General features: G+C 36.7%; 183 protein-coding genes and 2 tRNA genes (1 of these 185 only partly in view). 105 read left to right on the top strand and 80 right to left on the bottom strand.

Annotated features, from left to right (window positions below):
* Window positions 1-180: 180 nt before the first annotated feature.
* The 6 genes from idi to ACKGJN_RS06540 all read left to right on the top strand — a co-directional run bounded on the left by idi (window position 181) and on the right by ACKGJN_RS06540 (window position 3,037).
* Window positions 181-699 (top strand): isopentenyl-diphosphate Delta-isomerase, encoded by a 519-nt coding sequence (idi, locus tag ACKGJN_RS06565; RefSeq protein ID WP_409538658.1) that lies wholly within the window; start codon window positions 181-183, stop codon window positions 697-699.
* Window positions 696-1,103: a 6-pyruvoyl trahydropterin synthase family protein gene (locus ACKGJN_RS06560; RefSeq protein WP_409538657.1), complete on the top strand. Its 408-nt coding sequence runs from the start codon at window positions 696-698 to the stop codon at window positions 1,101-1,103. The genes idi and ACKGJN_RS06560 overlap by 4 nt, the downstream gene beginning before the upstream one ends.
* Window positions 1,104-1,209: 106 nt before the next feature.
* On the top strand, window positions 1,210-1,677 hold the full coding sequence (locus ACKGJN_RS06555) for a peroxiredoxin (RefSeq protein WP_409538854.1): 468 nt from the start codon (window positions 1,210-1,212) through the stop codon (window positions 1,675-1,677).
* A complete protein-coding gene (locus ACKGJN_RS06550; protein ID WP_409538656.1) occupies window positions 1,664-2,641 on the top strand; it encodes a type I phosphomannose isomerase catalytic subunit in 978 nt (325 codons plus the stop codon). The genes ACKGJN_RS06555 and ACKGJN_RS06550 overlap by 14 nt, the downstream gene beginning before the upstream one ends.
* A gap of 46 nt (window positions 2,642-2,687) precedes the next feature.
* The gene (locus ACKGJN_RS06545; RefSeq protein WP_409538655.1) at window positions 2,688-2,954 is read left to right on the top strand and encodes a hypothetical protein; all 267 of its coding nucleotides are present in this window, start codon (window positions 2,688-2,690) and stop codon (window positions 2,952-2,954) included.
* 9 nt (window positions 2,955-2,963) lie between these two features.
* Window positions 2,964-3,037: transfer RNA gene (locus tag ACKGJN_RS06540), tRNA-Thr, on the top strand.
* Between the two features lie 595 nt (window positions 3,038-3,632).
* On the opposite strand, the gene ACKGJN_RS06535 is transcribed toward ACKGJN_RS06540, so the two are convergent.
* From ACKGJN_RS06535 to ACKGJN_RS06505, 7 genes are all read right to left on the bottom strand, one after another.
* Complete coding sequence (locus tag ACKGJN_RS06535; RefSeq protein ID WP_409538654.1) at window positions 3,633-4,364, bottom strand: DUF4369 domain-containing protein; 732 nt, start codon at window positions 4,362-4,364, stop codon at window positions 3,633-3,635.
* Window positions 4,365-4,416: 52 nt separating this feature from the next.
* Window positions 4,417-5,682 (bottom strand): DUF819 family protein, encoded by a 1,266-nt coding sequence (locus ACKGJN_RS06530; protein ID WP_409538653.1) that lies wholly within the window; start codon window positions 5,680-5,682, stop codon window positions 4,417-4,419.
* Between the two features lie 236 nt (window positions 5,683-5,918).
* Window positions 5,919-6,728: an HAD family hydrolase gene (locus tag ACKGJN_RS06525; RefSeq protein ID WP_409538652.1), complete on the bottom strand. Its 810-nt coding sequence runs from the start codon at window positions 6,726-6,728 to the stop codon at window positions 5,919-5,921.
* Entirely contained in the window at window positions 6,728-6,901 is a 174-nt protein-coding gene (locus ACKGJN_RS06520; RefSeq protein ID WP_409538651.1) for a type II toxin-antitoxin system antitoxin, read from the bottom strand. Before ACKGJN_RS06520 ends, ACKGJN_RS06525 begins: the two co-directional genes overlap by 1 nt.
* 3 nt (window positions 6,902-6,904) lie before the next feature.
* Entirely contained in the window at window positions 6,905-7,846 is a 942-nt protein-coding gene (locus ACKGJN_RS06515; RefSeq protein WP_409538650.1) for an alpha/beta hydrolase family protein, read from the bottom strand.
* Window positions 7,846-8,346: a hypothetical protein gene (locus ACKGJN_RS06510; protein ID WP_409538649.1), complete on the bottom strand. Its 501-nt coding sequence runs from the start codon at window positions 8,344-8,346 to the stop codon at window positions 7,846-7,848. The genes ACKGJN_RS06515 and ACKGJN_RS06510 overlap by 1 nt, the downstream gene beginning before the upstream one ends.
* Window positions 8,347-8,349: 3 nt before the next feature.
* On the bottom strand, window positions 8,350-9,213 hold the full coding sequence (locus tag ACKGJN_RS06505; RefSeq protein ID WP_409538648.1) for an SPFH domain-containing protein: 864 nt from the start codon (window positions 9,211-9,213) through the stop codon (window positions 8,350-8,352).
* A gap of 186 nt (window positions 9,214-9,399) precedes the next feature.
* Here ACKGJN_RS06505 and ACKGJN_RS06500 point away from each other — a divergent pair, with 186 nt between their 5' ends.
* Window positions 9,400-10,182 (top strand): S1/P1 nuclease, encoded by a 783-nt coding sequence (locus ACKGJN_RS06500; RefSeq protein WP_409538646.1) that lies wholly within the window; start codon window positions 9,400-9,402, stop codon window positions 10,180-10,182.
* Here ACKGJN_RS06500 and ACKGJN_RS06495 read toward each other — a convergent pair whose 3' ends face one another.
* The 3 genes from ACKGJN_RS06495 to ACKGJN_RS06485 are packed head-to-tail and all read right to left on the bottom strand — an operon-like array spanning window position 10,183 to window position 11,475.
* Window positions 10,183-10,476 carry a TIGR03643 family protein gene (locus tag ACKGJN_RS06495; protein ID WP_409538645.1) on the bottom strand — a complete coding sequence of 98 codons (294 nt, stop codon included), beginning with the start codon at window positions 10,474-10,476 and terminating at the stop codon, window positions 10,183-10,185.
* Between the two features lie 33 nt (window positions 10,477-10,509).
* The gene (locus ACKGJN_RS06490) at window positions 10,510-11,115 is read right to left on the bottom strand and encodes an alpha-ketoglutarate-dependent dioxygenase AlkB family protein (protein ID WP_409538644.1); all 606 of its coding nucleotides are present in this window, start codon (window positions 11,113-11,115) and stop codon (window positions 10,510-10,512) included.
* The gene (locus ACKGJN_RS06485; RefSeq protein WP_409538643.1) at window positions 11,116-11,475 is read right to left on the bottom strand and encodes a DoxX family protein; all 360 of its coding nucleotides are present in this window, start codon (window positions 11,473-11,475) and stop codon (window positions 11,116-11,118) included.
* A gap of 182 nt (window positions 11,476-11,657) precedes the next feature.
* On the opposite strand from ACKGJN_RS06485, the gene ACKGJN_RS06480 reads away from it, so the two are divergent.
* Window positions 11,658-13,874: a tetratricopeptide repeat-containing hybrid sensor histidine kinase/response regulator gene (locus ACKGJN_RS06480; protein ID WP_409538642.1), complete on the top strand. Its 2,217-nt coding sequence runs from the start codon at window positions 11,658-11,660 to the stop codon at window positions 13,872-13,874.
* Window positions 13,875-14,238: 364 nt separating this feature from the next.
* Here ACKGJN_RS06480 and ACKGJN_RS06475 read toward each other — a convergent pair whose 3' ends face one another.
* Together ACKGJN_RS06475 and htpG are read right to left on the bottom strand one after the other, a co-directional pair.
* Window positions 14,239-15,084: a hypothetical protein gene (locus ACKGJN_RS06475; protein WP_409538641.1), complete on the bottom strand. Its 846-nt coding sequence runs from the start codon at window positions 15,082-15,084 to the stop codon at window positions 14,239-14,241.
* A gap of 155 nt (window positions 15,085-15,239) precedes the next feature.
* The gene (htpG, locus tag ACKGJN_RS06470; protein WP_409538640.1) at window positions 15,240-17,126 is read right to left on the bottom strand and encodes a molecular chaperone HtpG; all 1,887 of its coding nucleotides are present in this window, start codon (window positions 17,124-17,126) and stop codon (window positions 15,240-15,242) included.
* A 221-nt stretch (window positions 17,127-17,347) separates the two neighbouring features.
* Here htpG and ACKGJN_RS06465 point away from each other — a divergent pair, with 221 nt between their 5' ends.
* Together ACKGJN_RS06465 and ACKGJN_RS06460 are read left to right on the top strand one after the other, a co-directional pair.
* Window positions 17,348-18,031 (top strand): TetR family transcriptional regulator C-terminal domain-containing protein, encoded by a 684-nt coding sequence (locus tag ACKGJN_RS06465; RefSeq protein ID WP_409538639.1) that lies wholly within the window; start codon window positions 17,348-17,350, stop codon window positions 18,029-18,031.
* 75 nt (window positions 18,032-18,106) lie between these two features.
* A complete protein-coding gene (locus ACKGJN_RS06460; RefSeq protein ID WP_409538638.1) occupies window positions 18,107-19,414 on the top strand; it encodes an ABC1 kinase family protein in 1,308 nt (435 codons plus the stop codon).
* Between the two features lie 443 nt (window positions 19,415-19,857).
* Here the strand turns inward: ACKGJN_RS06460 and ACKGJN_RS06455 are convergent, their stop codons facing one another.
* Window positions 19,858-22,314 carry a S9 family peptidase gene (locus ACKGJN_RS06455; RefSeq protein WP_409538637.1) on the bottom strand — a complete coding sequence of 819 codons (2,457 nt, stop codon included), beginning with the start codon at window positions 22,312-22,314 and terminating at the stop codon, window positions 19,858-19,860.
* Between the two features lie 139 nt (window positions 22,315-22,453).
* Here ACKGJN_RS06455 and ACKGJN_RS06450 point away from each other — a divergent pair, with 139 nt between their 5' ends.
* The 3 genes from ACKGJN_RS06450 (at window position 22,454) to ACKGJN_RS06440 (ending at window position 24,833) form a co-directional block, all read left to right on the top strand.
* Window positions 22,454-23,464, top strand: a complete 1,011-nt coding sequence (locus ACKGJN_RS06450) for a 3-oxoacyl-ACP synthase III family protein (RefSeq protein WP_409538636.1) — start codon at window positions 22,454-22,456, stop codon at window positions 23,462-23,464.
* A 131-nt stretch (window positions 23,465-23,595) separates the two neighbouring features.
* Complete coding sequence (locus ACKGJN_RS06445) at window positions 23,596-23,994, top strand: transposase (protein WP_409538635.1); 399 nt, start codon at window positions 23,596-23,598, stop codon at window positions 23,992-23,994.
* A gap of 8 nt (window positions 23,995-24,002) precedes the next feature.
* Window positions 24,003-24,833, top strand: coding sequence for an IS3 family transposase (locus ACKGJN_RS06440; protein ID WP_409538633.1), 831 nt, complete (start codon window positions 24,003-24,005; stop codon window positions 24,831-24,833).
* A 150-nt stretch (window positions 24,834-24,983) separates the two neighbouring features.
* Here ACKGJN_RS06440 and ACKGJN_RS06435 read toward each other — a convergent pair whose 3' ends face one another.
* Window positions 24,984-27,347 (bottom strand): TonB-dependent receptor domain-containing protein, encoded by a 2,364-nt coding sequence (locus ACKGJN_RS06435; protein ID WP_409538632.1) that lies wholly within the window; start codon window positions 27,345-27,347, stop codon window positions 24,984-24,986.
* Window positions 27,348-27,981: 634 nt separating this feature from the next.
* On the opposite strand from ACKGJN_RS06435, the gene ACKGJN_RS06430 reads away from it, so the two are divergent.
* Complete coding sequence (locus ACKGJN_RS06430) at window positions 27,982-28,347, top strand: CoA-binding protein (protein WP_409538631.1); 366 nt, start codon at window positions 27,982-27,984, stop codon at window positions 28,345-28,347.
* Here ACKGJN_RS06430 and ACKGJN_RS06425 read toward each other — a convergent pair.
* The gene (locus tag ACKGJN_RS06425) at window positions 28,318-29,763 is read right to left on the bottom strand and encodes a sodium:solute symporter (RefSeq protein ID WP_409538630.1); all 1,446 of its coding nucleotides are present in this window, start codon (window positions 29,761-29,763) and stop codon (window positions 28,318-28,320) included. The genes ACKGJN_RS06430 and ACKGJN_RS06425 overlap by 30 nt on opposite strands.
* Window positions 29,764-29,868: 105 nt before the next feature.
* On the opposite strand from ACKGJN_RS06425, the gene recR reads away from it, so the two are divergent.
* The 14 genes from recR to rimO all read left to right on the top strand — a co-directional run bounded on the left by recR (window position 29,869) and on the right by rimO (window position 42,135).
* On the top strand, window positions 29,869-30,486 hold the full coding sequence (recR, locus tag ACKGJN_RS06420; protein ID WP_409538629.1) for a recombination mediator RecR: 618 nt from the start codon (window positions 29,869-29,871) through the stop codon (window positions 30,484-30,486).
* A gap of 215 nt (window positions 30,487-30,701) precedes the next feature.
* Window positions 30,702-32,009, top strand: coding sequence for a dihydrolipoamide acetyltransferase family protein (locus ACKGJN_RS06415; protein WP_409538628.1), 1,308 nt, complete (start codon window positions 30,702-30,704; stop codon window positions 32,007-32,009).
* A 647-nt stretch (window positions 32,010-32,656) separates the two neighbouring features.
* Window positions 32,657-33,433 (top strand): 3'-5' exonuclease, encoded by a 777-nt coding sequence (locus ACKGJN_RS06410; RefSeq protein ID WP_409538627.1) that lies wholly within the window; start codon window positions 32,657-32,659, stop codon window positions 33,431-33,433.
* A 36-nt stretch (window positions 33,434-33,469) separates the two neighbouring features.
* The gene (locus tag ACKGJN_RS06405) at window positions 33,470-34,084 is read left to right on the top strand and encodes a fumarylacetoacetate hydrolase family protein (protein WP_409538626.1); all 615 of its coding nucleotides are present in this window, start codon (window positions 33,470-33,472) and stop codon (window positions 34,082-34,084) included.
* Window positions 34,085-34,426, top strand: a complete 342-nt coding sequence (locus ACKGJN_RS06400; protein ID WP_409538625.1) for an Hpt domain-containing protein — start codon at window positions 34,085-34,087, stop codon at window positions 34,424-34,426. It abuts the gene before it with no gap.
* Window positions 34,426-35,676, top strand: coding sequence for a competence/damage-inducible protein A (locus tag ACKGJN_RS06395; RefSeq protein WP_409538624.1), 1,251 nt, complete (start codon window positions 34,426-34,428; stop codon window positions 35,674-35,676). Before ACKGJN_RS06400 ends, ACKGJN_RS06395 begins: the two co-directional genes overlap by 1 nt.
* Window positions 35,677-35,810: 134 nt before the next feature.
* Window positions 35,811-36,050 (top strand): 50S ribosomal protein L28, encoded by a 240-nt coding sequence (gene rpmB / locus ACKGJN_RS06390; protein WP_006987946.1) that lies wholly within the window; start codon window positions 35,811-35,813, stop codon window positions 36,048-36,050.
* 24 nt (window positions 36,051-36,074) lie between these two features.
* A complete protein-coding gene (gene rpmG, locus ACKGJN_RS06385; RefSeq protein WP_006987945.1) occupies window positions 36,075-36,257 on the top strand; it encodes a 50S ribosomal protein L33 in 183 nt (60 codons plus the stop codon).
* A gap of 7 nt (window positions 36,258-36,264) precedes the next feature.
* The gene (locus ACKGJN_RS06380; RefSeq protein ID WP_409538623.1) at window positions 36,265-36,417 is read left to right on the top strand and encodes a DUF4295 domain-containing protein; all 153 of its coding nucleotides are present in this window, start codon (window positions 36,265-36,267) and stop codon (window positions 36,415-36,417) included.
* Window positions 36,418-36,563: 146 nt separating this feature from the next.
* Window positions 36,564-37,520 carry a signal recognition particle-docking protein FtsY gene (ftsY, locus tag ACKGJN_RS06375; protein WP_409538622.1) on the top strand — a complete coding sequence of 319 codons (957 nt, stop codon included), beginning with the start codon at window positions 36,564-36,566 and terminating at the stop codon, window positions 37,518-37,520.
* A gap of 33 nt (window positions 37,521-37,553) precedes the next feature.
* Entirely contained in the window at window positions 37,554-39,185 is a 1,632-nt protein-coding gene (locus ACKGJN_RS06370) for an amidase family protein (RefSeq protein ID WP_409538621.1), read from the top strand.
* A 2-nt stretch (window positions 39,186-39,187) separates the two neighbouring features.
* On the top strand, window positions 39,188-39,559 hold the full coding sequence (locus tag ACKGJN_RS06365; protein WP_409538620.1) for a hypothetical protein: 372 nt from the start codon (window positions 39,188-39,190) through the stop codon (window positions 39,557-39,559).
* 92 nt (window positions 39,560-39,651) lie between these two features.
* The gene (locus ACKGJN_RS06360) at window positions 39,652-40,512 is read left to right on the top strand and encodes an aminotransferase class IV (RefSeq protein ID WP_409538619.1); all 861 of its coding nucleotides are present in this window, start codon (window positions 39,652-39,654) and stop codon (window positions 40,510-40,512) included.
* Window positions 40,513-40,782: 270 nt separating this feature from the next.
* Entirely contained in the window at window positions 40,783-42,135 is a 1,353-nt protein-coding gene (gene rimO / locus ACKGJN_RS06355) for a 30S ribosomal protein S12 methylthiotransferase RimO (protein WP_409538618.1), read from the top strand.
* Window positions 42,136-42,301: 166 nt separating this feature from the next.
* Here the strand turns inward: rimO and ACKGJN_RS06350 are convergent, their stop codons facing one another.
* A complete protein-coding gene (locus tag ACKGJN_RS06350; RefSeq protein ID WP_409538617.1) occupies window positions 42,302-43,360 on the bottom strand; it encodes a class I fructose-bisphosphate aldolase in 1,059 nt (352 codons plus the stop codon).
* Between the two features lie 467 nt (window positions 43,361-43,827).
* On the opposite strand from ACKGJN_RS06350, the gene ACKGJN_RS06345 reads away from it, so the two are divergent.
* Window positions 43,828-44,142 carry a hypothetical protein gene (locus ACKGJN_RS06345; RefSeq protein ID WP_409538616.1) on the top strand — a complete coding sequence of 105 codons (315 nt, stop codon included), beginning with the start codon at window positions 43,828-43,830 and terminating at the stop codon, window positions 44,140-44,142.
* Here ACKGJN_RS06345 and ACKGJN_RS06340 read toward each other — a convergent pair.
* From ACKGJN_RS06340 to ACKGJN_RS06315, 6 genes are all read right to left on the bottom strand, one after another.
* Window positions 44,139-45,425, bottom strand: a complete 1,287-nt coding sequence (locus ACKGJN_RS06340) for an erythromycin esterase family protein (protein ID WP_409538615.1) — start codon at window positions 45,423-45,425, stop codon at window positions 44,139-44,141. The genes ACKGJN_RS06345 and ACKGJN_RS06340 overlap by 4 nt on opposite strands.
* A gap of 228 nt (window positions 45,426-45,653) precedes the next feature.
* Window positions 45,654-46,085 carry a hypothetical protein gene (locus ACKGJN_RS06335; protein ID WP_409538614.1) on the bottom strand — a complete coding sequence of 144 codons (432 nt, stop codon included), beginning with the start codon at window positions 46,083-46,085 and terminating at the stop codon, window positions 45,654-45,656.
* A gap of 18 nt (window positions 46,086-46,103) precedes the next feature.
* Complete coding sequence (locus ACKGJN_RS06330; protein WP_409538613.1) at window positions 46,104-47,072, bottom strand: calcium/sodium antiporter; 969 nt, start codon at window positions 47,070-47,072, stop codon at window positions 46,104-46,106.
* A gap of 116 nt (window positions 47,073-47,188) precedes the next feature.
* Window positions 47,189-48,220, bottom strand: coding sequence for a hypothetical protein (locus ACKGJN_RS06325; protein ID WP_409538611.1), 1,032 nt, complete (start codon window positions 48,218-48,220; stop codon window positions 47,189-47,191).
* A 198-nt stretch (window positions 48,221-48,418) separates the two neighbouring features.
* On the bottom strand, window positions 48,419-48,640 hold the full coding sequence (locus ACKGJN_RS06320; protein WP_409538610.1) for a hypothetical protein: 222 nt from the start codon (window positions 48,638-48,640) through the stop codon (window positions 48,419-48,421).
* A 74-nt stretch (window positions 48,641-48,714) separates the two neighbouring features.
* Complete coding sequence (locus ACKGJN_RS06315) at window positions 48,715-51,207, bottom strand: M14 metallopeptidase family protein (RefSeq protein WP_409538609.1); 2,493 nt, start codon at window positions 51,205-51,207, stop codon at window positions 48,715-48,717.
* A gap of 202 nt (window positions 51,208-51,409) precedes the next feature.
* Here ACKGJN_RS06315 and bshC point away from each other — a divergent pair, with 202 nt between their 5' ends.
* The gene (gene bshC / locus ACKGJN_RS06310) at window positions 51,410-53,023 is read left to right on the top strand and encodes a bacillithiol biosynthesis cysteine-adding enzyme BshC (RefSeq protein ID WP_409538608.1); all 1,614 of its coding nucleotides are present in this window, start codon (window positions 51,410-51,412) and stop codon (window positions 53,021-53,023) included.
* Window positions 53,024-53,027: 4 nt separating this feature from the next.
* On the top strand, window positions 53,028-54,392 hold the full coding sequence (locus tag ACKGJN_RS06305; protein ID WP_409538853.1) for a pyridoxal phosphate-dependent decarboxylase family protein: 1,365 nt from the start codon (window positions 53,028-53,030) through the stop codon (window positions 54,390-54,392).
* A gap of 154 nt (window positions 54,393-54,546) precedes the next feature.
* Here the strand turns inward: ACKGJN_RS06305 and ACKGJN_RS06300 are convergent, their stop codons facing one another.
* The 3 genes from ACKGJN_RS06300 to ACKGJN_RS06290 all read right to left on the bottom strand — a co-directional run bounded on the left by ACKGJN_RS06300 (window position 54,547) and on the right by ACKGJN_RS06290 (window position 58,019).
* Window positions 54,547-55,569, bottom strand: coding sequence for an IS110 family RNA-guided transposase (locus ACKGJN_RS06300; RefSeq protein ID WP_409538607.1), 1,023 nt, complete (start codon window positions 55,567-55,569; stop codon window positions 54,547-54,549).
* A gap of 451 nt (window positions 55,570-56,020) precedes the next feature.
* Window positions 56,021-57,043, bottom strand: coding sequence for a M28 family metallopeptidase (locus tag ACKGJN_RS06295; RefSeq protein WP_409538606.1), 1,023 nt, complete (start codon window positions 57,041-57,043; stop codon window positions 56,021-56,023).
* A gap of 274 nt (window positions 57,044-57,317) precedes the next feature.
* Entirely contained in the window at window positions 57,318-58,019 is a 702-nt protein-coding gene (locus ACKGJN_RS06290; RefSeq protein WP_409538605.1) for an SGNH/GDSL hydrolase family protein, read from the bottom strand.
* 158 nt (window positions 58,020-58,177) lie between these two features.
* Here ACKGJN_RS06290 and ACKGJN_RS06285 point away from each other — a divergent pair.
* The 3 genes from ACKGJN_RS06285 (at window position 58,178) to ACKGJN_RS06275 (ending at window position 63,700) form a co-directional block, all read left to right on the top strand.
* A tRNA-Ser gene (locus tag ACKGJN_RS06285) sits at window positions 58,178-58,262 on the top strand.
* 381 nt (window positions 58,263-58,643) lie between these two features.
* Window positions 58,644-61,952 (top strand): sacsin N-terminal ATP-binding-like domain-containing protein, encoded by a 3,309-nt coding sequence (locus tag ACKGJN_RS06280; protein ID WP_409538604.1) that lies wholly within the window; start codon window positions 58,644-58,646, stop codon window positions 61,950-61,952.
* Window positions 61,952-63,700 carry an AAA domain-containing protein gene (locus tag ACKGJN_RS06275; RefSeq protein ID WP_409538603.1) on the top strand — a complete coding sequence of 583 codons (1,749 nt, stop codon included), beginning with the start codon at window positions 61,952-61,954 and terminating at the stop codon, window positions 63,698-63,700. Before ACKGJN_RS06280 ends, ACKGJN_RS06275 begins: the two co-directional genes overlap by 1 nt.
* A gap of 104 nt (window positions 63,701-63,804) precedes the next feature.
* Here ACKGJN_RS06275 and ACKGJN_RS06270 read toward each other — a convergent pair whose 3' ends face one another.
* From ACKGJN_RS06270 to ACKGJN_RS06235, 8 genes are all read right to left on the bottom strand, one after another.
* A complete protein-coding gene (locus ACKGJN_RS06270; RefSeq protein ID WP_409538602.1) occupies window positions 63,805-65,877 on the bottom strand; it encodes a UvrD-helicase domain-containing protein in 2,073 nt (690 codons plus the stop codon).
* A 3-nt stretch (window positions 65,878-65,880) separates the two neighbouring features.
* Window positions 65,881-72,177, bottom strand: a complete 6,297-nt coding sequence (locus tag ACKGJN_RS06265; protein ID WP_409538601.1) for a DEAD/DEAH box helicase — start codon at window positions 72,175-72,177, stop codon at window positions 65,881-65,883.
* Between the two features lie 2 nt (window positions 72,178-72,179).
* The gene (locus ACKGJN_RS06260) at window positions 72,180-76,961 is read right to left on the bottom strand and encodes an Eco57I restriction-modification methylase domain-containing protein (RefSeq protein WP_409538600.1); all 4,782 of its coding nucleotides are present in this window, start codon (window positions 76,959-76,961) and stop codon (window positions 72,180-72,182) included.
* Between the two features lie 73 nt (window positions 76,962-77,034).
* Window positions 77,035-79,884 carry a DEAD/DEAH box helicase gene (locus ACKGJN_RS06255; protein ID WP_409538599.1) on the bottom strand — a complete coding sequence of 950 codons (2,850 nt, stop codon included), beginning with the start codon at window positions 79,882-79,884 and terminating at the stop codon, window positions 77,035-77,037.
* A 1,844-nt stretch (window positions 79,885-81,728) separates the two neighbouring features.
* Window positions 81,729-82,937 carry a primase-helicase family protein gene (locus ACKGJN_RS06250; RefSeq protein WP_409538598.1) on the bottom strand — a complete coding sequence of 403 codons (1,209 nt, stop codon included), beginning with the start codon at window positions 82,935-82,937 and terminating at the stop codon, window positions 81,729-81,731.
* A gap of 274 nt (window positions 82,938-83,211) precedes the next feature.
* Entirely contained in the window at window positions 83,212-83,505 is a 294-nt protein-coding gene (locus tag ACKGJN_RS06245; protein WP_409538597.1) for a helix-turn-helix domain-containing protein, read from the bottom strand.
* A 133-nt stretch (window positions 83,506-83,638) separates the two neighbouring features.
* Window positions 83,639-84,664 carry a hypothetical protein gene (locus ACKGJN_RS06240; RefSeq protein WP_409538596.1) on the bottom strand — a complete coding sequence of 342 codons (1,026 nt, stop codon included), beginning with the start codon at window positions 84,662-84,664 and terminating at the stop codon, window positions 83,639-83,641.
* Between the two features lie 43 nt (window positions 84,665-84,707).
* Window positions 84,708-86,000, bottom strand: coding sequence for a phage integrase SAM-like domain-containing protein (locus tag ACKGJN_RS06235; RefSeq protein WP_409538595.1), 1,293 nt, complete (start codon window positions 85,998-86,000; stop codon window positions 84,708-84,710).
* Window positions 86,001-87,075: 1,075 nt separating this feature from the next.
* On the opposite strand from ACKGJN_RS06235, the gene ACKGJN_RS06230 reads away from it, so the two are divergent.
* The 3 genes from ACKGJN_RS06230 to ACKGJN_RS06220 all read left to right on the top strand — a co-directional run bounded on the left by ACKGJN_RS06230 (window position 87,076) and on the right by ACKGJN_RS06220 (window position 90,421).
* Complete coding sequence (locus ACKGJN_RS06230) at window positions 87,076-88,185, top strand: nickel-binding protein (protein ID WP_409538594.1); 1,110 nt, start codon at window positions 87,076-87,078, stop codon at window positions 88,183-88,185.
* Window positions 88,186-88,508: 323 nt separating this feature from the next.
* Complete coding sequence (locus tag ACKGJN_RS06225) at window positions 88,509-88,895, top strand: cupin domain-containing protein (protein ID WP_409538593.1); 387 nt, start codon at window positions 88,509-88,511, stop codon at window positions 88,893-88,895.
* 122 nt (window positions 88,896-89,017) lie between these two features.
* Window positions 89,018-90,421, top strand: coding sequence for an FAD-binding oxidoreductase (locus ACKGJN_RS06220; protein ID WP_409538592.1), 1,404 nt, complete (start codon window positions 89,018-89,020; stop codon window positions 90,419-90,421).
* Between the two features lie 236 nt (window positions 90,422-90,657).
* Here the strand turns inward: ACKGJN_RS06220 and ACKGJN_RS06215 are convergent, their stop codons facing one another.
* Window positions 90,658-91,437, bottom strand: a complete 780-nt coding sequence (locus ACKGJN_RS06215; RefSeq protein ID WP_409538591.1) for a bestrophin-like domain — start codon at window positions 91,435-91,437, stop codon at window positions 90,658-90,660.
* A 698-nt stretch (window positions 91,438-92,135) separates the two neighbouring features.
* On the opposite strand from ACKGJN_RS06215, the gene ACKGJN_RS06210 reads away from it, so the two are divergent.
* A complete protein-coding gene (locus tag ACKGJN_RS06210; protein ID WP_409538590.1) occupies window positions 92,136-94,331 on the top strand; it encodes an APC family permease in 2,196 nt (731 codons plus the stop codon).
* A 962-nt stretch (window positions 94,332-95,293) separates the two neighbouring features.
* Here the strand turns inward: ACKGJN_RS06210 and ACKGJN_RS06205 are convergent.
* A complete protein-coding gene (locus ACKGJN_RS06205; RefSeq protein ID WP_409538589.1) occupies window positions 95,294-97,216 on the bottom strand; it encodes a tetratricopeptide repeat-containing sensor histidine kinase in 1,923 nt (640 codons plus the stop codon).
* 60 nt (window positions 97,217-97,276) lie between these two features.
* Window positions 97,277-97,438, bottom strand: a complete 162-nt coding sequence (locus tag ACKGJN_RS06200) for a hypothetical protein (RefSeq protein ID WP_409538588.1) — start codon at window positions 97,436-97,438, stop codon at window positions 97,277-97,279.
* Between the two features lie 1,323 nt (window positions 97,439-98,761).
* On the opposite strand from ACKGJN_RS06200, the gene ACKGJN_RS06195 reads away from it, so the two are divergent.
* Window positions 98,762-99,367 carry a chemotaxis protein CheB gene (locus ACKGJN_RS06195; RefSeq protein ID WP_409538587.1) on the top strand — a complete coding sequence of 202 codons (606 nt, stop codon included), beginning with the start codon at window positions 98,762-98,764 and terminating at the stop codon, window positions 99,365-99,367.
* A 572-nt stretch (window positions 99,368-99,939) separates the two neighbouring features.
* Here the strand turns inward: ACKGJN_RS06195 and ACKGJN_RS06190 are convergent.
* Window positions 99,940-100,233: a Crp/Fnr family transcriptional regulator gene (locus ACKGJN_RS06190; RefSeq protein ID WP_409538586.1), complete on the bottom strand. Its 294-nt coding sequence runs from the start codon at window positions 100,231-100,233 to the stop codon at window positions 99,940-99,942.
* 140 nt (window positions 100,234-100,373) lie between these two features.
* Window positions 100,374-101,162 (bottom strand): hypothetical protein, encoded by a 789-nt coding sequence (locus ACKGJN_RS06185; RefSeq protein WP_409538585.1) that lies wholly within the window; start codon window positions 101,160-101,162, stop codon window positions 100,374-100,376.
* Between the two features lie 368 nt (window positions 101,163-101,530).
* On the opposite strand from ACKGJN_RS06185, the gene ACKGJN_RS06180 reads away from it, so the two are divergent.
* The 5 genes from ACKGJN_RS06180 (at window position 101,531) to ACKGJN_RS06160 (ending at window position 106,692) form a co-directional block, all read left to right on the top strand.
* Window positions 101,531-103,147 carry a hypothetical protein gene (locus ACKGJN_RS06180; RefSeq protein WP_409538584.1) on the top strand — a complete coding sequence of 539 codons (1,617 nt, stop codon included), beginning with the start codon at window positions 101,531-101,533 and terminating at the stop codon, window positions 103,145-103,147.
* Window positions 103,137-103,643 (top strand): hypothetical protein, encoded by a 507-nt coding sequence (locus tag ACKGJN_RS06175; protein ID WP_409538583.1) that lies wholly within the window; start codon window positions 103,137-103,139, stop codon window positions 103,641-103,643. Before ACKGJN_RS06180 ends, ACKGJN_RS06175 begins: the two co-directional genes overlap by 11 nt.
* A 330-nt stretch (window positions 103,644-103,973) precedes the next feature.
* On the top strand, window positions 103,974-104,201 hold the full coding sequence (locus ACKGJN_RS06170) for a hypothetical protein (protein ID WP_409538582.1): 228 nt from the start codon (window positions 103,974-103,976) through the stop codon (window positions 104,199-104,201).
* Window positions 104,202-104,922: 721 nt separating this feature from the next.
* Window positions 104,923-105,237 (top strand): antibiotic biosynthesis monooxygenase, encoded by a 315-nt coding sequence (locus tag ACKGJN_RS06165; RefSeq protein WP_409538581.1) that lies wholly within the window; start codon window positions 104,923-104,925, stop codon window positions 105,235-105,237.
* Window positions 105,238-105,288: 51 nt separating this feature from the next.
* Window positions 105,289-106,692 carry an amidohydrolase family protein gene (locus ACKGJN_RS06160; RefSeq protein ID WP_409538580.1) on the top strand — a complete coding sequence of 468 codons (1,404 nt, stop codon included), beginning with the start codon at window positions 105,289-105,291 and terminating at the stop codon, window positions 106,690-106,692.
* Here the strand turns inward: ACKGJN_RS06160 and ACKGJN_RS06155 are convergent.
* From ACKGJN_RS06155 to ACKGJN_RS06140, 4 genes are all read right to left on the bottom strand, one after another.
* Window positions 106,675-107,919 carry an ABC transporter permease gene (locus ACKGJN_RS06155; RefSeq protein ID WP_409538578.1) on the bottom strand — a complete coding sequence of 415 codons (1,245 nt, stop codon included), beginning with the start codon at window positions 107,917-107,919 and terminating at the stop codon, window positions 106,675-106,677. The two genes, ACKGJN_RS06160 and ACKGJN_RS06155, sit on opposite strands and share 18 nt — an antisense overlap.
* Window positions 107,920-107,923: 4 nt before the next feature.
* On the bottom strand, window positions 107,924-108,883 hold the full coding sequence (locus ACKGJN_RS06150; RefSeq protein ID WP_409538577.1) for an HlyD family secretion protein: 960 nt from the start codon (window positions 108,881-108,883) through the stop codon (window positions 107,924-107,926).
* Between the two features lie 121 nt (window positions 108,884-109,004).
* Window positions 109,005-110,375 (bottom strand): TolC family protein, encoded by a 1,371-nt coding sequence (locus ACKGJN_RS06145; protein WP_409538576.1) that lies wholly within the window; start codon window positions 110,373-110,375, stop codon window positions 109,005-109,007.
* A gap of 77 nt (window positions 110,376-110,452) precedes the next feature.
* Window positions 110,453-111,031 (bottom strand): Crp/Fnr family transcriptional regulator, encoded by a 579-nt coding sequence (locus ACKGJN_RS06140; RefSeq protein WP_409538575.1) that lies wholly within the window; start codon window positions 111,029-111,031, stop codon window positions 110,453-110,455.
* 944 nt (window positions 111,032-111,975) lie between these two features.
* Between ACKGJN_RS06140 and ACKGJN_RS06135 the strand changes: the two genes are divergently transcribed.
* The 4 genes from ACKGJN_RS06135 to ACKGJN_RS06120 all read left to right on the top strand — a co-directional run bounded on the left by ACKGJN_RS06135 (window position 111,976) and on the right by ACKGJN_RS06120 (window position 113,976).
* Entirely contained in the window at window positions 111,976-112,203 is a 228-nt protein-coding gene (locus tag ACKGJN_RS06135) for a hypothetical protein (protein WP_409538574.1), read from the top strand.
* Between the two features lie 239 nt (window positions 112,204-112,442).
* On the top strand, window positions 112,443-112,880 hold the full coding sequence (locus ACKGJN_RS06130) for a c-type cytochrome (protein ID WP_409538573.1): 438 nt from the start codon (window positions 112,443-112,445) through the stop codon (window positions 112,878-112,880).
* Window positions 112,877-113,473, top strand: coding sequence for a thioredoxin family protein (locus ACKGJN_RS06125; protein WP_409538572.1), 597 nt, complete (start codon window positions 112,877-112,879; stop codon window positions 113,471-113,473). The genes ACKGJN_RS06130 and ACKGJN_RS06125 overlap by 4 nt, the downstream gene beginning before the upstream one ends.
* A 296-nt stretch (window positions 113,474-113,769) precedes the next feature.
* Complete coding sequence (locus ACKGJN_RS06120) at window positions 113,770-113,976, top strand: hypothetical protein (RefSeq protein WP_409538571.1); 207 nt, start codon at window positions 113,770-113,772, stop codon at window positions 113,974-113,976.
* A 5-nt stretch (window positions 113,977-113,981) separates the two neighbouring features.
* On the opposite strand, the gene ACKGJN_RS06115 is transcribed toward ACKGJN_RS06120, so the two are convergent.
* From ACKGJN_RS06115 to ACKGJN_RS06095, 5 genes are all read right to left on the bottom strand, one after another.
* Window positions 113,982-114,755, bottom strand: coding sequence for an endonuclease/exonuclease/phosphatase family protein (locus tag ACKGJN_RS06115; RefSeq protein ID WP_409538570.1), 774 nt, complete (start codon window positions 114,753-114,755; stop codon window positions 113,982-113,984).
* Between the two features lie 788 nt (window positions 114,756-115,543).
* On the bottom strand, window positions 115,544-116,995 hold the full coding sequence (locus ACKGJN_RS06110) for an L-lactate permease (protein ID WP_409538569.1): 1,452 nt from the start codon (window positions 116,993-116,995) through the stop codon (window positions 115,544-115,546).
* An 11-nt stretch (window positions 116,996-117,006) separates the two neighbouring features.
* Window positions 117,007-118,005, bottom strand: coding sequence for a 2-hydroxyacid dehydrogenase (locus ACKGJN_RS06105; RefSeq protein WP_409538568.1), 999 nt, complete (start codon window positions 118,003-118,005; stop codon window positions 117,007-117,009).
* 779 nt (window positions 118,006-118,784) lie between these two features.
* The gene (locus ACKGJN_RS06100) at window positions 118,785-119,249 is read right to left on the bottom strand and encodes an FKBP-type peptidyl-prolyl cis-trans isomerase (RefSeq protein WP_409538567.1); all 465 of its coding nucleotides are present in this window, start codon (window positions 119,247-119,249) and stop codon (window positions 118,785-118,787) included.
* A gap of 428 nt (window positions 119,250-119,677) precedes the next feature.
* Entirely contained in the window at window positions 119,678-120,934 is a 1,257-nt protein-coding gene (locus tag ACKGJN_RS06095) for an aryl-sulfate sulfotransferase (protein ID WP_409538566.1), read from the bottom strand.
* Between the two features lie 258 nt (window positions 120,935-121,192).
* Here ACKGJN_RS06095 and ACKGJN_RS06090 point away from each other — a divergent pair, with 258 nt between their 5' ends.
* The 5 genes from ACKGJN_RS06090 (at window position 121,193) to ACKGJN_RS06070 (ending at window position 124,494) form a co-directional block, all read left to right on the top strand.
* Entirely contained in the window at window positions 121,193-122,128 is a 936-nt protein-coding gene (locus ACKGJN_RS06090) for an endonuclease/exonuclease/phosphatase family protein (RefSeq protein ID WP_409538565.1), read from the top strand.
* Window positions 122,129-122,373: 245 nt separating this feature from the next.
* Window positions 122,374-123,249 carry a DUF808 domain-containing protein gene (locus ACKGJN_RS06085; protein ID WP_409538564.1) on the top strand — a complete coding sequence of 292 codons (876 nt, stop codon included), beginning with the start codon at window positions 122,374-122,376 and terminating at the stop codon, window positions 123,247-123,249.
* 51 nt (window positions 123,250-123,300) lie between these two features.
* On the top strand, window positions 123,301-123,708 hold the full coding sequence (locus ACKGJN_RS06080; RefSeq protein ID WP_409538563.1) for a hypothetical protein: 408 nt from the start codon (window positions 123,301-123,303) through the stop codon (window positions 123,706-123,708).
* Window positions 123,709-123,903: 195 nt separating this feature from the next.
* Complete coding sequence (locus tag ACKGJN_RS06075; protein ID WP_409538562.1) at window positions 123,904-124,068, top strand: Lacal_2735 family protein; 165 nt, start codon at window positions 123,904-123,906, stop codon at window positions 124,066-124,068.
* A 15-nt stretch (window positions 124,069-124,083) separates the two neighbouring features.
* Complete coding sequence (locus tag ACKGJN_RS06070; RefSeq protein ID WP_409538561.1) at window positions 124,084-124,494, top strand: DUF2452 domain-containing protein; 411 nt, start codon at window positions 124,084-124,086, stop codon at window positions 124,492-124,494.
* A 102-nt stretch (window positions 124,495-124,596) separates the two neighbouring features.
* Here the strand turns inward: ACKGJN_RS06070 and ACKGJN_RS06065 are convergent, their stop codons facing one another.
* From ACKGJN_RS06065 to ACKGJN_RS06055, 3 genes are all read right to left on the bottom strand, one after another.
* A complete protein-coding gene (locus ACKGJN_RS06065) occupies window positions 124,597-125,160 on the bottom strand; it encodes a Tll0287-like domain-containing protein (protein ID WP_409538560.1) in 564 nt (187 codons plus the stop codon).
* 333 nt (window positions 125,161-125,493) lie between these two features.
* Window positions 125,494-125,691 carry a helix-turn-helix transcriptional regulator gene (locus ACKGJN_RS06060; protein WP_409538559.1) on the bottom strand — a complete coding sequence of 66 codons (198 nt, stop codon included), beginning with the start codon at window positions 125,689-125,691 and terminating at the stop codon, window positions 125,494-125,496.
* A complete protein-coding gene (locus ACKGJN_RS06055; RefSeq protein ID WP_409538558.1) occupies window positions 125,688-126,080 on the bottom strand; it encodes a hypothetical protein in 393 nt (130 codons plus the stop codon). The genes ACKGJN_RS06060 and ACKGJN_RS06055 overlap by 4 nt, the downstream gene beginning before the upstream one ends.
* Before the next feature lie 338 nt (window positions 126,081-126,418).
* Here ACKGJN_RS06055 and hemN point away from each other — a divergent pair, with 338 nt between their 5' ends.
* Window positions 126,419-127,789, top strand: a complete 1,371-nt coding sequence (hemN, locus tag ACKGJN_RS06050) for an oxygen-independent coproporphyrinogen III oxidase (RefSeq protein ID WP_409538557.1) — start codon at window positions 126,419-126,421, stop codon at window positions 127,787-127,789.
* An 88-nt stretch (window positions 127,790-127,877) separates the two neighbouring features.
* On the opposite strand, the gene ACKGJN_RS06045 is transcribed toward hemN, so the two are convergent.
* The 3 genes from ACKGJN_RS06045 to ACKGJN_RS06035 form a co-directional block, all read right to left on the bottom strand.
* Window positions 127,878-128,342, bottom strand: a complete 465-nt coding sequence (locus tag ACKGJN_RS06045; protein ID WP_409538555.1) for a hemerythrin domain-containing protein — start codon at window positions 128,340-128,342, stop codon at window positions 127,878-127,880.
* 459 nt (window positions 128,343-128,801) lie between these two features.
* The gene (gene ric / locus ACKGJN_RS06040; protein ID WP_409538554.1) at window positions 128,802-129,527 is read right to left on the bottom strand and encodes an iron-sulfur cluster repair di-iron protein; all 726 of its coding nucleotides are present in this window, start codon (window positions 129,525-129,527) and stop codon (window positions 128,802-128,804) included.
* A 156-nt stretch (window positions 129,528-129,683) separates the two neighbouring features.
* The gene (locus ACKGJN_RS06035; protein WP_409538553.1) at window positions 129,684-130,118 is read right to left on the bottom strand and encodes an RrF2 family transcriptional regulator; all 435 of its coding nucleotides are present in this window, start codon (window positions 130,116-130,118) and stop codon (window positions 129,684-129,686) included.
* Between the two features lie 214 nt (window positions 130,119-130,332).
* Between ACKGJN_RS06035 and acnA the strand changes: the two genes are divergently transcribed.
* Complete coding sequence (gene acnA / locus ACKGJN_RS06030; protein WP_409538552.1) at window positions 130,333-133,062, top strand: aconitate hydratase AcnA; 2,730 nt, start codon at window positions 130,333-130,335, stop codon at window positions 133,060-133,062.
* A 486-nt stretch (window positions 133,063-133,548) separates the two neighbouring features.
* Here acnA and ACKGJN_RS06025 read toward each other — a convergent pair whose 3' ends face one another.
* From ACKGJN_RS06025 to ACKGJN_RS06015, 3 genes are all read right to left on the bottom strand, one after another.
* Window positions 133,549-134,007: a DUF1801 domain-containing protein gene (locus ACKGJN_RS06025; protein ID WP_409538551.1), complete on the bottom strand. Its 459-nt coding sequence runs from the start codon at window positions 134,005-134,007 to the stop codon at window positions 133,549-133,551.
* A 28-nt stretch (window positions 134,008-134,035) separates the two neighbouring features.
* On the bottom strand, window positions 134,036-135,901 hold the full coding sequence (locus ACKGJN_RS06020; protein WP_409538549.1) for a DUF389 domain-containing protein: 1,866 nt from the start codon (window positions 135,899-135,901) through the stop codon (window positions 134,036-134,038).
* Between the two features lie 296 nt (window positions 135,902-136,197).
* Window positions 136,198-136,548 (bottom strand): cupin domain-containing protein, encoded by a 351-nt coding sequence (locus ACKGJN_RS06015; RefSeq protein ID WP_409538852.1) that lies wholly within the window; start codon window positions 136,546-136,548, stop codon window positions 136,198-136,200.
* 272 nt (window positions 136,549-136,820) lie between these two features.
* Between ACKGJN_RS06015 and trhA the strand changes: the two genes are divergently transcribed.
* The 3 genes from trhA (at window position 136,821) to ACKGJN_RS06000 (ending at window position 138,629) form a co-directional block, all read left to right on the top strand.
* The gene (trhA, locus tag ACKGJN_RS06010; RefSeq protein WP_409538548.1) at window positions 136,821-137,477 is read left to right on the top strand and encodes a PAQR family membrane homeostasis protein TrhA; all 657 of its coding nucleotides are present in this window, start codon (window positions 136,821-136,823) and stop codon (window positions 137,475-137,477) included.
* Window positions 137,478-137,769: 292 nt separating this feature from the next.
* The gene (locus ACKGJN_RS06005) at window positions 137,770-138,048 is read left to right on the top strand and encodes a hypothetical protein (RefSeq protein WP_409538547.1); all 279 of its coding nucleotides are present in this window, start codon (window positions 137,770-137,772) and stop codon (window positions 138,046-138,048) included.
* 29 nt (window positions 138,049-138,077) lie between these two features.
* A complete protein-coding gene (locus ACKGJN_RS06000; protein ID WP_409538546.1) occupies window positions 138,078-138,629 on the top strand; it encodes a DinB family protein in 552 nt (183 codons plus the stop codon).
* 15 nt (window positions 138,630-138,644) lie between these two features.
* Here the strand turns inward: ACKGJN_RS06000 and ACKGJN_RS05995 are convergent, their stop codons facing one another.
* Window positions 138,645-139,412: a hypothetical protein gene (locus ACKGJN_RS05995; protein WP_409538545.1), complete on the bottom strand. Its 768-nt coding sequence runs from the start codon at window positions 139,410-139,412 to the stop codon at window positions 138,645-138,647.
* A gap of 833 nt (window positions 139,413-140,245) precedes the next feature.
* On the opposite strand from ACKGJN_RS05995, the gene serA reads away from it, so the two are divergent.
* Window positions 140,246-142,138 carry a phosphoglycerate dehydrogenase gene (gene serA, locus ACKGJN_RS05990; RefSeq protein ID WP_409538544.1) on the top strand — a complete coding sequence of 631 codons (1,893 nt, stop codon included), beginning with the start codon at window positions 140,246-140,248 and terminating at the stop codon, window positions 142,136-142,138.
* Window positions 142,139-142,414: 276 nt separating this feature from the next.
* Here serA and ACKGJN_RS05985 read toward each other — a convergent pair whose 3' ends face one another.
* Window positions 142,415-143,011: a hypothetical protein gene (locus ACKGJN_RS05985; RefSeq protein WP_409538543.1), complete on the bottom strand. Its 597-nt coding sequence runs from the start codon at window positions 143,009-143,011 to the stop codon at window positions 142,415-142,417.
* Between the two features lie 602 nt (window positions 143,012-143,613).
* Here ACKGJN_RS05985 and ACKGJN_RS05980 point away from each other — a divergent pair.
* Both ACKGJN_RS05980 and katG read left to right on the top strand, forming a co-directional pair.
* Entirely contained in the window at window positions 143,614-143,835 is a 222-nt protein-coding gene (locus ACKGJN_RS05980) for a CDGSH iron-sulfur domain-containing protein (protein WP_409538542.1), read from the top strand.
* Between the two features lie 416 nt (window positions 143,836-144,251).
* The gene (katG, locus tag ACKGJN_RS05975) at window positions 144,252-146,510 is read left to right on the top strand and encodes a catalase/peroxidase HPI (RefSeq protein WP_409538541.1); all 2,259 of its coding nucleotides are present in this window, start codon (window positions 144,252-144,254) and stop codon (window positions 146,508-146,510) included.
* A 419-nt stretch (window positions 146,511-146,929) separates the two neighbouring features.
* On the opposite strand, the gene ypfJ is transcribed toward katG, so the two are convergent.
* Window positions 146,930-147,769: a KPN_02809 family neutral zinc metallopeptidase gene (gene ypfJ / locus ACKGJN_RS05970; RefSeq protein WP_409538540.1), complete on the bottom strand. Its 840-nt coding sequence runs from the start codon at window positions 147,767-147,769 to the stop codon at window positions 146,930-146,932.
* 243 nt (window positions 147,770-148,012) lie between these two features.
* Between ypfJ and ACKGJN_RS05965 the strand changes: the two genes are divergently transcribed.
* Complete coding sequence (locus ACKGJN_RS05965; protein ID WP_409538539.1) at window positions 148,013-149,410, top strand: exonuclease domain-containing protein; 1,398 nt, start codon at window positions 148,013-148,015, stop codon at window positions 149,408-149,410.
* 267 nt (window positions 149,411-149,677) lie between these two features.
* Window positions 149,678-150,520, top strand: coding sequence for a CvfB family protein (locus ACKGJN_RS05960; RefSeq protein ID WP_409538538.1), 843 nt, complete (start codon window positions 149,678-149,680; stop codon window positions 150,518-150,520).
* Here ACKGJN_RS05960 and ACKGJN_RS05955 read toward each other — a convergent pair.
* Window positions 150,514-151,008 carry a hypothetical protein gene (locus ACKGJN_RS05955; RefSeq protein ID WP_409538537.1) on the bottom strand — a complete coding sequence of 165 codons (495 nt, stop codon included), beginning with the start codon at window positions 151,006-151,008 and terminating at the stop codon, window positions 150,514-150,516. The two genes, ACKGJN_RS05960 and ACKGJN_RS05955, sit on opposite strands and share 7 nt — an antisense overlap.
* Window positions 151,009-151,168: 160 nt before the next feature.
* Here ACKGJN_RS05955 and ACKGJN_RS05950 point away from each other — a divergent pair, with 160 nt between their 5' ends.
* Genes ACKGJN_RS05950 through ACKGJN_RS05940 form a run of 3 tightly spaced genes read left to right on the top strand, consistent with a single transcriptional unit; the run spans window position 151,169 to window position 154,033 of the window.
* Window positions 151,169-152,008: a 1,4-dihydroxy-2-naphthoyl-CoA synthase gene (locus ACKGJN_RS05950; RefSeq protein WP_409538536.1), complete on the top strand. Its 840-nt coding sequence runs from the start codon at window positions 151,169-151,171 to the stop codon at window positions 152,006-152,008.
* Window positions 152,008-152,523 carry a PH domain-containing protein gene (locus ACKGJN_RS05945; protein WP_409538535.1) on the top strand — a complete coding sequence of 172 codons (516 nt, stop codon included), beginning with the start codon at window positions 152,008-152,010 and terminating at the stop codon, window positions 152,521-152,523. The genes ACKGJN_RS05950 and ACKGJN_RS05945 overlap by 1 nt, the downstream gene beginning before the upstream one ends.
* Window positions 152,513-154,033, top strand: a complete 1,521-nt coding sequence (locus ACKGJN_RS05940) for a PH domain-containing protein (RefSeq protein WP_409538534.1) — start codon at window positions 152,513-152,515, stop codon at window positions 154,031-154,033. Before ACKGJN_RS05945 ends, ACKGJN_RS05940 begins: the two co-directional genes overlap by 11 nt.
* 193 nt (window positions 154,034-154,226) lie before the next feature.
* Here ACKGJN_RS05940 and ACKGJN_RS05935 read toward each other — a convergent pair whose 3' ends face one another.
* From ACKGJN_RS05935 to uvrA, 4 genes are all read right to left on the bottom strand, one after another.
* Window positions 154,227-156,641, bottom strand: coding sequence for an alpha-ketoacid dehydrogenase subunit alpha/beta (locus ACKGJN_RS05935; protein WP_409538533.1), 2,415 nt, complete (start codon window positions 156,639-156,641; stop codon window positions 154,227-154,229).
* Window positions 156,642-156,855: 214 nt separating this feature from the next.
* Complete coding sequence (locus tag ACKGJN_RS05930) at window positions 156,856-159,600, bottom strand: gluzincin family metallopeptidase (protein WP_409538532.1); 2,745 nt, start codon at window positions 159,598-159,600, stop codon at window positions 156,856-156,858.
* A 165-nt stretch (window positions 159,601-159,765) separates the two neighbouring features.
* Window positions 159,766-160,455, bottom strand: coding sequence for an LOG family protein (locus tag ACKGJN_RS05925; RefSeq protein WP_409538531.1), 690 nt, complete (start codon window positions 160,453-160,455; stop codon window positions 159,766-159,768).
* 134 nt (window positions 160,456-160,589) lie between these two features.
* Window positions 160,590-163,430: an excinuclease ABC subunit UvrA gene (uvrA, locus tag ACKGJN_RS05920; RefSeq protein WP_409538530.1), complete on the bottom strand. Its 2,841-nt coding sequence runs from the start codon at window positions 163,428-163,430 to the stop codon at window positions 160,590-160,592.
* Window positions 163,431-163,961: 531 nt separating this feature from the next.
* Here uvrA and ACKGJN_RS05915 point away from each other — a divergent pair.
* The 4 genes from ACKGJN_RS05915 to ACKGJN_RS05900 all read left to right on the top strand — a co-directional run bounded on the left by ACKGJN_RS05915 (window position 163,962) and on the right by ACKGJN_RS05900 (window position 170,280).
* Window positions 163,962-164,975, top strand: coding sequence for a response regulator transcription factor (locus ACKGJN_RS05915; protein WP_409538529.1), 1,014 nt, complete (start codon window positions 163,962-163,964; stop codon window positions 164,973-164,975).
* Between the two features lie 378 nt (window positions 164,976-165,353).
* Entirely contained in the window at window positions 165,354-166,811 is a 1,458-nt protein-coding gene (locus ACKGJN_RS05910) for a hypothetical protein (protein ID WP_409538528.1), read from the top strand.
* A gap of 110 nt (window positions 166,812-166,921) precedes the next feature.
* Entirely contained in the window at window positions 166,922-168,511 is a 1,590-nt protein-coding gene (locus ACKGJN_RS05905; RefSeq protein WP_409538527.1) for a hypothetical protein, read from the top strand.
* Between the two features lie 716 nt (window positions 168,512-169,227).
* The gene (locus ACKGJN_RS05900) at window positions 169,228-170,280 is read left to right on the top strand and encodes a M12 family metallopeptidase (protein ID WP_409538526.1); all 1,053 of its coding nucleotides are present in this window, start codon (window positions 169,228-169,230) and stop codon (window positions 170,278-170,280) included.
* A 342-nt stretch (window positions 170,281-170,622) separates the two neighbouring features.
* Here ACKGJN_RS05900 and ggt read toward each other — a convergent pair whose 3' ends face one another.
* Together ggt and ACKGJN_RS05890 are read right to left on the bottom strand one after the other, a co-directional pair.
* A complete protein-coding gene (ggt, locus tag ACKGJN_RS05895) occupies window positions 170,623-172,323 on the bottom strand; it encodes a gamma-glutamyltransferase (protein ID WP_409538525.1) in 1,701 nt (566 codons plus the stop codon).
* 24 nt (window positions 172,324-172,347) lie between these two features.
* Window positions 172,348-172,932, bottom strand: a complete 585-nt coding sequence (locus tag ACKGJN_RS05890) for an acyl carrier protein phosphodiesterase (RefSeq protein ID WP_409538524.1) — start codon at window positions 172,930-172,932, stop codon at window positions 172,348-172,350.
* 204 nt (window positions 172,933-173,136) lie between these two features.
* Between ACKGJN_RS05890 and glmM the strand changes: the two genes are divergently transcribed.
* The gene (glmM, locus tag ACKGJN_RS05885; protein ID WP_409538523.1) at window positions 173,137-174,522 is read left to right on the top strand and encodes a phosphoglucosamine mutase; all 1,386 of its coding nucleotides are present in this window, start codon (window positions 173,137-173,139) and stop codon (window positions 174,520-174,522) included.
* On the opposite strand, the gene ACKGJN_RS05880 is transcribed toward glmM, so the two are convergent.
* Complete coding sequence (locus tag ACKGJN_RS05880) at window positions 174,519-175,430, bottom strand: lysophospholipid acyltransferase family protein (RefSeq protein ID WP_409538522.1); 912 nt, start codon at window positions 175,428-175,430, stop codon at window positions 174,519-174,521. The two genes, glmM and ACKGJN_RS05880, sit on opposite strands and share 4 nt — an antisense overlap.
* A gap of 56 nt (window positions 175,431-175,486) precedes the next feature.
* Between ACKGJN_RS05880 and ACKGJN_RS05875 the strand changes: the two genes are divergently transcribed.
* Both ACKGJN_RS05875 and ACKGJN_RS05870 read left to right on the top strand, forming a co-directional pair.
* Entirely contained in the window at window positions 175,487-176,134 is a 648-nt protein-coding gene (locus ACKGJN_RS05875) for a rhomboid family intramembrane serine protease (protein ID WP_409538851.1), read from the top strand.
* Between the two features lie 459 nt (window positions 176,135-176,593).
* Window positions 176,594-177,283 carry an SIMPL domain-containing protein gene (locus ACKGJN_RS05870; RefSeq protein ID WP_409538521.1) on the top strand — a complete coding sequence of 230 codons (690 nt, stop codon included), beginning with the start codon at window positions 176,594-176,596 and terminating at the stop codon, window positions 177,281-177,283.
* A 120-nt stretch (window positions 177,284-177,403) separates the two neighbouring features.
* Here ACKGJN_RS05870 and ACKGJN_RS05865 read toward each other — a convergent pair whose 3' ends face one another.
* Entirely contained in the window at window positions 177,404-178,519 is a 1,116-nt protein-coding gene (locus ACKGJN_RS05865; RefSeq protein WP_409538520.1) for a redoxin domain-containing protein, read from the bottom strand.
* Window positions 178,520-178,772: 253 nt separating this feature from the next.
* Between ACKGJN_RS05865 and ACKGJN_RS05860 the strand changes: the two genes are divergently transcribed.
* Window positions 178,773-181,142, top strand: a complete 2,370-nt coding sequence (locus ACKGJN_RS05860; RefSeq protein WP_409538519.1) for a GAF domain-containing protein — start codon at window positions 178,773-178,775, stop codon at window positions 181,140-181,142.
* Here ACKGJN_RS05860 and ACKGJN_RS05855 read toward each other — a convergent pair.
* Entirely contained in the window at window positions 181,130-182,317 is a 1,188-nt protein-coding gene (locus ACKGJN_RS05855; RefSeq protein WP_409538518.1) for a Pycsar system effector family protein, read from the bottom strand. The genes ACKGJN_RS05860 and ACKGJN_RS05855 overlap by 13 nt on opposite strands.
* Before the next feature lie 57 nt (window positions 182,318-182,374).
* Between ACKGJN_RS05855 and ACKGJN_RS05850 the strand changes: the two genes are divergently transcribed.
* Window positions 182,375-186,103, top strand: coding sequence for a metallophosphoesterase (locus tag ACKGJN_RS05850; RefSeq protein WP_409538517.1), 3,729 nt, complete (start codon window positions 182,375-182,377; stop codon window positions 186,101-186,103).
* A 559-nt stretch (window positions 186,104-186,662) separates the two neighbouring features.
* Here the strand turns inward: ACKGJN_RS05850 and ACKGJN_RS05845 are convergent.
* The 4 genes from ACKGJN_RS05845 to ACKGJN_RS05830 form a co-directional block, all read right to left on the bottom strand.
* Window positions 186,663-187,553, bottom strand: coding sequence for a mechanosensitive ion channel family protein (locus tag ACKGJN_RS05845; RefSeq protein WP_409538516.1), 891 nt, complete (start codon window positions 187,551-187,553; stop codon window positions 186,663-186,665).
* A gap of 13 nt (window positions 187,554-187,566) precedes the next feature.
* Window positions 187,567-188,058, bottom strand: coding sequence for a Dps family protein (locus ACKGJN_RS05840; protein WP_409538515.1), 492 nt, complete (start codon window positions 188,056-188,058; stop codon window positions 187,567-187,569).
* 95 nt (window positions 188,059-188,153) lie between these two features.
* Complete coding sequence (locus ACKGJN_RS05835; RefSeq protein ID WP_409538514.1) at window positions 188,154-188,477, bottom strand: phosphoribosylpyrophosphate synthetase; 324 nt, start codon at window positions 188,475-188,477, stop codon at window positions 188,154-188,156.
* 380 nt (window positions 188,478-188,857) lie between these two features.
* Window positions 188,858-189,274, bottom strand: coding sequence for a thiol-disulfide oxidoreductase DCC family protein (locus tag ACKGJN_RS05830; RefSeq protein WP_409538850.1), 417 nt, complete (start codon window positions 189,272-189,274; stop codon window positions 188,858-188,860).
* 171 nt (window positions 189,275-189,445) lie between these two features.
* Here ACKGJN_RS05830 and rfbB point away from each other — a divergent pair, with 171 nt between their 5' ends.
* From rfbB to rfbA, 3 genes are all read left to right on the top strand, one after another.
* Complete coding sequence (gene rfbB, locus ACKGJN_RS05825) at window positions 189,446-190,540, top strand: dTDP-glucose 4,6-dehydratase (protein ID WP_409538513.1); 1,095 nt, start codon at window positions 189,446-189,448, stop codon at window positions 190,538-190,540.
* 77 nt (window positions 190,541-190,617) lie between these two features.
* The gene (locus ACKGJN_RS05820; RefSeq protein WP_409538512.1) at window positions 190,618-191,001 is read left to right on the top strand and encodes a GxxExxY protein; all 384 of its coding nucleotides are present in this window, start codon (window positions 190,618-190,620) and stop codon (window positions 190,999-191,001) included.
* Between the two features lie 93 nt (window positions 191,002-191,094).
* Window positions 191,095-191,976, top strand: a complete 882-nt coding sequence (rfbA, locus tag ACKGJN_RS05815; protein ID WP_409538511.1) for a glucose-1-phosphate thymidylyltransferase RfbA — start codon at window positions 191,095-191,097, stop codon at window positions 191,974-191,976.
* Window positions 191,977-192,504: 528 nt separating this feature from the next.
* Here rfbA and ACKGJN_RS05810 read toward each other — a convergent pair.
* The 5 genes from ACKGJN_RS05810 to ACKGJN_RS05790 form a co-directional block, all read right to left on the bottom strand.
* Window positions 192,505-192,645, bottom strand: a complete 141-nt coding sequence (locus ACKGJN_RS05810; RefSeq protein ID WP_409538510.1) for a DUF5989 family protein — start codon at window positions 192,643-192,645, stop codon at window positions 192,505-192,507.
* 2 nt (window positions 192,646-192,647) lie between these two features.
* Entirely contained in the window at window positions 192,648-194,072 is a 1,425-nt protein-coding gene (locus ACKGJN_RS05805; protein WP_409538509.1) for an MBOAT family O-acyltransferase, read from the bottom strand.
* Window positions 194,072-194,923 carry an SGNH/GDSL hydrolase family protein gene (locus ACKGJN_RS05800; RefSeq protein WP_409538508.1) on the bottom strand — a complete coding sequence of 284 codons (852 nt, stop codon included), beginning with the start codon at window positions 194,921-194,923 and terminating at the stop codon, window positions 194,072-194,074. Before ACKGJN_RS05800 ends, ACKGJN_RS05805 begins: the two co-directional genes overlap by 1 nt.
* A 79-nt stretch (window positions 194,924-195,002) precedes the next feature.
* Window positions 195,003-196,070 carry a hypothetical protein gene (locus ACKGJN_RS05795; RefSeq protein WP_409538507.1) on the bottom strand — a complete coding sequence of 356 codons (1,068 nt, stop codon included), beginning with the start codon at window positions 196,068-196,070 and terminating at the stop codon, window positions 195,003-195,005.
* Between the two features lies 1 nt (window position 196,071).
* On the bottom strand, window positions 196,072-197,925 hold the full coding sequence (locus ACKGJN_RS05790) for a carbamoyltransferase family protein (RefSeq protein ID WP_409538506.1): 1,854 nt from the start codon (window positions 197,923-197,925) through the stop codon (window positions 196,072-196,074).
* Between the two features lie 111 nt (window positions 197,926-198,036).
* On the opposite strand from ACKGJN_RS05790, the gene ACKGJN_RS05785 reads away from it, so the two are divergent.
* From ACKGJN_RS05785 to ACKGJN_RS05655, 27 genes are all read left to right on the top strand, one after another.
* The gene (locus ACKGJN_RS05785) at window positions 198,037-198,897 is read left to right on the top strand and encodes a sialate O-acetylesterase (RefSeq protein ID WP_409538505.1); all 861 of its coding nucleotides are present in this window, start codon (window positions 198,037-198,039) and stop codon (window positions 198,895-198,897) included.
* Between the two features lie 257 nt (window positions 198,898-199,154).
* Window positions 199,155-200,156 carry an SDR family oxidoreductase gene (locus ACKGJN_RS05780; protein WP_409538504.1) on the top strand — a complete coding sequence of 334 codons (1,002 nt, stop codon included), beginning with the start codon at window positions 199,155-199,157 and terminating at the stop codon, window positions 200,154-200,156.
* Between the two features lie 114 nt (window positions 200,157-200,270).
* The gene (locus ACKGJN_RS05775; protein ID WP_409538503.1) at window positions 200,271-201,551 is read left to right on the top strand and encodes a nucleotide sugar dehydrogenase; all 1,281 of its coding nucleotides are present in this window, start codon (window positions 200,271-200,273) and stop codon (window positions 201,549-201,551) included.
* Between the two features lie 194 nt (window positions 201,552-201,745).
* Window positions 201,746-202,117 (top strand): four helix bundle protein, encoded by a 372-nt coding sequence (locus ACKGJN_RS05770; protein WP_409538502.1) that lies wholly within the window; start codon window positions 201,746-201,748, stop codon window positions 202,115-202,117.
* An 85-nt stretch (window positions 202,118-202,202) separates the two neighbouring features.
* Entirely contained in the window at window positions 202,203-203,600 is a 1,398-nt protein-coding gene (locus ACKGJN_RS05765) for a UDP-glucose 6-dehydrogenase (RefSeq protein WP_409538501.1), read from the top strand.
* A gap of 125 nt (window positions 203,601-203,725) precedes the next feature.
* Entirely contained in the window at window positions 203,726-205,159 is a 1,434-nt protein-coding gene (locus ACKGJN_RS05760) for a lipopolysaccharide biosynthesis protein (protein WP_409538500.1), read from the top strand.
* 65 nt (window positions 205,160-205,224) lie between these two features.
* A complete protein-coding gene (gene pseB / locus ACKGJN_RS05755) occupies window positions 205,225-206,238 on the top strand; it encodes a UDP-N-acetylglucosamine 4,6-dehydratase (inverting) (protein WP_409538499.1) in 1,014 nt (337 codons plus the stop codon).
* A gap of 64 nt (window positions 206,239-206,302) precedes the next feature.
* Entirely contained in the window at window positions 206,303-207,568 is a 1,266-nt protein-coding gene (gene pseC, locus ACKGJN_RS05750; RefSeq protein WP_409538497.1) for a UDP-4-amino-4,6-dideoxy-N-acetyl-beta-L-altrosamine transaminase, read from the top strand.
* Window positions 207,569-208,963 (top strand): aldo/keto reductase, encoded by a 1,395-nt coding sequence (locus ACKGJN_RS05745; protein ID WP_409538496.1) that lies wholly within the window; start codon window positions 207,569-207,571, stop codon window positions 208,961-208,963.
* The gene (locus ACKGJN_RS05740; protein ID WP_409538495.1) at window positions 208,954-209,724 is read left to right on the top strand and encodes a cytidylyltransferase domain-containing protein; all 771 of its coding nucleotides are present in this window, start codon (window positions 208,954-208,956) and stop codon (window positions 209,722-209,724) included. Before ACKGJN_RS05745 ends, ACKGJN_RS05740 begins: the two co-directional genes overlap by 10 nt.
* A gap of 100 nt (window positions 209,725-209,824) precedes the next feature.
* Window positions 209,825-211,138 carry an aminotransferase class III-fold pyridoxal phosphate-dependent enzyme gene (locus tag ACKGJN_RS05735; RefSeq protein WP_409538494.1) on the top strand — a complete coding sequence of 438 codons (1,314 nt, stop codon included), beginning with the start codon at window positions 209,825-209,827 and terminating at the stop codon, window positions 211,136-211,138.
* A gap of 9 nt (window positions 211,139-211,147) precedes the next feature.
* The gene (locus ACKGJN_RS05730) at window positions 211,148-211,705 is read left to right on the top strand and encodes a GNAT family N-acetyltransferase (protein ID WP_409538493.1); all 558 of its coding nucleotides are present in this window, start codon (window positions 211,148-211,150) and stop codon (window positions 211,703-211,705) included.
* 14 nt (window positions 211,706-211,719) lie between these two features.
* Complete coding sequence (locus tag ACKGJN_RS05725) at window positions 211,720-212,673, top strand: GNAT family N-acetyltransferase (protein ID WP_409538492.1); 954 nt, start codon at window positions 211,720-211,722, stop codon at window positions 212,671-212,673.
* 26 nt (window positions 212,674-212,699) lie between these two features.
* Window positions 212,700-213,734, top strand: a complete 1,035-nt coding sequence (gene pseI / locus ACKGJN_RS05720; RefSeq protein ID WP_409538491.1) for a pseudaminic acid synthase — start codon at window positions 212,700-212,702, stop codon at window positions 213,732-213,734.
* Window positions 213,664-214,677: a hypothetical protein gene (locus ACKGJN_RS05715; protein ID WP_409538490.1), complete on the top strand. Its 1,014-nt coding sequence runs from the start codon at window positions 213,664-213,666 to the stop codon at window positions 214,675-214,677. Before pseI ends, ACKGJN_RS05715 begins: the two co-directional genes overlap by 71 nt.
* Before the next feature lie 193 nt (window positions 214,678-214,870).
* A complete protein-coding gene (locus tag ACKGJN_RS05710) occupies window positions 214,871-216,022 on the top strand; it encodes a glycosyltransferase (RefSeq protein WP_409538489.1) in 1,152 nt (383 codons plus the stop codon).
* A gap of 465 nt (window positions 216,023-216,487) precedes the next feature.
* The gene (locus tag ACKGJN_RS05705) at window positions 216,488-217,327 is read left to right on the top strand and encodes a beta-keto acid cleavage family enzyme (RefSeq protein WP_409538488.1); all 840 of its coding nucleotides are present in this window, start codon (window positions 216,488-216,490) and stop codon (window positions 217,325-217,327) included.
* On the top strand, window positions 217,320-217,985 hold the full coding sequence (locus ACKGJN_RS05700; RefSeq protein ID WP_409538487.1) for an acetyltransferase: 666 nt from the start codon (window positions 217,320-217,322) through the stop codon (window positions 217,983-217,985). Before ACKGJN_RS05705 ends, ACKGJN_RS05700 begins: the two co-directional genes overlap by 8 nt.
* Before the next feature lie 80 nt (window positions 217,986-218,065).
* Window positions 218,066-218,992, top strand: coding sequence for a glycosyltransferase (locus tag ACKGJN_RS05695; RefSeq protein WP_409538486.1), 927 nt, complete (start codon window positions 218,066-218,068; stop codon window positions 218,990-218,992).
* 68 nt (window positions 218,993-219,060) lie between these two features.
* Entirely contained in the window at window positions 219,061-220,083 is a 1,023-nt protein-coding gene (locus tag ACKGJN_RS05690) for a lysylphosphatidylglycerol synthase transmembrane domain-containing protein (RefSeq protein ID WP_409538485.1), read from the top strand.
* A 20-nt stretch (window positions 220,084-220,103) separates the two neighbouring features.
* Window positions 220,104-221,264, top strand: a complete 1,161-nt coding sequence (gene rffA, locus ACKGJN_RS05685; RefSeq protein WP_409538484.1) for a dTDP-4-amino-4,6-dideoxygalactose transaminase — start codon at window positions 220,104-220,106, stop codon at window positions 221,262-221,264.
* Window positions 221,242-222,453, top strand: coding sequence for a hypothetical protein (locus ACKGJN_RS05680; RefSeq protein ID WP_409538483.1), 1,212 nt, complete (start codon window positions 221,242-221,244; stop codon window positions 222,451-222,453). The genes rffA and ACKGJN_RS05680 overlap by 23 nt, the downstream gene beginning before the upstream one ends.
* A gap of 182 nt (window positions 222,454-222,635) precedes the next feature.
* Complete coding sequence (locus tag ACKGJN_RS05675) at window positions 222,636-224,087, top strand: lipopolysaccharide biosynthesis protein (RefSeq protein ID WP_409538482.1); 1,452 nt, start codon at window positions 222,636-222,638, stop codon at window positions 224,085-224,087.
* A gap of 135 nt (window positions 224,088-224,222) precedes the next feature.
* Window positions 224,223-224,981 (top strand): FkbM family methyltransferase, encoded by a 759-nt coding sequence (locus tag ACKGJN_RS05670; RefSeq protein ID WP_409538481.1) that lies wholly within the window; start codon window positions 224,223-224,225, stop codon window positions 224,979-224,981.
* A gap of 283 nt (window positions 224,982-225,264) precedes the next feature.
* Entirely contained in the window at window positions 225,265-225,429 is a 165-nt protein-coding gene (locus tag ACKGJN_RS05665; protein WP_409538480.1) for a hypothetical protein, read from the top strand.
* A 9-nt stretch (window positions 225,430-225,438) separates the two neighbouring features.
* Window positions 225,439-227,064, top strand: coding sequence for a glucosamine inositolphosphorylceramide transferase family protein (locus tag ACKGJN_RS05660; RefSeq protein WP_409538479.1), 1,626 nt, complete (start codon window positions 225,439-225,441; stop codon window positions 227,062-227,064).
* Window positions 227,065-227,066: 2 nt separating this feature from the next.
* Window positions 227,067-229,289 (top strand): glycosyltransferase, encoded by a 2,223-nt coding sequence (locus ACKGJN_RS05655; protein WP_409538478.1) that lies wholly within the window; start codon window positions 227,067-227,069, stop codon window positions 229,287-229,289.
* Between the two features lie 114 nt (window positions 229,290-229,403).
* On the opposite strand, the gene ACKGJN_RS05650 is transcribed toward ACKGJN_RS05655, so the two are convergent.
* Both ACKGJN_RS05650 and ACKGJN_RS05645 read right to left on the bottom strand, forming a co-directional pair.
* A complete protein-coding gene (locus ACKGJN_RS05650) occupies window positions 229,404-230,276 on the bottom strand; it encodes a GNAT family N-acetyltransferase (RefSeq protein WP_409538477.1) in 873 nt (290 codons plus the stop codon).
* 224 nt (window positions 230,277-230,500) lie between these two features.
* A protein-coding gene (locus tag ACKGJN_RS05645; protein ID WP_409538476.1) for a class I SAM-dependent methyltransferase crosses the window boundary here: on the bottom strand, window positions 230,501-230,686 show its final stretch. Its footprint extends 570 nt past the window's final position; 186 of the gene's 756 nt are visible here — the last part of the coding sequence; its start codon lies off the right edge, out of view — the gene reads right to left on this strand; the stop codon is at window positions 230,501-230,503.

Here is a 230,686-nt window from a genome sequence, read left to right as displayed (position 1 = left end):
TGCAAAGATAAAAATTTTTGATGCATAAATTTGAATAGAATTTGGAATAGCTTTTAATCCCTCAAAGAGGGTTTAATTCCCCGAGGCTTTTAATAATTTCTACCTGCTTTTAGACTGCTACCTCTTTATTTTCTTATGATTTGGCTTCCCTATTTTGTATTTTTGAATTAAAAAAAGAGAATGCAGGAAGAAAAAGTGATTTTGGTGAACCAGAAAGACGAGCCAATAGGTTTGATGCCCAAAATGGAAGCACATCAAAAAGGCCTTTTACACCGGGCCTTTTCGGTATTTGTTTTCAATGATAAAAACGAATTAATGCTTCAGCAGCGGGCAATGGATAAGTACCATTCCCCGGGGTTGTGGACCAACACCTGCTGCAGTCATCAACGTGAAGGGGAGACAAATGTAGAGGCCGGAAAACGCCGTCTTCAGGAGGAAATGGGATTTACTACTCAACTTGATGACACTATTTCCTTTATTTATAAAGCCCCTTTTGATAATGGATTGACCGAGCATGAGTTCGATCATATTCTCGTTGGAAAATACAATGATATTCCTGATTTAAATCCGGAGGAAGCGGCAAGCTGGAAGTGGATGAGCCTGGAAGGTGTTGCACAGGATATGCAAACCAATCCTGGAATTTATACCGAATGGTTTAAAATAATTTTCGACAAATACTACCAAACAATACAACGATGAAGGTAACCGTACATAGGAAGGCTCATTTTAATGCAGCGCACCGCTTATTTAGAAAAGACTGGGACGACGCCAAAAACCTGGCTGTTTTTGGAAAATGCAGCAATCCTAATTTCCACGGCCATAATTACGAGTTAACGGTTTCTGTTACCGGTACCATTGATCCTGAAACCGGATTTGTAATGGATATGAAGGTGTTGAAGGATTTGATCTATTCTGAAGTGGAAACAGCTTTTGATCACAAAAACTTAAATGTCGAGGTGGAGGAATTTCAGTATCTTAATCCTACTGCAGAAAATATCGCGGTTGTAATTTGGAATAAATTGAAACCTAAATTAAAAATCGACCTGGAACTTTCAGTTACATTGTATGAAACACCAAGAAATTTTGTAACTTTTAATGGATAGTTTATGGGTTTGAAATGAGCATAGCTGAAACTCGATACAAACACGGATGAAGGTATGCGAATTACTCCCGATAGCTATCGGGAGACCTTTAAAAAATAATGAAAATCTGCATATGAAAAGAGGAGACACAGTTCCATCTGTAATATTGAAGGATAAGGATAAAAGGCCCTTTAATACGAATAGTTTTAAAGGAGAAAAAGCAACGGTGATCTATTTTTATCCGAAGAATTTCACTTCGGAATGTACTAAGGAGGCTTGCGAGTTTCGTGACAGTTATCAGGATTTTAAAGATCTTGGAGCAGAAGTTATCGCCATAAGTGCAGATTCTGAAGTTTCACATTCTAAATTTGTTACTAAATTTAATTTGCCCTTTATTTTTCTTTCAGATAAGAACAAAGAAGCGAGAAAGGCTTTTGGTGTGCAATCTTCCCTACTGGGGCTTTTGCCGGGAAGGGAAACTTTTATATTCGATAAAAAGGGTGTTTTGAGAATGCGTTTTAATAATATGTTTGCCTCCGGACATACGGAGAAAGCACTTGAAAAGTTGAATATATTAAAAGATGAAGAAGCATAACCTGTATTTATTGAAGTTTGATCCAATTTTAAAGGAGAAAGTCTGGGGTGGAAAAAAATTAAAACAACTTTTTAATAAGAATAGCCCATCAGATAAGACCGGAGAGAGTTGGGAAATTTCAGATGTTGAAGGAAGCGGCTCGATTGTTTCCAACGGGGAATTTAAAGGAAAATCCCTAAAATGGTTGCTGGAAGAATATAATTCCAGGCTTGTTGGAAAGAATGTATTTAATCGGTTCGGCACAAAATTTCCTTTGCTAATAAAATTCATTGATGCTTCCGAAAATCTTTCGGTGCAATTGCATCCCAACGATGAGATCGCGCAAAAAAGGCACAATTCCTTCGGAAAAACTGAGATGTGGTATATCATGCAGGCCGATAAAGATGCGGAATTGATTTTAGGTTTTAAGGATGTTATAACAAAACAGGAATATACCAGCCTTGTAGAACACAATAAATTGCTAACTGCTTTAAACAGTGAGCGGGTAAAGGTTGGGGACGCTTTTATGATAAATACCGGCCTGGTACACGCCATTGGAGCCGGAGTGGTATTGGCAGAGATCCAGCAAACTTCAGATATTACCTATCGTATTTACGACTGGGACCGCACTTCCAATTCCGGAGAAAAAAGAGAACTTCATACCGATCTGGCTTTGGAAGCAATCGACCTTTCCGCGAATAAAGATTTTAGAATAAAGTATGATCTAAAGCCGGACCAATCTTCAGAAATTATCACGACAAAATATTTTAAAACAAATATTATTCAGCTGGAAAGCCTGGTGAAAAAGGATTATTCCTCCCTGGATTCTTTTGTGATCCTTATGGGCGTAGAAGGAAAAGCCTTTGTGAAAAGTGGTGATAACAGCGAAGAATTAAAGCAGGGTGAAAGCATTTTGATACCTGCAGAGATCGATGAAATAACAATAGAAGGAGGAAATTCAAAAATTTTAGAGGTAAGTCTATAATTATATTGAAAAATAGATTAAATTCGCAGCCTAAATTTAAGAAAGAATGGCAAGTAAAAGATTGTTAAAGCGCGATGTGAATTATGTGATGGGAGATATCATTGAGGCAGCATACATCCACCAAATAGCAAATCCAAAGACAGATAACAAAAAATCTGAAGCGATCATTGATGAAGCAATTGCAGAATTTGATGATTTGATAAAAAAGATCAATGCAAAAGATGTTGAGAATAAATCACAACATTTTAAGTCAATTGAAAAAGAATTGGAGACTAAGGCAAATAAATTGGTGGCCAAGGTTAACGAATTGTAGAAAATAAAGGCCGATGTAGCTCAGCTGGCTAGAGCAGCTGATTTGTAATCAGCAGGTCGTGGGTTCGAGTCCCTCTATCGGCTCTTTTTAAAAAGCTTCTCCATTTGGAGGAGCTTTTTTGTTGAATTAAAGTGAGTGATAAGAAGTGAGTCCTATGCGAAGTCCTCCCTTGTCAAATGCGTGAAATGCTTTATGCTAATATTAGAAACTAAAAAACCCGGTAAAATCAATTACCGGGTTTTATATATAGGATCATTGTTATCCTGTAAATATTTTTGTGAAAGCTGAAATCAACCATTCCTTAAACAATTCAATGGGGTTTTAATAAACAAACCCTGCTTTTCTGAATTTTTCAATCATACCGATAATGAAAATTAGAAATCATAACTAAATGTTTTTCAGTTAATTAAAATGGATCTGCTTTAAGAAATTGTAGTAAGGTGCCTTCTTTAACCGCAAAGGTCGCAAAGGTTTACACAAAGGTCACAGAGAAATTCTCTTTCCCCGCGCGTTTTCAGTTCTCTTTTCTTTGAGCGGATTTTTCTTGAGCTTTCTGTAGTTAAATTTTTTTACCAAAAAAAGAACTTTCCATAATACATAACCATTAAAATCAAGTCTTGGTTCTTTGTTCTTGCAGTTACGCCAAAGGCGGAACGATCTTGATTCTTTTGCCGGACCTTACTGATCTTCTACTTTTTCTTCCAGCTTTTCGATCTTTCTTCGCTCTTTTAAAAATTCTTTCAGTTCTTTCCCGTATTTGGATTTTTTAACCGGTGGCGTCATAGAGTTATAGATGGTGTCCAGGTATTTAATATTCGCATCGAAAACCTCTGCTAATGCAAGGTAAGGAGCTATTTCCAGGTCCTTGTTCGTAATAGCGAAATTGACAGTATATAAATATTTCCTTTTCAATAATTGGTCATATTCCTTGTTCACATCCAAAAGCAATTCCTCGTTTTCATCGCGCTGGGCTTCAAAATTTTGCTGGATAAGCTCCAGGTTCCGGTCGTTAAACTTCTTTATTATTGCCCTGTAATCCTGCAATTTTTCCTGATTTGCAGAGCCGGTTACTTTGGCATCGATTTGAAAATTTTTAAGGGTAGTATTTATTGTAATCTCGCCTTCTTCGGCAAAAAACTCAATCCGGTCCTCATAATCTTCATTATCTACTTTATCCAGGGTTAGGTACATAATCTGTGGACTATCTATATAATCTTCCAGGATAAAATTTGCATCTCCGGATATTTCTACGGAATCTACATTCAACAAAATGGTGTCATCAATTTTTTGAAGATAGAGGGTTCCTTTTTTAAGTCCTTCTATATTTCCTTTCACAAGGAGGTTGCTTTCCTTTTTGGAACAAGCCACAATACTGATAAACAATAAAAATAAAAAACTAACTTTTTTCATGAATTTCTGTTGATTTAACGGGCGCAAATATCATATAAATTTTCAACCTTTACTAACCCGCGGCTGCCAATTGCATTAAAATTGTGCACAATATTGCACCGTAGGTTCCTACTACATAACCAAAAACAGCAAGCAGAACTCCAACCGTGGCAAGGGATGGGTGAAAAGCTGCTGCTACAACCGGGGCGCTGGCTGCACCACCAACATTGGCCTGACTTCCCACTGCAAGGAAAAAATAAGGAGCCTTGATCAATTTTGCTATCAGGATTAAAAGTCCGGCGTGAATAGCCATCCACACCACACCAATAGCGATAAGCCCCGGATTGTCAAAAACCATTGTAAGATCCATTTTCATCCCTATTGTGGCAACGAGGATGTAGATAAAAACACTTCCAATTTTGCTTGCCCCGGCACCTTCATAACTCTTTAGTCTTGTAAAGGAAAGTATAATTCCTATTGCTGTTGCAATGGAAATCATCCAGAAAAATGTGGATGCAAAGCTGGCTAAGGTGCTTTTTTTATCATTGAATACTTCAAAATTGGAAGTTAAGTAGTTCGCTATTCCATCTGCGCCCCAATGGGCGATTCCTACCGCACCAAAAGCGATTGCCAGCATGATCATGAAATCGGGAAGAGAAGGGGTTCGGGTAACACTTTCGGCGTAAGAGGCAACTCTGGTCTTTAGATTTGTAATTGCAGAATCATCTGCACCCAGCCATTTATCAATGCGTTCATTTCTTCCAATTCCAAAAAGAATTAAAGCCATCCAGAGATTTGCCACCACAATATCCACTAAAACCATTCCTCCATATAGATCGGGGTTGTATTCATAGATCTCCAGCATCGCTGCCTGGTTGGCACCGCCCCCAATCCAGCTTCCCGCAAGGGTAGAAAGCCCACGCCAAACCGCATCCGGACCTACCCCACCAACTGTTTCCGGTGATACCGCGGAAATTAACAAAATGGCCAGCGGACCACCAATTATAATCCCAATGGTTCCTGTGAAGAACATTATAAGCGCTTTAGGGCCTAAATTAAATATTGCTTTTAGATCAATACTCAGAGTCATTAAAACCAGGGAAGCCGGCAGGAGATACCTGCTGGCAATAAAATATAGTTGGGAGGTATCATCGTCGATGATTCCAAGAGAGTTGAAAATTGCCGGTATCAAATAACACATTAAAAGAGCAGGAACAACCGAGTAGAATTTTTTCCAGAAGCCTTCTTTTTGAGAGGAGGTGTAAAATACAAATCCCAGTGCGATCATCAAAATTCCTAAAACGATGGCATCATTGGTGAACAGAGGGGTGTTTTCCATAAATCGATTTCTTTGGGCGCCAAAATACAATTTTTATTACTGAATCCTCCTGTTTCAGGATATTTCAAGAGCATGTTTAAATAAAAATCTGCAAGGTTATTTAGGGGGGTGGTTTTAGGTGAATTTCAAGCCAGTTAGACTAATAATCCTGGTATTGGCTTTAAAGCTGCGATGCCCATTCGTCAAGTTTGAACTTGATTTTATATTCGGAATTATTGATCTATTTTTTGGAATACTTAATATCCAAAAATTTTCATTAAGCTTTTGGCCACACCATCTTCAATGCTTTTTTCGGCGATAAAATTCGATGCTTCAAGGGCTTCCGGGCGCGCATTTCCTACAGCAATTCCATATCCTATATTTCTAAGCATTTCTACATCATTGTAATTGTCTCCAATTGCGATGGCTTCTTCGGCAGAAATGCTGTAATGCTGTTTTAAAAGGAATTCTATAGCCGTAAATTTTGAGATTTTTTTATTGGCGATTTCCAGATAGGTATTCTTAGAACGATAAAGATGAAGTTCATTTGGATATTTTCGGGTTAAATAATCCCGAATTTGGTCTATGTGGGTTTCATCTCCCATCGCCATAATTTTATGGGCACCTTTATTTTCTGATCGCCATTTTTGGATTACCTCGGAGTTTGATTTAATCTGTGGGGTAACTTTCGTATTGTTCTCTTCCCTAAGCGCCCATTGATCCATTTCCGGCACATACCATTCATCTTTATGGTACAGGCTTAAATGACAGTTCAATTTGGCATTCATGGTACTTAAGTCTTCAATTATTTCCAAAGAAATCTCGGTAGAGCTAACCACTTTATTTTCAACAATCACCAAGCCACCATTATAGCTTATAATTGGAAGCGTTTCAATCTCCAATTCCTTCTGAAGATGTTTCATCGCCGCCGGCATTCTGGCTGAAATTAGTATAAAGGGAACTTTGTCTTTCAGTTTTTTTATTTCCAGAATGGTCGTTTCAGAAAGTTCTCTTTGTTCATTTAATAAGGTTCCATCTATATCTGAAAAAACTATTTTGTAATCCATTATTCTTCTTCTGTTTTTTGTTTTTTTGGATGCCGTTTAGCATCTTTAAGTGCATTAGAAAGCATGTACTCTATCTGCCCGTTGGTACTACGAAATTCGTCAGAAGCCCATTTCTCAACGGCTTTGAGCAAATCTTCGTCCAACCTTAGGGCAAATGCTTTCTTTTTACTCATCTCTTATTTAATTGATTTTACAAAATCCACCATGGTCGGGATCAATTCCGGGTGCAATGGCCTGGCAGGTTCATTGTAGGCCTTGGTGTTATCCAGGTTTTCTCCTTCAATTTTTCTAAAAATATGGTTCATGTCTTCCAGGATAACCAGTTTTGCATCTGGATTAGCTTCTTTTAAAAGTTCAGCATCCCTTACGTCCACTTGCAGATCATTGCTTCCGTTTATGATAAGTACAGGGATTTCCAACTTTGAAATTTCGCCTGCAGGATCATACTTCATCCAGGAATTGATGAAGGGCTGAACGCTTGGGCGAAAAATCGATTCCAGATAAGGACTGTAGTTTTGAGTGCTGCCATTTGTTTTCATTTCATCGAAAGCAATTCTTGCATTTTCTGATAGTTCTGCCGATTGTTTGGAAAGTTGACCCACGATAATATCATCAATTTTTCTGCCGGCACCGGCAAGGGAAATATAAGCATCAACAGTTTCGGCCTGAGCGCCCAAAATCCCAATCAATGAACCTTCACTGTGTCCTGCTATTATAATTTTACTGAAGTTTTTTTCCTTCTGAAAATATTGGATAATATTTGAAAGATCCAGGACAAAATCATTAAAAGAGAGGTCTTCTTCTTTCAACTTGAATTTATCCATTTTAAAAATACGCTTGTCATAGCGGAAGGAAGCAATTCCATTATCGGCAAGTTCCTTGCTTATTTTCTTAATTCCATCGTTTTTCATCATAGGCGCATTTCCATCCCTGTTAACGGGACCGGATCCCTGAATAAAGATCACCAATGGTGGATTTTCTGCATTTGCAGGAAGAACCAGTGTGCCATCTGTAAACTTGTCAATTGTCAAATTTTGCTCCACGGAGCTGATGGAGTCCTGTGCAAAACTTAAAGTAGTAAGGATAAGTACCAGGCAACTTAAAATAGATTTTTTCATTATGCTGTTTTATTATTTCGATTTATCTTGTGGTGATATTGACTAAGCACAGCTCTTGCTGCATCTGGTTTTTGGGTACCAATTAAAAACTTCTTTTTATCAATGGTTACAATTTGGATGCCAAGGTAGCCGGATACATTATATGCTTTTCTTCTGCTTGAACCTCTTATTCCCCAACCACCATATTCTACAAAGGGATTATATTTTCTTACATAGCATTCATCGATTTCTTTCCAGGAAAAGGATTTTTTTGAAAATCCCAGGGGTATAAATTTTACACTTACTCCTTCATTGTCAATCCTTGTTTCAAGTTGCATATAGAGGATGAATCCCATTGGTATGGACGCGATCAATAATAAAAGAACAAGAAAGGGGCTGTGAAAATTGGTAAACCCATCCGAATTTTTATAGATCGCGGTGATGAGTACTGCAAGAACAAGGATATAAATTGCATATAGCCACCACTGGTTAAATCGTTGTTTTTCTTCAAATACCCGCATGAATTAATGATTTAAAGTACCTGAGTTTACAATTGGAGTTACATCTTTATCACTGCACAGCACCACCATAAGGTTACTTACCATTGCTGCGCGACGTTCGTCATCCAGGTTGACTATGTTTTTTTTGCTAAGATCATTTAAAGCCATTTCCACCATACTTACCGCTCCTTCTACAATTTTATGTCTGGCGGCTACAATGGCAGTAGCCTGCTGCCGCTTGAGCATTGCATTTGCTATTTCATTGGCATATGCAAGGTATCCAATGCGAGCTTCCAGAACTTCAATGCCAGCTATTTCCAGCCGTTCCTGAACCTCTTTTTCCAGAGCTTCACTTACTTCATTTAAGCTGGAACGCAAGGTAATGTCTTCATCAAGGCCTTCATCTGCAAAATTGTCATAAGGATATAGGCTGGCTAGTTTTCTAACTGCAGCATCTGTTTGTACTACCACAAAATTTTCAAAATTATTCACTTCAAAGGCTGCTTTGTAGGTGTCTTGAACCCTCCATACCAGGATAGTGCTTATCATTATTGGATTTCCCATTTTATCGTTCACCTTTACACGCTCGCTGTCGAAATTCCTCGCCCGGAGGGAGATCTTCTTTTTTACAAACAGCGGGTTTACCCAGAACAATCCATTTTGTTTTACAGTGCCTTTGTATTTCCCAAAAAGAAGTAATACTCTGGATTCATTCGGATTTACAAGAATTAATCCGGCTGCCATAAAAAAAGATAAAAAGATAAGCAGGATAAACCAGGGTGACCTTAACATTATAAATCCTGCAATACTAACTACAAAAAGAAGAAAAATAAAAAACAGCATTAAGTAGCCGTTAGAAGGACTGGAGGTTTTTTCGTTTGAATCCATTTTTCGAGTGGTTTTTAAAAGTGATATTATATTGATATCGTAAATATATCAAATTAAGTTTTAATTACAAAATTAAAACTTAATAGTAAGATAAGATATCCTTCTTTATATTTGCACAACTCCGAAAATTAAGATTAATTTTTATAGAGGGAACTCAATGGAGGATACTGTTAAAATAAAACACTTATGAAAAACCTGTTACTACTTACTGTTTTTTTTCTGGGATTTAATAGTTCCATAGCTTCAGAATATGATTGGGGACAAAACGGCCATAGGGCTACTGGAAAAATAGCTCAAAATCATCTAAGTAAAAAAGCGAAAAAGGAGATTGATAAATTATTACAAGGCAAAAGTCTTGCATTCGTTTCCACGTATGCCGATGAAATTAAGAGCGACTCAAAATACCGGGAATATGGGCCTTGGCACTATGTAAACCTTCCTTCTGGAGAGACAAAATACAGTTTAGCAACCGCAAATCCGGATGGAGATCTACTTGCGGCCTTAAAAAAGTGTAAAGCCGTATTACAGGATGCATCTGCTTCCAGGGAGGAAAAGGAATTCTATTTAAAAATGCTTGTTCATTTTGTAGGCGACCTACACCAACCACTCCACGCCGGAAGGGGAGAAGATAAAGGAGGAAATGATATTCAGGTTAGATGGTATAATGACGGCACGAATATTCATAGTGTTTGGGATACCAAAATGATTGAATCCTATAATATGAGCTATACCGAATTAGCCGAAAATACCAGGGATCTCACCAAAGCGGAAAAACAACGAATAGCTTCGGGAACTTTTGAAGACTGGATGTACGAATCTAGGGAGTTAAGCAAAAAAGTGTACGCTTCGGCTGAAATTGGTGAAAAACTTGGATATCGCTATATGTACGATTGGTTTCCTGTAGTGCAGGAACAACTTCAAAAAGGCGGAATCAGGCTTGCCCAGGTTTTAAACGAGATTTATAAATAATCAACGTTTAGACATTTTATTATTTGAAATGGAACGTTGTCGGCTGCTTTTAAAGCGGCCGACTTCATTTTTCCGTAATTTTTGATGTTTGGTTTTTCTTCCCTGAACCCTTTTTCTCCAAAGTCTGAAACTGCCGGGTTTTAACTGAAGCCTCATAATCTCTATGACTTGCGCTTCAGTTATTTTAAACTGATATTCGATTGCTTCAAAGGTAGTTCTATCTTCCCAGGCCATTTCTATGATCCTGTCGATTTCCCTTTCAGTAAAGTTATGTTTGTTTACAATTTGATTCATTTTACAAAAGTATTTCAGAACTTTTTAAACGACTTATAAAATTGTCCTAAAAGTAAGATTGATCCTGGGAGCCACCTGTTTTTTTGTTTTTGGAAGCTGGTGTTTCCAAAAATGCTGGGTACTTCCAGCCATCAAGAGCAAACTGCCGTGTTCAAGATCCAGTTTAAACCTTTGATCTTGCCTGCCTTTATGTTTTAACTGAAAATTCCTGACACCTCCCAAACTTACGGAAGCGATTGCCGGATCTTTTCCCAACGCTTTTTCATCGTCTGAATGCCACCCCATACTGTCGTTTCCATCGCGGTAAAAATTGGCCAGGCAATGCGTGAAATCTTTTCCGGTTTGTATGTTGAGTTTTTGCTGTATTTCCAAAAGTTCCGGAGTGAAATTTTTCGGAATTAAAGTCAGATTGGAATAGGAGTAAGGCATATCATTAACAGCATACAGAGCTGTTAATCTTGGTTGGGGGATTCTTTTTCCGAAAATTGTAATATCCTGTTGCTGCCAGTTCAGTTCTTTCAGAAAGATTTGAAAATACTTGTCGGCACTTTTGGGATCTAAAAAATTAGAATAATAAGTTATATTAGAATCCGGGAGATTTAGATCGAATTCATTGGAATTGAATAAATCTATATTCATCTAGAACTGAAGATAATAATAGGCCCACCACATTAAACCGAACTGCAGCGGAATTCTTAGCCAAAGCGCCCATACCGGAAATCCTGCTCCGGCTTTTTTTGAAGACAGCATATAAAAATGAACCAAAAGAAAAAGGCTTAACATTAAGATAATTCCATAGATGGCAGGATCTTTTGTTTCTTCAAAAATCAATCCTATTCCAAGCAGTATTTCTGCAGCCCCGCTAAGAAAAACCAGAGATTTATGTGCCGGAAGATACCTGGGCATGATCCGTAAATAGATTTTTGGTTTTAGAAAGTGGAAAATACCGGAAAGAATATATATTCCAGCCATTAAATAAAGATGCCAGGGGTAGATCATTAGTTGTGAATTTGATTTTTAAAGATATAAGAAATTAAAGGAATCACGATTCCATCATTCTTGTTATTTCGTTTTTAATAAAAAAAATTGATTTAAAATTGAAAATTTAAGCAATAAATTGTGTAATCATTTGAAATTGACTACTTTTCAATCCCGAAAAATCTTAACCTAACCCCCAGTTATTGAAAAAAAATTACTTTTTTCTTTTTATTTTTTTAATGGCCTTTGCGAATCATTATTCGCAACAAAGCGCCTATAAAGACCTGCATTTAGATTCACTTTATGAAATAACTTCCGGTCATTTAAGTAAATACGAGTTTAAGGAATCTATTGAGGTTGCGATGCAATTGCTCCAGGAGTCCAAAAACAAGGGGAATGATTATTATCAGTATCATTCCATGAATATATTAGGTAATAATTATGCCAACTTAAAGGACACACTTCATGCCAGGCAACATTATAAAACGGCCCTGGAGATCGCTCTTAAATTGGACAGCGACACCCTGCTGTTAACCTCTTACAATAATTTGGGGAATGTCTATTCCGAAGATAGTAACACTACACAAGTGGGGATAGATTATTATAACCAGACCATTGAGCTGGCCACAAAAATGAACTATGAAAGCGAACTTTTGGCACCAACGGCAAATATTGCCTGGACCTATTTAGATAATCAGTTATATGATAAAGCCCTGCCTTATTTAAAAAGCAGCTGGAAATTATTGGGAAACCGGGATGAAGATTTAATAAGGTCCCAACTCCTCACCTTAATGGGACGCTATCACATGGGAGTGAATGAACCGGAAAAAGCAAAGGTTCATTTTGAACAAGCAATTCAAAAGGTAGAAAAAGACACCTTAATTCTTGAGGCTTCTTTGGTATATAAGGAATATGCTGCCTTATTGTTTAAGGAAAAGAATTTTGAAGAAGCCTTTCTTGCCTTGGAGAAATATAACCATTTTAATTCTCAAATTTTTGAAAAGGAAAAATTAAGACAAATTCAAGCTGTTAACGTGAAATTTGATGTGATCCAATACCAAAAGGATCTGGAAATTGCAAAAAATGAGCAGCTTTACAAAGATGAGTTAATTGAAAAATCTCAATTGAAAACACTTATTGCGATTATTTCTTCTATTGTTCTGGCAATTTTTCTATTCATCTTGTTTAAGATCAGTCAATCGCGTAGAAAATTAAATAAAGATCTTCTTGAAAAAAATAAGGAGCTTCTGCAAGCAAAGGAAGAGGCAGAGCGCCTTTCTATTTTAAAGACCCAATTTTTCTCTACCATCAGTCATGAATTACGAACACCCTTGTATGGGGTAATTGGTTTAACTTCTATTTTAATGGAAGACAAATCGCTGGTTAAACACGAGAGCGACCTTAAATCCCTTAAGTTTTCTGCAGATTATCTATTGGCTCTTATCAATGATGTGCTTCAAATGAATAAAATGGAGTCCAATTTGCTTAAATTGGAAAAGCTTTCATTCAATTTAAAGGACCACCTGGAAAGTATTGTGAAGTCCTTTGAGTTTACAAGGCTTCAAAATAAAAACACCATTCATTTGGATGTCGATTCGAAAATCACCTATAATTTGATTGGAGATCCGGTAAGGCTCTCTCAAATTCTTATGAATCTGGTTGGAAATGCTATGAAATTCACCGAAAGGGGAAATATTTGGATAACTTCAAAATTGCTTGAAGACGCAGATGCAACGGTAAAAATTTATTTCGAAATAAAGGATGATGGCTTTGGCATTCCTAATAATAAGCAGCAAATTATCTTCGAGGAATTCTCACAGTTAAAATCTGAGAATTATAATTACCAAGGTACAGGCCTTGGGCTTCCAATTGTGAAAAAGCTGTTAAATCTGTTTAAATCTGAAATACATCTGGAAAGTATCGAAGGAGAAGGTTCCGTTTTCAGTTTTGAAATAGAATTTAAAAAAGGCGGATTGAGTAAATCTGAAAATATAATTGAAGGAACTATGGGTTCCAATTTAGTTTTTTCTGAAACAGATGGGCAAGGGAAGCATATTTTGATAGTGGATGATAATCGAATCAATCAGGTAGTGACTCAGCGAATTCTTGAGCAAAAATCCTTTAGTTGTGATTTAAGCGATAATGGTCTTGATTCCATAGAAAAAATTAAAAATAAAGAGTACGATCTGGTTTTAATGGATCTTAATATGCCGGGAATTAGTGGTTTGGAGGCTACAAGGCAAATCAGGAAATTCAACAAAACCCTCCCCGTAATTGCTCTTACAGCAGTTGAAATAGAGGAAGTGCGCAAGGAAATTAAAGAAGCAGGAATGAACGATATTATCGTTAAACCTTATGATAATGCGACTTTTTTCCAGGTGATTTACAGAAATATCTCTACAGAAATCATTGCTAATTAGCCAATTTATTTTCAATCATTTATGTCCGGGAAAGAGTCAAGATCGTTCCGTCTATGGTGTAACTACAGGAACCAAGAACTAAGACCCGATTTTAAGGGATCTGTTTAGGTAAATGTTAAAAGGGCGCTTACTTTAACTACAAAGGGCTCAAAGGTCAGAGAGAAATTCTCTTTCCCGGCGCGTTTTCAGTTCTCTTTTCTTTGCGGGATTTTTCTTGAGCTTTCTGTAATAAAATTTTTTTACCAAAAAAAAAGCTTTCCGTTTCGCGGTTAACTTTTGAACTTTTCAACTTTGAAATTTCCAACTTTGAACTTTTTTAACCGTTGTGCTTTGTGGTTAATTTGCAACCAGAATCCCCATAAAGCTATTGAGGATTTGAAGATAAAGGTGGAATTATTTTAGAGTCCTCCGGTTTCGAAAAAAGTTCATCTTCGGGATTAAAAAAGTTGATATTGCTTATTTTTGCCTGGCCAATTTGTTCTCCAATGCCATCTTTTTCATTCCAGTTATGGAACGTCCAGGTTGTTGCAAAAGGGACTCCATCAATTACAACATAATCCTTGTACACAATCGCGTGCGGATTTTCTTCTGCTTTTCCTTTCTCTGTTCCAAAAGTAACTATATAAGCTGCAGCGTGTAAAAATCCTGTTTCTGGTTCCTGGTAAATTATATACCAGTCTTTAGGGGAATCTCCTATTTGGTTTTCAAAGCTTAGTTTAGCGCGGTTAAAAGAATCTCCGGCGATATGCTGGGGTTTCAAAAGTTCCCAATTTGTTCCGGGATCGGTTAGTTTAAAAGGCAAAGCAAAGAAATACTGCCAGGTAAACATATCAAACCTTGCTCCTTCTTCTTCGGCTATTTTAGGACATAAAAACACTTCTTCCCCATCATAGATTAATTTTACGCCATCTTTTTTATCTATCCTGATTTTTGTTGAGTTTGTTAAACTTGTGATCTTACCCGAAAACCGGGGATTACCGCCAAAGGTTAGATCGATATCAAATGCTACCGCTTTATTTGTTTTCCAGGTTTCCTTGCTATGGGCATTTTCTATATTCTGTGCAAAAACAACCGCAGGCGATACCGCTCCATCTCCTTTTCCGCCATCCGGTTCTGTCATGATCTTCTCATCTGCCAGCGTTTCTTTTTTCTCATTTTGATTGCAGCCAAAAACCAGCAATATTGATAAAGCAAGGAGTGTACGTTTCATATTTTTAAGTTAAAAAGTTAAAAAGCTAAAAAGTTAAAAGTTTGTTGAATGCTTTCAAAGCAATATAGGTTTTTCCTGAAAATGAAAAACCGCTTCACTTTATCTAAAAGCGAAGCGGTCTCAAATTTAAGATCTGAAATCTATGTGCTAAAATCTTATTTCACCATTTCAAAACTGCGTTTTATAAAGGCAGTCAATTCCTCCCCTTTCAAAAGGTTTTGAGACAAGCGTGCAAGATCAAGCGATTGCTTGATAAGGCGTTCCTGTTTCTTATCGGTTTTAGAATTTAAAATTTCAGAGATGAGGGCGTGGTTGGTATTTACCACAAGATTATACATCTCCGGCATATTGCCCATTCCAAACATTCCACCGCCACCGGTTTGTTGCATTTCCTTCATGCGTCGCATAAATTCCGGCTGTGTGATGATAAGTGGTGCAGCAGTGCTGTCCATGGCTTCCAGTTGAACAGTGTATTTTTCTTTTGGCACTACCTTTTCAAAATCGGTTTTTAGTTTCTCCTGTTCTTCTTCTGAAAGTTTGGAGATCTTATCATCCTCTTTTTTAATCAAATTATCAACGTGATCGCTATCTACCCGTACAAAAGAAATTTTCTCTTTTGAGGATTCCAATTTTTGAATAAGGTGTGAAATAATTGGAGAATCCAGCAATAACACTTCATATCCTTTATCCTTTGCGGCTTCAACAAAACTATGCTGAGTATCTTCGTTGGAAGCATACAGGATCACGGTATTACCATCTTTATCTGTCTGGTTGTCTTTTATTTTCTCCAGCAATTCATCAAAAATGTAATACTTCTTATCTACCGTAGGATAAAGCGCGAATTTATCGGCTTTTTCGAAGAACTTATCTTCAGAAAGCATTCCGTATTCAATAACGATCTTGATATCGTTCCATTTGTTTTCAAAATCTTCCCTGTTATTGGTAAATAAGGATTTCAGCTTATCTGCAACTTTTCGGGTGATGTAACTGGAAATTTTCTTAACGGCTCCATCTGCCTGAAGATAAGATCGGGAAACGTTCAACGGAATGTCTGGAGAATCGATTACTCCTCGCAACATCGTTAAAAACTCCGGCACTATACCTTCCACGTTATCGGTTACATAAACCTGATTTTGATATAATTGTATTTTATCCTTCTGAATATTCATATCCTGCCCCATTTTTGGGAAATACAATATTCCGGTAAGGTTAAAAGGATAATCTACGTTCAGGTGAATATGGAACAATGGATCCTCAAATTGCATAGGATACAATTCCCTGTAAAAATCTTTGTAGTCCTTGTCTTCAAGCTCTGTAGGCTGCTTGGTCCACGCAGGATTTGGATTATTTATAATATTATCTACCGTGATGGTTTCAGGTTTTGCGTCCTCGGGCGCATCTTCCGGAAGAGGAAGTGTTTCTTCCCTGGTTCCAAATTTTATTGGGACTTGCATAAACTTGTTATACTTCACCAGTAATTCCCTGATTCTTTCTTCTTTTAGGAATTGCTTATCTTCTTCATTTATATGAAGAATAATTTCTGTTCCCCGGTCCTTTTTATCTCCTTCTTCAATAGTAAAATCGGTGGTTCCTTCGCAAATCCAGTGAGCAGCAGGCTCATCTTTGTAAGACTTGGTAAGGATCTCCACTTTGTTGGCAACCATAAAGGCAGAATAGAACCCAAGACCAAAATGTCCAATGATACCGGTGTCTTTAGCCGAATCTTTATACTTTTCAAGAAATTCTTCAGCTCCGGAAAAGGCTACTTCGTTGATGTATTTCTCAACCTCTTCCCGCGTCATCCCAATTCCCCGATCTATAATATGCAGGGTTTTGGTTTCCTCGTTGATTTTGACCTCAATTGTAGGATTTCCATATTCTACATCGGTTTCCCCAATAGTGGAAAGATGTTTCATTTTGATAGTTGCATCGGTCGCATTGGAGATTAACTCCCGCAAAAAGATCTCATGATCGCTGTAAAGGAATTTCTTTATAAGAGGGAAAATGTTCTCTACAGATACATTAATTTTTCCTGTTGCCATATATTCTAGTATTTAGTTGAATGATTATTTCCTTACCTACAGTCAAAAAAAATACCAACTAAATTCCGCTGACAAACTGGCACCCGTAATGATTTATGGCTGGTCTCGTCTAAGCTGTCAATCTATAAATTCAAACATTAAAAAATTTAACAAATTATTTTGTTTAATTTTTGCTTTAAAAGGTTAAACAGTGTGTATCTTTGTAAAAGAAAGAAAGAGTTATGGCAACTAAACAAAAGAAAACAGATTCAAAATTGGTAAAAGAAACTAAAGTTACCCAGGACCAGTTGATAAGTCTTTATATGGAATACGTGCTGGAGCACGAAAAAATGCCTAAAAGTGTTTTTAAATTCTGTAAGGACAACAATATTACCGAAGGGCAGTTCTATGATTTCTACGGAAGTTTTGATGGCCTGAAAAAAGGTGTCTGGTCAAAATTTTATGACAATACAACTCTTGTTATTGAAAAAAGCCCCGAATTTGATGCGTTCTCTACGCGTGAAAAATTACTGACTTTTTATTATACTTTTTTCGAATTATTAACGGCAAACAGAAGCTATGTTTTATACACACTTTCTGAAAATCCTGAAATGATGAAAAATCTGGATCAGTTGAAAGGACTCAGAAGAAAAGTGAAAGGTTTTGCAAATGAATTGATACGTGAAGGAAATGAAGATAAATCTTCAAAAATTCTAAAACAGTCGGAAACTATTTTTTCTGAAGCTACCTGGGTACAACTGTTATTTATAATCAAATTCTGGATGGATGATAATTCTGCGCAATTTGAAAGTACAGATGTGGTTATAGAAAAATCTGTAAATACGGTTTTCGATCTTTTTGATAATACACCACTGGAAAGAATGCTGGATTTGGGTAAATTTTTATGGAAAGAGAAAATGGCATAAGCCCCCTATTTAGGCTTCACAGGTAAACATCCCCAACATTAAAAGTTCCTGTGAAGTTTTTTTTACCAAAACACTATGAACACAATAGATAAAATACCCACAGGAAAGCTTGGAAGAACCAGTAAAATGGTTCAGACCGGTGTGAAAGTTAGTGGAAATTACATCAAATATTTCAGCAAAAAAGCTTTTGATTCCAGCCTTACAAGGGACGAGTTGGATGAAAATAATGCTACAGATATTTACGACGGATTAAAAAGTTTGAAAGGGAGTGCATTAAAAGTAGCTCAAATGCTTTCAATGGAAAAAAGCCTGCTGCCAAATGCCTATGTAGAAAAATTTTCTTTGGCTCAATTCAGCGTTCCACCATTGTCGGCACCTTTGGTACGAAAAACATTTAAAAAATACAACGGGGAATACCCCGAAGATCTTTATGATACGTTTGCAACCCAATCGGTAAATGCGGCCAGCATCGGACAGGTGCACCGCGCGACAAAAGATGGGAAGAAACTTGCTGTGAAAATCCAATATCCGGGGGTTGCAGATAGTATCAGTTCAGATCTCGCAATGGTAAAGCCTATTGCGACAAAAATGTTCAACCTTCAGGGAAAAGATTCTGAAAAATATTTTAAGGAAGTAGAAGGAAAATTGCTCGAGGAAACAGATTATATCCTGGAAGTAAAACAAAGCAAGAGTATTTCTGAAGCTTGTGCGCATATTCCGAATCTTACATTTCCGAAATACTATGAGGAGCTTTCCAGTGAAAGAATTATCACTATGGATTGGATGGAAGGAGAGCATTTAAGTGAATTCGCCAAAAAGAATAAGGATCAGGCTAAAGCTGATAAGGTTGGACAGACATTATGGGATTTTTATATGTACCAAATGCACCATCTTAAAGAATTGCACGCAGATCCTCATCCCGGAAATTTCCTGATAGATACAGAAGAGAATTTGATCGCGATAGATTTTGGGTGTATCAAACAAGTCCCGGAGGATTTTTATGTTCCCTATTTTGAATTGGCAAATAAAGAAAATATCAGTAATCCTGAATTTTTTTCAGAAAAGCTTTATCAACTTGAAATTCTTCGGAAAGATGATTCACAAAAGGAGATTGCGTTCTTTTCAGAATTGTTTTATGAAATGTTGAGTTTATTCACAAGTCCGTTTCACAACGAAACTTTCGATTTTGCTGATGAAAATTTTTGGTCAAGAATAACGGAATTAGGAGAAAAATACAGTAAAGATTCCGATTTACGAAAGATGAACGGGAACCGTGGAAGCAAACACTTTTTGTATATCAACAGAACATTTTTCGGGCTTTATAATATGCTACACGATTTAAAGGCAAAAGTTGAAATCAACAATTACATAAAATATATATAAATTTTTTTTTATTGGTTAGGTTGTTAGGAGGGTGTGGCTACTTATGGTCACGCTCTCTGCATTTATAGAGCTACCTGAATTTTGAAATAGGGAATTATTACGCCCTGTCAGGGCTAGGATGTTTTGACATTGCTATTTCATCCCGCTTCACGGGATATTGGCAGATTACGCCCCTTCGAGGGCTTGGATTTTTAATTCGGAGACAACCTTTGAGAATGATTTCATTCCACATTGATTTTTAGAAATCAAAAAAGCCTGCATAAACCAAAGTTTTGCAAGCTTTTTATAATAAAAATATGGTTGTCCGGTAAACGTTTTTATTAAAGCTGAAATTTAATTTCAGATAAAATTAAGTCTTGGTTCTTGTTTCTTTCAGTTACGCCAAAGGCGGAACGATCTTGATTCTCAACCGGAATTACTGTACTGAAACAGTCTTAAAATCCTTAATTCTTCATCACTTCTTCAGGTTGTTCTATAGATGTTTTCTCTTTGTTTTTCACGTATTTTTCAAGCCATTGGTCTTGTTCCCAAAGCACGTGTAATACCGATTCTTTTGCGCTGTAACCGTGGCTTTCCTTTGGAAGCATCACCAAACGGGCAGTTGCTCCCAAACCTTTTAAAGCGTTGAAGTATCGTTCACTTTGCATTGGATAGGTACCGGAATTATTATCGGCTTCTCCATGAATTAGCAATAAAGGGGTTTTCATCTTTTCGGCGTGCATAAAGGGGGACATTCCATAGTACACTTCTGGTGCTTCCCAGTAATTTCGTTCCTCGCTTTGAAAACCAAATGGAGTTAAAGTCCTGTTATATGCTCCGCTCCTGGCAATTCCCGCTGCAAATAAATTAGAATGTGACAGTAGGTTTGCGGTCATAAATGCGCCATAACTGTGTCCACCAACCGCAACGCGATCCCGGTCTATATATCCAAATTCAGCTACCGCATCTATGGCTGCTTTTCCGTTTGCAACAAGTTGTGTTCTAAAACTGTCATTTGGCTGTTCGTCACCTTCTCCCACAATTGGAAAAGCGGCATCATCTAAAACAACATACCCACGGTTTACCCAGTAAATTGGAGAGCCGTAATACGGATAGGTGAAGTCATTTGCATTCGAAGTGTTTTGCCCGGCAGAGGCTTTATCTTTAAATTCCCTTGGATAAGCCCAAAGAATCATCGGTAATTTCTTCCCGGAATTTTTATCATAATTGGCAGGAAGGTAGAGTGTGCCGCTTAATTCCAGTCCGTCATCTCTTTTGTAAATGATTACTTCCTTACTAACATCTTCCAAGGCTTTAAAAGGATTCACAAAATTGGTGATTTGTGTAAGACCATTTTTAGCTTTAATATTCCTGATATAATAATTTGGATATTCTGCAGATGCTTCTATGCGAACTAAAAGTTTTCCATTCTTTATATCGATCGCTTCTACAAGAGATTCTTTTTTGTCGGTATATTCAGACCGATACAATCTTTTGGTTTCCCCGGTCTCCAAATTGATCTCATCTACAAAAGGAAATTGTCCTTCTTCAGAAAAACCATCCCCCAATAAGAAAGCCTTGTTAGCATCCATGGAAAGCACAGATGCTCCAAATTGATTCTTTTTTGTAACAAAACTTCCCGGATCGCTGTACCTGTCCTGATAATTTCGGTTAAACAGCACCTTGGGTGTTTTATTTGGCTGAGAGGGATCAAATACATAGGTTCGGGTATTTCTGTTGTTCCACCACCTGTCATATGCAATAGCGGTGTTATTATTACCCCAGGTTATTCCTGAAAATCGATCTTTTGTCTTCAGGATAGATTTTCCTTCTCCTTTAAAGGGCGCATTCAGCAAAAATACTTCATCGCGAAATGCAACTTCATTTTCAGGATCTCCGCCATCCAATACCTTGGCATACACCAGGGTAGCCGGTACGTCGTTTCTCCAGGAAAAGTCCCGTCTTCCTTCTCTTTCAGCCATAAAACCCTGCGGAAGATCTTCAATTAAAGGAACGTCATTCACTTTGGATATCTCTTTCCCTTCCTTGTCATAAATAATGCTTTCTGAAGGAAATCTGTAATAAGGGACCAAATAGGAAAAAGGCTTTTTAATGGATGTAACCATGACGAAATTCCCATCAGGAGAGAAGGAGATGCTGCTATACATTCTTGCGTCTTTCCATTCTTTTTTTGTTCCATTCATGGAAACTTTTACCAGGGAAGCTTTTGCGAGTTGTTCAAAATTATATTCATCATTAGGATTTTGCAAAAGATCCTGATAGGTTCTGTTTTGAGCTTTGCTTCCGTCGCTAACTGAAACTGTTGGGCCTTCGGGAATTGCTGTTGCAGTGTTTATCAATTCTTTTCGGCTCTCCGGAATCATTTTTACCAGCACGGCTGAATTATCCTTGAACCAATTGATAACATCCCGCATATTTGCATTCAAATTTCCTTCGGTTAATTTTCTTGCCTGTCCTGTGGAGATTTCCAATACCCAAAGTTCAACACCGGTATCGGATGTATGGGTCATCGCGATTTTAGTTTCATCCGGAGACCAGGTGAAATTGGTTAACTTCGGATTTGCAGGTAATCCTTTCACCTCCATAGGTTCCTTGGAATTTACCGCTTTCACCTGAACATTGTTATAAAATGTTGCACGGCTGTTAATGTTTGTAACAGGATTTATTCGCAGACCGCCCAAACGCATTTCGGTTTCACTTAATTCTGCTATGGATTTATATTGATCACGGTACAAAAAGACCATCATTTCACCTTTGCTGTCAATAATTGTTGTTGGAGCAAGAGGAACATCTACCAGCTCCAGGATTTCCTGTGGCGGTTTCTGATACGTCAGGTTTTCCTGAGCCGTTGCCGTAAACAGGAAACTTATCGCAAGAAAACAGAAAAATAATTTCTTCATAAATTTTAAAATTAAAGGGTTATAAAAGCGCGGCAATAAATAAGGAGGTAGAGGTTAATCTTTCTTATATTGCAAGGCAAAAATGTATTAAAGCCTAAATTTAGTCATAAATAATAATAATCTCATAATTTCTTCAACTATGTATCAATCTAAAATTGCCGGTTTGGGGAGTTATTTGCCCGAAAATGTGGTAACTAACGACGATCTTTCAAAACTGATGGATACCAATGATGCCTGGATCCAGGAAAGAACAGGGATCCAGGAACGCAGACATATCAAAAAAGGTGACGGCAATTCAACGGCTACTATGGGGGCCAAAGCTGCCAGGATAGCTATAGAACGCTCGGGAATTGCCAAGGATGATATAGAAATGATCGTTTTTGCTACACTAAGTCCCGATTATTATTTTCCGGGTTGTGGGGTGCAGGTTCAGGAAATGCTCGATATAAAGACAATTCCTGCCTTGGATGTTCGAAACCAGTGCAGCGGGTTTATTTATGGACTTTCCGTGGCCGATCAATTTATCAAAACCGGCATGTATAAAAACATCCTGGTTATTGGCAGTGAAAACCATAGCGGCGGACTTGATTTTACAGATCGTGGCCGATCTATCTCCGTAATTTTCGGGGATGGAGCAGGAGCTGCGGTTTTAACAAGGACAGATCATATCAGCCAGGGGATACTTTCCACCCATTTGCACTCTGAAGGAAAGAACGCGATGGAACTTTCCTTAAGAGGGCCAAGTACAGAATACTGGGTTCCACAGATTATTGCTGAAAATCCGCAGGGAGATGATATTCCTTATTACCCTCATATGAACGGACAGTTTGTTTTCAAGAATGCGATCCAACGCTTTTCTGAAGTTATCGTGGAAGGATTAAATGCCAATGGGCTAGAGGTAAGTGATATAGATATGCTAATCCCTCATCAGGCGAATCTTCGAATTTCACAATTTGTTCAGCAAAAATTTAAGCTCAAGGACTCGCAGGTATATAATAATATTCAGAAATATGGTAATACTACCGCAGCTTCCATTCCTATTGCTTTAACAGAAGCCTGGGAAAACGGAAAAATAAAACAGGGAGACCTGGTGGTTCTGGCAGCTTTTGGAAGTGGATTTACCTGGGGAAGCGCAATTATCGAGTGGTAATTTTTAGATTTGAGAGGTTAGAAAATAGAAAAGAGATCATAGAAAATAGACAAAAGAATCAAGAATTAGGAATCAAGACAATTGTACGTTGTACGTCTCTGATATAGGTTGACCACTAAAGTCAGCTTTATATGAAATCAAATGTAAGATTATTGCAGAAGCATCGGAAATACTCTGATGAATTTAAGAAACAAATCGTAGCGGATTTTGAAAGTGGAAAATTTAGTGTTCCTCAATTAGAGAAGCTTCACGGAATAGCCAACCCTACTATTTATTCCTGGATCTATAAATTTTCTACCTTTAACGAGAAAGGTTTTAGAGTCGTAGAAATGAAAGAAAGTAGCAGTAAAAAAATGCAGGAACTGGAAGCCAGAACTAAAGAACTGGAGGCAGCCTTAGGGCGTAAGCAGATACAGCTGGATTATCTTGAAAAGATGATTGAACTGGCCAAAACAGAGCTTGATATTGACATTAAAAAAAACTTCAACACCCCACAATCAACTGGTTCAGGGAAAACAAAGAAAAAATGAGTTATTCTATGAACCAACTCTATGAAGGAATCGGAATCAGTAAACAGGCTGTACATCAATATGAACGAAGGCAAATTGTGTTCGATTCTCGTTTGACGGAATTAATGTCTGAAGCTGATGATATTCGTAGAGATCATCCTGGTTGTGGGGTGGAGAAAATGTATTACACGCTTAAACCTAATTTTATTGGCAGGGACCGCTTTGTAGAAACCTTTATGCAGTTAGGATATCGCTTGAAGAGAAAAAAGAATTACAGACGCACTACCATTGCGGGTAAGATCTACTATCCAAATAAAATTAAAGGTATAGAAATCAATGCACCTTCGGTGGTATGGCAAAGCGATATTACTTACTACAAGGTTGGAGATAAATTTTATTATGCAGTCTTTATTATAGATGTTTATACGAAGAAAATTGTTGGTTATGCAGTGTCCGATCATATGAGAGGAACAGCAAATCTCAAGGCTCTGAGGATGGCTTTAAAAGAGAATAAAGCTCCAAGGATCCATCACTCGGACAGAGGAAGTCAGTATACTTATAAGGCTTATCCTGATCTTTTAAAATCACAAACCACTACAATAAGCATGGCTTTAAGTGCACAGGACAACGCTTATGCTGAGAGAATCAACAGAACGATAAAAGAAGAATACCTGGATCATTGGAAACCACAAACCTTTAACCAATTAAAAGGCCAAGTAAAGAAATCCGTAAACAACTATAACAACAAAAGATCACACTGTCATTTAAAGAAAAGAAGCCCAAATGATTTTATTAATTATTGGTCAACCCTCAAAACAGAAGAACGACCAATAATTACTATTTTTGATAATGAAAATTAATATCTAAAACCGGTCAACACTAATCAGGGACGTCTTTTAGAATAAAATCCTTCTTCCCACTTGGGTTCGAAATTAAATAGTAATTGAATACAAAACCCGCATCACCAAATAGATTGCGGGTTTTCAACTAACCAAATCAACAAAAACTAACTAAAATAATCCGCCGCCTTCTTTTTCATTATCATCGCGGTTTTTACGTTTCAAAGCGCCATTTTTTCCACCGCCGAATTTATAGGAAAATCCAAGAAATACGGTTTGACTTTCAGGTTTAAAGCTTCCTCTTTGCCTATATGGCAAATCGGCATCAAAAGTGAATCGTTGGGTGTTAAAAATATCATTAAAATTAAGGCTTATGGTTGCTTTGTCATCTAAAAAATTATACCTGGCCCCGGCATTGATAAAATACATTTCTTCAGCTTTAAACTGCAGCATTTTGGCTGGGCTTCGGTAATATCCAAATAATTGAAAAGTCAAATCTTCAGTAGCATTAAAACTCTGGTTTAGCCTGAAGTTAAATGCGGTATTTTCTACCTCTACGCTTTCCATTCCTATAACGCCCCGCTCATTTTTGTTGTATACTTCCAGGCTGGGGTTTAAACTCCACCATTTAACCGGCTTATAACTTCCTGAGAATTCAATCCCGGCGGCATTGTTGTTTCCACCATTGATAAACGTAAGCAACAAACGGGATGGATCTTCAGGGTCAAGTAAAATGGTTTGATTGATCTCGTTTTCAATAGTTCGGTAAAATACGCCTCCGGTGAAATTGCCTTTTTCAAAATTCTGGGTATAATTCAATTCCAAAGAGTTGGTGAATTGTGGATCCAGTTCAGGATTTCCTACCCCCGTAATTCTTGGAGTGCTGAATTCCCTAACCGGATTTACCTGGTTTAATCCGGGCCGGTCTACCCTTCGCCCAAAACTCATCTGGAAGGATTTCTTTTCAGATAATTTATAAGAAGCAAATGCTGTAGGATACACGGTTATATAATCGTCCTCAAAAACTTTATTTCCGTTCAGTATGGCTTCTACATCATACTTTTCAAGTCTTGCTCCTAATTGATACGACCATTTCTCGAAATTTTGTCCAAAAGTGGAGTAAAAAGAGTAGATACTGTTGTCGTAATTATAGAGTGCATCCTCCAAATTTGGATTATTACTTCCATATTGATTTCGGCTGTTTCTTATCCGTGCTTCGGCTCCAAGTTCCAGTTTTGATTTCTCACTTAAAGGATTTATGTAATCCAGGTTTATTGTGGTATTGGTAATGTCATCATCCACATCATCGCGGTAGTCCATAAATCCACCAGTGCCCTGGAATTCGAATCTGGCCAGCTCGGAGCCGTCTATGATGTTATAGTCGATTTCCAGTTCAATGTTGTGGCCTTCTTTTGCAAAATCCCTTTTATAATCAAAATTATAGGTACCGGAATTGTTTTTGTCATCCAGGTAAAATTGCTGGAAAATGTTATTTTGAGGTGCATCTTCAAAAAGTATATTTATGCGCCCTGTAGGTTCCCCTATAAAGTAATTCTGATTGGTATAAACCGAAAAGGTGTTCTTATCATCCAGGTAAAAATCCACTCCAATTTTATAAAGATAGGATTGACTGTCACTTAGAAAGTATATATTTTCTGAAGAGTTGTTGGTGAAATTGTCAATTTTTCCAGTGTTTTCCCTTTTGCCAAAGTTGCTCCCGATATTGGCGTAAAAGTTGAATTTTCCGCTGCGGTAATTGGTATTAAAAGATCCGTTATAACGGGTGTTCTTGCCAAGGGTGATTCCTGTGGTCAAATTCCCGTTGAATCCCAGGTTGGAATTTTTGTGAAGAAGGATATTTATGATCCCACTCATGCCTTCGGGATTATATTTGGCCGAAGGATTTGTGATCAATTCAATGCTTTTAATCGAGGAACTGGGAAGCTGCTTTAAAAGCTGGGTTGCAGGAATGTTGGTTGGTTTTCCGTCTACAAGTATCCGAACATTATCATTTCCGCGCATTGCGATGTTCCCATCCTGATCTACAGTAAGCGTTGGCAAATTTCCCATAATATCTGAAGCTGAAGGCCCCAACGTTGCTAAGTCTTTCCCTACATTGATCACTTTTCTGTCTATTTTTTGTTCTATGGTAGTGCGCTCTGCGATAATGTTTACATCGTCCAGCATGGAAATATCCGTTTCCAGAAAGATGGTTCCAATAGTTACAGTGCTGTTATTCCTGGAAATCTCAATTTCTTTTGAATAGGTTTTATATCCAATAAACTGAGCCTGAAAATTGTATTTTCCTGCCGGAATATCCTTTATATTAAAACTTCCGTCTTCCTGGGAAATATTTCCTGAGATCAAATTTCCTTCAAGGTCATTAATGATAATAGTTACATACGGAATAGGTTCCTGAAGGTCCTTATCCAGAACTACACCGGAAACGTTCCCGATATTGATTTCGATTGGAGCTTGAAAAGCTGCACTGATGCTGAAGCTGATGAGGCTTACAAATAAGATTAAATGTTTCATTTTTTGATTGATTTTGATGGTTAATCCCTCATTGAGGGTTTGATTCTTGCCTCAAATTTTTAAAAGTGTTTTTCAATTCATAGCTCGTGGCTTGCCACAAGGGTTTTGATTTTGTTATGAATAATACTTTGTATAGCATAATAGATGAACGTGGTTTTTTAAAATTAAAAGGTCTCTACTATAAAAGACGCTTTAATTTTATAATTGTTACAGTTTTTTTCATTGTTGACCGATAAACATTTTTGTGAAAGCTGAAACCTCACATTCATTGGGCATTCCAATGGGCTTTTTGATTAAACAAACCTTACTTTTCTTAATTTTTCAATTATGCTGATAATTAAAGTGTTCTGAAAAAATTGAAATCATACCTAAATGTTTATCAGTTAATTAAAATCAAGTCTTTTTTCTTGGTTCCTGCAGTTACGCAGAAGGCGGAACGATCTTGTCTCTTTACCGGACATTTCTGTTTTTTTTTAGAAAAAAACCCATCTTCAAGAAGAAGATGGGTTTCCTGTTACACCGGGTAAGCCAACCATCTCAACCTTCCCGGTTTCACAGCTAGCTTCGGTATACAACAAAGACAACATAACCCGGAATTTGTTACAACGCTGGTTTTATGCTAAATTTGCAACGTATGGAAAAGAAAAAAACATTGGTTTTAGGGGCTTCCTTAAATCCTTCACGATATTCCAACCTGGCGATAAACAGATTGGTTTCTTATAAACACCCTGTTGTAGCGATTGGATTAAGAAAAGGTGAAGTAGCCGGGGTTCCTGTCTCTACTGAAAAGGAAAATTTTGAAGCGGTGGATACCGTAACTTTATATCTTAACTCTAAAAGACAGGTGGAGTACTATAATTACATTCTTTCTCTAAATCCAGAAAGGGTGATCTTCAATCCAGGCACAGAAAATCCAGAATTATATAAGCTTCTAAAAGATAATAACATCGAATTTGAAGTTGCCTGCACCTTAGTCATGCTTGGTTCGAATCAATACTAACCCCAGGAAAGTTAAAAGTCCATTTAGGATTAGCACAAAAAATCCGAATTCAAATCCAAACCAAATCTCACTGTTACTGCTTATAATATAGGTGAGAATAGGCGATGATATCGCTATCGCAGGTACCCATTTATCTCTTATTTTCCATTTTGTGAAGAGTCCAAAACTGTAAAGACCCAGTAACGGGCCATAGGTATATCCTGCAAAAACGAATAATTTTGCGATCACACTTTCATCTTTTATAAGGTATTTGAAAGTGATGATCACCAGGATAAGAACCACAGAAACACCAACATGTATTTGCTTTCGAACTACTTCCTGTTTTGCTTTTGAATATCTTTTTTCAATATCCATGATATCGATGCTAAAAGAAGTAGTTAGCGCGGTTAATGCACTATCCGCACTGCTGTATGCAGCTGCTATAAGTCCGATTATGAAAAATATTGCGATCCCAAAGCCTAAGTCGCTTTGAGTGGCTATTACCGGAAATAATTCATCTTTAAAAGACTCAATTCCGTTGGTGCGTGCATATTCGGTCAATAAAACCCCAAGGGCCAAAAAGACCAGGTTCACAAAAGTGAGCACAATAGTGAACCAGAACATATTTTTTTGTGCGTCTTTCAGGTTTCTGCAGGTTAGGTTTTTTTGCATCATATCCTGGTCCAGTCCTGTCATCACAATGGCGATAAATGCACCGGATATAAACTGTTTCCAGAAATAATCGGCACTTCTGATATCATCAAAAAAGAAAATCTTCGACAATTCACTATTGGAAATGTGGGAGATAAGATCACTTCCCTGAATTCCGAGATCATCAGAAATAAAATAGATGCTTACTCCCACGGCAATAAGCATACTTAGCGTTTGAAGGGTATCTGTATAAACAATTGTTTTTATACCAGATTTAAATGTATAAATCCAAATGAGGGCAATAGTCATAACCACTGTGGCCCAAAAAGGGATCCCCAGGGCATCGAATAAAATAATCTGCAAAACATTGGCTACCAGGAATAATCTAAAACTGGATCCTACTACTCTTGACAGCAGGAAAAAAGAAGCGCCGGTTTTATAGGAATATATACCAAATCTGCTTTCCAGATAGGTGTAAATAGAGGTGAGGTTCATCCGGTAATAAAGCGGAAGCAAAACGGTTCCTATAACCAGGTATCCAACGATATATCCCAGCACAACCTGCATATAACTAAACTGGCTGGCCTCAACCCAACCGGGAACCGAGATAAAGGTAACCCCGCTTAGGGAGGCGCCTATCATTCCAAATGCCACTAAATACCAGGGAGATTCCCTGTTGGCTTTAAAGAATGTATCATTATTGGATTCTTTTCCGGTAAAATAGGAGATGATCAATAAAGCTCCAAAATAGGCGGCGATAAGCAGGAGGATATAAAGGGGTTGCATAGAAGATTGATTTCGGGAGCAAATTACAAATAATGCATTAATTTGCAACCGGCAATCTGCGTCTTAATTTTATTGATTTGAAGTAAAAAAACGTAATTTTGAAACATGGATTTTTCTTCAAAATTATTGGAACAGGCCGTAGCCGAAATGTCCCAGCTTCCGGGAGTGGGAAAGCGCACCGCATTAAGACTTGTGCTGCATTTATTAAAGCAACCAGCGGAGCAAACCACACAACTTTCAGAAGCTTTGGTGAATTTACGAACGAAAATCAAACTTTGTAATAACTGTCACAATATCAGCGATACAGCATTATGTGAGATTTGTTCCAATCAAAACAGGGTTCGGGAGATTGTATGCGTTGTGGAAGATATCCGGGATGTGATGGCGATAGAAAATACAAGTCAGTACCGCGGATTGTATCACGTGCTGGGAGGAAAAATTAGTCCTATGGACGGGATTGGACCATCACAATTGACTATAAAATCCCTTATAGATAAAGTAAAAGCAGGAGAAATTGAAGAGATTATTTTTGCTTTGAGCTCAACTTTGGAAGGGGATACCACCAATTTTTATATTTTTAAGCAGCTGGAAGGAATAAAGGTGAAAACCTCCACAATTGCCCGTGGAATCTCGGTAGGTGATGAGCTTGAATACGCAGATGAAGTTACCCTGGGCAGGAGCATAACGAATAGAATACCCTTTGAAGGCTCGCTTAAAAATTGAATTTTCCGGGGAAATAAAAGCAGCTGTGGCATTAAAACAGGTTCATTCTTTTTAATTTCAGGAATTGAAACTGTATTTTTACAGAAAGCGAAATGATTGAATGACAGCACAAAAAAACAATTAAAAATAATTTTATTGAATATTTAATACTAAGAGTGCGTTAAAATAAGTAATTTCGCAATCGGTATTACAAAAAACATCTTTGAGATAATAATATGGCAAAGTTTGAACTAAAGTTGCCCAAAATGGGCGAAAGTGTTGCAGAAGCAACCATTACAAATTGGTTAAAGGAGGTAGGAGATACCATTGAAGCCGATGAGGCTGTACTGGAGATCGCCACAGATAAAGTGGATAGTGAAGTTCCAAGTGAAGTTGATGGTGTCCTGGTGGAAAAACTTTTTGAAGCCGATGATTTAGTACAGGTAGGACAAATTATTGCTATAATTGAAGTCAAGGATGGAGAAGGAAGCTCAGAAACCACCTCAGAAGAACCGGAGGAAGCAGCAGAGGAAGTTATGGCAGACGAAGCTGAAGAAATTGTTGCTTCAGCAAAAGAAAGCATACAGTCTTCTCCTGAATTTTATGCAGATTCCACAAAATTTTATTCTCCCCTGGTAAAAAATATAGCTAAAAAAGAAGGCATATCCTTACAGGAACTCGAAAGTCTTGAAGGATCCGGAAAAGATGGCCGGGTAACCAAAAATGATATTCTGGGTTATGTGGAGACCCGTTCCTCTAAACCACAACAAGCTGCGCCTGCTGAAAGGCCGGAACCTTCCATTAAAAAACCAGCAGCTCCAATAAGTGTTAACGGGGAAGATGAAATAATTGAAATGGGCAGAATGGGTAAAATGATCGCCCATCATATGGTGGAGAGTAATCTAACATCTGCACATGTGCAATCTTTTATCGAGGTTGATGTTACCAATATCTGGAACTGGAGAAATAAGCATAAAAACGAATTTGAGAAACGCGAGGGTGAAAAACTCACCTTTACACCAATATTTATGGAAGCCGTAGCCAGGGCGATTAAGGATTTCCCAATGGTTAATATTTCGGTAGATGGAGACAAAATAATAAAAAGAAAGAATATCAACCTTGGAATGGCCGCAGCGCTTCCCGATGGGAATTTAATTGTTCCGGTTATTAAAAATGCCGACAGGTTAAACCTGGTTGGTATGGCCAAGGCGGTTAATGATCTTGCCAATAGGGCAAAAACCAACAAACTGAAGCCAGACGATATTCAGGGAGGAACTTACACTGTTACCAATGTAGGAACCTTTGGCAGTATTATGGGGACTCCCATAATCAACCAGCCACAGGTAGCGATTTTAGCCCTGGGAGCTATTAGAAAAGTGCCAGCGGTAATCGAAACTCCGGAAGGTGATTTTATAGGGATTCGTCATAAAATGTTTCTTTCTCATAGTTATGACCACCGTGTCGTGAATGGTGCGCTGGGAGGACAATTTGTTCAAAGAGTAGCACAATATTTAGAGGCTTTTGATAAGAACAGGGATATTTAAAATATAATATTTGAAATAAATAAGCTGCATGATCACTGAAATACCTACTGTGATTTTGCGGCTTATTATTTTATAACTGATGAATTTTCATTTTCTGGAAATGTTAGAGAAAAATGGTAACGTTATGGAACATTGTGGATGATTTTATAGATTTCAGTTAAGAATTGCCGTTTTTGCTTCGTTTCTTTTTAACCGCAAAGCACGCTAAGAAAAAAAACACCCGCCCGGACCGGGTACGTACAGGCTGAGGACACAAAGAAAAAACTGGGGATTGAAATTGAACCAACTGGAAAATTATTGATTTGTAAATTAGAAAAGGACCACTTTGCAGAAGTTCCGAATGGAATAGTAAGCCTTTGTGTTCTTTGCGAAAACTTTGTGACCTTTGTGGTTAAAGTAAACACCTTGATGCAATTTCCTAATATAGATTGGACATTCCAATGGATTTGAATTAAACAAACCTTACTTTTCTGAATTTTTCAATTAGATAATTAAAGTGTTCTGAAAAAATAGAAATCATACCTAAATATTTATCAGTTAATTAAAAATCAAGTCTTGGTTCTATATTCTTGCAGTTACGCCAAAGGCGGAACGATCTTGACTCTTTACCGGACATTAATGTATATTTACAATAAAAAATAGTTGTTATGGAGTTAAAGCTTACCAAGCCAATATGTTTTTTCGATTTGGAAACCACAGGAATGAACCTTTCAAAGGACCGGATCGTAGAAATTTCAATATTAAAGGTTTTTCCTAACGGAAATAAAGAAAGCAAGACCTGGCTGGTAAATCCGGAGATGAAAATCCCGGAGGAGGTAATTGCCATTCACGGAATTTCAAATGAGAAAATAGCCGAAGAACCTACTTTTAAGGAGTTGGCACCACAAATCCATGAAATGATCAAATCCTGCGACTTGGGAGGATATAATTCCAACAGATTTGATATTCCTTTGCTTGTTGAAGAGTTGCTTAGGGTGGGAATTGATTTTGAGATGAAAAATGTGGTTTCGGTAGATGTTCAAACGATTTTCCATAAAAAGGAGCAACGAACCCTTTCTGCAGCATATAAGTTTTATTGTGAGAAAGATCTTGAAGGTGCCCATTCAGCTGAAGCAGATACGAATGCAACCTATGAGATCTTAAAGTCACAATTGGATAAATATGAAGATTTAACCAATGAAATGTCCTGGCTGGGGGAGTACAGTTCCCGTAGAAAGTTTGCAGATTTCGCCGGTTTTATAGGCTATGATAAAAAAGGAGATGAGGTTTTTGCCTTCGGAAAGTTTAAAGGAAAGCTCGTAGAAAAAGTTTTGGAAGAGGAGCCGGGTTATTTCGGATGGATACAAAATGCCGATTTTCCGTTATATACCAAAAAAGTGCTTACCGCTATTAAACTAAGAAAACTCAATACAAAATTGAAATAATCACTTAATATATAGTTCAAAATAAAATCTTCTTAAATGAAAATAATTTGTATTGGTAGAAATTATACTGAACATATTTCGGAACTAAATAATGAGCGTCCGGAGGAACCGGTTATCTTTTTAAAACCCGATACCGCTGTTCTATTAAAAAAACAACCCTTCTTTATCCCCGATTTTTCTGATGATGTGCATTATGAAGTGGAACTGCTTGTCAGGATTAAAAAAGTGGGCAAATATATCCAGGAAAAATTCGCTCATAAATACTATGATGAAATAGGATTAGGAATAGATTTTACCGCGAGAGACCTTCAGAAAAAATTAAAGGAAAAGGGTTTGCCCTGGGAAAAGTCCAAAGCTTTTGATGGGGCTGCAGTCATTGGAGAAAAATGGATGAACAAAAATTCTTTCAGTGATTTAAATAATATTAACTTTAGCTTGTTAAAAAACGGGGAGAAGGTTCAAAAGGGCAATTCTGGCAATATGCTTTGGAAAACAGATGAAATTATCTCCTATGTTTCTCAATTTTTCACTTTAAAAATTGGCGATATAATATTTACCGGAACTCCTCAGGGCGTAGGAAAAGTTTCAATTAATGATACATTGACGGGTTTTATAGAAGAAGAACAATTTTTTTCAATTAACGTAAAATAGATGAGTAATTATTACGATTTAAAAGCAGTAAATGAGATGGCTGGCGGTGATGAAGATTTCGTGAAGGTGATTGTAGAAACATTTCTTGAGGAAATTCCCCCAGATGTGCGTTCTATGAGTGAAGCTATAGATAGCAATAATCCAAAGCTTGCATATCAATATGCACACAAAATGAAGCCAAACCTGGCGCTTTTTGGTCTGGATTTAATGGAGCAAATCCTTGTGATTGAAGCCTGGTCTAAAGGCAAGACCAACCAGGAAAACGCTGGAAATGCCGGAAGGAAAATCGCCGATAAAGTGACGCTGGCTGAACAGGACCTTAAGAAAGATTATGAGCTTTAATGACCGCTGAAATAATTACCATTGGAGATGAGATCTTAATTGGACAAATTGTAGATACCAATTCTGCATTTATCGCCCAAAGTTTAAATAAGATTGGGATTTCCGTTCACCAGATCACCTCCATAGAGGATGAAAAATCACACATTTTACAAACGCTTAAAGAAGCTTCAGAAAGGGCAGATGTTGTTATAATCACCGGTGGGCTGGGCCCTACAAAGGATGATGTGACCAAGCATACCCTATGTGAATATTTTGACGACATTCTTGTAAATAATGAAGAAGTACTCAAGCATGTAGAAGAACTCTTTGCTAAACATGTTTCAACTCCTATTTCAAACCTTAACAGGGAACAGGCTTTAGTTCCATCTAAAGCACAGATTCTTTTCAATAAATACGGCACAGCGCCGGGTTTATGGATGAAGAAAGAGGAAAAGGTTTTTATCGCTATGCCCGGAGTTCCCTTTGAGATGAAAAAGATGATGGAGCTCGAGGTAATCCCAAAACTTCAGAAAGAATTCAAAAGGCCTTTTATTTTTCACAAAACAATAAAAACCTACGGTTTGGGTGAGAGTGCAATTGCACTTAGAATTGAGGATTGGGAAAGGAATTTACCTGTTTCTATAAAACTCGCCTACTTGCCGGCACTTGGAAAAGTAAGGTTGAGATTGTCCGGAAAAGGGGAGAATGAGGAGGAACTAAGGTTGGCAATAGAACATGAATTTGAAAAAATATATCCGCTTCTGGAAGATATTATTTCAGATATCAGTGGTGAAGATGATGATATTACGCTGACTATAAATAAATTACTTGTTGCCAAAAGGCGTTTTTTAGCGGTTGCTGAAAGTTGTACCGGCGGAGAAATCGCAGCGGAGTTTACCGCAAATTCTGGAGCTTCTAATTGTTTTAAGGGCGGAACAGTAACCTATGCCACACAGTCAAAATCTGATATTCTTAGGGTTCCTGCGAGCTTAATCGAGAAACACAGCGTGGTAAGTGCCGAGGTTTGCGAAGCGATGGCGGAAAATGTAAAAAGATTGTTTAAGTCGGACTATGCCTTGGCAACAACGGGAAATGCAGGCCCCACAAAAGGGGATAGCGATGAAGAAGTGGGAACGGTTTATATTGGCTTAGCAACCCCCGAGCGCGTCTTTTCGAAAAAATTTATATTTGGAAAAACCAGGGAGCAGGTGGTTAAAAAGGCTGTGACTAAGGCTTTTGAAATGCTTCTGAAAGAACTAAACCAAAAATAGCCTGTTTGAGGAGGAAGGATACATTCTGATAATCCAGAAAAAACAATAAATATTTTTAAAATAGTGTTGGCTGTTATGTAAAAATATCGTTAATTTGCAGCCTGTTTTGAAATAACAAAATAAAGATTAGAGCAATGTCAAGAGTTTGTGAGCTTACGGGTAAAAAGGCAATGGTTGGGAACAATGTATCCCACGCTATGAATAAAACTAAACGTAAATTTAATATTAATTTATTAAAAAAACGTTTTTATATTCCTGAAGAAGATAAATGGATAACCTTAAAAATTTCCACTTCTGCATTAAAAAACATCAATAAAAAAGGGATCTCTGCTGTCATCAAGGAAGCAAGGGAAAAGGGATATTTGAATAAATAATCCTCACCATTAAGACACAATAATATGGCAAAGAAAGGTAATAGAATACAGGTAATCTTAGAGTGTACAGAGCATAAAGCATCGGGTAAACCGGGTACATCAAGATATATTTCAACAAAAAATAAAAAGAACACACCGGATAGATTGGAGTTAAAGAAATTTAACCCAATCCTTAAGAAAATGACGGTTCATAAAGAGATAAAATAATTAAGCCATGGCAAAGAAATCAGTAGGTACAATACAAACAGGATCAAAAAGATTGAGCAAAGCCATCAAAATGGTGAAATCACCTAAAACTGGCGCTTACACGTTTGTGGAAAGCATTATGGCTCCTGAACAGGTAAATGACTTTCTTGCTAAGAAGTAAGTTATTTAAAAAATAATTTGAAAAGCCGTTCCGATAACAAATCGGAACGGCTTTTTTTGTTTTTTGTGTATATTTACAATCGGAAAATGTAGCGCATTTTATTTTTGCGCCGTACCCGTCTAGCAGTTAAAAACCTTCCAGTAAAAATGAGTTTATTTAAAAAGATATTTTCTAAAGAAAAAAAAGAAACCCTCGATAAAGGTTTAGAAAAGTCCAAGGACAATTTCCTGTCAAAAATGAGCAAGGCTGTGGCCGGAAAATCCAAAGTGGATGAAGACGTTCTGGATGATTTGGAAGAGGTTTTAATAAGCAGTGATGTTGGTGTTACAACAACTATAAAAGTTATCCGGCGTATCGAGGATCGGGTCGCCAGGGATAAATATTTAGGAACCGCCGAGCTTAATGAGATTTTAAAGGAAGAGATTGCGGGTTTGTTATCTGAAACCGATTCCGGAGAAACCGATGGGTTTAATTTTAAAAGCGAAGGAAAACCTTATGTGATCATGGTGGTTGGCGTGAATGGAGTGGGGAAGACTACCACTATCGGGAAGTTGGCACATCAGTTTAAAAAGGATGGAAAGAAAGTATTGCTGGGTGCTGCAGATACCTTTCGGGCAGCAGCTATAGATCAGCTTCAAATTTGGGCCGACAGAACTCAGGTGCCCATGATCAAACAGCAAATGGGAAGCGATCCTGCCTCGGTGGCTTTTGATGCCGTTCAAAGCGGGGTTACTCAAGGTTCAGATGTTGTTATAATTGACACAGCCGGAAGATTGCACAATAAAGTGAACCTGATGAATGAACTTACCAAGGTGAAAAGAGTCATGCAAAAAGTCATTCCTGGCGCTCCTCACGAGGTGTTGCTCGTTCTTGATGGATCTACAGGTCAAAATGCTTTTGAACAGGCAAAACAATTCACGGCCGCTACCGAAGTTACCTCCCTCGCAGTTACAAAGCTGGATGGTACCGCAAAGGGTGGAGTCGTGATAGGGATCAGTGATCAGTTTAAGATCCCTGTAAAATATATAGGAATAGGTGAAGGTCTCGAAGATCTTCAGGTGTTTAATAAATATGAATTTGTAGATTCCTTCTTCAAAAAATAACCCTTTTAAATTCAAATTAATCAGCTATATCTTATGCAAAGAGCAGTTTCATTATTACTTTTCTTCCTTCTTTTTATTGGATGTAAGGAAAATACCGCAGAAAAAAATAGTGCTCAAACCGATTCTACAGAGGTTTCTTCAGAATTGGAATTTAAAGTGCTGGATTCTAAAATTATTAATAAAGATTCCCTTTGGGCTCCCTTTAAAACGGAAATGGAATCATTTAGGGAGGATCGCTATTCCATGCTAAAACCAATGATCATGGATAAAAGTATTCCCGACATTCAAAAGGCTATAAAAAATGGGGATTTCACCTATGAAGAGCTGGTAAAGTTTTATTTATACAGGATCCGGAAATTCGACCGGAATAATGAAAAAAGCCTTAATTCAGTAATTTCCATAAATCCCGATATTCTCGATGAAGCCAGGGATAAAGATCTTGCTTTTCAAAAAGGGGAACGAAAACATCCTATTTTTGGAATTCCTGTACTTTTAAAAGATAATATCAATACGGAAGCCTTGCCTACTACTGCGGGTTCTGTAGCGCTTAAAAATAATCTAACCGAAGATGCTTATATCGTTGAGCGATTAAAGGAAAACGGTGCCCTTATTCTTGGGAAAGCCAATTTAAGCGAATGGGCTTATTTCTTTTGCACAGACTGCCCAAGCGGTTATTCCGCCATCGGCGGTCAAACCTTAAATCCCTACGGAAGAAAAATACTTGATACGGGTGGTTCCAGTTCCGGTAGCGCGGTAGCAGTAGCTGCCAATTTTGCAACGGTTGCAGTTGGATCGGAAACTTCTGGATCTATTTTATCTCCTTCCAGTCAAAATTCAGTGGTTGGTTTAAAACCTACTATAGGGGTTTTAAGCAGGGGTGGAATAATTCCAATATCAAGTACCCTGGATACTCCAGGACCAATCACAAAATCGGTTATTGATAATGCTATATTATTTTCTGCAATGACGGGAAAGGATGATGAAGACCCGGCTTCAGTAAAAAATACAAATTTAACCAAGGATTTCTATTCTAACTTATCGGCAACCGAAACCTTAAAAGGAAAAAGATTTGGGGCTTTAAAATCCTTGATGGAGGATTCTCTTTATGTTGCAGCTTTAAATGATCTAAGAAAGGCCGGAGCTGAAATTATTGAATTTGAAGCGGAAGAAATAGACCTTCCAAATTTCCGTCGTTTATTGAATCTGGATATGAAAAATGATCTTCCGGAATATTTTGAAAACTATGGAGGTAATGTTGAAATCAAATCTGTTCAGGATGTGGTCGCTTTCAATAAAAAAGATTCAACCATACGTGCTCCTTATGGCCAGGGATTGTTTGACGGGATTTTAGAAGATTCAGCAACCAATGAAGAGTTTGCTGCCATTAAAGATACTTTAAGCAGGAATGGAAGACGCTTTTTTGAAGTTCCAATGAATACCCATAATCTGGATGCAGTGCTGTCCATCAATAATTATCACGCCGGGTTTGCTGCCGTAGCCTTGTATCCTGCAATGACGGTTCCCATGGGATATGCAGACAATAACGCGCCAAAAGGTTTGACCTTTATCACAAAACCATATCAGGAAGATCAGCTTTATAAATTTGCGTATGCTTATGAGCAGGTTTCAAAGAAAAGAGTTTCCCCAAAAAATTATAAGGAGTAAGAATGCCAAAAAGGAATTTAAAAGGGCTCATTAGCAAGATCATCCTGTTCTATAGCTTTTTTTATATAGTGATGAAGATTATCGCGATCGTGTTTCAAGGTGCCTGGGTAATTCCGAATTTAATTATCGCTCTTCCTTTTGTTGTTTTTGCCGCAATTGGATGGGTAATGTTAAAGCGTGAACAATATTCCTGGATTTATGTAATAGCCGGGGTTGTAATAATTAGCGTTGTCCGCTACTATGAGATGGAATGGGCGGTGGATTTGCATCGATATTTTAATCCCATAAGCGAATTTGATTCTCCCAAGGTTTCATCAAATTTGCAAATGATTTTACCTTTTTTATACTTTTTGAATTTCTCGCGAAGCAATTGATTTTTTTATTTTTAGCTCCTGAGACCCTATGAAATGCTAATTACTCCCGATAGCTATCGGGAGACCGATAAAAAAACAATAAGGATCTACATATGAATCCGAAGAAAAATTATCCAGAAGAGGTTTACCTTAACGGAAAATGGCTTAAGCACGACCAGGCCTTTGTTTCTGTGTTTGACCGTGGATTTATGTTTGGCGACGGAATTTATGAAGTAACCCCTTTTTATAATGGAATCCCTTTTAAGCTGAAGGAACATCTGGAGCGTTTACAATATTGCCTGAAGGAGGTTCAGATAGAATTTGATGTAGCCCCCCTGGAAAAACTGATGCTGGAAGCGGTTTCCCGTGCCGGTTTATCTAAAAGTGATGCGGCTGTTTATATTCAAATCTCCCGTGGAACTGCACCCAGAACACATTTTTATCCTGAAAACCCTACTCCAACTATCCTGCTTTATTCCTTTCCCGTCAATCTGGAAAATTTTAAAAACAGACAATGGAAGGTTTTGGTTTCCAAAGATAAACGCTGGCAAAGGTGTGATATAAAAACCACAGCGCTTATGGCAAATATCATGGCAAATGAAGAGGCGGTTTCTTTGGAATTTGAAGAGAATCTTTTGGTTCGAAAAGGATACTTTACCGAAGCTTCCCACTCAAGCGCTTTTTTTGTAAAATATAAAACAATTTATACGCATCCTGAAGGGCCTCATATTCTATCCGGCGTTACCCGAAAACAAATAATTTTGCTTTGTCAAAACTTAGGGATTAAAGTGAAAGAAAAAGCCGTACATCTGGATGAACTTGTAGAAGTGGATGAAATATTTCTTACAGGAACAACAACTCAGGTTGTAAAGGTGGCATCGGTTCATTCAAGGGAAAAAGAACTTTTTCGAGCCAAAAAAAATCATATCACCACGCTTTTACAGAATGAATTTATCAAGTTAACCAGACCTTAACAACGACTTAAAATTTAAAATAGTTTGAAAATTCTGCCAATCTCAGGTAGAGCTCTCTGTTTTCCTGAAAGTCATTTTTTTATGCTGACTATGCTATGTCAAACAAGCTTAAGTTGTTAGATAGGGTAATTCTAATTTTAGATCGTATCTTTGCACCCGCTTTTGAAGAGAGATTTCAATAATCGCTCCCGGAACTTTCAGGTTTAAAGAATCACAAGGGTTTTATAAGCCTGAAAGTGCTGTTTCAGAGCAATTTAACAGAATGTATTTATGAGGACGAAGTCATTAAAGAAGAACAAGATCAATGTAGTAACTTTGGGTTGCAGCAAAAATGTCTATGATAGCGAGGTGCTAATGGGCCAATTGAAGGCTAATAACAAGGATGTTGTTCATGAGGAAGAAGGGAACATCGTAGTGATAAATACCTGTGGATTTATAGACAATGCCAAGGAAGAATCTGTAAATACCATTCTGGAATTCGTTGAAAAAAAACAAAGGGGAGAAGTGGACCAGGTTTTTGTGACGGGTTGTTTAAGCGAGCGCTATAAGCCGGATCTCATCAAGGAAATCCCGGATGTTGATCAATATTTTGGTACTACTGAACTTCCAGCCTTGTTAAAGGCACTGGAAGCCGATTATAAACATGAATTGCTTGGAGAAAGGATCACTACTACTCCAAAGAATTACGCTTATCTTAAAATAGCCGAAGGCTGTGACAGGCCATGTTCTTTTTGTGCTATTCCTATAATGCGCGGAAAACACAGATCTACCCCTATTGAAAAACTGGTGGTGGAAGCCAAAAACCTTGCAAAGAACGGGGTTAAGGAATTAATACTTATCGCGCAGGATCTTACCTATTATGGGTTGGATATCTATAAAAAAAGAAACCTGGCAGAATTGCTTGAAAACCTTGTAAAGGTTGAAGGAATTGAATGGATCAGGTTGCATTATGCATTCCCAACAGGTTTTCCTATGGATGTGCTTGATGTTATGAAGCGCGAACCAAAAATTTGTAATTATCTCGATATTCCGTTACAGCATATCAATACAGAATTATTGAAATCCATGCGTCGCGGGACCACTCATGAAAAAACTACAAACCTTCTGAAGGATTTCAGAAAAATGGTTCCTGAAATGACCATTAGAACTACGCTTATCGTAGGATATCCTGGCGAAACTGAAGCGCATTTTCAGGAAATGAAGGATTGGGTTAGGGAAATGCGTTTTGAGCGATTGGGCTGTTTTACCTATTCTCACGAAGAAAACACACACGCCTATAAATTGGAAGATGATGTTCCCCAGGAAATAAAGCAGGAACGTGCCAATCAAATCATGGAGTTACAGTCGCAGATCTCATGGGAACTGAATCAGGAAAAAATAGGAGAGACTTTCAAAGTTGTTATAGACCGGAAAGAAGGGAATTACTTTGTTGGCCGCACCGAATTTGATTCTCCCGATGTTGATAATGAGGTTCTCATCGACGCTACAACTACCTACCTTAAAACCGGCGAATTTTACGAGGTGAAGATCACCGAAGCAGCCGATTTCGATTTGTACGGGGAAGCTTTAAATGTAACTGCGGAAAAACCTGTGAGAAAAGAAATCAAGGTTAAGTCGTTCTAAAGCTTATTTTATGCCCCTTAAAATAAGGGTGAGGGGGATAGTTTTAAATTAACTTGTCCCACAAAAAATAATTGAAAGGGAATTTGAGTGTCTTTCCGGTACGAATACTAATTTAAGTTCATTGCCTGGAAATTTCCAAAACGATTAAAATTCCGCTTAAAACATATTATGCAACCGTAATTTCCGGTGTCAGGTAAACATCCTGTACACTTCTTAAAATTTCTATTCCTTCTTTTAAAGGTCGCTGAAATGCTTTTCTTCCCATGATAAGTCCGCTTCCTCCGGCTCTTTTATTGATAATTGCGGTTCGTAGCGCCTCTTTGATATCAGATTCTCCTTTGGAACCGCCACCGGAATTGATCAATCCGATTTTTCCCATATAACAATTAGCAACCTGCAATCTGCAAAGATCTATAGGATGCTCTGTGGTAAGGCTTTCGTACATCTCATCATTAAATTTTCCGAAGTTGATGTTTTTAAATCCGAAATTGGTTTCCGGTAATTTCTGTTTTATTATATCCGCTTTTATGGTAACCCCCAAATGATTGGCCTGGCCTGTAAGATCGGCAGCGCTGTGATAATCTTCATTTTCAATTTTAAAGGCGTTGTTTCGGGTATAGCACCATAAAATAGTGGCCAATCCCAGCTGGTGGGCTTCCTCGAAGGCCAACGCGATCTCCTGGATTTGCCTGTTGCTTTCTTCAGAACCAAAATAGATCGTAGCTCCAATGGCAGTAGCTCCCAGATTCCAGGCTTCTTTAACGCTGCCATAGAGAATTTGATCATATTTATTAGGATAGGTTAGCAGCTCGTTATGGTTGATCTTAACCACAAACGGTATCTTGTGGGCGTATCGCCGGGCATGTAAACCCAAGGCGCCAAAGGTGGTGGCAACCCCATTACAACCTGCTTCAATAGCAAGTTTAAGGATGTTTTCCGGATCGAAATAATCCTGGTTTTTATAAAACGAAAAGGCCGCCGAATGTTCTATTCCCTGATCTATTGGCAGGATGTTTAAATATCCCGTTCCCCCCAAATTTCCATGATTGTATAAACTGGCAAGACTTTTCAATACCTGCGGATTCCTGTCACTATCTATAAAAGTATCCACACTTTCAGGCCCTGGTATTTTTAGTCGTTTCTTCGGAATTTTTTTACTTACGTGGTCCAGGTAATAGGAAGCATCTTCCCCAAGTTTTTCACGAATTTCATCTATAGTTTTCATATTTCAGGTTTTGGTTTTCTAAAAATCAACAGTGGGAAAATGTTTATAGGGAAACTGAATTTAAAGATTTTAATCCATAGTTTTCCATTCTGAATTATAAAATATTTATAAAAGTTATTAAAACGATAAACAAAATAACTACTCAAAAAATAGTTAAAGAGAAGTCTAACAGGTTTCAAAAACCTGTTAGACTTTATCCTGAACAATGAAAGAATTATGGGATAAATACCTGCTGTAAAACTCGGAAGAACCGTTAAACAGGAATACCTGTCTCATTTAAAAAAGGATACGATTTTTCTGAAAAAAGCCTGAAAAAACATATCTTCGGATCTGAATCTGAAAAATAATCCAGTTTGCCCAGAATTGTAAAATCCCCGGTTTTTATTAAAAGCTATTATAAATTAATCGGGGTGTTCCTTTGGATAATTTTAGGTGGTTTCATTTTTTTAGAAAGTAAATTTGAAAGCATGAACCTTTGGTTTTATCTTGGGATGGCTGTATTGTATGGTGGCTGGCATTTTTATGATAAAGAATTGAATTTGGAATATATCGCCTGGGATGAGAAGGAGGTGAGGCTAAGTGCTTTTCAGGAAAAAGAAAAAGTATTTGCCTTTGAAGACATCAACTTAATAACAATTACCCCAAATAATTTCATAATAAAATCGGGCACGGCCTCAGGGACCATGATTGATCTCAAGGGATTTAAAAAAGAGGACATAGCATTGCTGAAATCCAGATTTTCATCAGGTGCTGTTGCAAATCCGGCGGAATTAATTCCTTAAAATCCAAAGGGAAAAGTATCCGGAACCTTGTGACCATCCGGCTTCAATTTTAATGGATGAAGCGCTCTGGTTTCATCAATAAATATAAAAGCATCATATCTAAAGGAAAGGTTGGAAGGCACATAATTTCCCCTTTCGGAATTCGGATTGTAAACCACTCCTATTGCCCGGTGCGGTAATTTTTCTGAAAAAGCCTCCTCCAATTTAGCATCTTCATTAAAAATGATCAATTTATTGGTTTCTGAATGCTGGTGCAGCATAGCTTCAACGCTTCCGGGAATAGCCGGAGGGACTTCAAGGTCCTGCATAGGTTCACCCCAGCCACAACCGGCAATGACAGATCCTAAGTAAGAACTAAATCCCACCAGCACTACCTCATCCCGGTTTTGTTGTTCCCGTACCAGTTGACCTACATTTACCAACCCCTGGGAAGCCATGCTGGTGGCTCTAGCGTCTCCAATATGCGTGTTATGCTCCCAGATAATTACTTTAGCATTGGGGTCGTGATAATCCATCAGGGTATTCAGGGTTTCCACCATATGTTTATCCCGTACGTTCCAGGAATCCTCCCCAAAGGAAACCATAGCTTCGTAATATTTTTCTGAATTGGCCATTACCAGCGAATTCAATTCTGCATTAAGCCCTGCTTCTTTCTGATGATCATAATTGTGTGCATTTAACCTCACTTTTTGTAAAAGCGCCAGTACTTTCTCTTTACAACTTGGTTGGGCCATTGAAAAGACCGAAGTATAGGAATCATGTTCCCGGAAAGGCTCGAAACATCGTACTGCTTCTTTAGCGAGTACAGCGGTGTCCGGATCCTCTTTTTCCAGATAGCCCACAATTTGATCCATGGATTCCCACAAGCTGTAAACATCGAGACCGTAAAACCCGATTTTCTTTTCATAGGCTAAAGGTGAATTCTGTTCTTTCAGCCAGGTTGCCAAAGCAACAATTTCCCAGTTCGCCCACATCCAGGTAGGCCAGCGTGTAAACTCCATGAGAACATCCTCGATCGTTCTTTCACTGCTCTCATCTTTTATCCACTGATTGATTTTATAGCAATCCGGCCAGTCTCCCTCAACAGCAATCAAATTGAATCCCTTTTCCTTTATAAGTCTTTTCGTGATTTCTGTTCTCCAGGTATAATATTCATGCGTTCCGTGACTTGCTTCCCCCAGCAAAACATATTTTGCATCTCCTATTCTCTTCATTAAAGGATCCAGATCTGGGGTTGATTTTAGCGGATGGTAGAATTCTGAAAAATCTGTATCTATACTCATGCTATCAGTATTTATATGTTAGCTCTGTCTAACTATAAGTTACTCATTTTCAGAAAGAATTTTTTCAGAAAGGATTTAATAAAAAGTTAAAAATACAATGGGAATGTTGATTTCAGGAAGGCATCGGAGCACAAAAATCAGGATTCAGGGTAGGGAGGATGAAAAATTTTCTACGCTAGCTCCTGCAGATTATGAAATCTGAATTTCAATGATTTTTCGGTTAAATTTTTATTCCTGTAACCGGGCGATCATTTCAAATCTCAGATTTCCTTTACGATCGGGTCGATAACCAAAAATGGATTTTCCCATCACATGACCGTCTTCATATTCGGCAACGATTAGTTCATCATTGATGAAATATATGGAGGTGAATCGCATCGTGCCGCCTAATACGGCATCTTTCGGAATTAATTCCGGATGTTCCTGGAGCCTATCTATTAAAAACTTTTCCGGTTGGGCGATGGAGTCGAAATATTCAGGATAATTCCGGGCAACAAAGGCTTTTTTCATCAGGTGATCGCTAAGCGTATCATTGGCCTGTTGGAGCGCAACTATTTCGATTTTCAGGGAGTCCACTTTTTCTGAAAGGGATACTTCTTCAGAAGATCTTCCGCAGGAAATTAAAAAGATCCACAATCCGAAAAAGATGATATTTTTCATGGTTTATATTGGAAAATTTTAAAGTTCCTGTACTACAAGATACGTGGTATAACCCAGATAAAACAGCAAAAGAACCAAAGATTCCCAGCGGTCGAGTATTCTCCTTTTCCCTGTGAACATCGCCAGGATAAGAAAAATTGTTCCTCCCGCTAAGACATAGATGTCCATATTGAAATTTGGGTCGAATCCTATTGGTTTGAGCATGGAGGAAGCTCCAAGGATAAGAAAGATATTAAAAATATTAGATCCTACAATATTCCCTACTGCTATATCTGCATTCCTTTTTAATGCGGCCACTACAGAGGTTGCAAGTTCCGGAAGGGAAGTTCCTGCAGCAACCACGGTAAGTCCTATGATTTTTTGACTTATCCCAAAAGATTGGGCAAGCAGAATCGCATTATTAACCACCAGGTGGCCACCATAAATCAAACCTCCTAATCCGGCAATAATATAAATGCCCATCTTTAAATTGGTTAAAGTTGGAACCTCAATAAATTCTCCTGTTTCTGAAGGGTCGTTTTTGAGTTGTTTATGGACATAGAAAAGAAACAGGCCAAAAAAGATGAGTAAAATTGCCCCGTCGATCCTTCCCAAAACAGAACTTTCAGAATTAGAAATCAGCCCATCGTTCACCAGGAAAAAGAGCACCAGGGTCGCGATAAATGAAATTGGGATCTCTTTCCATGCAGTGCTGGATTGCACCACGAGCGGAGTGATTAAGCCCGTGATTCCCAAAATAATGAAGAGGTTAAAATTATTGCTTCCAAGCACATTTCCAAAAACGATATCCTGATGTCCCTGAACCGCTGCAAAGGTATTTACCACCAGTTCCGGCGCAGAAGTTCCAAAGGCAACAACGGTTAATCCTATAGCCAGATTGGAAATATTGAACTTTTTTGCAAGGGCGGAAGCACCTTCCACCATATAATTAGCTCCGAAAATTAAAATTGTTAATCCTGCGATTAACAATAGAATTGGGATTAGCATGTTGTTTTAAATTTTGATCGAAATTAATAGAAAAAAATAGTGCGTTTAACAGCCCATTAAAAATAAATATAGAACTAATATAAGGCTTTGTTTGGTTTGATTAAAAATCAGATTCATCAATTTATGACCGCAGGATTATCAATAAAATAGCGCAGTGCTTTTAGTTGATTTTTTGGTTTCTGCATATCACAAATCAATTGTTTCCTGCTGTATTTTTCTGTTTGAAATTTATTGTCCGTAGTGATTTCTAATTTTTCAAACTGATCCAGACACACAAAAACCCTTGCCAGTGCAAGAGAAATAATATTTGAAAACCGGTAGGTCTGTTTTTTAGAATAGGAAGTTTTTTCCACCAACTTGAAGAAAGTATTTAAATCTTCTGAAAAATCTTGCCGGAGTTGTTGAATGGAAAAGCAGGTATTGGCTGCGGTTTTGGTACCGGAATGGAAATCTTCCCACACATCAAAAATGTCATTTCCCAGCTGCATCAATCCGCCTAAATGGGATAAGAGTTTCACTTCAGCTTTCTCAGGAAGTTGCTCCAAACAAAGCCTGTAGAAAAGAAATGAGGTTCCCCCTTTAGCATACGTTATCTCATGGATTAACCGGATTGGATTTTCAGCTTTTTGTTGTTGCAAACTTCTTTGCTGAGCCTCGTAAACTTTTAAAGCCTGCTTTTTTAAATGCTCAGGATGACTCGCATAAGATAATCCCAGCATATATAAATGCACCAACAAAGCTTCGTTGGAATTGAATGCCTCAAGATTTTCAGGATCACGAATAAAGTTTCTTAAATGCTGTACTTCTTTATCTGGATCATCAAAAAGGTCGTCCAGTAAACCGGAAGTTGAACCTAAAAAGGTCAGGCAAAGCCGTTCTTTTTTTGTCAACGCTTGTCCTCTTAAAACAGCCAAAGATGCTCCCAGGATTCCCGGAACTCCCAAAGCATAATAGGAGTTTATCTTTTTGAAATCGGCTAAGGTCAAACTCCCGTCATTGGTTTTTCTATACCCTGTAAGTTCTTTTTCCAGGTGAGTTTTGATAAATCGTTTCTGTTTAAAAACACTTTTCAGCAGAAAAAAATAGATCCAGGGTAATGCCAACATTTGTTTAAAATAATGTCTTTTTCCGATGGATCTGTTTTGCATCTTTGAAATTCTAGAGATTTCTTATAAAAAGGTTTGAAAATTGTTGTCCGGTAAACCTTTTTGTGCGTTCTGTTTTAAGAAATTGTAGAAAGGTACTTTCTTTAACCACAAAGGACACAAAGTTTCCACAAAGGGCGCAAAGTCTTGCTATCCATTAGACACTGCTGTAATGTAGTCCTTTTCTAATTTCCTCAATAATTATCCAGTTGGTTCACTTTCAATTATCACTTTTTTGCTTTGTGTGCTCTGTGTTTTTTTTTCTTGGTGTGCTTTGTGGTTAAAAAGGAACGAAGCAAAACCGGTAAATCTTAATTGAGGTTTATAAAATAATCCACAATACTCTAAAACATAACTAGGATGAATAACTAACTTGGTTTCTTGGCTCTTGATTCTTTCTTTTTTTCCAATCTCGTACTTCAAAAATCTTCTCTATTTATCATTTCTCATATCTATTTAAGAGTACCGGTTTTTATCCACCTGGGGATTTCCCTGCTTTAATATCTGTTCTTATCATCATTATCCACAAAGAAAACAGCATTCACGAAGAAGAGTTTTCCGTTTTCCCAGAATGCCCTGAAAAGTGGATTATCGATTATATAAATAAAACTTCCTCTTCCCATTGGCTCTACTCCAAAAGTCAGGGAATTTTGGATCTTTTTTGATGCTTCGCTTCCCGCAAAACCTGAAACGATCATCGGATCATTTTCCAGGTAAGCAACATTATATCCGTTTCTTAATAAGCTGTAACTTGTATTTCCCTGTTTTAAACTGAAATATTTGTCATCATATCCAAAAGCCATTGGGTGGGTATTGTCCACATTGGTTTTTATGATACTTCCGGTGATCAGGTCTTTTATTTGTTCCCGCTCTCTTTCGTTATAGGGAATAAGGTTTCCTGTTTTGGCGCTGTCTTTTTCCTTTTCAGGTTTATTTTCCTTTAGATCAAAACCTTCCTTCCCGGCAAAACCTGCAATGGCTCCTTCAATAGCAATCACTTTTCCGCCACTTCTAACCCAGGATTTTAATTCTTCCAACATTTCCTTGTTTAGGATGTCTTTGTAATTTCCGGATGGGAGGATTAAAATATCCAGCCTGTACAAATCAGAGGCGTTAAAATCATCGGTTTCTATAGCTGTTATCGGGTAGTTGAGGTCTTGTTCAAAAAAGTACCAGATCTCACCATAATTCAGGGAAGAAGTTCCATCTCCTCTTAAAACGCCAATTCTAGGCTTGTTTATGATCTTCATTTGTGAAGAACCAAAATCGGGTCCCTTGGTAGAAAAACCACTAGTGGCAACGGTTAACTCACGCATGTGTTTATTGGCAATAGCTACGAGCCTGGAATCAAAATTCTCCAGTTTGCGGTTATCGCTTTTTGTAATCACCAGACTTCCTGCATCGAATTTCTTATTTTCATTTTCAAAAGGGGTTTCGCTAAATCTTACATTAATGCCTTCCTTCAGCAAGGCTGAAAGAAATCGGGCATCCTGCATAGAATTCCATTTGGTAATATATCCCGCTCCCGAAGGATTGGCCGTGTTATTTGCCATTTTCACAGCCGCGGTTGGAGTTCCCGAAACAAGGCGTGTACTGGCCACAGCTTCCAATCCATAGGCATAAGGAAGACTCCAGGCGGTAATGTCGTAGGTAAGAGAATCGCTTAATTTTGCTACAGGTTCAAATAAAACCTTGACCATTTTACCTTTTGGCTGATTGGTATTTATAACCAGCGTATTTTCATCTGAATTAAAATCGGACTTGCTTCCACTATAGTTCAGGCCTTTTATTTTTCCTGAACCTGCTGTTTGGTATTGAATTTCATGTCTGTTCATCAATTGTTTTAAAGCACTGATTTTATCTGAATTTCCTTTTAGCGCGAAACTTTTATATTGCTGTTGATCGTTTTTGAAGAATTTATTAAACTCGGCATTTAAATCTTTCACATTTTTTGAAGCGATTTCAACGGTAGAAAGTCCAGTGGTATGGTGATGTGCAACCCTGTCTACCAGGGTGAGTTCATAACCTTCGTTCGTATCTATGCCCAACCCAACTTGTCCTGCCTGCTCATAGGTCATTCCAATAGCTCCCATAAAGGTTGGGTACGTGTCACCGTAACTGGGATATAGTAAATCAAAACTTTCTTTTGTGAAAAACAGCCAGCCTTCCTTATCAAAATATGTTGCGTGATTTTTTCCTATTGCAATTTGAAATTCCCGTTGAAATGGAGTGATCACCTCATGAAAAGGCTCTGCGCCAGGGGCAAAATAATAAGGACTATTACGGCCCTGTTCATGAAAATCTACGTGAATATGTGGCAGCCATTGATTGTAAATTTTTAAACGCTGCCGGGTTTCTACCTGTGTTGCCCAGGCCCAGTCGCGGTTAAGATCAAATAAATAATGATTTGCCCTTCCCCTTGGCCAAGGCTCATTGTTCTCTATTGCCAGTGGCGATGAATTATATGGGGTGGATTTCACCTGGTTGTACCAGTTGGCATAACGATCGCGGCCATCGGGATTTACCGTGGGATCTATGATCACAACCGTATTTTGCAGCCAGTCCTTTTTTGCGGTTACCAACTCAAACAATGTTTGCATAGCTGCTTCGGTGCTGGAGGCTTCATTCCCGTGCACATTATAACTCAACCATACGATGGCTTTTTCTGCGGAATTTTCCGAAGTGCCGGAAACTATTCCCGCATTTTTTAAATGAGCATTTCGTATGGCCTCAAGATTTTTTATATTTTCTTCAGAAGAGATCACGGCATAAGTAAGTGGACGTCGCTCATTTGTTTTTCCATAGGTTTGATAGGTTACCAAATCAGAATTTTCTGCGATGTAGTCAAAATAATTCACCACATCGGCATGTCTGGAGAACTGAGTTCCTATTTGGTACCCAAGAAATTCTTCAGGCGATTGTAGATTTTGTGCGATGGAAATCTGAAAAGTTAAAAAAGCGAAGGCAACCAGAAGTTGTAGTTTTTTCATATGTAGATATCTATTGTTTTTTAAAGGTCATATGCAATTCGCATATCTTCATTGGTGTTTATATAGGGTTTCCGTTATGCTCATTTCATAAGGAGGATAAAATCAATATTGATGGAGTAAAGATAGTATACACCACGGAATTAACTAAAAAATGGGCCATAAAATATTTATCTTAGGTATCTTTACGTTTTAAAGAAATAATATGCCAACAGACTGTCTTTCCTATAAACAAACCAATTATTTTTCCAATCTTATTCTGGATTACCTGGACGAAAAAGAAGAATTAAACCCCTTTTATAACCGGTTTTCAAATCTGGAAAATTTTAAGGCTCAAATAGATGAAAAACAGGAGTTTTTTACTTCAGAAAAAAGAAAGGTCCTTGTAAAGGTTTTAAAACAACAGTATTCAAACCTTGATACTTCTGAAGCTGTTTTAAATAACATCGAAGCGCTTTCCGAAGAAAACACCTTCACGGTAACCACCGGACATCAGTTAAATTTATTTACCGGGCCGCTCTATTTTTTATACAAGATCGTTTCTGCTATCAACCTGGCTTCAGCATTAAGCAAGGAATATTCGCATCAAAAATTCGTGCCGGTTTACTGGATGGCAACCGAAGATCACGATTTTGAAGAGATCAATTATTTTAACCTTAACGGAAAGAAATTCCTGTGGAACAGCGATCAGCCGGGAGCAGGAAGTGATGCGGTAGGAAATTTGACTACTGAGGGTCTTGAAGAAGTTTTCGAATTATTCTCGGCAGAAATAGGAGGAGGGAAGAACGCTGAAGAATTGAAGGGCCTATTTAAATCGGCCTATCTGGAACATTCCAACCTTACCGATGCTACCAGGTATCTTGCTAATGAGCTTTTTAAGGACTACGGATTGGTGATCCTGGATGCCGATGAAAAATCCCTGAAAACCGAATTTATCCCTTACCTGGAACAGGAACTTTTTGGCCAGATATCCCATAAAACCGCTACTCCGGTAGCCGAAAAAATGCAGGAACTTGGGTATGGCGTTCAGGTAAATCCAAGGGAGATCAATTTATTTTACCTTGCAAACGGCCTTCGGGAACGGATTATAGAACGTGATGGCACTTATTTTATAAATGAAACCGATACTTCCTTCAGCAAAGAAGAATTACGAGCTGAATTAAAAAACAATCCGCAGCATTTTAGTCCCAACGTGATGACACGGCCATTATATCAGGAGGTTGTTTTGCCTAATTTATGTTACATAGGCGGGGGAGGAGAACTCGCATACTGGTTTGAACTCAAGGAATTTTTTGATGCCGTAGAAGTGCCATTTCCGGTATTATTGCTTCGGAATTCGGCCCTGATAGAAACTTCAAAACAGGATCAAAAAAGGAAAAACCTCGATATTTCCCAGGCAGAATTGTTTTTGAAACAGCATGAACTCATCAATCGGAAGGTTAGAAAAATATCGAATATAGATATCGACTTTTCTCCCCAAAAAGAATTTCTGGTACAGCAGTTTCAGCATTTATATGAACTGGCAGCACAAACAGATCCTACTTTTCTGGGAGCGGTAAAAGCACAGGAGATGAAGCAGTTAAAAGGTCTTGAAAACCTGGAAAACCGACTTTTAAAAGCCCAGAAGCGCAAATTAAAAGATGAGGTTTCACGTATTTCCGACCTTCAGAACGAGCTGTTCCCGAATAAGAGTTTACAGGAGCGGCAAACTAATTTTTCAGAAATGTACCTGGAATATGGAAAAGAGCTCATTCCTAAACTCATCAACGAATTAGATCCCTTAGAATTAAATTTTAAAATACTGACTTTTGGAGAATAATAAAATGCATACAATCGATATGAATCTGGTGGAAATGACTTTGGATGTCATGAAGTATACCATAGATCGTATTTCAAATATCACCCCGGAACTGGGCTCGCCTAAAAAGGAAGAGGAGTTGTTGAAAATGGTTGGAGAAACCATAACCGATGAGGGGATTGGCGGGGAAAAGGCCTTTAAGCTTTTTAGGGATGTTTTGGTGAAGGCCACCGTGCCAATAGATCATCCACGCCATTTGGCTTTTGTGCCGGCAGCGCCTACCAGGGCTGCTATTATGTTCGACCTTGTTACCTCTGCCTCCAGCATTCACGGAGCATACTGGATGGAAGGTGCCGGAGGGATTTTTTGCGAAAACCAGGCTATGAATTGGTTGGTAAGTATCTCAGGCCTGCCGGAAGGGTCTTTTGGTGTTTTTACCAGCGGCGGAACCGTTGCAAACTTATCGGCGATGGTAGCGGCACGTGAAGAATGGCGAAGCAGAAATACAGATAATATTGGGATTAAGGGACTTGTTCTTGTATCCCAGGGAGCACACAGCTCGGTAGAGGCCATGGCAAAAGTGATGGACGCCGATCTGCTTAAGATCGATTCCCGGGGGGATTTTCTTTCCGGGGAAGAACTGCGCGCCGGCATTGAGGAACTGCAGGAAAAAGACCGAAAAAGGGTCTTTGCGGTTGTTGCAACGGGAGGAACCACAAATGCAGGGATTATTGATGACCTGGCTGGGATCGCCGGAATTTGCGAAAAAGAGCAGGTTTGGTTGCATGTAGATTGTGCCTACGGTGGTGGTGCACTTGCGGCAAGATCTGTCCGGCATTTGTTCAACGGGATTGAAAAAGCCGACAGTATCACGATCGATCCGCATAAATGGCTTTTTTCACCTTATGATTGTGGTGCGGTCCTTTATAAAAATATGGAATTCGCAAAAAATGCGCATTCTCAAAAAGGAGCCTATCTGGAAATTTTTAAGGATGAAGGAGCCCAGGGATTCAATCCAGCCGATTATCAAATTCAGCTTACCCGAAGAATACGGGGGATGCCGCTTTGGTTTTCCCTGGCAATGCACGGCACCGAAAAATACAGAACAGCTATAGAACGCGGAATTACCCTGGCTAAAATTGCAGCTGCCAAAATAGAGGAACGTCCTTACCTGGAAATGGTGCGCCCGGAGAGTTTATCGGTGGTATTATTCCGAAGAATTGGATGGACAGCAGAGCAATACCGGGACTGGACCTATAGAAACCATAGAGAAGGAATCGCGCTGGTTACTCCAACAATTTGGAAAAATGAAACCATTTCGAGGTTTTGCTTTATAAATCCGGATACTACGGAAGCAGATATCGATCTTATTCTGGACACCCTGAAGTGAAGAAGTGAAGAAGTGAAGAAGTGATGGAGTGATGAAGTGATGAAGTGATGAAGTGACGAGGTGAAGAAGTGATGAGGTGAAGAAGAGAAAAAAGAGAATAGAAAAGAGAAAGATAAAAAAATATTCGTGAATTCTAAGATAAAACCAAATGTATTTAGGCAAATTTCTGTTGGTACGTAGACACGTATGGGGTTTGTCTTTTCACCACTGCAAAAACGCGATTAACTAGTTTACAGCTTATTGCGTTTACTATTAATTTATGGTCTTTTCCTTCTTGTGTTTTTCTATTATAATAGCTTTTGAGCTCAGGATCCCATCTTATAGCATTGTTAGCCCCATTTGACAATAAAGTTTTAACGTACTTGTTCCCTAGCGCACTTACCTTTGTTCTTCCTCTAATGGACGATCCGGAGGTGTATTCAAATGGTGCAATACCGGCGTAGCAAGCATATTTTCTTCCATTGTCGAAGCTTTCAAAATTATTGGTTGTTGTAATCATAGCAGCAGCAATTATAAGTCCAATACCTTTTACAGAGGTGGCTAATGAATAGTTTTTCTTTAGCTGTTGATCACTTTTAATAATTTCGAGAAGTTCCATTTCAATGTTTTTGATAATCTTGTCCTGATCCTTTATCTGCTTTTCAATTTGTTTGGTTATGCTTTCAAGGCCACTTATTGCCTGATATTGTTTATGGCTCTTTCTACTATTTTTTAAAGCGGATCTCATACGTACCATCTGGTCCCGGTAAGTCAACAGCTGTTTGATTTTCACCATTAAAGTTGAAGGCAACTGGAAAGGCTTAAGTTTTGACTTGTGTGCATAAAGATACTCCGCAATTCTTTGAGCATCTACTTTATCATTTTTCCCTCTGGTCATTCCTAAACTACGTTTGATTTGTAATCCAGTTTCAACACAAAAAAGAATTTCATTTTGAGATAACCAGGCAAAGAACAACAAGCCATAGGTTCCGGTATGTTCCATACAGAATGCACATTCATGGATGGGTATCTTTTTTTTCTTTAAGAAAAGAAGAATGCTACTGAACCCCTTAAGATTGTTTTTGATTTGAAAATGAGTAATAGCTTCAAGGTTATCTCCGCTAAAAAGAGATAAATCAAGTACATCTTTGCTGATGTCAACACCGATAAAATGTTTTTTTTCGGTAAATTTATACATAACTTTAGTTTTAGAAAACCGGGAATGGTTACTGTGCTAATACCTTTAATAAGCCTTTATGCTTAAGATTCTAAATGGCATTGTAACCTGAAGGGAAGTATGGACTATCTCACGAAATGATTCTATTAAATCATGCATTCGTTTAGTTCACCATATTTCCTCTCCGGTTTTTGATTAACATTTATAAAAATTACTCAAAATATTTTACTTGCTAATCTAAAGGCATTCGTGGCTAAAAGACAAACTTGTGAAAATAGAAAAGATTATTTTCTGTGAATCCCGATAGCTACCTTAGGTTTAGAACTGTTTGGGATAAAATTGATATCTATATTTTGTGAATACCCCAAGGATTAAAATAATTTTTTAGAATTATAAGTTGATCAATTTTTCAATTAAAAAATGAGGCTTCCATTTCGGAAGCCTCATTTGGTATAAGTTGGTTTGAAAAGTATTAGTTGGCTGTGGTGTCAACAGGTTTGTCAACAAACAGACGTTCGTCTCTGTTGGCGATTTCCCAGGCGGTTAAAAATACCAGTTTGGCTCGTTTTTCCAACATTTCATACTCAATTTTATCAGGAGTATCAGTCATTTTATGGTAATCCGCGTGAACTCCGTTAAAGTAAAAAATGACCGGAATATTGTTTTTTGCAAAGTTGTAATGGTCGCTTCGGTAGTAAAACCTGTTAGGGTCATTTTCATCATTAAAGGTATAATCAAGCTTAAGATTAAGGTACTTACTGTTAACTTCTTCGCTTAAATCGTGCAATTCGGTACTCAATTTATCACTTCCAATTAAATAAACATAATCACCACTGCTTTCCATACCTTCTCCAATACGGCCAATCATATCGATGTTCAGGTTGGCAACAGTTTGAGCCAATGGGAATGTCGGGTTATCTGTATACCATTTTGAACCTACCAAACCTTTTTCTTCACCAGTTACGTTCAAGAACAAGATGGAGCGTTTTGGACCAAATCCAGCGGTTTTCGCTTTCATAAAAGCTTCAGCAATTTCAAGGATAGCTACAGTTCCGGATCCATCATCATCGGCTCCGTTGTAAATATTCCCCTCATCATCAATTCCCACGTGGTCATAGTGCGAAGAGATCACAAGGATTTCCTCTGGTTTTTCGCTTCCTTCAAGAAAAGCCAATACGTTTTCAGAATCCTTTACATCTCCTCTAAAAGCAGAACCGGGAACCGGCTGGTAATAATTGTCGCCACCAAGGGGAGAAGGGATATTTAGTTTTTTATATTCGGTTTTAAGGTATTCTGCTGCCATTTTTTGACCAGGTTCTCCTGTTTCACGACCTTCAAATTCATCGCTTGCAAAGGTGTATAGGTGATCGCTTAATTCTTGTGCGGTTATGGAATTTGCATACTCCATAACATCTGCATTTTCAACGTTTTTTGGTTGATGTGCGCCACAACTCACCAATCCAATGGTAAGGATGCTTAAAATTATTCTTTTCATAGGTAGATATTTATTGTTTTTAATGGTCATATGCAATTCGCATATCTTCATAGGTGTTTGTTTCGTGTTTCCGTTATGCTCATTTCATATGCAGATATTTATTGTTTTTTAATGGTCATATGCAATTCACATATCTTCATAGGTGTTTGTATCATGTTTCCGTTATGCTCATTTCATAGGTAAGACTATTTTTTTTAAGTGCAGCAAGATAAGGGTTCACCGTATATTTACCAAGTGGTGATAATAAATACCCTGCCTGCCTTTTCTTAATGGATTATTGTCCTGCTTTTTCAAGAGCATTCTTCACCAAAATCTTCATCATTTCATAGCCTTTAGAATTGGGATGAACTCCATCTTCGGAAAGATCTGCTCTTAAACCCTTTTCATCGTTGACCATCGCGCTGTAATAATCCAGATAACTATGGTCGTTTGCAGTCGCGAATTCTTCCAGCCACCTATTTATCTTTTCTATTTTTTCAATAGGCTGAAGACCCGGTCTCCAGGGATAATCATATACTGGCAACACCGAACTCAGGATTACCTTGATATTATTGGCGGCTGCGAGCTGTGCCATCGCCTTAATATTGTTGGTGATCATTTTAAAGGAAGAAGCTCCGGTATTTCCGGCGATATCATTTGTGCCGGCCAGGATCACGACAATTTCCGGTTTTAGATCTACCACATCCGGCATAAAGCGGATGAGCATTTGCGGGGTTGTTTGTCCACCTATCCCACGGTTGATATAGTTGTTTTCTGAAAAGAAGTCGGGATCATGATCTATCCATCCTTCGGTGATGGAATTTCCCATAAAAACAACCGGTATTTTTCTGGCGTCAGCTAAAATAATTTCGTTGTCCAATTTATATTTTTTGAGATTTGCCCAATCCTGTTCCATAAGTTTTTGCGTTTCCGTGAGCTGTGAAAAACCATAAAATGATGAAAATAAGCAGAATAATGAAGTGATAATAGCTTTCATAAGCTGATTTTTTTTAGTTGAGGAAAGGTATGAATTTGCCATAAAATATAGCGAAAACCTATTTTTTAAAAAGATTAGAATTTTATTGTGTGAAACTACAAAGCTTCCTATATTTGCCTCCGCTAAGAGAATTCTAAAAAGAGACTCTTATTTTTATTGGAGAAATGGCAGAGCGGTCGAATGCGGCAGTCTTGAAAACTGTTGAGGGTCACACCTCCGGGGGTTCGAATCCCTCTTTCTCCGCTTGATGAAACCGTAAACAACTGAAAAACAGGAGTTTACGGTTTTTTTTATTTCTATTTGTCCGTAATTTGTACCGAAAGAAATTGAAGTTGCATTACAAAAGCAGCTTTTAGAAACATTTATTTCAAAATCCCCATTTTGAGAAGCTAGAAAATGGTCAGCCAAAAAACTAAAAATCAGTAATTACACAAGTTTTACTCGCTGTTATATTATTAGGCAGATTTCCTGATTACAAAATAGCTGCAAATATTTCTTAAAAAAATTGTAATTTCACAATTCTGGCTCTTTCTTTACGCTTATTTCATTACAAATGAATTTTTGCTAAAGGATCATAAAGGCACATTTTCAATCAAAATTTTTTTTCTCATGGATTAAAATGAAATGAGCGAACTTTTATGTACAAAAACTGACTATTTATTAGACATTATTGAATTACCAATGAATTATAAGGATAAATCAGATCTATCAGATAAGAAGGTGTTGAACTCACTAATAGCAACAAAAATTCGAGATTTGATGGAAAAGCTTCGACTCGAATCAACTGAATCAGATCAAAGAAGATGGGTATGGGAGCTATTACAGAATGCAAAAGACGTTGCCTATGACGGTGAAACAGTTCAAATTGAAATTGAATTAACTGAATCTCAAAAGTTAATCTTCAGGCATACTGGACAACCGTTTAGTATAGACAACATTACCTTTCTGATCAAACAAGCTTCTTCAAAAGAAAGAGACTTACCAGTAGACGGAAAAAATAAACCAACAGGGAAATTTGGCACCGGGTTTTTAACCACACACTTGCTTTCAGAGAAGGTACAGGTCTCAGGTGTAGTTAAGGAACCAGAACTTAATTATAGATCATTTATTTTGCCTTTAGACAGAAGTGGAAGAAATTCCGATGATATCATCGTGAGTGTAAATAAATCTGTAGCCATAAGGGATGCTTTGGATGGAAATGAACCCTTATTGACTTATAATCGGAATGATTTTAATACTTCGTTTGAATATATTCTTGGCGATGATGGTCTGGATGTAGCAAAAAAAGGGATTGAAGATTTAGGAATCTCCTTACCATACACCTTAGCATTTGTTCCTACTATTAATCATGTGAAAATTTCTTCTCCAAAAATAAGTTTTGAATTGAATGGTGTAGATGAGCTGAATTCTAAAATTAAAATTTATAAGATTAAACATACACTTAATGAGACCTCTGAAATAATCAATATCCTAAAAATAGAAGATAACGAAACTTCTATTGCTATAGAAGTTGAAAGGAAGGAAGAGAAAATATACATTAAAAAGTTTTCCGAAAATTTACCAAAAATATTTTGCGATTTCCCTTTAGTGGGAACAGAAAATTTCACATTACCATTTGTTGTAAATAGTCCTTTATTTAATCCTACCGAGCCCAGGGATGGGGTTTGGCTATCGGACAAAGCGGAGCCGAAAATAGTTCAAAACAAAAAAATTTTTTTAGATGCTATAGGGCTTTACTCTGAGCTTATGGATTTTGCCGTAGAAAACAAGTGGGAAAACTTGCATTTACTCACCACTACAGGAACCCCATCAGATAAAAAATGGTTTTCCAAAACATGGTTTGAAGAGAATATTCAAATGCCAATCCGAAATAAATTACTGAATTTACCAATAGTAACGCTAGAAGATGGCACCAAAGCAAGTATTCTCGATGAAAAGGGTGAGGCAAACATTTTTTTTCCATACCATTCGAAGAAGGATGTGCGAGAAAGAATTTGGAATCTTAGGTATAAAATTATTCCGAACAATATCCCTGCTAAAAAACACATTCACTACTGGTATGAACTAGTCTGGCAAGATTCATCCAAAGACAACATGAAGGCTTTAACAGCATATATCCATGATCTCAATAGTTTAGCGTCTTTGGCTGAGTTAGTTATAGATCCTTTACGCCCTATTGATTGGCTAAACGAATATTATGACTTGCTCAATTTCGAAGGTAAATTCATAGAAGAAATTATAGCGGGTAAATATGCGGTTATTCCTAACCAGAAAGGAGATTTTAAAAGAAGGGTGGATCTGAAAATAGACGAAGGTATTGACGAAGAATTAAAAAATGTCTTAGAGATTCTAAACGTTGACACCAGGGAAGGTCTTAGGCATAATGAAATTACAACAGCGAGTAAGTACAAAGATCGGAAAGACACGGAGGGACAAATTCTTTATAAAATTGAAAATCAGGAAGAGGTCATAAATAAAATAAACCAGCTGTTAGAATCAGGAAAAAACGAAAACTCTGAAAAAGCTACTAGCCATTTAATTTCTCTTTTCAATGATGGCGATTCATTTCCTGAATCTCGAGAGATTCTCTATCAGTTTTGTGTAGACCTATTACCGGAGGAAACTCCTCAAAAAAAGAAAATCCACAATTGGTCAAACGATATTTGGAGAAATTGTGACAGTTCAAGAATAAGAAGACTTATCTCTATAATTTCTGAAGCTCAAGATACTTGTACATTATCAACAGTCTTAAAGATCGAAAGCATCGATAGCACCTCAAAATGGCTCAACTCATTTATTTCATTTTTAAAAAATCATGGATATTCAGAATTACTAAATCTTGAAGACAATCCCATTCTTCCAAATCAGAAAAATACTTTCTGTCAAAAAGACAACTTATTTATAGAGAGGGGAAATATTGATATAGATCTTAAGAATATCTTAGATGATTTAGGTTCTCCTATAAAGGAAGAGCTTCTAAATGAACAAATTTATTTGGAACTTCCGCAGAGTAGAGAAAGAAATGAAGAATACGTGGCAGATGAAATAACGCGATTTATCACTTCTCGATTTTCCGAGATTCCTCGATCGGAAGAAACCAAGGAAATATTTAGCTCTTTATTCCTATGGTTTAATAATAATCAAGAAAAAGCAGAAGAACTATTTCAAAACCTTTATACTAACAAACATAAGCTATATGACGATGATAAAATAGCTGAAAATCTTGAAAAAGCAAGAATCCTTACTGATATAGAGAAAGAAACAGGTTTATCAGCTAATCAAATAAAAGAGAGATTAATTAAACTTTTATCAAAGGCTAATGCTACATATAACGGTCCAGTGAATTACGAGGAGCTGAATTTAATGGACTTATATCCAGTGGGCTCAGAAGATGACATCTCTACTTCCACCTCTTTAATAGATAATTCAAGCGAAAAATCTCGAATTTCTATTAGTGAGGAAGCAAAACTAATGATCTTCCAATCTCTTAGAAACAAAGGTTTCCAAATTTCAAATAATGTAAATACTGAATACACAGTTACTACTGGCATTGTAAGCCCAACAGGTAAGACGGTGAAGATTGTAATTAAAAGCGCTAGAACAGGAAAGATTTATTTCAATCCTAATGAATGGCTCGCACTCTCTGAACCTGATTCACAATTATTCGTAGTGACTAGAGGAGATGTAGTGAGAAATATAACTTTGTCAGATATTGAAGCAGTTAATGAAACTTTCCACATGCGATTTAATACTCTAGCATTTGCAATGACTAATGTAAAAGCCTTTGCCAATTTCTTCCAATATCTTCCTTATACTCATTTCATTTTTGATTCTCCAGAAAGCACATCTGATTATCTTGAACAATTCGGTTTGAATGAGAGAATTACGAATTTAAGTGAACTTTCAGCGGACGATAAATCTTTGCTGCACTAATGATTTACAGTAGAAATGAACATTGGTATTTTCTAGAGGAGGAATTAAAGGCACAAACCGAAGCTTACAAACAAAAGTTGGACACTTCTGCCTTATTTTTATTAAAGGAGCGAGAAGAACTTTTTGTTGCTCAATTCTTGAAATTCCAGGAAGGTGAAATGATACTGAAATTTTCAAACAATAGAGGGCTCCCAAGACAGGGTGAGTATCTCTATTGCTTCACAGTACCGAAGGAGCTCAGAAATTATAAGAACTGGGGAGATAGGACATTTGGTGATTTAATCAAAGCAAAATTAAATTATTCAGAAGTCGTATGTATATGGCAAGCACCATCAAATGAAAAAAATTTCAGCCTAGTGGGATTCAGAGGTGTTGAATTAGAATTTTCAACCTGCATAGAAAAGGCTGAAGGGCAAATATTTATTTTGGGACCTAATAAACCTCCGTTTGAATATATTGTTAACCTTCAGGGAATTGTGCGGAATGAAAGTAATGAGTTGCTGAAAAGAATATTTGATCAAGATTTTGACTTTTCTGACTCTACGCCTTATTATTTCGGCAATAAAGTGAATTATGTTGATTTCATTTTTGCTCAATTAGCTCTACAAGACAATTTAATCATTGAAGGTCCTCCTGGAACAGGTAAGACTTATCTTATAGCTGAAATCTGTCAGAAACTCTGCGGCCAAGGAAAATCCGTTTTAGTAACGGCATTAACTAACAGAGCTTTAATTGAAATAGTTGAAAAGCCAGCATTAAAAGAACTTCTTTCGGAACATCAAATTTTTAAAACCAAGCTTTCAGTTGACGAAGCAAGAGCAATAAAAAATTTACAAGAAGCAAAAGATTTGAATCCTCTACCAGGGAAGCTTATACTCTCAACTTTTTACATCACAAGTGGTCAGGCTAATCAAGTTAAGTATGAACCACCATTTGACTACGTAATTGTAGATGAAGCAAGCCAGGCTTTACTAGGAATGTTTGGTGGTGCGGTACTTTTAGGCAGAAAGAATATTTGGATCGGTGACACCAATCAATTACCTCCAGTCGTGGCTTTGAGTGATGACAGAATACAACGTGGAAACTACGGTGCATTAGTTGACGGTTTTAAGGCTTTATCAGAAAATTCCACAGCGCCAAATTTTCAATTGACGGAGACATATAGGTTGACCAACAGAGCTGCAAATTATACAAGTCTCTTTTACAAGAACAGTTTGAGTTCCAAGACGAAAAAAAATAATAGAGTTTCATATTCTGAAATGTCTCGGGAATATCAAAAATTTTTCAATCCCAATGGTGGTCCTACGCTAATTAGAACCTACTTAGATATAGGAAACCTAAGACCTCAAAATGCTTTAAAAATCACCAAAAATATTGTAGAAAATCTATTGGCTACCGAAGAGAATTTACATATTTCAATCTTGACCTATTTTGTAGAGACAACTAAAGCTTTACAAAGATTAATTTTTCAAAATTTTGGTTATAATAAAAATATACTTGTCGAAACTGTTTCCAGGGTGCAGGGTTTGACAACAGACGTAACAATTTTTGTTGTTCCAAATACAAGCTACCATCGATCTTTGGATAAAAGACTATTTAATGTTGCAACAAGTCGTTCTAAGAGGCATACTTTAATTATTACTGATCATGAAATTTTAACTCATTCAAAGCTCGACAATGAAGTTAGGGAATATCTTGAACGACTTAATGACGACTTTTCTTTTAAAATAAATTTTGAGACTGATTGAGAACAATTTTAAAGTTCAAATGAGATTCTTTTTCATCAATTATAATTGATCTCTAAATGAGCCTTAAAGGTAGAGAATACCATATTTCATTAGTACCATTAGATTTAAATGAGCCAATTTGATTTATCTCCAACGCCTGTTATAACTAACGTTTGAATAGCCCTTGAAAAAACAACATAATAAAGAGATTTTTCTTGTTTATAATATTCTCTTTTTTCCAATGATGAGTAGGTATCATATTCAGGGTGTTTAAATGGAACGTTGTCATCACTAAATCCTCTTACTATTAAATGTTTGAATTCGTGACCTTTAAGATTATGGAAGGTTGAAACAGTGATAGCTCCTGAAGATTTTCGTGCTGAATTGATATCTTTAAATTTTCGCTGAGCATCATTCAGTAGGACTTTCGAATCTTCAACGAGCCTATTGGTTCTACTTGCAATACAAATTTCTTCTGGGCTTACATTTTTATCTAATAAAAGCTCATCTATAAATTCTCTAATAAAATCTTCTTCTTTTTCAGGTGTGTTGAAAGTTTTATAAATAGGTTCATCTCCGTGCATAAGGCTCACGTACCCAGCATTTGTCTCCTTTTCTCCGTCAAAATTATCATAACTTTCGTTTGCCAGCAGACTAACTGCTCTTTTCTTTATCTCTTCAGTAGTACGATAATTAACCTTCAACTTTTTAGATCTCCGTCCTCTAACATTTATTTCTGATTTGGAAAAATTAATAGTTCTGCCATAAATGTTTTGAAATGGGTCGCCTACCAGGAAGAGATCATTTTCTTTCTCTACCACGAGCGACCTTAATAAGGTTAATTCTAAATTTGAAAAATCCTGAATCTCATCACAAATAATATGAGAATACGGTTTGTGGTCGGTGGTTTTAAAATGCTGAATTAGTTTGTTGCAAAGCTCGAATTTTGTGAAATTAGATTGTTTGGCTTTTTTAAATTCTTCTCCTAGCTCCCATATATGAATCTTGTCTTTTCTACCTATTCGGACAGTTCTACCCACCCGGGATATTTTTAAATACTCCTCTTGATTTCTAACATCATTGGCGAGAATGACATCGTTATATTCATCGTGTAGAAACCGTTCATCAAATGTTGAAGGATTATATTCTATAATCTCTTTCCATAATTCGATTTCTTGGGATGCGTTTATCATTCCATTTGTAGGTTCTATAAGCTCATATTTTTTAGCTAACCCGAATACTAGTTTGTCAATATTTTTAATCTCAATTTCGCCCTCCGGTATACCTAACTTTCCAATCACGGTATTCAGGTATTCTGTCAAGCTCTTAGTGTAAGTAGTAAATAATAGTGGTTTATCAAAAGATTCTAACTTATCAGTGAGATATTTTGCTCGATGTAATGCACAAACTGTTTTTCCTGTTCCGGCGCTACCGGTTACTTTTGTTGGTCCATTAAATTGGCCATATGCTATTGCACGTTGGGAAGGGTGTAGAAATAATTTCCACTTATCAAAGTCTCCAGAAAGTATATTTTCGAGTTCGCTATCGTCTGTGAGAATGTAAACACTTTTCTGTGCGTTTGAACTTAAGCCACTTATACCTTCTGATTTTCCAGCCTCAATCTCTTCTAAAATTTCTTCAATAGATATACCTTCAGACAAATAATATAAGTATTCATAAACATCTTTTGGTAGATTAGAAGCATAGCTTTCTAAATGCTCGGGGCGTTCAATTCCTCTAACAAGTGTTATTAGATTATCTGGCACACCTAACTTTTGAAGTTCTACATCACTGTAACTTTCGAATAATGTATTCTTTGTAATTGGTATAGTTGAACTAGTATATGCAGTATCCAAAGGCTTGTCATACATTTGAAATGACTGAGTGCTTTTGTTGTATTCAATAATCTTGTTTTCTGCCCAATGCATTGCTTCATCGTGGTTGTCTACCCATAATAAGTGATAACCATTTCCCTCTTCGGGAGATTTAACAATAGCTCTATACTTTTGATCGATCCTTACAGTTCGTAAACTTTGATCTTTAAACGTACTGATTTTCTCATAGTTAATGGCATTTGATGTAGGGTCTTCTTTGAATTTCTTCATGAACTCCCTAGTTTTTTTTTGCATTTTTTTAGGCAGTTCTGAAAATGCATCAAAAAACGAATCATGTATAAATAGCTTTATGGTGTGGTTCATATACTAGTCTAGTTTAAAATTTATGGGAGTGAATATTTGGTAACCATTAACTTGGAAAACTTTTTCAGATTCTTCATCAAAAGGACTTATAACAAATTTCTCAATGACAGAGCCCAGTTCTGCCGAAGCAATAATTTTATTGTCTTCAATTAAATCAAAATCAAATTCTCTATTGAATTCTATATTCTTCTCAATAAGGCGTTTTACAATATCGTGAAGGTCTTCAGAAAAATTTTCCAATAGTTCTAAATCAAATTGAAGTTTGCTTTTTATTTCCTCTGCGACAGTTTCAGGAACAACTTTAATTTGATGGAACTGCGAAAGGTTAAATACCTTCCAGAAAAGGATCCAGTTTTCTTTTTCCCAGAATTTTGATTTTTGGTAGGAACCAAATCCCTTTAAATTAAAATCTTTGCCCCTAATAAAGACTTGAATTTGTGCCTGATGATTGAAATTAAAGGAGTCTATTCTAGCGTAATCTTGTGCATTTTTTTCATTAGATTTTTCACCGCTAAGCCAATAATTCTCAATCATTGTGTTAACCTCTGATTCCTTATAGGTAGTTCCTAAGCGCTCTTGTTGGCAATGAAACAATAGTAAACTTGACCACAACTGTAGATTAAATTTCGTCAGTGGATTGACCAATAAGTGGAAAAACCTTGTAAGATTATTTTCGAAAAAAATATCTGTCACATCATAACCCTTGAATAGGGGATGCTTTGCGAAAATTATGTTCCCAATAAATTTCTCATCTTGCTGAAGCCCAATGATATCTTTTTCATTGGCATTATTCTCAGAAAAGTCATTCCATGTAAAAATCCATTGATGATATTTTTCAGATTCGGTAATATTATTTCTAATAGCTAAATCAGACGGAAATCTTGGGTGTCGTTCACTCGCGTGAAACTCGTAACCGTCTAAATAAATTGCTATAGACTTTATCTCGTCACATTCATCCATAGACCAACTCTTCCCATCAGATGATCCACCTACACACTTTAGCACAAAATCTGGTCTAGTTTTTAGTTGAATGTTTTGAAGTGGATTCCCAAGGTTTTGTGGGTGTACTTTGTAAATAATTTCATTCTCAAAGTAAATGAGTTTGAGCCTATAAACCTTAAGACCCTTTTCGTTGTCTGGTTCGAAAGTAGAGCCTTTATATTTTTTGACTAATTCTTCCAAATAATTGACAAACTTCCATTCAAGATCAGATTCCTCACTATTGGCAAAGCTGCTTACGTTTTGAAGGCTTTCTATGCTATTCCACTCATCTGTTTTTTCAATGATGTTGCTAAAAAGTTCTTCGGCTTCAGATCTACTTAAGACGGTTCTTTCATATTGGTTTCCATAAGTGTAAATGCACCGGTAACAGCCATCCTTCCCTTCTTGCTTACAACTACAGTAGGCAATACGCTCGTGAGCCTTTTTTAAAATTTTAGTAAATATTTGAATATCAAAAAGTTTTGAAAGATACCCTGTTCCTCCAGGTATCGTCTCATAAAATACTAGATACCTATCCTTTCGATTAGACGTTTTATTGAAAATTTCATTTTCTCTAATGAGTATATGATCGGGTTTTCCCTTAAAATATTCTTTAAGCCCTAACATAAGTCCTGCCTTAAATAAAGCAATGCGCTCTTCTGATCTAAATTCCTGAACAGGAAGTAAAATCGACAACGCTTCAGTATTAAACTTTCGATATAAGTAAATTTCCTTAAAAACTTCGTCGGCTTTATCTTCGTAAATAGCCTCTTTGTTCGAGCAATATGGAAAGTGATAGGATCTTCGATTTCTTCCGGTTAGTTCATTTTCTGTAAGAATCTTTTCTGTAGATTTTCCGCAAGTTTGACAAACTATAAAACCAACCTCTGGATGTTTGTCACCGTTTATTTCTATTTCACGAGTACTATAAAACCCTTCTTCTCTTATACCTGTGTTGATTTCTAAATATTCAACATCTTGAAAAAACTCAATGCCGAAAGGCACTCGTTTTAGCACGTGCGCTCCTTTTGAAGATTTGTTATTGATTTTTATATGAATAGATTTCTGATAAAATTTTCTATCACGGTCATCTGACGCATCGTTAATTTTAGATTGTTCCTTATCATTAACAGAAGTAACCGCCTGAAGTCTAACTAATGTTTTCTTGTTGTTCAAACTGGACCAAGAGCCATGGCCACATACTGGACAATCTATATGCTTTTTTTGAGCAAGCACATCACTTTCTACGTGATCGCAATTGCTACAAAATCGATATTCTTCAAATTCCTCACGCGATTTAATTTCAAGTCCTTCAGATTTAAGTTTATAACCTTGAGAATAAAATGTGTTGGCAGGTGCAAGTTCAGTTAATGCTGAAGAACTAGGCCTAACAATCTCGCTAAAATCTTCATATACATATTCCGTTTGACCATCTACATCTTTCTTGCGTTTAATCTGTGCATTGAGCGTTACACCTGTTTCGGGAAAAGCGTAATTAGGTAAAACCCCTATGTTAGTGAGATATTCTATTACATTTCTTCTATTGATATTTGCCATTGCACTTGATAATGCGCGCTTTTCATTCTTTAGTATCACTGTATCATTACCTGACTCGGGCAAATCCTTAAGCTGTTTGATAACTGATGTACGTTTCTTCTCAAAATATGTTAGCTCGGCAATTAAATCTTTATGTATCCTCGTCAGGTCATTGGTAATTAATCCATCATTTAAATCTTCGCGAATCTTTAGCAGACTTGCAGATTCCTTACCTAATTGATCAATATATTGATCTATAAAAGCTTTGTAAAGTTGATTTTTTTGAGATTCTATGAATGATGCGATTTTCTGAAAAACAAAATTTGGGTCACCAATTGGTATGGACTTCAATTTTAGCTTTTTCACACGACCTGGAATTTTATTTTCTTCAGGATCTAGAGTGGCCCAAGTGTCAAAACAAAATGCCATAAAGTGACGTCTCAAAATATCTTTGGCTTCAAGATAGCACGCTGGAGTTTTTATTTCACCGCTCATCATATCCTGTGGGTCTTGAAAATAGTAAAGGTCGTGTTCACCACGTCCCGCCAAATTCAAAATCATAGATGTACCGCTTGATCTACCAGCTCTACCTATACGCTGCAAATAATTTGATGTCTCTGGTGGTAAGGATGAATTAAACGTTACATTAAGATCGCCTATATCTATACCCATTTCCAGTGTACTTGTAGCCACTAGTACATTAGTACTATTATGTCTTGGTTGCTTCTTGAAATCGTTTTCTAACTCCTCTCTTTCTGAACGGTCTATAAGGCCTGTATGATCTCTAGCAAAAATGCGTAGCGATCTACCACGGTTATATACCATTCGATAATAATCTAAGGCAGCATTGGTAGTAATTTCATAATTACCCGAGCAACGATATTGAAGGCATTTCATTCCTGTCATTAGGTCTGTTGCTTCTTGGGTTGTATTTAGTTGATGTCCACATTTTTTACAGGCGAACTGTGCAACTACAGGACTTACAAAAATCATATTTTCGGCAAGACCATAGTTTGTTGTTCCTGCTGCTACTTTTTTATCTAAAATATTATTAGAATCCAAATAATCTAGTAATTGCCCATAAAACTCATTGATCAGGGCTGTTTCTTGGGCACCTACAAGTTCAAAACACTTTTTGAAATAAGTGCTGAACCAATTATCATTTTTGGTCATTTGAACTACGTCAAAAGCTCTAGTATTCGCTCCTGGTGAGAGAGCCAAAAACTTTGGTAATCTCGATGAACTCCCAAAATTACGCATCAAGAAAAACTGTCTATTTACGTTTCCTCTAGTTCCCAATAAATACCATCCTGTTCGCTCAGTTCTGTACTTTTTAAGATACCTATGATCTACACCACCTTTGGTACGTAGCCTATGTAAAACTCCGTTAAGAAATTTTAAAAAGGGTTCTTTTTCAACACGATTTCCTAATTCATTTTGATCTAACCAATACTTGAGCTGGTCATATACCTCTCTCATTGTATCGTCATTAAAATGGGTTGCTGAGGCTCCCGTTTTCTCCAAAGTTCGCCCTATGATAGAACGGTAGGAAAACTCTGCCCATACCTCCCAAGACATTCTATTGGCAAATTCGGTATCAAAGGTTTGACTTAAGCGACCATCTTTGTTTCGGTGATCATCAATTTCTAATCTCGCATCACAGTCTGGTGGAAAGAACTTGTAATAGTGGGATTCTAGATCTCCTTTCTCAAGGGCGTAGTTTTTCCAGTATGCATTAAACTCTTCGTATAAATTATTCAAGGATATAGCCTCTGTTCTATCTTTTAAAATGGTCTGGATAGCATGACGTATTCCAAATCTAAAGTTTCTATTTTCTATAAATCCTGCCTGGTGTGCAGCATCCTGAACACCATTTGTAAATGCAAGCAATTTACGCTGTGCATCTGGAGTTGGATCTGTAGCAGTGGCAAGTATCTGTGCCGATGCAATAGATTCTAAGGTAGGAACTCCAGTACCTATTAGTGAGAGTGTATTCTGAGAGTTACAATGTGGGCAAATTTTATCTATATGATTACCGTTTGTGATGCGAGTCCCTAAGATTTTGAAATATTCATCACTCTCTTTATGGTCATAAATACTCAAGGATTCAGGGTGCATATAGCCTTCTATACAATCTCCTGTAGGCGTATAATCTGCGGCATAAACGTCTATGTCACTTCTGTTTTCGAGACTACTTATAAAATAGATGTTCTTATTACCCGTATTTCCTATAAATTGTTGTCTCGTCTTCTTTAGATCCTCTTCAAAATTAAAGCTGTGTTCTTTTTTAATACCTATCCAACCGCTACCACCACAATCCCTGCAAAAGTATGGCGGCAATGCTTTTACTTTATTTATAGGGTTGCGGTCACGTTCCCATTCAAATACAGCATTGGGTTGTACTAATCTTGTAATCTTATTTAAGCTACGCAACCAGTACGTAAGCTGAAGGTATAGAAAAGGAAACATTCTGCTTCCTGAAGGTTCTTTGGCATAAGTGATGAGCGCAAGCAAGGAACCAAAAAAGAGTTCAATTTCTTCCTTTTCTAACGACTTATCGATCTGAGATGCCCAATCCGCCAATAACGGTTTAATTTCTTTGACTTCAGAATTAGTTAATTTGAGTAGTTCAAAAAACCACGCGTTCTTTTTTAATGCCGAACCTAACCTAACAGGATCATAGCCCGTGTAACCCCAGAAATCTAGTTGACGTTCAAGATAACTATTATAGGTATCATTTTCACGGAAGCGACATTCATTATTTCTATTTTTATCTATGATAGGAATTTCTTGTTCCAACTCAAAAAAGTCATCTGCTTCCTGTCGTTGTTCTTCTATAATTGCATCTGTGGAAACCTTAACACCAAAAACCTTTGAGAAGAAATCAACCAATTCTACTTTGCCTTCTTCTCCACCAGCCATTGTGGCACTGGTTCCTATTGGCACAATCTGATCTTTGGGAACCTTAAGTTTTAATTTTAGACGTCGCAATAGGTTTGCCACATCAGATCCCTTAGCACCATCGTAGGTATGTAGTTCGTCTAGGACTATAAATTTAAGCAGACTGGTATTTTTAAAATTGTATTTCCACAAGTTATGAAAGCGACCTTGCAAGAGGGAAAAATCCAGCATCTTAAAATTCGTTAACAAGATGTCTGGCGGCGATTTTACAAGCGCATCACGATCTTCTATAATATGATCTTCGCCCATCCTTGTTGCTCGTGTACCATTCTTATCCTTGCCTTCTCCTATAAAGAGTCCTGCACGTATATTTCCTTTTAAAACTAGATTACCATCCTTATCTGTAAAGCTGTTAATCTCTTGAGCTATTCTTCTGGCTTGATCTGTAGCCAAAGCATTCATAGGATATAAAATAATGGCTTTAATACCTGGCTTGTCTCTATGTTGATAACAGTAATCCAATAATGGGAATAAGAAACTCTCCGTCTTACCAGATCCAGTCCCTGTAGTTAGAATGACTGGTTCTGGGTTGTGACCGTTGCGTGTTGACAGTTTTTTAAAAGTAACAAACTGATGATGGTAAGGATCAAACGCTGGTTTTACAAATAAGGCTTTATCAAAAACTTCCTTGTCATGATCGCTCTCTATCTTATCAAATGGCAATCGCATCTGAATAAATGGGCCTTTGAACATTCCCTTAGGTTCATTAAGTAAAAAATCCTCAAAAGATTGATCAAGTTGTGCATCTTCAAAATTGAAGGTGGAACGTAAGTAATCTACTACCGCACGTTTTATTTCATTCGCCTGTAATAATGGTAGCATATTTAAATAGTTTCAAGATTAAACACCTTCTCAAAATGCGCCCAAGCGTTCTTATAATCATCTACACGGTCACATTTATCAAAAGGAGCGTGATAGGTTATTTGCCTACCGTTGTACAACTCGCTTTTTTCAATGGTGTGAACATGGGTTTCTCCAGTTTTCAGATCTTTTATTTCATTCCAAATTTTAGAATCAACGCCCACTGCTTTAAGGCCTTGATGGTTGATATTGAAAACAATTTTTCCATTTGAATCATAAAAGGTATTGTCCTCAAATTTTTCAAAAACCGAAAATTGAATTTTGAAAATGCTTATCAAATCTTCTAACGAAAGTTTTAAAGCCATAGCCACTATAACATCAATTTCAACAAGCGCTTCTCTGCGTTCAAAATGATTTCTAAACGGAGTGATTTCAGCATTCCATTTATTAGTTAATAATATATAGCTTGATAATCGAAAATCATCCTTGTACCAGCTAATATCTTTAAAATCATCTTGAAATAATTCGTCCCACAAATCAGAATAATATGTATTTAGGCAATTTAAGCGTAGAACCCTTGGAACTAACTGGTCTCTAAAAATAGTATCTATTCCTAACGGAAAGGTATTTAATCTACTATCTGTCAAATTTGTTACATTCATTGTTTTAAGATAAAAATCTAAAACAGTAGAATGGGTTAATCCCGCCAATTCAACTAAATCAATCGATTTTTTTGTGGATACACTAATTACACCATTAATATGCGAAACTTTGGGTGGGATTATACAGCTCTGTAAAGTTCTTTCAGACATTGAATCAATCATTTTACTACAAGCTAATTTGTAGTTTTCAATCCATAATTCTGAATTGAAATAACCATTTCCTTTAGCATATTCATCAAGGTTTTGAGCTGGTATGTATTTAGTCCTCGGGACAAAATCCTTTTCAATTTCCATCAAATCTAGGACGTCAAAATCATTATGATTATTAACAATCTCTTGAGGACTTCTATATAATGGATTTGCAACAAAAAAATGAGGGCCACTATAAACTAGTTGATATTCTTCAATTTTTGGATAAGTAACTTCCTCTTTGATCAATCCAGTTTGATTCTCTATAGAGTATTGTTCATTTGTTTCGTGTAAACCTTCGGATATTTTATGATTAAATCCGCTTAATCTATTAGCAAAAGCCTCTAGCTTCTCTAGAACATCAAAACTTTCTTTAGAATAAATTGATACCAGTTTAACTTCTTTTTTAGAATCAGATTGATTAAAAATTTCTTTTAAACTAGATAATTTATCGGCATCATAATTTATGATACGGCTTTTGTAGCCTTCAACATTCCATTCATAAATTCCTGTAGCATCGTTTTTCTTCTTCATTCCAAAAATTAACTTGGATCCAGAATCTTTATAAGACTGATAAATAGTTGAGGGATGATATAGATTACTTATCGAATCAAAATTTACTTCTCCTTTACTTCCATAATAGACATTTACACCATAGGTAATTTTGTCCTTTATTTCTGAAAAAAGCATTTTCTTATTTTGAAAATGGAAGTGATATTTTAACCTTGGATATATTTCTTTTCGTAATAGTTGACCTCTTGGATCGTCATAAATACTATCAGGATGTAGTAAACCTAGAAAACCTTTCGGGCTTGTAAGTGATAAACCGTTTTCAACTATACATTTATACAGATTTGTTTGTTGCCCTTTTAATAATGGATAATTCTGTCGTCCATTCATGAAATTAGAAGCAGAATCGATAGCAATATTTTCTTTGAGATATTGATTCTTATAATTTTCTGACTCGAAGTACTTTCTTCTAAATTGAACAACCTTAGATGCGGATGCTCCTCGTAATTCTAATTCAGGATAGTTTTCAGAAATAATTGATTTTTCTTCAAAAGTTAATTTTAACCAAGGTGGATTCCCCACAATCACATCAAAACCACCACGCTCCTTAAACACTTCGACAAACTCGATCTCGTTATGAAAAAAGCGATGCTGCTCGGCAAGTGCCTGCACATAGATTAAACGGTCTGGATTGTCAAATAGAGTACCTCCGCGTGCCTTGTTACGTATTTGTTCCTTAATACTCTGGGCATCTGCATTGTTTTTAAGCTCTGCGCTGTCTATCTGCAAGATGCTTTCTATTTCGTTATACCACTCTGTACGTTTTGGTAAGAGTGTGACATCGCGAACGTCCCAAAACCATAGGCTGCACCAGTAATCCAGTATGGTTTTGAGCTTGTAATATGGCGCCTGTCGGTCCTTTCGGGATTCGGTTAGGCGTTCTTTTTCGTCATATCCTTTTGTAGCTGTTTGTGGGCTAGGTTGGCCATACACAGGATAGATAGAAGAGGTATCTGCAATCATCCCTTTTTGGGATTTGTAGTGATCCTCGAGCAATACATCAATGGTATCACATATTTTGCCTAATCGTATGATCTCAGTTTTGGTTAAGGGTTTTTTAAACCCACTTCGCCAATTTTTAAAACCATCTATTTCAGCATCTGTCAATTCCTCTTTTAAAAGCTTTATTCCAAAACTGGGAACCATATTGTCATCTGGTAACAGAAAATGATAGATCTGTCCTTGCTTTCGCGAAAGGGTACCATTCTTCTTCCATCGTATGCGTTTAGGAGCTTTTTCCCACCATGATTTCATAATGGGCTTAGAAGAAATCGCGCCAGATGCAGTTATTGCGAACTCACGTTCGATATCTTTTTCATCATAAACTTTAAGCCAAGCACCCACCACAGCATTTCCGGCACCTAACCGATGTGCGAAGAAGGGTGTCTCCATATTCTTATGCATACAGTTGAGCCATAGGGATAACTTTCCTAATTCAACTGCAGTTGGGTTAAGATCGACACCGTACACATTGTTTGCTGCAATCAAGGCTTTTACTTTTTGCAGTTCGTCTTTATAATCGCCAGGGGTAATGCGCTTGCGACCTATAGCCTGTTGTTCTGCTTCCTTAAGTTCCAAATAGGCTACCGATAGCTGATTAATTACCTCATTATGGAAGGCAGCTGCACCCATTGCTGGTTCCAAAATTTTGAGCTCCAAAATCTCATCTGCGCAAGGAGTTCCTGTCAATATTCCATCTACAAAGGCTTGTTGTACTTTAAGACGGTCAATGATTCCTTTCAGTGTGTATTTTACGGTGCAATGGGTCAATACCTCTGGGGTATAATACGATGCCGAATTTTTACGGTCACGCCCATTAAGACGATAAACAAAATGCCCTTTTTCGATGAGCACATCCTGTTCGGGATGTTCCTCCTTTTTTAAAATTTCCTTCTCCTTAAAATCATCACGTCGGCTTTTAGGCACTAAAAAAGCACTACCGTTGCCGTTTTTATCATTTGCATTTTTTACTTCAATAAGGTCTTCACCAGCAAAGAAACCAGAATAGGCAAGCAAACTTTCATACACACTACCCAACTGGTTAATCCCCAGATTAGAATAAGATATACGCCCCACCCTCTTGTTATTGGTGCGTTTAGAAAGGGATAACCTCAATACAATCTCTTTAAGGACCACATTTCTGAATTGGACACCTTGGAGGTGTTTCAGTTGGTCATTATCAAACATGGGCGAGTCCAGGGGTTGTAAATCAAAACCTCCATCATTTGTTGAGCCCTGATGCATAAAATCGAACAGCTTCCAAAGACTTTCTGAAAAGAAATAACCATTGAGGGAAGAGTCGGTGGTGAGTTTCACCATCTCCAGATCTCGCAACATCTCAAGACTATAGCCTTTCTGGTAGGTAGCGTCTTTTACAGGGAGTATCTCAAGGTCGGCACGAGATTCTGCATAAAATATAAAGAGTAAACGATATACGAAATTGAGGCACTCATCCTTTAGTTCGCGTGCAAAGTTTTCGTTCTCTAATTGTTTATTTATTTTTTGCTTTTCCTCTAATGTGATTGCATTATTAAGCCTAAAGTTTATAGCTTCATTAGCAAGTGCTTCAACGGCATAGATAACAGCGCTTTTGAGCGTAACGGTCACGCCGTAACTAGCTTTATGTGCATCTTCTTCCAGTCCTTTAAGGATGCTTTCGGTTTCGGAAATGAATTGCTTTTTAGCCAGTAAGGCGTAAAAGAGTGCTAGGTAGTTTTTGTTTTGCGGTGTTTTAGCTTCAGTAAAGAGTACTTCAAGATCGATAAGCAAATAGCTATCAAACTTCCATTTCTCATATTGAATAAGGAAGATTTTAGGTCCTGCAAGCATAATGAGATAGGTAGGCCGTTTTTCTTCTGGCAACAGGAATAATTCAGAAAGCGCCTCCTTAATAACCTCAGGACGTATGTCGTATTGATTCCACTGTGGATTATTTGGCAATACACTTTGCCATTCTTTACGGATATAACTCTGTTCGTACAGACCATCCGGGTCAATATCACCTTCCTGAATCATCGCCTGCATCTCCATAATGTAGAGAAACGGCTTGTTGTTTTTATGGAAACGGAAACGCACTGGAATGATTTTATTATCGTCCATTACTACAGGTTCATCATACGGTTCTGTTCCGTTGATGTATCCAAGAGCATTGAGGAGCTCTGTATGAAATATGTGGGTGCGTTTTACTTTATCCTCTGTGCGGCGAAAATTTAATAAATCGCTTTTAAATTTGTAGTATTTCTCGCTTAAAGGCTGAACTTTTTTATTGAATTCTTTTATGTGGTCTGCTCCATAGACAGACTTATCAAACACCTTCTTAGAGAAATCATCATCAAAAAAGTGCTGTGAAAAGTAATCGCCTATATTTTCTATAAATTCTGTCATTGGTCTATTTGAGAGAGGTTTCGATTATGCCCAACCTTACATCGCACTTGATTTTTTTGGTATATCTTTTTTTTTAAACATTGTAAAAAACTGCGATTACTCGTAAAAAGGGTTCATTTTCTAATTGAAAATATTCTTGGTAAAACTTATCCATCTGTTCCTTTACATGGTTCACTTCATTTTGACGTTTTTTCTTGTGAAAAGAAATGTTGCCAGTTTCTTCCGAACCAAATTTTAGCTCCATCTGGCTTTCTGAATTCCGAAGCCATTTGTTCAACTTTTCTTGATAATGTTCCAGTTTTTCTTCCATTTCATCTTCCAGATCGCCCTGCAGTTTTAGTTTGTAAACTTTTTTGGCAGTAACCACTGCTTCTGATAATAAGGATTTTAAAATGACTAACTGGTCACTTGTAGTTTCTAATTCCGATAAAGTATCCTTAAGTCTGTACTGAATCAAAAATTCTTGAAAGGTTTCCAAGCTTACAGAGTTTTTGCCATCAAAAGATTTTCCCACCACAAATGTTTTGGAAAACATAGGTTTTCCTTGTTGGTTAGATGTGATTCCTTGAAATACAAACCACGCCATATTTTTAGGTAATGGATCACGTAATCGTGCAACTAAAGCTTTACCACGGTCAACTTGGCCTAGCAGTTTATACTGCATCCATTTTGCTATTGGATTAAGATCGTAAAGTAATTGGAATTGTGGCCATTGGTTTTGCTTCTTTCGTGAAAGCACAATAGCTTTCTCTACGATATTTTTATCTGTGGTTAATTTAAACGTTTCATTATTTTTTGGGAAAGCTTCCTCGGGTAAATCATAAAGCACACCGTTTACCGAAAGGTCTTCAAATTGTTCAATCTCAATAGTTTTTGCAGTAGGATCTACGTCAATATACTTAATCAACCTGTCATCTGTTCTTTTGAGTTCGTCAATAAGTGATGAGTAGTATTGGAAATCATCTTGATAGAAAGATTCGAAACCTTCATCTTTAGTCACTTCTTTAACTGAATGTGATGTGTCTAGCAGCATTTCAGTAAACCAATCACCATCATGCTCATTTTGGACTTCTTTTTCCTCAAGTACAGCTGCATTAGATTTTGCTAAGGCTTTTTTTACTAAGTCTTCTTCACCAATAGCATCAAATACCCCCATCATACCTCCTGCGTCACCAAGACTCTTATGCACTTCTTCTTCCTTTTCCTTCAATCGTTCAATAATGCGAATGTCACCTTGTACATCTTTGCTTTCAGATCTCCCAACCAAATAATAGATGTATGGTGTTTTAGTTTGACCAAAGCGGTCTATACGTCCATTACGTTGATCTAAGGTGATGATGGACCACGGGATGTCGTAGTTAAACATTTGATTACAAAAGTAATGAAGGTTGACACCCTGACTTCCCGCATCGGAGGCTAGAAATACTTTGATTGTACTATCTTCTTTAGAAAAATCTTCAAGAATATGTTGCTGTTCAATATCCGTTAAACTTCCGTTGAATTGAACCAAAGCATTATCCTTTAACTTAAAATCTTCCTTAAGGTTTTTCTCCAACTCGTTGAGTGTTGGCCTACGTTCAGCAAAAATAATGATACGCTCATCGTTCTTTTTGCCTTTCCATCCCAATTGGGCTAATTTGAAAAGCAACTGGCTGTATTTTGCGTCACTTTTTTTCTCTACAATTTTTTTTAGAATATACTTTAGTTCTAATAAATAATCGGTTACATAGTCATCGTCGCTTTCCTTTTCTTTCTCCAATCTATTATTTACAGTTACTAAACACGCTTTAGGCGAGGACATATAAGCTTTAAATAAACCTATGGAAAAAAGTAATGGACTAGCTTTCCAGTTGCCACCACTTTTTTTAATGGCATGATGCTTCAATTCTTGAATAATGCGCAGTGCTTCTTCCTCTCCAGTACCCAAATTACACACTATAGTTTCTACCGCGCGATCTTGAAATGCATCTCCAACTTCATTTTCTATATCTTTTTTGAAACGTCTTACATACAAGGGCTCAATATCTTCTTTAGTAAAATCTCCATTATAAGGAATTGCGGTTGGATCAAGCATACCTATTAAATTGGCAAAATTTTCTTTCTTACCGTTATGAGGTGTGGCAGACGTCAGCACCATAGCCTCTGTACGCTCCGAAAGAAATTTCGCGAGGTTACCTCGTTGGGAAGATGTATTTGCTACCGTATGACACTCGTCTATTGCCACAATATCCCAATGAACTTTTTCGAGATCGTGTCTATATTTTTTATGACGTTTTAAGGTATCGATGGAGACAATTACCTTGTCATAATAATGAAATGGATTTTTATTAGAAGGAAGTTCAGTTTTAATCCGAGCTATGCCTTGAGAGTCTAGTCGCACCAATGGAATAGCGAAGCGTGCCCAAATTTCTTGTTGAAATTGAGCGAGAATGGATTTAGGTGTAATAACTAATATTTTCTTTCCCTTTCCACGGCGTATGAGCTCTGCCATAAAAATACCCACTTGAACCGTTTTACCTAACCCTACCGCATCTGCAATTAGTAGTTTAGGTTGTGGAAGAGCTAAAGCCTTGATGGTAGATTCAAATTGGTAATTTGCTCCTCTCAAAGCTGCTTTATGAGCAATTTCAATATTTTCTGAATAGTGGGAAGAATTTCTAAAGATGGTCTCTAGAAACAATTTTGTCTGTCGGTAATTTGTCGTTACATCAGCAACTAATTCGGTTTCTTCTGGTTGTATTACTTGAAAATCTTCCAGTCTCAAATCGAACTGAAAGCTTTGGCCGTAAACCAATTCAGAAATACCTTCGGCATCTATAATATGGTGTTCTCTATTGGTAATTAAAAAGTCTTCTCCTCTTAACTTGATACGAATGCCAGGGGTAACCTTATGACTTAAATCATCTATAGTGTTTTGATTCAAATTTGAAAAATTATGATTTAAAAATACTTCTTTTTAAGAACTAGTAGGGATAGTTATTAGAGGCCTAATTTAGAAAAATTTAACAACATTAAAGGGATTCTGTACTAGTAAGAATAGATAATCTTCTACGACTTTAAAAGCAAATAAGTTAAATGGAATTCGAATTTGCTTATGGTAACAAAACAATATACCACTTAAGTAAAACTTTCGCTCATGTAATAACTGTATACTTTTTATAAAAATTGAAATGGTTGCAAGGGTGGGGGATCCTACTTTTTTAAACCAAACCCAGCAAAAATACTCCACTAATTTTATTACCGTTATAGTGGTACTTATGATCTTTATCGGGATGTGGTAATTAATATAATATATTACAAAAAAATGAGCCGTTGTACGCCGTTGCAACGGCTGTGTTTACTGGATTTTGGATTTGTGAAACTGCACAAAAAAAGAAGGAGCCGTTGCAACGGCTAACAAATTGTTTAATAAAACCGTTGAGAACCCTTTGCAGATCCGTTGGAACGGCTTCCAGCGGTGTCGTTGATTGCTGTTGCAATCTTGTAATGGTCGGAACGTCGGCCATTATTAAACTCTTACGGCCACGGTTAGTAATTTGAACGGCACCGTTAATTTACCGTTACACCCAAAGGTGCAGCCGTTTCTAAAGCTGGTTTTGAGGGTGAGGTTTATTGGGTATACAGGACCATTCTGCTGAAGGAAAAACAGACTCTACACTGTCATAATTTCTTCCAGGTTGTTGGGTTTCGAACCCCCGGAGATTTTAACTCCAACCGAGCCGTTGAACGCCGTTGCAACGGCTGTGTTTACAGGCTTTTCGACTGATTAAACTGTACAAAAATAGAAGGAGCCGTTGCGAGCCGTTGCAACGGCTATCAAAATAGTTTGTTATAGCCGTTGCGAACCCGTTGCGGAGCCGTTGGGAAATTTAAAATTTTGATAAAAATTTATTTGTAACTATCTGATTAAAAGGTAAAAACGGTTTAATCTAAATAGCAAAGAGCCGTTGCAACGGCTCCCTTCATTTGAAGTGATTTATTTAAGCATATTAATGGGGGAGTTCATTTTTGTCAAACTAATTTTATTTGTGCTTTAAAGTTCTTATATCTACAAAAAATCGCTTCAGTATTCTAATTATATCAGGAGCTAACTTTTGAAGATTACCTGTGCTTTTCAGGTTTGTTTTATTTAGAGAACTATCAATGCCTTTTCAAATAGAAATGCCTGTATTTGTGTTGTGAAAGATCGCAACACCTAATCAATGGAACTATATTTTCACACCGGATTAACAGCGGTGGTTCTAACGGGATTTACAGCTGTTCTAACTGATTGAGAAGAAAGATCATCGTAAGAACTAATAGAGCACACTACAGCGGCTCTAGAACTGCTATAAATGATATAGGATAAATTTAAACTTTTAGGGGGGAATAGCTCATCAGTTATGAATGGAAGATGTCTTGATCAATTTTAATTATGAGAGTAGGATTAAATAAAGAATCCGCCACAATAAACGAAAGCATACAGCCAGTTTAAATCTTGCACTCGTTCCTGCAGCGGTTCTTATTCTAAAATAAATATATTCTATCCAATTTTTCCTTCTTGAATTCTACAATGATTAATAAGTCAACGAAAGCTGTTGAAATGTTGAATTCCAGTATAACTCAATGAAATTTAACTTATTACAAGGAAACAGGATTTCAACAATTTGAAAAGAGGTGAAATTTGAATGAACAACAGCAATTCTGTAATCATTTATAGTAATGTTGAATTGCTGTTGCTTCTAAAAAGGCTCTAATTGTTTGACCTTAAATATTCTATGCGGTATTTCAACAATTCAACAATCCTTTTATAAACTCCTTCTTAAATGTGAAGAATCTTCCTTTTTTATTGTTTCGCGAAATTTCCCAATCATTAGTTCCGGGAATTATTGATTTATAGTACTCATAATAACTACTATTATCGCTAATCAAATTCCAATTTTTCTCGACTATTTCTTTTATCTTGAATTCAGGTGTAATATAGGAGGAACCGCGAACTAATTCTTTAAGTTCACTCACTGTGAAATTGATTTCCTCTAATTCAAAATCCTCAATTTTGTCGTCAATAATTGAAAGAAGTTCTTTTTCAAGATTCGCTTTTGTTCCCTTAATCAAATTGTCCAGAGCCAGAGTATGGATTTGTTCTTTAGAAAACCACATTCGGGTTTCATTTGGAGATTTAATTTTCCGGGAGTTAAGGTAAGCTACAAAATAAGGTATCTCTTTCTTCAATTTAATTTCTAAATCGGGATCTACTATATTAAGAGTGGAAATTTTTCTAACCCAATATCGGATTTCTTTATCATCAAGTAATATAAAACTGTCTTCATTATTTGAGCATAAAATAATTTTTCCAAAAAATTCATGTGGGAGTTTATCTTTTCCTTTTGATTCCAATTTATTTGTTTTAGTGGTTGAAAGGTTTTTAATTCTTTCACTGTCTTCTTTCCTGTCCAGTAGAACTTCATCAACACCTATAATTAGCTTCTCTGACCAATCAGCATTAAAGCGGCTCCGAAAGTCTTCATTTGTATTCATAGTCATATTGTCCTGAAATATCATATTGAGCCAATTTAAGAATGTTGTTTTACCCGTGTTCCGGTCATTGCTAACCAGGCAGAGAATAGGAAGAATTTGTGTGGGTTTTTTCCAAATTATAGAAAGATAATCTAGTCCTATTTCAATTTGGTCACCAAATATGTGGTTCATAAAATTGAGAGTATTAGGAATAGATCCTTCCGTAAACTCGAGGTTTAAGTCGTGATCAAGTGCCATATACCGATTGTAAAAATTATTAATAGCTTGCTGATAATTAACATGAGAAGGAATCACTATAAAACCCTCATATTTTTCAATGTCTTCCAGAAAGCCTTTTCCGTGATCATCAATTATAACCTGTCTGCTCCAAGGCAGTATAACTGTTATAAGTTCCCCGGATATTTTGGGCTTTTTAACCTTTTTATAGTATGTGATACCAATTCGAAGATATTCTGCCATTATTTCCAGGGATTATAAATTAAACGTGCAAAATTTTGCGGCGTATCAAGGAATTTTTTGAAAGGAATAAGAACATTCACGGCATCTATCTGTTTATCCATTTCATGAAGTTTTTTTAATGCGTTTTTAATAAAAACTCCAATTTTATAGGATTGGGCATCTCTTCCGCAATGATAGCATGTGTGATTTTTCGCTGTGTTATTTAAATTATGCATATATTTAAAGAATTATTTTTAGTAGTAAAATTAATAGTAGATGTAAAGCTTCGGAAGTCCTATTCCGAAGCTTTTTTATTTGATTGAAGAAGTAATTGCTCAATATCCTCTCGACGATACCTTACTCGATTGCCAACCTTAAAGGGATGTAGAATTCCTTTTTTGTTCCAAACTAATAATGTTGAATAGGTAACTCCTAAGATTTCAGCAGCCTCTTTTCTACCAATCCAGATTGTTGGGTCTCGGGGCTTGAAGTTCCTCGAGAAATTTTTCAATTGTTTGGCTACTCCGGAAAGAATTTCATTTTTAAAATCTTCAGGATCCACGTTAAATTGAATGACTTTTTTTACCATAATAATAGTTTTTGATTTATTAATATGGTGCAATATTGGCCTTATTTGGCTTCTTTCCTGGATCCCCTTGACCACTTTTTGACCATTTTTTGACCACTATGCATTAGGGAGGTATATTCAGGTGAAATGGAGATTATTTAAAATCAACTATGCCGTTCACTTTTAGAAAGTTATCTTTATAGTTATCAAATTCCTCACATTCCGGATGTAAGCTTTTATCAGGCCTAGGTCGGCTTGGCTTCAAGTGAAATTCAATCTCAACAAAATCTATAAATGATTCAAGTTTATGGCCAATAATATAATTTTCCTCTTTGAAAAGAAGGTAATACTTGGCGAACAATGGTGGCTTAACTCTTTCATTTTTGTATTTGCTCATGCAGTACATAAAAAAATTAAAAGAAAGTTTTGAGGAAAAAACTAAAGGATATTTATTCAGTTCTAGTGGTGGTTCTTGGCTCCTTTCTATGAGGGTGGTGATTTTATTGGACTTGAAAGATTCAGCTTCTAATGTAATTTTATAAATTTTAATCTTAGACAGGATTTGGAGTAATTCAAATAACTCATCCATTTTTGGTTCAAAAAGATCATAAAACTTTTGAAGGTGAAATACATTTTTAGACTTGTAGTGGCCTGGATCCATTGCGAATTCTGAAAGTTCGCTGTTAATTTCCTCGAAGGTTTTATTATTTTCCAAATCCTCTAAATCATGAAAAGAGATTCCATTCTCGATTTTTGTTGAATATTTATAATACCAATCTTTGAGTATATTTCCATTATTATTATAATACCAACTAAAAATCCTTTCGTAGACATCTTTTGAATAAATTTCAGAATGAAAATTATTTACTGAAATAAACTGGGAAAATGGATTTTTTAAATATTGCTCCCTCAATTTCATTATCTCTTGATGACAATATTCTTCTAGTCTACGGTAATTTGTATAAAATGAAATCTCATTTTGATGAGAAGATATATCGAAAGCTATAATATCTTCAAGCATATTTAGAGTATCGAAATAATAAATTTCATGGAAAAACTCTGAAAACTGATTATGCCATATTTCATATTCTGTTTCAATATCCCATAATTTAATATTCTCATAATAAGATTGACTATTATTAATTTCAAAATATTGGATTAGATCTTGATAACTTTTCATTCGGAGTTTGCTTTTAATTTTGATTTAATAGGATGGTGAGAGGTTAAATATTCTGTTTTAGGATTTGCTCATCCCAATAGGCTGCCATTTGATCCGCGTAATCAATTGAGGTCTTACCTATGTAATTCAAAAACTCTTTCTCTGTGCTATGCCCGGTTATGTTTAGTAGGTAAGGTGTGGGTATATCACCATAATGATTAGTTGCAAAAGATCTGCGACAAATATGAGAAGTAATGAGTTGGAATTTGGGAAATTCTCCCTCCTCTTTCCGATTGGTGTCCGCATTTATCCTAGAACCGGAAATGACTTCTGTAAGACCTGCATCGAAACAGACGTCCTTAATATATAAATTGAATTTGGCCTTTGTGCTGGATATATTCTTGCTATAAACCATTGGAAACTCTCCGTTGTTTTTTTCGAGGATTTTCTGAACTTTTGGATGAACTAGAATAGTTACCTTCTTCTTTGTTTTTTGTTGAACCAATTCAATAAAGTTTCTTCCTTTATGCTGCTTGATGCTATCTTTTGTTAAGGTCAAGAGATCTCCTACCCTTTGGCCAATGTAGCAGCCCATAATCAACCAGTCACGGGCGCTCTCTAATTTTTCATCTTTAAACTCTGTACTGGCTATTTGTTCAATCTCGGCAAAATTTAGATATATCTTTTTTACTTCCACTTTAAAACCTTTTATACTAGCTAATTCCTGATTCACCTTAAATCCGCTGCGTTGAGCGTCAAGGCATATCGTCTTTAGGAATTTTATGTACCTACCTGCAGTGTTTCTGGCAAGCGTGTCTACTTCTAAGAGGTATTGAAGAAATTCGTTCCTAAATTTAAGATTTACATCTACTAGACGGTAGGTTTTGCGCTTATATTTTTGGAAACGATCAAGTTTAGTGGTAATGGTGTTATATTTTATTATTGTCGCACGAGAAGCACCTAACTCTCCGGTTCTTTCGTTGGTTTTTAATTTGAGTTTTTCTACATAATGTTTACAGTAATTGATTAGAAGATTGTAATCTGTTTTCACCACGACATTAAAGTGATTATCAACACATTCTTTCAACCAATCAGAATTAATGTATTCACCTTCTCTGACTGCTTCATTAACTTTATCAATTAAGTGCCGTTTTAGATCCTCTAATTGGTCTTGCATATTTTGCTTATCCGTAAACTCAGCAATCTGTCGAACCTTACCGCTTTTATTATTAAAATAATCAGGATTTATAAGAAGGGGAGTAGCTATTCGAAAATCAGAAGCCTTGTCCAAAATTAATCTTGCGGTTATTTTCGAAGGGTTACGTTTTCCACGGACATGAAATTTTACTGAAGCCATTTTCTGAAGGTTTTAGTCTTATTTCATCAAATCTATGGAAATAAAAACTTGTACCGTTACTTGTACCGAAGAAAATCTCATTTGGTTTCATCTTATCACATCTTATCGGTTTATTGAAACCTCCCTAATATAGCGTCATATCAGTATAGTTGGGAAGTTTTTTAGTATTTATGGTACCGGGCATTCAACAGGTAATGAGGTCATTACGTTCCCTCTTTCTCCGCTTAAAGCCCCGTAAACGTGCTGTTTACGGGGCTTTTCATTTTTAGGGGCATATGTTTGCATAGGTTTTATATGAAAAATAATATTTACCATATAGACTAAAATTACTCCCCCCTTAGTCTAGCTCTGCTTTAATTATTTGTACGGAAAGATCAAGATTTTGAGCCTCCAACTTGGTACAAATATTTCCAAATTCATCACCCGGACACTACTGAAAGAAAATGGAAAAACTTTCTCTAAAACAAGCTTTGGTTAATAAAATGGGCAGGGGCTACGAGGATTTCTCAGGCAACAAATCCATGGAACATTCATATGCTTAAGAATAAATGCACTAGTGCTCCAGTTAATCGAAGTAAGAAAATTGGAAATAATTGATTGGGTACCGAAATACTTTTTAGACCAATTTTTTAATCTGCTACATATTTTGAAAGGTGTAGGTTGCTCTTATGGTATTACCATCAAACATTTTATATCTACTCTTGCTGGCCAGACTGCTTCTTTCACAAACAGGAAAACGGAAGAACCTTAACAGATGACTTAATAAGGGAAATGAGAAACCATGACCATTACCCATTTGTTGTTGTAATGGAAATATAATTATTTGATATTATGATAGTTATGTGATTTAAAAATTTTAATATCTAATTTATTTAAAAAATAATAGGTACTTTTAGTATTAGCTTTTTTCAGATTAAAATAATAGGTAATTATGGCGTTCTCTTAAAGTGCGTTTATTTTGAGTATGGGAGGAGTGATGTATGGGGTGTTTTTTATATAAATACCAAGGCAAATAAAATATAACAACCCTGTAAATATTTAAAAATTTAAAAAATCAATTCTAAAATTATACATCATGCCTTTATACATGGACCGTCACGATGTTTCTAAGGATGTAACTGCTGAAATAGTAGCAGACTTACACCAAAAGGATTTAAAAATACAGCACAAGTTTAACTGTAAGGGCTTAACATATTGGTTTGATGAGAAAAGAAAAACTGCTTTTTGTTTAGTAGAGGCTCCTAATAAAGCCGCCCTAAAAGAAATGCACGATCAGGCTCATGGGGAAGTTCCCAATAGAATAATAGAAGTTGATAACGCTGTTGTTGAATCTTTCTTAGGACGCATTGAAGATCCTGAAAAATCGCAAAAAACAGCCTTGAATATAATTAACGATCCCGCCTTTCGTACTATTATGGTTGTGGGAATAAAACCTTTTTCCTTAAAGAAAACCCTGGATAAAAAGGTGAAATCAATTATTGCAGGATATCAATCAACTATTGTAGAAAGCATAAATTTATATAATGGAAGACTTGTAAAACAAAATCATGATCACGCTTTAGTCTCCTTTGATTCGGTTACCAATGCAGTATCTTGTGCATTAAAAATTCATTCTGAATTTGAAAAAGGCCCCGGAAGAAAATATAGTTCTCTTATAAAACTACACATTGGTTTAAATTCCGGAGTGCCTGTGGACGAAAAGGATGGTTTTTTTGAAGATACGATAAAAGCAGCCTGTTCTTTTTTTGAACTTGTTAAAGGAACGGTGGTTCTATCCTCTGAAGTTAAAGATTTGTATGAAAGTGAAAATATGAATACTCCTTTTTTATCCAAGAATGTAGTCGCCTTGACACAATTGGAAGAAAAATTTTTAAAGGATCTGATAGATTTTACTGAAAAAGAATGGAGCAGAACTTGTTTAAATGCCGATGATTTTATTCGGTATTTTGGATATAGTAAATCCAGGCTTTACCGGAAAACAGTTGCCTTGACCGGAAAATCTATACATAGTTATTTAAAAGATTACAGGCTCTGCAAGTCATTGAACCTTTTAAATAAAAAAAACATGAATATTTCTGAAGTAGCATTTGAGACAGGATTCAATAGTCCCGCTTATTTTTCCAAATGTTTTCAGGAAACCTTCGGAATCCTTCCTTCCCAATACATTAAAACTGGTCATTCCTGATTTTAGAATATCCCAAAGAAAATATTAAAACGCCAGAAGTCTTGTTCAGATTTCATCCATTAATTGTAGTACTGAATCAATATTAGCATTTTTTGACCTAAAAGTAGACCTGAATTTCTTTCCTGCTGTATAACTTTGGTAATATTAAGAAAATAAATGTCACATAGTCTTTTAATTTTTCAGTGTTGGTATTGGAGATTCTGGATGGTATTTATTAAAGACAGGGAGATCCTACATGCAGGAAGGAGATATTTTTTTATCTCTTGATGAGCAGTTTTAAATAACGAAGACAAAAAAGATTTATTAATTTAAAAAAAACAATAATGAAAATTGCAAAAGAAAATATCGAGGTGAAAATGGAAATACCAGGTGCGGTTATTCGTCAAAAAACAGATTTTGGTGATGCTACCGGGTTAGGTAAAATTAGCGGGGAATACTTCAGTCTGTCTGAAGGTGTTGATACCACACCACTGTTCATAGGTCTTGAAGGAAATTTGTGCCAGAGCCCTCATTGGGGTTACGTATTAAAAGGTCAAATTACAACTACTGATGCCACAGGGAATCAAGAGACCGTAAACCCGAACGATCTGTTTTTCTGGCCGGCTGGCCATAATGTTAAGGTCAATCAGGATGCGGAAATAATTATGTTCAGTCCGCAGCATGAGCATACTAAGGTAATTAACCATATGATTGAGAAAACAAAAGAATGAGCTTAAAAATGAACATCAACAATAGTTTAGTTTTTGAAAAAAAATGCACTGGAATACATTGATTATTTAACAGTTACGGTTTTTTCATATTAAACATTTCTGTAAATTTTAAAAAATCTATTATGGCTACTACAATAATTCAAACAGTAAAAGAAATTGATCCTTCTGAAATAAAAGAATTCGGAGCTCAACTAAGAGGAGAAATAGTTATGCCTGCAGATGGTCAGTATGATGAAACCCGAAAAGTATTTAATGCCATGATAGACAAGCATCCCGGGATGTTTGTGATGTGCAAGGATATTGCCGATGTTATCGCCGCTGTTAATTTCGCACGGAAGAATGACCTGGAAGTAGCAGTACGAGGAGGTGGCCACAATGGTGGAGGTCTTGGACTATGTGACGGCGGTCTGGTAATAGATCTATCGGGAATAAAATTTATTCGTGTTAACACTTCAGATAATACTGTAAGGGTAGGGGGCGGTAATCTTTGGGGTGAAGTAGATCATGCAACACATGCTTTTGGTCTTGCAGTCCCTGCAGGTATTATTTCCACAACTGGAGTTGGCGGCCTAACACTTGGCGGAGGCGTAGGCTATCTTTCCAGAAAATTTGGCCTTACCATTGATAATCTCCTCGAAGCAGACATGGTCCTGGCAGATGGTTCTTTCGTAACGGTAAGCAAGGATCACCAAGATGATCTGTTCTGGGCTATACGCGGTGGTGGTGGAAACTTTGGCGTGATAACTTCCTTTAAATTTCAGGCACATCCTGTAAAAACAGTTATTGGCGGGCCTACCTTATGGCCTATTGAAAAGACTGAGGAAATTATGGAGTGGTATGATGGATTTATTCATAAAGCTCCAGAGGATCTAAACGGTTTTATAGCAACCCTGGTCATTCCTGGGCCACCTTTTCCTGAGGAGCTCCATAACAAACAATTTTGTGGCATCGTATGGTGTTATACGGGTGACCAGGAAAATACAAAAGAAATATTTAAGCCAATTTTAGAAAAGAATCCGGTATTCGAACATGTGGGAGAAATGCCTTATCCGGCTATTCAAACCTTATTTGACGGTTTATTTCCTCCGGGTTTACAATGGTATTGGCGTGCAGATTTCTTTAATGAATTGGGACCCGAATTAAGAGAACAACATTTAAAATTTGGTTCAAAAATACCAACTCCACTTTCTCAAATGCATTTATATCCCATAAGTGGCGCAGCTGGTAGAGTAGGGAAAGAGGAAACTCCCTGGGCATACCGCGATGCAAAATATGCAGGTGTAATTGTGGGTGTAGATCCCGATCCTGCCAATAAAGAAAAGATAACGCAATGGTGTAAAGATTATTGGGAAGGACTCCATTCTTATTCAGCAGGAGGAGCATATTCCAATTTTATGATGGATGAGGGCCAGCAACGTGTGAAAGCAAGTTATAAACATAATTACAAACGCTTGGCTCAAATAAAAAAGAGATATGATCCCAATAATTTGTTTAGAATTAATCAGAACATTCTGCCAGAAAGTTGAAGCTCGATTTAATGATTTTTTTAAATAGCCGATGAAACGGTTTCCAAGGGTTTAGTTAAATCAACGCTACAACGGCATCGGTTATTAATTTGTGGATCCTATCATCCTTCATATAAAAGAATAGACAGATAAGAATACTTTATATTTCTGGCCTTATTTTTTGTTCATTATTCACCTGCTATATGCTTAATAATTGTTTTCATTGGCAAAAATCCAATCCGGATTCATCTATAGAATTAACTCTGTCTTAATTCAAACAAATTATCCATTTTTACTTTGATTATTCCTCTTATCGGCCTATCTAAATCCAGTATTAAGAATACAACCAAAACAATTAAAAACGTAAATATAATTGTTGGAATTAAGGCCCTTTTTGAGCTCAATCCGCTTGAATAGCCCATTAAAGCGCCGCCTGTTATAAAAACAATAAACAATAAAAACAAAATTGATTCCGGAATATGCTGTTGAAAAATAGCGTTCCGTCTCACCCGCGCATCAAAAACCTCGTTAAGCACGATAATAAAATTACCGGTAGTTACCGGCCGTGAATCAATTTCAGCAAGTTTTATTGTGTTTTTCCAAATTTTATTCTGAATTGAATCTGTTTTTCGATTTATAAAAACGCGTTCTTTACGATTGGACAAATCAATAGTGCTAATTTCAAGACGCAGATCCACATATTGCTGAAGCAGATTATAGCTTATTGTATCGTAAGGCTTAGGTAGTAATTTGGTTCTTAATAAAGCAGTTCCAATTGCATTTGATTCCATAATTACAGCTTGATTTCTGTTGTCGAATCTTTGTAAAGCCATATTAAATGAAAAGCCAAGTAGAAGTGCCAATAATCCAAAAGTTCCGGCCTGGATTGTATATGTTTGCGTTTTTACCTCCTTGTTGATATCTCTTTGTTTTCGCCTACCTATTCTAAAGCCTATTTCATACGCTAATAATATCAGCGTAAAAAGGATGATTGCTATAAAAATGCTGTTTAGATGATACATAACTTCCTTATTCATAATTCAATTTAAATTATAGGGATCAGCAACATTTATTTTTCTTTTTGATATATTTTATCTACACCTGGCATTCTTGTTATTAGGTTTTCTTATCTATAAGTCAATTCTTAAATTGGATTCTTCAACAATGGGTTTCTGGATTATCTGCACGAATAATTTAGAAAGGAAATCATCAATTGTCAAAGCGCCATATTTCATCTAAAATACGCTTTTTTAATAAGGTTTAGGTGAAGTTCATGTCTTAGTATCAGGGTATTATGATGCCTGTAATGATTTTTCAATGTCAAACTTTTTCATTGCAGAAATACTTCATCACCTTTCCTGCTTTTGTAGGGCCGCTCATTAATTTTGGGAGTAATGCTGGACAAGGTAATTAGCCGTTGCAACGGCCACTGTCACTAATTTGTTGATACCCCGAACCAAGCTGCCCCCTCTTCGTGGCCCAACCAAATTTAGCGGCATCAACAGGAACATTAATTTACTGGCATTCCGGCGGATGCTTACCTCTTCATATAAAAAGACAGCAAGATAGGGATGCTCTTGCAGGCTAAACCCTATTATTTGTTGTTTACTATTTACAATGGGATTTTTATAAACGGCCCTAAAGGATCTCTAAATAAAAATTGAATTTATTTCTTTTTTTGCAGTTGCCTCTGCAATTCCTTTTCTTATATTTATTCTATCTCTTATACTTTAGGTTGGAAAATAAAACTAAAAAGAAGGTTAGTCTTGTAAAAGGAACTGGGCTAGGCACTTTTGCAGGTGTTTTTACTCCCTCCATTCTCACCATACTTGGGGTGATCATGTATCTCCGGTTTGGTTGGGTAGTGGGTAATGTTGGATTAGTGGGTAGTCTTATTATTGTCACCCTGGCTACCTCTATCACTTTCCTTACCTCGCTTTCTCTTGCGGCTATAGCCACAGATCAACAGGTGAAGATAGGTGGAGCTTATTATATGATAAGCCGTTCGCTTGGGATTGAGAGCGGGGGAGCTGTTGGTATTTCCCTCTATCTGGCCCAGGCCCTGTCCGTCTCCATGTACACTGTAGGTTTTGCTGAAAGTATTGTGCAGGTATTTCCCCAACTTAATGAAAAATTGATAGCCGTTGCTGCTATTCTTTTTGTTGCCGGCGTGGCGCTTATTTCAGCCAAAGTTGCCAGCAGGGTGCAATATTTCATTCTTGCCGCTATTGGTATTTCTCTTATATCGCTGATCTTTGGCAGCCCCATAGAATCTACTGAAATAGAGTTGTGGGGAGCATCTTCAGAAAATTCAGTTCCGTTTTGGGTGGTGTTTGCGGTTTTCTTTCCTGCAGTAACGGGTATTGATGTTGGGGTTAATATGTCTGGGGATTTGAAAGATGCCGGTAAATCAATACCCAAAGGAACTTTTATGGCGGTGGGTGTTGGTTATATTGTCTATATGGCGTTACCTGTGATTCTGGCCACACGTGCCGACGCGCTTAGCCTAATTGAAGATCCAATGATCATGCGAAGGATCGCATTTTGGGGTGATGCTATTTTGATAGGGGTATGGGGTGCTACCTTATCCAGCGCCCTCGGCAGTACCATGGCTGCTCCACGGGTGTTGCAGGCACTCGCCCGGGATGGGGTGTTACCTTCTGTAATGGCCCGGCTTGGCAAGGGTAGCGGGGAAGAGAACCTTCCCAGAATAGGAACTCTATTTACACTTATTTTTACTATAACAGCCGTTCTCCTGGGGGATCTAAATATGATAGCCCCGGTGCTAACTATGTTCTTTCTTACAGCCTATGGCGTACTTAATATCTCTGCAGGAGTTGAAAATGTTATAAAATCACCTTCCTTTAGACCACGGTTCAAAGTTCATTGGTTCTTTTCCCTTTTAGGTGCAGCCGGTTGCATAAGTGCTATGATACTTATTAATCCGCTGGCAACTTTTTTTGCCGCTATTTTTGTATCTGCTATTTTCTTCTGGATTAAACGTAGAAATCTTAAGAAAACCTGGGGTGGGGTAGGACGCGGAATTCGACTTAGCCTCATCCGGTCCAGCCTTATGCGCCTGGGGGAAGTGGCCGATCCCAAGAACTGGCGACCTCATTTCCTGGTATTATCCGGAGCCCCATTAAGCCGCTGGCACCTAATAGCTATGGCTAACAGTTTTGTACAGGAAAATGCTTTAATGACAGTAGCGACCGTTCTCACCAGAAAGGGTATTAACAAGAAAAGGGTAATCCAGCTGGAGAGGCATACCAGGGAATTTCTTTCCAGAAAAAATATCTATAGCCTGGTACGTATAGTGCCGGCAGCCAACCCCTATATCGGGGCTAAAACACTGGTAGACCATTATGGACTGGGAAGCCTCGTTCCCAATACCATCATCCTGGGTGATACCAGGGTGGAAAGCCATTTACCGGATTACTGTGATATGATCAACTATTTCTTTAGGTCACAGCGCAACGTGATGATCCTGGATATGGAGGAAGATTACAAAGCAAATCCGAAAGAAAAGATCGATCTCTGGTGGGGAGGATTGCAACTAAACGGAGCTCTTATGATCGTGATGGCCCATATGCTGCAACGCAGCCTGGAATGGAGAGATGCAAATCTTACGATTAAAATGGTCGTGCCGAATGAAGCTGCAGCCAAGGGAGCTGAACGAAATTTGGTTGGAATGATCGACAAAATGCGTTCCAATGCCAGCTATGAATTTATCATAGCTGGTGACAGAAGTTTTCCCGAAATTCTTTCCGAATCCAGCCATAAAGCAGACCTGGTCTTTCTCGGTTTGAAAGAGCCTGATGATGAGTACGTAGATTATTATCGTAACCTACAGGCAAATACTTCCAGCCTTAAAAACAAGGTGTTCATATTAGCGGGCGAAGATATTAACTTTGAAGAAGTTCTTTTTTAAATTTTTTCTTTCAAGATCTCCTTATTTAACGCTAGTTTATAGAGGACCTAGTTATGAAGTTTATATATCTCTAAATTTTCAAAAACCTTAGGATAAAGCAGGATAAAAAAATGGCTGCCAGAGGTTAATCAAGGAACCGATACGCTGGTAGGACGGTGCTGTTATTGGTGTATTTACTGCTTATTGGATTGAATGAAAATGTCAAAAAGCAACAAAGAACATCTATATGCATTTTAATATTTTTCAGAAATTTTTCGCAGATTTACTTTTTATATCCGGAGCGTTTTCCATTTTATTTTCAGAATAAAAAAACGGGATTTAGAATGAACTGAAAAATGCTCTGCTTCGTTTTGATTTACTTCTTATAGGCCATCCGCTGTTACCGTTTTTTGATCTGCTTTTAACCGGGAATTTAGATTCAGGATAGGCCGCAGGAAAATCCTGAACGGTAGATAATTTGGCAATTAGGCCGGCTAATTTCAAAATTCCGGAACTTGGCTTTCTCAAAAAATGGTATATGGCAGAATGGGTCAGGTAGGTGAATCAATTAACAAGGTGAAGTTCCAACCGGTCCCGGCAAGTATAAATCGTGAAAGAAATTCTGATCAGGCGGACTCAGGCACAAAAGAGCTTTCCGCAGTGAAGCGCTTCCGCTTTTTCTGCGGAATAGCAAAACGAAGAGGATCAGCTTTTTTGCCAGTGTCCAAGACTTTTTCGACGAAACGCTTTCCCCGCAATACGTCGCCTCGTTATTGGGAGTGTAAGGATAAAGGGGAATGTGCTGAGGGGGTGGGATCTAAAAAATAGGTTGGAGGAATGAATCAGTTTTTTATTGCCTGATTTCTATGAGATATGTTTAAACAGAAATGCTTTTGTGGCCACAAAGGCATTATTAAATTTCAAACCCTGCTGCATTTCCCCTAAAAAATGAAAAAAGGCAGTTTTTCAACCAGGATAAAATGCTATTCTGGAATCAACATCGCAATCTTTAATCCTTTTCCCTTTTCAGTTTCAAAGCTGAGTTTTCCATTTACAGAAAGAATACGGTTTTCCACATTTTTTAGGCCGTTGCCGTTTTGAATAACTTGTTTGGTAGCGCCTTCACCGTTATCAGAATAATCAATTTTTAAATATTTTTCTTCTTTAGAAAAAACCAAAGCCACCAAGGATGCCCGACTGTGCTTTTTCATATTCACCATAATTTCCTGCAGAACCCTATAGACCACAAACTTTTTTTCGGGATTCAAATCATCCCAGGAAATAGTCTTTTCTCCGCTTATTATTAGTCTGGAATCCTCAGGGCAAATCGCTGAGAGCAATGCTGTCAGGTGATCCAAATATGCCGGTCCTGTATCAATCTCACTGTTTTCCCTGGAAATATTTCGTGTACGGCTATAGATGTGTTCCAGTTTGTCCATCGTTTCCGACGGGGCAATTGCTTCCAGACCGCTCATAAGGTTATATACGTCATTGGCCAGCTCATCATGGATTACTTTTGAAATACGGGTTTCGGTATTATAAATTTCCCTTATTTTTTCCTTTTTATGCCTTTGCCGATTGTGATAAATGATAAAAACTGCAAGTCCTATCACTAAAACTGCGAAAAAGAACAGCAGGTAATTTCGTGTTTTTATCTCCTGATTTTCCAAGGCCTGCAGTGCCGCTGAAGTTTCTAATCCAGAAATCTGCTGTTGCTTGCGTTCCTCATCATACCTTATTTTGGCAAAGGTGTTTTTAGCCTGCAAATTCGCTTTATTTAAGCTGTCGTTAAGTTGAATATAATCTGAAACATACCTTTCATCACCGGGATTTAGAAAAAGCAGCTGTTTTAATGCAGCTATTTGAGCCTGGAGGTTATTATTTTCTTTACCGGTTTCCAGCCATTTTTCGGCATAACTGATAGCTATTACATTGTCCCGATTTTCATAAAACCGGGATAAATGCTCATAACTTGCTGTTGTACTTGAATGGTCATTCTGGTCATGTCGCCATTGTAATGCCTGTATCAAATCTGAAGAAACATCTGCATTCTCGTCTTGCAACCATTTAGCGAATGCCAGGTTATCTAAAAACCTTGCGCGCGCATTGAAATCATTTTTTGAAACTTTTCTATAGAGTTCATCGAAAACTGAGATTGCTTTTTCATATTCTTCTTGATACTGATAAACCAGGCCAATATTATTTTGATAAATTAAACTATCTTCTAATTTAGTTGAAAAACGAAGGGCATTTTTATATTCTTTTATCGCATCCTTATAAAAACCCTGGTTGCTATAGGTGATGGCAATTATATTATAAGCACCGCTTAAATACTGGTTATCTTTTCCTTCCCGGAGATACTGTAAAGCCTCTGTAGCCGATTCCTGGCTCCCAGTATAATCCTGCATTCGGCTTTGTGCAACGGCCATATCCAAACCTCTGCGAGCCGCTTTCGTGCTATCTCCTAATTGCAGATATAGCTGCCGGGCCTTAAAAAAATTTTTAAAAACAGCTTCCTGATTATCCAAATCCCGGTTATTGATGGCCTTTCTGTAAAATGCCAGGGCAATCCGTTTAGTATCTTTCTGAAAAGATGCTAACCGCAACAGGCTATCGGCAAAAAACAGCGCACTATCGTATTCTTTTAATTGATTGTGATAGTAAATTTTGTAATCTAAAAGAAGCGGTTGAAGGGTATCCTTTTTATTTTGAAGTCTGGATAAAGCTTGATTTAAATTTTGAATTTTAAATCTTATATCATCTTCATTTTTAGCTATTTGAAAAAAATGGTTCGCTGAATCTTTTTCCTTATTATTTGTTTTCGCTTCATCATCTTGTATCTGGTTAACACAAGCACTGGACATAGCTAAGAATAAAACACAAAGGATTTGATAGGGGGACTTCATATTACGAAAATAGAAAAAAGGCCGCTTATAAGCGGCCTTTTAAATCAAGATTGATTTTTATTAATCAGCTCCGGGTTTTTCCTGGTCCGAATCGGTATTTCCTTCTTCGGTTGTATAATGATCTTCGGGCGTATTTGTAGCATCGGCCACGCTTTCTTTGGTACACGAAGTAAAATTGAACAATCCGGCCATTAATAAAAGTGTAAAAACTGCTTTTTTCATCTTTAAAAATTTTAAAAATTTGACATTATAAGCCCGCCCGAGAAGTTTTCGGTAATTGGGTCTGGATTGGGAAGTTTGGGTTTCGCCGGAGTCTCAGGAAGACTTCCCATTTCCCAAAAACACCGGGAAACCCTTGCTGTACTGATTGTTTTTCAGTGACAGGTCAAAGTAAAGATGGAAACCACCGACAATTGTGGACACAAAGCAGACATTGGCCGGACAAGTTTGTCCAACTTTTTTGTCTAAAGATTTTTATACATTTATAACTGAATTTTTACCTGAAAATGATCAAGAAATTAATTGATAAAACTTTTGAAAAAGCCGGGAGGGAATCCGAAAAAGATTCTGTTTTTGGAAGGAAAATTATGGCGCGTTTTTAAGTAAGGAATCAGAACCTACCGCTAAGCCAGAAGAAATAGGCTTTAAAAAAATAAAGTATGGAGTAACGCATTGATTTTATTCCTATTATTAGGGACCTCTGCTTATGTAGGTTACCAGGGCGTAAGGAATAGTGTATGGTTTGGGAAGAGGACCATTTTGAAAAAACTGCCTGCAGTGGTAAAGGAAATTAAGAATTATTAGTGATATTTAGTTTTGAGAATTTTAAAAAAATAAAACCAACCGATTCTACTACTTGCTATAAAAACGGGAAGATGTAGGTCTGGTATAACAAATCGAACAAGGAGCTTGAATTTTTTACAGCTCCCGGTATCCATCCGGTTAACGGAAAAACTTTAAAACCGGTTACTTCCTACATTATTGAAAAGTATATTAGAAAATAGCTACTTCAATAGCAACAGAATGCACATCCTTTTTTACGGGTGTTTTATGTTTCAGCATTTCATACTGGATTCAATATGGAATTTTAGAACTATACCGGATTTTACTACAGCCATTTTTTGATCTGCTTTTAACTGGGAATTTAGAATTAGGATAGGCCGCAAGAAAATCCTGAACGGAAGATAATTCGGCAATTAGGTCGGCTAATTTCCATAGATCATGGTCAATTAAAACTTGCATTTACCCTTTGGATAAAATAATTTTTTCGTTACTTTAAGTTTATATAACACGTAATGCCCAGGGCATAGACCGTGGCGTTTATTTGAAAATAAACAAGGATTATTAGATTGAAATAGGTTATTAATAAAATTAGCTTAGTTCCTTGAATTGTTTGATTTGTACTATTTTTTTTAAATTATAAAATTTAGGGTATTGTATTATAATTGTTAGTTATGATGCTTAAAGAAAACCTGCAATATCCCTCCCGACAAAATTTGGCTATGTTGGGATTTGCCAACTATGGAGTGATTATATATGAACGCTATGAAAGATAAGAAACCTAAGAGTGCTGCAAAAGACTTTCCAATAGTTTGCGTGGGCGGTTCGGCTGGTGGCCTTGATGCTTATACCCGTTTACTACAAAATATGCCAGCCGATATGGGTGTTGCTATCGTCATCGTTAATCATTTGAGAACTGTAGCCACCCTGCTCCACGAGATTCTCCCACGCTATACAGAGATGCCGGTTGAACTTATCACGGAAAGACTAGACATTAAGCCCAACCATGTGTTTATAATTCCGGAAAAGCGCGATTTGCACGTTCTTGATGACGAGTTCCGCTTAAAGCCAATATCAAAGCCTAGGGGATGGCCCGACGTGATTACGGTTTTTCTGCGTTCCATAACCCAGAATTGGGACGGCAAACTTATTGCTGTCATTGTCTCTGGTTATGATGGTGATGGGGCAGATGCCTTATGCGGTATACAAGAAGTTGGTGGAATCACTATCGCCCAGAAGCCAGACACCGCCGGGCAGCCGGATATGCCAAAGAGCGCAATAGCAAGCGGGTGTATAGATTTTGTTCTATCTCCTGAGGATATTGCCCAGGAAATTGTACGAATTGCGCACGCAAGGGAAGCGGAACGGTAATTTAGGATTCAATTTTCCATGATTGCTTGTAATTTGTACAAGCCAAACCGCAAAGCAAAAATTACAAAGGCCTGCAAACAAATAAGAGAGCCCTGCCTAATTCCGATCATATGGCTGATCCATTTAAGACAGCAAAATGTTAAACTTTTTGAATAGACTTTATATCAGTGATATAAACTAGCTAAGGAACTAATTTAGTTATGTTTAAAAAATAGAACTGTTTTAAAAATTAAGTTCAGAAATTGATATTTTATTTTTCAGTTCCATTAGGAGTTTAGGAGTGAAAAAGCAAATTTAGAAGATATTAAATACACGTTTTAATCAGAGACTCAAAATATTGCACTTGTTGTAATGCTGTTGCCCTTCATAAATGTATATAAGTGAAATTAATATCTTTTCGAGGAAATGGGAGGCTATGGCTTCCCGTTTTTTTTTATGGCTTTTGGACTTTAAAATTTTATTGGTTTTTAATACTTAAATTTAATTTTAAACAATGCTACTGAAGTAGCACAAATTCTTCATTTAACAAATTAATTTTTTATAAATAACAAGCATACAGTATTTCAATTTTGTCATGAATTGCGAAATTTTTGAAGTTCCAATAGACGCTGTAACAGACTAAGATCTTTAATTTCAACGTGGTTTCTGGAAATTTCAATCGCACCGCTCCTTTTTAATTTCTGAAGATGCCGATTCACAACAGCCCTTGTAGAACCTATTAAATTTGCGATTTCTTTGTTCGGCAGACCATCGATAAGTTCAAGATTGTTTGAATCTGCATTTACATTTCTTATCAAAAGTTTAATTAATCGGGAAGGAATATCAACAAAGGAAATATCAGATACGAAGTTTTCAAGCAGTCGCATTTCTTTAAGATTTTGCGCAGCGGGTAATTAGTCGTTGCAAAGGCGGCGGTTAGTAAATTGTGGATACATTGGACTAAGCTGATTCCTCTCCGGGGGCTCAAATTTAGCGGCACCAATATTGAATCTGGTAACCATACGAATCAATCTATAGCCATTTCATCTGCGTGTTTTTGTAATAAAGAGGTCATTGCAGCCGCAAGTATTAATTTCATTCTGGGTTCCAGATGGGTTGGTAACCAAACAATATTTTTATTAAAGCCCAAAGCACCGCCACCATAATATTGCATTGCGCCAAGTGGCTGGTCATTTTCTGTGAATTCATATCCCAAAGCCGGAAACATACGAGAATCCCTGCCACTATCGTTGGAACTTATAGGAATTATGGATATCAATCTTTCTCCATTGGTTAAAAAGGCTTCCTGTTTATTTTCTATTTCGCTTCCCTGATCCATTTTCAAGACCAAAACCCAGGTGTCCGTTGCGTTATCACTAGTAGAAATAAAAGCTGTGAAATTTTGCGAATCTTTTAAAAGAAGGTTAGGGCCTAAATAAAAATTAGAAAATAATTCAATGGCCAGAAGCTCTTTTGTTTGAATTGAAAACGCCACCTCTACTATTGCAGTTTCTGTTGTTTTATCACGCAATACAAAAGAAAATTTTTGATTCGATTTGGTTTCTACCTTTGTGTTGAAAAAATTACTGTTTGAGGTTGTTGGTCCATATTTATTTTTGCTGTCTGTAACTGCATAATCACCAAATTTGAATTTCCAGATTTTACCAAACCATTGCGCTCCCATTTTAACTTTTAATTTTTCAGAATTCGCAGCAAGAGCTTCGCTTATTTCCAAATTTTTATTTTGAGCGACCAAATGTTGTTTTCCGAGAAGGAGAAATCCCAGGAAAAAAACGGAAAAGATATACTTAGTCATAAATTTAAATTTAAAAAGGCGTGATAACAGGTGCCAAAAATAATTAAGTGAAATTAAGATCAATTCAAAAAAAGGCGGTACTTGTTTTCTCTCGTTATAATTTTAGGGAAATATTTGTGTTAAAGGAAAATGCTGCCCCAGGGTCAGGATCCTTAATGAGCTAATCAACATATTTTACATCGCATTCCAAAATTAACATTTAACTAACCATTGAATTTAACGACCGGATCCCTAATTCCCGACAACAATTTAATAATTTTTATCACGTAATATTATTTTTTTGTGTAACTTATTTAAAGATAACTAATAGGGGTTTGTGGTTTTTAGAAAATAAAATTAGTTCATGATCTATCTAAAAAAAGATTCCGATGCAAAAAAAGATACTATTTCGTCTGCTGGTATTTGTGGTATTTGTGATTCTTATAATGGTGGTTGTTACCTGTAATCCAAAGCCTTACTTTTTTCGGGATAATTATAAAAACGCAAATAACCTGATTCATGAAACTGAAAACCTTCAGGAGCAATTATTTTTAAAAGCACATCTTAAAAATGGAGATGTCTATATATTGAAGGACACCTGGGAAGTAGACACTATCCTGGATCTGGTTTCGGGTACTGGAAGCAGTTTTGACTTCAATCGAAAAAAAACTTCAGAGGGTATTTTATCTATTGCTATAGATAGTGTTGCAATCTTTGAAACCAACAAGAAGCTTGGGAAAACAGAGTCCAAAAGAATTACGGCTCTTGCCATTTTAACAGGAGTAGATGTGGCTGTGGGAGTTTTTTGTGTAACTAATCCCAAAGCTTGTTATGGTTCCTGTCCTACCTTTTATATAAATGAAGAAGATAATTTCCATTTTGCGGATGCCGAGGGTTTTTCCAATGCCATTGCACCTTCAATGGAGTACTTCGATATTGATGCTTTGAACAATCAAAAAGTTACCGGTAGTACTTTCTCACTCACTATGAAAAATGAAGCCCTGGAATCACATATGGTTAAAAATCTTAAACTCCTGGCCTTTCCAAGAGAAACTGGTCAACGGGTTTATCAGTCCCCGGCAAACGATTTCTACGTATGTGAGAATATTCACCAACTCACACAAGCGCAGGGAACAGAAGGTGACGAAACTTTTTTATTGAAATTTCCGGACAGGCAGGAAAGATTTAGCCTTTCAGACCCAGTTAATCTTAGCAGTAAAGAAGAGATTTACCTGACATTTGAGAATGTTAGAGATCCAAATGATCTTGGTCTACTTATAAATTTTCGACAAACACTTATGACTACCTATTTTATATATAGTGCTATGGGTTATATGGGTGATGAAGTGGGCGATATATTTGCAAAACTGGAGACCTCTAAAGAAACTCAGGAGAAATTAGAAAATGGTATTAAAAAAGAATTAGGAAAGATTGACATCCAAGTGTGGGATGAAATTAAGGGAAGTTGGGTATTCCAGGACGGGTTTTATGAAACCGGGCCGGTTGCTATTAATCGTCAACTTTTGCCTTTGAATATTTCTGCCAAAGATTCCGTGCTTAAAATTAAAGTTATTCTCAATAAAGGCCTTTGGCGTATAGACAACTTTGCATTGACAAACATTCGGGAAAAGGTTCAACCAATAGAAATCGCGCCACACACAATCCTAAACAAAGGGCAGCAGGATCCTACTGCCAGAGACGAGATCAATGCAGTTGATGATTATTTGATCTCAATGCCGGGCAGTGAATACAGAATTGATTTTGAACTGCCGGCAAACAACCAGGATTATGAATTATTTCTGTATTCAAAAGGTTATTATCTGGAATGGATGCGGGAGAATTGGATAAAAGATAAAAATTTGCTCAAATTGAGACAGATGATTGAGGATCCTGGAAGATATTTGTTTTTGGAAGCCAAATCCTATAAAGAATATGAGAGCACCATGGAACAACAATTCTGGGATTCCAAGATTGACACAAAAAACTTCTCTTATTATGGAACATAAACTCATCATTTTAGGAATTCTTTTAGCTTTATTGAGCAGTAGCTGTAAAGCCCCGGCCGCTTATTTGCCTGAGGTCGAAGAAATTGGCGTCAATGAATTTGGTTCCTATATAACCGTGGATTTATCTGAAGGATCGGATATTGAGGGTGAATTAATAGTTATCGATAGTAAGAATCTGATAGTTTTAACAAAGGAAAAAGAAATACAAAAACTGCGAACTATTTCAATTGCTGATATTAGTAGCTTTAAGCTCACGTACGCACAGCCAAAAAATTATGGCCTGACAATTCCCGGTTCTGCTTTAGTTTCTTTATCACATGGAGCCCTGGCTGTATTTACTGCACCTTTAAATATAGCCGTGACATCTATTATTACTGCCCACGGTGCAAATGCTTTTACCTATAATAATAAGAGTATTACCTTGGATGACCTGAAAATGTTTGCCAGATTTCCCCAGGGTCTTCCCCCTCATATAGAAATGGCAAATATAGAATGAATTCCTTTAATCAAAAAGGCACTTGGATCTACAGTGAGAAGCTGATAAAGCTTTTTTAGATGAAAAGGTAACAATGAAACACTTGTATAAACCTTGAATAATTTGAAATTCATATTGCCGTTTTTTCTCCTGTGTTACTTCACTGCTAATTCTCAGACGGATAACGCATAGACCAGCATTTACCTGGAATTACTTGGCAATGGAGGAGCTTACTCCCTTAAGGTAGAACGTAATCTCACATCAAATTTCTATGGCCGTATTGGCCTAGGGGCGTGGTCAACAGATGATGGTTGGGGTGCGGGAGAACGTACAATTGTCACTTTTCCGATTATGGGCAATATGCTCTTTGGAGGAAGTAGTAATAAGCTGGAGGTTGGTGCAGGCATATTGTCTGGGTGGTCCCGTTTCAAATCGACTTTCGGACAGGAAAACAACAGGAACAATGGGATCTTTAATCTCACCGGGGTAGTGGGATATCGATATCAGAAACCTGAAGGAGGATTCATGGGAAGGATTGGGCTCACACCATTTTTGGACCTGACCGATTGGGTGGAATGAAAATTGCAAAAAGCACAAAAGAACATCAATCTGTATTTTAACATTTTCCAGAAACTTTTTGAAGATTTACTTTTTATATCCGGAACCTTTTCCATTTTTGATTTTCAGGATGAAAAACGAGATATAGATTGAACTGAAAAATGCTCTGCTGGGTTTTGATTTACTTCCTGTAGTACCCTCCCTGTTACCATTTTTTGATTTGCTTTTTCAAAAATTGGTAAACGGTAAAATGGCTCGGAAGTTGAATCAGTAAACAGGAGAAGTTCTAATTGGTTTGGGTTAATAAAAAGCATGAAAGGAGTTCATATCTGGCGGACTCAGGCACAAAAGAGCTTTATGTAGTGAAGCGGTTCCGCTCCCGGTTTTTTCGGGTATGCGGATTAGCGCAACGAAGGGATTCACTTTTTTGTCTGTGTCCAAGACCTTTTTTTTTACGAAGCGCTTTTTCCGGAATGGAGAGCAATGGAATGGAGGGGAATGTGCTGAGGGGTTGGATCTAAAAAATAACTTGGAAATTTTTTATTGCCTGAATTCCAGGAGATATGTTTTGCCGGAAATTCTTTTGTGGTCAAAAAACCATCTGGAATCTCTTTTAATATCTCCTTACAGAGATGCTATTTTTTTACCATTTTTATTGATATTAAAGACATGAAATTAAATGCTTACCGCAAAAAGATTATTTTAGCCTTAGATAATTAAAATAATTCATCCTATTAACAAAATGATCGCAAGAATCTGGCACGGCTACACTTCAAAGGAAAATGCAGATGTATACGAAAATCTTATCAGAGAGGAAATTTTTCCTGAAATTGAGGGCAAAATCATCAAAGGTTACAAGGGAGCACAGTTATTAAAGCGGGATTTAAAGGCTGAGGTTGAATTCACAACCCTAATCTGGTTTGAAAATATAGACTCTGTAAAATCTTTTGTCGGCGAAAATTACGAGGAGGTCTATGTACCGGAAAAAGCCCGGAAGGTTTTGTCAAGATTTGACCAAAAAGCTGTTCATCATGAACTGAGACACGACCTTACTTAAAAAAAATAAAAGCTTCTTAACTTCATATATTTTAATTAAAAAATACCACACATGATGATAAAAAGAATACTCTTCAGCCTTTGCCTGGGTACATTACTGATTTCCTGTAAATATGAAGAAAAAGAAAAATTTGACCTCCTGATCCTCAATGCTTCCATTGTAGATGTAGCCTCAGGAGAGATCCTTCCTGATCGAATGGTGGGAATCTCTGGAGATACCATTCGGTTTGTTGGCGAAATGACAGAATCTGACGATTATAAAGCTGATAAAATTTTGGATGCCGAAAACAAGTTCCTGATGCCTGGGCTTTGGGATATGCACGTCCATTTTCGGGGCGGAGATACACTTGTAGATGAGAATAAAGATTTTCTTCCGTTATTCCTGGCGCATGGAATTACTACTGTAAGGGATGCAGGGGGGGATATTACACCAAGTGTACTGGAATGGCGTAAACAAATAGCAAACGGTTCATTGGATGGACCTCGTATTTTTAGTTCCGGACCAAAATTAGACGGTGATGATCCTGCCTGGCCGGGTTCAATTCAAATCAGCGATTCTGAAGATATTGAAAGAGCCCTGGATTCCCTTGAAGCCATGGGAGTTGATTATGTTAAGATGTACGATGGAAATCTTACAAAAGAAATGTTCTACGAAATAATTAAGGCCGCTGATAAAAGAGGTTTAAAAACTACAGGGCATATGCCTCTTTCTGCAAATTATCTTGAAGCCATTGACTATGGTCTTGATGGTACCGAGCATATGTATTATGCTTTAAAAGCTGGTTCTCCTGTTGCAGATAGTTTAACAAAATTGAACCTTGGTTACGGAATGATGGATCAGATTATTGAAACCTATGATCCTGAACTGGCACAACAGGTTTTTGATAAAATGGTTGCCAAAGATGTTTATGTTACACCAACAGTTCATATTGGGAAAACACTTGCGGAAATGCTGGATGTGGATCATTCTCAGGATTCTTTACTGGCTTATATGGGGCCCGGGGTGCGTCAAAGTTACCAGGGAAGAATTGAATCGGCAAAGCGTGCACGAGCCGCAGGAAGTACTTCCCGGGCAAAAATGGAACAGCAAACATCATCTATGCTGGTCCCTATGTATGAAACCGGAGTGAAATTATTGGCAGGATCAGATTCGGGTGCGTTTAATTCTTACGTATATCCCGGTGGTTCACTTCATGATGAACTTCAAAGCTTTGTCCAAGCAGGATTGAGTCCGCAACAAGCCTTGACCACTTCAGTTATCTTCGGACCTTCTTTCTTCGGACTGGAAGAGTTCTATGGGGGAGTTTCAGAGGGAAAAGTGGGTGACCTTGTACTTCTGGAAAACAATCCACTTGAGAATATTGAAAATATCAGGAAGATTAAAGCTGTAATAATTGGTGATAAAGTCTTCAGAAAAGAAGATCTTAATGGGATGCTTTCAGAAATAAAAAAGTAATTTTAAAATGAAGCGGTTTCGCTCCCGAATTTTTTCAGGTTTGTGGAATGAAGGGAATCGCTTTTTTGCCGTTAACCGTCTCCGGGTTTTGTTAATTTTAATTTGAAGTATCAATGCCATCGCAGTAAAGGTTATTGCCGTGATAATCAACAATAATTTTATTTCCGGAAGAATGTCGGCAATATTACCTCCATAATAGGCCACCTTTCTGAAGGCTGAAAGGAAAGAAGTAACCGGTATTGATTGTGCTATCCCATTGATAAAAACCGGGATGGCAAGACTGGGCCAGGTAAATCCGCTTAGCACAAATGCTGGGGTAGAGATCACCATTAACAGTTCTGTTGCTTTTAACTGATTGGGAATTGCAACCGAGAATAACATACCTACCCCTATTGAAGCGAGGCTTAAAAGGAGCACCAAAACCAGCATTGGCAAATTAAAAATATCGGCCTGTACATTGAAAAATACAAATAACCGGCTTACAATAAACCACATAACCGGTAAGAACAAAACAAAAGGAGTAGCTTTTAAAGCGATTAGGTATACCGAAGATTTTCCTGTTTTTACCAGCTCCCTAAAATAACCGTCTTCGAAATCCCGTGCAAAGACAAGCGCCATAGCCAGAAAAATTACCTGTTGCATAATGGCTCCCAGTAAACCGGGTAACATAAAATTAAGGTAGTTTCCGGTAGAATTGTAAAGCTTATTGAAATTAACCTTAAAACTCTCAAACGAGGCTTTGGCTGCGGCTGGCGGTAAGCCCTGCTTCTTAAGACCTTCGATTTCTATCCCTGCATTGAGGGTCATCAACACCTGTTGTATGTTTTTACTGGCGGTATTGGCATTAAGAATATTGGCCATGTTTAAATCTACTCTCACTTCAGGATACCTTTTTTGAAGTACATCAGCCTCAAAACCAGAAGGGAAAGTCACCACAGCTGCATACTGTGCTACCGGCATTTCTTCCAGAATATTTCCGGGATTATACCGGCGGTCTATCACGAGGAGCCCTTCATTGTCCTCAAAAGCATCAATAATTCTATCTGTTAACGGGCTGTTGTCCTGATCTACGATCACAATTGGTAAATTGAGTACCGTAGCCTGCTGGTAAACATAGCCAAACAAGATCCCATACAGCACCGGAGCACCAAAAAAGATGGCGCAGAGTACACTGTTGGAAAAGATCCGTTTAAATTCTGTTCTTAATAAATTCAAAAATTCTTTCATCCGGTTACTCTTTTAATAATATTGAGGCATTGTTATAAAAGGTACTCCCGGAGATGTCGGAAGTAGGAATTACTTTAAGCTCATATACGGATTCTGATAAATCGTAAAGCGGTGCTGTACTGGTTATGTCTGCATATTGCGGCAATTGCTTTATATAAGTGAGTTTTCCGGTAATTTCCTCTTTGGTATATGGGTTTATAATCACCAGTTCACCACCTTGCTTGAAGTCATAGATTCTTGATTCATTTACGGTGAACCTGAAATAAAGACTGTTCTTCTTGTAGCCATTGAACAGTGCATAGCCGGGACCAAGCAATTCCCCTTCTCTAAGGCTTATGGTTTCAATGGTCATATTTGCAGGGGCGATAAGGTACATTTCATCCGAGGCAATAAGCATCTCTTCTTTTGCACCACGCGCGCGGTCCAACTGTCCTTGCGCCTGGTCCAACTGTTCTGATCTCGCACTTTTTCCTGCTTCCCTGCGTCTTGCTTCCAGGGCTGCAACCTGTGCCCGGGCCATTTGAAGTTTCATATTTACCTCATCCAGTTTCTGGCGGGTCACCAGGGAATCCCTGAACATATTATCCAGCCGTGAATAAGATTCGCTGGCAAATTGCAACTCTGCTTTTGCCGCATTCAGCTGTCCTTCTATTTGAAGGAGCTGTTCTGCAGTTGCACCTGCATTTGCCATGTCGAGTTGCCCCCGGGCGGCTTTCATCGCCCCATCTGCCTGTATCATTTTTGCGTTGATCTCGGGAATATCAAGAAAAGCCAGCGTATCCCCTTTTTGTACATCCTCACCCTCAGCTACATATAACTTATTGATGCGTCCGGCCAGTTTACTGCTAACAGAAATGGTTTCAAATTTTACTTTTCCCCTATAAGGAGTGATCGCTTCTTCATTGTTACAGGAAGCCAACACCAACAGGTTAATAAGGCTGATTCCAATCTTTATTGTTTTCATACGTGTTTTATTTTGTTTTTTATCTGTCTCCCGGATAGCTATCGGGAGTAACATCCATAATAAACATCCACCTGTGTATCGAATTGCCATTATGGATGTTTCATTTCTTTTAAATTGTGTATTAGTAATTGAGTAATCCTTTTGAGTGGAGCAGGGTTGTGACAGCTCTTCGCTGGCTGAAGTAAGATTCCTGCAGCTGGAAATTTGCCATTTCCAGGTCTTTAAGAGCATCCAGTACTTCGGTGATGGAGGCCAGGTCATTTTTATGCTGCTTGTTCACCAATTCAAAGGTGGCTTCGGCCAGTTCGATCTCTTTTTGTGCAATACGCGAATTCTGAAGGGAAGCTTCATAAGAGAGTTCTGCTTTTACGATGCTTAGCGCTATCAGTTCTTCGGCTTCCCCGATCTGTTCCCTGTATTTTTCGGCTTCCAGTTTAGATTTGAGGCTTTTTAACCGGGACTGACCTCCGTCAAAAAGATTCCATTTTATACCTACAGCTGCATACCATTGCGGGTCAAAAAGTGAAAGGTCATCTTCCAGGAATTCATAATGACCCTTGAGGGCTAGTTTTGGAATACGATGGTTTCTCTCCATTTTTGCTTTATAGGTAGTGGCTTTCTCTGCTTCTTCCAAAGCCTTGACCTCACTTCGCTTTTCAGGAGTCATTTCATTGGAGGACAAAGCAGTAAGACCAGGATCAAGAGACTGTAAAATTTCTTTATCTTCCCCGGTAAGCTGGTGCAGAACCTCGAGAAGCAGGGTTTTGTTATGGCTGAATTCCAGTTGCCTGGCTGCCAGTTGCTGCTGGGCAAGTTCTATTCTTTTCCGGCTAATTGAGGTTGCCAGTCCGTTTTCTATGGCCTTTTTGACGAAGTATTCCTGGTCTTGCAGGTGATCTTCAGAGGCGGATAAAACCTGTTCTGAAGCATTTACCAGAGCCAGTTTATCATAAGTTTCAATGATATTGACAACTATGCGGTCTTTTTCAGCCATACCCGCATAATTTAAAGATGCTTCCTTATGTTTAGCGGCTTTAAGTGCATTGGAAGCTTCAAATCCGCTGAAGAGAACCCAATCTATATCTACAGAAGATTTCAGGATGTTCTTATCCTGAAGGTTATCAACCTCCTGCAAAGATATATTCCCTGGAAAGGCTGCATTAAAGGGAATACCTGCCGCCTCTTTTATAAGAAGCTTTTGCGTGGCCATTAAAAGGTTTTGGGTATTATCGTCAAAAGTAATATCATCATTCAGGCGGGTATAGCTTCCGTTTAAAGTTATTTTTGGCAGAAAGACAGCTTTTGCCAGTTTCTGGTCTACCTGTGCCTGTTCTGCATTCAACTGGTTTATATTTATACTGCGACTTTTCTCCAGCCCCTTTTGAATAAGGATTTCCAGCGCAGGGTCTATTTGCTGCGCCATCGAAGAGAGAGGTGCCAGGCCTGCAAACAAAATACACAGCAAACTTATTTTAAGCGGGTTTAATATCATTGCAACTAATTTTTAAATCAGTGCAAATTTCCTTACTAAACTGGCGATTTCTTTTGACCTATGTCAAATAATTGGAATCAGGACTTTTTAGAGGGGGACGCTTTTCGAATGCGGCTAAGGGTTTCCTGGGTCATCCCCAGGTAGGAAGCAATGTGTCCAAGTGCAACCCTGTTTGCTATATCGGGGAATTCAGATAGCATATAATCATGGCGTTCCCGGGCTGTTTGGAACTGTATGGCACTTAATTTATTCACCACCCGGGTGAGCATTTCGGTAGAGAGAAGCCGCCCCAGTTTTTCCATATTGTGATAGCGGGCAAACAATAGATCGAGGTTATCCCGGGTTATACTGTACAGTATAGCATCTTCCAACATCTCCAAATAATACAAACTTGGGTTTTGCTGAAAAAAACTTTCAATGCTGGACATAAATTGCCCTTCCATGAAAAACCACTGTGTGACATCTTTTCCGGATTCCGTGAGATAATAACTTCTTCCAACACCTTTTTCTATGAAGTAGAGTTTATTACAAACCTGTCCCTCCTTTACAAGCGACTCATTTTTTTGAACAGATTCTCTTTTAAAATATGAAATGATATCCGCCAATTCTTCAGAAGGAAAGGGAACAGTATTTTTTAGGTAATTGGTAAGGTTCATATGAAGGTTTCACAAGGGGAAATTGGCTATAAAGTTAATTAAATCATACAGAGGATGACAAGAAATTGTTGACATAATACTTTTTATTTCTCCTTTTTGCCTTTGTTCGAGACCTTTTTTACAAAGCGCTTTCCCCGCAATACGGACCGTCTCTTTTGGGAGTGTCGGGATAAATGGGAATGTGCTGAGGGTTGGTATCTAATAAATAGCCTGGAGGCTTGAAGCAATCTTTCTATTGCCTGATATCTATGAGATTTGCTAAACATGAAATGTGTTTTTGTGGCCACAAAATCATTATTAAATTTCAAATCCTTCTGCATTGCACCTTAAGAAATGATAAAAGACCTTTTCGATGAAGCGCTTTTCCCGCAATAATTAACACCTTTTTTGGGAGCGAAAAGTTAAAGGAGAATGGACTGAAGGTTTTATAAGCAGAATATCTCTGTTGATCCGGAGAGACCAAACATTAATATATTAGAAAAAAAATCTTGCGGTTTGGTAGATATTAAAGCTTCCAATTTCCATTAACCAAACTCTAATCCAAAATAAGGTCGAAGATAAAAACACTTCCTTTCCATTCTACAGCTTTGATTCTAAAATACAATATGGCTTCAAAGGACCTTTCTTAATTGCCAATTTTTACTTTAAATATTTACCCCTAATATTAAAAAGTGGCAATAATTAGATTTCAAATATTTGCTGCATAACAGGCATTCCGGCAAAGAACCGGTTCAGTCAACCCCGAAGGATCAAGGAGTTCTTGTTTGGCCGCACGAACGCTTAGCAATTAGCGGCTGCCCTGCTGTCCAACGAAATTTCTTATTTCATTTTTTTGAACCCCTGAAGAGCTAAATAAAATCCCACTCCAAACAAAAGAGTAATTAATCCTGCGAAATATGGTATTATTTCAGTCATTTTTTTGATTGTTTAAAATTTTTAAATAAATGCCAAAAGCCAATATTGATGGCACCCATAAACCAATAAATATGGCTGCATTTGCTTCTCCATTGAAATATAATATTTCGGAGAAAATAAGCGAAAGAAAAGCTGAGATAAACAAGAGTTTATCAGTTGTTGTGAACTTTTTAAACATGACTTTATTTTGTTTTAAATTTTGTAAAATTCTGACTGAACAAGGTAAATCTAATGAAAATGTATGGTCTTTATACTAATTTTTTTTCTAAACTATTTGACGGTATAGTTGAACAAAGTCGAACTTTAATACATTTGTCACGAAATACAAAAAATATTCGTTGCGAAGAAGAGGTATGGCAGAAATCACATTTGAATAAATACGGATCCAAATTCTATTAAGATGAATTAAATAGGATAGAATTGTCTTAAATCTGATAATTGTCATATTCGAATCGGTTTTGTTGAAATATTTTTACGCCAATTCTAGTATCACAGAATGATTACTAATTCAAAGCCCTACATTTTAACCATTGTATTTTTGATTACCATTTTTGGTGTTTACAATTACATTGTTTATAACGCTGATGGCTTCGTCCCAGTTGAAAAATTATCTTCAGAAGCAGTTAAAGGTCAGCAACTATGCCAAAGTAATCGATGCTGGTCTTGTCATCAATTGCATGGATTAGGTGGTTATTTAGGTCCAGATCTAACAAATGTTTATTCTGACCCGGACAAAGTTCCAAATTATATAAAAGCGTTTTTGAACAGTGTGGTAAAGAGTATGCCGCAGTTTAATTTTTCGGAAATAGAAAAAAATGCTTTGGTAGAATATCTGAAACAAGTAGATGAAACATATAATGAGCATAACGGAATTTCGATGCAACCACCGATGAAGATATGTGAATTACATATGACCATTAAAAAACACATATGAAAACATTGATAGAAAAATCGGTTAACAAAGCGATGGATTACGCACAGTATAACTTGCTCTTTAAACAATTAATGGATGAACAAAGAACTACTGGCGAACAAAATCATGAGAAAATTGATTATACTAAATTAAATTTCAGTCGCACGAAAAGGCTAGATAAAACTGCTAAAGTCTCTGAGGAAGCTATGGAAATTTTCAAAAATATTTTGGAGAAACAAACCTGGCTCGTTATAAGTGAGCCTTGGTGTGGTGATGCTGCGCAAACGCTTCCATTTCTAAATAAGATAGCCCAAATGTCTGAAAATATTGATTTAAAAATTGTGCTACGCGATGAAAATCCCGAATTGATGAATCAATTTTTAACCAATGGATCACAGTCGATTCCAATAGTTATTATGCTTGATGAAAATATGAATGTTTCTCAAACATTTGGCCCACGGTCAAAAGCTGCGACAAAGTTGGTTATAGAATATAAAGCTGAACACGGGATAATTGATGATGCTTTTAAAGAAATATTGCAGGTATGGTATAATAATGATAAAGGCGCTTCTGTTGTCAATGATATTTTGGAATCTTTAGAGGTTAAGGCGTAATAAGAATGGAGTCGATTTACCTCACGACCGTTAAGCTGCACGATCCATGACGGTGTCAGGATTCAATTAAAATAAGATAATGAAACAAATTTCGATACGGTAATTGTGAGGTATTGTTTTGATATATAGAAAAGTAAAACATTTGGTAAAGGTCTCAAATTCGGATACACCAGAATTTGGGACCCTCTGAAGATCGGGGAATAGTAAGGTCTTGCCAGATTTGGATAGTTCCTCTTTCTCCGTTGGTTCATAAATGTGGTATTTCTATTTGTGAAATCGGAATAATAAGCCGCTGCGTGAGGTCTACCTTTTTTGCTGCGCAAACTATCCTGACTTCGCGCTGTGGATTGGATAGACATCTTCAGCAGGAAGAATTAAGGGAAGGGGATTGCATTGTAGAAAGTATTTCCTACTTAATGAAAAATAAAGGAAGTTTTTACTTCCCCGTTGCAGGATTGATTGATACGGTCGTTTTAACACGGCAATTAATCCAACCCTGGTAGGTTCTCTATTTAAGTACAAACCTCGCGTAAAGAGGGAAATGATCTGAGCCGAATTTTGGGAGTCTCTCAAGTTCTACAAGAGCAAATTCCCGGGTAACAAAATAATGATCCAAAGGCCACCGTAATATTGAGGATGTGGCATCAAAGGTATTATAGAGGCCACGGCCAATTCTCACATTTTCCAAATCGCCCTTTTTACCAAACATCCTGGAAGTGTAGGACCAGGAAACATCATTAAAATCACCTGCAACTATAGAAGCTAGTGAATCCCGGGCCACTAATTCTCCAATTTTCAACAAGGCAACTTCTCCCTCACCAACATTGTCGGGATATATGCTGCTGGGAACTGGAGCAACAGGGTGAACCGCACGCAAAATGAAGGACTTTGCATCAGGAAATACAATTTTTGCATGAAAGGAAGGGACGTCTTTATGCTTTAAGAATTTTATTTCTTTATTTTCCAGTGGAAATTTGGAATACAGTGACATTCCATAGGCATTGTTCAAGGGATATTCCATTTGGAAAGGATAGCTTTCCTTTAAAACCTGTAGTTCCTTGATCCACCAATCGTCCACCTCCATTGCGAGAAGGATGTCAGGATCCCGCTGTTTTACTATCCTGATAAACTCTGCAGATTTCCGGTTGGTGATTAAAACATTAGCAATTAAAATGTCAAAAGACGTTTCAGTTCTTATTTCCTCTCCATTATAATCTGGAACAGATTTTTCACCAAACAGATAAGGATAAATTAAACTTCCTTGTATAACAATGACTGCCAATAAACCTAAAAGCAGGAAAAAGGAAGCTCGGTTCCACTTTTTATTTAACAGAAAGAAGAATAACAAAAATAATATCCCCAGCAAAAAGTACTGCAGTCGTGGGAAATCCAGAATCTTGGAATACCAGTACGAGAGATTATATAGGAGGGATAATAAAGTTATTAATATTAGTGCCGAGCTAAAAAAAATAACTAAATAAAAAAGGAATTTCCGCAGAGCCCGCATAGGTATTATTTTTATCAGAATTTAAGCATTCCTGAATAAATTTTAAATATAAAATAGTTAATCTTCTTGATCCTGATTTTTTTCGTTACTGCGTAATAAATACTCTTCCGGATGCAGTAAGCTTTTACATCAAGAAAAATATAGCGACGCAAAACTTCATCAATTAAAGAAAAAAGTTTTAGGTGAATAAATTTGCTGTGTCTCAGTGCAATTAGGCGCAACAAACCTGAGAAAAGCACAATAATTTTAATAGAGAAAAATCCTGATTCCTATATGGATGTAAAACTGAAGATTACTGTGGATATAACGGTAATTTATTCCTGTGTTGCTCAGAAAAATTAAAATAGTGAGAATTTTTCTTCTCACGGGATCATCAACAACCAGCCCGGCTTCCGGAGTGGTAAATCCCAGGATATTTCGATCTTGGACAGATTCAGAATTATGATGATCTCAACCATTTGTTCTTTCAGGTGCTGGCGCGCAGGTATAGCGAATATCTTAAGTTTGTGGCAGGCTGGAAGTGTGGAAATGCAAACAGATTAGGTGGAAACCGGGAATAGGGCTCATAGAATTTGAATGATACACCAGCCCAGAAAACCGGCAATGAGCCCTGCCAGAATAGCCGGGGCTATGTTGCGGGCAAGTACTTCTTTATAGTTCTTAAGGTTGGCAACAGAAGCTGCTGCTATGATATTAAACAGACAAATGGCATTTCCAATTCCTGCACCATTCAATTGCAAAGACAGGATCATGTTCGCATCCAGGTTAAGAAGTTTTGCTGTTTCCAGCTGCGATGGCCCGAAAACCACATTAGATATTGTGGTACTCCCTGTAATAAAAGCGCCTATTATTCCTAATAAAGGGCTTAACAGGGTATACCCGCTACCCAGATTACTTAGGAGGTCAGCAATATTATTAACCATAGACGGCTGTTGCACGCCGGAATTGATCATCAATTGTGCTACTGCAACTGAAGGAAAGAGAACAACAAACACCTGCCATAGCTTAACAGAAGATTTAACTAAATAAAAAGACTTGCTCTTATTGTATAAAGCCACTCCAATCCCTACAATAATAAAAGGGAGGAGAGGCGACTGCAATGGTTTGATGGTTGCATTTAGGCCAGATCCGAACATATCCATAAATGCTACATCCCAGCCAATCCATCGGTTTAAAGGATAGAATAATTTTGGCAGAAGGAGTAAAATGGCCAGAATGCCATAAGGCAGCCAGGGGCGTAAATTGATTTTTCCCTCCTCTCCTTTTAAATAAAATATGGAAAGAATAAGCATAACAAGTGAGGCCAGCACAGTGGCTAAATCTGGCACCAACCATGCAAACAGGCAAAAGGGAAGCGCAAAAAAAGTAAAAAGGATCAGAATTTTTCCTTTATGTTGTACTGGGTTTTGCATTTGAGCAAACATCCTGAATATGGCAAATAAGATAAAAAACTGTACAATTACACCAATAACAGCAGCGGAAAAACCAATTTGTTGTACCTGGGCGTGTGATAGGTCCAGGGGCAGTTGCAAGCCTGTGAGGATGGGTGTTCCAACAGCGCCAAAAATCGCAAACAATCCATCAAATAACAATACTACAGATACGGACAAAACGGCATTAAAACCCATAGCGATTAGCAACAGAGGAACAATCGCTCCAGGGGTGCCAAAACCGGCTACGCCTTCAAAAAATGCCGTAAGACAAATGGCCAGCAGAAAAAATCTTATTTCTTTTGAAGGGTGTAAGTTATCTAAGGAGTGGCTTATTTGTGAAATTAGGCCTGCACCCTGCATGATATTGTATAAAAAAAGGGCACCAAACACAATCATCAAAATATTCACCGTAGTGAGAAAGGCTACACCCATGCTTCCCAGGAAATGACTAAAGGAAGCTTCCCAGTAAAAGAACAGGATACTGGTAACGGCAAACCCTACTATAACGGCCTGCTTAACTCCTTTGGTTAAAGAAAGGATTATAAGGATAAAAATGGGTAAAAGCGAGAGGAAATAAACCATAGAGAGAAAATTCAGCTAATGTTCACCTCATTCTGTAAAGGAATGCCTTTCCCAAATTCGCGGATATTCTCCAGGGTTATACCGGCAATTTTTTCCAGCGCATTGCTGGTAAAAAAGGCCTGATGTCCCGTAATGAGGACATTGTTAAAAGAAAGAAGGCGCATAAAAACATCATCCTGGATTACCTTGCTGGAAAGGTCTTCAAAGAAAAGATCTGCTTCTTCCTCATATACATCCAGCCCCAGATAACTTATCTGCTCCTGTTTCAGACCTTTTATGACGGCTTTACTATCGATGAGAGCCCCCCGACTGGTGTTGATGAGCATTACACCATTTTTCATTTTCCGAATGGATTCCTTTCTTATGAGGTGGTAGGTATCAGGGGTCAAGGGGCAATGCAGTGAAATAATATCGGAATGCTTATACAAGAAATCAAGATCAGTAAACTCGATTCCAATACTTTCTGCTTCGGCTGGCCTGGCTATATCGTAGCCTAACACCCTGCAGCCAAAACCTTTCAGTATCCTGGCTGTTGCCAGACCAATCTTCCCCAGCCCAACAAGCCCGGCTGTTTTTCCATGCAGGTCAAACCCCATTAAACCCTGTAAGGCAAAGTTTCCCTCCTTCACCCTGTTGTAGGCGCGGTGGGTTTTGCGGTTAAGCGTAAGTATGAGGGCAATGGTATGTTCGGCTACAGAGTTAGGCGAATAAGCGGGCACTCTCACTACTTTTATGCCTAAAGCTTCAGCGGCTTTTAAATCTACATTGTTGTAGCCTGCACACCGCAGGGCAATCAGGCGTACGCCTTGTGCGGAGAGCTCCTGCAGTACTTCTGCATTCACAATATCATTCACAAATACGCATACTACCTCATGCTCTTTCGCTAATACCGCTGTGCTTTTATTCAGCGGTACTTCCATGAACTTAAGCTCAAACCCAAATGCCTCATTGGCGGAGGTAAAAAACTGCTGATCATAGGTCTTCGCACTAAAAAAAAGAATTTTCATCATGGCAAAATATGGTTAAAAATGGAAAACAGGTTAGTAAATATCGGTTTTCTTATGCAGGATATCAATATCTTCTTAAGAAAATAAAAAATGGTATAAATACCAGGTGCTCCCCCAAGGTAGCCTCACGGCATTGAACCACCTGTATCGCAGCATAGGGAAAATTCAATGCTTCTTTTTAGTTGGTTTAAGGTTCACCAATGCTTTCCTTTGGATTAATCACTACCTATTATTTGATAATCAGATTTTATTGGTGCAGGTATTTTAGATTCTTTTTGTGGTCTTAGGCGATGATTCCAAAAGGTAAATTTCAGCTGCTTTTTCAGGCAGATTTGGATTTCTGAAAACTCGCATCCTTAATTTAAATATAGGATTGTGAATTTTCCACCTTAGAGTTGGAGTAATCTTTCTTACTAGTTAGAATGGGGAATTGATGGAATCAAGATGCTTTTAACCTAGAAACCCCGGGAAATTCATTAAAAACGGTAGAGCATTCTTTAAACTGAATTCATTTATTGGAAGCTTAGTTGAACCCATAAGTGCTGAACATTTTTATTGTAGGACTTCATGGGAGGTATTGTAATAAAATAGAACCGGCTGTTAGATACCGGATTTATCACGATTCGTTTCAATTTATGAGATGTTGGGGAGTTTAGGTATTCAAAACCTGCGCGGTATCTCAAAGGCAAGAAATCGAAGATTAGACGAAGTCAAACCTGGAACAGCAGTAGTATTATTTGTCGCTGACACCCTACAGGTTCTCCAAATTAAAAAGCACCAAATTAATTGGCACCTCCATTTACTTCAATAAGATTAATCTCAAAAATCAAAACAGAGCCTCCTGGTATGCCCCTGTAATCCTGAGAACCATAACCAAGGTGAGAGGGTACGAGAAGCATACCACTTCCACCTTCTTTAAAATAAGTAATTCCCTCTGTCCAACCCCTTATTACATCCTGTAAATTAAAAGAAATGCCTTCAGAAGGACTTTGATCGAAGACGTTGCCATTGGTGAAATATCCTTTATACGCTACACGAACCTGATCTGCTGATGTTGGTTGCGCTCCTGCACCTTCACTATCAATGATATAATACAATCCTGAAGCACTTTTCTCTGCCTGAAGATTATTCTCTGCCAAATAATCCTGAATTTCTTCATCGTTAAGACTTACATAGTCTACCGGTTGATCATCATCACTACAGGAAATAAAGAAAAGGAAGAGTAATGCAAGGAGATTGGATTTCATACTTTTTTTCGCAAATATACTTAACTTTTCATTTCCGTAAAGGCTGCTATTTGTTTTTTCTCTTCCTTGTTTCTATATCTAATGAACATCTTAAAGTCTCCTGACTTCACCTCCCAAAATTCATATTAATTTTTTGGAAAACAGCATTCAAAACAGTTTCTTTGACCATCATTTTATCCCTTATTAAGGGTTTACTCCCCCGAGGCCTGCCCGAAGTATTCAGGCGGGCTTGCCTCGAATTTTAAAAGTATTTTCCTCCGGATAATTATTGGGACATACCTCGTGGACTTGCGCCGAGGTTTTTGATTTACTATGCTGTTCCCCTTCGATCGGAAACTGCAGAATCATAAAGCTTCGGAAATCGCGGCCAACCTCAGTGAGGTAATGTTCCCTAATAATTATAAGGGGAAATTTTAAATATTTGGTTATTACTCGAGGTTCAAATTAAATATTGCATCAGAATCCTTATGATACGGATAAGTTCTCCAGTAAAAACCATCTCCTTCAAATTTCCATAAAACTTCTCCTTCTCTGTTTACTTCCCAAATACCTGAAGTTCCAATTGTAATTAAAATGTTGCCATTAGAAAGGAGTTCCGCTCCTGAAACCTTTGAAGAAAAAAGTTTTGAATCTGTAAATTCCCATAAAAGTGGGGGTTCATTATCCACATTTTCTTTTAATTCCGGAATAAGATTCAGATCAAATTCGTAAACAGAGGATTGTTCAATATTATTACCATTCATGAAAACAAGCATTTTATTCTTTCCATTTTCTGAAATCAGGTTGGGGTAATGATTATTGTGAAATAATCTTTCCCCTTTCTCATTTTGGTAGGCTTCCGGATTTCCGAACCTATAAATCAGATCTCCACCCTTATTAAACCTGCCTCCTGAATCTGTTTTTGCCGTCTCAGTGGTAGTACTGTGGTCTATAACCCAAATTTCACTGAAAAAGTTTACGCTCAAATAAATAAGATCATTCTCCGGGTCATAATCAAGACCGTTTGCATGCATGATATCTCCATTGGATACCAGGCTGTAATTAATATTAATTTTGGACGGATTGGAAGATACATCTCCAAAATTTCTCTTGCTGCTGTCATAATCCTGAATGAGATGATCCCATGAATTCCATTCCCAAACTACCTGGTTTGTCCCGGGATTTATTTCGAGAATTGTTTCAGGATATACAGCATAATTCTCTTTAAAGCCTACTTCTTTTGCCTCTTCAGCAGATTTTCTGTCCCAAACTATGGCAAGAATATTTCCGTTGGGCAACATTTCAATATCGTGGTGGGCCATTTTGTTTTCATCTGATATAATGTATTCCCATTCAATTGAAAAATCACTATTTATAATTTGAAGTTTCCCTCCATATCCACCAAATTCTATAGACGGATCATCTGCCTGAAGTATAGCCAGTAGTTGTCCATTATCCATTAGGACACAATCATTTCCAATACCTGCTTCCAACTGCCATTCAAAAATATTTTCTTCTTTCTTATTCATTAAATAGACTCTGTTACTCCCGGCGTCGTTGATTAGAAAAAAATGGTCTTTTATTTCACCACTGCCCATATCAGGATTCTCTGAACCATTCGTAGGGTTTTCAATTAAATTATCTTTGGAACATCCGGAAAATATAAGTAGTAATAATGAGGTGGTGATGAGTAGTTTTTTTGTCATTATATCAAATTATGTATTTTCGGTAATTTACAAATTAAAGTTAATTTTGAGATATTTAATCGAGTATCTAATAGACCGAAAGGAGTTTGGGAGAAAGAAAATAGATAAACAAACACTTCCAGAATTTATAGTCCTAAATTGAAAATGACAGGATTTTTATTTCCAGCCAAGCTTTTTTTTATAAACTGAATATAGAATCCCCTGGGTTTAAAAGAAATCTTCTAAATTGAGGCTTGATTTTCCATGATTTTATTTCTGATGAAACTATTAAAATTTCTTTTTCAAATTATCTTAGGTGGACTTGCCTTCGCAGCTATTATTCCGCACTTGTTTCCTAATTACTGGTTAGCGGACATATTCTCACATTTTAAACTTCAATATGTAATTCTGTTGCTCATCATTCTCCTGCCAGCTTCCTTATTTTTGATTAAAAAGAGGATGTTTCCCATCGTCCTTGTTTTTCTCCTTCTGGTTTGGAACAGCAGTTTTATATTTCCGCTGTACCTTCAGGATTCCAATTTAACTGAAACCTCCGGGAAATCACTTTCTGTTTTATCGATAAACCTTCTGGCTTCCAACACAAATTATACGGAAGCACTGGAACTAATCCGGGAAAAGGATCCCGATGTTTTAGTGGTTCTGGAGTTGAGTCCGCAGTGGGAAAAACAACTACAGGAATTAGGCTCAATGTTTGCTTTTTGCCAGATGTATCCACAAAAAGATAATTTTGGAATTGGAATCCTTAGTAAAATACCAATGAATTCTTCGGTTACGGACTTCGGAAAAAATTTTCCTCCTTCCATTCTTAGTGAACTTGAATTTAACGGCCAGCCGGTTTTTATTTTTTCAACACATCCTGTTCCGCCGGTGAGTCAGGATATGTTTGATTTCAGAAACGATCAGCTGGAAGAAATTGTTAAGTTAAGCAAATGGCAAAATGAAAATTTTATATTGGTTGGAGACCTCAATACTTCCTCCTATTCAAAACATTTTCAGAAATTGCTGGAGAATGGAAATTTTAAAGATTCCCGGAAGGGTTTTGGAATAGCCTCCACCTGGCCAGCAGATTATCATATTTTTAGAACTACGCTCGATCATTTTTTGCTGAAGGGAGAAATGCAAGTTATTAAAAGAACTACAGAAAAAAGTATAGGATCTGATCATTTGCCTGTATTTTTAGAAGTTGGGTTATAGAAGCCTTTTTCGGGAAAAGTTACTCTGGCTTTTCATTAGGTGATAGGAATGATTATTCAGGGGATGTATTAATTTCAATTTAATGAAAAATTTCGTGGCAAGAACACAAAGTATGTCCCGAATTATAGGGAGGAAAATACCTTCAAAAATAAGAGGCATCCCGATAAGGATATCGGGACGGAGAATTAAACCCTCAATGAGGGATTAAATATACTTATCTTGCTGCCCAAAATATAAGATCATCTATGGCCTCAGGAATTTTTGTGCTTCTCGACGATATTGCAGCTTTAATGGATGATGTGGCGGTGCTGACAAAAGTCGCCGGAAAGAAAACAGCAGGGATTTTGGGAGACGATCTGGCCGTAAATGCAGAGAAGGCATCCGGATTTATGTCTTCCCGGGAATTGCCGGTGCTTTGGGCAATTACTAAAGGCTCCTTTTTAAATAAACTGATTATTCTTCCCCTGGCTTTTTTGCTGAGCGCTTTCTTCCCATCAGCCGTTACCGTTATATTAATACTTGGTGGTCTTTACCTGGCCTACGAGGGCGCCGAAAAAATTTATGAATTTTTATTTCCTCATTCCCACAAAGGAGAAACTCCTAAACTTGAAAAACTCTCCGAAGAAGAGGTCTTAGCAAGGGAAAAGGGAAAAATAAAATCGGCAATTCTCACAGACTTTATACTTTCCGTAGAAATTGTTATTATAGCGCTGGGTACAGTAGAAAGCGAAACATTGCTCAACAAAATTCTTGTGGTAACCATTATTGCCCTGATAGCAACGGTTGGAGTGTATGGAATAGTTGCGCTAATTGTGAGGATGGATGAATTTGGTGCAAAGCTGATAGATTATAATCAGGAAGAAAACAGTATTTCCGATAAAATTGGCAGGTTCCTGGTCAATGCGCTGCCTAAAGTCATTAAAAGCCTGTCGGTTATTGGGACCATAGCCTTGCTTTTGGTTTCGGGAGGAATTTTTGTACATAACATCGACTTCATGCACGGTTTATTTGAAAATATTCCCGGCATTCTGGTAGAATTTATAACAGGCCTTGTAGTTGGGATTATTGTTGTAATGATTATTAAACTGATTATGTGGATTTGGAAAAAGTTGAGAAGCTAATTTTGATTGCCATCAAAAATGGGATCCTACTGAAGTGATAATATTCCGAAAATGAAAATAACATTCAACGAAAAGGAAAAATCGATTGAAATAAAAGACGGATTAAAATGGCAGTACCAGCTATTAAAAATCTCGTTGATTTTCACAATCATGAACGCTGTACTTTTTCCTGTTTTTGTGCTGGAAAAAATACAATTGGAATGGATGGGTTTTATTTGGATTATTGTTGGATTGGCTTCTTTGGTAATACTGATTTACACATTTCTGAAAAAATCAACTTCTGAAAAGATGAAGTTATCCGAAATTACCTCCCTGACTGAAAAAAATGTTTTTGGGCGAAAAAGGTTTAGCCTCCAACTGAAAAATGGAAAGTATAGAGACCTTATGGAATTGAAAAAGGAAACTGATATTTCAGAAATGAAAGAATTATTTAGAAATATCGGAATTAAAACAACCTGAAAAACCTTCTGCTATTTAAAAGCCATCTATACTTCATATTATGCACTCATTTTTTATTATCCAGCTTAAATGGAGCCTGGGGTAATTGATTAAACCAATAAAAACAAATATTGTTTTCCAGTCCTTGAAAATATTTTGTTCAACAATTAATAGAATAAGTTAAACATTTTGTATCTTTGGAAAAATAGAAAGGTTATGTTTGGATTATTTAAAAAGAAAACAGAAAAAGAAAAGTTACAGGAGAAATATCAAAACCTGCAGAAAAAATCCTTCGATCTATCTATAACCAATCGAAAAATGAGCGATCAAAAAGCTTTTGAAGCCGAAGAAGTTATGAGGCAACTCGAAAAGTTGAAATGAACCAATTAGGCAATAATGACTGAAGAAAAAAAACCTGATAACGTGGTTTTCAATACTGAGGATAAGCGTTATGATGCGGCATTAAAGCCGTATGCAACCTCCGTTGGAGCACCTGTAATTACCACAATAGATACAACTACCTGGAAAAACAGGAGCATCAATAAAGTTAATCATAAAATAAATACCAGGTATGTAGAGCTGAAAGCCGAATATGATAAGATGATGGAGGAATTTGAGTACAATACACTTATTTTTAATTCAGAATTTAGTTTTGAACCTGTTATTGGCGAAATCTATCATCTTTATCAAAGAGAAAAGGGTAACAGTTTTCTTTCACTTATTGCGCCCAACCAATGTGATTTTAAACACCTAGGTAGCTTTTACCTGAATGTTGATCAAACCTGGGGAAAAGTAAGTGAAGTATAATTGAAAGAGATTTAACAGAAAGACAATAGAACCGAAAACAGAAAGGGCTTGGGAAAACACCGCACCCCATTTGAAATCAAAATAAAATTTTTTATATATTGATTATTTTTTAAATTCGATACTCCAAATTCCCCTCAAATCTCCTTCGCTATATCCAATAGCCTTGTCATTGGGATAAAGGGATTTGATAATGGAATCCGTTTTCAATGATACAAATTCTTCAACTTTTCCGTGGCAGGCCAAACAGTTTACTTTTAACATAATTGGTGCATAATAATGTTTGTTATTATTCTTGTCTACCTCTACAATTGGCGTCATTTCCCGCTCCTCTGAAATTAATTTATGGTACATATTTATAATTTCAAGTTCCCTTTCAGAAGGTTTATTTTCCGGATTTCTTAATTTATCTGAAGTGCGTTTTATGATTACATCGAACTCTTCGGATAATTGCTGGGTAATAGGTATGGCCGCAACATTACAAAAAGGTATTGCCTGGTCGGGGCCACCCAATTTCATTTGCTCCGTTAATTTTTCGCCTAATGCTTTAAAAGTGGCTTGTGAAATTTCATTTCCTTTATTGGTATATTCCTGCTTTTCTTTTTCCGTAAGCTTATTGTCACAAGAAAGCATCCCCAAAAAGACCAGTACAAGCAATAAATTTTTCATGTAATTTCAGTTTTTTTTACTGATTAAATTTACATTTAAATTTTCACAGAGGTTGCTGTAGTTCATCTTTTTTGTCTTCTCTGCGTATTTTTATTTGCGTTATCCGGGGTTAAATTATTTATTCATTTTAATCAACTTGATTTTTACAAAAAATCAAGTTGTCCTTATGTTTCCCCGGTTCAAAATAAAATTCTGAGTTTCCTGGCTATTTTGAATCATATTGTTTTGTGATTTTGACGGTGGAATTCCCGCGTAACGAAATGAATTTGTATAATCTTGAAAATCCAGCTATTTTCTGCTCTATTGGTAAATAGGAACCTGGCGAAACCTCTATTAATTTTCCTCAAAAAAGAAAATGGCTTCTATGGGCAACTTAAAGGCTTTTGAAATTCTGAAGGCAGTTGGCAAGCCGGGATCAAATTTTTCCTTTTCAATGGCATTGATCGTTTGACGGGAAACTCCAATAATTTCAGCCAGATCTTCCTGGGTATAGCTATATTCAGCCCTTAGCACTTTTAACTTGTTTTTCATGAATATCTCCTTGTATTTACAGCAACACAAAATAAATAGGTTACCCCAATGAATAAAACCAAGTTGCTTATTTCTGCATCATAACCAATTAGGTTGGTAGCATCAAGCAAAGAATAAGACAACCCAACAACAACAGCCAATCCTAAAGTTAAAGCCAAAGACTCTAAATGAATTTTGCGTTCCAGCTCGTCCAAATTATTGAAGAAGTTCCTGTTTGCTATAATCATTAAAATACCATTGGCAAAATTTACCGAAACTGCCAAAACCGTTAAAACAGTGTGATCATCCCAAATATACTTGGGCCCGAAGGAAGCTATTGCCAATGTAGCCAACCAACTCCAGGTCCATGCGGCAAGTTGATAAAGATTTTTTTTTCGTTCTTTTTTCATCTTAATGTAATTAATAGTTGACTTTATGTAATGTTTACTTTACAAAAATAATAAAATAAATGAAATGTCAAGTCTTATTTACAAAAAATAATTGAAAATAAAAAAGGCGTATACTGGAATTGGCTCGCCTCTAAAATATTCAATAATAACTATTTTGGAAAAGGCCTTAGGGTAAAAAAACCGTTCAATCAATTCCTAATATTCGGAGCATTCAAGGTTGGCTATAACGGCAATAAAACTTGGTTAAAAGTTCTTGGTAAATATGATCATCATCATTTAAAAAACTGATAAGATTTAGGAAATTTGCAATCTGAATATTTTATCTTTAATACAGTTCTATGAGTAGCGAAAAAAGTCTTATCCAAAAATATAATATCCCCGGTCCCAGGTATACCAGTTACCCCACGGTTCCGTTTTGGGATGAAGATGGAATAACTACAAATAACTGGATTGCCACCCTTAAAAGGTCTTTTGAGGAAAGCAATCAGGAAGAGGGGATTAGTCTTTATATACATTTACCTTTTTGTGAAAACCTTTGTACTTTTTGTGGCTGCCATAAACGCATCACCAAAAGGCACAGCGTTGAAGAACCATATATAGATACCGTTCTCAAGGAATGGAACCTTTACTGTGAGATCTTAAGCGAAAAACCAAAAATAAAGGAAATCCATTTAGGAGGTGGAACACCCACGTTTTTTAGTCCTGAAAATCTTAAAAAGCTTATCGATGGGATCTTTGAAAAAGCTGAGCGGCATTTGGATGCCGAATTTAGTTTTGAGGGCCACCCAAATAATACTTCAGATTTACATCAGCAAACTCTATTTGATCTTGGTTTTAAAAGAAGCAGTTTTGGGGTGCAGGATTACAATCTTAAGGTTCAGCAAACCATCAACAGAATTCAGCCTTTCAGCAATGTGAAGGCAGTAACTGAAGCTTCCAGAAAAATAGGATATACTTCCGTAAGTCACGATCTTATTTTTGGTTTACCACATCAAACCAAGGAATGCATTATTGATACTATTGAAAAAACCAATCAGTTAAAACCAGACAGGATCGCTTTTTATAGTTATGCCCATGTACCGTGGATTAAAGGAGTAGGGCAGCGGGGATATGACGAAAAAGATCTTCCGACTGCTGAAGAAAAACGACTTTTATATGAAACAGGAAAAAGTCTTTTAACCGAATCTGGGTACGTTGAAATAGGGATGGATCATTTTGCCCTAAAAACAGACTCTATGTATAAGGCGATGAAGGATGAAAAACTTCATCGAAATTTTATGGGATATTCTGCCAGTAAAACACAGCTCATGATTGGACTTGGAATGAGTGCAATTGGCGATTCCTGGTACAGTTTTGCGCAAAATGTAAAAAGTGTGGAGGAATATTCAGCATTGGTAAACCAAGGAGAATTACCGCTTTTAAGGGGACACTTTTTAACCGGGGAAGATCTGGTAATAAGAAAGCATATCCTGAATATCATGTGTAATTTTGAAACCTCCTGGGAGAGTGATGAAATGAAATTTCCAGAGCTGGAAGCTTGTTTAGAGCAATTAGCCGAGATGGAGCAGGATAACCTGGTGGAAATTACTGCCAACTCATTGAAATTGAAGGAAGACGCCCGGCCGTTCGTGAGAAATGTTTGTATGGCATTTGATCTTCGTTTGATAAGGAATCAGCCAAAAACCCGTATATTTTCTATGACAATCTAGAATTTATGCAACCAATGGTTCCCCCGTGCGTGGTGATTTAATGAAGTGAATTTCTAAACCTAAAAGAAGGGGTCAAACTCAATTAATCCTATTTCCAGAATTCATCTTCGGTATTGTCAAGAAATTTCTCGTTGGTGTGTTTTTGTTCAACCAGTTCCAATTCTTCAGCAGTCGCCAGTTTCTGGATTTCCCTGAATAATATACGTTCTTCAAACCGGATGTGTTGTTCCAGTTCTTCTTCTATGAGGCTCAAATTTTTAATAAGGTCAAATTCGGCTTCAAAAAGTCGTTTTAATCTGCGATGCTCTGCCAGGGCTTTTTTTATCAAGTCGTGATCATTGCCTAAAATGGGAAACATGACAGATTCTTCCAGTTCAAAATGAGGGATTAAATGGGTTTTGAAAAACCAATCGGTATAATTTTTCATACGCTCCGGAGGTATATTTTTGCTTATCCCTGTTCTTATTTTCCAGCAAAGCAATAGTCCGTGATGATGGTCATGGCTTACAGGCTGAAGGGCTTTATCTCTTTTTAATGGTTTTGGTTCTTTCATTTTTATTATCTTAGGGAACATTTTTCTGGGTGTTAAATCATATTTTTAATCAGTAATTTCCGGTATAGAATCAAGATCGTTCCGCCTTTGACGTAACTGTAAGAATCAAGAAATAAGACTTAAGTTTAATTAATGGATAAACATTTAGTTATAATCCCTATTTTTTAGAACACTTTAATTATCAGTATGATTTAAAAAATTTATAAAGACAGATTCTGTTTTTAAAAACCTCATTGGAAAGCCCAATGGAACCTTGGTTTCGGCTTTAACAAAAATGTTTACCGGACAACTATGATTTTTAATTTTAAAAATTCCCAGGCAGGCCCGCCTGAATGATTCTTAAGCCTCGCGGAATTAAACCATCAATGAGGGAAAAATATGCGTTTCCGGGAAGTTGGAGCTTAAAGTTTGTAAAAAGTAATATGTGAGGATGTTTTAAACCCTCACATATTGCAGGTACTAACTTCTTAATTCCTTTTCAAGTGCTATGGCCTTGGGAAATAGAATGTTATTTTCCAGGTGTATATGCAATTGCAGGTCTTCTTCAAATTCTTTTAACAGTGAGAAGGTGACCCGGTAAGTGTTACAGGCATCGGCAGGAACCTGGTAATTATTGGTCAAACCGGCAATTTTACGGAAACGTTCTCCTTCAACATCGTGTTCCTCTTTCATCATTTCAACCGGATTTTCTACTGTTCCAAAGTTTGGAAGCGGAATTTCTTTCCCCTCCTCTTTTGCTTCCACCATTTTCTTTATGAAAGGAAAAAGGATCAATTCCTCTTTTTTCATATGCGCCGCAAGCTCACCAACAGATGCCTTAAATTCTTCATTTATGGTAAATAATTCATTATGCCTTTCGCCATGAACCTTGCATAATTTTTCCAGGTAAGGAACTATTTCTGAAGATCGTGTTGCTACATACCTGTGATGTTTCTTAATGATATAATCGGCGAGTAAATCCAAAGGCCAGGTTTTATAATCGTTTGCACTGTCGGTGTTCGCCTTCTGCAAAGTTGCAATTTCGTCCAGGAGTGTATCCAGAGGAATACTTCCTGTTTCGCAAACTGTTTCAATACTTCGATTTCCATTGCAGCAAAAATCAATCTTATGATTTTTAAAAATTTGAGCTGTTCTGTAATCTTCAGCTACCAGTTCTCCAACGATTTTTTCTTTTGTAATTGTCATAATTATAAATTTTAAACGTTTAATTTGATATTTACCTCCCTAAAATCAGAACCCCGGGAGATTTTAAAAGGGTTTTTATAAAATTTGATTGTACATCAAGTTCCTTGTATTAATAAGATATTAATACCTTTTTATCTTTTATTTGGTTAAATTTTTTTATCTTTTTAAAAAAGTAAGTCCAACTTCCAGTCCCGTGGCTAATTCATAAATACTTGTTTCACTGGACATCTTTTTCAGGTTATCCCGTATTTCCTTAAACTGAAAATGCACAGGACAGGGCAAATCTTCATTGCATTCTTTTAAACCTAATCCACATCCGTTGAATATTTTATCACCATCAATTGCGGTCACAATATGAATCAATTTAATGGAGTCTATATCTTTTTTATCGATTTGAAATCCTCCTGTAGGTCCTTTTACAGATTTGATAATATCATTTTTTGCAAGTTGTTGAAGGATTTTTGCTGTAAAAGCTACGGGAGAATCAATCTCCGTAGAGATATCCTTCAGGTTAACCCTGTTTCCCTGCAAGGATTGCATCGCTATATAAATAGTAGCTCTAATTCCGTATTCGCATGCTTTTGAAAACATTTCTTCTTTATTTCAGCAAATATAAGAAGATAATTCCTTAATAGGACAATTATATCTGAATTAAAAGCAGTTCAGGTGACAGTTGTCATATTCTGAATTACAAAGCATTTGAAGAAGGTTAATTCTTTTTTAAAAGGCAAGTCCCTGAAAATTATAAAAGTTATCTTTAGGATTCACTGAAAACTTTTGCCAATACTTCAAAAAAACTTCCATTATGAAACAGAAAATAGCATCCCTAAAAAATCTTGAAAGCGAAGACGTTAATGTAAAACGACTTCCATTTTCAATTCGAATATTACTTGAAAACGCATTGAGGAACCATGATGGTTTTGCGATTACTGATGAACATCTGGAAACTTTGAAGAACTGGAAAGCGGAAGGGGTAGACAAGGAGATTCCATTTAAACCTGCCCGTATTTTAATGCAGGATTTTACAGGAGTTCCTGCGGTGGTAGATATTACTTCGCTGCGTGGGGAGGTTATCCGTAAAGGTGGTGATGGTAGCAAGATAAACCCGGTAATTCCCGTAGATCTTATTATCGACCATTCTGTTCAGGTGGATTTCTTCGGAACAAATTATTCCAAAGAAAAAAATGTAGAGAGAGAATATGAACGAAATTCAGAACGTTATAAATTGCTGAAATGGGGGCAATCTGGCCTAAGCAATTTTACGGTGGTTCCGCCGGGGATGGGGATTTGCCATCAGGTAAATCTTGAATATCTAGCTAAAGGAGTTATAGAAAGAGATGGCTGGGCTTTCCCCGATTCCCTTGTTGGCCTGGATTCCCACACGCCCATGGTTAACGGAATTGGTGTTTTAGGTTGGGGTGTTGGAGGAATAGAAGCAGAAGCAGCGATGCTGGGACAACCTGTTTATTTTACTTGTCCTAAGGTTGTAGGCTTAAAATTATCCGGAAAAATCCCGGAAGGTTGTACCGCTACAGATATGGTGCTTACTATTACAGAACTACTACGAAAAGTGGGCGTAGTGGGGAAATTCGTCGAGGTTTTTGGCGATGCCCTGGATTTCTTAACGGTTACAGATCGTGCTACTATCTCCAATATGTCACCTGAATTTGGCTGTACCGTAACCTATTTTCCTATAGATGATCAAACGCTGGATTATATGAAACGCACCAACAGGCCTTCAGAACAAATTGAGCTTGTAAAGGAATATTGTAAAGAAAACCTAATGTGGCGTACCGGAAAGGAAGATATAGAATACAGCGAGATTGTAGAACTGGATCTAAGCTCGCTTGAGCCAACCGTTTCAGGGCCTAAACGCCCGCAGGATAAGATCCTGGTAAAGGATTTAAACAAAAAATTCTCAGGAATTTTACATGAAGAATTCTCAAGAAGGTATATTCCAATGGAGGAACGGCAGGAGCATAGATGGTTGGAAGAAGGAGGAAGCGGTACCGAATTCACCCCTTCTGAAAAGCATTCCGGAGAAAAGGCGGAGATCGATAAAGATGGCTTAAGATCGGTTAAAGTTAAATTTAAAAACGCCGACTTTAAACTGAGTGACGGAAGTATTGTTATTGCAGCTATCACCAGTTGCACCAACACCTCAAATCCTACTGTGATGGTAGGAGCTGGCCTGGTTGCCAGGAAAGCACTTCAGCGTGGGCTAAGAACTAAATCATGGGTAAAAACCAGCCTGGCTCCCGGTTCAAAAGTTGTAACAAATTATTTAAACAGATCGGGTCTTTCTGAAGATCTTGACGCCCTTCGCTTTCACACTGTTGGCTATGGATGTACTTCCTGTATTGGCAATAGCGGCCCTTTGCCGCCCTACATTGCGGAAGCAGTAGACGAAAATGAACTTGTGGTTGCATCGGTGCTTTCCGGAAACCGGAACTTTGAAGCCCGGGTCCATTCTCAGGTGAAAATGAACTTTTTAATGTCGCCTATGCTCGTGGTGGCGTATGCATTGGTGGGAAGGGTAGATATAGATTTGTTAAACGATCCTCTTGGCTATGATCCAAACGGAAAACCGGTTTATTTAAAGGATATCTGGCCATCTCAGGAAGAGATCAATAAAACCATTCATGAGTGTATGAGGGTGGAAGATTTTAAAAATGTGTACGATGTCATTTTTGAAGGGGAAGAGGACTGGCAAGAACTGGAAGCCCCCACAGGAACCGAATATCGCTGGGAAGATACTTCCACCTATATAAAAGAAGCTCCATTTTTTATAGACTTGAGTGAAGATCCTGATGATTTTAGCGATATCAGGGATGCACGCGTTCTTTTATTTCTGGGAAATTCCATTACTACAGATCATATTTCACCTGCAGGAGCTTTCAGTGAAACTTCAGCCGCCGGGAAATATCTTATCAGCAAAGGAGTTGATCCCAAAGATTTTAATTCCTATGGTTCAAGGCGTGGAAACCACGAAGTTATGATGCGGGGTACCTTCGCCAATGTTCGTATAAAGAATCAATTAACCGATAAGGTAGGAGGATATTCTATTCATTTGCCATCCGGGGAAACGGCCAGTGTTTTTGAAACCGCGATGAAATATGCTGAAACCAAAACTCCTTTAATTGTAATAGCCGGAAAAGAATACGGGAGTGGATCCTCAAGGGACTGGGCTGCAAAAGGAACAAGCCTATTGGGAATAAAAGCAGTGATAGCCGATAGTTTTGAGCGTATTCACCGTAGTAATCTGGTGCAGATGGGAGTTTTGCCCCTGGAATTTATTCCTGGCCAAAATGCGGATCAACTTGGTCTTACCGGAAAGGAAAGCTTCACCCTAACAGGTATTGCCCAAAAGTGGATCCCAGGGAAAATGATAAAAGTGAGTGCTATAAAGGAAAGCGGAGAGAAAATTGAATTTGAATTAAAAGCCAGGCTGGATTCAGATATAGAAATTGCGTATTATCAACATGGGGGGATCCTGCAATATGTATTGAGGGGTTTTTTAAAAAATAAACAGTAATGTTCGGATAAGAGTCAGGATGGTTCCGCATTTGGCGTAACTGCAAGAATCAAGAAAAATAAGATTTGAGATGTGAGTATTGAGTATTGAGAAAAAAAAGACAAAATTGTTATTGTATTCGTGGCTAAAAAACAATGAAGATTAATTTCTGCGAATCCAGAGTTATCGGGAGCAGTTTATATCAGCGGGAGATAAAATACAAGTACCATTTAAAAATAATGGTTAAAACGGTCAACACTAATCCGGGAGGTTTATTGATTTTAACTGGCTGATAAACATTTAGTTATAATTTATTTTTTTTCAGAACACTTTATTGTCGATATCATTTAAAAATTTAAAAACAGTAAGGTTTTTTAATTAAAAATCTCATTGGAATGCCCAATGAATGTGGTTTCAGCTTTCACAAAAATGTTACCGGACAACAATGATAAAATAAGTAAGAATTAGGCCGGTTTGGTATTCAATAAGATGGAGTTGGAACCATTCTTACTTTTGTTTGAAAGATCCCTCATAGGTTTGGATCCAATCCTGAGGGGTGATTTTTGAAACCAGCTCCGCTATAAGATCATAGGGGATGTCTTCAGGTTTTTGAAAACGGATACAACTTTTTCCTATATCCAATTTTCTTGCGGAAAATTTTTTATAAGCCGAAGTGAACCAATTTAAAAGATCTTTATCTGCATAAATACCCATATGATATAGCGCTACGAAATTTTTTTTTGAGGCGATACTTAGAAAAGGCAAAGGCACTTTAGGTGTGCAATGATATCCCTTTGGGTATAGCGAATGAGGAATAACATATCCTATCATTCCGTAACTCATGGTTTCCTGGAAACCATCAGGTATATGGTCGAGGATTGATTTTCTTAATTTTTGGATTATCGCCTTCCTATCTTCAGGTAATTCCTGAAGATATTCTTCAGGGCTATTCGTTTTTGAGTTCATTTTTTCAGTGTTATTTCGCGAATGGGGTTTAAAATTCTATGGCCGAAACCACCTCCAGAGTTATAGGTTTTCCAATCCGGTCCTCTATTTTGGCTTTAACCCGCTTCATTTCTATGGAGCTGATAGGTTCCCCGCTCACCACCTTCACGGAGACCAACAGTGTTTTTCCGAAACGAACTTTCACCTCTTTTAAAACAACATTCTCAATCACGGAACCTTCCAGTTGACTTGTAATTCTTGCTTCCTCCTTTATTCGGTTAAACGAAAGGGATAATGGAACCATCACAATGGCAATTATTATAAAGGTATAAATAAGACCCATTTTTGCTCTTTTAAAAGGAGCAAAACCTAATAGTAAAAAGGTGATGCCGGCAAACATAATTATTCCGGCAAGATTGGTTGAATATAATAAGAAAGCTCCGGAAAAAACCGCCCAATCCCACCAGCCAATTCCAATTCCGGCAACAGCAAGGGGAGGCACCAGGGCAACTGCAATTGCTACACCTGCAAGGCTTTTGGCTATTCCGGATTTGGCATGTGCATAGGCAGCGGCAACTCCGGATGCAACTGCTATCCCCATATCAAGCAGGGTAGGAGAAAGCCTTGCATTGATCTCCGGAGTCAATACCTTTAAAGGAATTATTAAACTCACCCCGGCAGCAAAAACCAGTGAAACTACTGTTCCTATTATTATGGTGACCACTCCGGTTTTTAGCATATTTATATCATATCGTACCATACCCATAGAGAAAGAAACTATGGGCGAAATAATTGGGGCAAGGATCATAGCTCCAATTATTACAGGCGAGGAATTTCCAAACAATCCAAAGCTTGCAATTAGAGTGGATAGTATCATCATTACCACATAAATAGAAGTTACCTCCGCATTGTCGCGTAAAACCTTAAAGAGATCTGCGAACTCTTCGGCGGTGGCCCGCGGGAATAATGGAAGTTTACGTTTTGTAAGTTCTATCTTCTTTTCACCGGTAGGTAGGTTATCAATTTGTAAACTGTTTTTTTCATTTGCACCCTCACCTTCCGAGATGTAGGAGCTTTTTTGTTTGATAAAAAGCGCATCTTTTACCACTTCAAAATTGATATTTTTGGCCGATCGGATTTTACCGTCTATAGTAAATTCAACTCCTGACTGGTTTTCTATGGTTAAATTTGAGGCTTTAATTTGACCTATAAACGAAGGTGGATTGCTGAAGGTATTTCTTGGTAACAAACTTCGGAATAAAAACCAAAAAAACTCAAGGATATTCGGGGGAGAAAGGATTACGGTATCAAACTGCCCATCATTAATAGAACTTTCTGAAATAAGCCTTTTTGAAATTATGGAACTCATCGCATGCTCAATAACCACTATCCCCAAAGCAGAAGTGCTGATGATTTTTTCACCATCGATGCTTAAAACAAAGGGCTTGTGAGAAAGAGAGGGCAATTGCCGGATATTCCTTATAAAATGTAAAACCTCTGAAAAAAAATTATTCTTTTTAGTATCCTTTGTAATTGCAAAAACATCCCCAATATTAACCGAAAGGAAAACGGGTTGGTCGTTGCATAAAAGAAGATCAAGTTTATAGGGTTCTTCAGTTTCAAGGATCTCTTTTACCGATTCTTCCAGGTCTCTGGAGATTCCCAAACCTTGGATGGTATATTTAATATCAGGACGCGGTAAAATCCCTACCACCCATTGGTTATTTGCCGCTCTGGGTAAAAATTCTGATAGAAACTCATCCCCTAAATAGGTGAGAAGAATAGCATTTTCCTGCGGACTAAAATCTGCAATTAAGGGATAGGGAACCAAGGTATAATCCCTGTTTTCAAGCAAGGGGATAATTTTTTCTTTTATCTCCTCAATATCTGCAGAAGTGTGAATAATATATAGCATTTGTCAAATTTCCTGTTTATACCAGTAAGGTATGATTTTACAAAGATGGGCTTTAACTTTTAACCTTCCATTGGGATCTACGCTAAATCAAGATGCCTTCAAATTTTGCAGAGGCAAAGCTGAATAGGTATCAATTCAGTCCTTTTTAATCCCTCATTAAAGGTTTATTTTCCCCAAGGCCAGCCAGAATAATTCAGCCGGGTTTGCCTCAAATTTTTAAAAGTATTTCCCTCCCCATAATTCGGGACATTCCTTATGTACCTGCCCCGAAGTTTTTGATTTCAGAATATAAATTCTCATTTTAAGGATTTGTCTGCCACTTCTTTAACTCTTTCGGCAGTATCGGCTATTGATAATGAGAGTCTTACAATACTATCTTCCAAAGCCAGCAAATCATGCGGTACATGGCCTTCCAATGCTACCAGATCACCTTTTTCCAAATTATGAATTTCACCATTAACACCAAAAGCAACCTTGCCTTCAAAAACCTCAACAACTATGGGGAATGGGGTTTTATGCTCTTTCATCTCCTGATTTTTTTTCATCGCAATTCGTATTTCCTTAGTGGTTTTGGTATTTAGTAATACCTGTACAGCAGGTTTATGCTCGTTATATTCAAGATCTTTAATTAAAGACACGGTTTTCATAAGTAATGTTTTTTTTATCCCATCAATGGGTTTATTTCTAAGATATCCGCCCGTTTCGTTTAGGAGGCATTCCATTTTAGGATGAATTTACAAAATAAAAGATGAATGATGTTCCCTAAATTCACCCAAAAAGCGACGTATAATTAAACGTTGGGTAAAAAGGTAGTTTTAAAACAAGGCTAAAATAAATTCATCATCTGCAAATTATAGCGTTTTAAATCTACTTTTTTCCATCTATTGTGTTTATTTTTATAAGAGACAAGATCAGGACCATGGAACTCAGCAAAAACCCGGAATTTTACCCTCCATTGGAAGAAAAACTAAATATTTTTACTCACGGCTTTGGTTTTATATTGAGCATATTAGGGCTTATAATGCTTATTTTACGGGCAAATGAGTTAGGTGAAATTAAACATCTTATAAGTTTTAGTGTTTTTGGGGCGAGTATGGTAGTACTTTATGCCGCTTCAACTTTTTATCATAGCGCGAAATCCCGTGTGTTACGCTACCGGCTCAATATACTGGACCACGCTGCTATCTATGTCCTGATAGCAGGTACTTATACTCCATTTGCTATGGTAACGCTCGATGGAACTTTAGGCTGGATAATCTTTGGAGTGATTTGGGCAATGGCTCTTTGCGGAGTAATTTTAAAACTTTTTTATACGGGAAGGTATCAAACCCTTTCTACCATCATGTATGTCATTATGGGTTGGGTGGTGGTATTTGCAATAAAACCGCTGTTGGAAAACCTACCGGATACAGGACTTTTGTGGCTTCTTTCAGGCGGAATTTCCTATACCCTGGGTGCCGTGATCTTTAGTTTGAACAGGATAAAATTTAATCACGCAATTTTTCACTTATTTGTATTGTTTGGGAGTTTCTCACATTTCATCGCTATTTATTACTATGTGCTTCCCGGGGAATGATTCAATAATTAAAGCACGGTAGTTTTTCAAAAATACTGAGATTACCAAAAACGTAAGCTATCAAAATACTCCCCTCCTATAAATTACATTTTCAGAAAAATTAAACATCTTCAAAATGGAAAAAATGAAATTTCAAATCAGTATTAATGCAGCCAGGGAAAAGGTTTGGTAAACCTTATGGAATGATACTACCTATCGAATTTGGACTGCTATTTTTTCTCTGGGATCCCGTGTTGAAACAAATTGGAAGGAAGGGAGCAAAATATTGTTCCTGAATGGGGAGAACGAGGGTATGGTATCTAAGATCCTGGCGAAAAAGGACAACGAATTCATGTCCTTCCAACATTTGGGAATGGTAGATAAAAATGGAAATGAGGATACAAAAAGTGACCAGGTAAAAGCCTGGGCAGGTACTTTGGAAAATTATTATCTGAGATCTGTGAAGGGAGAAACAGAAGTAAGGATTGAAATGGATGTAGCGGATAATTATAAAGATTATTTCAAAAAAACCTGGCCATCGGCTTTGCAAAAGCTGAAAGAATTGGCAGAGGAAGACAAAATTCTTTCATAAATCAATCAGAAATTTTTAACAGAATGTTTATGAAAATGAAAACAGAGGAATTGATTTCTGATCTTATCGAGAGAACAAAACTTAATTTCAATAAAGCCGAAAGACTTATATCTGTTTCAATTGAAAAACTCAACTCGAGACCTTCAGCTGAAAGTTGGAGCGCATTGGAATGTTTAGAACATCTCAATCTATACTGGGACTTTTATTTGCCTGAAATTCGTAACCGGATAAAAAAGAGCAAATATCAGCCGGAGGAATCTTTTTATAGTGGGCTGCTTGGTAATTATTTCTCCAAAAGCATGCTCCCAAAGGAAAATTTGAAAAAAATGAAAACGTTTAAGGATAAAGATCCAATTGGCAGTCAGCTTGAACTAAGCACGTTAAAGCGATTCTTAGATCAACAAAAAGCATTGTTGGAACTGTTGGAACTTTCAAAAAATGTAAGCCTGAATAAAACAAAAACAGCGATAAGCATTTCCAGATTTATAAAATTAAAATTGGGAGATACTTTTCGGGTTCTTGTTTACCACAATCAACGGCATTTAATCCAGGCGCAAATGACGTTAGAACCTAAAATATAGATTTTCATGCACTAACTATTTCCTTTTTGGATAAGAAAGATCCGGCCGAATATACCCTCTTATAATTTCTATATCGGAAATAGTCTCTTCAAGTTCGCTAAAAAGTTGAGCACCCTCATCCCCAAGAAGCAGCCTGTTATCTACAATCATGCGTTCATAATGTTCGGGACTTTCAGCCGCTGCGGCTACCATAAAATAGGTTCCCATAACACCAAAACCACTGCGATATACTCTATAATGAAGATTTGAATCTTTTTTGATATTGAGTGCTTTGAATTTTTCTGCGAGTTCTTCGGCTTTCTTGGCGTTATCTGGCGTGAAATGATAAATTGTATTGTTTCTAAAATTTTTCCCTACCGGCGTTACGTTTATACCATCCGGTTGGTAGGATAGATTCTTATCCAGGGTGATTACATAATCACCGTGAGTTTCATAGCAGTCATTGTACTTATTAAAGATTCGGGTGGTTTCCCGTTGTCCCATCTTTTCAGAAAGGCTTCCAAAAGGATTTTTATCAAAATCAGCCATATTTTCAATAGGTGAGATATAAAAATATCGATAATCATGTGAAACCAGAGTAAACCAGCTAATATCAGTGATATCGTGTTGCTTGAGAGCCGCTATAAGTTCCTTGTCCACGCTTTCTTGTTTAATAGACATAACGGGTTTGGTTCTGTCTTCATGGATCCAGTACATTTGAGAGTCCTGGTTATCCTGAGCAGGAAGAATAAATGAATGTATAAGGAATAGAAATAAAATTCCAAGGGTTTTAAATGTATTCATGATAGATTGTTTTAAATTATTACTTAACATACTCCCTAGTTGATCAGGATCTATTTTAGCTATTTTTGCCTCAAACATAATCTTAGGAATGAGGAAAATATTAAAGCAAATTCATTCGGAGTTTTATATAACTGGCGATCAATAATCCATAAGGTTTATATTGATATCCTTGATCTAGCAACAGGGGGAAGTTGCTTTTCTTTTGATGATTCCAGGCGGGTAAAGAACTGGAAATTATCAGCTTACTTATATTCTTATAGATATAAAGATACAGAAATTATTTTTTCTATAAAAACCAATTTTAACTTTAAAAGTGTTTCAGTATAACCTGAATTAAATTGCTGAGGAACCATAAAAGCATATTGTGAAGATGGTTTTTACCAATATAGGCTGTCTCCTAAATCAATTCTTTTAAATCTATTTTAATATTTCGAGTGAAGTAAATAGATGTTTTGAGAGTTGATGGGTGAAATGAGATTAGTAAACAAAAGGTTAAAAATGGGGAAAAACCCCTATTAAAGAAAGGAATGGTTTAAAACAAATTTTGACAGCAATTTAATGTTCCATAATTTTAATACTCCTGTCCCGTTCTGCCGGGATTTCTTGGAAATTTTGGATATATCTTGCTTTCACCTTGCTGTGGGCTTGCCGGGAGGTGCTTGATTTATGTTGTATCTGCAAAAAAAGCTACCCTAAATTTATAAAAACTCAATTTTTGCCTGAAATAAGGTCATTAATTTATGAAACCACTACCGCCAATAAGTTTAGCGATTCGTGTACTGTTTTGTATTGCAAAAAACTTAATTTTGAGTCCTCTATATTAAATAAAAAGTATGCAACCCAACAAAAGTTATGTGATAGATTTTGACAGTACATTCACCCAGGTTGAAGCCCTGGATGTATTAGGAGAGATCTCACTGGCAAATGAAGCAGACAAGGAATTAAAACTGGCAAAACTGGAAGCTTTAACCAACCAGGGGATGGCCGGCGAATTATCATTCAGGGAATCCCTTATCCAGCGCCTGGAATTATTAAATGCTGAAGAAAAACACCTTCCTCTCCTGGTAGAAATTCTGAAAAGAAAAATATCTACATCCTTTGTTAGAAATAAAGCCTTTTTTTACGAATACCGGGAGGATATATATATCATCTCAAATGGTTTTAAGGAGTTTATTATTCCAATTGTAATGGAACTGGGAATTAAGGAGGAAAATGTATTTGCTAATTCCTTTGAATTTGATGAAGAAGGGAAAATCGTAGGTTTTGACAGGGAAAATGTGCTTTCCTCCAATAATGGAAAAGTTGCCACCCTAAAAACCCTGGATTTAAAAGGGGATGTGTATATGATTGGTGATGGCTATACAGATTATGAAGTACGTGCCGCTGGCCTCGCCAACAAATTTTATGCCTTTACCGAAAATGTGGAGCGCGGTAATGTTTTGGAAAAAGCAGATCATGTCACCCCCAGTATGGATGAATTTTTATACCTATTTAATATGAACAAAGCTATTTCTTACCCTAAGAACCGTATTAAAGTACTTCTTCTGGAAAATGTTCATCCGGATGCATTTGGCACTCTCAAACAGGAAGGCTATAATGTTTCCACCTATTCCGGGGCGATGGATGAAGATGAGCTGGCGGAAAAAATAAAGGATGTTTCAGTTCTTGGGATCCGGTCAAAAACACAGCTCACCAAAAAAGTACTGGACAATGCACCAAGGCTTATCGCTGTAGGAGCTTTTTGTATAGGGACCAATCAAATCGATCTTGAAGAATGCCTTAAAAAGGGAGTGGCGGTATTTAACGCCCCTTATAGCAATACGCGGTCTGTAGTGGAATTGGTGATTGGGGAGATCATTCTGCTTACCAGAAATTTACCCGATAAAATGATGAAAATGCATCAGGGAAATTGGGATAAATCATCTAATAACAGCCATGAGGTCCGCGCAAGAAAAATTGGGATTATAGGTTATGGTAATATTGGTTCTCAATTATCTGTAGTAGCCGAGGCAATAGGATTTGATGTATATTATTATGATGTAACAGAAAAGCTTGCGTTAGGAAATGCCACTAAATGCAACAGTTTGAAAGAGCTTTTGGAAAATGTGGATATCGTAAGCCTACACGTTGATGGAAGAAAGGATAATAAGAATTTTATAGGCGAAAAGGAATTTGAGCAAATGAAAGAAGGGGTGATTTTTCTTAATTTGAGCAGGGGTCACGTTGTTGATATCGATGCGCTGGTAAAGAATATTTCTTCCGGGAAAGTGATAGGTGCAGGAATAGATGTTTTTCCTGAAGAACCAAAAACCAATAAGGAGACTTTTGAATCTCCGCTCCGTAATTTACCAAATGTGATCTTAACTCCGCATATAGGAGGTAGCACAGAAGAAGCCCAGGAAAATATCGGTAATTTTGTCCCCGGCAAGATCATGGAATATATAAATACTGGAAGTACTACCAACAGTGTGAATTTTCCAAACCTGCAACTTCCTATACTCGAAAATGCCCACAGGCTTATTCATATTCACCTTAATAAACCGGGTATCATTGCAAAGATCAATAAAATACTGGCTTCCCACGATATCAATATCGTTGGTCAACACTTAAAAACCAATGAAACAATTGGTTATGTAATAACAGATATCGATAAAGTGTATGATGCTGAGGTGATACGGGAATTAAAGGATATTGAACATACAATTCGTTTCAGGGTGCTTTTTTAAAAATCAAAAACCTCGGGGTAAGTCCACGAGGGATGAATTGGAAACTAATTTTAAAAAAATTTGAGGCATTCCCGATAAATATCGGGATGGGGAACTAAACCCTCAAAGAGGGATTAAGTTTTAAAGCCAGGCTTCAGAATAAAAAAAGGAACAAGGGATCCCGTAAAACAAAATTAATGAAATGGTCTCCTATTTTCTGAAATCCAGAAAACAGGAGACCATTTTGGTTTAACTAACTTAGCTATATGGGTTGTCCTTTTAGAAATGGGATCTCCATTATTTGTTTTCAGGAGTAATCATAATATGAGCACGGTGGGTTCCGGGATCCATTAGCCAAGGCATTCCCGGAACTTCGGGCTTTGATGGCAGACCCGTAGATTCGGTAGTAGCATACGGCATATATATCACATATCTAAATTTTCCATCGATTAGCGCACCGGTGGTTTTGTCATAATTCTCGGTGGTTCCGCTTAAAATGTAAAGCATACTTGGGGTATCTGTTAATTGCAGTATTCCGGATTCCACCTCTTGTTTGCGAATCTCTCTTTTTTCCATTTCCGATTTTCCTTCAGCGGTTAGTTCTCTTCCACGTGCCATAAAAGGCTCCAGTTTTTTATTGTAACAGGAAACACTAATTCCTTCCCTATTCGGATCGTCTGCAATACATACCAGGTTGTTGGTGCCTTCCTGAAGTACCTGCAATTCCCCTTTGGAATTATATGCATAAACCATGGCTTCACTGCGCTGATCGGCAGGAGCAGCAAGAAGTGCTGTTTTTAGCTGAATTTCAGGAGCAGGGATTTCAACGGTTACATCCTGTGCCATTCCGGCAGCTGTAACTATCATTAAGCCAAATAAAAAGTAAGATTTCATAATCCTCGAATTTAAGTCAGATCCGTTTCCTGTTGGATCTGTAGTATTTCCATAAATATAGGAATTGTGTTTGGTTTTTAAGTTGATCGATTCAAAAAATGGAATAAATCCGAATGTTTTTATCAAATTATTATTCCGCTTGCGGGAATTTCAGTGCGAGATACCAATTTTGACCCTCTTTTTCCTTGGGTTTTTATAAAGAAAGATATGGATATTGCTTTTAAATCGATTATCTTCGGGCCATCTCCGGTCTATCAGGCTTTGAAAAAGCAGGAATAACGGAATTTTGAAAAGGAATAAGTGAAAATAAATAAACGAAAAGGATTTAATAAATATCATTGTTGACCGGTGAAAATTTACTTAATCGCTGAAACTATATATTAATTGGACATTCCAGGGAGATTTATAAAGTATACACCATGCTTCAATCAATTTTCAAAATATTTTAATAATTGGGGTATTCCTAACATATAGATTTCATAACTAAATGTTTATCAGTTAATTAAAGTCAAGTCTTTTTTCTTTGTTCTTGCAGTTACGCCGAAGGCGGAACGATCTTGGCTCTTTACCGGACATTAATTAATATCTATAAAAATATAAAAATGGCTAAAACAAAAATTACAGTTAACAATAATGGATCGCTTATAATATCAGGTGATTTTGAAATGCAGGACAAAAACGGGGATATTTATAACCTTGGAGGTCGGGAGGCAGTATCACTTTGCCGATGTGGTCTTTCCAAAAACAAACCTTTTTGCGATGGATCTCATAAAGGCCATTTTGAACACGAAGCTATAGCTTTCGACCTTCCTCCTAAAAAATAACCGATTCTGATTCCCTGTTGGGATGTTTTTCCCTTATTGAGGGCTTAACCCGCCTGACGGACGGGCAGATTCGTTGGGGCGTGCTCACAGGTTTTTGATTTCAACCATTAGTTTTAATTCTCCGATGCATTGCTAATACAGCGGGCATTTACAAATAAAAAAGACGACAGGATTTATTGAAATCCTGTCGTCTTTTTTATTACCTCCTTTTTGAAAAAAAAGTTTAGCGCAGCCTTCCAAAAACTTGTTTAAAATAGGACCTTCTGCTGCGTCGGCTTTTAAAATCGATACTTTTTCTATATCTTGTTGCATATCAGATTTCAAAAAGATTATATAGATATTATCTATGATAAAACATTCAGCATAACAAACACTTATTTTAAATTCGTGTTATCAAATCAAAAATCAATTTTTTTATGGAAAATAAAACACATTCGGGTAGTTCAGATAGCCACAAAGTCTGGGAAGTAAATGAGTCAAGCAAATGCCCATTTATGGGTGGGGCGGTAAAAGCAACCGCTGGATCTGGTACATCAAACCGAGACTGGTGGCCAAATCAGTTAAATTTAAGGATTCTACGTCAGCATTCTAATTTGTCTAACCCTATGGGTGAAGATTTTAACTATGCCGAAGAATTTAAAAGTCTTGATCTGAATTCTGTGAAGCAGGACCTTTACGCTCTTATGACGGATTCTCAGGAATGGTGGCCGGCAGATTATGGTCATTACGGACCACTTTTCATTCGGATGGCCTGGCACAGTGCAGGAACTTACCGCATTGGCGATGGTCGTGGGGGAGCAAGTTCGGGCTCACAACGTTTCGCGCCCTTAAACAGCTGGCCGGATAATGCCAACCTTGACAAAGCACGTTTATTACTTTGGCCGATCAAGCAGAAATATGGAAGGAAAATTTCCTGGGCAGATTTAATGATCCTCGCAGGGAATTGCGCGCTTGAGTCCATGGATTTACAAACCTTTGGATTTGCAGGTGGTCGTGAAGATATTTGGGAATCAGAAGAAGATATTTACTGGGGATCGGAAGGCGAATGGTTGGGAAATAAAGAACGTTATTCCCGTGAACATGAGTTAGAAAACCCTCTTGGGGCCTCGCATATGGGACTTATATATGTAAATCCGGAAGGGCCTGACGGAAATCCCGATCCTATTGGGGCTGCGCGTGATATTCGTGAAACATTTGGCCGAATGGCTATGAATGATTACGAAACCGTCGCACTAATCGCGGGTGGACATACTTTTGGAAAAACCCATGGTGCTGCAGATCCAGAGGAAAATGTAGGTGTTGAACCTGCGGGAGCTGGTATAGAAGAGATGGGCCTTGGCTGGAAAAACAAGTTTGGTACCGGAAATGCAGGAAGCACAATCACCAGCGGTATCGAAGGTGCGTGGACTCAAACACCTACTAAATGGAGCAACAGCTTTTTTGACAATTTGTTCGGCTTTGAATGGGAATGTCATAAAGGGCCAGGAGGTGCTTATCAATGGAAACCGAAAAATAATGCAGGTGCCGGTACAGTTCCCGATGCATTTGATCCATCTGTAAGCCATGCGCCATTTATGTTGACTACAGATTTGGCGTTGCGCGAAGACAAAGCCTATGGGAAAATTTCAAAACACTTTCACGAGAATCCGGAGGAGTTTGCAGATGCGTTCTCCAGAGCCTGGTTTAAATTAACCCACCGTGATATGGGACCACTTTCCCGGTATTTGGGACCTGAAGTGCCTTCGGAAGAATTGATATGGCAGGATCCAATTCCGGCTGTTAAACATGAATTGATCAAAGATCAGGATATCGCTGAATTGAAGAATACAGTAATTGCCTCAGGACTTTCGGTTTCCGAACTGGTGATTACCGCCTGGGCATCGGCTTCAACATTCCGTGGATCTGATAAACGCGGAGGTGCAAATGGCGCACGTATTCGTTTTGCCCCTCAAAGACATTGGGAAGTCAACAATCCTGCACAATTGCAAAAAGTGATAGAAAAGCTTGAGGGTATCCGCAATGAATTCAATAATACACAATCAGGCGACAAAAAAGTGTCCCTGGCAGATCTCATCGTATTGGGTGGATGTGCAGGAATTGAGAAAGCTGCCAAGGATGCAGGGTTTGAAATTAACGTTCCTTTTACTCCTGGACGTGCAGATGCACTGGAAGAGCAAACCGATGTTGAAGCATTTGACGCACTCGAACCAAATGCAGATGGATTCAGAAATTTTGTAAAGAAAAACAACGAATTTTCGACATCTGTTGAGGAGATGTTGGTAGACAGGGCTCAACTGCTAACACTAACTCCCCCGGAAATGACAGTGCTTATTGGCGGTATGCGCGTGCTTAATACGAATTTCAATGAGTCACAACATGGAGTATTTACAAAACGTCCAGGGCAACTTACCAACGACTTTTTTGTGAATCTCCTCGATATGGGTACGACCTGGAAGGCAACTTCCGATTCTCAAAATGTATTTGTGGGCAGTGACCGCAGCAACGGTGAAATAAAATGGACCGGAACCCGTGTCGATCTTATCTTCGGCTCAAATTCAGAACTTAGGGCACTCTCTGAAGTTTATGGATGTAAGGATGCACAAAAGAAGTTCGTGAAGGACTTCGTTGCAGCATGGAACAAGGTGATGAATCTTGACCGATTCGATCTGGCTTAATTTTCAGGTCTTCAAAAATTTTAATATTTTATGTAAAAGGTGATCCGGATTCGGGTCACCTTTTTTTATCCCTCATTGAAGGTTTAATTCCCCGAGGCTTGCCTCGAATTTTCAAAAGTATTTTTTAATTCATACCCCGTGGGCTTGCCAGGAGGTTTTTATTCCCACCAGTGGGTTAAATTCCTTTGCGTCCGCCAGGCTTATTCAGGCATGATTTTAACGCAGTTTTTTTCCTATGTTATACCTCCTTACCAAAAAGATATGATCTTGACAGCCCGATTTTTAATCGGCCTTTCTGAAAAGTCCATATTGACGGATTACATAGCAAATTAATGATTATTTTTGAGTAGAAATATGGTCTCTTTCCAAAGTGAAAAAATGCAGCGAATTCTCAGGTCTTCTGATGAAATTTGGCTTTTCTAGCGTGAACCAAAAGTATTTCCTAAACTTATATCTCCTGATTTATAGCCTTGCATGAACCAATCCATGCGCTGTTGCGAAGTTCCGTGTGTAAAAGAATCGGGAATTACCCTACCGGAAGTTTGCTTTTGTATAGCATCATCGCCCACAGCACTTGCAGCGCTTAAAGCTTCCTGAATATCGCCTTCCTCTAAATATTCCCGGTTGTGATACGCCCATACCCCGGCATAAAAATCGGCTTGTAGCTCCAGTGCAACCGACAATTCGTTGGCTTCTTTCTGATTCATTCCCTGCTGAAGGTTTCTCACTTCCCCGGCGGTTCCCGTCAAATGTTGTACGTGATGTCCTACCTCATGGGCAATAACATATGCAATGGCAAAATCGCCGCCCTGAGCTCCAAATCGGGAGCGCAGTTCTTCGAAAAATCGCAGGTCCATATAAACTTTTTCATCGCCCGGGCAATAAAATGGGCCGGAAGCAGATGAAGCACTACCACAGGCAGTATTTACAGCATCCCAAAATACAACCATTCCAGGTTCCCGGTAATCTGCAGAATTTTGGGCGAAGATCTCATTCCAGGTATCCTCTGTGTCTTTTAGAATGGTCGCAGCAAAATCCCCCAGTTCTAATTCTGCCGCGGTTAATTCCCTATCTTCCGTAGTTGCTGGCATTTGATTCTGTAGCTGGTTTAGGATTTCAGAAGTATCTCCCCCGCTAAAAATTTGTATCGCCAAAAAGATGAGCCCAATTATTCCTCCTCCTACAGCAATTTTTCCGCCGGTGGATTTTCCTCGCCTGTCCTCAAAGTTGGTGCTCTTTTGTCTGCCTTTCCATTTCATAGATTCCCTTATTAAAAAATGTAGGCCAATTTAGATAAAATAGCGGTTACCGGGTGTTGGTAATTTCATAAAGTTGAAGGGAAGTTTAAATTCAAAAATTCAGGTACGTGGTACCGCTTATAATTCCATTTTATAGAACCGAAAATTTAATTTTAAAATTTAAGGTAGGATTATTTCCTTTTACTTGGAAATAATCCAAATTTTGAATAGTATTGCTGTGTGGCCGAATTAGAAAAAATTATTATGGAAGATCAATTATTTGCAGTTGTTGATGTGGAAACTACCGGGGGAGGGATCAACGGAAACCGCCTTACCGAAATATGCATTGTGCGCCTTAAGGGTTCGGTGATCCTGGATAAATATACCACGCTAATCAATCCCGAAAAAAATATTCCATTGCAAATCACCGCGCTCACCGGGATAGATAATGATTTGGTGGCCAATGCTCCTAAATTTCACGAGGTAGCCAGAGAGATCGAAGAAATGACCAGGGACGCGATTTTCGTCGCTCATAACGTTAGCTTCGATTATAATGTGCTACGGAATGAATTTAAAGATCTGGGATTTGAATTCACCCGAAAAAAACTTTGTACCGTACGACTCTCCCGAAAACTCATCCCTAATTTGTTTTCCTACAGTCTTGGTCGTTTATGTGATTCCATAAATATTCCTATTATCGACCGCCATCGTGCCGAAGGTGATACCGATGCCACAGTGATCCTTTTAAAGCGCCTTCTAAGCCTGGATGAGGATTATAAAGTGTTTCGGACCTTTCTGCACGCGCATTCCAAAGAAGCCACCCTGCCGCCGCATCTGTCTGCAGATCAAATCAATGATTTACCAGATTCTCCCGGAATTTATCTGTTCAAGGATAAACATCATAAAGTACTTTATGCAGGGAAAGCCATCAATATAAAAAAACGTGTACTATCACATTTTTACGATAAAATGACCAAGGAATACCGACTTGGACAGGAAACCTATTATATAGATCATGAAACTACCGGGAATGAACTTACCGCCTTGTTGCTGGAAGCAGATCATATCCGCAGACACTACCCCAAATACAACCATGCGCAGAAGCGTCCCGGGTTGGTTTATCAAATTATTAGTTACATCAATCAGCGTGGGATCATTCAGCTTGCTTTGGGAAAAACCAATTTGACGATGGACTCTGTAAGCACTTTTTATAACAGGGCAGCAGCTGCTGAAAAACTGGAACAGCTTTGTGAGTTTTTTAAACTTTGCCCCAGGTATTGTACCCTCCAAAGTAAAGTGAATGTATGTTCCCATTACCGGATTCAGAATTGTGAAGGGATTTGTGAAGGTTCAGAATCTATAGAGCATTATAATGCTAAGGTCGAAGAAGCCATTGCATCTCTTGGAGAGGAGACCCCAACTTATGTGATCCGTGAAAAAGGCAGGCATTTTAAGGAAGAAGCTTTTGTGCTGGTTAAGGATGGAAGGTATCAGGGATTTGGATTTGTAGACACCGATGTCCCCATAACTTCTGTAGATGATTATGAGCCTTTTTTAACCTTGCAGGAAGCCACGTACCATACCCATAAAATTCTGAGCAATTATCTGCGGAAAAAGGGAACACCAAAAATATTGTTTTTTGACGATAGGGTGGTTGCTTAAAAACAGCAGTTTTAAAGTTGATCTTTTTGTTTAACTCCTCCCTCCCGAAGCGTCGGGATGAAGGGAAGCCCTCCCGTATCAGGTACGGGCGGGGTGGATAATTGGTATTAGGATGTTTTTAAATTACCAGATTCTTCTGCCGCTTAAGACGGAAGGGTTGATAAGACGGAAAGGTTTAGGAATTAAATATAACCGGAACCACCCCGCCCGAGGTTTTTGATAATTCCCGAAAAAATATAAAGTACCTTTGCATTTTAAAATTTAGCTATGCTTACACTTGGTGAATACCATACGATGAAAATTGACCGTGATACGGAACCCGGATTATTTTTGAGAAATGAGGAAGGGGATGAGGTCTTATTGCCCAATAAATATAAACCGGAAATCTTTGATTTGGAAGATGAGATAAATGTCTTTATTTATCTGGATCATCAGGAAAGGCCTGTTGCCACTACATTAACGCCTTACGTTAAGCTGGATGAATTCGCTTACTTAAAGTGTGTAGAAGTTTCTGATATTGGTGCTTTTCTGGACTGGGGGCTGGAAAAACATCTTTTTGTTCCTTATCGCGAGATGGCTTCAAAGATGCGGAAAGAAAGCTGGTACCTGGTTTTTTGTTATTTGGATCAAGCAACCAATCGATTGGTTGCTTCAAGTAAAACCAATGCTTTTTTAGATAATACAGAATTAACGGTAGAGCCTTTTGAGGAAGTGGATATTATTGTAGCCAATCCTACAGATCTTGGTATGAATGTAATTGTGAATGAACTGCACCAGGGATTGATATTCAAGGATGATATTTTTCAGGATATGCAACCCGGAGACCGTTTAAAGGCGTGGGTTAAGAAAACAAGACCAGCAGAAGGGAAAATAGACATCACATTGCAGCGTCCGGGATACAGAAGTATTGAGCCGAACGCCCAGGATATATTGAATGAAATAGAACTTAAAGGAGGTCATTTAAAACTCACCGATAAATCTTCGCCGCAGGAAATCCAGAGAACACTTCAAATGAGTAAAAAAAGCTTTAAAAAGGCGATAGGCACTTTATACAAGCAACGCCTTATAGATATTAAGGAAGACGGGATCTATCTTAAAAAGGATCAATAATAATAACCTCTTCTCGCAAAAGGATTTTGCCGGGTAAGGTAATAATGCCCGGTTCCTTCAGCAGCATTTCTGTAAACAGAATTTCTGGTTCCGCTTCGTTGAAGTTCAGGGCTGAATGATTGATTGAAAAATCGCGGACTTGCATTCCAATCGGTATTGCGACCTACCGAAACGGTGTTATCCTTTTGTGGTAGCTGAACCGGAGGAGCGAGTTCTACCATTCTTGATTTCATCCTTCTTTCCCGTGCCATAAATTCGGCCATATTCACTTCCCGGGGTTCATTTTCAAGATCAAAATTTACAGTTCGAATTTTGAAATTTCCGGTATTGGGAATTTCAGGTGATAAAATGCTTAAAGAGGGAATAATTTCAATTCTTTTAATTATAAATTCTGAAGTAGATTCCCGCAGAGCAGGGATCTCTATTTCCTGAGCAGTTCCGAAAAAGGATATGAGTATAAAGAAGAAAAGTAATCCTGTTTTTTTCATCGCTGAAGTTTTTTCAAATATATCAAGAATTGTGCTAAAGATTATAATGTAAATAAATCTGGATTATTTACCCGGATCTCCCGTTCGTATTTATGATGAAAGTGAAAAGGAAACTTTTCATTTGACTTTAAAATCCTATTTTTACGGTAAAACAAGGTATATGACTAGCATTGATTGGAAAACAGCAAAAGAATTTGAAGATATCACCTATAAAAAGGCTAACGGAGTTGCCAGGATAGCCTTTAACCGTCCTGATGTAAGAAATGCGTTCAGGCCAAAAACCACCAGTGAATTGTACCAGGCTTTTTACGATGCCCAGGAAGATACTTCTATTGGCGTGGTTTTATTATCGGCAGAAGGACCTTCTTCCAAGGATGGCGTGTATTCATTTTGCAGCGGAGGAGACCAGAAGGCGAGAGGCCATCAGGGATATGTTGGTGAGGACGGGATGCACAGGCTAAACATCCTTGAAGTGCAACGATTAATACGATTTATGCCAAAAGCTGTGATCGCGGTTGTTCCGGGTTGGGCAGTTGGTGGCGGACATAGTTTGCATGTGGTGTGTGATCTAACTCTCGCAAGTAAGGAGCACGCGATTTTCAAACAAACCGATGCCGATGTGACCAGTTTTGACGGAGGATATGGATCTGCATATCTGGCCAAAATGGTAGGGCAGAAACGCGCTCGTGAAATTTTCTTTTTAGGCAGGAATTATTCGGCCCAGGAAGCTTTTGAAATGGGAATGGTGAATGCTGTTATTCCTCATGAGGAACTGGAAAATACCGCTTATGAATGGGCTCAGGAAATCCTGGCAAAATCGCCAATGTCTATCAAAATGCTGAAATTCGCGATGAACCTTACCGACGACGGCATGGTGGGACAACAGGTTTTTGCGGGGGAAGCAACCCGTTTGGCTTATATGACCGAGGAAGCCAAAGAAGGAAGGGATGCCTTCCTGGAAAAAAGAAAACCTAATTTTGTTAAAAAATGGCTTCCTTAATGGAAAATTTTTCGAATAAAGAAATAGACCTTAGTGCTCTTCCCAATTATGAGGCGGTAGATTTTCACCCTATTTCATCTCAATACCTTAAAAAGGTTTTGGTGGAATTAGGGATTCTATTATTGATTGCTTTAGCCGGTATTGCAGGCTTGTTCTATTATCAACTAGAAACCTATTATATTTATTCAGGCATCGTGATTTTTGTATTGTTTTTTGGATTTAAACTTTGGAATAACATCAAAATGCAGGAGGAATACGGGTATGTTATTCGCGAAAGGGATGTTTTATATAAAAGGGGATATCTTATAAACAGAACTACCGTAGTTCCTTTTAACAGGATCCAGCATGCTACCATATCAAGGGGAATTCTGGATAAATTTTTTGGAATTGCTACCCTCAATATATTTACGGCCGGCGGCAGCGGCAGCGATATTCAAATTCCCGGACTGGAACCGGAACTTGCCCTGCGGCTGAAGGAATCTCTGGCAAAAAAGATATCTGAAGATGAAAGCTGATTCTTTTTCTGAACCCCAACGTCAATCGGGAATAGGGGTGCTGCTTATTTTTCTCACTACGGTTTATAAATTCATTAAGGGATTTTGGGTGCTTGGGGTTTATTTTTTGCTTAATAGCCCGGGCGGAAGGATCTTGTTTTTTGTAGGGCTTGGGGTAAGCATTTTAGCCATTCTTGCCCTTATATATAGTTACTGGTATTACAGGAAATTTTTATTTCATATAGATTATTCCAAAGAAGAATTCAAGCTACAAAAAGGGGTTTTTTCTACGGAAGATATCGCGATTCCCTTCGACAAAATTCAGCAGGTTTATTTAAAACGTTCCATTTTACAGCGCATAATCAATGTATATAGCCTGATTATTGAAACTGCCGGTAGCAGCGATAAGGAGATAAGCATAAAAGCCATTTCAAAGGAAAAGGCAGATGTACTCTCAGCCCTGTTGATACGGGCAAAAAAGGATGCTGCAATTGCTGAAACCGGGACTGAAGAATTGGAAGGCCCTGTTAAAAAGGAGGTTCTATGGACGCATAAATTGAATTTTTTAGATCTTTTGAAAATAGGTTTAAGTACCAATTACCTGCGCGGCCTTGCGTTGATATTTGTATTTTTCTCTACTATTTTCAATGAATTAAGGCCTTTTGTGGAAGATTATTCTGAAGGTCTTGATGAACAGTTGGAGCAAATTCCGGGACTTCTGGAATCTGTTGGAGTTTTTGTTATTGTCGCCATTCTAATATTGTTGCTAAGTATGGTTATTACGGTTGTTGAGGTTTTTATCAAATACTTCGGACTTAAACTTCAGCAAAGCAAAAGCAGTCTTGAACTTGAAATGGGTTTAAAAACCAATACAAAGATCTCATTGCAACCCAGAAGAATTCAACTGTTGCAGGTCACGACCAATCCTGTTCAAAAGTGGCTGAATTTATATGAAGCGCGTTTTTCTCTTGCAAGCAGTGAAAATACCCTGGAGAAATCGAAAATTAAAATTCCGGGCCTTGGTGAAACAACGGTTGAAAAGATAAAATCCTTCGTGTATGCAGATGCCAATTCAGAAGATACCCTGGAGAAAACTTTTCGTCCAAACAAGATCTTATTATTCCGGCAGATGTTCCAGTCTGTTTTTTTGCCTATAGCGCTCAGTTTGCTTTTTCCATTTTTCACAAACTATATTGCTTTTGAAACCTGGGCAGTGTTAGTTGGGATCTATCTTATTATTGGAATTATCTGGCAGCTTAAACTTTTCGCCTCTAAAAAATTACAGATCTCTGATGATTTTCTGCGCCTGAAATCCGGCGTATGGAATAAGAAGGAAGAAACGGTAGAAACTTATAAACTACAATCTTTAAGCGTTACACAGCCCATTTGGTATAAGAAAAGAAATGTTTTCAATATTGTGTTTCATACTGCCGGTGGAGATGTTTCCTTTCGAGCGGTCGATAAAAAAATTGTTCCGTATCTAAATTATGTTCTTTTTAAAATTGAATCTGCAAATAAGGGATGGATGTAAAATAGTAAAAAATTAAGTGGCTGTCTAAAAAGTCCAACTTCCGTCAAGCTGAACTTGTTTCAGCTTCTAAAATGTTGTGATTTTTAACAAGTTATATCCTGAAATAAACCCGCCTGAACGAACGGGCAGGTTCAGGATGACGAATTTAATGACTTTTCGGACAGCCTCTTTTTATTCTGATATATCTAAAGAATTATAATTTTAATGCAGGGTATTTTTCCGGGTCCACTTCATTCATAATAGCATAAACCTTTTCATAGATATCTTCAGCAGAAGGTTTGGAGAAATAATCTCCATCTGTCCCGTAGGCTGGTCTATGTGATTTTGCTGTAAGGGTTTGTGGTTTGCTGTCTAAATGAAGATATGCATTTTGTTCCTCTACAATTTGTTGCAGAATATAAGCGGAAGCTCCTCCCGGAACATCTTCGTCTATTACCAGCAATCGATTTGTTTTTGCCACACTCTTAACAAGATCTTTATTAAGATCTAATGGCAGTAACGACTGTATATCGATAATCTCGGCACTAATTCCTGCTTGCTGCAATTCTTTTGCTGCTTCTTCCACGAGTCTTAATGTAGATCCATAGGAAACCAGCGTGATATCTTTTCCTTCTTTTATGGTTTCCACCACCCCAATAGGGGTTCTAAATGCTCCCATATTGGTAGGGAGTTTTTCTTTTAACCGGTATCCGTTAAGACATTCTACAATCAATGCAGGTTCGTCACCTTGAAGTAAGGTATTATAGAATCCCGCGGCTTTGGTCATGTTTCTTGGTACCAGGATGTGCATTCCTCTCAATAAATGAACCAGCGCTCCCATTGGTGAACCACTATGCCAGATGCCTTCCAGTCTGTGTCCACGGGTTCGTACAATAAGCGGTGCCTTTTGCTTCCCTTTGGTGCGGTATTGCAGGGTTGCAAGATCATCACTCATAATTTGTAAGGCATAAAGTATATAATCCAGGTATTGAACTTCGGCAATAGGTCTTAAACCACGCATGGCCATTCCAATTCCCTGTCCAAGTATTGTAGCTTCCCGGATACCAGCATCGGCTACCCGTAATTTTCCGTATTTTTCCTGTAGCCCTTCCAGACCCTGGTTTACATCCCCAATTTCTCCTGCATCTTCTCCAAAGATCAAGGTTTCCGGTCTTGTTTCAAATATTTTATCAAAGTTGTCGCGAAGGATGATCCTGGCATCTACTTCTTTGGAATCTTCAGAATAAACAGGTTTTACTTCATCTATATAAAGCGCATTTTCAGCAGATTCACTGTAAAGATTACTGCTATATTCAGGTTGTGAATCTCTGGTGTAACGGTCTATCCAGTTGATAATCCGGGTTCGTGCATCACTTTTGGTTCCTGTTAAATACCGAAGACTTTTTCTGGCTGCAACTAAAAGATCTTTTTTAAGAGGTTCTTTGATCTCTGTAATTTCTTTTTTTAATGAAAGAATGGCTTCCTTGTTGTCACTGGACTTTGCAGCCTGATCCAGCAAAGGTAAAAGCTCCTTCATTTTCATTTTCATAGGATCTGTATAAGCGGCCCAGGCTGCTTTTTTTCCTTCCCGAACCTGCTTTTTAATATCGGCATCGATTTCATTCAATTCTTCTACCGTGGCGAAATTATTTTCAATCACCCATTCCCGGAATTTCATATTACAATCGTATTCCCGTTCCCAGGCCAATCGCTCCCCATCCTTATAGCGTTCGTGAGAACCGGAAGTGGAATGTCCCTGGGGTTGTGTAAGTTCCTTTACGTGGATTAATACAGGGGAGTGGTGTTTTCTGGCAATTCTGGATGCTTTTTCATAAGCTTCCACAAGTGCTACATAATCCCAGCCATTTACAATGATTATCTCGTAACCTTTATTGTTTTCATCCCGTTGGAATCCTTTCAGGACCTCAGAGATATTTTCTTTTGTAGTTTGGTATTTTGCGTGCACAGAAATTCCATATTCATCATCCCATACGTTCATAACCAATGGCACCTGTAAAACTCCGGCTGCATTGATAGTTTCCCAAAAATGACCTTCACTGGTACTTGCATTTCCTATGGTTCCCCAGGCGATTTCATTTCCATTTTCTGAAAATTTTTCAGAAGCTATTCCTTCAACATTTCTGTATATTTTTGAAGCCTGCGCCAAACCTAATAATCTTGGCATCTGGCCGGCGGTAGGGGAGATGTCGGCACTGGAATTTTTTTGTTGCATTAAATTTTTCCAGCTTCCGTCCTCATTCAGGCTATGGGTTGTAAAGTGACCACCCATTTGTCTTCCGGCAGACATCGGTTCGTTTTCTATAGAAGTATCGGCGTAAAGCCCGGCAAAAAACTGCTGAATATTCAAAGCTCCAATCGCCATCATAAAAGTTTGATCCCTGTAATACCCGGATCTAAAATCCCCGTTTTTAAAGACTTTGGCCATCGCCAGTTGTGGAATTTCTTTTCCATCTCCAAAAATTCCGAATTTGGCTTTTCCGGTAAGTACCTCACGTCTTCCCAATAGACTGCATTCACGGCTGGTGACTGCAAGTTTATAGTCTTTTAAAACCTCTGTTTTAAAATCTTCAAAAGAAATGGACTCCTTGGATTGTGTTTGGCTTTGCATGAAATTATTTTAGAGTGACAAATGTAACGAAATCTATGGATAAATACAATTCAATAAAAAGCAATCATTTTTTTGCTATCTCTTCTAAAAAACCTATTTTATTATTGATTCTATAATTAAATGAGTTTTTAAAGGAGTTTATTAAGAATTCTATAATGAAGTTTCTTAAAAATTAAGTGTCACAATTGGCGTTTAAGATACGATTAATTATCTATTAATACCATTGTCTTGTAAAGAGTCTTAAGAGCGTGTTAATGTCTAAAGTGACAATAAATCTAATTTTTTGATCGTAATTATCATCGGCAATCTCCCATCCTAAATTGGAATAAACAGGAAAGTAAAGTTCGAAATAATCCTGAACTAAACTTACCCTGATTCCTGAATCATAGAGAAATTCAGCATTTTGACCTTTGTTTTTAACCAGTCCCACATCTCCATAGGCAAAGACCCATTTCCAGATATTGGTATTTGCGTTTAAGGTGGTAATCCATTGATTTGCATATTCGGGTTGTAACTGCGATTTAAATCCACCTTCTGCCGGGATAATTTGTTGACTGAACAAGCCACTGGCCTGACTTCTTCCGTAATAATTATAATCAAAAAGATAATCGGTTGGACGGTCTAGTGCAAAACTGAAATAATCATTATCCCTTTCATCGCTATAAATAAAGGTACCGGCAAACAACCTGAGATTTATTTGCCTGTTGCTCTTAAAAAGCTTTCTGTATTCCAGTTCCAGGGCAATTTTGCTGAAATTTTTCGCGATCTGGTAATCGATCCCGGCAGAGATATGATCTACCAGGTTTGTATCGCTGTAATTGTAGCGAATATTAAAAACATTGTACTCGGGTTGTTCAACAGGATTAAACGGGTCAAGGTCCTGTTTAACGTTCACATTCCGCAGGAAAAGACTTTGACGCTCGTTATCCCGTAAATATGAATTCCTGAAATAGAATCCCAAATAAGGCGTGTGCTTTTCATAGAACAAATCATATCCATAGGAAAAACGCGTACCGCTAATTCCGTAGCGCAGTGCAAAAAGATCCTGATCATCATAAAAATGGGTATTGGACAGTGATGCAGATCCTACAATGGTTTTGCTGTGAAAGCCAAATTTCGGGGAAATCTTAAAATCAAAATTTCGGTTAAGGATCGTCTTATTATATAATTTAGGACCTATGGCGATACCATCATACAGGTTGTATGAAACTTCAGGCATGAAGAATAACTGGTTATATCTTGGATCTTCCACATCCTGTAAAAGTCGGAATTGAATGGGCTTATTCAGAAGTTTTGTCACTGCCCTATAATTATCCCGTTGATTTATTTCGGGAATTTCACCTTCATAATTAAGTGCCAGCCGGTCTATACTATTTCTTGGGATTGTTACTTCCTTGAATTCTTCAATGTTTTCTACCCAGGTTTTATAAACTATTTCGCCGTCTTTAAGGCCATAAAGCGAGACGGGCATGTCATTGTTTCTTTTATTTTTTATGGTAACCTTTAATGAGTCCGGAGATTTTTTTAAACCAGAAATTTTGAAATCGATTTTCTGGTTTGTTTTTACAAAATCTTCATAAAACCAGGAAATGTCTTTTTGTGAGTTTTTTTGAAGTATCCCGAGGAAATCATGTTCACTGGAAGGTATCAGGAGGTTTGTCTTATAAAATTCAGAAATGGACTTTTTAACAGCATCTGATTCCAGAAATTCCTCAACATATTTTAAGCCCGTTCCGGCTTTATAGGAATTGGCGATATTCTGATTAAATTTAACCAGGGAATCCTGTGCTGTGGAAAGAGGCTGATTCAGGTTCATTCTGGCCATATGAAGGTATAGAAACGGATACTGATCGTTAAATTCAAGATCGGCCGCATGAAACCATCTCACACCTATAATATCGCTTAAACTTCCAAGTACTTTCATCTTAGGATAATAGGTGTCCACATAATCCCGCATCAATGATATTTGAATGGCATCATATACCCATTGCTCTTTTCTTGGATTAAGAAGGATTGTGTTTTTAAGATATTGATTGGTAATAGCCTTTAACTGCTTGATATCGTACTGAAATCCGTCTGGGAAAGGCCGGATGAACCTTGGCAATTGATTTAACCCATAAACCGGGTTATTAAGGTAATCTTCCCTTGTAACCATTATGCTTTCGTGGGGATAGCTGCCAAGCCGTTGTTCCAGGTATTTAAGGATCCTGTCCAGTATAAATCCCTTCATTTGAGGGTTTAGTTCTTCATCTTCAAGATTGGTCACTACCTGTTTCTCGTTTACAAGGATAGCATCAAATACATAGGATTTAGTGAGAAACAAATCTGAAGTAACTATATTCTCGCCAGATAAATAAGTGGTTTTATATTTGTCCTCCGTCACAAGTCGCTCTTTTTTTAGCGGAGAAGCAACATATAAATAAGGACGTGTGGAAAGTTTAATATTGATATTTGCAGGGGCTGCATATTGATTTCCAAGGTTTTTATCACTGTATAACTGCCACTTCCCATTATACACTGCAGGAGTGATGTACCAGTATTTAAGTTTATAATTTCCCAAATCGTCATACCCAAATCGGGTAAATTTTTCGGAAGGAACTTTTACCTGGTAGAGTAGATTGATAGTTGTTTTTTTACCCGGCAATAGTGATTGGGCTAAATTCACACGGATTAAATCCGGATTTCCTCCCGGCCGTTCCCAGGAGTACGTCTGTACATTTTCATCAGTTATACTGTAAATTTTCGTAGATCCCCGTTCCCCTGCTCTTGCAAAATGGAATCTTCGAATGTAGTCTTCAGCAAATCGTTTGGCCAAAGGAGTGCTTTTGTCTTTATAACTGTTGGCCCAATCATTTAGATATATCGCGGTGAGCGTATCCTCGCCCGAATTCTCGTATAAGATTTCCTGCTGAATATTAAATGTTTGAGTGGAATCATTTAAAACCGCGGTTATATTCATGGTTGTTTGCCCAAGGCAAGTACTCAGGGCAAACAATGGGAATAGAAACGCTAAATTACCTTTAAGATTCAATAGGTACGGATATTAAAAAATTAGTAAATCTGGGGGTATGGTTATTTTTGCTTAAAAATAATTAAAGAAATAAAAATAGCAATTAAGTCCTTATTAAAAATTAGGGCTTAGATTATATTCATCATAGAATTTATCCAGGATCTCTATTACTTCATCTTCGGTATCTACCAGTTGAACCAGATCTATATCGCCATCGCTGATGTTTTCAAAATCATCCTGAAGTGTTTTACGTATCCAGTCCAGCAATCCGCCCCAATATTCTGTTCCTACCAAAATAATGGGGAATTTATCTATTTTATTGGTTTGAATAAGGGTGAGCGCTTCAAAGAGCTCATCAAGTGTACCAAATCCGCCGGGCATCACAACGAATCCCTGGGAGTATTTAACGAACATCACCTTACGAACGAAAAAATAATCAAAATCCACATTTTTATTTGAATCGATGTATGGATTGTCATGTTGTTCAAAAGGCAGGTCAATGTTCAATCCTACGGAAGTTCCGCCCGCAAGATGTGCACCTTTATTTCCCGCTTCCATAATTCCGGGCCCACCTCCGGTAATCACTCCATAGCCGTGATCTACTATTTTTTGGGCTATTTTTTCGGCTAATTTATAATATTTTTGGTCTGGTTTTGTTCTGGCGGAGCCAAAGATGGAAACGCAGGGGCCTATCTGGCTTAGTTTCTCATATCCTTTTACAAACTCTCCCATTATTTTAAAAATGGCCCAGGAATCATTGGTTTTTATTTCATTCCAGGCTTTAGTTCCTCGTTTTGCTCTCATTAATTTTTTATATTTTAATCCCTCCTTGAGGGTTTATTTCTGCGAGGCCGAATCTTTCAGGCGGGCCGGCCTTCCTCAAATTTTTATAAGTATTTTTCTCCCGAATTATCGGGCCATACCTTGTGGGCCTGCACTTAGGTTTTTGATTGTAATTCTTTTCTCAGGTATTGTGCGGTATAACTCTTTTTATGTTTAGCCACTTGCTCCGGAGTTCCGCTTACGATAACTTCCCCACCATTTTTTCCGCCTTCGTATCCAATATCGATTATATAATCGGACATTTTGATCACATCCATATTATGTTCAATAATCACGACGGTATTTCCTTTATCGGCTAATCTATTTAAAACATCCATCAAAACACGTATATCTTCAAAATGAAGTCCTGTAGTAGGTTCATCTAATATATAAAATGTATTTCCGGTATCGCGTTTTGAAAGTTCGGTAGCCAGTTTTATCCTTTGGGCTTCCCCTCCGGAGAGGGTGGTGCTTTGCTGGCCTAATGTAATATATCCCAGCCCAACATCCTGTATGGTTTTTAATTTCCTGTAGATCTTTGGAATTAGTTCAAAAAATGGGGTTGCCTCATTTATGGTCATTTCCAGTATATCTGAAATCGATTTTCCTTTATATCGTATTTCCAGGGTCTCCCGGTTAAACCGTTTTCCCTGGCAGGTTTCGCATTCCACATAAACATCCGGCAGGAAATTCATCTCGATCACCCGTAAACCTCCACCTCTGCATGTTTCACATCTACCTCCTTTTACATTAAAACTGAATCTTCCCGGCTTGTAACCCCGAATCATCGCTTCAGGTGTTTTTGCAAACAAGGTTCTTATTTCAGAAAAAACCCCTGTATAAGTTGCAGGATTAGACCGGGGAGTTCTTCCAATAGGAGATTGGTTAATGTCTATAACTTTATCTAAATGCTCCAGCCCTTTTATGCTTTTGTAAGGCATTGGCTCTTTTACGCCATTAAAATAAAAGGCATTCATAATAGGGTAGAGGGTCTCATTGATAAGCGTGGATTTCCCGCTTCCTGAAACACCTGTAACGGCAATCATTTGCCCTAATGGAATTTTTATGGATACATTTTTAAGGTTGTTTCCGGTAGCCCCTTTTAGAATAAGATATTTTCCATTTCCTTTTCTTCGGTCTTTGGGAACTTCAATCTCCATCGTGCCATTTAAATAGTTGGCGGTAATGGTATTATGTTTTTTTATTTCTGAAGGGGTTCCCTGGCTAATTATTTCACCTCCGTGTCTTCCTGCATGAGGGCCAATATCTATAACGTGATCTGCCCGTTCTATCATATCCTTATCGTGTTCAACCACTATAACAGAATTTCCAAGATCGCGCAATGAAATTAGCGAATTGATGAGTTTTTCATTGTCTCTTTGATGGAGTCCAATGCTCGGTTCGTCCAGAATATACAGGACACCAACCAATTGGGAACCTATTTGAGTGGCGAGTCTTATACGTTGTGCTTCCCCGCCTGAAAGGGATTTTGATCCTCTGTTAAGGGAAAGATAGGTTAAGCCTACATCCACCAAAAACTGAAGTCTTATCTTTATTTCTTTTATTACTTCGGAAGCGATTAAAAGTTGTTTTTCTGAAAGCTTATCGTTTAAATTCTCAAACCATTCGGCCAGATCTGTGATGTCTTTTTGAGCCAGTTGAGCAATGTTATGATCTTTAATCCTGAAATAAAGCGACTCTTTTTTAAGTCTGCTTCCTTCACAATCCGGACATTCAATTTTGTCCATATATTCCTTTGCCCAACGTTTTAAGGACGTTGAATCATTGTTGTTAAAGGTGGCTTCAATAAAAGTAGCTACACCTTCAAAATCTATTTTATAATCCCTGGTGATCCCAAGGGTTTCAGATTGTTTTGAAAACTTTTCCTTTCCTCCAAACAGGATCATATCCAGTGCAGGTTGCGGAACGGATTCTACGGGATCACTTAGCTTAAAGTCAAATCTTTCTGCGATGAGTTCCAGCTGAGAAAAAATCCAGTTTTTCTTTTGTGGGCCGTGTGGGGCAAGTGCACCCTTCTTAATGGAAAGTGTTCTATTCGGAATAAGTTTATCGACATTCACTTTATGCAGGGTGCCTATTCCGTTACAGGTAGGACAGGCTCCTTTTGGGGAGTTGAAGGAAAAGTTGTTTGGCTCTGGATTGGGGTACGAAACCCCGGAAGTGGGACACATTAAATTTCGGCTAAAATAGCGAATATCGCCACTTTCCTGCTCCATTATCATCAACACATCTTCCCCGTGATACATCGCGGTTTTTATGCTCTCCTCCAGTCTTTTCTGGGACTCCGCTTTTTCATCGATCTTCAGGCGGTCCACCACGATCTCAATATCATGCATTTTATAACGGTCCAGCTTCATTCCCTTTACCAGGTCGCGTACCTCCCCATCTGTACGTACTTTTACAAATCCCTGTTTTGAAATTTGCTCAAAGAGTTCCCTGTAATGACCCTTCCGGGAACGCACCACGGGAGACAGAATGCTGATGCGTTTACCTTTGAAGTTTTTAATGATAAGGTCCTTGATTTGCTCATCATTATAACTCACCATTTTTTCGCCGGTGTTATAACTATAGGCATCTGCGGCTCTTGCAAAAAGCAATCTCAGGAAATCATAGATTTCAGTTATGGTACCAACGGTACTCCGCGGATTTTTACTCGTGGTTTTTTGTTCTATTGCAATCACGGGAGAGAGTCCTTCGATCTTGTCTACATCCGGACGCTCCATTCCGCCAAGAAACTGACGGGCATAGGCCGAAAAAGTTTCTATATACCTGCGTTGTCCCTCGGCATAAATGGTATCGAAGGCAAGAGATGATTTTCCCGATCCTGAAAGCCCTGTAATAACAACCAATTTTTCGCGGGGTATGGTAACATCTATATTTTTTAAATTATGAACCCTGGCCCCTAATACTTCTATATTCTCTTCAGCTTTAGCCATATTTTTCCTCAAGTGGGCAAAGGTACTTAAACTGTTGCTAACTAAAAAGAAAGCCTAAACATGGCCTTGTTAATTAATAGGTAAATTCTTTAGCACATATTAAATAATAAAGAAGAAAAAATTTATAAAAAATGGGTTTTATTACAGAATATGACGTTTTTTAAAGGTGTGAAATTGTTAATAAATCCTAGTAGAGGAAGTCAATGTTAAAAAAACAAGGATTTAATCCGAAGTTTAACTTTTTAGAACAAGATTTTAACAACCTGCTTGTCAGGATAATATTACTTAAATTTTAGAGGATTTATAGGTAATTTCCCCTATATTTATAATATCAAACTCTCCCCAATTTTTTTTGCATCGTACCCTACAGATGTTATTTCAACTCCAAAATTAAAATAATACCCCTGTTTTTTTGTTAATCCCCCCGGATTATTTTGTGTCCTCTAAAGGCACGCACCTATTATTTATCCTCCCGAATCTCAGTTTGTATAAATCTGAAAAGGCTTGATATGTATTTAAAATTATTTAGGGATGAAAACAGAAAAAAAACATTTGTTGATCATCAGTAGTCAGAAAAATTTGATTGCTGATTTGAAAGAAGGCTTGAGTCTTCAATTTATAGTTCACACAGTGAATTCCCTGCACTCCGGATACTCTACTGCATTAAAGCTTTTACCGGATATTATCCTGATAGATCAGACCTCGTTAAATTTAAAAAGCCTTAAAAACCTTGGGAATTTTAGGTCTACGCATTTCCTGAAAAAAAGTCATTTAATAATTTATGGAGAGGCTTTGGAAAGATCCTTAATTGAAGAGCGGTTTAATGATTTGGTAGATCAAATTTTTTACACATCCATTTCTACAAATTGTCTATGTGATGAGTTGCTGGAACTGGTAACGAAGGATAGGACCTTGACCAATTACTGGAAAGATGCTTTTTTAGGTCTCTTTAATATCATGGAAAATCCGGTAGTACTGTTACAGCAGGAAAATATCATCGCGATGAACGATGCCTTTAGACACAGTTTTAAAGTACAACAAACCGAAGGACTTAAGCTTACCGATTTTGTTCATTGTGAGAATAAAATCAAAGTTAAAACGAGCTTGCGAAATTTTTCCAGGGGAAAGCATATGCAAGCCAATACAAAAACCTCGTTACGATTAAGTAACGGGAAAATTCGCGAAGCCAAAATCAGTTTTTCCAAACTTGATAGAATGATAGATGGTCAACTTATTATGATGATACATTATTCAGAAAAATTCAAATTAAGCGACCAGGTAGGTAGTACATCAGATTTGGTAGAGAAATGTTTCGAGGAAAACAGCATACATACCACTTTCAATTTCAGTAAAAGAGAAAAAGAAATCATTATGCTTTTGTGTAAGGGATATAAAACGAAAGATATTTCAGAAACCTTGTTTATTTCGCCAAAAACTATAGAAAAGCACAGGGCTAATATCATTAAACGCACCAATTCTGAAACAATTCTTGAAAGCATTATTTACGCGATTAATCACGATTTAATCAATGTAAAAGTCACCTGAAAGGAACTATGATTAAAAGAATGGGTGAATTCACCCATAGCTTTCTCACAATATCAAATCTATATTTACTTGTAATAAGATTAGCCCCCCTCAAAATCTTATGCTTTAAAATTCCCCACATAACAGTTTTATTAAATAGAGTTTTATCCCATGTATTGGGTGTCTTTATAAAATTTTTATTAACCATTCTAATTATTAATCTAAACTATTTAAATCATGAAAAATTTTAAAAATTACGTTGCCTTTCTGGCAATTTTCGCAATGATCTTTACTAGTTGTAGTAAAGATGAAACGGCAGTCGATCCTAATGTCCAGGAAACCTTCCAAATTCAATTTGGTACGTTGCTGAATGATTTTAACAAACAACAACAAGATCCTGTGGAATGCCGTGATGCAGACCCAGCCTATGTTTTAGTTGCATTAACCGATGACAGTGATGCTTGGGTAGCAAATAAGAACCCGGAAGCCCCGGGTGCAGATGCTGATGATTTTATCAAGATCAACATCAAAAATAACAGCGGAAGTTGGGAAACCGAATACTCCGAAGACTTGGGCTTACCGGCAGGTACCTACCAATTAGAATATTTTATAGTGTATAGTGCCGATCACCAGGTATTATGGGTAGCTCCCCGTGAAGGAGGTGCCTATGCCGGAAGTGTGGGCGATCCTTTGCCACAGGAAATTGTCCTGGGCGCAGGAACCAAGCCTTATATTGAAGTGGATGTATTGTGCTTTGTTCCACGAGAGGAAGAGGCCTTTGGTTATATTTTCTTCGATATTAACCTAATAGAGGTAGAGAACAACTATTGCATCTTCGTGAACTATTGTGATGACGAGACCGGTAGAGAATACCCAGCGTTGTTCGAAGTTGATGTTTGGGCAGATGGTTATGATGGCTCTGAGGTTATTGTAGATGGAGAAATGAATTCAGTTTCTGGCGCGGGCAATAGTTTTGCAGCCACTGTATTGTGTTTCCCATTATCTCCATTAGGAGAAGGAGAATTGTATTATGTAAGAGTAACTGTACTAGATGCCGGAGCTTATGATGCAGATGCTTCAGACTTCTTTGAATTCACAATTACTCAGGCGGATATCGATGCACAATTATTGCAAACTCCTCGATATGAACATATAAGGATTAATTGTGGTGATAACCAAGGGGATTGTCCTGTAACTCCCCAAGATCCTGATGGCGATTGTAAACCAGATAACGACTGTGTTGGAGCAGAATGTGATAATTGCCCAGGAGTATTTAATCCAGGTCAGGAAGATGAGGATGAAGACGGGATAGGAGATGCCTGTGATGATTGTGATGACAGAGATTCTGATGGTGATGGTTTCGAAAATTGTATTGATCAATGTCCAGATGTTTATAGCACAACTAATAATGGTTGTCCAATGGATGATCCGAATACTGGGTGTGGTACAGCTTTCATGTTTGGGGATACAGAAATAAAGGACATTTCAAAATCTAATCGTTGGGGTTGGGCAGAAAATTTTAATACTGCCGATGGCACTAGTCAAACGTTTGATTTCTGGAGAGGAGCAGGTCAAAATGATTTAAGTAAAGGAACAAAGGCAGGAGAAGTTACTATAACTGCTACTGGTAATCAAGTAGAATTTGACATAGACCTAGAACCTGGTTTCACAATTTCAGATCTTCATGTTTATTTAAGTGAAGAAAATCCGGGAAATATTGCTAAGAGTCCAGGTCAATACAACCGAAACGATGAGGTTGGGGATAGTGATACAAGTTTCACTTTAACTAGAACCAGTGATGATAGTAGTTTCTGGGTTATTGTTCATGCAGGTGATACTTGTAACAATGATGATTAATTTTTAAAATATCCATCCGTTGTAAAATTTACAACGGATGGTTTTTAATTGTCCAAACAAAACGAATATTCTTTTATTAACCATTCTAATTTAATCTAAACTATTTAATCATGAAAAAATTAAATTATCTTTTAAGTTATATCGCGATCCTGGCATTGCTCTTTACTAGTTGTAGTAAAGAAGAAACGGCAGTCGATCCTAATGTCCAGGAAACCTTCCAGATTCAATTTGGTACGTTGCTGAATGATTTTAACAAACAACAACAAGATCCTGTGGAATGCCGTGATGCAGACCCAGCCTATGTTTTAGTTGCATTAACCGATGACAGTGATGCTTGGGTAGCAAATAAGAACCCGGAAGCCCCGGGTGCAGATGCTGATGATTTTATCAAGATCAACATCAAAAATAACAGCGGAAGTTGGGAAACCGAATACTCCGAAGACTTGGGCTTACCGGCAGGTACCTACCAATTAGAATATTTTATAGTGTATAGTGCCGATCACCAGGTATTATGGGTAGCTCCCCGTGAAGGAGGTGCCTATGCCGGAAGTGTGGGCGATCCTTTGCCACAGGAAATTGTCCTGGGCGCAGGAACCAAGCCTTATATTGAAGTGGATGTATTGTGCTTTGTTCCACGAGAGGAAGAGGCCTTTGGTTATATTTTCTTCGATATTAACCTAATAGAGGTAGAGAACAACTATTGCATCTTCGTGAACTATTGTGATGACGAGACCGGTAGAGAATACCCAGCGTTGTTCGAAGTTGATGTTTGGGCAGATGGTTATGATGGCTCTGAGGTTATTGTAGATGGAGAAATGAATTCAGTTTCTGGCGCGGGCAATAGTTTTGCAGCCACTGTATTGTGTTTCCCATTATCTCCATTAGGAGAAGGAGAATTGTATTATGTAAGAGTAACTGTACTAGATGCCGGAGCTTATGATGCAGATGCTTCAGACTTCTTTGAATTCACAATTACTCAGACGGATATCACTGCACAACTTTCCTTAGTGCCAGCTTATAGACATGTTAGAATTAATTGTGGAGATGATGATAATGGAAACGGTGAATGTGATCCACTGGACCCAAATGATGATTGTAATGGTAATGATATACCCAATAAATGCGATCCGGAGGCTGCAAATTATGATAATTTTGATTGTGATGGTGATGAAGTTAGAAATTTGGATGATGATTGTCCAGATGTAGCAGGTACCCTACCAAATGGATGTGTGGATGAAACAGATCCTTGTGCAAATCTGCAAGCTGTTTGTAGTATTCCTCAAACAGAAGAAGATCTAGAAGTAGGATGTGCTTTTGCTTATTTTGACTCTGATAATCAGGATGCGTTTCTAAAAATTGAAAATGCTGAAACTGGACTTCTCTTAGAGAATATTATAGGAGATCCATATGGAAGTGTTAATACTTCACTAAGTAATGGGGATGTTAGCCTAAGTATAGATGGTAATTTTCCAGATGACTTAATAATAGCCTATGAGATTGAAGTAAGACCAAGCAATCAAGATGGTAGTATGAGTGCAAGCTGTTGGGAATCTTCTTGTGATCCAGATGTGATAGCTTTTGATTCATTAAATAGAGAGCAAGCTGCAATTGATTTATCATTTTCGACTTTTAATTATTCTTATCCTTATTATATAAGAGTTAAAGCTATTTCCTGTGCTGCATCAGCAAGTGGGCCATAATAGCAAGGTTGGATAAAGATTAACTTTCGCGGATTAGTCAACCGGGGGGATGACGTGTTCGCTGAGTTAGTTTTATTAATCACCAATAGTTATTATTAACTAGATGGTGTTAATAGAAGAGGCTGTTCAGAAATTTCTGGACAGCTTTTTCTATTTTAAGAAAAGACAAAATTGCCTTTTCAGATCTGTTTGATAAGAAACAACTAATTCATATCAAATTGTTAATACCGGTGAATGCTAAAAAGCAAGGATGCTAATTAAAGCCAATGATATTAATTGATTATGTGAATTAATGGTTTAATATTTAACATAGCTCTTTTTGGAGATTTCTTAAAATCAAGTTAAAAAAATAGTGCATTTCATCGATTTTTTTTGCATTTGAAATTTTTTATGCTTTATATTGCTCTTGCTTAAGTAATAACACTTTCATTTTCTCCCCCCAATCTTGAAGTGTTACAAGAATTGTTGGAAATTTATTTTTTTTTTGAAACTTAATGGTATTTTCCTAAAATTTAGTTAATATCCTTTTTTAAGTTTAAAAAATTAAGTCATTTTTTATTAAATCCTAATATGTAACCACCTGAACGTAAAACCTTTGTGTTCATTTAGGATTCTTTTATTGGAATGAACTTTGAATGACCCCGATGTGAAAAGATTTTTTAACCCCCGAACAGTTAAAAAACCAAAACTGTTCTAACAAAATTTTGACCCCAATTATGAGAAAATGGAATTTAATGCTATTACTACCGGCCTTAGCTATTCTATCCTGTAGTAAAGACTCAGTAAACGAATTAGAAGAAACGGAACAGCAATTAATCACAGAAGAACTCACAGCAAATGTAGAAGTGGCCTATCCCGATGAGTTGGGAAAGGTTTCAGATGTTTATTTTGCAGGCAAAAAAATCACTGTAGAAGAAATAGATGGTGATTATATTTATGAAGGAGACATCATCCTTTCTAATGATATGATAACTTCTCAAGATGTAAAATTGGTTTACGAAAAAGGAGAAATGCCGTCTCAACAAAAGAGTGTTGGTAGAACTTCCGGAAGATGGACTAATAACATAGTGTATTATTCAATAGATGGCAGTTTACCTGATAAAAACCGGGTTTATGATGCAATTAAGCACTGGGAATCTAATACTAATTTGACTTTTGAAGAACGTTCCGGTCAATCCAATTACATTTATTTCACATCCGGATCAGGTTGTTCCTCTTATGTAGGAATGGTTGGAGGTAGACAAAATATAACTTTAGCCAGTGCATGTTCTACCGGAAACACAATTCATGAGATTGGCCACGCTGTGGGGCTATGGCACGAGCAGAGTCGTGTTGACCGTGATAAACATATTAAGATCAATTATTCAAATATTCAAAGTGGGAGAGAGCATAATTTTAAGACCTATGCAGAAAACGGATCTGATGGAGATGAGTTTACTTCTAATCTGGATTTTGGGTCTATTATGCTATACAGCTCATATTCTTTTTCCAGCAATGGCCAACCTACTATTGTTAAATTAGATGGTAGTACTTATAGCGCACAAAGAAATGCACTTTCTTCTGGAGATAAAACAGGTCTTAATGCTATGTATCCAAGTGGTGGATCCACAGAACCTGTAGCTCCTAAGTATATAAATGGTGAGTATTATGTTATTTATGGTTTAACAGTTTTAAGACATAACGATGCTTGGTGGTATTATTCACGTACGTATAGTATGTGGAGAGAAGTGGAATTGTTGAGCAATAACCGTTGGTACTATGCTAGATAGGTTAAAATATAAATAATAATTAAATCCGAGATTTTTTTAAATCTCGGATTTTTTTTTATCAAATACTGTGTAGAAGCGTGTAAAATCCCAACAGTGGTTTGAATCCCCCGATGACTGCCCATAGCTGGGGCAGGTCTTCATCCGACTTCCAAATAATAGCTTCCTTCGCACCCTGTGAGATTGCTGTCTCCTTCAAAAACATAAATGTGTGGTTTACACATAAGTACTGTGGAAAAATTCCCCAAAAAAATGTTAAATTTAAATTTCCTGACTTCCCAAAAAAATCATAATTAAAAATTATGAAAATTTTTCAAAACCCCAGAAATGGATTTCTGCGAAATATTAGAAACCAATAGCCGTATCATCTCCGCGCTTATCTGCACCACCTTCCAGTTTCCCATTCGGGAGTTTAAGAATAGCATCTACTTTTCCCAATATCCTGGAATTACCTTCCTGAACATTATAGCCTTTCGCTTTTAATTTTTCCAGAAGTATTTTATCAAAAGCATTTGGTTCAAACCAAATCTCATCCGGCAACCACTGATGATGAAAACGGGGAGCATTTACAGCCTCTTGCATTCCCATATCAAATTCTGCCACATTGAGAATGGTTTGCAGTACCGAAGTTATTATAGTGGAACCTCCCGGTGTTCCAACCGTCATCCAGAATTCGCCATTTTTTTCAACAATTGTAGGGGTCATAGAACTTAACATCCTTTTTTCAGGAGCTATAGAATTTGCTTCCGCCCCTATCAAACCAAACATATTAGGAACTCCGGGTTTTGCGCTGAAATCGTCCATTTCATTATTCAGAAAAAAACCTAATTCCTCAACATAAAGTTTGGAGCCATAAGCTCCATTTAAAGTTGAGGTAACAGCGATGGCATTTCCAAATTGATCTACGATAGAATAGTGCGTGGTTTCCTCACTTTCATAACCGGGAATTTGACCATGCTCTAAACTTGAGGAGGCAGTAGCCTCCTGAAAACTAAAACCGCTCATCCGATTTTTTAAATATTCGTCACTGGTGAGCGTTTCCACAGGTACTTCGTAAAAATCGGGGTCGCCTAAATAAAAACTCCTGTCGGCATAAGCTCTTCGCTCAGCTTCCGTGAGTAATTGAATGTATTTTAAATTATTATGCCCAAAATCTTTTACAGGATATGGATCGATCATTTTCATAATTTGCGCTAAAGCAATTCCACCACTGGAAGGAGGTGCCATAGAAATTATTCTCAGGTCTTTATAATTAAACGTTACAGGTTCTCTCCAGACTGTTTCATATTTCAGCAGGTCTTCCAAAGTGATGATCCCGCCATTATCCTGAATGAATTTAACAAGAGTTTCACCCGTGCTGCCTCCGTAATATTCATCCCTACCGTTGAGCATGATCTTTTCTAAAGTCCTTGCCAGGGCCGGATTTTTTATGGTGTCTCCGGCCGAATAATTTTTAGTATAAAGGATCTCCTCACTGTTAACCTTTCTAAATTCTGACTTGTAATTATTCAAACCTTCCGCCTGCCCTTGGGTAACGGCATATCCTTTTTTTGCCAGTTCAATTACCGGAGTAAGGATTTTATCAAGAGGTAAGGAGCCCAGTTTTTCATGAACAGAAAATATTCCGGCAACAGTTCCGGGTACTCCTATAGCGAGAGAACCTAACTGACTTTTTTCAGGAACCGGATCCCCGTTTTCATCCAGATACATATTTTTTGTGGAAGCCAAAGGTGCTTTTTCCCTGAAATCAAGGCTTCCTATTTCTCCATTAGCTTTTCTGAAAACCATAAAACCACCACCGCCAAGGCTTCCCGCAAATGGGTAGCTTACTGCCAGAGCCATTTCTGTAGCAACCATAGCATCAAAAGCATTCCCGCCTTGTTTCATGATATCGGCTGCAATTTTTGAAGCTTCTGCACGTGCCGAAACCACCATTGCTTTGTCTGCAATAAGTCCAATTTCCGGAATTTTTTCTACAACCGTTGGTGGGGTAGTTTTACAGGAGTAAAGCAGACTGATGGCAAGGAATAAAATAATCTTTTTCATAGTTATGGAATGTTTCAGTTGTGATTAAAGTTTAGCGATTTCTTCGGAACAAAAATTTTCCAAATCAGTAAAAAAGGATCTGAATTCTTCTTCAAATTCAGAATAATATAGTTTTAATTCGGTGGTGGCAAGCTGCATCTGGGATCTGTTTTTTGTGCGTTGATCCATTTGAAAAAGGATTTTCCCAATCCCTTCAATAGTAGCATAATTCAGCAACCAGTTATCACGGATCATATATGGAAGGAAATGCTTAACTCTCTTTGGTAAAAGCTCAAAATTTTCATTTAAGAGTTCATAAAATTCAGCTACATATTTTTCCAGCGGTACATTTGAATATTCACTCCAGTTGGCGGCCAGGAAATGATCATATAAAATATCAATAATTACAGCGCTATAATGGCTGTAAACCGGGAATAACCTATGAACACTTTTTTTTACCACCGGATGAGAATCTGTAAAAGTATCGATTGCCCGGTGTAGAATGATTCCGTTTTTAACTTTTTCCGGGAAGCCAATAAATTTGCTGCCCTTTACAGAGTCGGCTATAAAATTGCCGATCTTCAATTGCTCGTCCTCTCCGGAAAGATAAATATGTGCCAGGTAGTTCATCCGGACAAGGTACTAATTTATGTGTTTTCCTGTTTAATTTCTGTTAAGTTTAGGACATAGGTGGTAGAGGCTTGTATATTTGTCTTTTTATGAAACGAGAACAAAGTTAGAAAGTTAGAAAGTTGGAAAGTTGGAAAGTGGAAAAGAGAGTAACCCCAGATTCCAAAATTTTAAACCGCAAATTATAAATTATAAAATAAAAAAATGAGTTTAATAAAATCAATTTCAGGAATAAGAGGAACCATTGGAGGTAAACCGGGAGATAATCTTACTCCGTTGGACACCGTAAAATTTGCAGCAGCTTATGGAACCTGGTTAAAAAATGCTATCCCGGGTAAAAAACTTAAAGTGGTTCTTGGCAGAGATGCACGAATAAGCGGGGCGATGGTGCAGAATCTGGTGATGAACACGTTGGTTGGGATGGGAATTGATATTGTGGATATCGGCCTTTCAACTACCCCAACTGTTGAGATCGCAGTTCCAAAGGAAAAGGCTGATGGAGGGATAATTCTTACTGCCAGCCACAATCCAAAACAATGGAACGCATTGAAATTGCTTAATGATAAAGGAGAATTTTTAAATGGAGCTGAAGGCGAAAAGATCCTTATAAATGCTGAAAATGAAGAGTTTAATTTTGCTGAAGTTGATGATCTTGGCAAAATCAGCGTGATTGAAGATTATATAGACAGGCATATAAAAGAAGTTTTACAGCTTAAGCTTGTTGATGCCGACGCGGTTTCCAAAGCCGGGTTTAAGGTAGTTGTTGATGCCGTGAATTCTACCGGAGGAATTGCTATTCCTGCATTGCTGAAGAAAATGGGCGTTGAGGTTGTGGAATTATATTGTGAGCCAAACGGTCATTTCCCCCACAATCCCGAACCTCTAAAAGAGCATTTGGGAGAGATCTCAAAGCTGGTTGTCAGGGAAAATGCAGATCTGGGGATTGTGGTAGATCCCGATGTGGATCGCCTTGCCCTTATAGATGAAAAAGGCCAGATGTTTGGCGAAGAATATACCCTGGTTGCCTGCGCAGATTATGTGCTTTCCAAAACACAGGGATCTACTGTTAGCAATCTCTCCTCATCGCGAGCCTTAAGGGATCTAACCTTAAGCCATGGGCAGAAATATCAGGCCAGTGCCGTGGGCGAAGTGAACGTCGTTCAGTTGATGAAGGATACCAATGCAATTATTGGGGGAGAAGGAAACGGAGGGATCATTTACCCTGAATCTCATTATGGTCGGGACAGTTTGGTAGGAGTAGCTTTGTTTTTGACCTATCTGGCAGAAAAGAAAATGTTGGTTTCAGCTTTAAAGGAATCCTATCCACAGTATTTTATGAGCAAAAATAAGATAGAATTAACTCCGGACCTGGATGTAGATGAAATTTTAAGAAAGGTTCAGGAAAATCATAATTCAGAAGAGATCACTACAATTGATGGGGTAAAGATAGATTTTGAAGATAATTGGGTGCATTTGAGAAAATCAAATACAGAGCCTATCATCAGAATTTATACAGAAGCAAAGAGTGAAAAGGAAGCTGAAGAGCTTGCTCAAAAAATGATCACGGAAATAAAGAAAATTGCGTTCTAATTTCGTTTATAGATAACAGCTTTTTTAGGGATGGAAGCATTTCGATGCTTCCATCTTTTATGGGTCCACAGGTAATATTCAGGAGCCTCGTGGATCTGTTGTTCCAAGTATTCCAGGTAATTGTTTGTTATTTTAAAATCGGGTTCTTCTTTGGGATTACAGGTTATTGGCTTAAAAGTAGCATGATAATAGCCCCGGCCAACTTTTTCTACGTGGAGGTAAATAACCGCCATATCCAGATCTTTTGCGAGTTTCTCTGCACCCATAAAAACGGGAACCCTGCTACCCATAAATTCCGTCCAGTTTCTTGCCCTGCTCAGCTTTGGAGATTGGTCTGCTACCATCGCATAAATTCCCAGTACTCCTTCTTTTTGGTATTTAGCAATAGTTTTGGTGGCGGAGGTAGTAGGAATTAATTCTCCATCAAATCTTCCCCGGATATCCTGGGCCATTTTGTTGAAAAACCTGTTTTGTATTTTTTTATAAACCCCGAAGCCTTTATAATCAAGTCCGTACAATTGCAGCGCATTCATCCATTCAAAGCTGGCGTAATGACCACACATCATGATTATACTTTTATCCATTTTCCGGATCTTTTCAATCTCTTCGATATTGGAAAATGTAAACCTGCGTTTTAATTCTTCATTTGAAATAGAAATGCTCTTTATCATTTCCAGAAACATATCACACATATGGCTGTAAAACCGAATACTTATCTTCCTGATATCTTCTGAAGATTTCTCCGGAAATACGAGTTCCAGATTTTCTGTAACGGTTTTCTTTCGATAACCTATCACGTGATAAACCAGGAAAAAAACAAGGTCGGAAACCTTGTAGAAAAGGGGGAATGGCAAACGTGAAATAAGCCATAAAACAGGGTAAACCAACCAAAAAACTAATCCTTGCATCCACAAAACATTTCAGCAAATATATAGTATATTTGGCACTAAACAGAAAGCTATCTATGGGGGATTTGGGTTTGATTACTATTATTATCATCGGATTAAATGTGTTGGTTTCATTTAAAGGTTTTAAGGATACATTGTTCTTTGAAAAGTATAAATTCAACTCGGGAGCAATAAAAAGAGGGGCTAAATATCAAATTTTAACATCCGGATTTTTGCACGTTGATACTTCCCATCTTTTTGTGAATATGCTTACCCTTTATTTCTTTGCAAATGTTGTTTTATTTGACCTGGGTTCTCTTGGGTTTTTATTGGTGTATCTCGCGAGTTTAATACTTGGCAATTTACTGAGTTATTTCTTCCATAAGGACGAGGAGAATTACAATGCCGTAGGTGCCAGCGGTGCAGTAATGGGGATTTTATATTCTGCAATTCTGTTAAGACCGGATATGATGCTGGGCTTATTTTTTATTATTCCTGTTCCCGCTTATGTCTTTGGAATTGGTTATCTTTTATATACGATTTACGGAATGAAACGTAGACAGGATAATATAGGCCATGATGCTCATTTTGGAGGAGCTGTTGGTGGTTACGTAATTACAATACTATTGGCGCCCTGGGTTTTTCAGCAGCATTTATTGATGGTAATCCTACTGGCATTGCCTATTTTAATCCTTTTCATTCTTCAAAAAGCAGGAAAAATTTAATCCCTCATTGATGATTTAACCCGCCTGACGGACGGGCAGGTTCCCCGAGGATTTTAATTTTTTTCATTCTTTGGCATTGTTGTCCGGTAAGCATTTTTGTTAAAGCTGAAACAACAAAGTGAAAAGTTGAAAAGTTAAAAAATTGAAAAATTCAAAAGTTAACCGCTAAACGGAAAACCTTTTTTTTGGGTAAAAGAAATAAATACAGAAAGCTCAAGAAAAATCTGCGGAAAGAAAAGAGAACTGGAAAACTCGCTGGGAAAGAGAATTTCTCTTTGACCTTTGTGTAAACCTTTGCGACCTTAGTGGTTTAAGAAGGCACCTTTATACAATTCACTAAAACAGAACCATTATAATTAGGTCTTGTATCTTGATTCTTTGGTTCAAGCTTTGATTAATAAATTGAAATCGGGTTTTTCATATCTGAAAGCCCTGAAAATAACCAATAAAAAGAACAATATGAAAACAGTATTTATTTTATTCGTGGCAATTATTAGTTCACTTGGATTACAGGCGCAACAAGTGAATCAGGTTCCTATGGTGATGGTAACCGGAGAGGGAATAGTTAAAGTGGCGCCGGACCAGGTAACTATAAAATCCAGAATAGAGCATGAAGGGGATGATGCGGTGGAAGTGAAAAGAAAAAATGACGTGGTTGTAGATAAGGTTATAAAATATTTGAAATCGGAGGGAATTCCCGAGAAAAATATTCAGACCGATTATGTCAATTTGAACAAAAACTATAATTATAACGAAAAAACATATAGTTATGCGGCCAATCAGTCTATTTCCATAAAACTGGAAGATCTTAAGAAGTATGAGAAGATAATGAGTGGTTTGCTGGATGCTGGTCTTAACAGAATCGATGGGATACAATTTAAATCTTCAGAAATTGAAAAACATAAAAGCGAAGCCAGGAAAAAAGCAGTATTGGATGCCCAAAGAAAGGCCAAGGAATATACAGCTCCATTAAATCAAAGCATTGGAAAAGCGATTTCCATTAGTGAGAACGAGGTTAATTATTTCCCGCCAATGTATAGGGGAATGGAGATGATGAAAGCCAGTTCCGATGCCGGTGAGCAACAAACACTTGCTCCCGGAGAAATGGAAGTTAGCGCTAAAGTTACGGTTGGATTTGAACTGAAATAACAAATTGAAAAAAGGCTTCCTATGAATTGATTTGTAATTGAATATTTATCAAATAAAAAAGACCCAAAAGGCTTACTTAAGCAGCGATTTGGGTCTTTTTTTTGGAAGTAGTTTTAGGTTTTATTTCTCCAGCAATTCTTTCACTTTTGCATCCAGAGCATCGCCTCTAAGGTTTTTAGCTACAATAATTCCGTTTTCATCCAGGATAAATTGTGCTGGAATAGCCTGTACTCCATAAAGTTGTGCAACAGGATCCTGCCAGAATTTTAAGTTTGAAACCTGCGGCCAGGTTAAATTATCATCCTTTATCGCCTGTATCCATTTGTCTTTTTGACCTTCCCGGTCCAGGGAAACCCCTATAATATTAAAGCCCTTATCGTGATATTTGGTATAGGTTTTAACAATATTTGGATTTTCTACCCTGCACGGCTTACACCAGGCTGCCCAAAAATCTATAAGCGTTACTTTCCCCATGGAATCCTTTAGCGAAATTTGTTCTCCCTCTGGATTTGGTGCAGAAAATTCTGGCGCTTTACTTCCTAAGGCTACTTTACTTCGTTTGCTAAGGTTTTCTGCCAGGGATTTCGCCAGGGAGCTTTTGGTCGCATTTTCAGGTAAGCTTTCATAGAGTTCGTTTACTTCATTTGCAGGAGCTCCCATATTCATCATATCGGTAAGAACAAGGACAGATACAAATCTATCCGGATGTTCCTGCACAAGATTTTTCTTGAAAGTCATATCTTTGGTGCGCAGTTCTACCTCCTGTTGTTGAAGCTGGGCTATTGCCGCAGTATCTCTGGTGGAAGTCATTATTTCACGCATTTCTGTCCGGATTTCCATAACCTGTTTATTCAGGCCTTTTAAATGATCCAGGTACGTATAAAAAACTTCGTTTTCCTTTCCTCCGGCTACTTTGGAAGTAGGAAGGCTGTCTTTGTAAATTTCAAAATGTATTGGTTCATTTTCAGAAATAAAGATCACATTTCCATTAGAGCCTTCAACAGAAAGAAAACTAAGATTTGGATGTTCAACTTCCGCCATATCCAATTTAAATTCTCCTTTCTTAATTTGAACCGAATCAATTTTTGAAGGCTGCATATTTTGATCTAATTCAGATACATAAATCATTTTGCCGTCTTCAACATTTTTCAGTTCTCCTGAAAGGGAGTATCCCTTTTGATCTTCCTGGCATCCAAGAATGCTAAGGATAATAATTGCTGTTAAGAATTGTTTCATTTGGTATTAATTATGTTTCAATGTTATTTTTAATTCCTCATCAAGGGTTTAATTTCCCGAGACTTACCTCGAGTTTTTAAAAGTATTTTTCAATTTAAACTTTGTGGGCTTTCCCTGAGGTTTTTAATTTATTCAGCAAAAATACATAACTCCACATAGATAGCTATAGGAAGTGTATAAAATAATGTTAATTTCAACCGAAAGCAAATACGGCTCTGCAAGAATGAGTAATTTTAATCTTTATTAAAATTGTATGAAGAATCAACTGGAGGATTTTCCGCTGGATATTAAAATAAGTTTTCATAAAGTTGTTGAACAATATCAGCTTCAGCTTGAAAGTGAACAAAGCAGTATAGCAAAAAATTATATCGAAAATGTGCTGGATTATATTTCCTCATTTCCAAAGCTGGTGGAGGGCATCAATAATCCTGAGGATTTAAGTAAAAATAAAGACGCAATCCGCATATTGCTTGATGATTTGTTTCCAAATATTTTAAGCAATAATGAAATTAAAGCCGCCTCCCTGCCTTTTCACAATGTTGTTTTTAATTCTACCAGGCGCTTTAGAAATATCCTGGAAAATGCGGGCGATAATTATCAGTTTGAAATGCGTAACCTGAATGAGGATATGTATTATATCTACGGATGTATTCTTGTTCTTAATCACCATTATGGGTATAATATTGATTTTTCCCGGCCACTTTATTACGATATCCCGGACGAAAACGGGATTTTAAAACACTATAGAGTAGCTCTTAATGCCGATTTTATCGACATTGAACCAGGGGAAGGAGCAAAGGAGATTTCTGAAAAAGATGTAGATATTCTCATTCAGAATATTGAAGATGTGAGTTTATGGAAGGAGAAATTTCCTCCAAAAAGCTGGATATTTAAGGGGTTTACCATCCTCAATCTTACCGATGTTACAGTAGATGACGCTATTTCCGATCTAAAAACAACCCTCCTGCATCAGGAGACCTCCAATCAGGCTGAACTTTTTAGGTTTCAGGAAATATTTCAGTCTATTTTTAAAATTCCTGATCTTAGGGTAGGTTTCACGGTTTTTAATAAAGTGGAAAAGGCCTTTGAGAGAATGAACAATGAAGATGCTCAAAGTTTTATGCTTTATAAAGAAGCTTCCGCCGATTGTGACGCGCTTATTTGTGAAAAGACCTATAATCAGCTTGTAAAAGAGAAAGGTTATTTCACCATTGCTAATGCCGATGAATATGCTGAAAAGACCAATAACAGTTTGCTGTCTAAAAACTTAAAGGAAAACCATATTAAAAGTTGTATTCTGGCACCTATTGCAGAAGGTGAAGAATTATTGGGTGTTCTGGAGCTTGTATCTCCAAGGAAAAATGATTTAAACAGCATAAATGCAATCAAGTTGGAAGATATACTTCCGTATATAGTAACTGCTGTAAAGCGAAACCGAACCGAATTTGAAAACAGGGTAAAGGCGGTAATTCAAAGTGAATGTACCTCCATTCATCCCAGCGTTTTATGGATCTTTGAAAATGAGGCCAAGCAGTTTATAAAGGATCAGGACCAGGATGGGTTGGCCTCTTTTAAGGACATCACCTTTAAAAATGTCTATCCTTTATATGGACAAATCGATATTATTGCTTCTTCAGATGCCCGAAATTCTGCAATCGAAAAAGATCTTCAATACCAGTTGGAGTTTTTGGAAAATATTATAAATGAGGCTTATAAAATTGAAAAATTGCCAATTTATGATCAGGTAAGGTTTAGGATTGCTGAATTTAGGGAGGAATTAAAAGAAGGTTTAAATGCTTCCAGTGAACAGAAGGTTTTTGATCTTTTACAACGGGAAGTAAATCCTATAATGGATCATTTAATCTTGCAGTCTAAAGGATTGGAGGAACTTGTGAAGCAATATCAGGAAAAACTGAATCCTGAAACCGGCCTCGTTTACGATCAGAGGAAACATTACGATGAAACCGTGCAGCGTATTAACAGGACGATGGCCCGTTATATTGATAAAAAGCAAATAGACGCCCAAAAGATTTATCCCCATTATTTTGAACGATATAAAACCGATGGGGTAGATCATAACATCTATATTGGTGAATCCTTTACCTTTAAAAAACCCTTTAATAAAGTGTATTTGTACAATTTGCGGTTATGGCAACTAGCTACTATGTGTGAAATGGAAAACCGTTTTTACCAGTTACAAAAAAACACACCGATAAAAATGGATGCGGCTTCTTTGATACTGGTGTTTAATAGCACCTTATCGATTAGATACCGGATGGATGAGAAAAAATTTGATGTTGACGGAACCTATAATGCCCGGTACGAAATTATCAAAAAAAGAATTGATAAGGCCTTTATTAAAGACACCGAAGAACGGATTACCCAGAAGGGTAAAATATCCATTGTATATTCCCAAAGCAGTGATCAAAAAGAATATTTGAGATATATAAAATACCTTCAAACCAGGAAATACCTTGGGGAGGAAGTGGAGATCCTTGAGCTGGAAGATGTTCAGGGCGTTGTTGGCCTTCGTGCCATACGAGCCAATATTTTATACCGCCCAGAAGCGGATGATGCCCTGGAAGCTATTTCCTATGATGGACTTGTTGATTATTTAAGGTAATAAAAGGCAAATACAAATGCCAATACAGAAACGATGATCCCTATCATAAAAACGGTATAGGTAAGTCTTAGCAGTAAATATTTACGGTGTAAAACTTTCCCCAGGGAATGAAGATCCAGCATTAAGGATTCATATACATAATCTTTATCCTGACTTATCTCTTTTATACCCCATTTAAACTGCTCGAAGGGCATTTTATGGAAATTTCCGAAAAATAATAAATTTACCTCCCTGTTTTCAACCTGTTCCTTTGTGAACTCACCGCTGGTAACATTTGGCCGGGTAGACATTATAGAAAGGATAATAGATGCTACGCTGAATAATATTAATACAAGCGTTGGGATCAATAAATGCTGATTTGAGGTTGCATCCAGTTTGGGTATCATATTGGCCAGGGCCAGCGATATAATAATCGCGTTTACAGAAAGGAGAATATTTGCCTTGGTATCTGCAATATCGCTTAGTTTCAAATGGTTTCGAAGGGTAATCCTATATAAACTCTGCAGACTTCGTTCCGGGTTATTATTTTTGAATTCGGCTTTTAACTTTGCTTTATCCTCTTCCTTTTTTAATTTTTGAACTGCCTTATTTTTCTTTTCCAAAAGATCAGAAAGATTTTTATCTTTTAGAGGTTTCCAGGTTTTTGCGGCATAATCTGTATAATACCGATGTTTTTCAGTAAATAATTTGATGTTTTCATCCAACCATTCTTCAGTCGAAAAATTATGAATATTAAGCAATTGGAGTTCCTGCCTTAAAAATTCGGTTGTTTCGTCGAAGTAATCTTTAGCAAGATGCGAACAATCGGCATCTTTTATTGTTTTTTCTAATTCTGTTGTTGGCTTCTTGTCCATTTTAGTTGCCAAAATGCATTGAGATACCATCTCAGTTATTTCCTGATCTACATTGTTTTCTTTAAGAAATTGTGTTGCAATTTTTTCACTATCTTCTTCATGACCTTCAAATTTCACAGTATATCCGGTGTCATGAAGCCAGGCTGCAAGCAATATAGCCTGTTCTTCTTTAACATTAAATTGAGAATTCCCGATTAATTCTTTACTACTTTTGACCACTCTTTGAGTGTGATTGTAGTTATGATAGATATACGTATTAGGTAGTTTTGCTTTAAATAATTCCAAAACGAAATTATCTGCCTTGTCTATTAAATCAATCATATATTCCTGGAATTTTGATCCGGCCAAATTACAAAAAAAAACAGCTTTGAGTATTCTATGAGAAAATACAACATTTATTTAACCATTTTCGTCCTAATCATTCTTGCAGGTTGTTCTACTTCCAAAACACTTTACAGTGAAGGTGAACCAAAAGAAAACTTTGGTTACCCTAAGGACAAAAAAATCGAAAAATCCTTTTATCTTCTTGGCGACGGGGGCTATGCCCTTCCGGGAGGCACTTCTGAAGGTCTTTTAGCTTTAAAAGATTATATGGATTCTGTTAAGGTAAAAGAGAATTATACCATTTTCCTTGGTGATAATATCTACCCTGACGGAATGCCTGAAAAAGGAACCAAAGAAAGGGAGGAAGCAGAATACCGGTTGGATGCACAGCTGGATGCCATCGAAAAATATGATGGAAATGTGATTGTTATTCCCGGAAATCATGATTGGTATAATAAAGGAATTCCAGGTTTGGAAAGACAGGAAGATTACCTTCAGGAGAAACTGGGAGATCAATTGATCTGGTCTCCAAAAACTGGTTGTGGACTTGAGGTCATCGAGATTAGTGACGATATACAGCTTATTGTGATCGATTCCCAATGGTATCTCACAAATTGGGATAATCATCCTCTGGTGAATAAAGGTTGTTCAGAGATTAAAACCAGGGAAGCGATGTTTCTTGAAGTGGAATCGGAATTAAAAAAGAGTCAGGATAAAACAATTATCATCGCCTTACATCACCCATTGTACACCAATGGAGTTCATGGCGGCCAATATAATTTCAATCAGCATTTATATCCTTCGCAAAAGAAAATTCCGGTGCCCGTATTGGGATCTTTGGTTTCGTTGATTAGAACTTCCGGAGGAGTTTCCATTCAGGATGCCCAAAATGAACGCTATAAGTCATTGGTAAAACGACTGGAAACTATCGGAAAGGATTCAGAAAGACTGCTATTTATTTCCGGACATGAACATGCCTTACAGTACATAACCAATAACAATATTAAACAGATCGTTTCCGGATCGGGTTCAAAGGCTACCTATGTGAGTTTAAGCGATGATGGTCTTTTTGCGCATCCCGGACAGGGATTTGCGGTTTATGATGTTTTTAAAGACGGTTCTTCCTGGGTTAGTTTCTACGGAAATGAAAAAAACCGGGCTAAACTTTTATATCAGAAAGAAGTCCATCCGGCACCAGAAGATTTTGATGCTTCAAATTTGCCTGATAGTTTCCCTGAAACAATAACCGCTTCGATTTATCCTGAAGAAGAAACCGATAAAAATGAAGTGTTCAAAACTTTATGGGGAGAGCGGTACAGGGAACTTTATGGTACTCCTGTAGAATTTAAGGTAGCCGATCTAAATACCCTATATGGTGGTTTGGAGCCAATGAGAATGGGCGGTGGTCATCAAACGATTTCCTTAAGGGTGAAGGATAGTCTGGAGCGGGAATATAACTTCCGAAGGATAAAAAAGAGCGCCCTGCAGTATATTCAGGCGGTTGCATTTAAGGATAAGGCCGTAGAGGAACAATTTGAAAATACTATAGCCGAGGATTTTCTGAAGGATCTCTATACGGCATCGCATCCTTATGCTTTTTTAGCAATTCCAACGCTGGCTTCGGCAATTGATGTGTATCATACCAATCCGGAAGTTTATTATTTGCCAAAACAAAAAGGTCTTGGGAAATATAATGTGGAACACGGCGGAGACGTATATATGATCGAGGAGCGGCCGGAAGAAAATTGGCAGGGCAGTGAGAGCTTTGGGAAACCAAATCACGATATTGTGAGTACTTCTGGAATGTTTGAGCGCTTGCGACGCGATGAAAAATACAGTTTAAACGAACCGGCTTATGTAAGGGCAAGGATCTTTGATATGCTGATAGGCGACTGGGACAGGCATCAGGACCAGTGGAGATGGGCAGAAATTGAAGATAAGGAAGGAAACCGGACATTTGAACCAATTCCCAGGGACAGGGATCAGGTTTTTTCAAATTATGATGGAGCTTTTTTTGGAACCCTTAGGGCACTGGCAGGATTTTCAAAACAATTCGGGGTTTATGGCGAGGATATCAAAGACGTAAAATGGTTTAACATTGCAGCTATTGGTCTGGATAGAGAATTAACCCAAAATGTGGGCAAGGAAACCTGGCTGGAGCAGGCAAAGTTTATTCAGGAACATATTACAGATGGAATTATAGAAGAAGCTTTTTCAAAGTTGCCAAAAGAAACGCAAGGGGAAGCGACTACATCTATTATAAAAAACCTGAAGGCCAGACGGGAAAATATACTGGATATCACAAAGCGTTATTACGATCATATGGCGACCCTGGCAATTGTAACCGGAACAGATAAAGATGATCTTATAGAAATAGAGCGATTGGAGAATGGAGAAACGCGAATTGTGGTTTCCAGAATAAAGGATGGCGAAAAGGCAGATGAGGTAAGTGATAAAACTTATAAAAAAGAAGAAACCAAAGAGATTTGGGTATACGGCCTTGATGATGATGATAAATTTGAGATCACGGGAAACCCTTCCGGGGAATTGATCTTTTTAAGAGTAATAGGAGGGCATAATAATGATATTTACAGAGTAGCTGATAATAGCGGCCGAAAGGTAAAAATATACGATCATAGAACAAGACCCAATACGGTAGAATCAAAAGGAAATGCAAAGTTAAGGTTCAGGGATAATTATGAGCAAAATACGTTTGATAAAGATAAAAAGACTTTTAATTCGGGATCACTTACTCCCGGATTTGGATATAATCCCGATGACGGACTGAAATTAGGAATTCAAAGTTCGTTTATAACAAATGGGTTTAAGCGCAATCCGTTTACATCCAAGCACGCATTTTCAGCTGGATATTACTTTGCAACCAAGGGATATGATTTAAACTACCAGGGGGAATTCGCCTTAATTCTTGGTAATTTTAACCTTGCGGTTGGAGCGCATTTTACCAGTCCGAATTTTGCCAATAACTTCTTTGGATATGGAAATGAAAGCCAGAATTTTGACGATATACTCGATTTTGACTACAACCGGACTAAAATAAGCAGAATAGGTGGAGAGCTTGGATTTGTAAGAAAATCACCTTTCGGAAGTTATTTTGGATATATGGCTTCTTTTGAATCGGTGGAAGTTGACAGAACTGAAGAGCGATTCCTTGTAGAAGAATTCAATTCCGAAGATCCCGATTTTTTCGAACGGAAATATTTCGCAGGAATGAAAGGTACCTATCGCTATGAAAGTTATGACAATAACCTGAATCCCAGCCGGGGAATGAAGTTTGAAATGATCCTGGGCGGAAAAATGAATGTGGAGGAAACCAACCGCAATTACGGATACTTTAAACCTTATCTGGAATTTTATAATGCGGTAAGTCAAAACAAAAAGCTGGTTTTAAATTCAAGAGTCCAGGCACAGTTCAATATTGGCGATGGGTATGAGTTTTATCAGGCTGCAATTCTGGGCGGAAACACCGGTTTAAGAGGTTACAGGTTACAAAGATTCTCGGGAAAAAGTGCATTTGCTGCAGGAGGGGATCTTAGATATAGTTTTGATCGGTTTAAAACCTCATTTCTCCCTTTCCAAATCGGTGTTTTTGGAGGATATGATATAGGTAGGGTTTGGACTCAGGGAGAAGAAAGCAGCCTATGGCATGATAGTTACGGTGGAGGGATCTGGATTAATAGTGCCGAGGCTATTACCGGTAAATTCAGTCTGTTCGGGAGTGAAGAAGGACTTCGGTTCTCCTTTACCTTTGGATTCAGTTTCTAATCCCTTATTTTTTCTCCATTCCCAGCTCATTCAAAAAAAACCTTATTTTAAGGTAATTGTCATTAATATATTCTGTTTTCGGAAATTGTGGAACGGTGCTTACTTTAACCACAAAGGGCACAAAGTATCCACAAAGGTCACAAAGCCTTGCAAGTCTATTCAGATTTTCTGTCAGGTAGTCCTTTTCTAATTTCCAATTCAATAGTTATCCAGTTGGTTCAATTTAAATCATCATTTGATCTTTGTGTCATCTGCGTTTTTTTTTCTTGGTGTGCTTTGTGTTTAAAAAAACAAGAAGCAAAAACGGCAATTCTAAACTGCGATTTATAAAAAAACCACATTGTTCTAAAATATAAGCATTTAAATTATGTCTTGGTTCTTGATTCTTGCAGTTACGCCAAAGGCGGAACGATCTTGATTCTTTACCGGACCTTAATTCTAAATGTATTGTTCAGCAACAATCACAAAAATAAAAAACACAGATTCAGAAATAACAAAATCCTGAATCTGTGTTCTGTATCTAACCCGGAATTTGCCGGATGATAATTCTATAATTTAGCTACGAATCTCCTTTAGGTTTATTGATGGATAAGTTATTAGTGAAATCGATAGTTCTTATCGGGAATGGGATAGTGACTTTGTTTTGATCGAATGCTTTCTTAATAGCAATTATAGCAGTATTCTTAGCTACAAGAACATCCTTGTTTCTCGTAACATCTGTCCAGAAACGAACAACAAAATCAATTGAGCTATCTCCAAAGGCTAAATACATAAATTCAACTTCTTCATTTCCACGTTGTTGAAAAATACCGGCGATAGTTTCTTTGGTCAAATCTTGAACCATTTCAAGATCACTGCCGTAGGCTACTCCACAATTCAGCATAACCCTGGAGCGCGGGGTTCTGGTAAAATTTTTAAAAGGCGAATCGATTATTTTAGAGTTCGGTATCATGACATAGTTATTGTCTGATTCCTTGATCATAATATTCCTAAGACTTATGGTCATTACTTCCCCGGCGAAGCCATTGGTTTCTATCCAATCTCCAATTTGCAGTTCATCTAAAAAACTTAGGATTACTCCGGAAAAGGTATTGGTGAGCGTTCCTTGGAGGGCAAGACCAATAGCCAAACCCAGTACTCCGGCACCGGCCAGAACAGAAGTCAGTACTTTATCTAAATTAAGAAGCCCTAAAGCAACAAAGAAACCAATGGCTATTACCACGATTCTTGTCACCTTGGCAGTGGTTTGCCGTATAGAAGCCTGAGAACCTTTTTTCAGTAAAATCCGGTTAATAATTTTGGCAACATATTTAGCAATTATCACAAAAATGATAAATACAACAATCGCCAAAAGAAAATTGGGGAGATTTAGAATAATGGAATCGAGCCAGCCGTCCATTTTATCATAAATTCCCCCAATAGATTTTTGAATATTAAATTTTTCCTCCATTTAAAATGCTGTCCTAGACTGGTTTAAGACTTTCACTTGTTTTCATTTTCCATGCATCCAGCATCCAGCTTGTTTTTTCAAGTTCCCTTATGTAAGCTCCAATAAGGTCAATAGTACCTTCATCTCCGCCTTTCTCTGCCACTTCAGTCACTTTCCGCATTTGTTTTAGAAGGGTTCCATGATCGTCCAGTAAGATCTCGATCATTTTAGAATCGGAAATATCCGACTTTGACTCTTTAATATTAGAAGCTTTTAAGTATTCGCTTAAGTTGCTGGTGGGTTGAAATCGTAAGGTGAGAATGCGCTCAGCGATGTCGTCTACTTTTAATTTGGCGTCATCATATAATTCTTCAAATTTTTCATGAAGATCGAAAAAGTTCTTTCCTATCACATTCCAGTGAAAATTCCTTAGTTTTTGATAATATAAGTGATAATCTGCCAACAATGTATTCAATTCTTTTACGGTATTGCTGGTCTTTTTTTCGTCTAATCCTAAGTAACTCATAGTTTTTGTTTATTGATTTTTTTATTTCTATTCAAAATTAACATAGTTCATTGATTAAACCAATGTTTTCAATGGGTTTAATACAAATTTAACTCCTAATGATCCAGAGGACGTTTGGCTTTAAGATCCAGTTTGTCCATCATAGCCTTGGATACCTGTCCCCCTGAAATCCCATATCCATCTACCAAAACACCTTTTTTTCCATTATGTGTGGTAATGGCATATAGAATGGCATTATCATCTGGATTGCTCATTCCTTCAAATCTTAGCACTTTATCAACATCAAATTCCTCGGTGTTAAAATGTTCTTTTTGAGATTTGAGTTCAATTTTTTCATCCAGGAGGTTAAAGTCGTATTCATAACCTTCCTCTAATTTAAGTTTATTTATCGCTTGCGAAAGCGTTCCGTAATCTTTCATATGTCGAATTTTATTTCCAACAATTTACATTCATTGCCTGTTATGAGCAAGATAAATTTCCGGTTTAGTATAAGTTTAACGAGGGATATTTTTGGTTCTTGATCTTAGTTTGCCCGATTTAGTGTTTCTTTCCTCTTCACTATCTTTTAGCCACGAATACACGAATGTTTTTTTGTCACCTGGCTCTTGAATCTTTACTTCCACTTTTTTTTTGTCTCTTTTCTATTCTCTTTTTTCTTGATTTGAGCTTGCCTGATTTAGTGATGCTTTCCACTTCACTATCTTTTAGCCACGAATGCACGAATATTTTATCTTCTAAAGTCTTTCTCCATACTCCATACTCCATACTCACATCTCACATCTCATTGATCTCAGGAAATTCATAATAAAAAGAGGAAAGCTAAAAGTATTAAAATATAATAGAACCAGTATATTTTGGGTTGATGTGGATCTTTTCCGAAAAGGAATTTTGTGAGTTTAAAATAGAAACTTCTGTTTTTAGCGATATGATTATAAGCAAGATCGCAAAGCGATTCAAACCAGGAGTATTTTTCATACCACTGATGCCACTTTTTATTACCGGCATGAAAGAAGTTTCTGAAGGCAGAATCCGGACCGGAATAGATGGTACCGTCGGGTTCAATGAGGCGACTGGCTTTTTTGAATTCCTTTAAAGGAATGTCAGGAAAATCCTGTGCCACATTCTGATAGGGAACAAAACGGATCTTGTCCCCGGTTTTGGTTTCCCATCGCATTTTCCACCATTTGCAAAACCCGCAGGTTCCATCCCAGACCATTGTAGGTTGAGAGGGAGGAAAATTTGTTTTATGTATTTTCTTAAACATTTAAAGTACCTCGTCCAATTGTAAAAATATGAAATTTGAAATTGGTATTTTTGTTGGAGTAGGGATGGAAATTAGAAAAAAACTTTTTGCCCTATCTCATTCAAAGCGCAGGCAAAAAAAAGGATGGCTAAATCAAAAAATAAATACAGACTTAAAATGGGAAATAAGCCAACTAAAAATATTTTGATTACCGGCGGAGCAGGTTTTATAGGTTCTCATGTTGTTCGGTTATTCGTAAATAAATATCCAAATTATCAAATTTTCAATCTTGATGTATTGACCTACGCCGGAAACCTGGAAAATCTTACCGATATTCAGGAAAAACCAAATTATCATTTTATAAAGGCAGATATCAATAATGCGAAAGAAATCAATACGATTTTCAATGAGCATAAATTTGACAGTGTAATTCATTTAGCTGCCGAATCTCACGTAGATCGTTCCATTTACGACCCCTTGGCTTTTGTGAAAACCAATGTAATTGGGACCATGAATTTGCTGAACGCAGCACTGGAAATTTGGAAGGGGGATTTAGAAGGCAAGCTTTTTTACCATATCAGCACCGATGAAGTTTATGGAACTTTGGATGAAACCGGATTATTTACGGAAACCACCGCGTATGCGCCCAACTCACCTTATTCTGCTTCAAAGGCCAGTTCCGATCATTTTGTGCGGGCTTATGGAGAAACTTACGACTTGCCTTATATCATTTCAAACTGTTCCAACAATTACGGTCCAAATCAATTCCCGGAAAAACTGATTCCGCTTTTTATTCATAATATAATCGAAGAAAAACCTTTACCTGTTTATGGCGATGGGAAATACACCAGGGATTGGTTATACGTGATTGATCACGCATCCGCAATCGATCTGGCTTTTCATAAAGGAAAAAACAAAGAGACCTATAATATTGGTGGTTTTAATGAGTGGCAAAATATAGATTTAATAAAGATCCTTTGCGAATTCATGGATGAAAAACTCGGCAGGGAAAAAGGCAGTTCAGCAAAACTGATCACCTATATCAAAGACCGTCCGGGCCATGACAAGCGTTACGCTATAGATGCTACCAAAATCAGCAAAGAACTCGGCTGGAAACCTTCGGTAACTTTTGAAGAAGGACTGGGAAAAACCATTGACTGGTATCTGGGTAATGAGGAATGGTTGATAAATGTGACTTCAGGAAAATATCAGAAGTACTACGATAAACAATATAGTTAAAAGATTTCACGGATTAAAACGGATTACACAGAGATGGTATAATTAAAAGATTTCACGGATTAAAACGGATTTCACCGATGGGCAAACTATTATTCGAGGAAGAAACTTATAAAGTAATTGGTGCATGTATGACCGTGCATAAAGGCTTAGGTTCCGGTTTTTTGGAATCCGTTTATCACGAAGCTTTAGAAAAGGAATTTGAAATTCAGAAGGTTAATTTTGACAGTAGAAAGAAATTGCAGGTCTATTATAATGAAGCACCTTTACAAAAATATTTTATTGCCGACTTTATCTGTTTTGATAAAATAGTGGTTGAAATAAAAGCTGCTTCATTTTTGCATAAAGACACAGAAGCTCAAACCATAAATTATCTTAAATCTACAAATTACCCCTTAGGTTTATTGATTAATTTTGGACAATCCAGTTTAACCTGGAAACGCTTTATCAACACTAAACAATGACTGAATGAATCCGCGTAATCCGATTAAAATCAGTAAACCCGTATTTAATAATCCGTGTAATCCAATTTAAATCCGCGTAATCCGTATTTTAAAATGAAAGGAATAATACTCGCCGGAGGCTCCGGCACCAGACTTTATCCAATTACTAAAGGAGTTTCCAAGCAACTTCTGGCGATTTATGACAAGCCGATGATCTACTATCCTTTATCGGTGCTCATGCTGGCCGGGATTAGGGAGGTATTGATAATATCTACCCCTGAAGACTTGCCGAATTTTGAAAAGTTGCTGGGAGATGGAAATAGATTAGGAATGAGCTTTTCCTATAAAGAGCAAGCATCGCCCGACGGATTGGCTCAGGCTTTTATAATAGGTGAAGATTTTATTGGGAAAGAGGAGGTCTGCCTTATTTTAGGGGATAACATTTTTTATGGACAGGGTTTTGGCAATTTGCTGAAGAGCGCCGTGGAAAAAACCGAAAAGGAAAAACTGGCAACGGTTTTTGGATACTACGTGCAGGATCCCGGTAGGTATGGGGTGGTGGATTTTGATGAAGATGGAAAAGTTCTCAGTATTGAGGAAAAACCGAAAAAGCCTAAGAGTAATTTCGCGGTCACGGGAATATATTTTTATCCTAATTCAGTTATTGAAATAGCGAAGCAAATCAAACCAAGTGACAGAGGAGAGCTCGAGATAACTGCAGTGAATCAATGCTATTTAAAGGAAGGTTTGTTAAATGTAGAATTATTGGGTAGGGGCTATGCCTGGCTGGATACCGGGACCCATGATTCTATGTTGGAAGCTTCAAATTTTATTCAAACTATAGAAAAAAGACAAGGCCTTAAAATTGCCTGTCTGGAAGAAATAGCCTTCGACAAAAAATATATTTCCACGGAGCAACTGCAAGCACTGGCAACTTCATTGAGCAAAAATGAATACGGGGATTATTTGATGAGAATTCTAAAAAAGAAACATTGATGCAGGTTGAAAGTGTTTAATTATAATTATTCAACTAATCAGAATCTGATGAAGAAAAGATTATGTTCCTACAGAAAGTGATCGCTAAATAATTTAGGAATACAGAGCTTTGGAGAGTATTTAATCATATCAGTGTAATCAGATTCTTCGAGAAATGATGAATTTCATTTACCAGGTTTTTTCAAAAAACTGTTTATTGAATTCTCTATTTGAATTTCTGAAAGTGGATGGAGTTTTATTTTCGGTTAGATAATCTGTTTCACTTTTAAATAATTTAGCTAATAAAGCCAAAGGAGAAAGAATACAATAAAAAACAAGAATTAATAATATGTTGGGAACAATATAACTCAAGATTATGGCAAGCCGGTTCCAAATATTTTCAATGAAATTGGAGAATTTTTCTGAAAATAAACTACCCGCTATTAAAATTAGCAAACTGTAAGTGATTATTTCTGATTTCACAAAAAAATTAATAATCAGAAAACCAAAGACTATGGAAAGGATGGCTGTATGGGATTGTAATTTCATCTAAAACAAGGTGTAAATAAATGGTGAAAGTGCACTACTTCCTGCCACTAGTACCAGAAATCCAATTAACACAAGTATCACAATAACCGGGATCATCCAGAATTTTTTTCTCTCCCATAAAAAAGTTGCAAGTTCTTTCATAATTAAAAATCGAAGTAAATAAACTGCTGTGGATTTCGTCCAAAGTTAAGAATTATTAGTGTTATAATTAACATGAGGACAATTATTCTTAAAGGTTTTTGTTTGAAGATCAGTGGGTTTCTTTCGTCATGCCTCATATTCCATTCGAGTATTAATAACAAAATCATATAGAAGAAAAGCTTAATATTTGGAAGAATAGTAAACTTTAAAGGATTGGACATCTGCCCTAAATAAGTTAAAGCATCTGTTAGGGTTTCACTTCTGAAGAATACCCATCCAATTGTAACTAAAATGAAAGTCCGTAGAATAAAGAATACTTCTTTTAGCGTTGGTAATTTTTTATTGAATGCTACGGTACCTATAAATTTTCTATTTGAATTACTTAAAAATGATGGGAGAAACAAAATCGCATGAAACGTTCCCCAGGCAATAAATGTCCAGTTAGCACCGTGCCAAAAGCCGCTCACTATAAAAATTATTAAGATATTTCTAATTGCTTTTGATTTCCCGTTTTTAGACCCACCAATAGGAATATATAAATAATCCCTGAACCAGGTGGAAAGAGAAATATGCCATCTTCTCCAAAATTCTCCAATATTACGGGAGAAAAAAGGAAATTTAAAATTGGACATCAATTCAAAACCAAAAAGTTTTGCGGTTCCAATTGCTATGTCTGAGTAACCACTGAAATCACAATATATTTGGAATGCAAAGTAAATGGCTCCAAGCCAAAGTGTCCCGCCCCCTTGAGTCTCGGAAGTCTCAAATATTTCATCAACGATGGGTCCAAGAGAATCGGCAATCACCACTTTTTTAAATAATCCCCAGATAATTAATCGTACACCTTGTAATACCTGATCTTTATTATAGGTTCTCTTAGTAAGTATTTGAGGAAGAAAATTGGTGGCTCTTTCAATAGGTCCGGCCACCAACTGAGGGAAAAATGAGACAAAAGATGCGAATGATATAAAATCTCTGGTAGGTTTTAGTTTATTTCTGTAAATGTCAATAGTATAAGACATCGTTTGAAAAGTGTAAAAGGAGATTCCAACCGGTAAAATAATATTTAAGGTCCAGCTATTCTCAGTTCTATAACCAATTCCATTTAGTAGATCTACCCAGGAATCTATAAAGAAATTAAAATATTTAAAAGACATTAGTAGGCCTAAATTGCACACTATGCTTGTTAAAAGCAGAATTTTTTTGTGATTTTTACTTTTGGTTTCTTGAATTCCAAGTCCTATAGTGTAATCTATAATAGTTGAAATTAGAATCAATGCAAGGAACCTATAGTCCCACCAGCCATAAAAGATATAAGAACTTATTAAAATTATGATGTTTTGTATTCTTAGATTATCCTTAAATAACCAATAGATAAGAAAGACAATTGGTAAAAAAATGAGGAATTCAAATGAATTGAAAAGCATTACTTCAAATCTCTAATTAAAACTTCTGAAAGTTTATTTCCTATAAGTTTATGTCCATATTCATTAGGATGTGAGTCTCCTGGAATTATCTGTAATTGATCAAAATTGACATTCTCTAAAGTATCAAACAGATCAATGAATTCAAACCCATAATTCTTAGAAATTGCCTTCATCTTATTGTGAACAGGTAAAAATGGATAATCCTGCAAAAAATGAATATCTGGTATCATTACAAGATAAACTTTTATCTCTTTGCTTTTAGCATATTGTGCTAGTTTGGCCAAAGAGTTCTCCATTATTTGGAAACCTTCATTTTCAGGATCATACAATGCGTTATAGTGTTCTTGCAAGCCCTTATTGTTATTGGCTAGCATCTTTTTTATAGCTATCGTAAGAGAAGCTGCGAGTTCACTGTTTTTTAGCAGGAAATTCCCGGATCCCATTGGTAGAATTTCTGCATCATTGAGAAAATAGTTTATTACGATGATCTCAGGATCGATTGCTGTTTGATTTCTCAGAAAATTTTCAACATATCGGAATGTGTTATAATTACCCACTGAAGCATTTAAAACCTGATAATTAAGACCATCTTCATTTAATTTTGTATTTAAAATTTCAGCAAAGCTTTCCTCATTTTCAATGCCCCATCCTAAACTAATAGAAGAACCTATAAATAAAATCTTCTTTTTATCCGGATTAGGTTCGGGAGATCTCATCCCAAGGGAATTTAATTTGATTTCAATATTTTGAAGTGTAGATTCTTTGTTTTTTTTATGGACGTGACCCAGAACAGGATCCTGTGTTTTTAGTTCTTTGGCATATTTCCACATTTCTATATTGTAATTACGCATATCTGAGTTAATTAATCTCAGAGCTAATTCAACTACGATTAGTCCTGTGAACAATATTAAAATAGAAATTAGAAAGTCCTTAATTTTTTTCATTTTGAAATTTATCGATTAAATAATCTGATATTGTTTCTGATACTTTTTCACTTCCTGTATTTGTTAGATGTAAGCCATCATTTCTATTGACAAAATTTTTATTCTGCTCAATTAGCTCGTGAAGCTTTATTAAAGGAATATCATATAATTTGGCTTTGTTTTCAATCAAATTATTTAACGATGGAATTAAATCGGTTAAATAGAACTGATTCTCCTTATCATTAAAAACACCCTGTTTGCGCAAATTAGCCTTTATCAATTTAGGTACATGGTAATCTGTTGTTAGAATAGGCTTAATTCCATAAATAAGACAGGTATTAATAAAAACGTCGAGCTGTTTCTCATATTGATCTAAAATTCGTGATTTGTTTAAGGGCGAAAATTTTGCCTGTTTAATAATTTCCAAATCGTTTGATAAACCCATATATTTTCGCAGTTGCAACCATAGATTGGGGAAAAACATGTTTTTAATACCCCTGAAAGTTTCTGTTTTTGGATTATTTCTATTTAGATATTTTTTGGATCCTGTCCAATATGATTCATTTTTAGATAAATAGATCATATCTATTAACGATGAAGAAAGAATAACATATTTAGGATGAAGAGGAACAACTTTAGTAGTTAATAAAAGATTGGTCGTCGATAATAAATTCCCCCCAACTCCTGCATTTCTTGAAACAAAGTTAGTATTTAAGCTATCATTGAGATTTTTAATAGATAAATATGGAAATCGCTTGTTTTCCTGAACATTTTCTAATTCAACCGTGCTGGCTCCCATGAACACTATATCGATTTTTTTCTCTGATGTATCGCCGGGCCCAATTATAAAGCCATGCTCATCTGTCTGTTTGATCACGAATTCTATCTCTGTGTTATTATCATAAGAACTTACTTTTGCAAATGATAATGGATTATTTTCCTTAAAACTAATTTCTCTTGAAATTCCGGGATCATCTTCCAATACCAAACCTAGTAATGGATCTGCCAACATTAAAAAAAGAATTATGACGATAAAATTGACAGCTATCAATTTTATTAATTTGATGATTTTCATCCTAGTCATTTTTAAAAACGTCTTTTTTAATTTCAATGGTTTGACTTTTTTTATCGTATAAATGGTTATTAATCACTAAATAATCCATTTCTGTAGACATAAAACATCGATAAGCATCTTCAGGGTTGTTTACTATAGGCTCTCCTCTTACATTAAAACTGGTATTGACTAAAACCCCAACTCCAGTGATTTTTTTAAAATCATTAATCAACGTCCAATATTTTTTATTGGTATTTTTAGATACCGTTTGAATTCTTGCGCTAAAATCAACGTGGGTTATAGATTGAAGCGAACTTCTTTTCGTATAAAGTTTATCCCAATAATTTAGATCAGAATAATTTTCCGGCAAGTCACATTTTATTTTTTCTGAAATTTCTTTAACCAGCAGCATATAAGGACTTTTTAAATTACCCTTAAAGAATTCATTATAATCTTCTTCCAGAACAGATGGAGCAAAAGGTCTGAAGCCTTCCCTGTATTTAATTTTTAGATTTAATTTTTTTTGCATTTCAGTGTTTCTCGGGTCTGCTAATATAGATCTGTTGCCAAGGGCACGTGGGCCAAATTCTGATCTTCCCTGGAACCATCCTATCACAAAACCCTCAGATAACAGCCTTGCAGCTTCTTGCGAGATTTGTTCAAACCCTTCATGATAAACCGAGGCTGCCTTGTATTTTTTATTCATTATAAGAATTTCCTTATTCGAATAATATGGACCTAAATAAGACCCCTTCATTGTATCATAAGAATTTGTGCAAACTCTTTCCTTTTGAAAATACATATAATTTGCAGCAAGAGCAGCTCCTAAGGCGCCACCGGAATCACCGGATGCTGGTTGTATATAAATATTCTTAAATAAATTTAAGCCATGAATTTTACCATTGGCAACACAGTTTAAGGCAACCCCACCAGATAGGCACAAATTATTGGAATTTGTAAGGCGTTTAGCTTCTTTTGCCATTTTAATTACAATCTCCTCAGTAATATCCTGAATTGCAAAGGCCATATTGCAGTGGGATTGCAGTATTTCATCTGAATCTTCTCTAACTTTTAATCCAAATAAAGTCTCAAATTTTTGATGGTCGATCATTCTACCGCCACTGGCATATTTAAAATATTTTTGGTTTAGAAATATGGAACCATCTTGCTTAATATCAATTATCTCATCTTTTATTTTTGAGATATAAGCTTTTGTTTCTTTAGATTCTGGATTGCCGTAAGGGGCAAGCCCCATCAGTTTATATTCCCCTGAGTTTACCCTAAATCCCATATAATAGGTGAATGCACTGTAGAGCAAACCTAAAGAATGAGGAAAGTATAGCTCTTTTAAAATTTCAATTTTATTGCTTTTTCCAATTCCAATAGATGCTGTACTCCATTCCCCCACACCATCAATGGTAAGTATCGCGGATTCTTCGTAGTTGGAAACAAAAAAACAACTGGCAGCATGAGAAAGGTGATGCTCTGAAAACAGCATTTTTACTTTTTTAAGATCGAAATCCTTGTCAATATTTTTTAAGTGATCTTTCAATAATTTTCTGAAGAAAATCTTTTCTTTTATCCAAATAGGAATTGATCTTAAAAAAGAGACCAGGCCTTGGGGCGCAGTTGCGTAATATGTACTTATTAACCGTTCGAATTTAAGCAAAGGTTTGTCATAAAATATAATTGCGTCTAATTCGTTCAACGATAAACCGGTTTCTTCCAGGCAAAATTTAATTGAATTTATTGGGAAATCGGGAGTATGTTTAACTCTGGTAAATCTTTCCTCCTGAACGGATGCTATAACCTCATTATTGACAATAATACTCGCCGCAGAATCATGATAAAAACAAGATATGCCTAAGATTTTCATCTATTATTTTTAAACAAAAATATAGGTTTCATTTATATAACCTAATATATTTGATATTTAAATAAGATATGGATTCGCACCGCTATTTCAAAAAAATGAAAAAGGTATTTTATGATTACAAAACGCTATATATTTTTTGCATTAAGTTTTTTTGTTGCAGTATATTTTTTCGGAATTGCCACAGGACACTATAAATTTTTTCCATTTAACATTTTGTTTAGCCTTAAAAGTCAGGTCATTAATAATTCAGGTGATAAAAGAAATTTTGAAACAGGTAATTTGGAAGAACAAAATGTACCCATTGATTCTAAAACTGGAATTTACTTAACCTATGGGCAATCAAACGCTGCGAATCATGGGCAAATTGGTTATGAGGTTAGGCAGGGGGTTTATCAATATCATGATGGAAAAACTTACATCTATAAAGATCCCTCGTTGGGTGCAACAGGGGATGATGGCTCTGTATGGGGGATGGTTGGTGAGAAATTGATCAAAAGTGGTTTACATAAGCAAGTGATTTTCTCGAACAGCGGTTATGGAGGTAGAAGAATAGAGGATTTAAATAAGGATCCATATTTAAATCACTTGATAAAAAATCACGATCAATTGGTGAAGGATTATGGTAGAGTTGATGCTATTCTTTATCACCAGGGCGAAATTAACCATTCAAACAAATATGGAAATTCTAATTATTACGAAGATTTTAAAATCTTAGTTGATAATTTAAAAGCTCGGGGAATTACAATACCCATCTATTTATCAAGAACTTCAATTTGTGAAAATGATTCAGATGCTACCCTTTTAGAAATTCAAAATAAGATTATCCAGGATATGGATATAGTTTTCCCCGGACCAAATACCGATTTGTTATCAGAAAAAAAATATAGATTACCGGATAATTGCCATTTTTCAACTTTAGGCTTTGAAAAGTTTTCTGATATGTGGGTTATGGCTTTAAACAACGAAATCTAATTTTATTCATTTCCCTCAAAATTAGGGTTGTTCCTCATTATTTCTAAGCTTTCTTAATCTGATAAAACTAAAAAAACCACCTTTTTGATAATAATCAGCAATTCCGAAGTTATAACCTATTAGAATTGCGCTAAGACTATTAGGAACTTTATTAAACGTATTTTTATTAAATATTTTACATTTTCTTTATGAGTTCAAAGGGAAGGTCTAAAATAAGAAATACTATCTTTGCCGCTGATTTAAAAATTTTAAAGTTGATGCTCAAAGAACAATTTTCAAAATTAAGTTCTAAAAAAATATTGGTAACCGGTGGCGCTGGTTTTATAGGTTCTAACCTTTGTGAAAAGCTCTTAGAGCTTGGTGCAACAGTAGTTTGCCTGGATAACTTCGCTACAGGAAAAAGAGAAAATCTTGCCGCAATTATAGACATTCCCAACTTCATCTTAATAGAAGGAGATATTCGAAATCTTGAAACCTGCCATAAAGCAGCAAAAGGAGTGGATTATATCCTGCACGAAGCCGCCTTAGGCTCAGTTCCAAGATCCTTAAAGGATCCAATTACAACCAATGAGGTTAATGTATCAGGATTCCTGAATATGTTGGTTGCTGCCCGGGATGCTAAAGTAAAACGCTTTGTTTATGCGGCCAGCTCTTCTACTTACGGCGATTCAGAAAACCTTCCTAAAGTTGAAGATGTGATAGGAAAACCGCTTTCTCCTTATGCCATCACAAAATATGTAAATGAACTCTATGCCGATATTTTTAAATCTGCCTATGATCTGAATACCATCGGATTGCGATATTTCAATGTTTTTGGAAGAAAACAGGATCCGGATGGTGCTTATGCTGCGGTAATCCCAAAATTTGTAATTCAGTTGATGAATCACGAATCACCTTTGATAAATGGTGATGGTACTTACTCACGGGATTTCACTTATATAGATAATGTGATCCAAATGAACCTTCTTGCGCTGACTTCTGAAAATGAAGATGCGGTAAACCAGGTGTACAATACCGCTGTGGGTGACCGGACAAATTTATTGGAGCTTACAACCTTATTAAAAGAAAATTTATCCAAATACGATCCGGAAATAGCAAATGTTGAGATCAAACACGGACCAAACAGGGCGGGGGATATTCCACATTCGTTAGCTTCAGTTGAAAAAGCAAAAACATTGCTGGGATATGATCCTCATTTTAAAATTAAAGAGGGTTTGAAAGAGGCGGTGGAGTGGTATTGGAAAAATTTAGCCCCCTAACCCCCTAAGGGGGAATTTTGAAATTGTTTAGTTAATTTCAATTTCCCTGGAGGTTTTCTAAACCGAATTAACCAATTACCGAATTAACAAATTAACCAATTACCGAAATAACAAATGAACAATATTAAAATTGCAGTAATAGGATTAGGGTATGTTGGCCTTCCATTGGCAAGATTATTTGCAACCAAATTTCCTGTAGTAGGCTTTGACATAAACCAGGGAAGAGTAGATGAACTTAAAGGTGGTCACGACAGCACGCTGGAAGTTGAAGATGATCTTTTAAAATCGGCTTTGGTGGATAAACCTTCAGGTGAAAATGGACTTTATTGTTCTACGAATCTGGACGATATAAAAGATTGCAATCATTATATAATCACAGTTCCTACTCCGGTAGATAAAAACAATCGCCCCGACCTTACGCCTCTGTATAAAAGTAGCGCGAGCATTGGAAAAGTATTGAAAAAGGGAGATATCGTAATTTATGAATCTACTGTTTATCCAGGTGTTACAGAAGATGAATGTGTTCCCGTACTTGAAAAAGAAAGCGGACTTAAATTCAATGTAGATTTCTTCGCCGGTTATTCTCCGGAAAGGATCAATCCGGGTGATAAGGAGCATACGGTTGAAAAAATATTAAAAGTTACCGCAGGTTCAACGCCGGAAATCGGAATAAGGGTCAATGACTTGTATGCTCAGGTTATCACCGCGGGAACCCATTTGGCTCCAACTATTAAAGTTGCTGAAGCCGCCAAGGTGATTGAGAATTCTCAACGCGATATCAACATCGCATTTGTTAATGAGCTGGCAAAGATCTTCAATATGATGGATATCGATACCCAGGACGTGTTGGAAGCAGCGGGCACAAAATGGAATTTTTTACCATTTAAACCAGGACTTGTAGGAGGGCATTGTATAGGAGTGGATCCTTATTATCTGGCTCAAAAAGCACAGGAATTGGGGTATCACCCTGAAATTATCCTTGCAGGAAGAAGAATGAACGATTCAATGGGACAATATGTAGCTTCAGAAGTTGTTAAACTCATGTTGCAAAATGACCTGAAGGTAAAAAACGCAAATATCCTTGTTCTTGGAATTACCTTTAAGGAAAACTGTCCGGATGTAAGAAATACGAAGGTGGTGGATGTTATCAAGAATCTTAAGGAATACGGAACAAATGTTACTATATACGATCCTTTGGCCAATCCGGCAGAAGTGAAACACGAATATGGACTGGAAACGTTTAAGACGATGCCAAATGAAAAATTTGATGCGGTGGTTTTGGCTGTTTCTCATAAGGAATTCCTAGAATTGGATTTGGATAAGTTTAAGAATGGAAGTACGGTTGTTTATGATGTTAAGGGAGTTCTTGGTGACAAATGCGATAAGAAACTATAATCGTTGATTCGGGAATTGTGATTTGGGATTCGTTAATTCGTTAATTCGGGATTGGTTAATTCGTGATTTGTGATTTGTGATTTGTGATTGGTTAAATAGGGATTAGTAAATTTGATATTAGTTAATTAGATTGTACCAGTTCAAATAATTATTCAACCGTTTAACCAATTAACCATTTAACCAATTAACTAAATATGGCTTCTAATTTCGAGACTTTGGATTGTTGGAAAGAATGCTATAGTTTAAAGCTTTTTGTAAAGAAGGAGATTTTAATTAAACTGCCAAAAACCGAACGTTTTGAATTATATTCCCAGTTATTGAGATCAGCGAGGTCTGGCACTGCAAACATTGCCGAGGGTTGGGGAAGATATCATTACAAAGAGAATATTAAATTTCTTTTGAACGCAAGAGGATCGGTAGCTGAAATATTAGACCATGGAATTGAGGCAAAAGATTGCGAATATATTTCAGAAGATGTTCTTAAAACACTCCGGAATAAAGTGGAGTTATGCCTGAAGCTAATTAATGGTTATATCAAATATTTAAGAAATAGAACTAATGAATAAATGGAAGTTAATTTTTAAATAGTTAATCCGACCTGAAGATTAAGTAACTATTTAACCAATTAACCATTTAACCAATTAACCAACAATGAAGATAAAAAACATTTGCTGCATAGGAGCCGGTTACGTAGGAGGGCCAACAATGGCTGTCATAGCTCAAAAATGTCCTGAAATAAACGTGACTGTTGTAGATATCAACGAAAAGAGGATCGTGGCATGGAATGATGAAGATGTTGAGAATATTCCAATTTACGAGCCGGGATTGTCTGATATAGTCAAGGAAGCCCGCGGAAGGAATTTGTTCTTTTCTACAGATGTTGACGCAGCTATTGATAAGGCAGATATGATCTTTATCTCGGTAAATACGCCCACCAAAACCTACGGGATTGGAAAGGGAATGGCTGCCGATTTAAAATTCATAGAACTATGTGCAAGACAAATTGCACGGGTTTCGAAAAACGATAAAATAGTAGTAGAGAAATCTACATTGCCGGTGCGCACGGCAGAGGCTTTAAAAAATATTCTGGACAATACCGGGAACGGGGTTAACTTTCAAATTCTTTCAAATCCTGAATTTCTGGCTGAGGGTACTGCGGTGCAGGACCTTCAAAATCCGGACAGGATATTGATTGGAGGCGACATTGACACAGCAGAAGGACTGGATGCAGTACAGGCACTGGTTGATGTATATGCCCATTGGGTACCTGAGGAAAATATTTTAACTACAAATGTCTGGTCTTCTGAATTATCAAAACTATCGGCAAATGCCTTTCTGGCGCAGCGTATCTCCAGCATTAATGCAATGAGTGAGCTTTGTGAAAAAACGGGAGCCGATGTGGATGAAGTAGCGAAGGCGGTGGGGATGGATTCCAGGATTGGACCTAAATTCTTAAAAGCCTCAGTCGGTTTTGGAGGCTCTTGTTTTCAAAAGGACATTTTGAATCTGGTGTATATTTCAAAATCCTTTGGCCTTACTGAGGTGGCCGATTACTGGGAGCAGGTCATCATTATGAATGATCACCAAAAAAGAAGGTTTGCATCCAATATGGTGAAAACCTTATACAACACTGTTTCAGGAAAGAAAATTGCAATTTTGGGGTGGGCCTTTAAAAAAGACACCAACGATACCAGGGAGTCTGCCGCTATATATGTGACCGATTATTTACTGAATGAACAGGCAGATGTAGTGGTGTATGATCCAAAAGTGAAAGCTGAACAGATCTATGTAGATCTGGAATATTTAGGCACACATAGCAGTGAGGAAATTCGCAACAGGGTAAAAGTGGTGAACACCGCTGAGGAAGCTTGTAAAGATGCCCATGCCGTTTCAATTTTAACCGAATGGGATGAATTTAAGAATCTGGACTGGAAAGCAATTTATGAGAATATGTTAAAACCCGCCTTTCTCTTTGATGGTAGGCGACTATTGGATCGAAAAACGAAAGAAGAAATTGGATTTGAGTTCTATTCGATTGGTGGCTATTGATTTTCTTTATTTTAAATTTGAAGTTTTGTTAGCAAAAATTTAAGACATAGTATGTTTTAAAATTTGCTAAATAGAACTTCTCTAATGATATAATAATTATGAACAATTTATATTATAGTACTTAAATGTCCTTAAAGGAAAAGGCTATTTCTGGTTTGATCTGGACATTTGCACAGCAATTCGGTCATCAATTAATAGGTTTTATTGTTTCCGTGATTTTGGCACGGATACTTCTACCTGCAGAATTCGGTTTGATTGGGATGATTTCAATATTTTTTGGCGTTGGAATGGTATTGTTGGATGGAGGTTTAACTCAATCCTTAATAAGAAGCAAGGAGTTGGATGAGGATGATTATTCCACAGTGTTTTTTTTCAATCTCTTTGCGAGTTTTGTTATTTATGTAATAATCTATATTTCAGCGCCATTAATTGGAAATTTTTATGATCAGCCCATATTAATTACAGTAATAAGACTGTATTGCTTAACATTTATAATTTCAGGTTTTGGCGCCGTTCAGCAGGCCCGTCTTACAAAGAATATGGAATTTAGAGTTCAGGCCTTGATGACGGTCCCGGCCACATTAATTGGTGGGGGAGTAGGTGTTGCTATGGCTTATATGGGGTATGGGGTTTTTAGTTTAGTATGGAGTCAAATAGTTACTTCGGTTATTAGTGTTTCCCAGCTATGGTTTTATACTAAATGGATGCCAAACCTTACCTTTAATTTCACAAAATTTAAAGATCATTTTAATTATGGATATAAACTTACGCTTTCTAACTTACTAAATAAAATTTTTCAAAATTTGTATATAATAATTATAGGTAAATATTTTTCGGCTGCACAGGTTGGTTTTTATACTCGTGCTGATTCAACTACCAAATTACCTGTAACAAATATTTCCAATGCGCTTAACAAAGTGACATTTCCTATGTTTGCGGCAATTCAGGAAGATAATGTTAGATTAAAACGTGTTTATAGGCAGTTAATGCAGATGGTAGTATTTGTGATTGCTCCGATTCTTATTTTGATGGCAGTATTGGCCGAACCAATTTTTAGGTTTTTATTTACTGAAAAATGGTTACCGGCGGTTCCGTATTTTCAAATATTGTGTATTTCCGGAATTTTACACCCGGTCCATACTTATAACCTAAATGTACTTAAAGTTAAAGGAAGAAGTGATTTGTTTTTAAAGATATCTATTATTAATAAAGTTATAACTATTATAGGAATTATAATTGGAATTCAATTTGGTATTTTTGGTTTATTATATGCTCAGGTAATAGTTAGTTTCACCACATTTTTTTTACACGCATATTACACAGATCAATTTATTAACTACTCCGCATGGGAACAGATAAAGGATCTAATCCCAATCATTTTGCTTTCCCTGTTGTGCGGGGGTATAATCTTGTATTTAGATTTATTACTTGTTAATTATCTAGATTTTTTTAGAATAATCACCGGTTTAACTGTAGGGGGAGGAGTTTATTTTCTTCTTGCATGGATTTTTAAATTTAACAGTATCGGAGATTTAAGGAAAATCGTACTGAAAAAATGATTATAAATTATTGAATAAAAAAGTTAGGAAATAAATAAGACAAATTTAATTTAAGAATTGAGAAGATGAAATTAAACGATAAATCCATATTAATTACAGGCGGTACTGGCTCTTTGGGGAAAGCCCTTACAAAACATATCTTAGGTAAGTATCCAAATATAAAAAGACTTGTGATTTTTTCCAGAGATGAACAGAAGCAATTTGAAATGGCACAGGATTATCCTTCCAATAAATTTCCGCAAATCAGATTTTTTATTGGAGATGTAAGGGATGAAGCAAGGGTTAAAAGAGCTTTAAAAGGAATAGATTATGTTATTCATGCTGCAGCTATGAAGCATGTTCCCATAGCAGAATACAACCCTATGGAATGTGTAAAAACAAATATTATGGGCGCAGAGAATATTATTAATGCTTGTCTTGAAACTGAGGTTTCCAGGGTGGTGGCTTTGTCAACTGACAAAGCTGCGGCACCCATTAATTTATATGGAGCTACAAAACTTGCCTCGGATAAATTATTTGTGGCTGCTAATAATATTACCGGATGGAATCCAATTAAATTTTCTGTTGTACGTTATGGGAATGTTATGGGGTCAAATGGTTCCGTTATTCCTTTCTTTCTTAAAAAGAGAAAAGAGGGTATCCTACCCATTACTGATCCTACCATGACCCGGTTTAATATATCCTTGCAAGGTGGTGTTGACATGGTCATGCATGCATTAGAGCACGCCTGGGGTGGAGAAATTTTTGTTCCTAAAATACCATCTTATAAAATAACCGATGTCGCTGAAGCTATTGGCCCGGAATGTGAAAAGCCGGTTGTAGGAATTCGCCCCGGTGAAAAAATCCACGAAGAAATGATAACATCATCCGATTCTTATTATACCTATGACCTAGGAAAATACTACACTATTTTACCTTCAAATCATAAATGGAAATTAGATGAGTTTATCGATAATTTCAAAGCTGAAAAAGTAAAACCCGGATTTCAGTATAATTCTGCTGAAAACGAAGAATGGGAAAGCATTGAAAATCTAAGGAGTTTGATAACAGAACATGTTGATCCAACATTTGAAGTTTAGTATAGGTGAAGAATGAAGTTTCAACGGAAAATAGTGAAACAGCTAACACTTAACAGTAAAAAAAATGAATTTTGAAAATAGAAATAAAGAAGCGGATCAAAGTTTCAAGGTAGCAGGCAACCTTGGCCCGATACCATACGGCCGACAGAACATAACCGAAGAAGATATTCAGGCTGTTATTGAAACCCTGAAATCTGACTATTTAACTCAGGGACCAAAAATAGCTGAATTTGAAGAGGCTTTTTCTGGGTATGTTGGGAACAAATATGCTGTTGCAGTTTCAAACGGTACCGCTGCTTTGCACCTATGCGCAATGGCTTTAAATGTGCAGGAAGGTGATAAAGTAATCACTACGCCTATTACCTTTGCGGCTTCGGCCAATTGTGTGAGGTATTGTGGCGGGGAAGTTGTTTTTGCTGATATTGATCCTCAAACCTATTTGCTTGACATTAAAAAAGTGAGGGAACTTCTGGAGGCATCTCCAAAAGGAACCTATAAAGGAATAATCCCTGTAGATTTCGCCGGCAGGGCAGTAGATTTGGAAGCTTTTAGAAACCTGGCAAATGAATACGATCTATGGATTATCGAAGATTCCTGTCACGCACCCGGCGGACATTTTATAGACAGTAATGCAAAAAAACAGAACTGTGGAAACGGGAATTTTGCAGATTTGGCAATATTTTCATTTCATCCCGTAAAACATATTGCTTGTGGGGAAGGAGGAATGATCACTACCAATGATGATAAATTATATGAAAAACTCCTTCAATTAAGGACACATGGAATTGTAAAAGATGAAGGTAAATACAAAAATACACCCGAATTCGCTATAGGTTTAGACGAATCCCGAATCCCGAATCCCGAATCCCCAATCTACCCTAACTGGTACATGGAAATGCAGGATCTGGGATATAATTACCGCTTAACTGATTTTCAGGCAGCCTTGGGTAGTAGCCAGTTAAAAAGGGCAGACAGAGGTTTAGCAAAAAGAAAAGAAATTGCTGCGACCTATTTGAAGGAATTTAAAGGGAAGGATTTTATTAAAGGGCAATCCGGGGTTGTGGAAGGTCACGCCTATCACTTATATGTAATTGAAGTTGAATACAGATTAGGCTTATACAATTTTTTACGTGAAAATAATATTTTTGCGCAAATACATTATATCCCTTGCCATTTAATGCCTTATTACAGGGAATTTGGTTGGAAGGAAGGTGATATGCCGCATGCTGAAAACTATTATAAACATTGCCTTAGTTTACCGATGTATCCAACTTTGACTAATGATGAACAAGAATTCGTTATTAGAAAAATCAAAGAATTTTTTAGTTAGATGAAAGCAAATACATTGGAATCCGAGCGTTTAGTGCTACGTCCCCTTACTTCTGCACATCTGTCAGAGCGTTATGTAAACTGGATGAATGATCCAGCCGTTTATAAATATTTAGAATCCGGAGGGAACTATTCAATTGAACAATTAAAGGATTATCTGGAAGAACAAGAAAAAAAGGATATCCTATTTTGGGCTATTCATTTAAAAGGTTCAAATATGCATATTGGCAATATCAAAATTGATCCGGTTGATAAAATTCAAAAATCAGGTGAATATGGAATAATGATTGGCGCGAAGAATGAATGGGGTAAAGGATATGCAAGGGAAGCATCATTAAGGGTGATAAATTATTGTTTTCAGGAATTGGGGTTTACCAAAATCTCCTTAGGAGTAATTGAAAAAAATATTGATGCTTTAGAATTGTACAAAAAAATGGGATTTAGAATTGAACGAACGATAGAAAATGCAGGTGTTTACCAAGGAGAAACATGTAATTCTGTCAGAATGGTTTTAGTAAATAAGGATAGTAATTTAAAAAAAATAATACTAGGCACTGTACAGATGGGGTTACCATATGGTATCAGTAATAGTTCAGGTAAAATTTCATTAGAAAATAGCATCAAAATTTTAGAATATGCTTTTGAAAGTGGCATTGAAATTTTGGATTCAGCAGAGGCTTATGGCGATGCACATCATGTAATTGGTGCATTTCATAAAAAACATCCAACTGAAAATTTTAAAATTATTACAAAATTACCACATCAAACGGATGTGAATATTGATGAAAAGGTAGATGGATATTTGAATGATTTAAAAGTTGATCAATTACACGCCTTGCTTTTTCATAGTTTTTCAAGCTATAAGGTTAATATTGACAATTTCGATGTCTTAAGGAAATTAAAATCCGATAAAAAAGTTAAATATTTGGGTGTATCGGTTTATACAAATGAGGAGATTGAGGAGGTTATTTTAAATGATGAAATTGACATAATCCAGTTGCCTTTTAATCTTTTTGATAATAATAGGTTAAGAGGTGAAATATTAAAAAGAGCAAAAGCCAAAGGAAAAATTATTCATACAAGATCAGCGCTTTTACAAGGATTATTTTTTAAAGATATTAATGATCAAAAGGAAATTGTTCAAAAATTAAAAGATGAATTAATCCTCTTATCAGATATTTCCAAAAAAGACAATGCCTCTATTTCTGAATTGGCATTAAGTTATTGTCTTTCTCAAAATATTATAGATAATGTGCTAATTGGTATCGATTCTATAAAGCAATTAAAAGACAATATTAAGTCTGTAAATTATAAAATAAGGCCAGGTACAATCGATAAAATTAATTCCATTAAAATAAAAAATAAAGATTTATTAAATCCTTCATTATGGAAATAAAAGTCATTTTGATAACTCAGGCCAGGAAGGGGAGTACAAGACTTCCCGGTAAAATATTAAAAAAAGTTCAGTGCAAGGAGTTGCTGAGAATTCATCTTGAGCGTTTGAAGAAATGTAAAGCGATAAACAAAATTATAGTTGCTACTACAACTCAAGCTAAAGATGAGGAAATTGCAAATCTGGTAAGTAACTGGGGTTTCGACAGTTTCCGCGGTTCTGAAAATAATGTGCTGGACAGGTACTATCAGGCAGTTTTAGATTCAAATTATCAACCCAATTGGATCGTAAGGGTTACTTCTGACAATCCACTTATAGATCCGGAATTAGTTGACCAGGTTGTAGAATTTGCACAACTTAATAATGTCGATTATGTTTCTAATGGTTTTGAGAACCAATATCCCGATGGTCAGGATGTAGAAGTTTTTAAATTTAGTGCATTGGAGAAGGCATGGAAGGAAGCAAAATTGGGTTCGGAAAGGGAACATGTAACCCCTTACATCCGTAACAATTCTGATGTTTTGGGTGGCACATTATTTTGCGCTAAAAACTACCCATGTGAAAAAGACTTTTCTAATATAAGGATGACCGTGGATGAAGAACTTGATTTTAAGGTCATAGAAACATTAATCTCAAATTTAGGCACTGAGAAAAGTTGGAGAGAATACACTCAATATATTATTGATAATAAACTTTCTGAAATAAATGCAGAAATTATCAGAAATGAAGGGTATCAAAAATCTTTAAAAAATGATTTAAAATGAAATGAGCATAACAGAAATTTGAAGCAAACACCAATGAAGATATGCGAATTACTCTCGGTAGTTATCGGGAGACCAATAAAAAAACAATAAAGATCTAAATATGAAACAAGGTACAGGACAAAAATTATATGAAAAAGCCAAAACATTGATTCCTGGAGGAACGATGTTACTTTCAAAGCGCCCGGAAATGTTTTTACCAGACCACTGGCCATCGTATTATTCTAAGGCTAAAGGCTGTAAAGTATGGGATTTAGATGGTAATGAACTTTTAGACATGTCTATTATGGGGATTGGCACTAATACCTTAGGGTACGGTAATGATGAGGTTGATAATGCCGTGATTGAAACAGTTAGGAAAGGAAATATGAGTACTTTAAATTGCCCGGAAGAAGTATATTTAGCCGAAAAATTAATAGAGATTAACCCATGGGCAGATATGGTAAGGTTTGCACGTACTGGAGGGGAGGCAAATTCAATTGCCATTAGAATTGCTCGTGCGGCCTCTGGTAAAGATAAAGTAGCTATTTGCGGTTATCATGGTTGGCATGATTGGTATTTATCGGCAAATCACAATGAAGGGGATGAGCTCTCGGGTCATTTACTTCCCGGCTTAAGCCCGAATGGAGTACCTAAAAATTTAAAGGATACTGTTTTTCCGTTTAACTATAATAATTACGATGAACTTCTGGCTATTATTGAAAAGAATGATATCGGGGTAATTAAAATGGAAGTTATTAGAAATTTTGGACCTGTAAACAACTTTCTACAAAAGGTTCGGGATTTGGCAACTCAAAAAAACATTGTATTAATTTTTGATGAATGTTCCTCGGGATTTAGAGAAACTTTTGGTGGTATTTTTCAAAAATTTGATGTCGAGCCGGATATGGCCATGTTTGGGAAAACATTAGGAAATGGTTATGCACTAACCGCAGTAGTAGGTAAAAAATCAATTATGGAAGCTGCTCAATCGACGTTTATAAGTAGTACGTTTTGGACAGAACGTATTGGGCCTACTGCTGCTCTTGCAACCTTAAAGGTAATGGAACGTATAAAGTCCTGGGATCTTATTACAGAAACGGGTAGTAAAATGCAAAAGGGTTGGCAAAACCTCGCAAATTCACATGGATTGGATATTACAGTTTCAGGAATTTCGGCAATGACTACTTACGGCTTTAACAGTCCTAATGCCCCTGCATATAAGACATTTATTACCCAAGAAATGTTGAAAAAAGGTTTTTTAGCAAGTACCCATTTTTATGCCTGTACAGAACATACTGATGATCATTTAAATTTATATTTTGAAGCTTTAGATCATGTATATGCAACAATTGCCAAATGCGAATCTGAAATATTGAATATAAACGAATTGTTAGACGGACCTATTTGTCATGGAGGGTTTAAAAGACTAAATTAAGCGTTATCAATGAAATTTTATAAAGTTTTACATAACCAAATATTTTCTAAAGGTGAATTTTCTATAGTTCCCATACGATATGAAGACCGCATGTCTATTTTAAAATGGAGGAATGAGCAAATTTATCATTTAAGACAGGATAAACCGCTTACGGAAGAAAATCAGGAGCTGTATTTTAATACAGTTATAAATAAACTTTTTGATGAAGAGCAACCTAAGCAAATATTGTTTTCATATCTGCAAAATGATGTTTGTATTGGTTATGGAGGATTAGTTCATATAAATTGGACAGACAAAAATGCAGAAGTTTCATTTATTATGAATACTGAGTTAGAACAAGATTATTTTTCTAAGCATTGGACTTTTTTTTTACAGCTAATAGAACAAATAGCATTTAAAGAATTAAATTTTCATAAGCTCTTTACTTATGCTTTTGACTTACGACCGCTTATATATGAGGTTATTGAAAATGCTGGTTATATCAAAGAAGCAATTTTAAAAGAACATTGCTTTTTTAATGGAAGCTATATAGATGTAGTTATTCATTCGAAATTTGAAGAAAGATGATTTTAAAAAAACATATGGATAGTGAAGATTTGGAAAAAAAAATTTCAATTTTTTTTTCCAAAATACGATTTGGAAGATTTTTATCAGATCGTTACTTAAAACAGGAAGATGCTTTAAATTTAGAAACGAAAAGGTTTTTAAAATATGTAGAGACCGGTCATGTTATTTTTATAGTTGAAAAAAATGAATTGTGTGGGCTTATTGGTTTTAGGGAATCTGAATGGGATAGTAAGCATTTTGGATATAAAGTTGCTAAAATTGATTATTTTCTTATGAATGAAAATTACATTAATAGTAAAAACGGTGCTTTATTGTTGATTGATTCATTCCATCTTTGGATAAATGAGCAAAATATAAAAGTTGCAATTACAAAAATTGACAGCAACTTTTTTGATGTTTCTGAAGCATTACAGAAGAATAATTACATTTTTTATGAATGCATAACATACAGGAATTTGAGAAAACTCAACTTAATGGAGCCAACATTTGATAGCACAAAATACCGATTTGCTAACCCGGAGGATATTACACAAATCAAATCAATTGCTCTGAGTAACACCTTTGAAAAATCTCACTTGTTCTTAGACAATAAATTTGAGACAGAAAAGGTCCAGGCAATGTATGTAAAATGGATAGAAACAGCATTGAATCCTCTTTCAAAAGATAGGGTGATTGTGATTGAGGAAGATAATGAAATAGCTGGTACATTTATTTATAGCCTTCCAAACCTTCCTGAATTTCCAAATTTGAAATTTTCCAAATTTGAGTTCTTGGCTATTAACAAAAAATTCAGAAAGCGAGGTCTTGGTAAAAAGCTTTTTGAAGCTGCTATTTTATCTTCCATTAATGATGGTGTAGATATTATAGATAGTACTTTAGTGGATAAAAATATAATTTCTCAAAATATACACGAGGAGTATAATTTCAAATTAGTAAATACATTTTATACTTTTCATAAATGGTTTTAATGAGTTTTGAAATAAAAAGAAATAATATGAAGATTAATAATTTTAGTATCGGAGGTAACGAACCAGTTTTTATTATTGCTGAACTTTCAGCAAACCATAATGGTAATCTTGATATTGCATTAAAAAGTGTAAAAGCAGCAAAAAGAGCCGGAGCTGATTGTATTAAATTACAAACTTATACTCCGGACACGATGACAATTAATAGTAATAAAACTGATTTTCTACTTAAAGGTACCATTTGGGAAGGAAAAAACCTTTACAATCTCTATGAAGAAGCTTATACTCCCTGGGAATGGCATGAAGCAATTTTCGACGCAGCAGCTGAAGAGGGTTTAATATGTTTTTCTTCACCTTTTGATAAAACTGCGGTAGATTTTTTGGAAGATTTAGATACTCCTGCCTACAAAATCGCTTCATTTGAGATCACTGATATACCATTAATAGAGTATGTTGCCTCTAAAGGAAAACCGGTTATAATTTCAACAGGAATTGCCGGGCAGGAAGATATAGAATTGGCTTTGGATGCCTGTAAAAGGATGGGGAATACCGATATAGCCTTATTAAAATGTACTTCCTCTTATCCGGCACCTATTGATGAAGCCAATATGGTTATGGTAAAAGATCTGGCGGAACGCTATGGAGTGATCTCCGGCTTGTCTGACCATACTATGGGTTCTACTGTACCTATAGTTGCTACCTGCTTTGGGGCCAAGATTATAGAGAAACATTTTATCCTGGATAAATCAATTGGCGGTCCCGATGCTTCTTTTTCCATGGATGAAACGGAATTTACTGAAATGGTTAAAGCGGTAAGAGAGGCAGAAAAAGCGATTGGAAAAGTAGATTATACCTTAACCGAAAAACAAAAAAAAGGCAGGGATTTTTCCCGGTCTTTGTATGTTGTGGAGGATATTAAAGCTGGAGAAATTATCACCGAAAAAAATGTAAAATCTATTAGGCCAGGATTTGGGCTACATCCAAAATATTTAAATGGGATATTGGGAAAAAAATTTAATGCAGACATATTTAAAGGGAGCAGGTTGGAAACGGGCAATTTTTAAATCTACAGCAAAATTTAAATTTATTTCAGTTAATCGAAATTTGAGAATGGAATCACAGAGTCTGATATTAATAGCGAGACCAATTGATTTTTTATTTGCCTTGGAAGTTGTTAAAAGATTTGATAATGATTTTTTTTTAATATTCATTTATCCAAATAGTCATCCTCAGGAGAAGAAAGCCATTGACTTTCTCTTCAAGGAATTTGGAAAATATTTCACCAATGTAGAATTCATTCATTTCAATACCCCCTTTAAAAATGATTTCATTAATCTACATTTCTTCAATTTATGGTTTTATTTTAATTATGGAAACAGAAAGATTTATTTGATTTCAACTTCTGGCGGTGTAAAAGGTCGAATCATATATAAGTATTTAAAGCCTAGAAGGCTTATTTTTACTGATGAAGGCACTTCTTCTTTTAAAAAATTTACCGAAATTTTTAATACCGCAAGATATTTCCCTCATCCCAATAACACTTTTTATAAATTATTATATAAAACTTTAAGAGTTTATGATCTAAAAAACTTCGGTCAACTTGAAATATTTACCTTATTTGATTCTCTAACCAACTTGGAAGGAAAAGTGGAAATTACAAATTTGAAAAATTGGAGAAATATTTTAAAGCTTAGAGATTTTGGAATAAATACTAAGGAAATAATAATACTGGGAAGTGTACCTTCATCTATAAACATGGATTATTCAATTTATAAAAAAAAAATAGAAAAGATTTATGCAGAAAATCGTGGATTGCAGATTTGGTTTAAACCTCATAAAAATTTTCCTGATAATTTAGGGTATCCAGAATTAAAAACCGAGCTTCCAATAGAATATTATCTTCTTGAGAGAAATAGTGTACCTGTGATTTTGTATAGTTTTGGTAGCACGTCAAATATTACATTAAAGAAGCTTTTTCCTGAAATAAATGTCGGTAATTTACTTTAAAAATATAAATAAAAAATTTTATTTTGCTAATTAAATAGTAAGAGGATGCACTTTTATTATTAATTTTCACCTGTTAAAATGCTCTTTTTGGGCTTTCCACTGGGACATTTATACTTTCTTTTAGTCATTACATCAAATACAATCTTTTTTCCCTTTTTAGGTAAAAGGATATTGAACTAATTAAATCAATTAAATGATCAAAATACTTTATATAATTGATTCTCTTGTATATGGGGGAGCAGAGAAAAGTTTAATAGAGATAACTACACGCTTTCAAAATATAGAACCTGTTTTTATTCAAGTTTATAGAGGGGATAATCAAAGTGAAGTTTTAAAAAGTGCAGGAATTCGTTTAATTGCGCTCAACCTAAGTGAAAAATATGGTTTTAACAAAGCCATTTCTAAAATTATTCCTCTGATTGATCAAATAAAACCGGATATTATACATTCTACCCTATATAGGTCAGATGTAATATCCAGAAGGTTAAAGGATAAGGTGAAAATTCCTATTGTAAATAGTTTTGTTAGTAACTCTTATAATAAAGATAGATATGCAAAACTTAGTTTTGACAAGAAAATAAAATTGAAGTTAATTCAATATTTTGACCAATTAACTGCTAAAAAGGTTGATCTGTTTATTTCCAATTCCCACATAATTAAAAAGGACAATGCTCGTGTATTAAAACTTCCATTGGATAAAATAATGGTAATTCCACGAGGACGTTTTTCAGAAAATTATATTTTTAATATCTCAGAAATTGCAAAATATAAGAAAGAATTAGGATTTGAAAATAAGAAGATTATTTTAAACGTAGGACGCCTTATAGAATCCAAAGGTCAATTGGATTTAATAAGAGCTTATTCTAAAATTAAGGATGAAAGTTCAGACTCTTTATTATTAATAGCTGGGGAAGGTATTTTTCGTGAAAATCTAGAAAAAGAAATCATTGATTTGGAGATGCAACAACATGTTTATCTTTTAGGTAATAGAGATGATGTCCCTAAATTATTAGCCATAAGTGATGTTTTTGTATTTCCTACATATTTGGAAGGAATGCCAGGATCTCTCATAGAGGCTATGTTATCTAAAACCGCTATAATTTGTTCTGATATCCGGGAAAACAGGGAATGTATGCCTCCTAAATTTACTAATTATTTTAATCCCGGAGATATTAATAAATTACAGGCTCTAATGGCAAAAAGCATCTATAATCTTGAATCAAAGGAAAATTCAATTCAGGAAACATACGAATTTGCAATTCAAAATTATGAAATTAGGATAATAGTGAAAAAATATGAGACCACTTATCGGTATTTATTAATGGAAAACTTGAGTAATAAATAATTTGACTTATTCCTAGTCAAATTTAATCGTTTTTTTTGATAAAGGGGAAAAATAATTAGCTCAAACAAAAATAATTTTCCGATTTATCAATATTTAATTGAAATAATTGTTGATTCATATTTTATTCCACTCAATCTGCCACTACATTATAATATAATAACTTACCAAAGGAATATTTAAAAATCCTTTTATAATTGTTAAGTATATAAAAAAATAATATTTCCATTCTAAAACTGAAGTTTGTCAATACAATAATTAAACTTTAAATTTGAGGATAGAATAATATCAGTTTATTCTGCCTTCTTTAATGAAAAGTTGTGAAGGTGAAATTTGGTCTGTAGTTTAAATCACAATATATATATATTATTCTTTTCCAAATGGGATGAGTGCAAGACTCTGATTATAACTATTGCATGAGAAGAATAAAATACTTTCATGTTTCTTATTATTTAAAAAATCTCAATAGTGCATAAAAATAAAATTGTTATTAATTTTTGTCCTACCGGAATGGTTCCCACAAAAGAAATGACACCTCATGTGCCAGTTTCTCCAAGTGAAATAATTGAACAAACCCAAGAAGCTTATGAGGTGGGAATCACCATCGCTCATCTTCATGCAAGAGAGAATAATGGAATTCCAACCTGGAAACCCGAAGTTTATAAAGAAATTTTTGAAGGGGTTAGAAAACATTGCCCTGATTTAATTATTTGTGGAAGCACATCAGGAAGAAATTTCCCGGAGTTTGAAAAACGTTCGGCTGTAATTGAGTTAAAGCCCGATATGTGTTCGTTGACGCTTTCTTCGCTTAACTTTATCCGTCAGGCATCGGTTAATGATCCTGGAATGATTGTGAAATTAGTACAGAAAATGGGAGAATATGGAGTAGTTCCTGAATTGGAATGCTTTGATTTAGGAATGATTAATTATGGGAATTATTTAATTGATAAGAAATATATTGATGGCCCATTCTACTGGAATTTAATATTTGGAAATATCGCGGGCTTTCAGCCATCTTTTAGTCAAATAGGTACAGCCTTGAATGAAATCCCCAAAGATCATTTTATATCCCTGGCTGGATTGGGGTCAGATCAACTGCCCGTAAATTCTACCGCAATCTCTATGGGTTACGGCGCCCGTATTGGAATTGAAGATAATATTTGGTGGGATGAAAAGAGAAGCAGGCCTGTTACTAATATCGAGTTGATCAAAAGAAGTCATGACCTGATTGAAATTAATCAAAAGACATTTTTTAATCCCAAAGAATTTGGGGAATTAGGTTTCTATAACAGGAAGCGGAATGATTAAGAAAATTCAGGTTTTGGGGATGTCAGAATATTTAACCTGTGTTATTTATGATATTTTAAAGGATAACAATCTGGCTGATCATTTGGATATCTATTTAAATATGGACATCCTCTCAAGACCAAAAACTCCGCTTATGGAATTTTCTTATTCGGTTTATGAAAATGGTGCTATTCCAGACTTAGATATTCCGGTTGTTTTTGGTGCTTCTGGCCCTAAAAATAAATATCCTATTTTTAAATATTTTTCAGAACAGCATGGGATTCAGCCATTTCATTTCAAAAACATCATTCACAATTCTTCGTATGTTGCTAACTCCTCGTCAATTGCAATGGGTGGTTTTATAGAACAAGGGGTTGTTATAAGCAGTCAGACTGAATTAGGTTTCGGCGTTACGATCAAAAGAGGAGCTTTGATTGGTCATCATTGTAGTATTGGGGATTTTGTAGATATTAATCCGGGTGTTGTAATCTCAGGTAAGGTGTCAATCGGCAGGGGAGCAGTAATTGGTTCAGGTGCTGTATTGATGGATGGCGTTGTGGTTGGTGAAAATTCTTTCATAGGCGCAGGAAGCGTGGTAACTAAAGATATTCCTGCAGGTGTGATCGCTTACGGGAATCCTTGTAAGGTTATCCGCCCAAATACAGAGTGGAAAATTTAATGTAATTCTGAAGATTGAGGGTACAAAGTAAATAAACCTTTTAAGGATTATCTGAATATTAAATTAATAAATTATTTTAAATGGCACTTTTTTCCGTTGTAATCCCTGTATTTAAGAGTACCAAAAGCCTTGGAATGATCGTTTCAGAGTTAAATGCCATAAATGCTGAAAAGGGCTTTCAGTTTGAAATCATTTTTGTCAATGACAGCCCTTTTTTTTTAGACACGGGAGTTTTTCTTGAACGTTTAAAAAAGAAATATAACAATATTAAAGTTCTGACTTTACGAAAAAACCAAGGACAGCATATTGCAACCTTGGTTGGATTAAGTCAGGCTTCCGGGGATTATATAATAACGATGGATGATGATTTGCAACATCCGGTACAGGAGATTCCAAAAATGATAAATGCCATGCATTCTAATTCTCATACTGAAGGAATCTTTGCAATCCCTAATTACAGAGAGCGAAAACATTCATTATGGAGAAGTGCCGGAAGTTATGTTTTTAAAAAAATTGATCTGATTTTTTTAGATAAACCAAAGGGATTGGTTCTTTCATCCTTTAGGATTATGACAAAGGACCTTGCCAGCGCGACTGTAAATAGTTATAACGCTATGCCGGCAGTTTCAAGTCTTATGCTTAACTGTTCCAATAATCTTAAAAATATTAAGGTTGAACATAATAGCAGGGAATTTGGCAAAACTAATTACACATTTCCTAAACTGATGACCCTTGCTATAAACGGGATCCTTTATTATTCATCCTTACCCTTAAGAATTCTTGGTGTTATTGGTATTATTGGATTTTTGGGTTCCATGCTGTTCATATTTTCAATTGTGATTAGAAAATTAATGATAGATATTGATTTCCCGGGCTATGCTTCAACGGTTTCTCTTATTAGCTTTTTTGGAGGTTTAAATTTATTTGCCTTTGGAATTATTGGAGAATACCTAATTAGAATAATCAGGGAACAGCAAAAACCAAAATTAGCGGATTTGGTAAAATAACCCTGATTTTCCAATTGGGTTATTAAAGTAATTACTCGTCCTGAAAATTCCTTTAAAAAATTAAAATATTGAATAGAAAGTATATTCTGCTTAAAAGGTTTTTATATTTTTCATTGCCTTTGATTTTACTTTTTTTTATTTTTAAAAAGGTTGATTTTTCACTGTTATTTTCTCTTTTAGAAGATGTGAACCTGGTCTATATTATTCTAGCATTGGCCATCATGCCGATTTCTATTGTTTTAGGATCAGGGCGTTGGTACTTATTGAATAATTTTTACAATAAAAAACCTTTATCTTTTAGGTATATTTCTTTCCATTATTGGGCAGGACTAGCAATTGGTTATTTTACTCCAGGAAATATCGGATGGGATGCCTACAGAATAATCGCTGTTGGAAAAAAATTAAAGACTTATACCTCTCCTGTAATAACCATAGTTTCAGAGAAGTTTATTGGCTTCTTGTCCGTTTCATTAATGATTTTGATAGTTTTTCCTTTAATAGAAGATCATTTATTGAAGGATGGAAAACTATATAATAAAATATATTTTGGTGGTTCTGGGATTTTGGCGTTAGTTATTCTTTTTGGAGGTTTAATTCTAAAAGGTAAGGGCGAGAATATTTCAGATTGGATAAATTCCTCAGTTTGTTCGCTTATTTTAAAATTTTCTAAATTGGTTAAATTAAAAAAACTGGTAAATTTGAATAGTCTGGATTTTACCCAATCGAGGAGTTTACTCTCCGGCTTTAAGAATCCAAAATTACTTTTTTCAACTTTTTTTATTTCCTGGGGGATACTGATAATTTCTGCTTTAAGTAATCAGTTTTTATTCAGAGCTTTAGGGTATGAAATTGATTTCAGTATTAATTTATTTGCGGCACCAGTTTTTTTTATCCTTTTTCTAATACCGCTTTCTTTTGGGAGCCTTGGGGTAAGAGAGGGTGTGTATATTGTGTTTTACGATCAATTTGGTGTACCTATGGAAATAGCCTTACTTGTAAGTTTCTTAAGCCTGATTGGAATATTGCTAAATAATGCTCTTGGCGCGGGCAATATTTTAATAAATGGTTTCAAAAAGTTAAAAAAGGATTAATCAATTAAAATAGTTTATTCTTGAAAAAAAATACTAAAACACCCTTTAATAAACCTTATTTAACGGGGAATGAGCTAGAATATATGAAGCAGGCAATAGAAGGAGGCAAAATCTCTGGAGGAGGTAGCTTTACTAAAAAATGTCAGAACTTTTTTGAAGACCAATACAATTTCGGAAAGTGTTTGTTAACCACCTCCTGCACAGATGCCCTCGAAATGGCGGCTATTTTGATTGATATTCAACCTGGGGATGAGGTTATTATGCCCTCATATACCTTTGTGAGTACTGCGAACGCTTTTGTGCTGAGAGGTGCTAAAATTATCTTTGTCGATAGCAGGGAAGATCATCCAGGAATGGATGAGTCCCTTATAGAAACATTGATTAGCCCGAGAACAAAAGCGATTGTTCCTGTGCATTATGCCGGTGTAGCCTGTAATATGGATATAATAATGAATTTGGCACTGCAATATAACCTGGTTGTTGTAGAAGATGCCGCACATGCTATTGATAGCTTCTATACCGGGAAAGATGGCGTAAAAAAGGCTTTGGGATCCATAGGACATTTGGCAGCATTCTCCTTTCACGAAACAAAAAATGTGATTTCCGGGGAAGGAGGAATGTTAGCAATTAATGATCCACGCTTTATGGAGAGGGCAGAAATCATCTGGGAAAAGGGAACGAATCGATCCGCCTTTTTTAGAGGGGAAGTAGATAAGTACAATTGGGTAGATATAGGAAGTTCCTTTCTTCCTTCTGAATTAACTGCAGCATTTTTATGGGCACAATTGGAAAATATTGATAAGATTCAAAGCAGAAGGCTGCATATTTGGCATTCCTACTATGATATTTTAAAAATAGATGTTGAGAAAAAATATTTCAAACTTCCGGTAATTCCCGATTTTGCAACAAATAACGCTCACATGTTTTATCTGGTTTTTAATGAGCCTGTACAACGTGACCTTGTTATAGAACGTTTAAAATCTGAAGGAATACTCGCTGTCTTTCATTACCAGGGTTTGCACGAAAGCCCATTTTATAAAGATAAGTGCGGGAAAATGGTATTAAATAATTCAGAAAAATATACTGATTGTCTTCTACGACTTCCTTTTTTTTATGAATTAAATTTCGAAGTAATAGATCAAATAAGAGAAACCATAGATGAGACAGCTAAAATATTATAATCTTTTTTGGGGTACTATATTAGTTCTATTGATTATTCTGAGTATCACTTATGCTTTTATAAGCACCGATGCTCCCTATTATCTGTCTATTGCCCGGGACATTTCCCAAGGATCTATTCCGTACAAGGATATTTTTAGTAGCTATACCCCTGTGGTGATGTATCTCAACTCACTTATTCATTTTTTCTTCGATGATCCTGCTTATCATATTTTTTTAGCATTCCAATATTTAATCATAGCTTCTTCAGTTTGGGTCTTCTATAAAATATGCCAAAAAGAGGGGCTTGAGAATGTTTCAGCGGCATTTCTAAGCCTGTTTTTGTTTATTGCAGTCCTCAGTTCCGATGGTACCTATATAAATCTAGAAGTATATTTGATTTTTTTTGTTTTACTTTCTTATTTAATGGTCCTGTATCGTTATTTTTTTATGGCTGGTATATTTTTATCTCTCAGCTTTTTTTGTAAACAATATGGGATATTCAATTTTCTACCTTTTTTTCTACTGGTTATTACTTTATACGGATACCAAAAAAAATACCTGGTAAAATTCTTAGCAGGGGGTGTACTTCCTTTGATTGTTTTTCTCTTCTATTTTGTTTTTCTCGAAAAGGTTGGAATACAAGATTTGGCGCTGCAGTTAACAGGATCCGGGTATGATCAGGAGATGATTGAATTAGAGACAACCTGGTTCAGATTTTTGGCGGGATCCAAAGTTTTTCTCTTGTTGCTGTTACCACTTTTTTTGTTGCGAATCAATCCATTTAAGGATAGAATAAGTGCCATTCTAATTATAGGAATTGTGGCAAACTTGATACCCCTTTATGTCCAGACTGTTTCACATTATTTTATTTTGTCATTTCCCTATATTTTTATTTTGTTCGCGCGAAATTTTAATAAATCCAACAGAATTTTTTTCATAACCTCCAATTTGGTGTTATTAATAATAACCGGATTACTCTTATCAAGAATATACAGATATAGAGAGGTTTATAATGAACAGTTAGCGGTAGCCGCAGAAACGCGGAAAGAATATTCAGTAGGTTCAGAGGTATTCCTTTACAAGCACTACCGGTTTCTATATATCCTAAACGATTACAGAAATCCAGTATTAAAAGAAGTAGGCTATAGGTATGGTTTTAAGCCAGATTTGGAATTTCAGAAAAAATACAATGTCCTAATAAAGGACTAAAACATGAAACCGGACGAGCTGTAGCTCGGTAAGAAATGATATCTTTGAAATTGAAAAAAAACACAATCCTTTTTCCAGTAGTAATATCATCTGGAAGATTCAATATAATATGAAGAAATCACTTGTTTTAATGCAAATTTTCATCCTGTTAATTTCTTCTTTATGATTTCAGAAATTATTAGATGTCCTTAAGAAAACAAGCTGCCTCCGGTTTTGCCTGGACTTTTGCCCATCAATTCGGCCATAATATTATAGGCTTTTTTGTTTCCTTAATCCTGGCGCGAATACTTTTGCCTGCAGAATTTGGATTGATTGGAATGATTTCTATCCTTATTGGATTAGGCCGGGTATTGGTTCATTCAGGAATGACACAATCATTGATAAGAACGGAAGATGTTGATGAGGAAGACTTTTCTACAGTATTTTTTTTAAATTTAGCGGTAAGTGTTGTAGTCTATTTTTTGGCCTATTTCACCGCGCCCCTGGTTGCCGAATTCTTCAACCAACCAATTCTTGTGAGTATTATAAGAATATATTGTCTTTCCTATATTTTAACAGCCTTTTCTGCCGTACAATTTGCAAGACTCACCAAAAATTTGAAGTTTAAGGTGCAAACTTTAATCGAACTTCCAGCGAATGTAGTTGGAGGTGGGGTGGGTATTTATATGGCTTATTCCGGATATGGAGTCTATAGTTTGGTTTGGAGCCAAATTGTGATCTACTTTGTTTCTACCGTGCTGGTATGGTTCTATTCCGGTTGGACACCAAAATGGGTTGTAAACATAGAAAAACTAAAATTTCATTTTAATTTTGGATATAAACTGGCTTTGTCTGATAGCCTTGAGATAATTTTTAATAACTCATATATCTTAATTATTGGAAAATTTTTCTCTCCAAGTCAGGTAGGATTCTATACAAGGGCCGAAACTATGAAGCAATTGCCTGTGACTAATATTAGCAGGGCTTTAAATAAAGTAACCTATCCTTTATTTTCGACTATTCAAAATGACAATATCCGATTAAAAAGAGTAAATAAGCAACTAATGCAAGTGGTCACTTTTACCATTGCACCTATCCTTATTTTCCTGGCAGTGTTGGCAGAGCCTGTATTTCGGTTTTTATTTACTGAAAAATGGCTTCCTGCGGTGCCCTATTTTCAAATTTTGTGCATCACAGGCATATTAAGACCTATTCAAACTTATAATTTAAACATACTTAATATTAAAGGAAGAAGCGATCTCTATTTGAAATTGAAAGTTTATGAAAAAATAATTATAGTAGTATCATTGATCATAGGCTTTCAATATGGCATATATGGTATTTTGTTCTCTCAGGTTGTTGTAAGTGTAATAGTATTTTTTTTAAATGCGTATTATACCGATAAATTTATTGATTTTTCTCCCTGGGAACAGCTAAAGGCTATTATTCCAATAATTACCTTAGCATCTATTTGTGGAGGGCTGTTATTTCTATTTGACATGTGGTTAGAACCAGAATTTGATATTGTAAGAATTTTATCTGGTGGGATTTTTGGTGTGATAATTTATGTATTGAGTAGTTGGTTGCTAAAAATGAAAAGTTTTATACATTTTAGGTCATTAACATTATCGTATATGGGAAATGATAGGGGTTAAATCATCATTTTCTATATTTATGCTTGCCGGAATTTTCAGTCTGTGGTACGACATCAGCAATAAATATTCAAAATGGAGGGTCTTTTATTATGAACTATATTTTTTGAGTAAATTAGCGCTTTAAAGAACTTTATAATGCTTAATTTAAGAAAACATAATATTTTAAGGGGTAATAGTTTTATTGGAAATTTGCTAAGGATACCTTTCTTAATAATTCCTGATAATACGGTGGTATTTATACTTACTGGAATCCTGAAAGGAAAAAAATGGATTATAGGCTCTCATAATAAAAGTGTATGGCTTGGAATTTACGAGAGAAAACAAACTAAAACCTTTGCTGAAAAATGTAAGGGCAAAAATATATTATGGGATTTAGGTGCACATTCCGGTTATTATACTTTACTTTTTAAAACAGTAAATAAAGAATCAACTGTATATAGTTTTGAGCCCGTTGATAGTAATTCCAGATATTTTCAAAAGCATATGGATCTTAATAATTTGGGAAAAATAAATCATTCTAATAATGCCGTTTCTGATAAAGAGGGTGTCCTAAAATTTGCCAAAGGTAATTCTGTGGGCGGAAAATTGTGTGAAGAAGGTGACATGGAGGTATCCGTAGTTAAATTAAGTGCCTTATTGGAACGTAGAGAGATTGAGATTCCGGATGTAATAAAAATGGATATTGAAGGTGCGGAATTTGAAGTTTTAAAAGATCTTAAATCATTATTATCATCAAATCAAAAACCTATTATTTTTTTATCTACTCATAGCAGGGAAGTTCACGACGCCTGCATCGATCTCATGAATTTAATGGAATATAATATAATTCCTTTAGATGCGAAGGATGTGGATAATGGAAGAGAGTTTTTATTAGAACCAGTTAAAAGGAATTAAATATTAAATTTACTTTCAAATAGATACCGTGGAGTTTCTAAATAAGGAGGCATTAGAGTTAAGAATAAAAGCCTTAATTTTAAAAAATGACAAAGACCTGAAAAATTTATAACCGGGCTTTAAAGGGAAATGCTGTACAATCAAGTAAGGATCGAAAGAATATATGCGAGCTTACCCGTGAACTGAGGGTCTTCCCAAGTCAGAAATGCAAATGGCGCAAAGAACCTTAATTTTTTGGAATTGAAATTTTTCTGAAAATTGGAACCTTAAGGAAACTCTGGATATGGCTGATAAAATTAACTGGGCCATTGAAAATCCTGCTGAAATGGAGATATTGGCTCGTATGGCTAAAAAGGAGGCAGAACAGCGGTTTAGCATTGAGGAGATTGCTGAAAAGCACGAGGAGCTTTATAATAAGGTTGCTTTAATGAACAAGAATTTTAGTTAAATTTATAGAATGAAGAGAATAGGTATCTTGATGGATGATTTGAAAATGAGAAGCTGGCAAAAAAAAATCATCCAACATATTATTGAACACGACGAATTAGAACTTTCGGTATTAATAATTAATAAAAATAAATCTGAAGCATCCAATTCTGGATTTTTTTATAGGTTCTTTCAGGCTGTGGACAGAAAAATGTTCAAAGTGGCGAATGATGCATTTTTAATTAAGAATTTTGTATTAGACCCCAAGATACCAACCATTGAAATACATGGGATAGAAACCCGGTTTAGTTATAGATTTTCTGATGAAGATGTTATTGGAATTAAGGAATTAAATCTCGATGTACTTATAAGATTTGGATTTGGTATTCTAAAGGGAGGCATTCTTGATGCTGCGAGATTTGGAGTTTGGTCCTTACACCATGGAGATAATAAAATCAATAGAGGGGGTCCTCCGGGGTTTTGGGAAGTGGTAAATAAAGAATCTGTTACAGGGGTGACCCTCCAAAGGCTTTCATCTGATCTGGATGGAGGAATAGTTATAGACAAAGCTTTTACTAAAACTAATTTCACTTCTTTTAATAGAAATAAAAATGAAGTATTCTGGTCCGGTGTGGAGTTGTTTAATTCTGCTTTGGATAATCTTGCACGAGGAAAATCGGAAACAATGGCATCTTTAAATTGGAACAATAAAAGATTCTATTCGATGCCTTTGTACAAAACCCCGCTTAATTATGCGGCAATTAGTATACATCTTTCCTTTTGGATTCGTAGAATAAAGGAAATTTTGTTAGAATCTCTTAACCCTCCTCAATGGTTTTTACTCTATAAATTTAAAAGCCATAATGAAACTGAAACTTCAATTTTTAGATATAAAAAATTAGTGCCACCTAAAGGTTATGATTGGGCGGATCCTTTTGTTGTTAAAAAGGATGAAGAAGGCTTTTATATGTTTTTCGAAGAATTAAATATGAAAACCCGGAAAGGATACATTAGCTATTTTTATTTTGACAAAGTGGGAAAACTAATCAACAATACTCCAAGGAAGGTTATCGAAGAGGATTACCATCTTTCCTATCCTTTTGTTTTTAAAGAAAATAATAACTTTTATATAATTCCAGAATCTGCAAGTTCAGGAGAATTATGGTTGTATAAGTGTATTAAATTTCCGGATGAATGGCAAAAGGAGAAGAGAATTTTTAAGGATAAACCTTTTTATGATGCAACTTTAATTAAGCATCAGGACTATTATTATTTATTTGGAACTGAAAAGGTTATTTCTGAAAGTGCCCGGGATCAATATCTATTTATTTATTATTCTAAAGATCTTATGGATGATACCTGGTTGCCGCATCCTTCCAATCCGATTTATAAGGATGTAAGAAGAGCAAGACCAGCTGGCAGAATTTTTGAATTAGGAGGTAAACTGGTACGGCCAGCTCAAATAGGAGCCCCAAAGTATGGGTATGGAATACAATTTAATGAAATAAAAATCCTATCTCCAACCACCTTTGAGGAAATCAGATTAGAACAAATACTGCCAAATTGGGAAAAAAATCTTTTAGCAACGCATACCTTCAATTCAGTTGAAGGTTTTACTGTATTAGATGCCCAAGGTTATATAAACAGAAAGCACTGATCATGAGAGTCCTCCAGCTCATTCAAAAATCTCAGACAAGGGGAGCAGAAATGTTCACTTGCCAATTATCCAATATTTTAATCGAAAAGGGGCATGAGGTTAAGATATTATCCCTGTTTGAAGGTGAAGCACATCTACCCTTTAATGGAAAAATCTATTCTTTAAATGCAAATTTAAAGAATAGATTTTTCGATATTTCTGCGTGGCGGAACCTACACAAAATAATAAGAGAGTTTAAACCAGATATAATACAGGCAAACGCGGGTGATACCTTAAAATATATTGTTTTCTCCAAAATTATATTTGGTTGGAAAATACCTGTTATCGCCAGAAATGCGAGTGAAGTTGGCAGCTATTTAAAATCCTCTTTTCAAAAGCGAATTAATAATTTCTTTTATAAAAATGTTGAATATGTTATTTCAGTTTCCAAAGCATCAGAAAAAGACATTTTAAATCATTTCCCTTTTTTATCAGGAAAAACCAAGGTAGTTCCTGTTGGGCTGGAAATCAATTCAGAAATAAAAAAAATAGTGCTAGAACCTGAGGATTGTCAACATATTGTTCATGTTGGAGGTTTTACTTTTGAAAAAAATCATGAAGGTATCTTAAGAATTTTTCAATCACTTGCAGGTTCAAACCAGAAAATGCATCTGCATTTAGTAGGAGATGGTCCATTGAAATCTAAGATTGAAAAAGAAGTTAATAATTTAGGTTTGAATTCAAAAATTACATTTTATGGTTTTGTTAGTAATCCCCTTTCCTATATAAAAGAAGCAAATGTTTTCATTCTTCCCAGTATAATTGAGGGTTTACCTGCGGTGATTTTAGAGGCCATGTTTTGTCAAATTCCAGTGATTGCTTATAATGTTGGAGGTATAGGCGAAATAGTTGTGAATGGTAAAACAGGTTGGTTGATCGAAAAGAATGATGAAACCGGGTTTAAAAATACTTTAGAAATGGTATTGGGAGGTCATGAAGCCAATTCTTCAAGGATTGAAATAGCAAAAAAGATGGTGGTTGATAATTACTCTAATGAAATTATTGCCGATCAATTTCTGAGTTGTTATAGTGATGTTATTGGCCTTCCTAAAACTTCAACACATATTAAAATGAAGATTCTTCATATAGTAACAAAACGACAATACAGGGGTGCAGAACTTTTTGCCGCATATCTGAGTTCTGAATTGATAAAATTAGGTCATGAAGTGGTTTTTGTGGGTTTATATGAAAATGAAAAGGATGTATTAGTAGTGGAAAATGCGGAAAACAGGGATTTGGTTTCTGCTAAGAATGGCAAATTTTCATTTTATATTGTAAAAAAAATCGTTAAGCTTGTTAATGAAATCAAACCGGATATTATTCAGTGTAATGGGTCTGATACTCTTAAATATACTGTTGCAGCTTCTTTGTTTTTTAGAAATATTCCGTTGGTCTACAGAAACATAAGTATTATAAGTGAATGGATTTCAAGTAGGCCGAAAAAAATAATATATAAGAGAATGTTTCAGCGAATTGCCCATGTTACATCGGTTGGTGATCAAGCTATGGCCGATTTCATTAAAACATATAATTATCCTATAAATCGGACTGAAGTAATTAGAAGAGGTATTCCTATAAAAGGATTAGATAGAGAGAAGCTTTATAAGGAATTAAGAATAGATATGGGGTTTGATCAAAAATCTAAAATAGCCTTGCATATTGGTAATTTCAGCCCGGAAAAGAACCACGAATTTCTTTTGGATATTTTTGAGGAATTAGAAAAGGAAGCCTCAGATATAAAACTGGTTTGTGTAGGTAACGGCATTTTACTTGAAAAAATGAAACAGATTGTGGAGGAAAAGCGCTTGTACGAGAGGGTCTTTTTCCTTGGCTTCAGAAAGGATATTCCGGAACTATTGGCTGCATCAGATTGCCTGGTTCTATGCAGTAAGGTTGAAGGTGTTCCTGGGGTAATACTGGAAGCAGGCACCCAAAAAATACCTTCAATATCTACCAATGTAGGAGGGGTTTCGGAGGTGTTGATAAATGGCCAGACAGGCTTTTTAATAGATGACTTTAATAAAAAGGAGTTTAAAGAGAAATTAATAGAACTAATGAATAATTCTGAACTGAGAAAGCTTTTAGGGGAAAATGCCTTTTCTATGATATCAAAAGGCTTCGATCCGGAGATAAATGCAAAGAAATTTGAGCAATTATATCAAAAATTAATTACTCCAACTAAGTAGGATTCAAGTCTCACACGCAACTTTTTAGTTAAACAGGAATTTTCACCTCCTTAAAATGAAAAATTTGTTCTTTGTTTTTTTTCATGAAACACATACTAGTATTAAAACCTCCCTTTATAGGCTCAAATCGGATAAGGAGAATACAACATCATCATGTAGTTTGGCGTTATCTTCTCTAATTGTTATCCTTGCTTCTCCGTGCTTTTTTTTAAGTAAAAATTTTATTCCATCTGTTATTTTATTACTTAAATAGTAAACAAAATAGAGTTTTTCCATTTTACAAATGGCCCTTACAACATTATTAATGTTCTTTTGGCCACCAATGAAATCGCATAATACTATATATTTCAGGCCATTAAAATTCCGAATATGGTAGATGACGAAATTGTATTGTCCATCAACCAGAATTTTTTTTATTATGTATTGACTATCAAGACTTTCTTGGTACCTCCATTTAAAAAAACCTGGTATATTGCTTGTCACAAAATAATTATGCGTATTTGGATTGTGATTAATATAAGTTTCAGAGTTCACCGAAGTTATTGAAACATTTTTAGAAATACCAAAAGGAGAGATGATCCCGATTTTGTAAGAATATCTATTTTCTAAATTTTTCCATCCCAATTTTAAAAATTCAGGATAACTATATTTGTTGGGTGTAGCTATTAGCATATCGTAATCATTATTGTACAATTCAAGACAATATTTCATTAACATTTTCAAAATACCTTTTCCTCTATGAATTTTGGCAGTACAACCATCAATAGGTCTAAGGCATTTAATTGTGACCTTATTTTTTCGCTGGAAATTGTAACGTAAATAAAAAACCACACCAACAATAGTTTCATTTACTATGGCAACTGCGCCAAGTGGGCGCCCAAATGGGTTTTTAGAGTGTTTCCAAAAAATAAACTCCTTTGTATGTCTAGTATTTAAATTAGCATTTAACAATGCGACAACCTCGTCAAAGTCGGATTTATAGTTCAAAATTCTATATTTAATCATAAAATCAGTTTGGAAATTCTAAATTAATTAATAAAAGGATAATCTGGTTAATATAGAATGGTTTTATTGAAAGATGAATTTTTCGCCTTAATGATCCTGCTTTAAAAACTGAAAGTTGTGATGAAAGCTTGGCAAGATTAGTCTAAATAAGATTTTAAAAATATCGCGGCAAGTTAATCTGGATGAAACTTACACAATGCAAGGATTTAAAGATTCTTTTGCAATACAATTATCATTTCCTCCCCTTGTTCGGGAGTAGTGATTAACAGATTCTTTTTAATATATTTCCATACTAGGTTACGCAAAGGTTTAATTTCAAATATCCACAGTCCATTCTGAGTGAATTTGCTGTAAAGATTTAGCCACAAGGGAGAGTGATAGACATATTCCAC

Origin of the sequence: Gillisia xinjiangensis, assembly GCF_046298265.1 — a bacterium.
Lineage (GTDB): Bacteria > Bacteroidota > Bacteroidia > Flavobacteriales > Flavobacteriaceae > Gillisia > Gillisia xinjiangensis.
This window is presented reverse-complemented; position numbering and strand designations above follow the sequence as displayed.

What these genes read in the sequence shown, in the direction of transcription:
- ACKGJN_RS06175 (WP_409538583.1), top strand. Translation starts at nt 103,137, where the DNA reads ATGGAACATAAACTCATCATTTTAGGAATTCTTTTAGCTTTATTGAGC.
- ACKGJN_RS06515 (WP_409538650.1), bottom strand. Translation starts at nt 7,846, where the DNA reads ATGAAAAAATCTATTTTAAGTTGCCTGGTACTTATCCTTACTACTTTA.
- idi (WP_409538658.1), top strand. Translation starts at nt 181, where the DNA reads ATGCAGGAAGAAAAAGTGATTTTGGTGAACCAGAAAGACGAGCCAATA.
- ACKGJN_RS05780 (WP_409538504.1), top strand. Translation starts at nt 199,155, where the DNA reads ATGCTCAAAGAACAATTTTCAAAATTAAGTTCTAAAAAAATATTGGTA.
- ACKGJN_RS06560 (WP_409538657.1), top strand. Translation starts at nt 696, where the DNA reads ATGAAGGTAACCGTACATAGGAAGGCTCATTTTAATGCAGCGCACCGC.
- ACKGJN_RS05735 (WP_409538494.1), top strand. Translation starts at nt 209,825, where the DNA reads ATGAAACAAGGTACAGGACAAAAATTATATGAAAAAGCCAAAACATTG.
- ACKGJN_RS06105 (WP_409538568.1), bottom strand. Translation starts at nt 118,005, where the DNA reads ATGATGAAAATTCTTTTTTTTAGTGCGAAGACCTATGATCAGCAGTTT.
- ACKGJN_RS06180 (WP_409538584.1), top strand. Translation starts at nt 101,531, where the DNA reads ATGCAAAAAAAGATACTATTTCGTCTGCTGGTATTTGTGGTATTTGTG.
- ACKGJN_RS06460 (WP_409538638.1), top strand. Translation starts at nt 18,107, where the DNA reads ATGAACACAATAGATAAAATACCCACAGGAAAGCTTGGAAGAACCAGT.
- rimO (WP_409538618.1), top strand. Translation starts at nt 40,783, where the DNA reads ATGAGGACGAAGTCATTAAAGAAGAACAAGATCAATGTAGTAACTTTG.
- ACKGJN_RS06025 (WP_409538551.1), bottom strand. Translation starts at nt 134,007, where the DNA reads ATGAACTCAAAAACGAATAGCCCTGAAGAATATCTTCAGGAATTACCT.
- ACKGJN_RS06270 (WP_409538602.1), bottom strand. Translation starts at nt 65,877, where the DNA reads ATGAACCACACCATAAAGCTATTTATACATGATTCGTTTTTTGATGCA.
- ACKGJN_RS06550 (WP_409538656.1), top strand. Translation starts at nt 1,664, where the DNA reads ATGAAGAAGCATAACCTGTATTTATTGAAGTTTGATCCAATTTTAAAG.
- ACKGJN_RS05850 (WP_409538517.1), top strand. Translation starts at nt 182,375, where the DNA reads ATGAGAAAATACAACATTTATTTAACCATTTTCGTCCTAATCATTCTT.
- ACKGJN_RS06205 (WP_409538589.1), bottom strand. Translation starts at nt 97,216, where the DNA reads ATGAAGTCCCCCTATCAAATCCTTTGTGTTTTATTCTTAGCTATGTCC.
- ACKGJN_RS06405 (WP_409538626.1), top strand. Translation starts at nt 33,470, where the DNA reads ATGAAAATAATTTGTATTGGTAGAAATTATACTGAACATATTTCGGAA.
- ACKGJN_RS06415 (WP_409538628.1), top strand. Translation starts at nt 30,702, where the DNA reads ATGGCAAAGTTTGAACTAAAGTTGCCCAAAATGGGCGAAAGTGTTGCA.
- ACKGJN_RS06195 (WP_409538587.1), top strand. Translation starts at nt 98,762, where the DNA reads ATGAAAGATAAGAAACCTAAGAGTGCTGCAAAAGACTTTCCAATAGTT.
- ACKGJN_RS06160 (WP_409538580.1), top strand. Translation starts at nt 105,289, where the DNA reads ATGATGATAAAAAGAATACTCTTCAGCCTTTGCCTGGGTACATTACTG.
- rfbB (WP_409538513.1), top strand. Translation starts at nt 189,446, where the DNA reads ATGGCTAAATCAAAAAATAAATACAGACTTAAAATGGGAAATAAGCCA.
- ACKGJN_RS06350 (WP_409538617.1), bottom strand. Translation starts at nt 43,360, where the DNA reads ATGAAAACTATAGATGAAATTCGTGAAAAACTTGGGGAAGATGCTTCC.
- ACKGJN_RS06370 (WP_409538621.1), top strand. Translation starts at nt 37,554, where the DNA reads ATGCAAAGAGCAGTTTCATTATTACTTTTCTTCCTTCTTTTTATTGGA.
- ACKGJN_RS06485 (WP_409538643.1), bottom strand. Translation starts at nt 11,475, where the DNA reads ATGATCTACCCCTGGCATCTTTATTTAATGGCTGGAATATATATTCTT.
- ACKGJN_RS06505 (WP_409538648.1), bottom strand. Translation starts at nt 9,213, where the DNA reads ATGGATTCAAACGAAAAAACCTCCAGTCCTTCTAACGGCTACTTAATG.
- ACKGJN_RS06265 (WP_409538601.1), bottom strand. Translation starts at nt 72,177, where the DNA reads ATGCTACCATTATTACAGGCGAATGAAATAAAACGTGCGGTAGTAGAT.
- ACKGJN_RS06045 (WP_409538555.1), bottom strand. Translation starts at nt 128,342, where the DNA reads ATGAAAGAACCAAAACCATTAAAAAGAGATAAAGCCCTTCAGCCTGTA.
- ACKGJN_RS05760 (WP_409538500.1), top strand. Translation starts at nt 203,726, where the DNA reads ATGTCCTTAAAGGAAAAGGCTATTTCTGGTTTGATCTGGACATTTGCA.
- katG (WP_409538541.1), top strand. Translation starts at nt 144,252, where the DNA reads ATGGAAAATAAAACACATTCGGGTAGTTCAGATAGCCACAAAGTCTGG.
- ACKGJN_RS06020 (WP_409538549.1), bottom strand. Translation starts at nt 135,901, where the DNA reads ATGCTATATATTATTCACACTTCTGCAGATATTGAGGAGATAAAAGAA.
- trhA (WP_409538548.1), top strand. Translation starts at nt 136,821, where the DNA reads ATGGAACTCAGCAAAAACCCGGAATTTTACCCTCCATTGGAAGAAAAA.
- ACKGJN_RS06250 (WP_409538598.1), bottom strand. Translation starts at nt 82,937, where the DNA reads ATGGCAGAATATCTTCGAATTGGTATCACATACTATAAAAAGGTTAAA.
- ACKGJN_RS06315 (WP_409538609.1), bottom strand. Translation starts at nt 51,207, where the DNA reads ATGAAAAAACTACAACTTCTGGTTGCCTTCGCTTTTTTAACTTTTCAG.
- ACKGJN_RS06075 (WP_409538562.1), top strand. Translation starts at nt 123,904, where the DNA reads ATGTTTGGATTATTTAAAAAGAAAACAGAAAAAGAAAAGTTACAGGAG.
- ACKGJN_RS05695 (WP_409538486.1), top strand. Translation starts at nt 218,066, where the DNA reads ATGGCACTTTTTTCCGTTGTAATCCCTGTATTTAAGAGTACCAAAAGC.
- ACKGJN_RS05985 (WP_409538543.1), bottom strand. Translation starts at nt 143,011, where the DNA reads ATGAAATCTTACTTTTTATTTGGCTTAATGATAGTTACAGCTGCCGGA.
- rpmB (WP_006987946.1), top strand. Translation starts at nt 35,811, where the DNA reads ATGTCAAGAGTTTGTGAGCTTACGGGTAAAAAGGCAATGGTTGGGAAC.
- ACKGJN_RS05765 (WP_409538501.1), top strand. Translation starts at nt 202,203, where the DNA reads ATGAAGATAAAAAACATTTGCTGCATAGGAGCCGGTTACGTAGGAGGG.
- ACKGJN_RS05980 (WP_409538542.1), top strand. Translation starts at nt 143,614, where the DNA reads ATGGCTAAAACAAAAATTACAGTTAACAATAATGGATCGCTTATAATA.
- ACKGJN_RS06360 (WP_409538619.1), top strand. Translation starts at nt 39,652, where the DNA reads ATGAATCCGAAGAAAAATTATCCAGAAGAGGTTTACCTTAACGGAAAA.
- ACKGJN_RS06090 (WP_409538565.1), top strand. Translation starts at nt 121,193, where the DNA reads ATGAAACTATTAAAATTTCTTTTTCAAATTATCTTAGGTGGACTTGCC.
- ypfJ (WP_409538540.1), bottom strand. Translation starts at nt 147,769, where the DNA reads ATGAAATGGAAAGGCAGACAAAAGAGCACCAACTTTGAGGACAGGCGA.
- ACKGJN_RS05795 (WP_409538507.1), bottom strand. Translation starts at nt 196,070, where the DNA reads ATGAAAATCATCAAATTAATAAAATTGATAGCTGTCAATTTTATCGTC.
- ftsY (WP_409538622.1), top strand. Translation starts at nt 36,564, where the DNA reads ATGAGTTTATTTAAAAAGATATTTTCTAAAGAAAAAAAAGAAACCCTC.
- ACKGJN_RS05935 (WP_409538533.1), bottom strand. Translation starts at nt 156,641, where the DNA reads ATGCAAAGCCAAACACAATCCAAGGAGTCCATTTCTTTTGAAGATTTT.
- ACKGJN_RS06395 (WP_409538624.1), top strand. Translation starts at nt 34,426, where the DNA reads ATGACCGCTGAAATAATTACCATTGGAGATGAGATCTTAATTGGACAA.
- ACKGJN_RS05660 (WP_409538479.1), top strand. Translation starts at nt 225,439, where the DNA reads ATGAAGAGAATAGGTATCTTGATGGATGATTTGAAAATGAGAAGCTGG.
- ACKGJN_RS06410 (WP_409538627.1), top strand. Translation starts at nt 32,657, where the DNA reads ATGGAGTTAAAGCTTACCAAGCCAATATGTTTTTTCGATTTGGAAACC.
- ACKGJN_RS06440 (WP_409538633.1), top strand. Translation starts at nt 24,003, where the DNA reads ATGAACCAACTCTATGAAGGAATCGGAATCAGTAAACAGGCTGTACAT.
- ACKGJN_RS06125 (WP_409538572.1), top strand. Translation starts at nt 112,877, where the DNA reads ATGAAAACATTGATAGAAAAATCGGTTAACAAAGCGATGGATTACGCA.
- ACKGJN_RS06140 (WP_409538575.1), bottom strand. Translation starts at nt 111,031, where the DNA reads ATGAACCTTACCAATTACCTAAAAAATACTGTTCCCTTTCCTTCTGAA.
- ACKGJN_RS06015 (WP_409538852.1), bottom strand. Translation starts at nt 136,548, where the DNA reads ATGAAAACCGTGTCTTTAATTAAAGATCTTGAATATAACGAGCATAAA.
- ACKGJN_RS06170 (WP_409538582.1), top strand. Translation starts at nt 103,974, where the DNA reads ATGGGCAATATGCTCTTTGGAGGAAGTAGTAATAAGCTGGAGGTTGGT.
- ACKGJN_RS06110 (WP_409538569.1), bottom strand. Translation starts at nt 116,995, where the DNA reads ATGGTTTATTTCCTCTCGCTTTTACCCATTTTTATCCTTATAATCCTT.
- ACKGJN_RS06430 (WP_409538631.1), top strand. Translation starts at nt 27,982, where the DNA reads ATGGAAAAGAAAAAAACATTGGTTTTAGGGGCTTCCTTAAATCCTTCA.
- ACKGJN_RS06220 (WP_409538592.1), top strand. Translation starts at nt 89,018, where the DNA reads ATGGCTACTACAATAATTCAAACAGTAAAAGAAATTGATCCTTCTGAA.
- ACKGJN_RS05715 (WP_409538490.1), top strand. Translation starts at nt 213,664, where the DNA reads ATGGGATATTGGGAAAAAAATTTAATGCAGACATATTTAAAGGGAGCA.
- ACKGJN_RS06005 (WP_409538547.1), top strand. Translation starts at nt 137,770, where the DNA reads ATGGTATCTAAGATCCTGGCGAAAAAGGACAACGAATTCATGTCCTTC.
- ACKGJN_RS06095 (WP_409538566.1), bottom strand. Translation starts at nt 120,934, where the DNA reads ATGACAAAAAAACTACTCATCACCACCTCATTATTACTACTTATATTT.
- pseI (WP_409538491.1), top strand. Translation starts at nt 212,700, where the DNA reads ATGAAGATTAATAATTTTAGTATCGGAGGTAACGAACCAGTTTTTATT.
- ACKGJN_RS06080 (WP_409538563.1), top strand. Translation starts at nt 123,301, where the DNA reads ATGAAAATAACATTCAACGAAAAGGAAAAATCGATTGAAATAAAAGAC.
- ACKGJN_RS06525 (WP_409538652.1), bottom strand. Translation starts at nt 6,728, where the DNA reads ATGGATTACAAAATAGTTTTTTCAGATATAGATGGAACCTTATTAAAT.
- ACKGJN_RS06155 (WP_409538578.1), bottom strand. Translation starts at nt 107,919, where the DNA reads ATGAAAGAATTTTTGAATTTATTAAGAACAGAATTTAAACGGATCTTT.
- ACKGJN_RS05870 (WP_409538521.1), top strand. Translation starts at nt 176,594, where the DNA reads ATGAAAACAGTATTTATTTTATTCGTGGCAATTATTAGTTCACTTGGA.
- pseB (WP_409538499.1), top strand. Translation starts at nt 205,225, where the DNA reads ATGAAATTAAACGATAAATCCATATTAATTACAGGCGGTACTGGCTCT.
- ACKGJN_RS06380 (WP_409538623.1), top strand. Translation starts at nt 36,265, where the DNA reads ATGGCAAAGAAATCAGTAGGTACAATACAAACAGGATCAAAAAGATTG.
- ACKGJN_RS06450 (WP_409538636.1), top strand. Translation starts at nt 22,454, where the DNA reads ATGTATCAATCTAAAATTGCCGGTTTGGGGAGTTATTTGCCCGAAAAT.
- ACKGJN_RS06330 (WP_409538613.1), bottom strand. Translation starts at nt 47,072, where the DNA reads ATGCTAATCCCAATTCTATTGTTAATCGCAGGATTAACAATTTTAATT.
- ACKGJN_RS06215 (WP_409538591.1), bottom strand. Translation starts at nt 91,437, where the DNA reads ATGAATAAGGAAGTTATGTATCATCTAAACAGCATTTTTATAGCAATC.
- ACKGJN_RS06135 (WP_409538574.1), top strand. Translation starts at nt 111,976, where the DNA reads ATGCCAAAAGCCAATATTGATGGCACCCATAAACCAATAAATATGGCT.
- ACKGJN_RS05805 (WP_409538509.1), bottom strand. Translation starts at nt 194,072, where the DNA reads ATGCTTTTCAATTCATTTGAATTCCTCATTTTTTTACCAATTGTCTTT.
- ACKGJN_RS06280 (WP_409538604.1), top strand. Translation starts at nt 58,644, where the DNA reads ATGAGCGAACTTTTATGTACAAAAACTGACTATTTATTAGACATTATT.
- ACKGJN_RS05915 (WP_409538529.1), top strand. Translation starts at nt 163,962, where the DNA reads ATGAAAACAGAAAAAAAACATTTGTTGATCATCAGTAGTCAGAAAAAT.
- glmM (WP_409538523.1), top strand. Translation starts at nt 173,137, where the DNA reads ATGAGTTTAATAAAATCAATTTCAGGAATAAGAGGAACCATTGGAGGT.
- hemN (WP_409538557.1), top strand. Translation starts at nt 126,419, where the DNA reads ATGAGTAGCGAAAAAAGTCTTATCCAAAAATATAATATCCCCGGTCCC.
- ACKGJN_RS06230 (WP_409538594.1), top strand. Translation starts at nt 87,076, where the DNA reads ATGCCTTTATACATGGACCGTCACGATGTTTCTAAGGATGTAACTGCT.
- ACKGJN_RS06275 (WP_409538603.1), top strand. Translation starts at nt 61,952, where the DNA reads ATGATTTACAGTAGAAATGAACATTGGTATTTTCTAGAGGAGGAATTA.
- ACKGJN_RS05880 (WP_409538522.1), bottom strand. Translation starts at nt 175,430, where the DNA reads ATGCAAGGATTAGTTTTTTGGTTGGTTTACCCTGTTTTATGGCTTATT.
- ACKGJN_RS05725 (WP_409538492.1), top strand. Translation starts at nt 211,720, where the DNA reads ATGGATAGTGAAGATTTGGAAAAAAAAATTTCAATTTTTTTTTCCAAA.
- ACKGJN_RS06000 (WP_409538546.1), top strand. Translation starts at nt 138,078, where the DNA reads ATGAAAATGAAAACAGAGGAATTGATTTCTGATCTTATCGAGAGAACA.
- acnA (WP_409538552.1), top strand. Translation starts at nt 130,333, where the DNA reads ATGAAACAGAAAATAGCATCCCTAAAAAATCTTGAAAGCGAAGACGTT.
- ggt (WP_409538525.1), bottom strand. Translation starts at nt 172,323, where the DNA reads ATGAAAAAGATTATTTTATTCCTTGCCATCAGTCTGCTTTACTCCTGT.
- ACKGJN_RS05790 (WP_409538506.1), bottom strand. Translation starts at nt 197,925, where the DNA reads ATGAAAATCTTAGGCATATCTTGTTTTTATCATGATTCTGCGGCGAGT.
- htpG (WP_409538640.1), bottom strand. Translation starts at nt 17,126, where the DNA reads ATGGCAACAGGAAAAATTAATGTATCTGTAGAGAACATTTTCCCTCTT.
- ACKGJN_RS06300 (WP_409538607.1), bottom strand. Translation starts at nt 55,569, where the DNA reads ATGTATAAATTTACCGAAAAAAAACATTTTATCGGTGTTGACATCAGC.
- serA (WP_409538544.1), top strand. Translation starts at nt 140,246, where the DNA reads ATGCAACCCAACAAAAGTTATGTGATAGATTTTGACAGTACATTCACC.
- ACKGJN_RS06455 (WP_409538637.1), bottom strand. Translation starts at nt 22,314, where the DNA reads ATGAAGAAATTATTTTTCTGTTTTCTTGCGATAAGTTTCCTGTTTACG.
- ACKGJN_RS06520 (WP_409538651.1), bottom strand. Translation starts at nt 6,901, where the DNA reads ATGAGTAAAAAGAAAGCATTTGCCCTAAGGTTGGACGAAGATTTGCTC.
- ACKGJN_RS06535 (WP_409538654.1), bottom strand. Translation starts at nt 4,364, where the DNA reads ATGAAAAAAGTTAGTTTTTTATTTTTATTGTTTATCAGTATTGTGGCT.
- ACKGJN_RS05775 (WP_409538503.1), top strand. Translation starts at nt 200,271, where the DNA reads ATGAACAATATTAAAATTGCAGTAATAGGATTAGGGTATGTTGGCCTT.
- ACKGJN_RS05875 (WP_409538851.1), top strand. Translation starts at nt 175,487, where the DNA reads ATGGGGGATTTGGGTTTGATTACTATTATTATCATCGGATTAAATGTG.
- ACKGJN_RS05820 (WP_409538512.1), top strand. Translation starts at nt 190,618, where the DNA reads ATGGGCAAACTATTATTCGAGGAAGAAACTTATAAAGTAATTGGTGCA.
- ACKGJN_RS05925 (WP_409538531.1), bottom strand. Translation starts at nt 160,455, where the DNA reads ATGAGAGCAAAACGAGGAACTAAAGCCTGGAATGAAATAAAAACCAAT.
- ACKGJN_RS06065 (WP_409538560.1), bottom strand. Translation starts at nt 125,160, where the DNA reads ATGAAAAATTTATTGCTTGTACTGGTCTTTTTGGGGATGCTTTCTTGT.
- ACKGJN_RS06445 (WP_409538635.1), top strand. Translation starts at nt 23,596, where the DNA reads ATGAAATCAAATGTAAGATTATTGCAGAAGCATCGGAAATACTCTGAT.
- ACKGJN_RS06295 (WP_409538606.1), bottom strand. Translation starts at nt 57,043, where the DNA reads ATGAAAAGAATAATTTTAAGCATCCTTACCATTGGATTGGTGAGTTGT.
- ACKGJN_RS06070 (WP_409538561.1), top strand. Translation starts at nt 124,084, where the DNA reads ATGACTGAAGAAAAAAAACCTGATAACGTGGTTTTCAATACTGAGGAT.
- ACKGJN_RS06145 (WP_409538576.1), bottom strand. Translation starts at nt 110,375, where the DNA reads ATGATATTAAACCCGCTTAAAATAAGTTTGCTGTGTATTTTGTTTGCA.
- ACKGJN_RS06465 (WP_409538639.1), top strand. Translation starts at nt 17,348, where the DNA reads ATGGCAACTAAACAAAAGAAAACAGATTCAAAATTGGTAAAAGAAACT.
- ACKGJN_RS06495 (WP_409538645.1), bottom strand. Translation starts at nt 10,476, where the DNA reads ATGAATCAAATTGTAAACAAACATAACTTTACTGAAAGGGAAATCGAC.
- ACKGJN_RS05740 (WP_409538495.1), top strand. Translation starts at nt 208,954, where the DNA reads ATGGAAATAAAAGTCATTTTGATAACTCAGGCCAGGAAGGGGAGTACA.
- ACKGJN_RS06435 (WP_409538632.1), bottom strand. Translation starts at nt 27,347, where the DNA reads ATGAAACATTTAATCTTATTTGTAAGCCTCATCAGCTTCAGCATCAGT.
- ACKGJN_RS06240 (WP_409538596.1), bottom strand. Translation starts at nt 84,664, where the DNA reads ATGAAAAGTTATCAAGATCTAATCCAATATTTTGAAATTAATAATAGT.
- ACKGJN_RS05940 (WP_409538534.1), top strand. Translation starts at nt 152,513, where the DNA reads ATGAAAGCTGATTCTTTTTCTGAACCCCAACGTCAATCGGGAATAGGG.
- ACKGJN_RS05710 (WP_409538489.1), top strand. Translation starts at nt 214,871, where the DNA reads ATGATCAAAATACTTTATATAATTGATTCTCTTGTATATGGGGGAGCA.
- ACKGJN_RS06085 (WP_409538564.1), top strand. Translation starts at nt 122,374, where the DNA reads ATGGCCTCAGGAATTTTTGTGCTTCTCGACGATATTGCAGCTTTAATG.
- ACKGJN_RS06185 (WP_409538585.1), bottom strand. Translation starts at nt 101,162, where the DNA reads ATGACTAAGTATATCTTTTCCGTTTTTTTCCTGGGATTTCTCCTTCTC.
- ACKGJN_RS05960 (WP_409538538.1), top strand. Translation starts at nt 149,678, where the DNA reads ATGCTTACACTTGGTGAATACCATACGATGAAAATTGACCGTGATACG.
- ACKGJN_RS05700 (WP_409538487.1), top strand. Translation starts at nt 217,320, where the DNA reads ATGATTAAGAAAATTCAGGTTTTGGGGATGTCAGAATATTTAACCTGT.
- ACKGJN_RS05800 (WP_409538508.1), bottom strand. Translation starts at nt 194,923, where the DNA reads ATGCGTAATTACAATATAGAAATGTGGAAATATGCCAAAGAACTAAAA.
- ACKGJN_RS05905 (WP_409538527.1), top strand. Translation starts at nt 166,922, where the DNA reads ATGAAAAAATTAAATTATCTTTTAAGTTATATCGCGATCCTGGCATTG.
- ACKGJN_RS05655 (WP_409538478.1), top strand. Translation starts at nt 227,067, where the DNA reads ATGAGAGTCCTCCAGCTCATTCAAAAATCTCAGACAAGGGGAGCAGAA.
- ACKGJN_RS05955 (WP_409538537.1), bottom strand. Translation starts at nt 151,008, where the DNA reads ATGAAAAAAACAGGATTACTTTTCTTCTTTATACTCATATCCTTTTTC.
- ACKGJN_RS06245 (WP_409538597.1), bottom strand. Translation starts at nt 83,505, where the DNA reads ATGGTAAAAAAAGTCATTCAATTTAACGTGGATCCTGAAGATTTTAAA.
- ACKGJN_RS06490 (WP_409538644.1), bottom strand. Translation starts at nt 11,115, where the DNA reads ATGAATATAGATTTATTCAATTCCAATGAATTCGATCTAAATCTCCCG.
- ACKGJN_RS06100 (WP_409538567.1), bottom strand. Translation starts at nt 119,249, where the DNA reads ATGAAATCCAATCTCCTTGCATTACTCTTCCTTTTCTTTATTTCCTGT.
- ACKGJN_RS06545 (WP_409538655.1), top strand. Translation starts at nt 2,688, where the DNA reads ATGGCAAGTAAAAGATTGTTAAAGCGCGATGTGAATTATGTGATGGGA.
- ACKGJN_RS06345 (WP_409538616.1), top strand. Translation starts at nt 43,828, where the DNA reads ATGAACCTTTGGTTTTATCTTGGGATGGCTGTATTGTATGGTGGCTGG.
- ACKGJN_RS06325 (WP_409538611.1), bottom strand. Translation starts at nt 48,220, where the DNA reads ATGCAAAACAGATCCATCGGAAAAAGACATTATTTTAAACAAATGTTG.
- ACKGJN_RS05810 (WP_409538510.1), bottom strand. Translation starts at nt 192,645, where the DNA reads ATGAAAGAACTTGCAACTTTTTTATGGGAGAGAAAAAAATTCTGGATG.
- ACKGJN_RS06475 (WP_409538641.1), bottom strand. Translation starts at nt 15,084, where the DNA reads ATGAAACGTACACTCCTTGCTTTATCAATATTGCTGGTTTTTGGCTGC.
- ACKGJN_RS06130 (WP_409538573.1), top strand. Translation starts at nt 112,443, where the DNA reads ATGATTACTAATTCAAAGCCCTACATTTTAACCATTGTATTTTTGATT.
- ACKGJN_RS05965 (WP_409538539.1), top strand. Translation starts at nt 148,013, where the DNA reads ATGGAAGATCAATTATTTGCAGTTGTTGATGTGGAAACTACCGGGGGA.
- ACKGJN_RS05665 (WP_409538480.1), top strand. Translation starts at nt 225,265, where the DNA reads ATGGCTGATAAAATTAACTGGGCCATTGAAAATCCTGCTGAAATGGAG.
- ACKGJN_RS06400 (WP_409538625.1), top strand. Translation starts at nt 34,085, where the DNA reads ATGAGTAATTATTACGATTTAAAAGCAGTAAATGAGATGGCTGGCGGT.
- ACKGJN_RS06260 (WP_409538600.1), bottom strand. Translation starts at nt 76,961, where the DNA reads ATGACAGAATTTATAGAAAATATAGGCGATTACTTTTCACAGCACTTT.
- ACKGJN_RS05995 (WP_409538545.1), bottom strand. Translation starts at nt 139,412, where the DNA reads ATGAATACATTTAAAACCCTTGGAATTTTATTTCTATTCCTTATACAT.
- ACKGJN_RS05890 (WP_409538524.1), bottom strand. Translation starts at nt 172,932, where the DNA reads ATGAACTACCTGGCACATATTTATCTTTCCGGAGAGGACGAGCAATTG.
- recR (WP_409538629.1), top strand. Translation starts at nt 29,869, where the DNA reads ATGGATTTTTCTTCAAAATTATTGGAACAGGCCGTAGCCGAAATGTCC.
- ACKGJN_RS05855 (WP_409538518.1), bottom strand. Translation starts at nt 182,317, where the DNA reads ATGATTGATTTAATAGACAAGGCAGATAATTTCGTTTTGGAATTATTT.
- ACKGJN_RS05785 (WP_409538505.1), top strand. Translation starts at nt 198,037, where the DNA reads ATGATTACAAAACGCTATATATTTTTTGCATTAAGTTTTTTTGTTGCA.
- uvrA (WP_409538530.1), bottom strand. Translation starts at nt 163,430, where the DNA reads ATGGCTAAAGCTGAAGAGAATATAGAAGTATTAGGGGCCAGGGTTCAT.
- ACKGJN_RS05680 (WP_409538483.1), top strand. Translation starts at nt 221,242, where the DNA reads ATGAGACAGCTAAAATATTATAATCTTTTTTGGGGTACTATATTAGTT.
- rfbA (WP_409538511.1), top strand. Translation starts at nt 191,095, where the DNA reads ATGAAAGGAATAATACTCGCCGGAGGCTCCGGCACCAGACTTTATCCA.
- ACKGJN_RS06305 (WP_409538853.1), top strand. Translation starts at nt 53,028, where the DNA reads ATGCATACAATCGATATGAATCTGGTGGAAATGACTTTGGATGTCATG.
- ACKGJN_RS05730 (WP_409538493.1), top strand. Translation starts at nt 211,148, where the DNA reads ATGAAATTTTATAAAGTTTTACATAACCAAATATTTTCTAAAGGTGAA.
- ACKGJN_RS06290 (WP_409538605.1), bottom strand. Translation starts at nt 58,019, where the DNA reads ATGAAAGCTATTATCACTTCATTATTCTGCTTATTTTCATCATTTTAT.
- ACKGJN_RS05950 (WP_409538536.1), top strand. Translation starts at nt 151,169, where the DNA reads ATGACTAGCATTGATTGGAAAACAGCAAAAGAATTTGAAGATATCACC.
- ACKGJN_RS05670 (WP_409538481.1), top strand. Translation starts at nt 224,223, where the DNA reads ATGCTTAATTTAAGAAAACATAATATTTTAAGGGGTAATAGTTTTATT.
- ACKGJN_RS06060 (WP_409538559.1), bottom strand. Translation starts at nt 125,691, where the DNA reads ATGAAAAACAAGTTAAAAGTGCTAAGGGCTGAATATAGCTATACCCAG.
- ACKGJN_RS05745 (WP_409538496.1), top strand. Translation starts at nt 207,569, where the DNA reads ATGAAAGCAAATACATTGGAATCCGAGCGTTTAGTGCTACGTCCCCTT.
- ACKGJN_RS06035 (WP_409538553.1), bottom strand. Translation starts at nt 130,118, where the DNA reads ATGTTTTCAAAAGCATGCGAATACGGAATTAGAGCTACTATTTATATA.
- ACKGJN_RS06425 (WP_409538630.1), bottom strand. Translation starts at nt 29,763, where the DNA reads ATGCAACCCCTTTATATCCTCCTGCTTATCGCCGCCTATTTTGGAGCT.
- ACKGJN_RS05860 (WP_409538519.1), top strand. Translation starts at nt 178,773, where the DNA reads ATGAAGAATCAACTGGAGGATTTTCCGCTGGATATTAAAATAAGTTTT.
- ACKGJN_RS06365 (WP_409538620.1), top strand. Translation starts at nt 39,188, where the DNA reads ATGCCAAAAAGGAATTTAAAAGGGCTCATTAGCAAGATCATCCTGTTC.
- ACKGJN_RS05835 (WP_409538514.1), bottom strand. Translation starts at nt 188,477, where the DNA reads ATGAAAGATTACGGAACGCTTTCGCAAGCGATAAATAAACTTAAATTA.
- ACKGJN_RS06335 (WP_409538614.1), bottom strand. Translation starts at nt 46,085, where the DNA reads ATGAAAAATATCATCTTTTTCGGATTGTGGATCTTTTTAATTTCCTGC.
- ACKGJN_RS05945 (WP_409538535.1), top strand. Translation starts at nt 152,008, where the DNA reads ATGGAAAATTTTTCGAATAAAGAAATAGACCTTAGTGCTCTTCCCAAT.
- ACKGJN_RS06530 (WP_409538653.1), bottom strand. Translation starts at nt 5,682, where the DNA reads ATGGAAAACACCCCTCTGTTCACCAATGATGCCATCGTTTTAGGAATT.
- ACKGJN_RS06235 (WP_409538595.1), bottom strand. Translation starts at nt 86,000, where the DNA reads ATGGCTTCAGTAAAATTTCATGTCCGTGGAAAACGTAACCCTTCGAAA.
- ACKGJN_RS05845 (WP_409538516.1), bottom strand. Translation starts at nt 187,553, where the DNA reads ATGGAGGAAAAATTTAATATTCAAAAATCTATTGGGGGAATTTATGAT.
- pseC (WP_409538497.1), top strand. Translation starts at nt 206,303, where the DNA reads ATGAATTTTGAAAATAGAAATAAAGAAGCGGATCAAAGTTTCAAGGTA.
- ACKGJN_RS05830 (WP_409538850.1), bottom strand. Translation starts at nt 189,274, where the DNA reads ATGGTCTGGGATGGAACCTGCGGGTTTTGCAAATGGTGGAAAATGCGA.
- ACKGJN_RS06200 (WP_409538588.1), bottom strand. Translation starts at nt 97,438, where the DNA reads ATGAAAAAAGCAGTTTTTACACTTTTATTAATGGCCGGATTGTTCAAT.
- ric (WP_409538554.1), bottom strand. Translation starts at nt 129,527, where the DNA reads ATGACAATTACAAAAGAAAAAATCGTTGGAGAACTGGTAGCTGAAGAT.
- ACKGJN_RS05675 (WP_409538482.1), top strand. Translation starts at nt 222,636, where the DNA reads ATGTCCTTAAGAAAACAAGCTGCCTCCGGTTTTGCCTGGACTTTTGCC.
- ACKGJN_RS06225 (WP_409538593.1), top strand. Translation starts at nt 88,509, where the DNA reads ATGAAAATTGCAAAAGAAAATATCGAGGTGAAAATGGAAATACCAGGT.
- ACKGJN_RS06055 (WP_409538558.1), bottom strand. Translation starts at nt 126,080, where the DNA reads ATGAAAAAAGAACGAAAAAAAAATCTTTATCAACTTGCCGCATGGACC.
- ACKGJN_RS06190 (WP_409538586.1), bottom strand. Translation starts at nt 100,233, where the DNA reads ATGCGACTGCTTGAAAACTTCGTATCTGATATTTCCTTTGTTGATATT.
- rpmG (WP_006987945.1), top strand. Translation starts at nt 36,075, where the DNA reads ATGGCAAAGAAAGGTAATAGAATACAGGTAATCTTAGAGTGTACAGAG.
- ACKGJN_RS06510 (WP_409538649.1), bottom strand. Translation starts at nt 8,346, where the DNA reads ATGCGGGTATTTGAAGAAAAACAACGATTTAACCAGTGGTGGCTATAT.
- ACKGJN_RS05865 (WP_409538520.1), bottom strand. Translation starts at nt 178,519, where the DNA reads ATGAAACAATTCTTAACAGCAATTATTATCCTTAGCATTCTTGGATGC.
- ACKGJN_RS05770 (WP_409538502.1), top strand. Translation starts at nt 201,746, where the DNA reads ATGGCTTCTAATTTCGAGACTTTGGATTGTTGGAAAGAATGCTATAGT.
- ACKGJN_RS05900 (WP_409538526.1), top strand. Translation starts at nt 169,228, where the DNA reads ATGAGAAAATGGAATTTAATGCTATTACTACCGGCCTTAGCTATTCTA.
- ACKGJN_RS06340 (WP_409538615.1), bottom strand. Translation starts at nt 45,425, where the DNA reads ATGAGTATAGATACAGATTTTTCAGAATTCTACCATCCGCTAAAATCA.
- ACKGJN_RS05930 (WP_409538532.1), bottom strand. Translation starts at nt 159,600, where the DNA reads ATGAATATAACCGCGGTTTTAAATGATTCCACTCAAACATTTAATATT.
- bshC (WP_409538608.1), top strand. Translation starts at nt 51,410, where the DNA reads ATGCCAACAGACTGTCTTTCCTATAAACAAACCAATTATTTTTCCAAT.
- ACKGJN_RS06500 (WP_409538646.1), top strand. Translation starts at nt 9,400, where the DNA reads ATGAAAAACCTGTTACTACTTACTGTTTTTTTTCTGGGATTTAATAGT.
- ACKGJN_RS05840 (WP_409538515.1), bottom strand. Translation starts at nt 188,058, where the DNA reads ATGAGTTACTTAGGATTAGACGAAAAAAAGACCAGCAATACCGTAAAA.
- ACKGJN_RS06150 (WP_409538577.1), bottom strand. Translation starts at nt 108,883, where the DNA reads ATGAAAACAATAAAGATTGGAATCAGCCTTATTAACCTGTTGGTGTTG.
- ACKGJN_RS06165 (WP_409538581.1), top strand. Translation starts at nt 104,923, where the DNA reads ATGATCGCAAGAATCTGGCACGGCTACACTTCAAAGGAAAATGCAGAT.